The sequence below is a fragment of the Microbacterium sp. Root280D1 genome (genome assembly GCF_001428975.1).
In the GTDB taxonomy this organism is placed as follows: Bacteria; Actinomycetota; Actinomycetes; order Actinomycetales; family Microbacteriaceae; genus Microbacterium.
This window is the reverse complement of the sequence record NZ_LMJK01000003.1, coordinates 281,392-506,649: the sequence shown is the minus strand read 5'-3', so window position 1 is coordinate 506,649 and position 225,258 is coordinate 281,392. Positions and strand designations below refer to the sequence as shown.

Genomic DNA, 225,258 nt, shown 5'->3' with positions numbered 1-225,258 from the left:
TCTCGCGTCTCGCAACGGGGATGCCGTCGGCAACGACTACACGGTGCGGTCGCTCGAGGTCTCACCGACTCTCGAGCAGATCCGCGCGCTTCCCGCCGCTTCGCCGATCGTCGACCCCGATGCCGAGCCGGTCGACCTGCCGGACGTGATCGGCGAGACGGCGGCCGAGGTAACGGCGGACGCCACGAACGACTACGACCGCTTGGTCGCGCTCCAGTCGTGGTTCCGGAGCCAGTTCGCCTACTCTCTCGAGACCCCTGTCGATGAGGGCTTCGACGGCACCGGAGCCGATGCGGTCGCCGAGTTCCTCGAGGTGCGGTCGGGATACTGCATCCACTTCGCCGGGGCGTTCGCGCTCATGGCGGAGAGCCTCGACATGGAGGTGCGCATCGTCGTCGGGTACCTCCCCGGGGCGCTGACCGAGACGACGCGCGGCGATGAGGCGGTGTACTCGGTCTCGAGCGACCAGTTGCACTCATGGCCCGAGGTCCTCTTCCCCGGCGTGGGCTGGGTCCCGTTCGAACCGACGGCGTCTCTCGGGGTTCCGACGGCCTTCAGCGCCGCGGCGACGACGGGCGGGGGGACGGGCGGCGCCGCGACGCCCGCTCCGACGGCGGCTCCCAGCACCGAGCAGACCTCGGGACCGGAGCTCGAGCGTGAGGATGCCGGCGACAACGCCGGCGCGACCGGGGAGCGTCGTCAGCTCGACCCCACTCCCGTCGTGCTGACGACGCTCGGGGTGCTGGTGGTGCTGCTGATTCCCGCATTCGCTCGTCTCGCGCTGCGGTTCGCGCGACGCGGGCGCGCGCGGGACGGTGACGCCGGAGCCGCGTGGGCCGAGCTGCGGGCGACCATGCAGGATCTGCGCGTACCCCTGTCGGACGCCGAGACCCCTCGCATGCGCGGCGATGACCTCGTGAGAGACAGCGGCGTGAATGCCGACGCCATCAGAGTGCTCGTCGCCGCAGTCGAGCAGGCGAGCTATGCGCGCCCCTCGGCGAGCGCGGCCCGAGATCTCGACGCCGCTCTGATCGATGTGACGGCTCAACTGCGCCGCAGCGTCGATCGCTGGACGAGGGTCCACGCGTTCCTGCTGCCGCGATCGCTCTTCGTCAGCCGCCGCACCGACGTGCCGCTGCTCGTCTGAGTAGTACCGCGACTGCCGAAGGTGGTGGCGAGGGGATCAGGCGGCGTGCAGCTCGCAGCGCACCGAGTCGCAGGATTCGCAGACGACGAACTGGGTGCGGCAGGCGGGGTCCGGGCAGTTCGCGGTGCGCTTGGTCGGCACACCGCAGCCGACGCACTCGCCGATGACGGCCGCGTGGTCGGAGAAGTCGACGGAGCCACGCTTGTCGAACACGTAGAGTGACCCCTCCCAGAGGCCCTCGTCACCGTACTGCTCGCCATAGCGGACGATGCCGCCCTCGAGTTGGTACACCTCGCCGAACCCGCGGGCTGTCATCAGGCTCGAGAGCACCTCGCAGCGGATGCCGCCCGTGCAGTAGGTGACGACCGGCTTGCCTTTGAGGTCGTCGTAGGCACCCGAGTCGAGCAGCTGCACGAAGTCGCGAGTCGTCTCGGTGTCGGGAACGACAGCTCCCCGGAAGCGGCCGATCTGCGCCTCGAGCGCGTTGCGTCCGTCGAAGAACACGACCTCGTCGCCTCGCTCCCCCATCAGCTCGTGCAGCTCTTCCGGTGTGAGCCGAGTGCCGCCGCCGATGACGCCGTTCTCATCGACCCGCAATTCGCCCGGCGCTCCGAATGACACGATCTCGTCGCGCACCTTGACGCTGAGCTTCGGAAAGTCGACGCTGCGACCATCGGCGTCGACGCCGGTGCCTTCGCTCCACTTGATGTCGGCGTTCTTGAAGGGCGCATAGGCCCGGAATGACCGCGCCCATTTCTTCAGCGCCAGAAGGTCACCGCCCAACGTGCCGTTGACTCCGTCCTTCGAGATGAGGAGCCGTCCGCGCAGCCCGAGCGCTTCGCCGAGGTCGCGCTGCCACACCCGGATCGCATCCGGATCGGCGAGCGGGGTGAAGACGTAGAAGAGGACGATCTTGGGGGTTGCCACCCAGAGATCCTACGTCGCACGAGCGGGAGCCCGACGCCGCAGCGGCACCCGAGTGCCGAGAAGCCGCCCGACGTGACGATGCACCGCGGGCACGAGTCCGACGTGCTCTCCGGCGTCCGCACGCGTGAGCAGCTTCGTCATCACGTACAGCTGAGAGACGATGCCGCTCTCGGTCTCGAGGTCCCGACGGAATCGCCGCGCGATCTGATCTGCCACGTGCGGAACGGCCAGGGAGTGTCCGAGCAGGAACGCCGGGTCATAGCCGCGCGGCGCCAGACCCCAGGACTCCCAGTCGGCGATCGCGAACGGCTCCCGGTGAAGGTTGTTCCAGTGCAGGTCGCCGTGGCTCGCCACCCAGTCGTCCTGGTCGACGTCGAGGTCGATGCCGAAGAACACGCCGATCCTGCGGCGCATGATCTCGGAATCGAGCACGGTGCGCTCCGTCGGCGTCGCCGCGACGGCGTCGAGGTTGCGTTCGAGCGCGGTCCACCACGTCTCGTCCAGCCCGGGCGTCCGCTCGAGCACGGATGTCGGAGCGCACACCCGACCGGGAAGCAGGCTCATGAGGTCGGCCCGATACACCAGCGGTCCTTCCTCCCACGCCCGCGCGTCGATCAGTCGGGGCTTCTCGACCCCGGTGATGGTCATCGCGTCCTGGTTGCCGACCCACCACGAGCTCCTCGCCCACTCGCTTCGAGCCCAGACGACTCGCAACCAGTATGAGGAGCCGGCCCGTTCGACGGCTGAGCCGATCGACCGGTCGCGCCATCCGAAGCGGGAACGGCCGATCGCATCGAGGCCGAGGTCTGCGAGAGCGCGGGAGTGTGCCAGGCGCAACGCGGTGCGCACAGGAGTGCTGGCCACGGTGGGCAAAGGGTCTGTCGCCATGAACGTCCTTCCGAGACGAGTTCGCCGATCGGTGTCGGCTGCGCGGCCGGGCTCACACACCCTGGCCGTGCGCTCTTATATGACTGCACAGTGTCTACGTTCGAGGCTAGAGAGCATCGCTTTGCGGGCGCAAGGCTCGGACAGATCGCATACCGGTGGAGCGGCATCCCGCCGGATGATGGCCTCCACACGAGCTGGTCATGGGCTGCCCACCCGATCGGATAGACTGTTTAGGTTGTTCCTTGGTGACGTGTCCGAGCGGCCGAAGGAGCACGCTTGGAAAGCGTGTGTTGTGCAAGCAACCGCGGGTTCGAATCCCGCCGTCACCGCCAAAAGCATGAAGGGTCTCCGCGCCAGCGGGGGCCCTTCATGCTTTTTATCGAGCGCTGGGGATTCGGGGAGGCGCGAGCGCAGCGAGCACCGGACCCGCCGCCCGGCCGAGAGCTCAGTCGAACGTCACGCCGAAGCTCTGTCCGCCCGGCTCCGCAGGGAGCGGTGTCATGCCCAGCCGCCTGTAGAAGGCGGCGGCGCCCGTGTTGTTCGGGTCCATGCCCAGATGCAGCCCCCGCACTCCGCGGCGGCGCAGTTCGGTGAAGAGCGTCTCGATCAGCTGGCGCCCGAGTCCCTGACCCTGGGTCTCGGGCAGGAGGTCGATGTGCAGGTGCGCGGGGTACTCCTCCGCGTTCGCGTCCCGGCCCGGGGCCTGCGCATAGCCGTATTCGATCATGCGATCCTCACGGGTGCTCGGCTCGTCGACCCTCGGGTACCGCTCCTGTCGCATAGGCCACCACTCGTCGCGGAACCAGGTCGCGAAGGCATCCGTGTCGTCCGTCGCCACGATGTAGCCGATCACGCGCTCGTCGTCGGTCTCGACGACCCAGGCGAGGTCAGGGTGGCGTTCGACGTACGGCACGGCGAAGAGGTCACCCCAGAGCGAGTCGTCCGAGAAGATCCCGGTCGCGTCGGCTCCGGCATCCGCAGTCCTGACGCAGACGTCGTAGAGGGCGGCGCGGTCGGACGGACGATACGGACGGATGCGCGACAATGCTGCTCCTCGATGCGATGTGGACGGTGTCAGCCTACCGGCGCGACTGCGGGGTCGTCCCGCTGCGACGTCGACTGCACCCACGGCAGCAGCCAGGCCCCCAGCACGAGAACGACGCCGGCGCCGACCAGCGCACCGCCCAGCGTGTCGGTGGCCCAGTGCACCGACAGGAGAGTACGCGAGAGCGCCATCGCGACCACCCAGAGGATGCCGAGGATCGCGGTCCACACGCGAGGGAAGACCAGCCACAGGACCATCGCGATCGTCGCCGCGTTGGCGGCGTGCCCCGAGGGGAACGATCCGTAGTCGCTCACGACGATCATGTCCTCCGGGCGCGCTCGTCCGAACAGGTGCTTCAGCAGCTGCACGGCGCCGGCGCTCGCGAGGAACGCCACAGCGGCGAACACGGCGGCCTGCCATCGCCGAGCCACGAGAAGAGCGGTGATCAGCAGCAGCGGAACGAGCAGGATCGCTATCCACCCGCCGCCGATGCTGTTCAGCACCAACGCGAACGACAGCATCGCGTCGGTGCGGTACGTGCTGATCGTCTCGTTCCACCAGGTGTCGAAGCCGGGAGGCTCGGTGTACCCGAACACGATCGCCGCTCCGAGGAGCGTCGCCGCGACGAGCATCCCTATTCCCCACCACAGCAGCGTTCGTGATCTCATCGAACCATTCTGCCGGTCGGAAGCTGAAAGTCAGGGAGCCAGCATGCCGACAGTCCGTGGACGCACGATCAGCCACAGTGACAGGACCCCGATGGCCGCGCATCCGACCATCACGGAGGCCATGGTCGTGGCAGTGATCCCCGCACCCTGAGAGACCCAGCCGACGACCGGCGAGATCAGCCCTGCGACGCCGAAGTTCGTGGCTCCGATCACGGACGCCGCGGTGCCCGCGGCCTTGCCGTGCCTGTCGAGAGCGAGCACCTGCACGTTCGGGAAGGTGAAGCCGCAGGCTGTCATGAAGACGAACAGCGGGATGACCGTGCCCCACAGCCCGAGGCCGAGCTGATCGGTCACGATGATGGCGATGCCCGCGAGAAGCAGGACCGCCGTCGAGTAGGCCATGACCCACTGCGGTCCGAAGCGCGCGGCGAGTCGCGAGGCCGTCTGCACGCCGGCGACGACACCGAGCGAGTTGACCGCGAACAGGAGACCGTACTGCTGCGCGTCGAGCCCGTGCGTCTGCTGGAACAGGAACGGCGAGGCAGACAGGTACGAGAACAGACCCGAGAAGGTCATGCCCCCGATGATCAGCACGCCGATGAAGACGCGATCGGAGAACACCGAGCGGTAGCGCTGCATAACTGTCGCGCCGCCCTTCTCCTGGCGGCGTGCGATCGGCAGCGTCTCGGGGATGAAGACGATGGCCGACACGAGCATGACGACGCCGTACAGGGCCAGCACGACGAAGATGCCGCGCCACGGCATCAGCGTGAGCAGCCATGAGCCGATCAGCGGGGCGATCACCGGGGCGACGCCCGACACGAGGGCGAGCCGCGACAGCATCACCACGAGCCTGCGGCCGCCGAACAGATCGCGGACGATGGCCATGGCGACGACGCCGCCCGCGGCCGCTCCCACGCCCATCAAGACTCGCGCGCCGCTGAGCAGCGGAAGGGTGGGCGCGTACGCCGCCGCCGCACTGGCGAGCACGTGCAGCGCTGTCACGACGATCAGCGGGATTCGGCGGCCCACTTTGTCACTGAGCGGCCCCACGACGAGCTGGCCGAGCGCGAAGCCGATCATCGTGCCCGTCAGGGTCAGCTGGATCGCTGCCGCCGTGGTCTCGAAGTCCTGCTCCAGCACCGGGAAGGCAGGCAGATACAGGTCGATCGTGAACGGGCCGAGCGCGGTGAGCGCGCCGAGCAGCACGATGTACAGGGCTCGACGGCCGTTCGAGATCGAGTCGCCGGGGTGCAGCATGATCGGCGCGGTGGCCGGGTTCGAGCCGAGCGTGCGGATCGCGCCCGTCGACGACGGGATGCGGATGCTGCCCGTGGCGGTCCGCTCAGGAGCGGGGGCGGTCGGGATGGAGTCAGTGCGTGGAGCGTCGGGCACGACGGTCCTTCCGGAGTTGGGGGGGGATCAGGTGAGTCGCGAGGGATCACGTCGCGAGAGCGGCCGAATCCGCGACGGAAGTCGAATCGATTCGATCCGGGCGAAGTCTCCATGCTACAGCCCGCTCGCGCCCACCTGCGTGCGCCATCGACGCTGAGGGGTCAGCCGAGGCGAGCGAGCCCCTGCTCGAGGTCGGCGATCAGGTCGTCGACGCCTTCGATGCCGACGGACAGCCGAACGACGTTCTCGGGCACGGCGAGCGCGGTGCCCCGCACCGAGGCGTGGGTCATGTCCGGCGGGTATCCGATCAGCGACTCGACACCGCCGAGGGACTCCGCGAGCTGGAACAGCTCGGTCGATTCCGCGAACGACTTGGCTGCATCGGCACCGGCGGAGAGACCGAGTGACAGCATCCCGCCGAACCCGCTCATCTGCCGCGTGGCGACATCGTGCCCCGGGTGAGAGGCGAGCCCCGGGTAGTACACGGTCGCGAACTCCGGGCGGCCGGCTGCCCATTCGGCGATGGCCTGCGCGTTCTCGGAGTGCTGGCGCACCCGCACCGCGAGCGTCTTGATGCCGCGGGTCGTGAGCCAGGCGTCGAGAGGCGCGGAGACCGCACCCACCGCGAACTGCTGGAACTTGACCTGCTCGAAGAAACGGTCGTCGCGGAACACGACAGCACCGCCCAGCACGTCGGAGTGCCCGCCGAGGTACTTCGTGGTGGAGTGCACGACGAGATCGGCGCCGAGCGAGAGCGGCTGCTGCAGTGCCGGTGAGGCGAAGGTGTTGTCGACGACGGCGATCGCCCCGGCCGCGTGGGCGATCTCGGCGATGAGCTCGATGTCGACGATCTTCAGCAGCGGGTTGCTGGGCGTCTCGACCCAGACGATCTTCGTCTCGGGCCGGATCGCCGCGCGCAGCTCGTCGACGTCCGACAGCTCGACCGTCGTGGTCTCGATGCCCCAGGGCGCGAGCACCTTGGTGAGCAGGCGGTAGGTGCCGCCGTAGACGTCGTTTCCGAGCACGATGTGATCGCCGGGTCGGAGGATGCCGCGCAGCAGCGCATCCTCCGCAGCGAGCCCCGACGCGAACGACAGCGCGTTCGCGCCGCCTTCGAGTGCGGCGAGCTGCGTCTCGAGCGATGACCGTGTCGGGTTGCCGGCTCGGTTGTACTCGTACCCGTCTCGGAACCCGCCGATGCCGTCCTGCACATGCGTCGAGGCCTGATAGATCGGCGGGATGATCGACCCGGTGGTCGGGTCAGGCGCCTGACCTGCGTGGATGGCTCTGGTGGCGAAGGCATGCTCGGACATGTCCCTCAGCCTACGTCCGCTCCGGCGACCGCATCCGCTCCTGTTACGTCCGGCGTCCGGCGTCCGTGCGGGATCAGCGGGAGATGTACGACAGCAGGTCCTGTCGCGTGAGCACCGTGTGCGGCTTGCCGTCGAGGGTGACGAGCAGCGCGTCGACGTCGGCGAGCGCCGCACGTGCCTGCGCGATCGGCGCGTGGATGCCGATGAGGGGCAGCCTGTCCCCCACATGATCGCCCACGGCGTCCGCGGGCTTCGCATCGCCTCGGAACAGCAGGTCCAGCAGCCCCTTCTCGTCGACCGTGCCGACCACCTCGCCCATCATGACCGGCGGCTCGGCGCTCAGCACTACCAGCTGAGAGACGTCGTACTCGGTCATCATGCCGATGGCCTCGAGCACGGTGTCGGTCGGATGCGCGTGCACCAGATCGGGGATGCCCTCCCCCAGGCGGGCCGTGCGCGCGGCGAGCACGTCGCCGACGGTCTCGCCCTCCTCCACCTCGCTGAAGCCGTACGAGCGCATCCAGCCGTCGTTGAAGATCTTGCCGAGATACCCGCGCCCGCCATCCGGCAGCAGCACCACCATCACAGCGTCCGCCGGCAGATCACGCGCCACCCGCAGCGCGCCGACCACGGCCATGCCGCTGGAGCCTCCGACGAGGATTCCCTCTTCTCGCGCGAGCCGCCGGGTCATCGCGAACGACTCGGCGTCGTCGACGGCGACGATCTCGTGCGGCACGCTCGGGTCGTAGGCGCCGGGCCAGATGTCCTCGCCGACGCCCTCGACCAGGTACGGGCGCCCGGTGCCGCCGCTGTAGACGCTGCCCTCGGGGTCGATTCCGACGATGCGGACCCGATCGTCCGACACCTCTCGCAGATACCGGCCGGTTCCGGTGATCGTGCCCCCGGTGCCGACCCCGGCGACGAAGTGCGTGACGCGGCCGTCGGTGTCTCGCCAGATCTCGGGGCCGGTGGTCTCGTAGTGGCTGCGCGGCCCGTTGGGGTTCTCGTACTGGTTGGGCTTGAACGCCCCGGGGATCTCGCGGGCGAGCCGGTCGCTCACGCTGTAGTACGACTCGGGGCTGTCGGCCGCCACCGAGGTGGGCGTGACGACCACCTCGGCACCATAGGCGCGCAGCACGTCGATCTTGTCCTCGCCGACCTTGTCCGGCAGCACGAAGACGCACTTGTACCCGCGCTGCTGGGCGACCAGCGCGAGTCCGACGCCGGTGTTGCCGCTGGTCGGCTCGACGATCGTGCCGCCCGGCCGCAAGTCGCCCGAGGCCTCGGCCGCGTCGATGATGCGCGAGGCGATGCGGTCCTTCGCGGAGCCGCCGGGGTTGAGGTACTCGAGCTTCACGAGAACCGTGCACTCCACGCCCTCGGTGACGTGCTGGAGCTTCACGAGGGGCGTGTCGCCGACGAGGTCGACGATGGAGTCTGCGTACTTCATGTTCACAGCGTACGTGCGACGATGCCGCGACCGGGGCTGTGTTGCGCCCGATCGCGGCATCGTGTGCTCGACCTGTCTCCGAGAGCCGATCAGCCCTTGGTGGACCCCGCCAGGAGTCCTCGCACGAAGTACCGCTGGAGCGAGAAGAAGACGATCAGCGGGACGATGATCGACACGAAGGCTCCTGCGGTGAGCAGGTACCATCCCTCGCCGCGACCGGTGATCTCGGCGAGCACCTTCGTGATCGGCGAGGCGGCGCCGTCGGCGAACACGAGGGCGACGAGCAGGTCGTTCCACACCCACAGGAACTGGAAGATCGCCACCGACGCGATCGCCGGCATCGTCAGCGGAAGCACGATCCGGAAGAAGATCTGTCCGCGGGATGCGCCGTCGACGCGAGCCGCCTCGATGATCTCCCCCGGGATCTCCGACATGAAGTTGTGCAGCAGGTAGATCGCCAGCGGCAGCGCGAACATCGTGTGCGCGATCCACACCTGTGCGTAGCCGCCCGAGGCGTCCAGTCCCTGCGTCACCTGGACGCCGAACAGGTTGATGCCCCGCGAGAACGACGACAGCAGCGGCACGAGAGCCATCTGGATCGGCACGATCTGCAGCGCGAACACGAAGATGAACAGCGCGTTGCGTCCCTTGAAGTCGATCCAGGAGAACGCGTAGGCCGCCATCGCCGCGATCATCAGCGGGATGAGCGTGGCGGGGATCGTGATCACGATGGAGTTGAAGAACGACTCCAGGATCGTCAGCTGCGTCGTTCCGGACTGCAGCACGGCGACATAGTTGTCGAGCGTCAGCTGCGGGTTGGTGAAGACCGTCCACCAGCCGCTCGTCTCGATCGCGTCCCTCTCACGGAACGACGAGATGAACAGGCCGAGCGTCGGAATCGTCCACACCACGGCGATCACGATCGATGCGACGGTGGCCCACGGACGGCTCAGGCGCTTGCGCGCGCGGCCGGCCGAGGCTTCGAAGCGTCCGGCGGTGGTGATCGCCCTCGTGCTCTTTCCGGTGTCTGAGTTCACGGTGTCGGTCATCGGATCTCCCGCTGCTTCTTGATCTGGCGCGCGTTGTAGATCACGATCGGGAGCACCAGGATGAACAGGATGACGGAGAGCGCAGCGCTGCGTCCCGCCTCGAACTTGGAGAACTGCGTGTACATCTCGTTCGCGAGCACCGAGGTGCCGTAGTTGCCACCGGTCATCGTGCGGACGATGTCGAAGACCTTCAGCGAGGCGATCGAGATGGTGGTGAGGACGACGATCAGCGCGGGGCGGATCGACGGGATCGTCACCGAACGGAATCGCTCCCACGCGTTCGCGCCGTCGAGCTCGGCCGCTTCGAGGAGCTCTGTGGGAACTCCCTTGATCGACGCCGACAGGACGACCATCGCGAAACCGGTCTGCACCCAGATCAGCACGACGATGAGGGCGAGGTTGTTCCACGGTCCGTTGAGCAGGAACTGCTGCGGTTCTCCGCCGAACCAGACCAGGATCTGGTTGAGCAGACCGATCTGCTCGAACTCCGGACCGCGGTAGGCGTAGACGAAGCGCCAGATGATGCTCGCGCCGACGAACGAGATCGCCATCGGCATGAAGACGAGGAGCTTGTAGATCTTCTCGCCGCGGGTCTTGTCGATGAACACCGCGTAGGCCAGACCGACGATGGTCGAGAGCGTCGGGACCAGGAGCACCCAGACGATCGTGTTCACGACCGAGGTGACGCCGTCGGACTGCGTGAAGATCCAGAGGTAGTTCGAGAAGCCGACGAAGTCGCTGCCGGTGGAGTTCCAGAACGACGCGTATACCGTCTGGATGGACGGCAGGATCAGGCCCGCGAGCAGCAGCAGCATGGCCGGGGCCATGAATGCCACGAGCTGGATCAGGTACCCGGCTCCGTCGCGGGAACGGTAGTCGAGGAAGAAGAACAGGGCGCCGACGGCGACCGCTACTCCCATCGCCCAGTAATAGGAGTTGAAGAACCACATCACCGCGAACGGGATGAGCAGGCACATCGCCAGGCGGATGCCGGTGTAGAGCGCGCCCTTGCGGGGCGCGATGTCGACGAGAAGCAGGATGACGACGACGACCACCGCGAACGCGATGACGACGGCGAGAGCCTGGGCGATCGGGGGCAGAGACCCGATCCATTGGAAGAACACAGTCGCGTTCATGGATTCCCCTTCATGAGACGGAGCTGATCAGCGGTCCGCGCGGCGATGCGCGGACCGAGAGGGAGAAGGTGGGCCGCCCGACGGGGCGGCCCACCTCATCCGATCAGCTGGAGGGCCAGCCGGTCTCGATCTGGGTCAGGACCTCGTCGGTCGAGGTGCCGTTGATCCAGGCGACCATGCCCTTCCAGAAGGTTCCCGAGCCGACGGCGCCGGGCATCTGGTCGGATCCGTCGAAGCGGAACGTGACCGAGTCGTCCTGGAGCAGCTTGATCGACTCCTGCAGGATCGGGTTCTCGACGGCCTCGATGTCGACGCCCTTGTTCGCAGACGTCACGCCACCGAGCGCCAGACGGCTGTCGGCCCACTCGGGGCTCGAGAGGTACTCGAGCACCTTCTGCGTCGCCTCGTCGTCGCTGAACGCGCCGACGATCTCGCCACCACCGGTGATGAACGTCTCGTCCTCGCTCTGGCTCGGAAGCAGGAACGCCCACACGTCGCCGTCCTCGGCGATGTTCGTGCCCTCGGGGAAGAAGCCCGACAGGAACGACGCCTGGTGCGTCAGTGCGCACTCGCCGCTCGCGACCGCAGGGGCCACGTCGCCGAATGCCGTGGAGTTGACCGAACGCACGTCGCCGAAGCCGCCGTTGACGTAGGCCGGGTTGAGCAGGATCTCGCCGGTGGCGTCGAACGCCTCCTTGATCTGCGGGTCGGTGAAGGGGATCTCGTTCTTGACCCACTGGTCGTAGACGTCGGCGCCCGCGTTGCGGAGCACGAGGTCCTCGATCCAGTCGGTGCCGGGCCAGCCGGTCGCCACACCCGACTCGAAGCCGGCGCACCAGGGTGCCTTGCCGCTCTTCTCCTGGATGGTCTGGGTCAGTGTGAGCAGCTCGTCCCAGCTCGTGGGCTCCTGGACTCCCCACTCGGCGAACTTCGTCGGCGAGTACCAGACCCAGCCCTTGACGCTCGCCATGAGCGGCGCGCCGTAGAACTCGTCCTCGTAGGTGCCGAAGTCGACCCACCCCTGCGTCCAGTACTCCTTGGCGTTCGCCTCGACGGCGTCAGGGGCCGGCTTCAGGAAGTCGCGAGCCGCGTAGTCCGCGAACAGACCCGGCTGCGGGAAGATCGCGATGTCGGGCGGGTTGCCGCCCTGTGCACGGGTGCCGAGCTGAGTCTCGAAGTCCTGGCTGCCCTCGTACTTGATCGTGATGTCGTTCTCCTTCTCGAAGTCCGCCCAGGACTCTGCGAGAAGTTCTGCCTCTCCTTCGACGATCGTGCCGTAGATCGTGACGGTGTTGTCTCCGCCGCCGCCTTCTCCCCCGCCGTCCGTGCCGCCGGGAGCACCACAACCGGCGAGCGCGATGCCCGCGACTCCCAGCAGTGCGATTGGCGCGTAACGCCGGGAACGCTGTGACAGACCCATGTGAATTCTCCTCTTCGAGTTTCCCGGCTCCCACGACATTCCGCGCCGCCCCTCGGCACAGAATCGGGAACCGATTCCAGGACAACCTATCGGGGTCCGACGCCGCGGCACAATAAGCCAGGATCACAGACTGACAACCATTCGCAGCGCCCTGGCACGAACCATGGGAGCGCTCCCTCACAATTCCTGTGGAACCGGTTCCTTTTCGTCCCTGCGACCCGTTACGCTGTCATCGGCGCAGGGGTGGGGGCTCGCGTCGCAGTCATGGTCGAGGAGGACCGGATGAGCACGATCGCCGACGTCGCGGCGCGCGCTGGCGTGTCGAAGGCGACGGCGAGCCGAGCACTCAGCGGACGCGGTTACGTCTCGGAAGACACCCGCAAGCGGGTCGCCGATGCTGCCGGAGAACTCGCCTATGTCGCACACTCCTCCGCGACGAGTCTCGCCACGGGTCGCACGCAGACCGTCGGAGTCATCATGCCGCCGGTCGACCGCTGGTTCTTCTCGGAGCTGCTCGCCGGCATCCAGGAATCGCTGTTCGCCCTCGACTACGAGCTCGCGCTCTACGGCATCCGCGAAGGCAGCGAGACCCGCGAGCGCCTGTTCGACGTCGTGCTGCCCGGGCGACGGTTCGACGGGATCATCGCCGTCGGCATCCAGCCCAGCGCACAGGAGCTCGAACGTCTGCACCGCTCCGAGCGACCGCTCGTCAGCGTCGGTCCGTACAGTGAGGGATCCAGTGCCGTGTCGATCGACGACATCGCCGCCGCCCGGATCGCCACCGAGCACCTGATCGAACTCGGCCATACTGATATCGCGTTCGTCGGCGGATCCACGGATCCGGACCATCTCAGCTTCGGCGACGCCCAGCGCGTGGAGGGATATCTCGAGGCTCTCGCCGCGGCGGGACTCGAGGCGGTCGCGAGGATCGCGGACAGCCGCCCGACCATGCCCGGCGGCTACGCCGCCGCCGTCGAGCTCCTCGGTGACCGCAGAGGACGCCCCACCGCGATCGTCGGCGTCTGCGACGAGGCGGCGATCGGCGCGATGATCGCGGCACGTCGCCTTGGCATCGCCGTGCCGACCGAGCTCAGCATCGTCGGAGTCGACGACCACCAGCACGCCGAGATGTTCGCGCTCACGACCATCAGGCAGTCACCGCGCGAACAGGGCCACGAGGCAGTGCGCCTGCTGCGGCAGCAGATCGACCACCCGGATTCTCCGCGCGAGCGCACCGTGACGACATCCTCGCTGGTCGTCCGGAGCTCCACCGCCGGACGACGCTGACCGCTCCTCTGCGGATCTGCGCTCCGGACGCACGAAAGCCCCGGGCGGACCCGGGGCTTTCGTGAAGCGTTCAGACGCTTCCAGGGCGAGGCGTCACGCCGCGACCTGGAACGGATTACTTGAGGGTAACCGTGGCGCCTGCCTCTTCGAGGGCAGCCTTGGCCTTCTCGGCTGCTTCCTTGTTCGCGCCCTCGAGCACGGCCTTGGGAGCACCGTCGACGACGGCCTTGGCCTCGCCGAGACCGAGCGAGGTGAGCTCGCGGACGGTCTTGATGACCTGGATCTTCTTGTCGCCGGCAGCCTCGAGGATGACGTCGAAGGAGTCCTTCTCCTCAACCTCTTCAGCAGCGCCGCCGCCTGCGCCTGCAACGGCGACGGGGGCAGCAGCGGTGACCTCGAACTTCTCCTCGAACGCCTTGACGAAGTCGTTGAGCTCGACGAGGGTCAGGCCTGCGAACTGCTCGAGCAGCTCCTCAGTGGTGAGCTTAGCCATGATGTATCTCCTAGATAGGTGGGTTTGTTGAACGAGATCGTGGGTCGCTCACGCGGCCTCAGCGGTCTCCAGCTTTTCGCGAAGAGCATCGATGGTGGCAGCAGCCTTGCCCATCGTCGCCTTCATCATGCCCGCAGCCTTCGCCAGCAGAACCTCACGGCTCTCGAGCGCGGCGTACTTGTTGACCTCGTCGGCAGAGAGGGCGTTGCCCTCGAAGATGCCGGACTTGATCACGAGAAGCGGGTTGGCCTTGGCGAAGTCACGAAGAGCCTTGGCAGTGGCGACGAAGTCGCCATGCACGAACGCGACAGCCGACGGACCCTTGAGGTCGTCGTCCAGCGCGGTGATGCCAGCCTTGTTGGCGGCGATCTTGGTCAGCGTGTTCTTCACCACGGCGTACTCAGCGTCCTGACGGATGCTGTTGCGCAGCTCCTTGAGCTGGGCAACCGTCAGACCGCGGTACTCGGTCAGCAGAACGGCAGTCGAGTTCTCGAATGACTTCGTGAGCTCGGCAACCGATGCGTCCTTCTGCGCCATGGTCACTCCTTGGTGTGTACGAGGCGCCTCACGGAGGTGAGGCGCCGACCCCTGACCGCATGCAACAGAAAAGCTCCGGCGCAAGCGCACGGAGCTCTGAAAGTTCGTGTCCTGCGCGGGCCCCTGCTGAGCAGAGCTTCGATCGCCTCGCGTTCTCACGCACGACGATGACCAGCGGTCTTCGGTTGTTCCCAGGCTACCTCATCGACCGCCGACCCTCAAATCGGACGTCAGTCCCGGTGCGCCGCGCGTCCCCGGTGCCCGGCGAGTGCGTCGGCGGCCCGGATGAGACTCAGGTGCGAGAGCGCCTGCGGAGTGTTGCCGGCCTGCCGCTGGTGTCCGACGTCGTACTCCTCCGAGAGCAGGCCGAGATCGTTCGCCATCGCCATCACTCCGGCCATGAGGTTCTGCGCGTCGCCCGTGCGCCCGCTCGCCGCATACTGCTCGACGAGCCAGAAGCTGCAGGCGATGAAGGGATGCTCCCCTCCACCGAGTCCGTCGACCCCGGACTCGGTGCGATAGCGCCGCACGAATCCGTTCACGAGCAGGCGACTCTCGATCTCGGCGACGGTGCGCAGCATGCGCGGATCGTCGGCGGCGCAGTACCCGACCTGCGGCAGCAGCAGCAGCGAGGCATCGACGTCGCCGGATCCGTAGTGCTGGACGAAGTGGCCGCCCTCCGCATCGACACCGCGGTCGTCGATCTCGCGACGCAGGCGATCGCGCACGCCCTCCCACCGCTCGGCATCGCCGGCGAGACCATGCTCCCGCACGGCACGGACTCCCCGGTCGAGCGCGGCCCACATCATGACCCGCGAGTGCGTGAACCACTGCGGCTCGCCCCGGATCTCCCAGATTCCGTTGTCGGGGCGATCGATCGACGCGATCACCTGCTCGACGAGCGCGCGCTGCAAGGGCCAGGAGAAGTCCCCCTCTTCCAGACCCGCGATCCTGGCCGCCTCGAGAGCGACCAGGACCTCGCCGATCACATCACCCTGGTATTGGTCGACGGCCCCGTTGCCGATGCGCACCGGCGCTGAACCGTCATAACCGGGGAGACTGGTCAGCTCGCGCTCGAGGAGATCGCGCTCACCGGCGATCCCGTACATGATCTGCACCTCCCGCGGTTCCCCCGCGACGGCCCGGAGCAGCCAGCGACGCCACTGATGCGCTTCGGCGAGGAAGCCATGAGCGATCAGCGCCTCGAGCGTCAGCGCGGCATCCCGCAGCCAGACGAAGCGGTAGTCCCAGTTGCGCGAGCCGCCGAAGTCCTCGGGCAGCGAGGTCGTGGCCGCGGCGACGATGCCTCCGGTGTCCTTGTTGGTGAGCGCACGCAGCACCAGCAGAGAGCGGACGACGGCGTCGCGATGCGGGCCGTCGTGGCGGATCCCGCTCGCCCATCCCTGCCACCAGGCCCGCGTCCCGGCGATCGCCTCTTCGACGTCGAGCGGCTTCGGCGCTTGCTCATAGGAGAGGAACCAGCTGAGCGTGAGGTCCCGGATCTCGTCGGGGCCGACCGTCACCGTCGCCCGGTGCCGATGGTCCTCGGCGTGGAATCGCACGCCGCGCACGATCACCGACTCGGGCCCGGCCGTCGCATGCAGCGCCGGGTGATCCGGAGTGCCGACCTGCCGCACCCACGGCAGCCGACGGGAGTAGTCGAAGTGCAGGCGCAGCTCGGTGTCGAACTCGACGCTGCCCGAGACGCCGACGATCCGTCGGATGACCTCGGTGCGCGTCGGCTGGATCGGCATGAACTCGTGCACCTCCGCGACGCCCTCCGCCGTCTCCCACCGGGTGACCAGGATGAAGGTGTCCGAGAGGTAGAACCGCGTCGATGTCGCCCCGGCATCGCTCGGGCGCAGCGTCCAGCATCCGTGACCGGGGTCGCCCAGGAGAGCGCCGAACACCGAGGACGAATCGAAACGCGGAAGGCACAGCCAGTCGATGCTGCCGTCTCGCGAGACGAGCGCGCCGGTGCGGCAGTCGCTGAGCAGGGCGTAGTCCTCGATCGGAGCGGGCATCGACCGAGTCTGGCATGTTCACCCGAGGGTCGGAGCGATTACGGTGAGAACATGACCGATGCGACGACGCTGGTGATCCTCGGTGCAGGTGGCGACCTCACCTCTCGGCTCCTCCTGCCCGCTCTGGGCCAGCTGCTGAAGAGAGAACCCGCGCGTTCGGTGCGGATCGTCGGCGCCGATCGCGAGGAGTGGACGGATGCCGAGCTGCGGGCCGTCGTCGACACGGCCTTCGCCTCGATGGACGCCGAGGACGCGGCAGCCCGTGTCGACGTCACCTACGCCCGCACCGACATCACGCGCGCCGACGATCTGCGTGCGCTGCTCGGCGGCCTCACCGGCCGCGTGGCCCTCTACTTCGCAGTGCCTCCGGCCGTGGCGGCGGCGTGCATCGCCGCACTCACGCCCGACATGCTGCCCGCGGGCGCGATGCTCGTGATGGAGAAGCCGTTCGGCACCGACGAGTCGAGCGCCCGCGAGCTGAATCGCATCCTCACCGCCCTCGTGCCCGAGACCCAGGTGTTCCGCGTCGACCACTTCCTGGGTCGCTCGACCACGCTGAATCTCCTCGGCGCACGGTTCGCGAACCGCATCCTCGAACCGCTCTGGTCTGCGGAGAGCATCGAGTCCATCGACATCGTCTACGACGAAGCGCTGGCGCTCGAGGGGCGTGCGGGTTACTACGACAAGGCCGGCGCACTGGTCGACATGATCCAGAGTCATCTGCTCCAGGTGCTCGCGGTGCTCGCGATGGAAGAGCCCGCCACCCTCGACGAGGTCGACTTCCGCGCCGCGACCGGCGCGGTGCTCCGCGCGACCACCGTGTGGGGCGACGACCCCGCCGGGTCGTCTCGCCGCGCCCGCTACACCGCGGGAGAGATCGACGGCACCGCGAAGCCCTCGTACGTCGACGAACCCGGCGTCGACCCGGGTCGGGAGACCGAGACGCTCGCCGAGGCGACCTTCGAGGTCCGCAACGCGCGCTGGGCGGGAATCCCGTTCCGGCTCCGCTCCGGCAAGGCCCTCGGAACGCCCGCCAGAGAGATCGTCGTGCGCTTCCGTCCTGTCCGCCATCTGCCCCGCGGGCTCACCGGCACGTCCGACGGAGCGGTGCTGCGCTTCTCGCTCGGTCCCGACCGGATGTCGCTCGAGCTGAACCTGAACGCATCCGAGGACCCGCTCGAGCTGGAACGCGCGATCCTGTCCGCGGAGCTCGGCGAGGGCGCGCTCAAGGCGTACGCCGAGGTGCTGTCCGGCGTCCTCGACGGGGATCCGATGCTCGCCGTGCGGGGAGACGCCGCCGAGCAGTCGTGGCGGATCGTTGCCCCCATCCTCGAGGCGTGGCAGCGGGGCGATGTGCCGCTCGACGACTACGTCGCCGGATCCGCCGGCCCGGAGGCGTGGCCGACGCACAGCTGAGTCTCTGCCGGGGTCGAACGCCCGAGGGAACGGCCCGGGCGGCGTGTGCGGGAGGGAGAGTCGGCGACCGGGGTTACCCTCGATAGGTGACCCCCGAACTCCAAGCTCGCATCGTCGCGGACTCCCGCGACCGCGTCGCCTGGATGCGGGCACGGTCCCGCGGGATCACCGCCACGGATGTCGCCGGACTCACGAGCGAGCGGTCCATCGCCCGCGCCGCCGACTCCAAGCTCGGCGGCGGGCCCCGGTTCGGAGGCAACGCCTACACCGATCACGGACGCCGCCGCGAGCCCGAGATCGCCGCCTGGGTGGCGGCGACGCACGGCATCCTCCCCTCCTCCGCCCTGTTCCGCGCTGAGGTCGAGCACCGCCATCTCGCGACTCCCGACGGTATCGCCGTCGACGCCGACGGTCGCGTGAAGCTCGCGGAGATCAAGACCACGAACAAGGCGTTCCGCGGCATCCCCCGCACCTACCTGCGTCAGGTGTGGTGGCAGCAGCACGTGCTGGGCGCCGAGCGCACGCTCTTCGTCTGGGAGGAGCACGTCGACTTCTCCCCCATCCATGACGAACCCCGCTGCGTCTGGATCGACCGCGACGACCGCGAGATCGCGAAGCTCGTCGGCCTCGCCACAGATCTCATCGACGAGCTCTACCGGCGCACCACCGGTCAGCAGGTGCCGACCCGCATCGCGGATGCCGCGGCGGCCGCCGCCGCCAGCCGGCGCGAGCACCTGCGCGAGCGCGATGCGTTCCGCGCTCTCGCACTCGCCGACTGAGCCGGTCCGCACCGCACGAACTCACGTGCAGGACGCGTTGAGCCCGAGCAGCGCGATCGACAGCTGGCGCGAGGTCCCGGCCGACACCCAGGACGTACCGGCCAGGAGGTTGGTCACCGTCAATGTCGTGGTGCTGCCGAGAAGGTTGGAGATGAGGCTGGCGAGCAGACTCTGAGTGAGGACGGCGGTGTGGGTGTAGAGGCCGCCGGCAGGACCTGTCGTGGTGATGTTCGCCGCCGGGACCACTGCTGTCGTCGCTCCCTGGGTGAGTGTGAGCCTGACCCCGCTGGCGGGATACACCGACGTCCACACGAGCCGGACGTTCTGGAAGACGCCCAGACCGTTGTTCGCCACCGTGCAGGCGATGATCGTGGCGGGGGGAACGCGGAACGCCGTGATCGTGGCTCGACCGTACTCCGGGTCGGTGAATGCCGCGTCGGTGATCTGCGCCGGCGGCGCGAGGGCCACTCCGCAGAGCAGCGCCGCACCGGCGACTCCGGCCAGGACGCGCTGCCGCCGCACGATCACGACTCGCCTCGGTGAGCTCCGGTGCTGCGGCGGCGCCGGGTCGCACTCAGCGCGGCACCACCGGCCACCAGGGCCAGCGCCCCGCCGATCGCCCAGGGAGCGAAGGTCGCACCGCCCGTCGTCGCCAGCCCGCCGTCGGGTCCGACCGTCGCGGACTCTCCGGCGCCGCGTGCATGCACGCGCACCTGGGTGCTGCCGTCGTCCGCGCCGTCCAACGCGATGACGAGCCTGAGGTGGGCCACCTCTGTGTCGGCCATCTCGACGAGCGGCACCTCGAGGCCGTCACGAGGTATCGACCAGCCGGACTCGAGTGTGGTCGCGCCTCCCCGGCATCCGCTCTCATCCCACTCCTGCGCACAGCGGAGCACGTCCATCACCAGCGCCGCACCGCCGCTCGCACTGACTCCTACCGCCACGGTCCCGGGGTCCGGTGCCTCAGCGCTCACCGTCACATCCCACTGCACGGGCTGGCCAGGCAGGAGGCTCGACGCGGCATCCCAGTCGGCGACGGAGACCAGCCGCAGCACCTGTCCCTGCACGACCTCGGTCGAGGGGGCCGCCCACGCCGGACTCACCGCGACGAGCGCTGCGCAGACGACCGCACAGGCACCCGCGACGCACGCCACCCGCCGGTTCATCGGTCGACTCCCGCCGGATCGACCTGCTCGCGACTCTCCTTCCGGGAGCGCGGCCAGAACGCCCAGACGACGAGGACCGTCGCGCCGATCGTGAGTCCGCCCAGTACGTACGGATCGCCCATCGCGACGATCACGGTCGCGATGCCGGGGATCGAGAACAGCACGATCCGAACGGTCTGCACGGTGTACGGATACGGATCGTCGGCCGCGTTCGCGTCTCCGCGCATCGTGATCACCCGTTCGTCCGCACTCGCACCGGGAGCGATCGAGGTGATGCGGTGCGTGACCGGCAGATCGCCTGCTCGATCGACGGTGACGACGTCGCCGACCTGCACCTCGGATGCCGGGACGCTCTGGACCACCGCCACGGAACCGGCGGGAATCGTCGGCGCCATCGATCCCGTGCGGAACATGATGAGGGTGATGTTCGCCGTGAAGGCGACGATCACGAGCACGATGCAGATGACCCCTGCGGCGGCGGCGAGCCAGAGGAGGACATCGGCGAGCGCCCTCCCGAGAGTGCCTCGCGAGGACGCCGCGGCGGGTGCCGGCGACGCGGACGCATCATCGACCGTCGCCTGTTCACGCAGGCTGCGCCTCGTCGGTGCACTCATGTCTCCTCCTCACGTCATCCGATGCTCTGCCCGCACGTCAGCTCGACACTCCGGCGATCTGCCATGTCTGGATCGCCGTCAGCCCTTGCGCGCCGTTGTCGGTCGCTGCCGGCAACGTCACTGCGAAGCAGTAGTTCACGGTCGTTCCGCCGTTGGCCGCGACCGCCTGGGTGCCGGTGCCGCCGACCGACAGCAGCGAGTTGTCGGGAACGACAGCCGTCCCGGCCGTGTAGGTCGTGCTGTTGCAGGCCGTCCCCGCGATGGCCCTCACTCCGTATCGCAGGTAGGTGCCGAGCCCGGTTCCCGCCGTCGACGTCACGCTGAGCTGCAGCGTGCCGGCCACCGATGGATTCGCGGTCCGCACGCTGAACAGCGCGTACGTGGTGTTGCCGGGAGCCATGGCCGAGAACGGTGCGCTGAACGACAGCGCCGCCGGGGTGCCCACCGGGTGGCTCGAGAACGTGGCACCGTCTGTCGCCCCGACGATGTCGAACCGCCCGGCGGTGAAGGTCGCATTGCCGTATTCGGAATCGTTCCAGGCGGCCAGGGTCATCGTCGCGCCGACGCCGAACACCAGCCCGCCCGCGAGCACAGCGCGTATCCGACGGGAGAGCAGTCGCTTCCCCTCCCGCATGCCTCTGCGGGTGTCGGCCATGATCAGTCCGCAGTCGAGGTGGCCGTGAACTCCCAGGTCGCGGTCGCGGCGGCGCCCTGCGTGAGACCGGCGCCCGCGGTCACCGCGAAGCACAACTGCACAGGCGTTCCCGCCGTCCCTGCCGGTGCGCCCTCAGCGAGAGGAACCGACGTGGCTCCGGTCTGAGCGCTCAATGTGGTGCCCGTCGCGACGACGGTTCCTGCCGCCGTGGCGTCGCACACGTCGCCCGCGTCGATGGCCGTCACGGTGTACGACAGGTTGGCCTCGTTGCCACCCGTGCCCGCGGTGATCCCCGACGGCACCAGCGTGGCGCCGTTGGTGGTCGTGCTGTCGAGACGCACCCAGAACGGTGCGTAGACGACGTCGCCCGGAGACATCGACGACGCCACGGCGGGCAGCTGGAAGACGAGCGCCGCTGCAGTGTCCCCCAGATCGACGTTGTGATCGTCGTACCCGTCGGTCGCGCTCGTCGTGGATCCCTCCAGATTGAACGAGCCTGCGGTGAAGGTGCCGGTCGCGAACTCGGAGTCGTTCCATGCAGCGAGCGTCACCCCGATTCCGACGCCGAGCACCAGCCCACCGGCGAGCACTGCCAGAACCTTGCGTTGCGTGTCCTTCTCAGCCATGACATTCCCCCTCAGGAATCTCACGAGACGCAGATGGCTGGGGATGGTCGCCCTTCGCGGCCCGCATCCGGTACTCGTGTCGTTCCCGACAGCTTTGTCCACTTCCTGCGCCTGTTCAAGGCCTTCCGTGTCACGATTGCGCATTCCGGCTCACGAATTGCGCAGAAACGTCTATCGGTTTCTGCGACCGATCGGATGGTTGCAGTTCGTCCAGAGCTGCAGCTCAGCTCGCGAGAACACGCTGCGCCTCGACGGAGACTTCGGCCGCGATGGTGTCGAGCAGCGCGGAGCGCAGGTTCCACTGCTGCCAGTACAGCCTGACTCGCAGCGGCGGCCCGCCGAGCGGCACGAGCTCGCGCTCCTTCTGCAGGAGCGGCAGCATCCCCCATCCGAGGCCGAGCCGCACGGCGAGCGCGTAGTCGTGCGACGCGGGCACGTAGTGCCGAGGGGCCCCGTGGTGCGCGACCCCCATCCGCTCGAGCCATTCGTGCTGAAGCGTGTCTCGTCTGTCGAAGTCGACGAAGGGCGCCGCGCTCAACGCCTCTCTGGTGACACCGGACGAGAACCAGCGATCAGCGAACGCCGGTTCTGCCATCGCGTGATACTCCAGCACGCCGAGCGGTGCGACGGAGCACCCGGCGACCGGCGCCGCCTCACTCGTGACCGCCGCCATCACCGTGCCGGACTCGAGCAGCCGAGCCGTGAAGTTCTGGTCGTCGCGGTGCAGGTCGAAGTCGAGGTCGTGGGCTGCCGAGAGCCGTGCGAGCGGAGGCAGGAACCACGTCGCCATCGAGTCCGCGTTCACGGCGAGCGGTATGCGGGTGCGGGGCGCCTCGTCGCCCTCGAGGCCGAGTCCTGCGAGGGCATCGTGCTCGAGGAGTGCCAGCTGTCGTGCGAGCCGCACGACAGCCTCGCCCGCCTCGGTGAGACGGGCAGGCTTGGTGCGCACGACGAGGACCCGTCCGAGCTGCTCCTCGAGCGTCTTGAGCCGCTGGCTCACGGCGGAAGGAGTCACCCGCAGCACCCGCGACGCCGCGTCGAGGGTTCCCTCGTCGGCCACGGCGGCGACAGTGGCGGCAAGCTCCGGATCGATCTTCACATTAGCCATGCTAATGGCGCACAAGGAATCATCGCTGGTGCTCATGTCCGTGCCATCCGTACCGTGGACTCATGCTCTCCGTCTTCTCGGGTCTCGGACTCGGCCTCTCCCTGATCGTCGCCATCGGCGCGCAGAACGTGTTCGTCCTCCGTCAGGGCATCCGCAGAGAGCACGTCCTGCCGGTCGTCATCATCTGCGCCGTGTCCGACGCCCTGCTCATCGCCGCCGGCGTCGCGGGACTCGGCTTCGTCATCTCCGCAGCCCCGTGGCTCGTGGTCGTCGCGCGCTGGGCGGGGGCCCTGTTCCTCCTGGCCTACGGCATCCTCGCCGCCCGCCGCGCCTGGAGGGGCGGGGAGGAGCTGCGAGTCGACCGGACCGGTGCGGAGGGCTCGGCGCCCGGGTCGGGCGGCGGAGCCACGACGGCGACCCGCACCGCGCTCGCTCCCGTGATCGCGACGGCTCTCGCCCTGACCTGGTTGAACCCGCACGTCTACCTCGACACGGTCCTGATGCTCGGGTCGATCGCCGCGACGCACGGCGACGAGCGCTGGCTGTTCGCCGCCGGAGCGATCGCCGCCAGCATCCTGTGGTTCACCGCGCTGGGGTTCGGCGCCCGCTATCTCGGCCGCTGGCTGCGCACGGAACGAGCGTGGCGCATCCTCGACGCGCTGATCGCCGTCGTCATGATCACCCTGGCTGTCAGCCTGGTGCTGCCGGTGCTCGGCGGCTGACCCTGCGTCGCAGACGTGAGCGGACGCCCGTCAGTCGCCGTCGAGGGGCCGAAGGATGCGAGTGAGGAACCTCTGGGTGCGCTCGTGCTGCGGCGCGCCGAAGATATCGGCCGGCGCGCCCTGCTCGACGACCACACCCGCGTCCATGAAGAGCACATGATCCGCCGCCTCGCGCGCGAAGCTCAGCTCATGCGTCACCACGACCATGCTCCACCCCTCGTCGGCGAGCTCCTTGATCACGAGCAGGACCTCCCCCACGAGCTCGGGGTCGAGTGCGCTCGTCGGCTCGTCGAACAGCAGGAGGTCGGGACGCAGCGCGAGAGCGCGGACGATGCCGACCCGTTGCTGCTGACCGCCGGAGAGCTCGTGAGGTCGAGCATCGGCCTTGTCGGCGAGCCCCACGCGGGCGAGCAGGACGCGGGCCTCGGCGACCACCTCGGCCTTGGGTCTGCCCTGCACCCGCCATGGTCCCTCGATCACGTTCTCGAGCACCGAGAAGTGCGGGAAGAGGTTGTGATGCTGGAAGACCATCGCCGACCGATCGCGCAGCGCGAGACGCTTCTGCGCGCGCGTGCGCTTCGACACCGGATCCGACGGGGCGAAGTCGATGTCAGGGCCCCCGGCCACGACGATGGTCCCGGCATCCGGCGTCTCGAGCCCGTTGAGCGCACGCAGCACCGTCGTCTTGCCCGATCCGCTCGGACCGATCAGCACGACGACCTCTCCGCGGTGCAGCGTGAGGTCGATGCCGCGGAGCACCTCGTTGTCGCCGAAGCGCTTGTGAAGACCGCGGGCGGTGAGCAGGGCGTCGGCGGCGGACCTGGGCGAGTGCGCCGGATCAGTGAGCGACATTGCGATCGAGTCTCCTCTCGAGTGCGCTCTGGCCGAACGACAGCACCAGGCAGATCACCCAGTACACGAGCGCGGCAGCCAGGTAGACGACCATGAACTCCAGGGTCGCCGCCGCGATCTGCTGCGCCACCTTGAAGAGCTCGGTGACGAGGATCAGCGAGGCCAGCGACGTGTCCTTCACCAGCGAGATGAACGTGTTGGACAGCGGAGGCACCGAGACCCGCGCTGCCTGGGGAAGGATCACCCGCGTGAGTGTGCGCGTGCGATTCATGCCGACCGTGTACGCCGCCTCCCACTGCCCCTTCGGGACGGAGAGGATGGCGGCGCGCACCACTTCGGCTCCGTACCCGCCGACGTTCAGCGACAGTGCGATGATCGCGCTGGTCCACGGATCGAGCTTGAGTCCGATCGATCCGAGCCCGTAGAAGATCACGAACAGCTGCACGATCATCGGCGTGCCGCGGATGACCGAGATGTAGAACCTGGCGATGCCCGACAGCACGGGATTGACCGAGATCCGCATCAGCGCTGCGCCGATGGCGAGCACGAGACCCAGCGCGAAAGAGATCAGCGCGAGCGGAACCGTCACCGTCACCCCCGCGAGGGCGATCGGTCCGAGCGAGTCGAAGAACAGCTGCCACGGATTCTCCATGGGTTACTGGGTCACGTCTTCGCCGAAGTACTTGTCGCTGATCTCGGCCAGGGTGCCGTCGGCACGCAGCTCTTCCAGAGCGCCGTCGATCGCCTCGACGAGGTCCGTCTTGTCCTTGGTGAAGACGAATGCCTGCTCACCGGCCTCGTCGGTCTCGGCGGCGATCTTCAGGCCGGACGGGCTGTTGGTGGTCTCATAGTCGAGGAAGGTCAGCTTGTCGTTGACGGTCGCATCGACGCGGCCCTGACGCAGCAGCTCGACGGCCTGCGCCCACCCCTCGACGCCTTCGACGGTGGCACCGGACTCGGTGGCCAGCTCGTACCAGTTGCTGGTGAGCGACTGCGCCGTCGTCTTGCCCTCGAGGTCGTCGAACGACGAGATCGAGTCGTCGTCCTCGGCGACGACGATGACTCCCGGCGAGACGGTGTACGGGGTGCTGAACAGGTACTTCTCCTGGCGCTCCTCATTGATGCTCACCTGGTTGGCGATCACGTCGAAACGGCCCGCGTCGAGACCGGCGAAGATCGCATCCCACTGGGTCTCCTGGAACTCGACCTCGAGGTCGAGCTTGTCGGCGACCGCCTGGATGATCTCGACGTCGAATCCGGTCAGCTCGCCGGTTCCGCCGTCATCGTGGAAGCTGAACGGACGGTACGTGCCCTCGGTGGCGACCGACAGCGTGCCGTCCGTGACGAGGCCGAAGCCGGATCCGCTCTCACTCGAGCTGCTGTCGGCAGGCGTGGTGCTTCCGCTGCACGCGGTGAGTGCTGCTGCGGCGACGACCAGTGCGGTGACGGCGATGATGCGACGGGACATGTGACCCTCCTGGGGTGCGGTGAGGCGCGAGTGCTGTGACGCGGAACTCATTCACAGTACGCGGCATCGGACCGGCATCCCAACATCCGATGACGTCCGATGTCGTACTGCACGCAGAAAGGCCCCCGCAGAATGCGGGGGCCTTTCCGGAATCACACTCAGATGGCGTTGACGTCCAGCGGGATGCCGGGGCCGAACGTGGTCGACACGGCGCCCTTCTGGATGTAACGGCCCTTGGAGCTCGACGGCTTGAGGCGGACGATCTCCTCGAGCGCTGCGCCGATGTTCTCGTCGAGCTGCTCGGCCGAGAACGACGACTTGCCCACGACGAAGTGCACGTTGGCGTGCTTGTCGACGCGGAACTCGATTTTTCCGCCCTTGATCTCCTCGACGGCCTTGGCCGTGTTGGGGGTCACGGTGCCGGTCTTCGGGTTCGGCATGAGTCCACGCGGACCCAGGACCTTTCCGAGACGACCGACCTGGCCCATGAGCTCCGGGGTCGAGACGGCCGCGTCGAACGCGGTCCAGCCTGCGGCGACCTTCTCGATGAGCTCGGCGCCGCCGACCTCATCTGCACCTGCGGCGATCGCTGCCTCGGCCGCGGGGCCGGTGGCGAAGACGATGACGCGGGCGGTCTTACCGGTGCCGTGGGGCAGGATGACGGTGCCGCGCACCATCTGGTCTGCCTTGCGGGGGTCGACGGCGAGCTTCAGCGCGACCTCGACGGTCGAGTCGAACTTCGACGAGCCGGTCTCCTTGGCGAGGGCGACTGCCTCGGTGGGAGTGTAGAAACGGTCTGCCTCGATCTTCTCGGCGGCAGCCTTGTAAGCCTTGGACTTCGTAGCCATGATTATTCTCCTCAGCCCTCGACCGTGATGCCCATGGAACGGGCGGTGCCGGCGATGATCTTCGAGGCAGCCTCGATGTCGTTCGCGTTCAGGTCGGCCTGCTTGGTCTCGGCGATCTGACGGACCTGGTCCTTGGTGATCTTCGCCACCTTGACCGTGTGCGGCGTCGACGAGCCCTTGGGCACGCCGGCGGCCTTCTTGATGAGCTCCGCGGCCGGCGGGGTCTTCAGGATGAACGTGAAGCTGCGGTCCTCGTAGACGGTGATCTCGACGGGGATGACGTTGCCGCGCTGCGACTCGGTCGCGGCGTTGTACGCCTTGCAGAACTCCATGATGTTGACGCCATGCTGACCGAGCGCGGGGCCGATCGGCGGCGCCGGGTTGGCTGCACCGGCGTTGATCTGAAGCTTGATCAGGCCGGTCACCTTCTTCTTCGGTGCCATATCCTCTTCCTTTCATCGAACGGATGCCGGTTGCATCCGCTCTCCCGCGAACCCGGCATCTCCGGGCTGCGGTCGTCTGCGCGCACGCCGAAGCGGCACACAAACCAGACAAGTCTACCTGATGCGGAGCGGGCCCGGGAACGCGAGAACGGCCGCCCCGAATGGGACGGCCGTTCTCGGAGAAGCGTAGGTCAGACCATCTTCGTGACCTGGTCGAACGACAGCTCGACCGGGGTCTCGCGCTCGAAGAGCGACACGAGCACCGTGAGCTTGCCGCTCTCGGGCTTGATCTCGCTGATCGAACCGGGAAGACCCGCGAACGAGCCCTCCTTGATCGTGATGGTCTCGCCGACCTCGAAGTCGACCTCGGCCGGAAGCGGACGAGCGACGGCGAGGCCGCCCTTCGACGCGATGTTCTTGGCGGTCGGGACGTCCTTGACCTCGACGAGCGACTTCAGCATGTTGAAGGCCTCTTCGAAGCGCAGCGGCGTCGGGTTGTGGGCGTTGCCCACGAAGCCGGTGACGCCAGGCGTGTGACGCACGACCGACCAGGTGTCCTCGGTGAGCTCCATGCGCACGAGCACGTAGCCGGGGATGCGCACGCGGGTGACCATCTTGCGCTGGCCGTTCTTGATCTCGACCACGTCTTCCATCGGGACCTCGATCTGATAGATCTCGTCCTCGACCTCGAGCGTCGACTTGCGCTGCTCGATGTTGGCCTTGACCTTGCGCTCGAATCCGGCGTAGGAGTGGATGACGTACCACTTGCCCGGAAGCATCCGCAGGTCGAGGCGGAACGCCTCATACGGGTCTTCCTCGGCGTCGTCGCCCTCTTCGGACTCATCGTCGTCGGACTCGGCCACGGCGTCATCGTCGCCGTTGATGTCGGGTCCGTCGTAAGGGGTGACCTCGTCGGCCTCAGCGGCCTCGAGCTCGGCGGTCTCTTCCGCCACAGAATCGTTCAGGACCTCAGCGGCAGCCTCAGACTCGGCCGCTTCGTCCAGGTTGAGAGCGTCGTTCACGATCGCGTCCGCCTCCGGGTCGTCGATTTCGATGTCGTTGTCGTCGTCCTGCACATCGGCGTCGGCGTCTCCGTCGACGTCCTCGATGTGGAGGGCGACATGTTCGGCCGAGGTGACCGACTGCTCTTCCGCAGCGAGCACGTTGCCCTCCTGGGCCTCGTCCTCTTCGCTGGACTGCTCAGCAGCAGTCGCCCAGTCGGCGTCGTCGGAATATCGTTCAGACACGTTGTTTCTTTCCAATCACTGCGGCCAGGGCCGCGAGGGCGTCAGGCGCCCGGGACCCCGAAGACGATGTGCGTGACCCAGGCGAACAGGGTGTCGAGTCCGTAGACGATGCCCATGACGATGAGAACGAAGACGAGCACCACTGCGGTGAACTTGACCAGTTCCTTGCGGGTCGGCGTGACGACCTTGCGCAGCTCGGCGATGACCTGACGGAAGAACAGAGCGATGCCCCCGAAGAAGCCCACGATGCCACGCTTCTTCTCGCGGGTGGCGCCGGCCGCGACGACCTCGCCGCGCGGTTCGTCCTGATCCATCCTGAATGTACCTTTCGTGTGTCAGCGTGTGCTGACGCGCAGGGCGGACAGGAATCGAACCTGCAACCTGCGGTTTTGGAGACCGCTGCTCTGCCAATTGAGCTACCGCCCTAGAGACCGGGAGGTCTCGGGGTGTCATCTCCATCCTGCCATCGTTACCCGACCGCAAGGACCGGGGCACGGCGAAAGAATGCAGACAACAACTGCTCGTCAAGCATACGGCATCCGTCGGTCAGCGCCGAACCGGGCCCGCTCTCGTCGTTGTTGTTAGGCTCGGCGGGCGGACGAAACGGGAGGGGGCGCAGTGAGCGCTGACGTGCAGCAGTTCCAGGTGGACCTGCGCGGTGTCGTCGACCTCCTGAGCCGCCACATCTACTCGAGTCCTCGCGTGTATCTGCGCGAACTGCTGCAGAACGCCCGCGATGCGATCACCGCACGCCGCGAGGTCGACGGGCAGGGCGGGAGCATCCGCATCACCGCGCTGACGGACACCACGGGCGAGTTCGTCCTGCGCGACGACGGGATCGGCCTGACCGCAGCCGAGGTAGGCGACCTGCTCGCCACGGTCGGCCGCAGCTCGAAGCGCGACATCTTCGACCTCCCGCGCAGCGACTACCTCGGTCAGTTCGGCATCGGCCTGCTGAGCTGCTTCATGGTCGCCGATTCGATCGTCATCCGCTCGCGCAGCGTCCGGGGCGGCCCGGCCGTCGAGTGGACGGGCAGCGCGGACGGGACCTTCCGCGTCGTGGAGATCGACGACGATCTGCCGATCGGCACGAGTGTGCATCTCCGCCCTCGTTTCGACGCCGACGAGCTGCTGCGCCCCGCGGCCGTGCGAGAGCTGGCCACCGCCTTCGCCGAGTTCCTCCCCGTGCGGGTGATCCTCGACTCTCCGAGCGGCGACGTCGACATCACCCGGCGCGCGCCGTTCCTCGACCCCGCCGACGACATCGACGGCGCCGTGCAGTACGGGCGCGACCTGCTCGGTGCGAGCCCGCTCGACGTGATCGAGCTCAGCGAGCCGGCCACCGGCACACGGGGACTCGCCTACGTCCTGCCCTACGCTCCCCCGCCGGGCGCCCGCCAGGCGACGCGCATGTATCTCGGCAGGATGCTCCTGGGCGAGCGGGTCGACGACGTGCTGCCCGAATGGGCGTTCTTCGTGCGCGCCGTGGTCGATTCGACCGGCCTCGCCCCGACGGCGAGCCGCGAATCGCTCGTCGACGACGCGGCCCTCGAGCGTGTGCGCGAGCAGCTCGGTGCCGGCATCCGCCGCTGGGTGCTCGAGCTGGGCCTGCGCGAACCGCACAGACTCGCCCAGTTCGTGGCGATCCACGAGGTCGGTCTGAAGTCGCTGGTGCGGCACGACGACGAGCTCGCGCAGTTCATCACGCGCTGGCTGACCCTCGAGACCACCCACGGAACGATGCGCATCGGCGACCTCGTCGAACGATACCCGCACGTGCGATTCGCGCAGTCGGTCGACGAGTTCCGCCAGGTCGCAGGGATCTCCCCCGGGTCCGAGGTGCTGGTCAACGGCGGCTACCTGTACGACGCGGACCTCGTGCGGATGCTGCCGGAGCTCTACCCGCACGTGACGATCGAACTCGTCGACGTGGCCGGGGAGCTCGATCGTCTCGACCCTCCGCCGCTGGACGACCGCGACGCCGCGCTGGCCCTCGAGGCCCGCGCCGGCGGCGTGCTGACCGCATCCGGCTGCTCCGTCACCGTGCGGTCGATCGACCAGCCCGAACTCGCAGCGCTGTACGTCGCCGACCCTGAGGTGCTGCGCAGGATCGACCGCGGCCGCACGAAGGGCATCACCGGATCGCTGTGGGGCGGGGTGCTCGACCGCATCGACTCGACCCTCTCGGCCTCCCGCGACGACGATCTCAGCGCGCGCCTGTGCCTGAACTGGTCGAACCGCGTCGTGCGCGCGCTCGTCCGCGTGCAGGACGACGCGGTGTTCGCCCGCACCGTGCAGCTGCTCTACATCCAGGCGCTGCTGGCGGGACACCATCCGCTCTCCGACGCCGATCGCGCACTCATGTCGACCGCGCTCTCGGACCTCGTCTCGCTGTCCGCCGGCATCGAAGCGGATTCGATCCCCTTCGACGACGCCCCCTGATCTCGCTCCGACCGCTCGCTCCGACCGCTCGCTCCGTTCGAAGGATCCCCCCATGACCAGTCCGAAGAAGCGCTTCTCTCAGCTCATCGAGGAGATCGACCGCACGCCCTGGGGTCCGGCGGAGCAGGCGCTGGTGGCGGATGCCGTCTCGCTCGCCGTCGAGCTCGGCGACGAGCGGCTCGAGTACGAGGCGCGGATGAGGCAGACCGCCTCCGCGAACATGAACGGCGCGACGGATGTGATGCTGAACTCGTTCGCGTGGTGCCTCGCCCGACACGACTCCGACCCGCAGCGCTTCCCCGCCGACCTCGACTACGGCGGCGCCGATCTGATGTGGCAATTCAAATGGATGGCGTCTTCTCTGCGTTCGTCGCCCGCGTTCTCGACCGAGCAGATCACCGCGGTCCTCGACGACATGGAGACGCACTATCGCAAGGCAGGGCTCGGCATGAGCGGAGTGCTCACGGCCCGATTCGAAGACGCCTGGGACGCCGGTCGACTCGACGACGCCGAGGCTCTGCGCGCGCAGCTCGAGGCCACACCCCGAGACGACCACAGCCACTGCGACGCCTGCGGACGCAGCCAGTTCGCCGGCTTCTTCGCCGAGACCGATCGGGATGCCGAGGCCATCCGACTCGTCGAGGAGATGCTCGAAGGCGGCTTCTCGTGCGGCGAGGAGCCCGAGCACGCACTGTCACGCGTGCTCGTGCCCTACCTTCGTGCCGGGCGCTTCGACGAGGCGAGGAGCGCGCACCTGCGCAGCTACCGGCTCGCGAAGGACAACCCGGACAACCTGCGGATCGTCGCCCACAACATCGTGTTCGCCGCCCTCACCGGCAACGAGGCACGCGCGCTCGCGCAGGTCGAGCGTCACATCGGCTGGCTCGCTCACGACGGACTCAACGTCGATGCCCACTTCGCCGCGCTGGCGGCGTTCGCCTTCGCCCTCGATCGTGTGACCGCGGCGGGTCACGGCGATGCCACGGTGCGCGGTGCCGACTCCCCCGCGCTCGAGGAGTTCTTCGGCGAGCACGACGGAGCCTGGGGCGCCGCCGAACTCGCCGCCACCGCGTGGGCTGCCGCCGAGCGCATCGGCTCGGACTTCGATCTGCGGGACGGCACCGAGGGCCACGCCCGCAGCCTCACCCGCCTGCGCGCTCTCGCCGACGAGCACTACGACGTGCCCATCCGTTCGGATGCCTTCGTCACGGCTCCGGACGCGGCGACACCCGACGATCCCGACGCGTGGTTCGAACGGGTCATGAACCTCGCCCAGTTCGGCGCGGAGCACGAGACGTTGCGCGCCCTGCCGCACGCGCTGAGCGTCGAGGACCCTTCGAAGCTCGCCGAGCTCCTGTCGATGCGCCTCGGCATCCTGATCGCCCTCGACCGAGCAGAAGAGGCCGCCGACCTGCTGCCCGCGCGGATCGATGCCCTGCGCGCCGCAGGGCTCGACGCACAGGCCGATCTCGAACTGTGCCTCGGTCTCGCGACCTTCGGCCTGAACACCCCCGAGGCTGCGGCGGCGCTCGAGGACGAGCTCGCGAACACGGACGCTCTGCCCGCATGGTCGCGCGGAGATCTGGCGATCAGCCGCGCGTCGCTGCACCTGCACGCGGATGAACCCGGCGCCGCCCTCGACATGGCAGAGATCGCGGCTCGCGCCTTCGCCGAGGCCGAGGACGCGCGCCTCTCGAACACGACGACGCTCGTCGCCATCTCGGCCGTGCTGCAGAAGGGCGACATCGAAGCGGCATCCGCTCTGCTCGATCGCTTCTTGGCCCAGGACGATCTCAGCATCGGTCATCGCGCGCAGGCGCTGCAGACGCGCGCGAAGGTGCGCGGCGGAAGCGAGTCGTTCGCGGAGGGCGCTGCGGATGCCGACGAGGCGACCCGTCTTCTCGCCGGGCTCGGTGCGACCACGGCCCTGGCCGCCGCGCACCTGCTCGCGGGGGCGCTCTGGGAGGACGCGGGCGACCCCGAGAAGGCCGTCACCCGCTACCGGGTCACCTCGCGGCTCGTCGCGCAGGAGGGCGGCGACCAGGCGGGCGCGGACTTCCGGCTCGCGCGCGCGATGCTCGCGGCCGGGGACGCCGAGGTGGCGGCCGAGCTGTTCGGACAGGTACTCGAGCGCGAAGAGCAGGCCGAGGTACCCGCCGCCTCCCGAGCGATGACGGCGTCTCTTCTCGCGCGCGCCCTCGGATCGGCCGGCGAGTTCGGACAGGCTGTCGGCGCATTCGGGTATGCGGGCGAGCTCTTCGGCGAGGCGGAGGAGCATGCCGACCAGGCGATGGCGCTGACCGAGCGCGCCAAGATCCTCGCCCGGTTCGACGAGCACGCGGAGGCGATCGCGACACTCGAATCGGCATCCGAGATCGTGCGCCGGGCCCCCGAGGCGGTCGGCGCCCTCGCTGACGTGCTGCACAACCTCGGACAGGCTTATGCGGCCACGCAGGACGACCGCGCCTTCGCCCTCTTCGACGAGGTCGCCGCGCTCGCTCACGAGCACGAGGCGGCGTGGCTGCTCGCCGACGTCACCGACTCGCGGGGCCGGGCGCTCGCCCAGTTCGGCCGCACCGACGAGGCCGTCGCCGCTGCGCTCACCGCGGCCGACGGATTCGCGGCGATCGGGGATGCGGGCTCGGCCGGCGGCTCCGAGCTGTTCGCCGCCCGTCTGCTGGTCGGCGACGACCGGGCTGCGGACTCCGTGCCGATCTACCGCAGCGCCCTCGAGCACTCCGACGGCTACCCGCCGCTGCAGCAGGTCTCGGCGCTCGAACTCGGCAACGTGCTCGAGGCGCTCGGACGCCACGGCGAGGCGACCGAGGTGCGGGCACTCCTCGACAGCTGACTCAGAGGAACTGCTGACTCAGAGGAACTGACGCCAGTTGGCCCGCGCGAGGTCGAGCAGCTCGTCTCCCTTGCCCGACATCACCGTGCGGATCGCGTACAGAGCGAAGCCCTTGACCTGCTCGGCCTCGATGGCCGGGGGCATCGACAGCTCCTGGCGCTCGGTCACGACGTCGAGCAGCGCAGGGCCGTCATGCGCGAGCACCTCGCGGACGGCATCCGGCAGGTCCTCGCTGTTCTCGACCCGACGGGCGAAGATCCCCATGGCCTCGGCGATGGCCGCGAAGCTCGGGTTGTCGAGCGCGGTGCCGTAGTTGACGAAGCCCGCGGCCTTCATCTCGAGCTCGACGAAGTTCAGCGACGAGTTGTTCACGACGACGGTCTTCACGGGCAGCTTGTTCTGCGTGAGCGTGAGCAGTTCGCCCAGCATCATCGCGAGCCCTCCGTCGCCGGCGAGCGCGACCACCTGACGAGCCGGATGCGAGACCTGCGCGCCGATGCCATGAAGCAGCGCATTCGCCATCGACCCGTGCGTGAACGAGCCGATCAGGCGTCGGTTCTCGGTCATCGACAGATAGCGGGCGGCCCACACGGTGGGCGAGCCGACGTCGGCGGTGAAGATCGCGTCATCCGCGGCCTGCTCATCGAGCAGCCGGGCGAGGTACTGCGGATGGATGGGGCGGCCCGCCTTGGTCGGCGTCGCGAGGTCGTCGAGCTTGGCCCTGGTCTTGCGATAGTGCGCGGTGGAGTCGTCGAGGTGACCGCGGTCTTTCGTCTCGGCGAGTCGCGGCAGCAGCGCCGTGACGGTCGCGCCGACGTCGCCGACCAGGCCCAGATCGAGCGGATGCCGTCTGCCGAGCTGCGAGCCGCGGATGTCGACCTGGATCGTCGTGGCGTGCTCGGGATAGAACTGCTCGTAGGGGAAGTCGCTGCCCAGCACCAGCAGCGTGTCGGCGGCTTCCATCGCCCGGTAGCCGGAGGCGAAGCCGAGCAGCCCCGTCATACCGACGTCGTACGGGTTGTCGTACTCGATGAACTCCTTGCCCCGGAGCGCGTGCACGATCGGCGCACCGAGTCGGTCGGCGAGTGCGATGACCTCGTCGTGAGCCCCCTCGACACCCGCGCCTGCGAGGATCGTGGTCTTCTTCGACGCGTTGAGCAGCGTCGCCGCGCGCGCGAGTTCGTCTCCGCTCGGCACGATCACGGGGTGCGAGCGTTCGATGACCACGGCTCGGTCGTCGGCGATCTCCGAGAGCGCGACGTCGCCCGGGATCACGAGCACCGCGACCCCGCGCTGCTCGATGGCGGCTCGCATCGCGATCTCCAGCAGGCGCGGCATCTGCTTGGGGTCGGCGACGTACTCGACGTAGACGCTGCACTCGCGGAAGAGCTCCTGCGGGTGGGTCTCCTGGAAGTACCCGGTGCCGATCTCGGTGGTGGGGATGTGCGCGGCGATCGCCAGCACCGGCACCCGCGAGCGGTTCGCGTCGAAGAGTCCGTTGATCAGGTGCAGGTTGCCCGGACCGCACGAACCGGCGACCACCGCGAGCTCACCCGTGAGCGACGCATCGGCCGCCGCCGCGAAGGCCGCGGACTCCTCGTGCCGCACGTGCACCCAGCGGATGCCGCCGTCCTTCCGGAGGGCGTCGGTGAACCCGTTGAGGGAGTCGCCCGGGAGGCCGTAGACACGGTCGATCCCGTTCGCGCGGAGGGTCTTGACGATGTTCGCTGCGACGGTTGCCATGCTTCCAACCTACGCCCGGGTGCTGCGGAGGGATCCGGCATCCGTCGAACATCCGCTCTCCGAATGCCGCACTGCGGAGACGACGATGGGGGCGGATGCCGTGGCATCCGCCCCCATCAGGGAGAGTCGCTCAGCCGATGCGGATCAGCTTCTTGTTGACGAACTCGTCGGCGGCGAGGTGACCCAGCTCACGCGACGTGCCGCTGCGCTTGATGCCGCCGAACGGCAGCTCGGGGCTGTCGGCCAGCACCAGGTTGACGTAGACCATGCCCGCCTCGATGTTGTCGGCGACACGCTCGGCCTGCTCGGCATCGGTCGTGAAGACGTACGAGCCGAGCCCGAAGGTCGTGTCGTTCGCGAGGGCGACAGCGGCATCCTCATCGGCGACCCGGTAGACGACCGCCGCGGGGCCGAAGAGCTCCTCGCGGTAGACGTTCATGTCGGGCGTCACGTCGGCGAGCACGGTCGGGGCGAAGAACGCCCCGTCGCGGGTGCCGCCGGTCAGCAGCGTCGCTCCCTGCTCGACGGCCTGGTCGATCTGCTTCTGCAGGTTCTCCGCCGCCGTCTCCGACGAGACCGGGCCGAGCACGGTGTCGTCGAGCGTCGGGTCGGTCGCCTGCACCGATGCCATCGCGGCCGTGAACTTCTCGACGAACGAGTCGTACAGGTCGTCGACGATGATGAAACGCTTCGCGCCGTTGCACGCCTGGCCGTTGTTGTCGAGACGCGCGTCGACGCCCGCCTGCACGGTGGCGTCGAGGTCGTCGGTCGAGAGCACGATGAACGGGTCGGACCCGCCGAGCTCGAGCGCGACCTTCTTGAGGTTGCGTCCGGCGATCTCGGCGACCGCTGCGCCTGCGCGCTCCGAGCCGGTGAGCGAGACGCCCTGCACGCGCGGGTCGGCGATCATGTCGGCGATCTGCTCGTTGGTCGCGAGGACGTTCTGGTACGCGCCCGTCGGGAATCCGGCGTCGTGGTAGATCGCCTCGATCGCGGTCGACGACTCCGGGCACTGCGGAGCAGGCTTCAGCAGGATCGTATTGCCGACGATCAGGTTCGGCGCAGCGAAGCGGACGATCTGATAGGCCGGGAAGTTCCACGGCATGATGCCGACGAGCGGTCCGAGCGACGACCGGCGCACGATCGCCGAGCCCTCGCCGAGGATCGCGATCGGCTGGTCGGCCATGATGGCCTCGGCCTGGTCGGCGTAGTACTCGGCGATGTCGGCGGCGAAGTCGACCTCTCCGAGGGCGGCCTCGCGGGGCTTGCCCATCTCGCGCACGAAGACGTCGGCGAGCTCCTCGCGGCGCTCGCGGTGCAGCTCGGCGGCGCGACGGAGGAGCGCTGCGCGCTCAGCCACGGTCGAGGACCGGGACCATTCGCGGTGCGCCTCGTCGGCGGCCGCGACAGCCGCCTCGATCTGCGCATCCGTGAACGTGTCGAAGGACGCCAGCGTCTCTCCGGTGGCGGGGTTGATGACGGCGTAATCGGTCATGTTCTCTCCTCCTCTGGCCGACCGGTCAGGAGACCGGGATCAGCGTGTACTTGGTGGACAGGTACTCGTGGATGCCCTCGAGACCGCCCTCGCGGCCGACGCCGGACTGCTTGACGCCGCCGAAGGGGGCTGCGGCGTTCGACACCACGCCCACGTTGAGACCCATCATGCCGGTCTCGAGCCGGTCGATCATCCGCTGCCCGCGCTGCAGGTTCTCGGTGAACACGTACGAGACCAGCCCGTACTCGGTGTCGTTGGCGAGACGGACGGCCTCGTCCTCGTCCTCGAAGGTCGCGATCGCCAGCACCGGGCCGAAGATCTCCTCGCGGAGGATCGCCGAGCCCGCCACCACGTCGGTGAGCACGGTCGGCTCGTAGAAGGTGCCCGTGCCCTCGACGGCCTTGCCACCCGCGAGCAGGGTCGCGCCGCGCTCGACGGCGTCGTCGACGAGCTCGCCGGCCTTCGCGACGGCATCCTCGTCGATCAGCGGGCCGATGGCCACGCCCTCTTCGGTGCCGCGGCCGATCTTCATCGCGTTGACGCGCTCGGTGACCTTGCGGCCGAATTCCTCGGCGACGTCCTTGTGCACGATGAAGCGGTTGGCAGCGGTGCACGCCTGGCCGATGTTGCGGAACTTCGCGGCCAGTGCGCCGTCGACGGCCTTGTCGAGGTCGGCATCGTCGAAGACGACGAACGGCGCGTTGCCGCCGAGCTCCATCGACACGCGCAGCACGCCCTCAGCGGCCTGGGCGATGAGCTTGCGGCCCACCTCCGTCGAACCGGTGAACGACAGCTTGCGCAGGCGCGGGTCGGCGATGATCGGGGCCGAGAGCGCCGACGACTTGGAGGTCTGCACCACGTTCACGACACCGGCGGGGAGGCCGGCCTTCTCGAGCAGCGACGTGAAGAACATCGTCGTCAGCGGCGTGAGTGCCGGGGGCTTGATCACCACGGTGCAGCCGGCGGCGAGCGCCGGCGCGATCTTGCGAGTGGCCATCGCGAACGGGAAGTTCCACGGCGTCACGAAGAACGAGGGGCCGACGGGCCGCTGCGAGACGACCATGTGGCCGGTGCCCTCCGGGTTGATGCCGTAGCGACCGCTGATGCGCACGGCCTCCTCGCTGAACCAGCGGAGGAACTCGCCGCCGTAGCCGACCTCGCCGCGCGCCTCGGCGAGCGGCTTGCCCATCTCGAGGGTCATCAGCAGCGCGAGATCCTCCTTGTGCTCCTGCACGAGGTCGAATGCCCGGCGCAGGATGTCGCTGCGGGTGCGAGGTGCGGTCGCGGCCCATGCGTCCTGCGCGGCGACTGCCGCATCCAGCGCGCGGATGCCGTCACCCGGTGTCGCGTCGGCGATCGTGCGGATGACCGCACCGGTCGCGGGGTCCTTCACGTCGAACGTGCCCCCGGTCTCACCGTCGATCCACTCTCCCCCGATGAAGAGGCCGGTGGGGATGCTGTCGAGCAGCGCCTGCTCAGTCTGAGTGCTCATGGAATCTCTTTCTGTGGGGAGGATGGGATGCCGGTGCCGCGGGATTCCGTCAGCGCCGGCGGTTGCTCGCGGGAGCATCCATGCTGAGGGTCTCGCCGCGGAAGAACGCCGGGCGCTTGATGGACTGCCAGATCATGATGACGATGCCGATCACGATGATGCCGACGCCGAGGACGAACACGAGTCCGAGGCCCCCGATGTTCGATCCGCTGCCGTACGCGGGGTCCATCGAGTCGATGAGCGTCGTGACGAACAGGACGGCGAGAATCGCACCGCCGACGAGCGGGAACAGGAACGTGAAGAAGAAGCTCCTGGCGGAGTCGAACCACTGCTTGCGAAAGTACCAGACGCACGCGAACGCGGTGAGGCCGTAGTAGAAGCAGATCATCATGCCGAGCGACAGGATGGTGTCGGTGAGGACGTTCTCGCTGACGAGGCGCATCACGGCGTAGAAGACGGATGCGACGACGGCCGACACGATCGTCGAGTAGCCCGGCGTGAAGAACCGCGGGCTGACCCGGGCGAACTTCTTGGGCAGGGCGCCGTAGTGCCCCATCGCCAGCAGCGTGCGAGCGGGTCCGACTGCGGTCGACTGCAGCGAGGCCGCCGAGCTCGACAGCACCGCGAGCGAGACCAGGAACGCCAGCGGTCCGAGGATCGGATCCGAGAGCGCGAAGAACACGTTCGCCGAGATGTCCTCGTTCGCGAGCCCGTAGTCGCCCGTGCCGACGCCGGCGAACATGATGAGGCCGATGGCCAGCAGCAGGTAGAGGGCGACGACGACGACGACCGTGACCATCGCGGCGCGCCCCGGCGTCTTGGCCGGGTCCTTCGTCTCCTCGTTCATGGTGAGGACGACGTCCCAGCCCCAGAAGATGAAGATCGACAGCGAGAGCCCTGCGGCGAAGGCGCTGAAGGACGGAACCTCGAACGGGTTGAACCACGACCACGAGAAGGGGGTCGGCTCGGGAGCGTCTCCGGAGACGGCCTTGACGATCGCGACGGTGGCGAAGACCACGAGCACGAGCACCTGGAAGCCGACGAGGATGTACTGGAACTTCTGCGTCGTCTGCATGTCGCGGTACGACACGAGCGTCGCGCCGAGCATGAAGAGCAGGCACACGACGACGTTGATGATCGGGTTGAACGCCAGGTCGGCGATCTCGGGGTTGCCGCTGAGCTGGGCGATCAGCAGGAAGAGGAACTCGACCGCGATGCCGGCGAGGTTCGACAGCACGATGACGGTGGCGGCGATCAGGCCCCAGCCCGTCATCCAGCCGATCCACGGCCCGAACGCCCGCACTCCCCACGTGAACGAGGTGCCGGAGTCCGGCATCATGCGGTTGAGCTCGCGGTAGCCGAAGGCGGTCAGGAGCATCGGGATGAAGCCGACGAGCATGATCGCGGGCACCTGGGTGCCGACGACGGCGACCGTCGGGCCGAGCGATGCGGTGAGCGTGTAGGCCGGCGCGATGGTCGAGACGCCGATGACGACGGCTCCGAGCACTCCGACGGCACCCGCGCTCAGCCCTTTCTGCGAGATGCCGGTCGTCACACCGGATGCGGGCTCCGTCGCCCGGTTCGTGCTGCTCATCAGCGGACTCCTGCTTCGGCGCGGGTGCGCGGGACGACGATCATGGGAACGGGCAGTTCGTGCAGCATCTTCGCTGCGGTCGAGCCCAGGAACAGGCGGCGCGGCTGCGCCAGGCGACTGGAGCCGACGAGGACGACCTCGCCGGGGAGCCACGAGAGGTTCGCGACGGCATCTTCGACGGTGTCGCCGGGGGCCTCTTCGACCTCGGCCTTCAGCTCGTCGGGCAGCAGGCTCTTGGCGACCTCGAGCACGTCGTTCGCGTGCGCGTCGCCGACCACGCGGATCGCGCCGGTGTCGAGACCGGGCGGCACGTCGAACGGCACGAGCGAGACGAGGCGCAGGCCGACACGGGACTCGGTGGCGATCGCGGCGGCCTCGTCGAGGAGGTTGTCGGCACCCGCGCGGTTGCCGACCGCGGCCGTCACGCGAGGAAGCACGTGATCGTCCTGGTCCGCGGTGCCCGCAGGGGCGAGCGCGACGGGGATGGTCGACGAGTGCAGCAGCTCCGACGCGACGCTGCCGAGGCGGTGGCGGCCGAAGATGCTGCCGCCGGCCGTGCCGATGACGATCAGCCTGGCGCCGAACTCCTCGCCCGCGGCGATCAGCCCTTCGGCGAAGGACTCGCCGAACCGCACGTGGCCCGTGCGGGTGAGCTCCTGCGGCAGTCGGACGACCGCATCCTCGAGCCATTCCTTCGCCTGGCGGCGGATGTGGTCCTCATACGCCCGCTCGGGGGGAACGGCCGCGCTGCGGGTGCCCTCCGACGGCAGCACGATCACGAGGTGCAGCACCGCGCCGAGGCTGCGGGCGAGCCGCGCGCCGAGCGCTGCGGCATCCGCTCCCGCATCCGTCGCGGTGTAGCCGACGACGACCGCGCCGGTCATCAGCCGACCTCGGCGGTGTCGCCGGCGGCGCGCGTCGCTTCGACGATGTTCGAGGCGACGAGGTGCCCCATGCGGATCGCGCCGTCGACGTGCTGATATCCGGCGCCCGCCATGTCGCTGCACGCGAAGTGGATGGGGCCGACGGCCGAGCGGAGGTCGGCGCCATAGCGGTGGAGTCCGCCCATGTCGAAGCTCGCCGCGTACGCTCCGCGGGTCCACTCCTCCGTGCCCCAGTCGCTCTCGTAGTAGACGACCGGGTTCTTCGCCTCGTCGCCGTAGTAGTGCGAGAGGGACTCGAGGATGCGCTCCTTGCGCTCCTCGGCCGACAGCGTGAACAGGTCGTCGGCGTTCTGGTCGCTGACGAAGCCGACCAGGGTGCCGCGCTCGTCGCCGTGGTTCGTGTTGTCGTACGCCTCGTGCGCGAGCTCGTACGGGCTGAACGCGGTGCCGCTGAGGCCCTGCTCGCGCCAGAACGGGCGGTCGTAGACGGCGTGCACCTTGATGACGAAGCCCATCGAGATGTGCTGGTGCATCTGGTGCTGGCGTCGGGGAAGCGGCGGGACGAAGGCGATACGGCTGTAGAGCACCGGAGCATGCGCGAGGATCGCGAAGCGGGCGCGCACGGTGGTGTCGTCGGTCGAGGCGGTCACACCGTCGACGCCCCATTCGAGCGAGCGCACCGGCTGGTTGAGGATGACGTCGTCGCCCAGGCGCTCGGCGAGCAGCAGCGGCACCTTCTGCAGACCGCCCACCACCCGCTTGTCGAGGATGAAGTCGGCGTCGACGAGGTTGGAGTACGACCCGGCGGATGCCGCCATGAGCAGCGACTGCAGCAGCGAGAACGAGTGCGTCGGCTTGGTGAGCATCGCGGAGCCGGTGGCGAAGGCGAGATTGCGCACGGCCTCGTCATCGTCGGTCTGCACACGCAGCCAGGCGTCCCAGGTGATCGAGTCCCATTCCTTCGCGAGCTGGTGCTCCCACGGACGGTCGGGGTCGATCTCGGCGACCATGGCGTCGAGGCGCTCGGTGATCTCGGCGATGACGGCCTCGGTCTCAGCGGACACCGGGAACATCTCGCCGGTGAAGCGATGCGTCTGCCCGTCCGGACCGACGTAGACGCTGTCGCCCTCGCGGTAGCGGCTGTAGGTCTCGAGCCCCAGCTCCTCGATGGTGTCCTTCAGGGCGTCCTGGTCGGGCGAGACCCACTGGCCGCCGATCTCGAGCATGGCGCCGTCGATGACGTCGGTCCACAGTCGTCCGCCGACGCGGTCACGCGCCTCGAGTACGGCGACCGACAGGCCGGCCTTGCGCAGGTCGTTCGCCGCCGTGAGCCCTGCGGCTCCGGCTCCGACGATCAGCACGTCGCGAGTGATCTCAGCCATCTGCTTCTCCTTCATTGGAAAGGTTGTGCCGGCCGCGACTCGAAATCCCCCGATCCTCGTCGCGGCCGGACGTGTGGTGGCAGTCGCGGACGAACCGCGGCTGCTGGTCTGTCAGCCCGCGGTGGCGGCGAGCGCGGCCGCGACGACGTCGAGGCCCTCGTTCAGGAGGTCGTCGCCGATCGAGAGCGGCGGGAGGAACCGGATGACGTTGCCGTAGGTGCCGCACGTCAGGACGATGACGCCCTGCGCGACGCAGGCCTTGGCGACCGCGGAGGTGAGGGCGGCGTCGGGCGCGTTGGTCTCGGGGTCGACGAACTCGGCGGCGATCATGGCGCCGTGGCCGCGGATGTCTCCGATGCGGGTGTCCTTCTCCTGCATGGCTCCGAGGCGTGCCGTGAGGATCTCGCCGATCTCGCGAGCGCGCTCGATCACGCCGTCGTTCTCGAACACATCGATCGCGGCGAGCGCCGCAGCGCAGGCGATCGGGTTTCCGCCGTAGGTGCCGCCGAGGCCGCCTGCGTGCGAGGCGTCCATGATCTCGGAGCGCCCCGTGACGGCGGCGAGGGGCAGACCGCCCGCGATGCCCTTGGCGGTCGTGATGAGGTCGGGCTCGATGCCGAAGATCTCGCTCGCGAACATGTGGCCGGTGCGGGCGAAGCCGGTCTGCACCTCGTCGGCGATGAACACGACGCCGTTCGCGCGGGACCACGAGGCGATCGCCGGGAGGAAGCCCTCCGCCGGGACGATGAAGCCGCCCTCTCCCTGGATCGGCTCGATGATGACGGCGGCGAGGTTGTCGGCGCCGATCTGCTTCTCGAGCTGCAGGATCACGCGGGCGGCGGCCTCTGCGCCGTCGAGACCGTCGCGGAACGGGTACGACATCGGCGCACGGTACACCTCAGGGGCGAACGGGCCGAAGCCGCTCTTGTACGGCATCGACTTCGCGGTCAGCGCCATGGTGAGGTTGGTGCGGCCGTGGTAGCCGTGGTCGAAGGCGACGACGGCCTGGCGACCGGTGTGCTTGCGGGCGATCTTGATCGCGTTCTCGACGGCCTCGGCGCCGGAGTTGAACAGGGCGCTCTTCTTGGCGAAGTCGCCGGGAGTGAGGCGGTTGAGCGCTTCGGCGACACCGATGTACGACTCGTACGGCGAGATCATGAAGCAGGTGTGCGTGAACTGCGCGGCCTGCGCGGCCACGGCTGCGGCGATCTTGGGGTGCGCGTTGCCGACGGTCGTCACGGCGATGCCGGAGCCGAGGTCGATCAGCGAGTTGCCGTCGGCATCCACGACCACTCCCCCGCCGGCGGCGACGGCCGCGACGGGAACCGTGTGCCCGACGCCGGCGGCGACGGCATCGGCCTTGCGGGCGAGGATCTCGGCCGAGCGGGGGCCGGGAAGGTCGGTGACGAGACGACGCTCCTGGGGGAGGTCGGGTCCGCCGAGCGGGACTGCAACAGCTGCGGTGTCGAGGAGAGCCATGTCCGTGAGCGTACGACCGCATCCGGCGTCGGCGCATTCGCCCGGCTGTACAATCTGGGAGAGGTCATCGCCCGACCGTATAAGCGCTGATCCGGATGCCGAGAGGACCGCAGCGCATGGACGACGCCGAACAGCCCACGCTGCGCGCTCTCTTCCGGCGCCGCGATCTCGGGCTCGTGCTGATCTCGGACGCGGACGGCCTTCCGGACGGCGCCCTCGATCGCGCCCTGCGGTGGGTGCACAGCTCCGACCTCGCCGACCCGACGCCGTTCCTCGCCGAGGACCTCGCACTGCTGACGACGGGTACCCAGTTCGACGTCGGCACCGATTTCGACGTCTACGTCGGGCGGCTGGCGGATCGCGGGGTGCTCGGCCTCGGATTCGGCACGGACGTGCACCGTGCCGCGATCCCCGACGAGCTGATCCTCGAGTGCGCACGCCGCGGGATCCCCCTCTTCGAAGTCCCCTATCGCACGCCCTTCATCGCCGTCGCCCGCGCGCACTCCGAAGCGATCGCGGCGCAGGCCTACGCCCGCAGGTCGTGGGCGCTCGACACCCAGCGCGCACTCGCACTGGCCGCGCTGCGCCCCCGCGGACTCGACGCGACCGTCGCAGAGCTCGGCCGCCGTCTGGATGTCTGGGCCGGAATGTACGACGCGTCCGGCGCCCTGCAGCTGTCGCACCCCCGATCGGCCGTCACTGCAGGACGACTGACCGAGCTCGGCGAACGGGTCACCGAGATCCTCACCCGTGGGCTCGAGGCCGGGCAGTCGCTCACGATCGACGATCAGACGTTCACGCTCTTCACGGTGGGGCGCGGCGGACACCTGCGCGGGGTGATCGCGTTGGCTGTCGATGCGCTCGACGCCGAGGCGCGCACGGTCGTGACGTCGGTGATCGCGATGGCCGGACTTGCGCTCGAGCAGAGCGACCAGCTCGCCCGCAGCAAGCGTCGGCTGAACTCGCAGCTGCTGAGCTCGCTGCTCGACGACGATCCGTCCCTCGCGCGGAAGGTCCTCGGCTCGATGCCCTCGGCACCCGTGGTGGTCGCGATCGCCGCGGATGCTCCGACCGGCCCGTTCGCCGACTGGTGGGATCGGCGCAGGGCCGAGCACGGCACCGCCAGCTTCCTCGCCGAATCATCCGAGGGCGTGGTGCTCTGCCTGTCCATGGCCGATGACGCACTGCTCGACGAGGTCGCCACCCGGTTCGGCATCCGCATCGGCGCGTCCGGTTCCGAGTCGTACGACGCGTTCTCCCGAGCCCACGCACAGGCGCTCGCGGCGCTGCGCCAGCAGTCCGGCGCCGGGGTGTTCCACTTCGCCGATGCCGCCGGATCCAGCATCCTCAGCGCACTGGCCACGGATGAGGCCCGGCTGGTCGCCGAATCGCGGCTCGCGCCGATCCGCGACCACGACGCGCGATCCGGCGGCGACCTCGAACGGTCCCTGCGCACCTGGCTCGAGCACGATGCGAAGGCGGATCCTGCGGCGGCGGCACTCGGTGTGCACCGCCACACGCTGCGGTCGCGGATCGCCCAGGCCGGAGCGCTCCTGGGAAGCGACCTCTCGTCGTTCCCCGCCCGCGCCGAGCTGTGGACGCTGCTGCAGACCGCACGGGACTGAACCGGGGTCCTCGACCGAACGGCCGGCGGTCCCCGCCCGGCGGAGTGGGCGGATGCCGGGCCTCCGCCATCCGCGCGCCCTTCAGTCGGGCCGTCGTTCGGCGGGGTGGAGGTAGCGCCCGACGAACTCCTCGAAGAGCGGGACCATGTCGACGGAATCGTCGAGGAGCCACTGGAGCTGGATGCCGTCCATGACCGCGCTGATCAGCCGGGCCGCCCGAGCGGGGTCGATGTCCTCGCGCACCTCTCCGTCGGCCTGACCTCGCCGCAGGATCTCTTCTGCGGCCACGGCGCGCTCGCGGTATCGGGCGGCGAAGTCGGCGTGCGACGGGTGGCCGGGGTCTGTGGCCTCCGCCGAGACGATCGCGTAGAGGGCGGTGAGACCCCGCGAGGTCTGGTTGTGCGCGACGACGCGCGTGGCCTGTTCGATCAGGGTGTGCTCGGCAGGGTCGCCCGCCGCCTCCCGCACCTTCTCGTCACGTTGGTGGAGCACCTCGGCGAAGAGCTCCTCCTTGCCCGCGAAATGGTGCAGCAGGCCGGTCGGCGTCACGCCGACGCGCTTCGCGATCTCCCGCAGGGATCCACCGTGGAATCCCGTGCGGGAGAACACCGCGAGCGCTTCGTCGACGATCGCCTGCCTGCGCGCCTGGCCGGTGGCGTAGGGACCGCGAGGCCGTCGCGCCGCCATCGGCTGCTCATCCGTGCTCATGCGCCCGTCCTGTCTCTCGGCGCGAAAGCGCGGACCTCAGCCGTGGTGGCCGTTCCCCGTTCCCCACGACGAGCCGAACACCTGCTGCCGCATGGCGGGCCGCAGGCGCTGCTCCATGTCGCGATCCACGAAGTAGTCCTTGAGTGTATCTTTCGTGAGCTCGTTGCCGATCGCGGCCATGATCATCGACTGGTCGAGCGACAGGTAGCGCTCGGCGATCGTGCCGCTCTTCACCGCCACCGCGTCGAAGAACCCGCCGGGGCCGTAGGCGCCGAGGTCCGTCTCGATGCCGCGCAGGTTGTCGAGCGCGCCCGTGCGATCGTACGGAAGCGCCAGGAACGCGGCGTGCGGCGTCACGACCCCGTCACCGAACTCCGGAGCGGGATCGGTCCCCGTGGTGCATCCGGGCCTGTCGATGTCGACGTCGGTCTTCTCCGCGTCCGAGGTGTACCCGTCCGCCCGCATCCCGGCTACGTCGACCCCGTACTCCGCGTACCCGCCGAACGGGTCGCTCGCGGGCGAGAAGCCCCAATAGCCGTATCCGGCCTCGTCCAGCCCGTGCTGCTTCTGCACGGCGACGGTGATCGGGTGGTTGAGCTTCCACGAACGCGGACCCCACGTGGTCTCCGGCACGAGCAGGTCGGGCATCAGCGACTCGAACATGCTGCCGCCCCAGCTCGGCACGAACGACATCCCGTCATATGCGTAGGCGCCCTCCCACACCTCGACGCCGTCATAGGTGCGGTACTCGCCCTGAGGGAGCTGCTCCTGCCACGCCCAGTCGCACCCGGGAGGCATCGTGCGATGCGTGCCGTACAGGGCCGTGGCCGGGATCTGACCGTTCGCGATGCCGAGGTAGGTCGCGATGCGGCTCTCGCTCACGGTCGTGTCGTAGTGGTGGCACGTGTAGAACGCGGTGTCCCCCGAGCCGTTGTACATCGGCGCCTCGACGCTGCAGTCCGGCGGAGCCGCATCCCAGAAGCCCCCGCGGTTCGTGCCTGCAGGGAGTCCTGCCGCGCCTTCGGGGTCGAAGAACGCCGCGAAGTCCATGGAGTCGTACAGCGCGTCCGCCTGCTGCGCGAGGTCGGGCTCCGCTTCGCGGACGATGCGCAGTGCGGCGGCGAGCCACCCGTTGTCGACCGTGCTGAGGAACGGGTGCACCGGGTCTCCCGAGTCGGGCCATGTCGTGAGCTTCTCGCCGGTCGTCGGCGAGTACCAGTTGTAGAACATGCCGCTGGCGTCGTTGCGCTCGAGGGTTCCGAGCGTCTCCAGCGTCGTCGACATGCGATCGCGCGCCTCCTCGTCGCTGATGACTCCGAGGTCGCGAGCCGTGACCGTCGACCACAGGTATCCGCCGATGTTCGTCGGCGAGGTGTAGGCGCTCGGCGTCTCGAGGTCGCCGCTCACGTTGTCGGCGGGAAGGCCGGTCTCCTCATCGGTCATCGCGTCGAGGGAGTGCCAGGTGTCCACCGCCCAGCGGTTCAGGTCACCGGTGCCGGGGCGTCCACCGCCGGCCGTCGCGGGCCCGGCGACCGTCAGGCCCGCAGTCACGAGTCCGATCGTCGCCAGCGTGCTCATCCATCGCTTCATCGTGTCTCCTCATCGAGAACGGCGCCGCTGAGCGCGGCGCTCCGACCTGCGAAAACCTAACACGTGTTCGTTGTTCGCTCAACCCCCTCCTCGTGACAGGAAGGCGACCGGAATCGACGGCGCGTGCGGGCGCTCAGCGCGGCGCGTGCGGGCGCTCAGCGCGGCGCGTGCGCCTCGAGGAACTCGTACACATCCGTCGTGTCGACGCCCGGGAAGGCCCCGGTCGGCAGTGTGGCGAGCAGAGTGCGCGGGGTCCTGACGTTCGGCCAGGAGTTCTCGCGCCACCGCCCTTCGAGGTCGGCGGGCGCCCGCCGGCAGCACACCTCGACCGAGTGCTTCGAGACTCCGCGATGCGGGGTGTCGCGCCCGACGAACCACTTCGTGTCGTCGAATCGCACGCCGACGCTGACCGAGTGCAGTCCCTCACTCGACGCCTCGACGCGGGCCGTGCACCAGTAGGTGCCGTTGCCCGTGTCCGTGTACTGGTAGTACGGGTTGAAGCGGTCGTCCTCGTCGAACACCACGCGGCTGGTCCATCGGCGGCAGCACATCTGCCCCTCGATCGATCCGAGGCGATCGGTCGGGAAGTTCACGTCATCGTTCTCGTACGCCTTCGTGATCGTGCCCGACTCGTGCACCTTGAGGAAGTGCACGGGGATGTCGAGGTGGCGCGTCGCGAGGTTCGTGAATCGGTGCGCAGCGGTCTCGTACGACACCGAGTACGCGTCGCGCAGATCCTCGATCGAGATCGCCCTGCGCGTCTTCGCATCCTTCAGCGCCGGCACGACGTGGGCCTCCGGCACCAGCAGCGCCCCGGTGAGGTAGTTCGTCTCGACGCGCTGGCGCAGGAACTCGGCATAGCTGCGCGGCTCGGAGTGACCGAGGATGCGGCTGGACAGCGCTTGCAGCACCGCGGTCCGGGCATCCCCCTTGGCCGGGACGCTGCTCGAGAGGTACAGACGTCCGTTCGCGAGGTCGGCGACGCTGCGGGTGGTCTGCGGCAGGTCCGGGGCGTAGTGCAGGGTGAATCCGAGGTAGGCGGCGATCTCGGAGGCCGTCCGCTGGGTGAGGGGTCCGCCGGGGTGCCCGACCGCCGCGAGGATCTCCGCCGCCTTCGTCTCGAGATCGGCGAAGTGGTTGTCCTGCCGCCGCATGAGGTGGCGGAGCTCGACGTTCGCGCGCCTGGCCTCCTCGGGAGTGGCCGCGCGCTCATCCTTGAGCCGGTCGATCTCGCCGTGCAGTGCGAGCAGGGCCTTGAGCGCGTCCGTCGGCATGCTCTTCGCGATCCGGAAGGGCTCGATGCCGAGAGCCTGGAAGGTCTGCCCCTTCATGGCCCGTTCGAGGGCGATCTCGATCGCACTGCGTTCATCGAGCGGCTCGCCCTCGAGCAGCGCGTCGATCGTGACGCCGAGAGCGCGCGCGATCGACTGCAGCTGCGTGAGCTTGGGCTCGCGCTTGCCCGTCTCGATCATCGACATCTGGCTGGGCGCTCGATCGACCGCCGCCGCGAGGTCGTCGAGGGTCATCCCGCGCGCCGTGCGCAGCTGACGGATGCGGCGTCCGATCGTGAGGGCGTCGGCGTCTTCTTCGACCGCTGGAGTGCTCATGCGGCCGATTCTGTCACAGAAACAGAATTTTAGCTGATCTTCACTCCCCCATCGGCCATCGAAGGGTGCGAACTTCACACACAGTGGAAACACGCCACCCGGCTTCACGGTCCGGGCATCCAACGGAGGAGACACCATGACGAACACCGCCCAGAACCACACCCCCCGCCCCGCAGGGCTGCGCGCCGGGGACCAGGTTCAGACGGCCGCCGAGCTCCGGGAGATCTGGGAGACGGATCCCCGCTGGGACGGCGTCGAGCGCACGTACACGGCAGAGGACGTCATCCGCGTCCGCGGCTCGGTCCGCGAGGACGCGACGCTCGCGCACCGCGGAGCCGAGAACCTGTGGAACCTGCTGCACACCGAGGACTACGTCCGGGCACTGGGCGCCTACACAGGCGGGCAGGCGGTGCAGCAGGTGCGGGCGGGCCTCAAGGCCATCTACCTCTCGGGCTGGCAGGTCGCGGCCGACGGCAACCTCGCCGGTCAGACCTACCCCGACCAGTCGCTGTACCCCGCCAACTCGGTGCCGGCGGTCGTGCGTCGCATCAACAACGCGCTGATCCGTCAGGACCAGCTCGAGCACGCCGAGGGCGATGTCACGCAGGACTGGCTCGCGCCGATCGTCGCCGACGCCGAGGCGGGCTTCGGAGGACCGCTCAACGCCTACGAGCTCGCGCAGTCGCTGATCCAGGCCGGTGCCGCAGCCATCCACTGGGAGGACCAGCTCGCGAGCGAGAAGAAGTGCGGCCACCTCGGCGGAAAGGTGCTCGTGCCGACGCAGCAGCACATCCGCACCCTGAACGCCGCGCGTCTCGCCGCCGACGTGGCCGGAGTCCCGACGGTGATCATCGCCAGGACGGATGCTCTCGCGGCCGACCTGCTCACCAGCGATGTCGACGAGCGCGACCAGCAGTTCACCACCGGCGAGCGCACGACCGAGGGCTTCTACCGCATCCGCCCCGGCATCGAGTCGGTCATCAGCCGAGGCCTCGCCTTCGCGCCGTACGCCGATCTGCTGTGGGTCGAGACGGGTGAACCCGACATCGAGCTGGCACGTGAGTTCGCCGCCGCGATCCATGCCGAGTTCCCGGGCAAGCTGCTCGCCTACAACTGCTCACCGAGCTTCAACTGGAAGCGCCACCTGTCGGACGCCGAGATCGCGACGTTCCAGCAGGAGCTGGCTGACCTGGGCTACAAGTTCCAGTTCATCACGCTCGCCGGCTTCCACGCCCTGAACCACTCGATGTTCGACCTCGCCCGTGGCTACGCCGAACGCGCCATGAGCGCGTACGTCGAGCTGCAGGAGGCCGAGTTCGCCGCGGAGGCGAACGGCTACACCGCCACCAAGCACCAGCGCGAGGCGGGCACCGGCTACTTCGACGTCATCTCTACCGCGCTCAACCCCGACAGCGCGACCCTCGCCCTCGCCGGCTCCACCGAAGCCGCGCAGTTCCACTGAGCCACTTGTGAAGGACACACGATCATGACCACTCCCATCGCTCCCCCGACCACCAGCCCGACCACGGCTCCGATCCAGACCACGCAGCAGGGTCCGGCGATCGCGGTCACCGGTCCGCTGCGCGACCGCTACGACGAGATCCTCACCCCCGAGGCGATCGCCTTCCTCACCGAGCTGCACCACCGATTCGCCTCGCGCCGCCACGATCGGCTCGCCGACCGGATGCGCCGTCGGTTCGAGATCGGCAACGGCCACGACCCGCGCTTCCGCGACGACACCGCGCACATCCGCGCGGATGCCGACTGGCGGGTCGCAGGCGCGGGGCCGGGTCTCGAGGACCGCCGCGTCGAGATCACGGGTCCGACCGACCCGAAGATGACGATCAACGCACTGAACTCGGGTGCTCGCGTGTGGCTCGCCGACCAGGAGGATGCCACGAGTCCGACCTGGAAGAACGTCGTCGAGGGGCAGCTGTCGCTGCGCGACGCGATCCGCGGCGAGCTGTCCTTCCGCTCCCCCGAAGGCAAGGAGTACCACGTCACCGCCGAGCGCACACCGACGATCGTGATGCGTCCGCGTGGCTGGCACCTGCCGGAGAAGCACCTGCAGTTCACCGACCGCGCGGGGCGCCGCACGGCGGCATCCGGCTCGCTCGTCGACTTCGGCCTGTACTTCTTCCACAACGCGCAGGAGCTCATCGCGAACGGTCGGGGCCCCTACTTCTACATCGCGAAGATCGAGTCGAGCGAGGAGGCGAAGCTGTGGGACGACGTGTTCTCCTTCAGCGAGGAGTACATCGGCATCCCGCACGGCACCGTCCGCGCGACCGTGCTGATCGAGACCCTGCCCGCGGCCTTCGAGATGGACGAGATCCTCTACGAGCTGCGCGACCACTGCGCGGGTCTCAACGCCGGGCGCTGGGACTACATCTTCTCGATCATCAAGAACTACCGCGGCCGCGGCGCGCGTTTCGTGCTCCCCGACCGCAGTGAGGTCACGATGACGGTGCCGTTCATGCGGGCGTACACCGAGCTGCTCGTGCAGACCTGCCACAAGCGGGGCGCCTACGCGATCGGCGGCATGAGCGCCTTCATCCCGAACCGCCGCGACCCCGAGGTGACCGAGCGGGCGATCGAGAAGGTCTCCGCCGACAAGAAGCGCGAGGCCGGCGACGGCTTCGACGGCACGTGGGTCGCGCACCCCGATCTGATCCCCACAGCGCTGGCGGAGTTCGACGCCGTGCTCGGCGACCACCCGAACCAGGTCGGCCGCCAGCGCCCCGAGGTCATGGTGACCGCGTCGCAGCTGCTCGACCTGCACATCGGGCGGCCGATCACCGCGCAGGGCGTGCGCGACAACGTGTCGGTGGCGATCCGCTACCTCGAGGCATGGCTGCGAGGGCTCGGCGCCGTGGCGATCGACAACCTGATGGAGGATGCCGCGACGGCGGAGATCAGCCGTTCGCAGGTGTGGCAGTGGATCCACCAGGACCGCTCCACCGAGGACGGCACCGCGATCACCGCCGACTACGTCGAGAGCCTGATCGCGGAGGTCCTCGGCGAGGTCGACCGGCACGACGGCGACAGGTTCGACGATGCCGCGTCGGTGTTCCGCGACGTCGCCCTGCAGGAGGAGTTCCCGGCGTTCCTCACACTCGGCGCCTACAGCAGGTTCCTCGTCGAGGAGGCCTGAGACTCTGACGAGGAGCCCCTCGGATGCCGCCATCGGCAGCCGAGGGGCTCCTCGTGCGTGATGCGGAGGACCGCCGGAGCCCGCCGTCGCCGGCGGGCGTAGCCTGAGAACATGAGCGACGTGTGGTCCGACATCTCGTCCGAGTTCCTTCACCTCTACCCGCGAGGGCGCCGACTGATCGCGGTCGCCGGAGCGGATGCCGAGCGCTCGCGTCGAGCGGCGGACGACCTCGCGACGGCGCTGATCGCCGCCGGGCAGCACGTCGAGCGTGCGCACAGCACGGATGCCGATGAAGCGGCGTTGCGCGGCGACGTGATCGCTCCGTTCCGCACCGGCTCCGATCCGGCGACGGTCCTGATCGTCTCGGGCCCGGCAGTGCTGCTCAGCCCGACGGCGAGGGGCCTCTGGAACTTCATCGTGTGGCAGCTCGCCGGTGATGAGGCCCCGCACTCGATCGCCGGCGCGATCGTCGACGTGACGGACCCGGCGGCTCCGACGCGGCGCTTCGCCGACTACTGCGCGCTGCCTTCCTCGTTCGGCGCGTGACGCCGAGGGGGATTCGCGGGTGCCCCGGTCTCCCCTGACCGAAGCACCCGCACGTCCACCCGCGCCCTCGCGCAGGTGGTCCGTCATGCCCGACGCTTTCGCGCCTGTCCCCCGAACTTCCGGACGGGCGATCCCGCCGCGTCCGGAAGCCGTGACGGCCGATGCGCCAGGAGCGGAGCTCCGTCGCGATCTGCCGTCATGGCCCGCCTGGGGACACGGGCAGGTTCAGGTTAGGAGCGGCTCCGACGATCCGGAAGCGCCGCAGGACGTTGCGTCACCCGGTGCGCTCGGCCCGGCACGCAGAACCCGCGTTGGCACCAGATTCGCGATCATGTGTCACTCTCTGTCGGAGTCGGCGAAGCAGCCGGACCGCACGGCCGGCCCGCGGGCGCGCGCGTCGGTCCGCGACGGACAGCCCCGACCGGGTCGGCCCGATGGGCCGGCCTCGGTCAGGCGGTCGGGGCGGACTGCTCGTCGCTGAGCAGCATCGCCTCGGCGAGACGCGGCGGCTGCGTGCGGGCCGCGAGGCGGAAGGCACTGGGACTGTGCCCCACGTGCCGGGAGAACTGGGCCCGAAGCGCGGACGCGTCGGCGAAACCGGAGCGGGCTGCGACCGCCGCAAGGTCCTGCGGGGGCGTCGACAGCAGCTCTTCGCGCGCCGTCACGAGACGCCGACGCAGCAAGCGGCTCGCGGGGCTCTCGTCGGCACCTTCATACAGGCGGAACAGCTGGCGACGGCTGACGTGCAGGTCGGCGGCGAGCTCTGCGATGCCGAATGCCGGATCACGATGCCGCCGCTCGATGATGCGCCCCGCCTCCGCGCGGAACTCACTCGTCCGGCTGGTCTCGCCGTCGCCGGGGAACTGTCGGAAGAGCCCTCGCACGAGCGCGATCAGCGCCGCCTCGGTGCCGGCGAGCGCCCCCTGACCCTGATCCGGATCCTGCGCCCACTCGAACAGCATCCGCGCGAGTGAGGCTCCCGCTGCCCGGGTGAGTGGGGTGTCCGGGAACATGTCGGCCCCTCGAGCGAGGACGTGCCGATAGCCGGGGAGGGCCGCCACGGGAACGACGACCCCGGTCGAGTTGGTGACCCCGAACTGCTCGACGGCCGATGGGCCCAGGCTCGACATGAAGCCGACGCGGCCGACGCCCATGGCCTGCACCCCCGCCGCGGTGTTCAGGCGCTGCCCGCCCTGCTGCACCATCCCGACGATGATGATGTCCTCGCCCTCGGCGATCGCTCGCTCGTAGCTCACGGTGTGCGCCGTCTCGAGGGTGCTGTAGAGCATGGTCGAGCCGATGGACCTGCGAAGCAGCGTCGCCTCGAACGCATCCGGATCGTCGGCCTTCATCGCGCCGAAGTTCGACAGCTGCAGCATGCCGATTCGACCGTCGAGGCGAATGATCTGCTCGGAGAACCACGAGGGAAACGCGAACGCCTCGGCGCCTCCGATCGATGACGGCCACAGTCCGCCCGAGAGCCGGGCGAGCCAGCCGGCCAACTCCGCGTCGTCGATCATTCGCCCCATCGCAACCCCCAGCGGAAGCCCGCCGCGTGCGCATCGGCTGCTCCGTCCCCGCCCTCACCCTAGGTTCGCGCCAGAAGCCATGCAATATACGTTGCGTGCGGCCGCGAGAGCGGCGCTCCGCCCGCCGTCACGCGCGTCAGCGGAACGACGCAGCCACCGAGTTGCGGTGATAGTCGAACACGATGCTGGTCCTGGTCGAGGCGACGCTGCTCTGGGCCGACAGATGCTCGAGCACGAACTCCCGCATCTCCGATGAGTCGGCCACCGCGATGTGCAGCAGGAAGTCGTCATCGCCGCCGAGGAAGAAGACCTGGATCACCTGGGGCAGAGCGCGCACACGGTCGGCGAACTCGACGATGCTCTCGCGTCGAGCGCTCGGTCGAAGGCTCACTCCGATGATGGCCTGCAGGCCGGCGCCCAACTTCCGCTCGTCGACGCTGGCATGGAAGCCGCTGATGACTCCGCGTTCGACGAGTGCGCGCAGACGCGCGTGCGCGGTCGACGGCGCGACTCCGAGGTGACCCGCGAGCTCGGCGTTCGTCATCCGACCGTCCGCGCTCAGCAGCTGTACGATCCTCGCATCGATCGCGTCGAGCGCCGGCGCCCGAAGGGTATTCGGCTGAGGGGTTTCGGGTGACGTCTCCATACGAACGATTATGCAGGAATCAGCCGAAGCGCGAATCTTCTTCAGGCATTCTGTCGAATGATCGAAGTTTCTGCGATTCTGAAATGCACTCACGCAACCGTCACTTGGAGGATCGATGAAGATCGGCGTGCCGACCGAGGTCAAGAACAACGAGAACCGCACCGCGCTCACCCCCGCAGGCGCAGACCGTCTGGTGCACGAGGGCCACCGCGTGCTCGTGCAGTCCGGGGCGGGCGTCGGTTCGGGCATCTCCGACGAGGCCTATCGGATCGCGGGTGCCGAGATCGTCGACACCGCCGAGGAGACGTGGGGCGAGGCGGAGCTGTTGATCAAGGTCAAGGAGCCGATCGCCCAGGAGTACGGGTTCCTGCGCTCGGATCTCACCCTCTTCACCTACCTGCATCTGGCCGCCGACCGAGCGCTGACGACGGCGCTCGTCGACGCGGGCACCACCGCCGTCGCCTACGAGACGGTGCAGCTGCCCGACCGCAGCCTCCCTCTGCTCGTGCCGATGAGCGAGATCGCGGGACGCCTGTCCGTGACGATGGGGTCATACTCCCTCATGCGATCCGCAGGAGGACGGGGCGTGCTCATGGGAGGCATCGCGGGCGCCCCGCGCGCCAAGACCGTCGTGATCGGCGGCGGTGTCGCCGGTGAGCACGCGGCCGCGAACGCGCTCGGGCTCGGATCACAGGTGACCGTCATCGACATCTCGCTGCCGCGACTCCGCGAGCTCGAGCACCGCTACGGCGGTGCTCTGCAGACTCGCGCGTCGAGCCGGTACGACATCGCCGAAGAGCTCGCGACGGCCGACCTGGTCATCGGATCCGTGCTCATCCCCGGGGCTGCGGCGCCGAAGCTCGTGACCGACGACATGGTCGCGACCATGAAGCCCGGATCCGTGCTGGTCGACATCGCCATCGACCAGGGCGGATGCTTCGAAGGCTCGCGCCCCACGACGCATGACGACCCGACGTTCGCAGTGCACGACTCCATCTACTACTGCGTTGCGAACATGCCGGGCGCGGTGCCCGAGACGGCCACGCGCGCACTGACCAACGCCACGCTCCCCTATGTCTCGGCGATCGCCGGCAAGGGGTGGGAGCGTGCAGCAGCCGACGACGCCGCACTGGCCCAGGGCCTCAACGTCCAGGGCGGCCGCATCACCCTGGATGCCGTCGCGCGCGCGCACGGCATGAACACCGCCTGAGCGGAGAGCATCAGCACGAAAGAACCGTGATTCTTGACGACCATTCACCCGTCATCGGCGGGGTCGACCCGGGTACGCTCGTAGTCGTGACCGAACGCGCTCCTCTCTCCCGCAAGCTCTCCGCCATCGCCGAATCCGCGACCCTCAAGGTCGATGCCAAGGCCAAGGCACTCAAGGCCGAAGGCAAGCCGATCATCTCGTACGCCGCCGGCGAGCCCGATTTCGCGACCCCGCAGTTCATCGTCGACGCGGCCGCCGAGGCGCTCGCCGATCCCGCCAGCTACCGGTACACCCCGGCTCCGGGCCTGCCCGCGCTGCGCGAGGCGATCGCCGCGAAGACGCTGCGTGACTCCGGCCTCGAGGTCTCGCCGAGCCAGGTCATCGTGACCAACGGCGGCAAGCAGTCGGTCTACCAGGCGTTCCAGGCCGTGGTGAACCCGGGCGACGAAGTGCTTCTGCCTGCGCCGTACTGGACGACCTACCCCGAGGCGATCCGTCTTGCGGACGGCACGCCGGTCGAGGTCTTCGCGGGCGCCGATCAGGACTACAAGGTCACCGTCGACCAGCTCGAGGCCGCTCGCACCGAGCGCACGACCGCGCTCGTGTTCGTGTCGCCCTCCAACCCCACCGGATCGGTGTACACGGCCGAGGAGACGGCGGCGATCGGCGAGTGGGCACTCGAGCACGGCATCTGGGTCATCTCCGACGAGATCTACCAGAACCTCACCTATGAGGGCGTCAAGGCGACCTCCATCGTCGAGGCCGTGCCCGCGGTGGCGGGGCAGACGATCCTCGTCAACGGCGTCGCGAAGACCTACGCCATGACCGGCTGGCGCGTGGGCTGGATGGTCGGACCGGCGGATGCCATCAAGGTCGCCGCGAACCTGCAGTCCCACCTGTCGAGCAACGTCAACAACGTCGCACAGAAGGCGGCGATCGCTGCCCTCAACGGGCCCCAGACCGAAGCCGAGCAGTTCCGCGAGGCGTTCGACCGCCGCCGCCGCCTCATCGTGTCCGAACTGTCGAAGATCGACGGACTCGTGGTGCCGAACCCGCTGGGCGCCTTCTACGTCTACCCCGACGTGCAGGGTCTGCTCGGACGCACGTGGGGCGGCAAGACGCCGACGACCTCGCTCGAGCTCGCCGACCTCATCCTCGAGCAGGCCGAGGTGGCCGTCGTCCCGGGCGAGGCATTCGGTCCCTCCGGGTACATCCGCATGTCGTACGCGCTCGGCGACGACCAGCTCCTCGAGGGTGTGCAGCGACTGCAGCGTCTGTTCGCCTGAGGCCGGTCTGCGACGAGATCAGTCCTCGTCGTGGAAGCCGATCAGCCAGCGGATGCCGTAGCGGTCGGTGACGGTGCCGTCGTAGTCGCCCCACACGCGCTTCTGCAGGGCGTCGGTCACTCGGCCGTGCTCTGACAGCCGGTCGAACCAGCTCGTCAGCTTCGACGCGTCGGCGGTGCCGAGCAGAGAGAGGAACATCCCGCTCATCTGCACGGCATCGTCGTCCGCGCCGGCATCGGCTCCCGCCAGTTCGACCGGTCCTGAGAGCTGCCCGTGGGCGACCGCATCGGCCGGACCGTCTGCACGACCCGCACTGGCATAGTCGACGAGCTGAAGCTCTCCTCCGAAGACGTCACGGTAGTGCTCCAGCGCTTCGGCCGCGTTTCCGGGAAACAGCAGGTACGGGATCAGTCCGCTCATGCCGCGAGTGTACGGCGAACGGGCGACGTTGTCAGGCGGGCGCGGGCTCGCTGCGTCGCGACTCAGAGCTCGACGCAGAGCAGCACGGGCTCCGGCTGCAGCACGAGACCGAACTCCGAATGGACGCGGCTCTGGATGAATCGTGCGAGCTCCGAGACCTCGGCCGCTGTCGCCCCGCCCCGGTTGGTGAGGGCGAGCGCGTGCTTCGTCGAGACCGAGGCGCGCGAGCGCGGCAGCTTGAACCCCTTGCGGATTCCGGCCTGCTCGATCAGCCACGCTGCACTCACCTTGACGTCGGGGGCCTCCGGCTTGGCGGGAGGGACATACCCGTCGTACGAGGCGAGCGGGATCACCGTGACGGTATCCAGATCCGGGGTCACCGGCCACCGCGGGCACTCGGGCGGCAGAGCACGGGCCACGACCTCCGGCACGATCGCATTCTGGAAGAACGAGCCGACGCCATGGGTGTCCGGATCGTTCTCGTCGAGCAGCATCCCCTTCGAGGCGCGGGTGGCGAGGATCCGCTCGCGTACCCAGGTCAGCGGCACCGGGGCGTCGGAGTCCAGACCCAGCGCCCTCCTGAGCTGCTCGCCGCGCACCACGCGCTCGTCAGCGACGAGAAGGTCGACCGTGACCGACAGGATGACGGCCCGACGCTGCGGCACGCTGCCGTAGTGATGCTTGAGCACGGAGGTGCGGAAACCGAGCCCCAGTTCGGATGCCGGCACCACCGACACCTCGCCGGTGGCCTCGTCGATCAGCTCGACCTCGACCAGGGTCTCCTGGATCTCCTGCCCGTACGCCCCGATGTTCTGCACGGGCGAGGCGCCGACGGTGCCCGGGATGCCGCTCATCGCCTCGAGACCGGCGTAACCGTGCTCGACCGCATAGGCGACGAGATCGTCCCAGCCATGCCCCGCCTGCACACGCAGCCTGATGCGTCCCTCGTGCGGCGAGGGCAGCTCCTCGATGCCGCGGGTGAGGACGCGGATGACCGTCCCCTCGAACGACTCGTCGCCGATGAACAGGTTGGATCCTCCGCCCAGCACGAACCACTCGTCGCCGCGTGACCAGACATCGGTGAGCGCGTCGATCAGCTCCGCCGTGGTCGATGCCTCGAGCATGCGCTCCGGGGCGCCTCCCGTGCGCAGGGTCGTGAGAGTCGCGAGCCTCAGCGGCTCGACCTCGTGCACAGCGCCACCCATCAGGAGGCGACGCGCAGCTGCGCCTTGACGAGGACCGTCGTCTCAGCGAACGTGACCTTGAGATCGATCCGAGTCGACTCGTCGTCGACGGCACCGACGGTCGCGATGACGTGGAGGTCCGCTCCCTCGGTCGGGTGCACCACGACCGGCTTGGTGAAGCGCACGCCGTAGTCGAGGATCCGCGTTCCCGGTTCGAGAGCCGCGACGACCACCGACGACGCGATGCCCATCGTGAGCATGCCGTGCGCGAGCACTCCCGGCAGACCCACCTCGGCGGCGATGTCGTCCCGGTAGTGGATCGGATTGAAGTCACCCGATGCTCCTGCGTACCGCACGAGCGATTCGCGGGTGAGATGGACGGTGCGCTCCGCGACGACGTCTCCGACAGCGAACGGCATCACTCGGCTCCTTCTTCCGCGCCGACCAGCAGCACGCTGGTGGCGGTGACGACGTGCTCGCCGTCGGCATCCGTGATCTCGGCCGCGCTGGTGATCATGGCGTTGCCGCCCATCATGCGGATGCCGGTCACGCGCAGTCGACCTGTGAGCTCGTCACCCGCGACGATGGGGCGCGAGTACGCGAACTTCTGCTCGGCGTGGATCGTGCGCGCCAGGACGATGCCGGAGTCCGGTTCGGCGAGGAGCTGCTGGAGAGTGTGGTCCTGGATGACCATCGCGAACGTCGGGGGCGCGACGACGTCGGCGAAACCGGCTGCGCGAGCCGCCTCGACGTCGGTGTGCTGCGGTGCATCGGCGAAGACGGCACGCGCGAACTCACGCACCTTCTCACGGCCGACGAGGTAGGGGGACGTCGGCGGGAACTCCCGGCCGACCAGATCTTGGTTGACTGCCACCCCTCGATCCTACTTTCTCGGTCATGGGGCGCGGTGCCCGTAAGCCGGAACTAAGGGCGTTCAGTCCTTCTTCTTGCGCCCCTTGATCGCCTTCATCGCCATCTGCACCGCGATCACCACGAGGTATGCCGCGAACAGCATGTTGCCCACCGTGGGGTCGATCAGAGTGGCCAGCCAGGCTCCGAGCGCGGTGGTCGTGCAGGCGGAGACCCCGACGATCGCCGCGGCCACGAGATCGACGTTGTGATTGCGCAGGTTGCCGATGGTGCCCGAGATCGCGGTCGGGATCATCATGAGCAGCGACGTGCCCTTGGCCACGAGGTCGCTCGTACCGAATGCGAGCATCAGCACGGGCACCACGATCACGCCCCCGCCGACACCGATCAGACCGGCGAGGACTCCGGTGCCGACTCCGACCGCGAGCAGCGCGAGCCCGTTGAGCAGCTCCAGCTCGAACTCGGCGTCGCGCGAAGGGACGACCAGGAACAGGCTCACGATCACGATCGCCAGGAAGCCGACGAAGAACCAGCGCAGCACCGTCTGCGAGATCTTCGGCAGCAGCCGCGTGCCGATCTGCGCACCCACCACGGCGCCTGCCGCCAGGATGAGAGCGGGGATCCACGCCACCGATCCGTTGATCGCGTAGGAGATCACGCCCACCGTCGCCGTCGGGACGATCGCTGCAAGCGACGTGCCGGCGCCGAGACGCTGGTTGAAATGCAGGAAGAGCACGAGCAGCGGAACGATCACCGTGCCGCCGCCGACGCCGAAGAGGCCGGAGAGGAGGCCTGCGATCAGGCCGATTCCGATGAATGCCGTATAGGCGCGAGGCCCTCTGCTCAGGGTCTCTGCATCGCTCACCGGATCAGCCTACTCTCCGCGGCGTCGGCACCTCGGTCATGTGTCCTCCATACCCCTGGGACCGGGTCTCCTCCTGTGCGACACTGGATCGCATCAGACGGCGTCGTCGATGACCCGGATCGAAGGAGATCTCATGGTGCGCAGTTCCTATCCCGATGTCGAGATCCCCGCGGTCTCGATCCACCAGTTCCTCTTCGGAGACGTCGAGGAAGACCGTCTCGACGCAGTCGCCCTCGTCGACGGAGTCAGCGGCGCCACCACGACCTACCGTCAGCTGATCGCCCAGATCGACCTCTTCGCGGGCGCGCTTGCAGCGCGAGGGGTGGACGTCGGGACGAAGGTCGGGGTCCTCTGTCCCAACATCCCGGCCTTTGCGACGGTCTTCCACGGCATCCTGCGGGCAGGAGCGACGGCGACCACGATCAACTCCCTGTACACGGCCGAGGAGATCGCGAACCAGCTGACCGACGCCGAGGCGACGTGGCTGATCACCGTCTCGCCGCTGCTGCCGGGCGCGAAGGCCGCCGCGGACGCCGTCGGACTCGCCGTCGACCACGTGATCGTCCTCGACGGCGCCGAGGGGCATCCGTCGCTGCCTGCCCTGCTCGGCGAGGGTCGCCCCGCTCCCGAAGTGAGCTTCGACCCGGCGACGCATCTCGCCGTACTCCCCTACTCCTCGGGCACGACCGGCCGACCCAAGGGCGTCATGCTGACCCACCGCAACCTGATCGCGAACGTCAGCCAGTGCCGCTCGACGATCTCTCTCCGTGACGACGACCGAGTACTCGCCGTCCTGCCGTTCTTCCACATCTACGGGATGACGGTGCTGCTGAACTTCGCGCTGCGCCAGCGCGCGGCTCTGGTCACGATGCCGAAGTTCGACCTGACGGAGTTCCTCCGGGTCGTGCAGGAGCACCGGACGAGCTGGGTCTTCATCGCGCCGCCGATCGCCGTCGCGCTCGCGAAGCATCCGCTCATCGATCAGTACGACACCTCCGCGATCAAGGTCATCTTCTCGGGGGCTGCTCCGCTCGACGGCGCTCTCGCATCCGCAGTGGCCGATCGGCTGGGGTGCACGGTCTGTCAGGGCTACGGAATGACGGAGACGAGCCCGGTCACGCACGCGATCCCGTACGACCGCCCTGACATCGACCGCTCGTCCGTGGGGATGCTGCTCGCGAACACGGAGGCGCGTCTCGTCGCGGAGGACGGCTCCGATGTCACTGCGCCGGCCGAGGGCGCAAGCGACCCCGGCGAGCTCCTGATCCGCGGTCCCCAGGTGATGGCCGGATACCTCAACCGGCCGGATGCGACGGCCGAGATGCTCGACAGCGACGGCTGGCTTCACACCGGCGACGTGGCGACGGTGACGCACGACGGCATCTTCCGGATCGTCGACCGTCTCAAGGAGCTCATCAAGTACAAGGGCTACCAGGTCGCGCCGGCCGTGCTCGAGGCGGTCCTGCTCGAGCATCCGGCCATCGCCGATGCGGCCGTGATCGGCGTGCCCGACGCGGATGGACAGGAGGTACCCAAGGCGTTCGTGGTCGCGCAGCAGGGAGCAGACCTCGACGCGGATGCGGTGATGGCGCACGTCGCCGCCCATGTCGCGCCTCATGAGAAGGTGAGGCAGGTCGAGTTCATCGACGCCATTCCCAAGTCGGCATCCGGCAAGATCCTGCGCAAGGATCTGCGCGCACGCTGAGTCCAGGCGCCGGATACACGAAGAAGCCCGCCGTCCCTCACGGGGCGGCGGGCTTCTTCGAGTGAGCGAGGTGCTTACTCGGACTTCTTCTCGACAGCGTCCTCGGCGGCAGCCTCGGCTGCTTCGCCCTCGGCCTGCGACTCGGCGCCGGCCTCGACGGTCTCGTCTGCCGGAGCCTCCTCGACGGGAGCCTCCTCAGCGGGAGCCTCCTCGACGACCTCGGCCGGCTTCTCAGCCTTGGCAGCCTTCTTGGTGGACTTCGCCTTGGGGGTGACGGGCTCGAGAACGAGCTCGATCACTGCCATGGGGGCGTTGTCACCCTTGCGGTTGCCGACCTTCGTGATGCGGGTGTAGCCACCCTCACGGTCTGCGACCAGCGGGGCGATCTCGGCGAAGAGCGTGTGCACGACGCTCTTGTCGCCGATGACCGAGAGAACGCGACGACGAGCGTGCAGGTCTCCGCGCTTGGCGAAGGTGATCAGGCGCTCGGCGAGCGGACGCAGGCGCTTGGCCTTGGTCTCGGTCGTCTTGATCGACTTGTGGGTGTACAGAGCCGCCGCGAGGTTGGCAAGCAGCAGGCGCTCGTGTGCGGGGCCGCCTCCGAGGCGGGGACCCTTAGTGGGCTTGGGCATAATCGTCTAACTCCTGGTCAGAAAGGTCGGGTATCAGAAGGACTCGTCTTCGCTGCCGCCGTAGAAGTGGGCGCCGTCGAAACCGGGCACCGAATCCTTGAGCGACAGACCGAGCGAGATGAGCTTGTCGCGCACCTCGTCGACCGACTTCTGGCCGAAATTGCGGATGTTCATGAGCTGCGTCTCCGACAGGGCGACGAGCTCGGAAACAGTGTTGATGCCCTCACGCTTCAGGCAGTTGTACGAGCGGACGGAGAGGTCGAGGTCCTCGATCGGCATCGACAGCTCGCTGGAGTTCACTGCCTCCACCGGTGCCGGGCCGATCTCGATGCCCTCAGCCTCGACGTTCAGCTCGCGGGCGAGACCGAACAGCTCGGTGAGCGTCTTCGCAGCCGAAGCGACGGCGTCGCGGGGGCTGATGGCGGACTTGGTCTCGACGTCGAGGACGAGCTTGTCGAAGTCGGTGCGCTCACCCGCACGGGTGGCGTCGACGCGGTAGCTGACCTTGAGCACCGGCGAGTAGATCGAGTCGATCGGGATCTGACCGGCCTCGGCGTACTCGTTGCGGTTCTGCGTCGCCGAGACGTAGCCGCGGCCACGCTCGATCGTGAGCTCGAGCTCGAACTTCGCCGTCTCGTTGAGCGTCGCGATGACGAGCTCGGGGTTCTGGACCTCGACACCGGCCGGAGCCGAGATGTCAGCGGCGGTCACTTCGCCCGAACCGGTCTTGCGCAGGTAAGCGGTGATGGGCTCGTCGCGCTCCGACGAGACCACGAGCTGCTTGATGTTGAGGATGATCTCGGTGACATCCTCCTTCACGCCGGGGATGGTGCTGAACTCGTGCAGCACGCCGTCGATGCGAACGCTGGTGACCGCGGCGCCGGGGATCGACGACAGCAGGCTGCGACGAAGCGCGTTGCCGATCGTGTATCCGAAGCCGGGCTCCAGAGGCTCGATGATGAACCGGCTACGGTTCTCGACGATCTTTTCCTCGGTCAGTGTGGGACGCTGTGCAATAAGCACTCTGTGTTCCTTTCGATCACATGCCCGCTATATGACATGTGGTGGGGTGAGGTCTTGAGTTTTGGGAGTCGATGCCCGCGCTGGCGGGCGTCGAGCCGCTCGGACCCGAAGGACCGAGCGGCTCAACAAGCCGGATCAGACGCGGCGGCGCTTCGGCGGGCGGCAGCCGTTGTGCGCCTGCGGCGTGACGTCCTGGATCGAGCCGACCTCGAGGCCGGCGGCCGTCAGCGAGCGGATCGCGGTCTCGCGACCCGAGCCCGGTCCCTTGACGAAGACGTCGACCTTCTTGACGCCGTGCTCCTGCGCCTGGCGGGCGGCCGACTCGGCAGCCATTCCAGCGGCGTAGGGCGTCGACTTGCGCGAGCCCTTGAAGCCCACGCCACCCGACGATGCCCAGCTGATGACAGCGCCGGACGGGTCGGTGATCGAGACGATCGTGTTGTTGAACGTCGACTTGATGTGGGCGTGGCCCAGCGCGATGTTCTTCTTTTCCTTGCGGCGCGGCTTGCGCGCGGCGGCCTTGGGTGCAGCCATGAAAGTGTTCTCCTAGTCCCTGGGGCCGCGCTTAGCGGGCCTTCTTCTTGCCTGCGACGGTGCGCTTCGGGCCCTTGCGGGTACGGGCGTTGGTCTTGGTGCGCTGACCACGGACCGGGAGGCCACGACGGTGGCGGATGCCCTCGTAGGAGCCGATCTCGACCTTGCGGCGGATGTCTGCGGCGACCTCGCGGCGCAGGTCACCCTCCACCTTGTAGTTGCCTTCGATGTAGTCGCGGAGGGCGATCAGCTGGTCATCGCTGAGGTCCTTCACGCGGATGCTCTCGTCGATCTCCGTAGCCTTGAGGATCTCGACCGAGCGGGTACGGCCGACGCCGTAGATGTAGGTAAGGGCGATCACCACGCGCTTATCGCGCGGGATGTCAACGCCGGCAAGACGTGCCATGCGGTTCTCCTGAGTGTTGTGGAGGTGTGGAGCAGGATCGGTGCTCGGGCCTCCGCCCCGAGGTGTCCCCCACTCGCGTGGGATCTGATCCTGCCGTTGTGTGTATTGAGTTGTGAGTCAGATCCGAAGAGTCCGTCGGCATCGCCGACGGGCGCTCAGCCCTGGCGCTGCTTGTGGCGCGGGTTGCTCTTGCAGATGACCATGACGCGGCCGTGACGGCGGATCACCTTGCAGTGATCGCACATGGGCTTGACGCTGGGGTTGACCTTCATGATGTGTCCTATTCGCTGTCTTCACCGGGCAGGCTGAGTGCCTGGGGTGTTACTTCTCGACCGATCAGCGGTAGCGGTAGACGATTCGTCCGCGGGTCAGGTCGTAGGGGCTGAGCTCCACGACCACACGGTCTTCGGGGATGATGCGGATGTAGTTCTGCCGCATCTTGCCTGAGATCGTTGCAAGGACCTTGTGTCCGTTGGAGAGCTCAACGCGGAACATCGCGTTGGGCAGAGCCTCGGAGATCACGCCCTCGATCTCGATGACACCGTCTTTCTTAGCCATAGCCTCGCTGACGCTTCTGCAGACCGGTCGATCTGCGGTGGGTGATTGGATTGCGATACCTCTGCCGATTCAGACACGCCGAATCAAGGCGCAAGGCACCAAGGATCTATGTTATCCGACAACGGGAGTTCCGGCAACCTGAGCAGAATGCCGGAACTCCCGTTGATCGGATGAGACGGGATCAGCCGAGGATCTTGGCGAACTCCGCCTCGATCTCGCTGTTCTCGATGCGGTTCCCGTTGACCTCGACGGTCGGGGTTCCGGTGATCTCGTGCGCCTTCGTCTGCGAGTCGGCGAACTTGTTGTAGGTGCCGTCGGCGATGCAGTCAGCCGCGGCGCCTGCTCCGGCCTGCTCGGCGAGCGCGCTCAGCTCCTCGACGCTGAGACCGGCCGAGTTCTCCTCCGGCTGGTTCGCGAAGAGCAGGTTGAAGTAGTCGAGAGTCGAGTCGGGAGCCTCGGCGGCGACGCAGTACATCGAGCCGGCCGACAACGAGGAGTACTCCCCCGTCGTCGAGTAGCGATTGAGGATCGACACCGGGTGGATGTTCAGCGTGATCTTGTCGTCGGCGGCTGCCGCCTGCAGCTGCTCGCCGTAGACGTCCTCGAACTGCCCGCAGACGGGGCACATGAAGTCGACGTAGGTGTCGATCTCGTCCTCGCCCGACCCGAACGAGATGGCGCCGGTCTCCTCGTTCACGATCGAGCTCTGCGGGGCCGTGCCCGGGGAGGTCGCCTGGTTGTTCAGGAACACGACGACGAAGGCCAGAACGGCCAGCACGACCACCACTGCCGCCGAGACGCCGATCACGAACCAGTTGGTGTTGCTCTTCGCGGCTGCCATTGCTTTCCGTTTCTGTCGCGGTCCGCCGATGGCGGACCCGGCTTGAAGTCCTCGGGCGCACGCGCACCCATACACCCATTGTGCCCGGAGAAACCTATGCGCACGTTGTGATCGAGCGCTGGATCGCCGATCGCGTCGTGACCGACAGCGCCGGCTTCAGGCGATCGGGGTCGGCGTCACGCCGAACGGGGCGAGACCGGCCGCTCCCCCGTCTGCCGCGGTCAGCACCCAGATCCCGTCCGCGTGCAGTGCGACGCTGTGCTCCCAGTGCGAGCCGTCGGTGCCGTCGACCGTCGAGACGGTCCAGTCGTCGTCCTCGACGAAGGTCTCGTCGCTGCCGGCGGTGACCATGGGCTCGATCGCCAGCACGAGACCGGGCTTGACCTCGGCGCCCGGGTCGGGCGTGCGGTAGTTGAAGACGCTGGGCGCCTCGTGCATCTTGCGTCCGATGCCGTGGCCGACGTACTCGCGCAGGATGCCGTACGTCTCGCCGGAGACGGCTGACGGGCCCTGCGCCTCGATGTAGCCCTGGATCGCGGCTCCGATGTCACCGAGGTGCGAAGCGGACGCCATGGCGGCGATCCCCGACCACATCGAGCCCTCCGTGACCCGCGAGAGCTCCTCGCGCCGGGCGACCAGCTCGCGGCGCGTCTCATCAGGGACGACGACGGTGATGGCGCTGTCGCCGTTCCAGCCCTGGTACTGCGCGCCGCAGTCGATCGAGACGATGTCGCCTGCCTGAAGGACCCTCTCACCCGGGATGCCGTGGACGACCTCTTCGTTCACCGAGATGCAGGTGGTGTGCCGGTATCCGCGAACGAGCTGGAAATTCGATTCCGCGCCACGGGCGAGGATCACACGGTTCGCTTCGGCGTCGAGCTCGAGAGTGGTGACACCGGGTCGTATCAGCGGCCGCACGGCGTCGAGCGCAGCCGCCGTGATGAGACCGGGCTCCACCATCGCACGCAGCTGAGCCGCGCTCTTGTAGATCGACTTGCGGAACATCGTGCGGTGATCAGGCCGCGAGGCGCAGACCGCGCGCGGTCAGCGCCTCGAGCACGCGCTCGGCGATCTCGTCGAGCGAGCCCACGCCGTCGATGCGGTCGACGATCCCTCGGGGGCCGTAGACCTCGAGGATCGGGGCCGTCTCGTGCTCGTAGATGTCGAGACGGTGTGCGATCGCCTCATCCGTGTCATCCGACCGACCCTGCTCCGCTGCGCGGAGCTTGAGACGCTCGATGCTCTCTTCGCGCGGGACGTCGAGCAGGATGACGGCGTCGAGGGACTCCCCCCGGGCACCGAGGAACGCGTCGAGGTGCTCGACCTGCGCGGCATTGCGGGGGTATCCGTCGAGCAGGAAGCCCTTCGCTGCATCGTCCTGCGAGAGGCGATCGCGAACGATCTCGCTGGTGAGCTCGTCGGGAACGAGATCACCCTTGTCGAGGATCGCCGTGACCTGCTGGCCGAGCGGCGTGCCCTCCTTGATGTTCGCGCGGAAGATGTCGCCCGTCGAGACGACCGGGATGCCGTAGGACTCTGCGATGCGGACGCCCTGCGTGCCCTTCCCCGAGCCCTGCGGACCGACGATGAGGAGACGAGCTGATCGAGTCATCGGAGGAGCCCTTCGTAGTGTCGCTGCTGCAGCTGTGCGTCGATCTGCTTGACCGTCTCGAGACCGACGCCCACGATGATGAGGATCGAGGCGCCGCCGAACGGGAAGTTCTGGTTGGCGCCGACGGTGGCGAGAGCGATGAGCGGGATCAGCGCGATGAGGCCGAGGTAGATCGACCCGGGCAGCGTGATGCGCGTGAGCACGTAGTCGAGGTACTCGGCAGTCGGACGACCGGCACGGATGCCGGGAATGAACCCGCCGTACTTCTTCATGTTGTCGGCGACCTCGACCGGGTTGAAGGTGATCGCGACGTAGAAGTACGTGAAGCCGATGATCAGCAGGAAGTACACGGCCATGTAGATCGGGCTGTTGCCGGTCGTGAAGTTCGCGCTGATCCAGGTGACCCACGCTGCCGGCTCGGAGCCGTCCTGCGGGGTGTTGAACTGTGCGATGAGCGCCGGGATGTACAGCAGCGACGAGGCGAAGATCACGGGGATCACACCGGCCATGTTGACCTTGATCGGAATGTACGTGTTGGTGCCGCCGTAGGTGCGGCGACCGACCATGCGCTTGGCGTACTGCACCGGGATGCGGCGCTGGGACTGTTCGACGAAGACGACGAGGCCCATGACGATGATTCCCACCAGGAGCACCAGGAGGAAGACCTCGAAGCCCTTGCTCTCCCAGATGAGCCACATGGCTCCGGGGAACGTGGCGGCGATCGAGGTGAAGATGAGCAGCGACATGCCGTTGCCGATACCGCGCTCGGTGACGAGCTCTGCGAACCACATGATGAGGCCCGTGCCGGCGGTCATCGCCATGATGATGAGCAGCTGCGCCCACCACACGTCGTTGGTGAGGAGGTTCTGGCAGGCGGCGATGTCGGTGGTGCCGAAGAGCTGACCGCTGCGGGCCACCGTGACCAGCGTCGTCGACTGCAGCAGTGCGAGAGCGATGGTGAGGTAGCGCGTGTACTGGGTCAGACGGGCCTGGCCGGCCTGGCCCTCTTTGTGCAGAGCCTCGAAGTGAGGGATGACCACGCGAAGCAGCTGGGTGATGATCGTGGCGGTGATGTACGGCATCACGCCGAGGGCGAAGATCGAGAGCTGGAGGAGCGCGCCACCCGAGAACAGGTTGACGAGTCCGAGGAGTCCCTCCGTCCCGGAGTTCAGCGCGAGGCACTCCTCGACGTTCGGGAAGTTCACGAACGGAGCAGGCACATTCGAGCCAAGCCGGTAGATGGCGACGATGGCGAGGGTGAAACCGATCTTCCGACGCAGGTCGGGCGTGCGGAAGATCCGCGCGATGGCGCTAAACAAGGACGTCCTCCTGAAAGGTTGCCGATCCCTGAAGGACGGCTGAAAGAACAGGCTAACCCATAAGAGGGGCCGGAGAATCTCCGACCCCTCTCATGAAGTGGTTACTTGACGGATCCGCCAGCCGCCACGATCTTCTGCTCGGCGGAACCCGAGACCTTGTCGACCGCGACGGTGAGCTTCACGGCGATGTCGCCGTCTCCGAGAACCTTGACCTTCTCGTTCTTGCGAACGGCACCCTTGGCGACCAGGTCGCTGATGGTGACGTCGCCACCCGTGGGGTACAGCTCCGCGAGCTTCTCCAGGTTCACGACCTGGTACTCGACGCGGAACGGGTTCTTGAACCCGCGCAGCTTCGGGGTGCGCATGTGCAGAGGCATCTGCCCACCCTCGAAGCCGACGCGAACGGTGTTGCGAGCCTTCGTGCCCTTGGTACCGCGACCCGCGGTCTTACCCTTGGAGCCCTCACCGCGACCGACACGGGTCTTCGCGGTGTTGGATCCGGGGACCGGACGCAGGTGGTGCACCTTCAGCACGCCGGGGCGGGATGCCGGAGCATCCTTCTTCGGCGCAGCCTTCTTGGCAGCCGGCTTCTTGACGGCGTCGGCCTTGGCCTCGGTCGCCTTCGCCGGTGCCTTCTTGGCGGCGGGCTTCTTCTCGGCTGCGGCCTTGGGAGCGGCAGCCTTCTTCGGGGCCTTCTCGGCGCCTGCGGCTTCGTTCTTCTCAGCCATTAGTCGATCTCCTCAACCTTGACGAGGTGGGCGACGGTCTTGACGTAACCGCGCGTCTGCGCGTCGTCGGGGCGAACGGTGCTGTCACCGATTCGCTTCAGACCGAGGCTGCGCAGCGTGTCACGCTGGTTCTGCTTCTCGCTCACCTTGGACTTGACCTGCGTGACCTTCAGGCGCGCAGCCATCAGGCACCTACCTTCTGTGCGGCGATGGCGTCAGCCTCCGCACGGACGAGACGCGCGGGTGCGACCTGGTCGAACTCGAGGCCACGACGTGCGGCGACCGCACGGGGCTCCTCGAGCATCTTCAGGGCCGTCACCGTCGCGTGCACGATGTTGATCGTGTTCGACGAGCCGAGCGACTTCGACAGCACGTCGTGGATGCCGGCGCACTCGAGCACGGCGCGAACCGGACCACCGGCGATGACACCGGTACCGGCAGCGGCCGGACGGAGCAGGACGACGCCTGCTGCGGCCTCACCCTGCACGGGGTGCGGGATGGTGCTGCCGACGCGCGGAACGCGGAAGAAGTTGCGCTTGGCCTCTTCGACACCCTTCGAGATCGCCAGAGGGACCTCGCGGGCCTTGCCGTAGCCGACGCCCACCAGACCGTTGCCGTCGCCGACGACCACGAGAGCGGTGAAGCTGAAGCGACGACCACCCTTCACGACCTTCGAGACGCGGTTGATGGTGACCACGCGCTCGAGGAACTGGTTGTCCCCACGGTCGCGGGAGTTGCGGTCACGGCCACCCTGGTTGCGGTCGCTACGGCCGCCACGGCGGTTGTCGCGCTGAGACGGCTCTGCCTGCGTGGTGCCGGTGGCAGTCTCGGAAGTGGCAGCTGCCGCTTCGGTCACTTCGTTCTCCTTGTTGTCACTCACAGTGCCAGACCCCCTTCGCGGGCGCCGTCGGCGATGGCGGCGACACGACCGGCGTAGCGGTTTCCGCCACGGTCGAACACTGCCTCGGAAACGCCGGCAGACTTCGCACGCTCGGCGAGAAGCTCGCCGACCTTGCGGGCCTTGGCGGTCTTGTCACCCTCGAGCGAACGCAGGTCGGTCTCGAGCGTCGATGCCGACGCGACGGTGTGACCCTTGCTGTCGTCGACAAGCTGCACGAAGACGTGGCGAGCCGAGCGGTTGACGACGAGGCGCGGACGCGCCTCGGTGCCGACGACCTTCTTGCGAAGGCGGGCATGACGACGCGCGCGGGCGTCAGACTTTGACTTGAGAGCCATGGTTACTTACCACTCTTTCCGGCCTTGCGACGCACGACCTCGCCGGCGTAACGCACGCCCTTGCCCTTGTACGGCTCGGGCTTGCGGATCTTGCGGATGTTCGCAGCTGCCTCGCCGACAGCCTGCTTGTCGATACCACTGACGGTGAGCTTGTTGGTGCCCTCGACCGTGAGCGTGATACCGGCGGGCGGGTCGATGAGGACCGGGTGCGAGAAGCCGAGGGCGAACTCGACCGAGCTGCCCTTCTGAGCGACACGGTAACCGGTTCCGACGACCTCGAGACCCTTGGTGTAGCCCTGGGTCACGCCGATGATGTTGTTGTTGATGAGCGTGCGGGTCAGGCCGTGAAGCGACCGGGACTCACGCTCGTCGTCGGGACGGGTGACGAGAACCTGGTTCTCCTCGACCGCGACCTCGATGGGCTTGGCGACCGTCAGGGTGAGCTCACCCTTGGGGCCCTTCACCGCGACCTCACGGCCGTCGACCGAGATGGTCACGCCCGCGGGAACGTCGATGGGAAGTCGTCCAATACGCGACATTTTCGATTACCACACGTAGGCGAGAACTTCTCCGCCCACGCCCTTCTGCTCTGCCTGACGGTCAGTGAGGAGACCGGAGGAGGTGGACAGGATGGCCACGCCGAGTCCGCCGAGGACCCTGGGCAGCTCGGTGGACTTCGCGTAGACGCGGAGGCCGGGCTTCGACACGCGCTTGATGCCCGCGATCGAACGCTCACGGTTGGGGCCGTACTTCAGCTGCAGGGTGAGGTTCGATCCGACGCGAGCGTCAGTCGTCTCCCATCCAGCGATGTAGCCCTCCTGCTGGAGGATCTCGGCGATGTGCGTCTTGAGCTTGCTCGACGGCAGGGTCACGGAGTCGTGATGCGCCGAGTTCGCGTTGCGCAGACGGGTCAGCAGATCTGCGACCGGGTCTGTCATTGTCATTGTTGTTTTCCTTTGTTCATGAGGTTCCGGCTGCCGTTACACGACAGACGGCCTGCGATGACACGCAATCTTCAATTGTACGGGATCGGGCGGGGCGCTGTGCGCCCCGCCCGAAACCGCTTACGCCTGGGCGTCTTCCGTACGGAAGGGGAAGCCGAGGTGACGAAGAAGCGCGCGACCTTCGTCGTCCGTCTTCGCGGTGGTGACGACGGTGATGTCGAAACCGCGAACCCGGTCGATCTTGTCCTGATCGATCTCGTGGAACACGCTCTGCTCCTGGAGACCGAAGGTGTAGTTGCCGTTTCCGTCGAACTGCTTGCCCGAGAGGCCGCGGAAGTCGCGGATACGGGGCAGAGCGAGCGAGACGAGACGGTCCAGGAACTCCCACGCACGGTCACCGCGGAGGGTGACGTGTGCGCCGATGGCCTGGCCCTCGCGCAGCTTGAACTGCGCGATCGACTTGCGAGCCTTCGTGACGAGCGGCTTCTGACCGGTGATCTTGGTGAGATCGTCGATCGCGCCGTCGATCACCTTGCTGTCGCGGGCCGCTTCACCGACACCGGTGTTCACGACGACCTTGACCAGACCGGGGATCTGCATCACGTTGGTGTAGCCGAACTCATCCTGCAGCTTCTGCTGGATCTCGGCCTTGTACTTCGCCTTGAGGCGGGGCTGGATCTTGCCAGCCACCGCAGCGTCGGTGGTTGCCATCAGAGGTCCTTACCTGACTTCTTCGCGTACCGCACACGGACGGTGCGCTTGACGCCGTCCTTGGTCTGCTCCTCGACCCGGTGGCCGACCTTGGTCGGCTTCTTGGTCGAGGGGTCGACGAGTGCGACGTTCGAGATGTGGATGGAGGCCTCGACAGTCTCGAGGCCGCCCGTCTTGGTGCCACGCTGCGTCTGTCCGACGCGCGTGTGCTTGGTGACGTAGTTCACGCCTTCGACGATGACGCGGTTCTTGTCGGACAGGATCTCGAGGACCTTGCCCTGCTTGCCGCGGTCGCCGCCACGCTCCTGCGTGGCTCCGGTGATGACCTGAACCAGGTCACCCTTCTTGATCTTCGCCATGACTTAAATAACCTCCGGCGCCAGCGAGACGATCTTCATGAACTTCTTGTCACGAAGCTCGCGACCGACCGGTCCGAAGATACGGGTGCCGCGGGGCTCCCCGTCGTTCTTCAGGATCACGGCGGCGTTCTCGTCGAACTTGATGTACGAGCCGTCGGGACGACGCGTGGACTTGACCGTGCGGACGATGACGGCCTTGACCACATCGCCCTTCTTGACGTTGCCGCCGGGGATCGCGTCCTTGACGGTCGCGACGATCGTGTCACCGAGTCCGGCGTAACGACGGCGCGAGCCGCCGAGCACACGGATGGTGAGCAGTTCCTTCGCGCCGGTGTTGTCGGCGACCTTGAGGCGGGATTCCTGCTGGATCACTTGGCCTTCTCCAGAATCTCCACCAGACGCCAGCGCTTCGTGGCGCTGAGCGGGCGGGTCTCGTTGATCAGGACGAGGTCGCCGATGCCGGCGGAGTTCGCCTCATCGTGCGCCTTGACCTTCGAGGTGCGGCGGATGACCTTGCCGTAAAGCGGGTGCTTCACGCGGTCCTCGACCTCGACCACGATGGTCTTGTCCATCTTGTCGCTGATGACGTAGCCACGACGCGACTTGCGGTACCCACGGGCATCCGCATCGCGAACATCGTGCTCTGCGTGCTCAGCCTCGACGGCAGCTTCCTTCTTGGTGGCCATCACTCAGCCTCTTCCTTCACGGCGTCGTCAGCGGAGTCCGCCTTCTTCGCCTTCGACTTGGTCGCCTTCTTGGCCGGAGCCTCGACCGGAGCGGGCGTCGCACGGATGCCCAGCTCGCGTTCGCGGATCACGGTGTACAGGCGCGCGATGTCGCGCTTGACGGCGCGGATGCGGCCGTGGCTCTCCAGCTGGCCGGTGGCCGACTGGAAACGGAGGTTGAACAGCTCCTCCTTGGCCTTACGCAGCTCCTCAACGAGGCGCTGGTCTTCGAACGTGTCGAGCTCTGCCGGAGCGAGCTCCTTGGTGCCGATCGCCATTACGCGTCGCCCTCCTCGCGCTTGATGATGCGTGCCTTCAGCGGCAGCTTGTGGATTGCTCGGGTGAGGGCCTCGCGAGCGAGCTCCTCATTGACGCCTGCGACCTCGAAGAGGACGCGACCCGGCTTGACGTTGGCGACCCACCACTCGGGGGAACCCTTACCGGAACCCATGCGGGTCTCGGCAGGCTTCTTGGTGAGGGGGCGGTCGGGGTAGATGTTGATCCACACCTTTCCACCACGCTTGATGTGACGCGTCATCGCGATACGAGCGGACTCGATCTGACGGTTGGTCACGTAAGCGGGGGTGAGGGCCTGGATGCCGAAGTCGCCGAAGGAGACCTTCGTGCCACCGGTGGCCTGGCCATCACGCTTGGGGTGATGCTGCTTGCGGTACTTGACCTTGCGGGGAATAAGCATCAGGCAGACGCTCCTTCTGCGACAGGGGCCTCGTTGCGCGGCGCGCGGCGGCGGTCGCCACCACGGTCGTCACGACGGGACTTCGGGGCGTTGGCCTGCTCGCGAGCAAGCTCCTTGTTGGTCAGGTCACCCTTGTAGATCCAGACCTTCACGCCGATGCGGCCGAAGGTGGTCTTCGCCTCGTAGAAGCCGTAGTCGATGTTCGCGCGCAGCGTGTGCAGCGGCACACGACCCTCGCGGTAGAACTCCGAGCGGCTCATCTCGGCGCCGCCGAGGCGGCCGGAGACCTGGATGCGGATGCCCTTGGCGCCAGCGCGCTGCGCGCCCTGGAGACCCTTGCGCATCGCACGACGGAACGCCACGCGAGCAGACAGCTGCTCGGCGATGCCCTGTGCGACGAGCTGAGCGTCAGCCTCGGGGTTCTTGACCTCGAGGATGTTCAGCTGGATCTGCTTGCCCGAGAGCTTCTCGAGGTCGCCGCGGATGCGCTCGGCCTCGGCGCCACGACGACCGATCACGATGCCCGGGCGGGCGGTGTGGATGTCGACGCGGACGCGGTCACGGGTGCGCTCGATCTCGATGTTCGAGACACCGGCGCGGTCGAGCTGCGTCTTCAGCAGGTTGCGGATCTTGATGTCCTCGGCGACGTAGTCGGCGTAACGCTGACCCGGCTTCGTCGAGTCCGAGAACCAACGCGACACGTGGTCCGTGGTGATGCCGAGGCGGAAGCCGTACGGGTTTACTTTCTGTCCCATTACTTGCTCGCCTTCTTGTTGCTGTCGCTTGCAGCGGCCGGAGCCGCCTCAGGCGTCGAGAGCACGACCGTGATGTGGCTCGTGCGCTTCTTGATCTGGAAAGCGCGACCCTGTGCACGAGGCTGGAAACGCTTGAGCGTCGTCCCCTCGTCTACGTAGGCGTTAGCCACGTACAGGTCCTGCTCGTCGAGGTACTCGCCGTCACGATCCGCCTTGACCTGTGCGTTGGCCATGGCCGACGCGACAAGCTTGTAGATCGGCTCACTGGCGCTCTGCTGTGCGAACTTCAGGATCGCCAGAGCCTCCTGGGCCTGCTTGCCCTTGATGAGCGCGACGACACGACGAGCCTTCTGAGGGGTCACGCGGATGTGTCGCACGCGTGCGATGGACTCCACCATTTCTCTCTCCTCTATCGCCACCGCGTCAGCGGCGGCGGCCCTTCTTGTCGTCCTTCTCGTGGCCGCGGAAGGTGCGGGTGGGCGCGAACTCGCCCAGTTTGTGGCCGACCATGGTCTCGGACACAAACACGGGGATGTGCTTGCGACCGTCGTGGACCGCGATCGTGTGACCCAGCATGGCCGGGATGATCATGGACCGGCGAGACCAGGTCTTGATGACGTTCTTGGTGCCGGCTTCGTTCTGCACGACCACCTTGCGAAGCAGGTGATCGTCGACGAAGGGGCCCTTCTTAAGACTGCGAGGCATCTTCTCTTACTCCTACTTACGCTTCTTGCCGGCGTTACGACGACGCACGATGTACTTGTCGCTTTCCTTGTTGGCGTGACGGGTGCGACCCTCAGCCTGGCCCCACGGAGAGACGGGGTGACGTCCACCGGACGTCTTGCCCTCACCACCACCGTGCGGGTGGTCGACCGGGTTCATCGCGACACCACGGACGGTCGGGCGGACGCCCTTCCAGCGCATGCGGCCGGCCTTGCCCCAGTTGATGTTCGACTGCTCGGCGTTGCCGACCTCGCCGATGGTCGCGCGGCAGCGCGCATCGACGTTGCGGATCTCGCCCGAGGGCAGACGCAGCTGGGCGAAGTTGCCATCCTTGGCCACGAGACGGACGGATGCACCGGCCGAACGTGCCATCTTCGCGCCGCCACCGGGACGGAGCTCGATCGCGTGGATGACGGTACCCGTCGGGATGTTCTTCAGCGGGAGGTTGTTGCCCGGCTTGATGTCGGCACCAGCACCCGACTCGACGACGTCGCCCTGCTTCAGCTTCGCCGGCGCGAGGATGTAGCGCTTCTCGCCGTCGAAGTAGTGCAGCAGCGCGATGCGTGCCGTGCGGTTGGGGTCGTACTCGATGTGAGCGACGCGGGCGTCGACGCCGTCCTTGTCATTGCGACGGAAGTCGATGACACGGTACTGGCGCTTGTGGCCACCACCGATGTGACGGGTCGTGATGCGGCCCTGGTTGTTGCGACCACCGGTCTTCGAGAGCGGGCGCAGCAGCGACTTCTCCGGCGTCGATCGGGTGATCTCGGCGAAGTCAGCCACCGACGAGCCGCGACGGCCCGGGGTCGTGGGCTTGTACTTGCGAATAGCCATTATTGTCCTTATCCCCCGGATCAGCCGATTGCCGTGAAGATGTCGATGGTGCCCGACTTCAGGGTCACGATGGCGCGCTTGGTGTCCTTGCGCTTGCCGGTGCCGAAGCGGGTGCGACGAGCCTTGCCGACGCGGTTGAGGGTGTTGACCCCTGCGACCTTGACGCCGAAGATCTTCTCGATGGCGAGCTTGATCTCGGTCTTCGAAGCGCGCGGGTCCACGAGGAAGGTGTACTTACCCTCGTCGATGAGACCGTAGCTCTTCTCGGACACGACCGGCTTCAGGATGACGTCGCGCGGGTCCTTGTTCAGGGCCGTCTGGAGAACAGATGCCTGCTCGCTCATGCGGAGACCTCCTGGTTGGCGCCGGACTTCGAGGCGATGAAGCCCTCGATCGCGGCCTGGGTGAAGACGATGTCGTCGGAGACGAGAACGTCGTAGGCGTTGAGCTGGTCGAACGTCAGAACGTGAACGTTGCTGAGGTTGCGGATGCTCTTGAGCGCGAGCTCGTCGTTGCGCACGATGACGACCAGGACGTTCTTCGACGTGGCGACCTGCGAGAGGAAGCTCACGGCTGCCTTCGTCGAGGGGGCGCCATCGGTGCCGAACGTGTCGATCACGTGCAGACGGTCCCCGCGGAAGCGATCGCTGAGTGCACCACGGAGGGCTGCGGCGATCATCTTCTTGGGGGTGCGCTGCGAGTAGTCGCGCGGCTTGGGGCCGTGCACGATTCCACCACCGGTCATGTGCGGCGCGCGGATCGAGCCCTGACGGGCGTTACCCGTGCCCTTCTGCTTGAAGGGCTTGCGGCCTGCACCCGAGACCTCACCGCGACGCTTGGTCGAGTGGGTTCCCTGGCGAGCCGCCGCGAGCTGCGCGACGACGACCTGGTGGATGAGCGGGATGTTCGTCTTGGCGTCGAACAGTTCGGCGGGAAGCTCGATCGAGCCAGCCTTCTTGCCGTCTGCCTTGAGGACGTCAAGCGCGAGAGTGGAGTCAGCCATGATCAGGCACCCTTCACTGCGTTGCGGACGTAGACGATGCGACCACGAGCACCGGGGACGGCGCCCTTGACGAGCAGCAGACCCTTCTCGATGTCGACGGCGTGCACCGTGAGGTTGAGGACGGTCACGCGCTCGCCACCCATACGGCCGGCCATGCGCATGCCCTTGAAGACGCGGCTCGGGGTCGACGATGCGCCGATGGAGCCGGGCTTGCGGTGGTTGCGGTGCGAACCGTGCGAAGCCGAGACGCCCTTGAAGTTGTGACGCTTCATGACACCGGCGAAGCCCTTGCCCTTGCTCGTGCCGACGACGTCGACGAGCTGGCCGGCTTCGAAGGTGCCGTCGACCGTGAGCTCCTGGCCCAGCGAGTAGTCAGCGGCATCCGCGGTGCGGATCTCGGTGACGTGACGACGCGGCGTGACGCCGGCGGCCTCGAAGTGGGCGGTCAGCGGCTTGTTCACCTTGCGCGGGTCGATCTGGCCGTACGCGATCTGCACGGCGTTGTAGCCGTCCTTCTCGGGGGTACGGATCTGCGTGACCACGTTCGAGGCGAGCTCGATGACGGTGACAGGAACGAGCTTGCCGTTCTCGTTCCACACCTGGGTCATGCCGAGCTTGGTGCCGAGCATGCCCTTGGAAATCTTGGAGTTGATGTCAACCATGTCCGACCTCAGAGCTTGATCTCGATGTTGACATCGGCAGGCAGGTCGAGACGCATCAGCGAGTCGACAGCCTTCGGCGTCGGGTCGACGATGTCGATCAGACGCTTGTGGGTGCGCATCTCGAAGTGCTCGCGGCTGTCCTTGTACTTGTGGGGCGACCGGATGACGCACACGACGTTCTTCTCGGTCGGAAGGGGCACGGGGCCGACGACTGTTGCGCCCGCACGGGTCACGGTGTCGACGATCTTGCGTGCGGACGTGTCGATGACCTCGTGGTCATACGACTTCAGGCGAATGCGGATCTTCTGTCCCGCCATTGTCTGCTCTCTCTCTTTAAGCGTCTTACCGACCTGGGCCGGGTGACCCAGGGGCATTGGACGCACGTCGGCGCTGTTCGCGCCTCGGCACTCGAACGGCTCTCGCGAGTCGATCTGCTGCACCACTGTTCTGCTGTCATCCCGCACGCCTCGGCGAGCGGATGTCCGACCTCCGCCGCGCACGGCGAAGCCCTCGTGATGAAGATGTCGGGATCGTTCTGCCACCCGCGGCCTAGGTCCCTGCGCGTCTGCGCCGCCTATGCACTGTCGTGATGGTGATCCGGCTGACGCTGAGCGCGCCGGAATGTCGAACCTGTCTATTCTGCCACGGCCGATTTCACTTGCGCAAACCCGGGCGTGTCGCAGTCGCTGAGCATCCCCTGAGTGCGCACCCCAGCCGTCGGATCGGCGCCTCTGATCGACGCCGCCGACGACCCCTCAGCGCGCTGAGGAGAGCGGGGCGAGGCATCCCCATGCCTCGCCCCGCTTGGGGAGGGCGTTCAGTGCGAGGGGGCACACCGAACGCGAGGACTCCGGCGTGAAGGGACGCCGGGTTCCTCGACCGAGGGCGCGGCGAAGAGACCGCCGCGCGGGCGGGAAGACGTCTGAGCGCACAGAGTGCGCGCGTCGCACGATGATCCCCAAAATCGTTATCCCCAGTTTGACGCGGCGAACCGCGTGAATTCGGGAAGTCGAACCCCTTCGACATCCCTGATCGCAAGTTCCCCAGGCGATCGTCATCCATTCTAAGGGGACCCGGGCGTGAAACGCGATACCGGCGGGCCGAATACTTGGTGCCGCACGCAGAGGAGCGGCGACTCCCCCGTGGGGGGAATCGCCGCTCTGCGTCTCAGACGCCTGGTCTCACTCGTTGCCGACGGCCTTGTCGGCGCTGTCGCGGATCTCGTCGATCTTGTCAGCGGCACCCGGTGCGATCTTCTTGGCGAAGTCGGCGACGCCGTCGAGCACCTTGTCGCTGATGTCTTCCGCCTGCTCGCTCTTCACTGCCTCGGCGATCTTGTCCTTGTTCTGCTCGTACAGATCCTTGCCCTTGTTGACAGTCTCATCGATACCCATGCGGGCCCCCTTTGTGTGCGATCAGTGCGACGGATCCCCGACGCACGTTCATTCTGCACGCAACCGGTGGTCGGCGGAAGACGCATCCGGGCCGGTCTAGGACAGCCAGTAGTTCTTCTTGACGGTCACTTCCTGCACGATGATCCCGGTGTTCAGCGCGCGGATCTCAGCGAAGAGGCGCACCGGACCGGAGAGGAAGTACGGCAGCGAATACTGTCCGTAAGTCGGCGAGTTGGGGGCCTCCGCTCTGGTGACCGGGACTTCGAACGGCGGCTGCGGCGCGCTGGCGATCGGGGCTCCGCTGGAATTCAGAGTCTCGGCGACGATGCGCAGTTGGAAGCCCTTCGTCACCTTGGCCGTCGTCAGGTAGATCGCGACGTCACCGGTCTCTTTGACTGTCGCACTGCTGTGCGCCAGCCAGTACAGATCTGCGGCCACCGGGATCCTGGTCCAGAGCCCCCTCGGCACGACGGCGTTCCACTGGTAAGTGCTCGACTGATGGATGGGCACGGGGTCCTCCGATGGTGGCTTGATGGGACCGCCTTCGACGTAGTTCTCGAAGTCGACCGAGTTGGTGAACCCGAGCTGGAGCGGTGTTCCGCCGATCCAGAGGGACACATGGACGTGTGGGCCGTAGCCCGTCTCGCTTCCGAAACCGGACGCACCCGAATAGGCGATCAGCTGTCCGCGCGAGACGCGTGCACCCAGCGGCACCGTGCTCGACTGCAGGTGCAGGTAGCGGATGTAGTTGCCGTCGTCCGTCCGCAACGCCAGGTAGCGCCCGGTCGCCGTCGTCGTGGAGTCCTTGCGATCGACGATGACCCCACTGGTGGCCGCGCGGATCGGCGTGCCCCGGACGACCGCGTAGTCGGTGCCCGGCTCGCCCGACGGCGGATTCCGATTCCTGTGCCCCATCCACGAGCTCGAGATCGGCACGATCCCGCACGGTCGCAGGTAGGTTCCCTCGGCGCTCGCGCGAAGGGTCGGAGAGAAGAACTCCCACCCGACCGCGGCCGCGCCGAGCACGAAACCGGTGCCGAGAAGCACTCCCCTGCGAGAGACGAACGACTGCGTCGCCTCGGTCGACGAGGGCTCGGAGTCCCCCGCGTCGCACACTAGCGATCGCCGCCTTCGTTCTCGCCGCGGATGAGGTTCTGGATCTGTTCCTCGGGCAGGGGCTCGAGAGATGCCGAGGACATGCCGAGCTGAGGCGCGGCGGCCGATCCCCCGATCGTGCATTGAGCCTGAGCCTCGAGGCCGGAGGCCTGTGCGGGGACCAGGACGAGCCATTCCGGAGACACCAGTCGGTGCTCGATGCGTGTCTTCTCGGCGGAGAAGACGACGTCGGCAGGGAATGCCGAGAGGGTCGCGTCGACACAGATCTGCGCCAGCTCCTCACCGGAGAACTCGCCGAACTCCGCCGATGACGTCGGCGTCGGAGTCGGTGTCGACGTCGGGGTCGGTGTCTCCGACCCGGTTTGGGTCGCCGACGGCGCGGGCTCTGCGCTCGATGTGGGCACGGGGCTCGACGCGCCCGGCAGCGAGGCACAGCCCGAGATGCCACCGATCAGGACGACGACAGCCAGAGCACTCGCGGCTACATGCCGGGCAAGGGGGGATCTCATGATTCTGAATGTACCGAGCGACGCCGCGCAGCCCTGGATACGACGCGGACAGTCGCCGCGAATGTGTCGTACGGACGTCAGTGCGCACTCGCACCGGGGGCTACCACGGCACGGATGGTGCGGAAGAGAATGATGAGATCCTGGATGAGCGACCAGTTCTCGACGTAGTACAGGTCGAGTCGGATCGTCTCCTCCCACGAGAGCGACGAGCGTCCGCTCACCTGCCACAGTCCGCTCATACCGGGCTTCACCAACAGGCGACGATGGGCGAAGTCGTCGTACAGCGCGACCTCGGAAGCGCGCTGCGGGCGAGGCCCCACGAGGCTCATGTCCCCGAGGAACACGTCGATCAGCTGCGGCAGCTCGTCGATCGAGTGCTTGCGGAAGAAGCGTCCCACTCTGGTGATCCGGGGATCGTCGTTGATCTTGAACAGCGGCGTTCCACCGTCGCCCTGAAGATCGAGCAGCGTCGCCAACTGATCGTCGGCGTCGGCGACCATCGATCGGAACTTGCGCATGCCGAAGGTCTTCCCACCCCGACCGATGCGCTCCTGGTGATAGAAGATGCTTCCCGGGCCTTCGATGCGGATCGCGATGGCCGCGATGAGGAAGACCGGCGAGAGGAGGACCAGCAGCAACGAGGATCCGACGATGTCGAACGCGCGCTTGAGGAACCGCTTGGAGCCCTCCATCCGAGGGAAGTCGACGTGCACGAGGGGCAGGCCGGCAACAGGCGTCGCGTGCATGCGGGGTCCGGCGATGTCGGTCAGCACCGGAGCCATGATGAGCTGGATGTCCCGGTCGGACACCGAGTAGCCCAGCCGACGCATCGTCAGCGGATCGAGGTCGTCGGAGCCGACGATGATCAGCGCGTCGAAGCGCACCTCGTCGAGCACCTTCTCGACGTTGGCGATGTCCCCCAGCACCTCGAAGCCCGAGATGTCTGCCGCCGACGTGTTCTCGGTGATCACGCCGACGATCTCGTACCCGCTGCTCTTCGCCCGCCGGATCTCGCGCGCGACGAGGGCGACCTTCGACGGCTCGCCGATGACCACCGCCCTGTGCAGATACTGGCCGGTCTTCTGCCGCCCCCTCAACCATTGGCGACACATCCATCGCGACATGAGGAGAAGCACCAGGCCGAGCGGGAAGACGACCGCGACGAGAGCCCTCGACAGCTCCATCCCGAGGAAGAACGCGATCGCGACGGTGACGGCGAACACCGCGACCGAGGCGTTCACGATGCGACGGTATTCGTCAGCCCCGTGCCCGACCGTGTGGCGGTCGCGCGAATCCGTGACGTCGAGTGCGACCAGCCAGAGGAATCCGATCGCGCCCAGCACCACGAGATACGAGACGCGAGGACCGCCGGGCCAGGACACACCGGTGAGCAGCCCGGGAAGGACGACTATCGAGGATACGACCAGCGTGACCAGGACCACGATCACGTCGTTGTAGAAGAGACGGCTCGCGTAGAGCCGAGTCCAGGCGACCCGCCGCGCCTTCTTCGCGCGCACCGGAGTCGTCTCCGACGGCTCGCGTGACGAGCCGGAGCCACCGTGCTCGAGCTGAACGACGACGACTCTCACCCCCCTTTACTGTGCTGACGCCAGAACGGGAGCAAGTATATCGGTCTCGGAAGCCCCGGAATCCGGGGCGTCCGAGCACGTCAGCCTGCGCAGTCGTCGGTGACCACGGGCTTCGTGCCGTTGACCATCGGGTTCGTCCGCACCGCGAGCGGGCCGTAATCACCGCTCGGTCCGACGAATGTGGCCGTCACGTCGACAGAGTCTCCCGGATCGAACCACGCTTCGAATGCGACGACGGGGCGTCCGAGATCGTCGATGTCGCGGTGGGCGATCGATACCTCGTCGCCGTTGAACGTCGCGTCGCTGAGAGTGGTCCCCGGAGGCCCGTAGACATAGATCGTGTCTCGGAAGCGGGCGCCGAAGGTCATACTCTGCACGTACCGCGGCAGAGCCTCGGCCTGGCGCTGCGTGAGTGGTAGACCGAGCGACGCAGTCGCGGTGAAGGTGGCGGTGTCGGCCTCGCAGGTGGCCGTGGCGCTCGTCGCCGTCTCGGTGAAGTAGTCGATCTTCGAGCCGTTGGTGTTGTTGAAGTAGATGCCCATGGTCGTCGTGTCGGAGTTCACGGTGGGGAGCACACCACTGATCCTGGCGCCTTCGATCGCCTCGGCGACCTGCGAGTCATCGCTCCAGACCAGCACGCTGCCCTGTGACGCACTTTCCGTGATCGCCCACATCATGTCCTTGAGATCGAAGTCGCCGGCGGCGATCGCTTCGAAGACAGCGGCCGCCGTATCGGCGAAGAACCCGTCGACGAGGTCGGGCTCCTTGTACGAATCCCAGCGGCCGTAGACCTCGCTGAGAAGCAGAGAGACGGCGTTGTCCTCCGAGAGCATCTCGCCGGAGGACAGCTCGATGGGGCCGGTCGCCTTCAGGATCCGAGACAGGGCGAGGGGGTCGATCGAGATGACGCCGGCGATCTCATCGTCGGCGATGTCCCGCTGCCACCATGCGCGCATGATCTTCGCCGCCGTCGGGAAGTCGGGGCGACTCATGCTCGTGTTGATGTGATCGACCAGGTAGCTCGTGTACAGATCGATGGCACTCTGCGGGACATCGACGTCGACGGCCACGCCGTTCTGATAGTTTCCGCTGTCGCCTTGTCCCCCGATGGCGATCGAGCCGGCATCGACGCGCACGAGGGTCTGGGCCGCTGCGCTGCCTCCGAGGGCGAGGGTCTCCGCATTGTTCTGGAAGACGAGCAGGTAGTTGCGCTCCCCGTCCCCTCCGAGCAGCGTCGGGAGAGCGGCGATCATCGGCGCCGCGGACCCCATGACCTCGTCGACCTTGTCGACGCCGTCACGCACGACGGAGACGAGGAACGGCGACTTCGAGACGGAATCCAGCCCATCGGCGAGCTCAGTGATGTTCTTCGCCTGGTCGTCGGTGGCGGCGAGAAGCCGCTCGGTGATCGAGCCGGTCGAGTCCTCGTCACCCATCACGGGCAGCGCGACGTCGTTGACGAGCGTGTCGAGCGACTGTGCCGAGAGACGCACACCCTTGAGGTTGTCGCCCAGGACGGGGATCCACTCCATGACCCACCACACCGGATCGGAGGCCGCTGCTCCGGCACTGGCGGCACTTTCGGACAGGTCGGGAAGCACCGCATCGACGTCACCGCCGTCCTGGATCTCAGCGATGAGCGCCTGGCTCTCGACGAGGCCGTCCTTCACCGTGATGGCTCGCAGGCCCACCCAGCACACCGCGATGAGGAACGCGATGATGACCACGATGACGATCGCCCAGATCCGCCGTCGGCGCCGCTGGCGGCCCGAGCTCGGGTTGTCGATGACCTTCGCATCCTGACGGTCTGCGCTCATGAAGGACTTGCCTCTCGTGCTGGATTGATCTGGGGAATTGTACCTGCGGCCCCTGAGGCCGCCGTCGACTGCCTCACTCCACCGCGGAGGTGATGAACACCGGAGACGGGCCGAGAGTCAGCGTGACTTCGCCGTCCTCGGGCTCGAACGACTGCGAGAGGCCTGACATGTCCGTGACGGTCAGTGGCGCATCCGATGCGAAGGTGCGCTGGACCTCGCCCTGCGCCGCCCAGGCGATTCGGGTCTCGTCATCTCCGGCTCCGAAGACCTGGACCGTGCTCGTATCGTCGGATTCGTCGGTGGTGAATGCCTTGTCGCGAAGCTGCGTGATCATCAGCGCCTGGGCGAAAGCACCCGGCTTCGGCGCCAACGCCACCACGTTCGCGCGCGGTGCGTGCTCGTAGAGTCCGAAGTTCGCCTCGCCTGCCGCGGGATCGGGCGTGTCGTTGACCAGGTCGTACCAGAAGTACTTCTCGACCCCGTTCGCGAAGGCCAGCGCCTCATTGCGAACCATCATCTGTCCCTGCTCGAGCGCGGAGACGCCGTCGTAGTGCGTCGGGAAACCCATCTCGGTGACCCACACCGGCCGGGTCTCCCCCGCCGCCTCCTGCATGTCGGCATACGACTGCTGCACGGTGCCGGCGATCAGATCGGCGTCGCGGTTGATCCACGACTCGTATGGGTGATAGCTCGCAGCATCGGTCACGGCCATCCCACCCGCCTGCCAGAACCCGACGAACCAGTCGCGGTCGTAGAGGGCCGTGGATCCCGTGACGATCGGGAGGTCGGGGTACGCGGTGCTGACGTGGTCGCGAACGGACTGCGCGATCGGGACGTAGCACGCGGGCGCCGAACCGCAGGCCGTGTCATTCTCTCGGTGATTGAACTCGTTGAGCACCTCGAGGCCGACGAGGTCGAACCTGTCAGCGACGGCCTTCGCATAGGCGCCATAGGCCTGGATCGCGGCCTCGTCGCCTGGTGCCTTCCTGGCGCCGTAGAGTCGGTTGCCGTACACGACGAGGCCCAGCAGCTTCACGTCGTTCGCGTGCATGCGCTCGAACTCGCGTACGTAATTCTGGTCCCACGCGTACTGGCCGGCCACCTTCTCGTTGCGCTCCCACGAGATGTCGTTGCGCACCTCGGCGAAGCCGATGGCGGCCGCGAGCGAGCCGGTGCCGACGAAGGCCTCCTTCTCGACGTGCGCGCCGACACCGAAGCGTCCGTCCTGCGCCACGGAGAAGCCGTCGGCGTCGATCACGGCGACGTCCGTCTGGACCTGGAGGCCCGCGGCGTCGCTGATCGCGACGGTGTAGTGCCCCTGCGGCACGCCTGCCAGCGGCAGCGCGGACAGCGGTCCGCTCGAGTTCGACTCGCCGGTGATCGGATCGCCGCCGGACGTCGACGTCGCGCTCCACTGCACGGCACCCTCGGCGAGCGAGACGGCGAGCAGAGCGGATTCGTCGGTCATCACGAGGGAGTCGTTGACGATGCCCGCCGGCGTCTGCACGGCCTCGAACGAGCCGTTCGGGATGAGATTGTCGCCGCCGTCCGCCGCGATGGACACGTCGTCGATGCCGAAACCGCGCACAGCGCCCGAGAGCACGACGTCGAACGTGGATGCGGCAGCCTGGTCGGCGGCGGTCGTGAACGGGAACTCGATCGTCTCCCACTCCGCATCCAGCTCGGGAAGAGTGAAGGTCTGACCAGCCGCGGTCAGCCGGACGCCGCTCTCGACCTTCTCCTCGGCGAGGACTCGCGCAGAGACGCTGAGCGTGTAGTCGGTGCTGGGCGCGAGAGCGACGGGAGCGGATGCGGCGACGATGTCGGCATCGTCGGCCGGAGCATCCACACGCAGCGACACAGCGCCCTCTGCGGTGTCACCGACTTCGGGAAGCACCGTGCCGACGACCGTGCGGTCCGCGAGTGTCCATCCGTCGATCGACGCCCGCGCGACGTTCGTGACGGGTACCTCGGCTGGCGGATCGGACACGACCGGCGTCGGAGAGGCCTCGGGCGATGCCTCTGATTGCGGCTGAGGCTGAGGCTGCTGTCCCGCGATCACCATCGCTGCGGCAGCACCGCCTCCGACCAGAAGCACGGCGACCGCGCTCGCGATGATGATCGTCTTCTTCGTCGCGCGCAGAGCCATCATGTCTTTCCCCCCAAGTGTCCGATTCCCAACATATCGGGTCGAGTCGAGGCGAACCTGACAGCCGTCGCGGCCGTGTGCGCGGAACTTCCCTAGACTCGACGCATGCGTGCCGAGGCTTCGTCGAGACCCCGCGCCCCCGCGCCCCCTGGGGAGAGGGCGGCGCTGTGAGCGGCGTGCTGGTGCACGAATGGCTCGCACCGCGGGGCGGCTCCGAGAACGTCTTCGAGGCGCTGAACGAGGTGTTCCCGGACGCCGCGCGGTATTGCCTGTGGAACGAGAGCGACGGCCGATTCGTCGTCGACGGCGAGACCTGGCTCGCTCGCACGCCGCTGCGCGGACACAAGGCCGCGGCCGTCCCGCTGATGCCTCTCGCCTGGCGGGCCCTTCCTCGCGTGGATGCCGACTGGATCCTCACGAGTTCGCATCTCTTCGCGCACCATGCGAGGTTCGCGGGCTCTGCGCGGGATGCTCCGAAGCTCGTGTACGCGCACACTCCGGCGCGATACATCTGGAACCCCGAGCTCGATCTGCGCGGCGACACGCTCGCTGCCCGAGCCGCGGCGAAAGTGCTCAAGGGGGTCGATCGCAAGCGCGCTCAGGAACCGGTGGCGATCGCCGCCAACAGCGTGTTCGTGCAGAGGCGCATAGCCCAGGCATGGCATCGCGAGAGCACGGTGATCCACCCGCCCGTCGACGTAGCAGGCTTCACCCGTCCGCCCGCGCCGGACGAACGCGATGAGCGCGTCCTCGCGGCGCTGCCTGAGACATTCCTTCTCGGCTTCTCACGGTTGATCCCCTACAAGCGGCTGGATCTGGTGATCGAGGCCGGGATCGCCGCCGACGTGCCCGTCGTGCTGGCAGGATCGGGATCGGACGAGGCTCGCCTGCGTTCGATCGCCGAGGAGCGCGCGCCCGGTCGTGTCTTCTTCGTCGCGTCACCGGGGGCGGAGCTCTATCGCGCTCTGCTGCAGAGGTGCATCGCCCTCGTGTTCCCGGCGGTGGAGGACTTCGGCATCGTCCCGGTCGAGGCCATGGCGGCAGGCAAGCCGGTGATCGCCGCGGCCGTCGGCGGCACCGCGGAGACGATCGTCGAGGGCAGCACCGGTGCGTTCGTCGAGCACTGGTCGCGCGACGAGCTGCGCAGCGCGGTCGACGTGGTGGCCGGCCTGTCAGCCGATGCCTGTCGTGCGCAGGCGCAGAGGTTCTCGGAAGCGGTCTTCGCCGACCGCATCAGAGAATGGGTGACCGAATCGGTCGACGACGCACGCCTGCCTGAGACGAGGAGCGCGTGACGCTCCTCGTAGACGACCGCTACCGCGGCACGCACGGCATCGGCCGATACGCCTCGGAAGTGCTCCCCCGGCTGACCCTGCCCTGGGAACCACTTGGCCTGGGCGGCACTCCGTTCTCGGGGGTCGACGCCTTCCGTTCGGTGGGACCGGCGGCGGCGCACGACGCTCTCGTCTATTCCCCCGGCTACGGCGCGCTCCTTCGCAGCAGACGACAGCTCCTCACGCTGCACGATCTCATCCAACTGAGCAGTCCGGGACTCGACCGCTGGAAGTTCGCCGCCTACTATTCAGGCCCGGTACGTGCCGTCGTGCGCCGGGCCGGCATCGTGCTCACCGTGTCCGAGACGTCCGCCAGAGCCATTCGATCGTGGGTGGACGACGACGACGTCGAGATCGTCAACGCGGGCAATGGATGCTCCGAGGCCTTCCGTCCGCCAGAAGGCGCGCTGCAGCGGTCCGACCCCTACATCCTGTTCGTCGGAAACGGCCGTGCACACAAGAATCTCGATGTGGTCCTCGACGCTCTGAGCGCCGCACGCGACGTGCGCCTCGTTGCCGTCGTCCCTGAGCGCGAGGTCGCGGAGCTGACCGCCAGGGCGACGCAACGGCACGTCGACGCCAGAGTGCGCTGGGTGAGCAACCTCGGTGACGAGGAGCTCGCCGACCTCTATCGCGGCGCCTCATCGACCGTGATGCCCTCGACGCTCGAAGGGTTCGGGCTGCCCGCCTTGGAATCGATCCGCTGCGGCACGCCGGTCGTGTACTGGGCCGGATGCGAAGCAGTCGGGGAGATCGTGGGATACCGCGGTCGTGCGGTGGCCTCCGCCGACGACGCTCACGAGTGGGCCAGCGCCCTGACGGAGGCCGTGTCCGCCGAACGCCGGGTCGATCCCCCCGAAGGCTATGACTGGGACCGTACCGCGGGGATCATCTCGGCGACCATCACCCGGCTGCTCGACTGACTAGACGCTGCGACTCGGAACCGTCCGGAGGAACTGCTCGAGCGAGTCCGTCTTGCGCTCCCACGACGCGGACGATGCGAGGGCGCCACCGGAACGGTTCGGCGACGGGTGCGCCAGCGCGCGTTCGAGCGCAGCATCCGCGTCTCCGTCATCGGTGTAGACCTCGATGCCGAGGTCGGATGATGCGCCGATGCCGGGCGTCTCGCGCGCCAGGACTGCCAGCCCGGCTGCGAGGTACTCATAGAGCTTCATCGGGCTGCGCCCCGCGTTGAGCGGGCTGTCGGAGAGCGGGAGGAGACCGACGCGCGCCGTGTGCAGCAGGCTCGGTACGTCGGCGTACGGAACGGGCCCCACGATCTCGACATTCGCCGGCAGGGCTCGGGGCGGGCGTGCATCGGGCCCCGCGATGACGAACTCGACGTCCGGCCGAGCCAGAGCCCAGCCCTCGATGCGCCCCCAATCGAATCGGTCGTCGAGCGCTCCGACATACACGCAGCGGGCGCCGCGGGGACCCGCATCAGCGCGCGGCGGCGCGAATTGAGCGGATTCCGCCCCGTTGGCCAGTATCAGCGAGGGCACGTGCAGGTCGCCGAGCCCGCGCAGCACTTCGTCGGAGGTGGCGATCACACCGTCGGCCTGGTCGAGAATTCGTCGCTGCAGGGCGTGCTTCACCCCGCCGGGGTAGAGGTCGGTCGGTCGATAGATCACGCGGCTCGAGAGCGACCGTACGGATGGGTCCCAGAGCAGCGGCTGATCGATGAGCACCGCATCGAACGCCGCATCGATGCCCTCGCGTTGCAGCATCCGGGCGACGGTCGGCACCGCCAGAGGCCTCGGCAGGACGGTGCTCGGGACGATCTGCAGCACGCCGTCCCGGTCTCGCTCGGCTCGACGAGGGATGCCGGTGAGGCGCGATGAGTTCACCCGCCCGGTCAGCCGATGCACGAGGGAGATCGGAGTGCTCACGTGGACGACATCGACCCCGCGGTCGGACAGCACTCGGGCGTAGTGGTGGCTGCCGACCCGGAAGACCCCGAACGGATGGCTGTGCGAGAGGAAGAGGATCCGCCCGGTCGGGGTGCCGGTGCGCGCCGAGGCGTCGGTCATGCTCGCGTCCTGCGGACGCCGTCGCGGATCATCCGCTGGACGCTCTCGAGAGTCGACGCTGCCATGCGCACCCGCTCGCAGACCTCTGCCGCGCGTTCCGGCGTCGGACGGAGGGCCTCCTGCAGGCGCGGCGGGTCGCTCGCAGAGGCGTCGACGGAGAGTCCGTGCAGACCGATCGCCGCGAAGGCCTTCGAGATCTTCGGCGTGGGGCTGGGCACGAGCTCCACCGGAATGGCCCCGCTCAGCGCGGCGAGCACCAGAACGTGCATGCGGTCGCTGACCACGATCTGCGCGGTGTCATAGCGCTGTCGAAGGCGCTCCTCCTGTACGAGGGCATCGGTGTCTCCCCAGGCCTCGAACTCGCCGCCGAGCAGCTGCGCGAGCTCGCGCGCCCGGCTCTCGTCCTCCCGCACCTGGACGACGGTTCGGATCGAGAGGCCAGCGGACTCGGCGGCCTCACGCACCGCGCTCAGCCACGCCGCGTCCGGCAGAGGGCGTGCGCCGCGGAGACTCACCAGCAGCTCGGAGCGTTCGCTCCATGGGCGCCCGTCGCGTACGCCGGCCGAGAATCCGATGTCGGGTGCGAGTGCGCCGCAGCGCGCGATCGCCAGCGTCGACTCGTCGCGCCACAGTGTCACCTGCGACAGGCGGGCTGCCGCACGATGGATGGCGAGAGCGGGCGACGACGGCGCGCGGATCCCCCGCGGCGGACGGACGACCACGCCGCCCTTGAGACGGACGACGAGGGTCTCGGCCAGGAACACCAGCTCTCTGAGTCCGTTGCCGCGGTCGAGCGGGATCTCCCCCGCTTCGAACACCAGCACGGGGTGCCGCGGAGCGATGAGGAGAAGCCAGAGCCAGCGCGGAACCGACTTCTTCGACCGCAGGACGATGGCGTCCGCCGGCAGGTTCAGCTGCCTCAGCCACACATCGGGTGCGTCTCCCGTGTAAGCGACCAGCTGATCGCTTGTTCCCAGCGCCCAGCCGAGGGTTTCACGCCGGATCAGCGCATCTCCGATGTTGCCGGCGGGGCCGGTGAGCGAGACGAAAGTCCGGGTTCGCCGGGGCGCTCTGGATGAGAGAGGAACCAGACGGCGCATGAGGTAAATCTAGTCGCTCTCAGCGCTCGGGCCGGTCAGGGATGCCGCGGAACTCGGCGGTCCCCGCGCTCAGGGGGTGGTCGTTCCGGTGCCTGGGTCGAAGACGGGAGGCTCGGTGACCGGCGGCAGTGACGGCTCGGGCGTCGGCTCGACCGGCGGAGTGGTCGGCTGCGGCTCCACCGGCGGCGCGGGTTCGCTCGGAGGAACCGGCTCGGGCTCGATCGGCTGCGACGGCTCCTGGTCGGGCCGGGAGTCCCGGTTGTCGGGCTCTTCGGTCTCCACAGGCAGTGCGCGCGTCACGGTGACGGGAGCGCTGACCCTCACACCGTCGCCGTTCTCCGCAGTGACGGTGTACACGGTGGCCTCGGAGCCGCACGCGAAGGGAACCGCTCGATCGGTGAGGTTGGCCGGCAGCGCCGCTGCGATCGGGAACTCGAGCGCATCGACCTGAGCGTCGCCTGCCGCGATCGCGACGCTCTCGGCATCGTCGATCTGCCAGCTCAGCAGCACCTGTGCTTCCGCTTCCTCTGAGGCGCATTCGACCGTCGCCGTGTTGGCGGTGAAGCTCTTGATCACGGGGTCCGCGGCGGGGGCCGGGGCCGAGGGGGTCGGACGCACCGAGGGCTCGGGGTCAGCGGGCGCCGCGACGCTGCTGAGGGTGCCGATGATCGCTCCGGCTGCGACCGCGAGCAGCAGCGCGACTCCGGAGAGGACCATCAGCAGCACGCTGCGCTTTCTCGTACGCTTCTCGGCGCGACGATGGCGCTCACGACGGGCGAGAGCGCGCGGCTCCTCAGCTCCGGACGAGAGTGCGGATGCGGCATGCGTTCCGCCTCCGGACCGACCGCTCTGCAGATGCTCACCTGCGTCGAATCCGACGGCGACCGGCGCGTTCTTCGTCGCCGGCTTCGCGGCGGAGGCGGCTCCGACAGCACTCGACCCGGGGTTCTTGGTCCAGGCGACATACTCGGCGATGACATCGTCGGTGGGTCCGTCGGCGATGAGCTCGCCCTTGTGCACCCAGAGCACTCTCTCGCAGGTCTGCTTGAGCGAACCGGTCGAGTGGCTGACGATCATCACGAGGCCGGCGCTGTCACGCAGTTCGTTGATGCGCTTCTCGCTCTTCGCGCGGAATCGCCTGTCCCCCACGGCCAGCGCCTCATCGATCAGGAGGATCGAATGCGCCTTCGCCGATGCGATCGCGAACTTGAGTCGCGCCCCCATGCCTGACGAGTACGTGCGCATCGGGTGGTAGATGAAGTCGTTGAGCTCCGCGAAGTCGGCGATCTCGTCGACGCGCGCAGCCGCTTCCTCGGGGCTGAATCCCATCGCCAGCAGTCCGAGCCTGATGTTGTTCTCGCCCGAGAGCTCCGGGACGAGCGCCGCGTTCACACCGAGGAGCACGGGGCGGTCACGAGCGTAGATCGCGCCCTCGGAAGGCGGGATGAGTCCGGTCATCGCCCGGAACAGCGTGGACTTCCCCGAGCCGTTGTGGCCGACGACGCCGATCGACTCGCCCTCCGTCGCCGTGAAGCTCACTCCTCGCAGCGCCGGGACCGTGTGGAGGTCTCGACCGCCTCGGAAGGAGCGCAGACTCGTCAGCGATTCGCGCGTCGTCATCCGCTTGCCGGATGCGTACACGCGATAGTTGACGTGCACGTTGTCGGCCACGATCATCGGCCGTGGTGAGGTGTCGAGCGAGTTCGCTCGCGTGTCCGGGAGCAGAAGATCAGTCACTGAGGCCATACCTCGGCTCGCCCTGCCAGAAGAAGATCGTCCCCCCGACGATCGCCACCAGTGCCCAGATCGGCGCAGCGATCCATGCGAGGAGCGGCGCGGCATAGCCGTCCAGCATCACGTCGCGGGCCAGAGCGATGAATTCATACGTCGGCAGGAGGTGCGCGATCGTGAGCAGCACCGGGTACCCCCCGAGCGCGCCGTCGATGTTGAAGAAGATGCCGCTGGCGTAGAAGAGCACGCGGTTGATGATCGGGACGAGCTGCTGGATGTCACGCGTGCGCACCGAGATCCGCGCGACGATGAGAGCGATACCCAGATTGAACACGCCCATGACCGCGAGGATCGGGATGATCAGGAGCCACGACCACGCCACCGGCTCGCCCAGGATGAGCAGCAGGATGCCGAGCAGCAGCACGACGGGCACCATCCGCATCGCCTGCTCCGCGATCACCGAGATCGGCAGGAGGATGCGCGGGAATCCGAAGCTCTGGACGAGCTTGGAGTTGCTCGTGATCGCCTTGGATCCGCTGCCGAAGCAGCCGGTGAAGAACTCGAAGACGAACACGCCGACGATGAGGTACGGCACGAAGTTCGCCGGCCGCGCGGCGCCGGCGAGGATGAAGTTGAAGATCGTGCCGTAGACGATCGCGAGGGAGAGCGGTTTGAGGACCACCCACAGCACACCGAGACGGTTCGGCAGCAGTCCCGCGATCAGACGGCTGCCAGCCAGACGCAGGGCGAAGGTGCGAAGCTGCCAGGTGTCGGCGAGGTAGTCGCCGAAGCGAGGACGCGTCCCGACTTCGCTCAGACCGGAGGTCGCGGGCACAGCAGTCGCTCCCATACCGAATCCTCTACCTCTCTACCGCGTCGCACGATGCGCATGCACGAAGCCGGCATATCGGATCATGCTACCCCACCGGGTGAGTCCGTCGTCTGGACCCAGGCTCAGTCGCGACCGTAGATGTCGCGGGTGTAGATCTTATGGACGACGTCGTCGAGCGCATCCGTCGAGCGGTTGGCGATGATGACATCGACCCTGGACTTGAACTCGTCGAGATCGCGAACGACCTCGGAGTGGAAGAACTCGTCCTCCTCGAGCGAGGGCTCGTACACGACGACTTCGACGCCCTTCGCCTTGATGCGCTTCATGATGCCCTGGATCGACGACGCGCGGAAGTTGTCCGACCCGGACTTCATGACGAGGCGATAGACGCCCACGGTCCGGGGCTCTCGGGCGAGGATGTCGGAGGCGACGAAGTCCTTGCGGGTGCTGTTGGCATCGACGATCGCCGCGATGAGGTTCTGCGGCACCTTCGAGTAGTTCGCCAGCAGCTGCTTGGTGTCCTTGGGCAGGCAGTATCCGCCGTAGCCGAAGGAGGGGTTGTTGTAGTGCGACCCGATGCGCGGGTCGAGTCCCACTCCCTCGATGATCTGCTTCGTGTCGAGCCCGTGCACCACTGCGTAGGTGTCGAGCTCGTTGAAGTACGCCACGCGCAATGCCAGGTAGGTGTTGGCGAAGAGCTTGATCGCCTCGGCCTCGGTCGACTCGGTGAGCAGCACGGGCACGTCGGTGGCGATCGCCCCTTCGAGCAGAAGGGCGGCGAATGCCTCGCCGACGGGGCCGCGGTCGCCGACGACGATGCGCGACGGATAGAGGTTGTCGTGCAGCGCGCGCCCCTCTCGCAGGAATTCCGGAGAGAAGACGATCGTCGCCTGTCCATGCTCCGCGTTCATGCGCGCGGTGAATCCCACCGGCACCGTCGACTTGATCACGATCGCGGCGTCCGGGTTCACGGCGAGCACGGTGTCGATGACGTTCTCGACCGACGAGGTGTCGAAGTAGTTGGTCACCTCGTCGTAGTTCGTCGGCGTGGCCACGACGACGAAGTCGGCGTCCCGGTAGGCCTCCTCGGCGTCGACGGTCGCCGTGAGATCGAGCTCGTGCGTGGCGAGATAGTCCTCGAGCTCGACGTCGGCGATGGGCGAGACGCGGCGACTGAGCAGCTCGACCTTCCCAGGGTCGATGTCGACGGCGAACACCTCGTGGTGCTGGGCGAGGATGACGGCGTTGGACAGGCCGACGTATCCGGTCCCGGCGATGGCGATCTTCATGCCCTCAGGCTATCCCGGCCCGCGGATAGACTCGTGCGCGATGACACCGCGCCCTCTGCTCTCCATCGTCATACCGGTCTCGGGTGACGACGCGACTGTCGCGACGGCTCTCGAGAGCGCCCTCGCGCAGAGCCTCGTCGACATCGAGATCATCTGCGTCGATGACGCCTCGACCGACGGCACTGCCGGCGTGCTCGAGCGATTCCGCCGACGGGACCCGCGAGTGCGCGTCGTGCGACACGAACGCAACCGGTCGGCCTTCCAGGCTCGCCGCACGGGGATCCTCGCGGCGAGCGCCGATCGCGTGATGTTCCTCGACGGCGACGACGAGCTGACCCCGGATGCCGCCGCGGTCGCGGTCGCGAAGGCCGAGGGGACGGACGCGGACATCGTCGGGTTCGGTGTCACGGTGATCGAGCGCGACGGCCGCACCGGCAGCCCGTACGAGGTGCGCCTGCAGCCGCCGCAGCATCCGCACGCCGGCGATGACGTGCTGCGCACCCTCTTCCCGGTGGGAAAGCCTGCTCAGGGTCAGCTCTGGCGATTCCTCTTCCGCACGAGCGTGCTGCGCGAGGCGTACTCCCTCGTCCCCGACGACCTCGTGCTCCCGCGCATCAACGACCTGCCGCTTCTCTTCCTCGTGGCCATACTCGCCGAGAGCTACGCGGCGGTCCCCGACAAGCTGTACCGCTATCACTTCGGTCGCGGTGGCAGCGGGCACCGGGTCGACACCCTCGAACGGGCGCGGTTCTACACAGGGGCGATCCGCTCGGTCGACGCGATCGGATCGGCTGTCGAGGCACTCGCAACCGCACATGCCGATCCGACCCTCGTCCGCGACACCTACGCGTCGGTGCGCTTCTCGATCATCGGATACGTGTGCTTCCAGCTGGTCGAGCACAGCGACGAGGGCATGCTCGACGGCGCTCTCGCACATCTGCACACGGTCGTCAGCGGCCCGGACATCATCCATGCCGCTGCGCGGTTCTATCCGGCGACTCTCAAGGCTCTCAGGTTCCACACGACGTGGCAGGGGCTGCCTGACCGGCCCGCACGCAGCATCCTGCTCGTCACGTCGACCCTCCGTACCGGCGGCGTGTCGGCCGTGCTCACCTCGCAGGCGCGCTATCTGCATGAGGCGGGCTACCGGGTGACCGTCGTCGCCCGCAACGGCGGCAGCGACGCGACCGTTCTTCCCGCCGGCATCCCGTTCGTCGAGCTGACCTCACGTCGACTGCCCGCCCAGCTCACGCAGTGGGCCGAGATCTGTCGCGCCCACGAGGTCGACGTGGTCATCGACCACCAACTGCTCTACACCGACACCTGGCCCGAGTTCGCGCTCGTGGCACGAGCCGAGGGCGCGGCGACGATCGGCTGGCTGCACAACTTCGTCGCTCGACCGGTCTACGACGGCAACGATCGGCTCACCCTGATCGAGCGCTGCAGTCCGACGCTCGCTCAGCTCATCACGCTGTCACCGCTCGACGTCGCCTACTTCCGCCTGCGCGGCATCGAGAACGTGGCGTACCTGCCGAACCCGCCCTCGCCGTTGATGCTCGAGTCGGCGGCTCGCACAGGTGCGAAGACGCCGCCGTCCGACCGTCTCGAGCTGGTGTGGTGGGGGCGACTCGAGCAGCGGACCAAGCAGGTGCGGGAGCTCGTCGAGGTCGGAGTGCAGCTGCGCGCCCTCGGCGTGCCTTTCACACTGCGGATCGTCGGCCCGGACTGGGATGACGTCACCGCGAAGAAGCTCAACGCCCTCGCGCGTCGTCGCGGCGTCGGAGATGCCGTCGTCGCCGTCGGGCCTCTGCGAGGGGCTGCGCTGGTCTCGGCCATCGACTCCGCGGATGCCTTCGTCTCGACCAGCATCATCGAGGGGTATCAGCTCACGATCGCCGAAGCACAGGCCCGAGGGCTCCCGGTCTTCATGTACGAGCTCCCCTGGCTCACGCTCGTGCAGGACAACCAGGGTGTCGTCGCCGTGCCCCAGGGGGACGCCCGGGGGCTCGCCGCCCGGCTCGCCGAGACGCTCGCTGATCCGGAGGGCTATCGTCAGCTGTCTCTGGCGTCGGTGGATGCCGCGAGACGGGCGCGCGACCAGGACTTCGCGCAGCTGTATCGCGAAGTGGTCACCGGCGAGCTGTCGCCGATGTACTCGCCCGAGCCGACGCTCGACGATGCCGGTCGCCTGCTCGGTCTGCTGGTGTTCTTCGCCCAGCGCGCGGATGGCCGCTCCTTCTCGTCCACCGATTCGTCGACCTGGGGCCAGCGCGCCTGGCAGTCCGCGGCGCCACTCGGCCGCGCGACCCTGCGGCGGATCCCGGGACTCCAGCCGCTCGCGCACCGCGCGAAAGGCTGGCTCGGCGCGCGCTGAGTCTCGAAGTCGGCGTTACGCCACGGCATCCATCGCCGCGTGGATGCGCGCGGTCAGGCGGACGATGTCTTCACGGGCCGAGTGGACCGCCGGCGCGAGCGACGGCAGGTGCGACTCGAACTGCTCGGCGAACTCGCCGAGCTGTTCGTATCGACCGACGAGGTCACCGAGTCCGACGGCTGTCAGAAGGCGTGAGATCTTGTGCGGGTCGCTGCCCGAACCTATCGGGTATGCCCCCTCGGTCGCACCGATGATGAGGCCGTGCGCCCGGTCGCTGATGACGGCGAGCGACTGCCGGTACACCGCGCGCACGTAGTCGTCGAGCACGTCGTGCCGCATGCTCGAGGGCATCACGTACTCACCGCCGAGAGCCTCTGCGAGCCGAACCGCTCGAGGCGCGTCGCGCGCCACCTGGGCGACGGTGACGATCCGGGTCTGAGTCGCAGCCGCGAACGCACGGACGTCCGCGAGCCACTGATCACCCGGCCATGCCCGGTCGAAGCGCATGGTCACCGCGATGAGCGGTCGATCGCCGGCCGCAGCCCACTCGTCGACCGCTCGCCCCTCCGAGTAGGCCCAGTCCGGCGCGAAATCGCCGAATCCCGCACCGTCACGAGAACCTCGATCGCGCCACGACATCACCGAGGCGTCGCGCATGACCGGGTCGAACACCACGCCATGCAGCGTGTCGACGTTCTTGATGCCGATGCCGGCGAAGATCAGCGCCCCGCCCGCGTCGAGGACCCGTGCGCACTCGGCCGCACGGCGTGGCACCGGGAAGTGCCCCGTACGCGGATTGATCTCCCCGGCGTTGAACGCGTGCACGGGACGAGCGGCCGCGGCCTCGGCCTGGGCCCACTCCCCTCTCGCGTCATAGAACGTGAGGTCTGACGCCGGTGTGAACCCGGCCGTGAAATCACTCGTCGCCTCACCGAGATAGACGTGCACGTGCCGCCCCGCACCTCTCAAGGCTTCGAGATAGGCGAGTCGCAGTGCGGAGTCGCCGAGGTTGTCGTCCTGCCCGCTGAGATGGGCGAACACATGCTGAGTCGGTTTCACAATCACTGCACCCCACTATATGGTGGCTCTGTGTTCTCCGTGCCCCTCCCCAGGACCGGAGCAGCGACTGAACCGGGCGCGACCGAGGCTTCCGTTCCGACGGTGCTCGTCACCTCGCGCCCGCCGCGGCATCGCGTCGACTACGTCGATGAACTCGTCGGCGACGACTCGGAGGGTCGTGCTCCGACCGGCGCCGTGCTGGAGTTCCGCACCGACCCGTTTCGGGCGCACGGCGTGGATGTGATCCACCTGACCGACATCGCGACGGTCATCGGCGGCCCCCGCACTCGCGGCCGAGAGCGCACACGGCGGGCGAAGCGCTTCACGAAGATGCTCCGACGCCGAGGCATCGCCCTCGTGCGCACCGTGCGCGAGACGGAGGCGGATCGGTCGCGGTCCCGAGCGGAGGCGATCGTCGATGCGGCAGCGACGACCGTGACATCGCTCGATGCCGTGACGGCGGCGGACGGCAGAGCGACGGTCGTCATCGGCCACAGCCACCTTCGCAACCGGTTCCTCGGCTTCCCTCGGGAAGAGGCCGTCGCGGGCCGCGTGCTGATCACGGCGGTCAACACCCTGCATCCGTCGTCCCGACCGGCCGTGAGCGTCTTCGGAGTCGCTGACCTGCCCGGCTGGACGCTGCGCCTCGCAGGCAAGGTGCCGATCGACCTCGAGGACTCCTACGCGCGAACGCTTGCCGACCTCACCGACACGGTGTCGCTGCGCGACGAGCTCCTCTCCGATGCAGAATGCGTCTCGGAGATCAGCCAGGCGGAGATCGTGCTCATCACAGCGCCGACGAACCACAGGTCCCAGAGCGTCCTCATGCTCGCTCTGTCGCTGGATCGGCCCGTGCTCGTCGAGGACAGCCCGCAGACGCGGGCGCTCGCTGACGAGGTCGGCCCTTCATGGGTGCGGCGCCATGCCGGTCCGCTGACCGCCCAGACACTCGAGAACGAGCTCGCCGCATTGCGAGCAGATCCGCCCACCGGTCGCCCCCGCCTCGATGCGCGCGACCCCAACCTGATCAGCGAGCAGTACTTCGCGGTGTATCGCGCCGCCGCGGCCGCGCGCTGACGCCGGACGACTCTCATGCCGACGCCTTCGACTCCTCTCGTCTCCTTCATCGTCCCCGCCGACGCAGAAGCAGACTCCGTCGCGCGCAGCCTTCGATCGTGTCTCACCCAGTCACTCGCCCAGATCGAGATCGTCTGCGTGCTCCCCGACGGAACCGGACTCGCCTCCGCAGAGGCGACCTCGGATCCGCGTGTCGTCACCATCACCCGACCTTCCGACTCCGCCCGCTCGCAGCTCCGGCGGGCGGGGGTCGAAGCCGCGACGGCGCCGTACGTGCTGCTGCTCGAGCCGGGAGACACCGTGGCTCGCGGCGCCGCGATGCGGCTTCACCGCTGCGCCGTGGAATCGCAGGCGCAGCTCGTCGGATTCGCCGTCCAGACGTCGCCCGATGACCGCAAGGGCGAGACGCACCCGGCTGAGGCGGGGCCTCTCCACGGACCCGACATCCTCCGCGCCCTCCTCCCCCGGGACACCGTCGCAGAGCTCGTGCCCTCGCGACACCTGTTCCAGACCGACCTGCTGCGACGGGCGTACGCGACGTCCGCAACCGACTCCGGCCCGCTCATGGACGACCGGGGCGCCGTGCTGCTGGCCTACGCATCCGCGGCGTCGTATGGAGCAGTCAGCACGGTCGAGTACCTGCGCCGATCGCAGCAGCGCGACATCGCCGCTGACCCGGTGCGCCTCGAACAAGCGATGCACCACGTCAGGTCGTTGCAAGCCGTCGAGCCGGCCGTCCGGGAGAAGGCCCGACACAGCGCGGACCCCGAGCCACTGCTCGACGGGTACACCACGGGCTATCTCACCGCGATCGGGGAAGCACTCGACGCCTTCGCCGCGCTGCCGCCGGAGGCGCGGGCCCACGCGCACGAGACGCTGCGATCCTGCGTCGGTGACCTCGACCTGATCGCGGCGGCCGTGACCTTCGCGCCCGACGCGATCCCCGCGCTCGTCACGCACGGGGAACGTCTCGAACTCGGCCGCGCGCCGGTGCGGAGCGTGCTGCTGACGACCAATGTGCTGACCACCGGCGGGGTCTCGGGTGTGCTGCTCACGCAGGCGCGGTTCCTTCTCAGAGCCGGATACCGGGTGACGATCGTCACGCATCGCCCCGGGAGCGCCGAATCGCTCGTTCCCGAAGGCGCCACGCTCGTTCAACTGACCGGCACGAGCCGACGTCAGCGCGTTTCGCAGTGGGCGCAGTTCTGCCGACGCTTCGCCGTCGATGTGGTCATCGACCACCGCATCCTGTATTCGCGCGACTGGCCTTCGTTCGCGCTCGCGGCCCGCTCGGCAGGGTCGGCGACCATCGGCTGGATACACAACTTCGCAGGCCGCCCCACGTACAACGGGAACGACCTCCAGACGCTGCTCCAGACCCATCTGAGCGCGCTCGCGCACCTGGTGGTGCTCTCTCCGCTCGATGTGGCGTTCTGGAAGCTCCGGGGCATCCGTCACGTGAGCTACCTCCCGAACCCGCCGTCGCCGTTCCTCCTCGCCGTCGGCGAACCGCGCAGCGCGAAGCCGGCGCCGGCGGGTCGCCGGCTGGAGCTCGTCTGGTGGGGGCGGTTGGAAGAGCACACCAAGAAGGTCACGCAGCTGGTGGAGGTGGCCGCGGCGCTCCAGCGGCTCGGGATCGACTTCCGGCTGCGGATCGTCGGTCCGGACTGGGCCGACATGAGCGCGGATCGGCTGCGGGATCTGGCCGCGACCCGAGGCGTGGCCGACCGCGTCGAGCCCACCGGTCCTCGGCATGGATCGGATCTCCTCGAGGTGATCGATTCGTCGGACATCTTCGTCAACACGAGCATCATCGAGGGGTACCCTCTCACCCTCCCCGAGGCACAGTCACGCGGTCTTCCGATCGCGATGTACGACCTGCCGTGGCTGTCGCTCATCCAGGACAACGCCGGCGTCGTCACCACGGCGCAGCAGGATCCGGAGTCGCTCGCCCAGGCGATCGCGGACGTCGCCGCGGATCCGGCCCGGTATGAAGCGATGTCGAGAGCCTCCGTCCTGGCCGCGGCTGACGCCACCTCGTTCGACTTCGCCCAGCTCTACGAGCAGCTGCTGCATGGTGGCCTTCCAGCGGAGCTCTCTCCCGAGCCCACGCTCGACGACGGACGCAAGGTGCTCGAACTGCTCGTCTTCTTCGCCGAGCGGAGCACCCCGCCGCCACGAGCGGCGCCCTCTCGGTCGACGGCGCTCGCGCCCGCAGCACTCCGCCCTCGGTCGCAGCCGCGTACGTTCGGGGAGCGTCTCGAGCGGAAGCTGACCCCCATCGGCCACCGCGTCATCGATGCTGCTCCGTGGCTTCGACCGGCGGCGAACAAAGTCAAGCGCGTATTGCTGCGCCGATAGCGAGAGACCACATGCAAGCGACTCCCCTCGTCTCGATCGTCGTCCCCGTCTTCAACGATGCCGACGTGATCGCCACCGCTCTCGACAGCTGTCTTCGGCAGACGCTGGCAGCGATCGAGGTCATCGTGGTCGACGACGCGTCGACCGACGACACCGCCGCGATCGTCGAACGCTACAGCGCTCGGGACTCGCGCGTGCGACTCATCCGCCAGCAGCAGAACGCGTCGGCGTACCAGGCTCGTCGCGTCGGGATCCTCGCGGCGAAGGCCGATCATCTGCTGTTCCTCGACGGTGACGATGAACTCGCGGAGACGGCTGCCCGGGCAGCTCTCGAGAAGGCGACGGAGACCGGCGCTGATCTCGTGCAGTTCGGAGTCGAGGTCGTGCGTCTCGATGGGCGCACCGGGGGGCCGTTCGAGTCACGCCTGCAGCCGAAGCACCCCACTCTCACAGGCAGCGATGTCCTGCGCGGCCTCTTCCCGGTGGATCGCCCTGCCCAAGGGCAGTTGTGGCGCTACCTGTTCCGTACCCGCCTCCTCGCCGATGCCTATGCGCTCATGCCCGCAGACCTGGTGCTGCCGAGGGTCAACGACCTGCCGATCTCCTTCCTCGCTGCGGCGCTGGCCGCTCGCTTCGAATCGATCCCGGACCGCCTGTACCGTTATCACTTCGGGCGAGGCGGAAGCGGCCAGAAGGTGCGTGACCTCAGCACCGCATCGTTCTACGCAGGAGCCATCCGATCCATCGATTCGATCGAGCCGGCCGTCCTGCGGGTCGCCGGCACGAGCATCGACCCTGACCTCGTGCTCTCGACCTACGCATCCGTACGACGCGCCATCATCGGATACACCACCCACTACCTGGCAGAGCACACCCGTGCGGATCTGCGCGACGCGATGTTCGCCGACCTGTACACCCGGGCGTCCGCCCACGACATCGTGCAGTCGACCGCCCTGCACTGGCCGAAGGCGATGGACACGCTCGCCGCCCACGGCGACGCGATCGAGCTCGTCGCTCGACCGGTGCACAGCATCATCCTCGCAACGAACCATCTGCGCACCGGTGGAATCTCCGGCGTCGTGATCTCTCAGGCTCGGGTGCTGCACGACTCCGGCTTCCGCGTGACGGTCGTGGCCCGCGAGCCGGGCAGTGATCTCTCGAACCTTCCGGCCGGCGTCGGCTTCGCCGAGGTGTCGGCGGACACCCTGGGCGGCTCGCTCGCCCAGTGGGCCGAGATCTGCACGCAGCACGAGGTGGATCTCGTGATCGACCACCAGTGGCAGTACTCACCGTCGTGGCAGGCCTTCGCGCTCGCGGCACGCGCTGAGGGTGTCGCCACGATCGGGTGGTCGCACAACTTCGCCGGTCGATCGCTGCTGCTCGGTCTCGATCGCCTCGAATCCGCGCCGCGATACTTCGCGCTGCTCTCGCATCTCGTCGTTCTCTCGCCACTCGACGTCGCGTTCTGGAAGCTGCGAGGGATGCCGCGTGTGTCCTACCTTCCCAATCCGCCGTCGTCTAACCTGCTCTCTGCCGGAATCGCGACCGCGCCGCGGCGCCCACCTGCGGGGCGGCGCGTCGAGCTGGTCTGGTGGGGCCGCCTGCAGCAACGCACCAAGAGGGTCAGCGAGCTGATCGACGTCGCCGAGCACCTCGAGCGGATGGGCGTCGATTTCCGGCTCCGGATCATCGGCCCCGACTGGCGCGACATGACGGCGTCACGGCTGAACGGGATGGCGAAGGCGCGACGCTTCGCGCACCGCGTCGAAGCGGTGGGACCGCTTCATGGTGCCGCCCTCAGTGCCGCCATCGACTCGTCCGATCTGTTCGTGAACACCAGCATCATCGAGGGCTACCCCCTCACGATCCCGGAGGCACAGGCGCGGGGTCTCCCGGTCGCGATGTACGACCTGCCGTGGTTGGCCGTGACCGATGGAAACGGGGGCGTCGCGAAGACGGGCTGGGGGGATGCCGAGGCTCTCGCCCGACAGATCGCCGAGGTCGTCGCCGACGCCGACGTCTACACCCGCATGTCGGCGGCGTCGCTGGCCGCAGCCGAGCGAGAGCTCTCACACGATTTCGCGGTGCTGTATCGCCGGCTGGTCGAGGGCGCGCTTCCGTCCGAGCTGTCACCCGTACCGACAGTCGACGACGTCCGGCAGCTCATCGACCTCTCCATCACCTTCGCCGAGGAGCACGCGGCGACGCGCTCCGGGCCTCAGCGCTCTCGCGGTGCGGCCGGAAGCACGCCCGGGACGCCGGCGAGGGTCGCGACGACGTGGCGGGCGCGCGCCACACAGCGTGCCGCTCCGGCAGCGAGAAGACTCATCGAGGTCGCTCCCTGGATGGGTCCGATCGCTCGAAGGATCAAGCGCACGCTCACGTGACACCCCGTCGCGAGAGTTCGATGATCGACATCACAGCGGGTCGGTGACGGCCATCGCGCCGGGTCGGTGACGGCGGTTGCCGATCAGCCGCGCTTGCCCGTGATGCGCGACGCTCGGTGACCGACCCGCTCGACGATCGAGTCCCTCACACGGATCATGGAGCGGTTCTTGCCCGCGCTGGCCGCCGTCAGGCGCTGGAACCGACCGGGGAAGAACCGGTTGGCCGCCTCTTCGATCTTCAGGGGCGACCGGCGCATCCCGAGTGAGTCCTCATACTCGAGCTCGATCACCCACACCCCTGCCCGAGGGAAGAGCTCGGGGGAGATCTCTGCCGACCAGGTGCGATCGTCGAAGTCGAAGTGGCGGATCGGGAACCGGACTCGATCCCGGTCTCGGTACTGTCGAGCGACGAGACGCGTGACTCCCCCGGGTCGCAGTCCCGTCATCGCGCCTGACAGCGTGGTCCGCGCCCCGCTTCTCAGCGTGGCGGCGATGCCGGCGGACGGAGGACTGATCGACTGCCGGGCGAGGTCGACGTCATCTGACTCGACGATGGCACCCGCGAGCCGTTCTTCCAGACTGTGGGGAACGACAGCAAGGGGGACGTTCGGATCCAGAAGACGTCTCCGCAGCACCGGCAGGGCCGGCGAGAAGGCATCGGTCCGCCATGACGGATCACTGATGAACCGGCGCATCAGGTATTTCAGTGAGAGGCTGTCGATCGTGGCCCGAGGGATCGTCGGCAGCGCCTCGGCAGCCGACAGCGCACGGATGAGCTGGTCGGCGTTCAGCGTGGATGCCGACTTCTCGGCGCGCAGCATGATCCGCGCCTCGTTGAATCGACCGTCCGCGGCGAGCGCCCAGACGACCTGGTTCTCTGCTTTCAGTCTGCGGAGCTCGTTGCGGGGCGCACGCGAGAGCAGCTTCGCGATCTGTTCCGCGACCCGACGGTCCTCGGCGCGGTCGCCGGAGCGACGCTCGAGGAACTTGCCGATGTTCTGCCAGGCGTCGGCGTTGAGCACCATCGCCCAGTACTCGCGGGTCACCGGCGCCGACTCGCGTTGCTGGACCAGCGCGGCGCACGTCGCCTCTTCGCTGAAGTAGCTCACCGTGTAATCCGTCGAGCCCGCGCGCGAGGTCATGGAGCCCCCGCCCGGACGGTCTCTGTAGACGTACGCCGGCAGCGGGGACACCGCGATCGATCGCGCGCTCAAGAGGACGCTCGTCATCGCGACGATGTCGTTCGATCGCGGAACCCCGGGAAAGGGGAATGCGGTCTGCTGCCAGTGCTCGCGCCGGATGAGACGGTTCCACACCGCCCGGTGCCTGACCAGCTGGGGGTGGGTCTCGATCGTGACGTTCTCGAGAGGGAGCGCATAGGCCTGATTGAAGCCGGTGCCCGCGTCCCACGTCGAGGTCGTGAAGAACTTCAGATAGCTGCCGTTGATGACATCCGGATCCGACCTGCGCGCGAGCGACAGCAGGTGCGCGTACGCGCGTGGCGGGACGACGTCATCACCGTCGGCGAACGCGAGATACTTTCCGCGGGCGAGCTCGATCCCGGCGTCGCGCGCCTGGCCGCCGCCCGCCCCGGGAGACCTCACCAGACGCACCCGGGGGTCCGCGCGCTGATGCGCGAGGACTCTGTCCTGAGTCCCGTCCGTCGACCCGTCGTCGACGACGATGATCTCGATCCTGACGCCCACGGAGGCTCGGATGCTCTCGAGGAGCTCGTCCACGTAGTGGACCACGTTGTAGGTGGGGATGATGACGGAGATGTCGATGGCATCGGAGTCGGTGTCGGGGTCCCCCGATGTCGCGCCGGGTCGCGACACGAATCGCTCGATGAACGCGTCCCGGAGGTCCTCCTCCCCGCGCAGCCCGAGCGGGGCCCAGGCGTCGACGAGAAGGGGGGTCGAATCGAAGCTCGGCACGTCGTCGACCCCGATGGGGCGGCCATCGGGCCGTGCGACGTCCACCAGGGCAGCATGGCCCATCGCGATCAGCGCGAGCTGCCAGCGCTTCCAGATCGTCAGATTCGACAACGAGGTCGTCGAGAGGTCTCGCGCGAGATCGTAGACGAGAGCCTTCGCATCGGGTCGTTCCTGACCGGCGGCGAGGAGATCGAGCGCCTTCGGGTTCAGCACGTCACGGGAGATCACCTCGCGGGCATACGACTGGCGCACTGCCAGCGGAGCAGCGGCGAGCGCAGCCCAGATGCGAGATTCGTCCGTGACCCAGCGCGAGGACATCGGTGCAGCCGGGCTCTTGCTCGGACGTTCCCGGCAGAAGACGACGGAACGCGAGACGATATCGACGCGGCCCGCAGCCAGATACAGCCGGGCTACGAGAAGCTCCTCGAGCCACGGATCCTCCGCGTGCACGAGCGAACGGATCAGATCGCGCCGCATCACCTTGCCGCACAGGATGTCATCCGAGACCAGGCCGGGCCGGTCCTCCAGCAGGATGCTCGTCGCGTCCGTGTCGAGCGCGCCGTCGACTGCACGACCGATCCGGTAGCGGTGCTTGGCGATCGACTCCGCGGTTCCGACAGCCATGTCCGATCCGGACGCCTGCAGGCTGGCGACCAAGGCTCGGTAGCCGCCCCGGATCGAGAGCCCGTCGGCATCCGCGACCGTCACCCAGGAGGCTGAGCAGCGCTCGAGAGCAGCGGCGAGCGCTGCGCTTCGCCCCCGTGCGCTGTCCGCGTCGATCACGTGAACACGCGCATCAGAGCGCGCCGCCGTGCGCACGACCGACGCGACGTCCGGGCTGCTGCGCCCGTCGACGACGACGACGACGTCCAGGGTCGGGGAATCCTCTCGCAGGGTCGACCACAGGAGGTCGCTCACATGCATGGGCGATTCGGGGAAGATGACGACCACGCTCAGATCAGCGACCTCGTTCATGGCACCTCCGTGGTCTGCGTGGAAGAGTCGGTCAGGTCCTCGATGATCGACACATAGTCCCAGGCCATGTGCAGCGTCGAGTATTCGGATGCGAATCGCGTCGCCGCAGCTCGCACGTCCTCCCTCACGGGGAAGGCAGCCGCGATCGTGTCCGCCAGGGCAGACACGGGATCGCGCCGGGTGTCGTAGAAGGTCACCCACGGCTGCGCGCCGTACTCCGCGATGAGATGAGGCTCGGCGGGCAGGATGCACGGTCGCGCGAACGTCGCCGAGAGCAGGACGCTGCCGGAGTTGAGCACGCGCTCATAGGGGAAGACCAGCACGTCGCACGCCGCGAACCACGCCGAGATGTTCGCGTCGCTGATGAACGAGTGCCGTCGCACGGTCGGCACGCCCGTCGGCAGCTCCCGTTCGATCAGAGCGATCTCCTCGGGTGCCGTCTTTCCGGCGAGCACCAGAACGAGATCGTCGACGTGGGATGACGCCTTCCCCACCGCGCGCAGCAGGGTCGGGATGCCCTTGTATCCGCGGATCTGCCCGACGAATCCGACCACCGATGCGGACGACGGTATCCCGAGAAGCTCACGGGCCTGGTCCTGGGAGGGCGGGTCGGAGTAGATACCCGCATAGCTGGCGTGCCTCAGGGTGACGATCTTCTCGGGTGGGAGATCGTAGAACTCCGAGACGGCCTCGCTGGTGCTGGCGTTCAGCTGGATGATCCGATCGGCGCGCTCCGCGAGGAGGCGCGCCAGCTTGACCTCCAGGTCCGGATACGGGGTGTTGTGAGCCAGCGTGTTGTGGACGGTCCAGATGATCCGCACGCCCGCCTTGCGCAGCCTCAGGAGGATCCCCGCGAAGCGCTTGAGGGAGCGCTCTGCGATGTCACGAGTGCCGTCCGAGTTCACGATGGGACTCGTCCAGTGGATGTGGAAGATGTCGCCGTCCGTCAGGCCGGGCAGAGCGTCGACCAGCGTCTCGATGGTCTTGGACCCCTCGACGCGCCATCCTTCCGAGCGTGCCCCGACATAGAGCATGTTCAGATACGGATTCTGCGCCCAGGCGGGGAAGACGTGGATTTTTCCGCTCACGCTGTGAATGTCCCATTCTGAAGACTGATGTCGGCACCGGCTTCCCGCCACGGCACGGAGTCCGCGAGCGACGGGTACCCCACGAGGGTGCTCTGGTCCTGGGTCCCCCGCATGACGGGGATCTGCGAGGATGACCCGTCCGCGTGGGTCACGCGGACGATGACCGAATCGATCTCGACCTCCGAGCCCATGGCGACGGATGCGGTGAGGTCGATCGACCATTGGCGGTGGTACATCGCGAAGACGGGCAGGTCGGCGGTGCTCTCCCTGCCGGCGTCATCCTGACAGACCACCTCGATGGCGGACACCTCGTTGGTGGGGGTCCCCACGCGCAGGGCTATCGAGAGGACGTGCAGCCCCTCAGCCGAGCGCACAGCTCGCATCAGCGCGTGCGGCCCTTCGCGCTCGAGCCAGAGTGCGCGGAGGAATCTGTCGGGGTCCCCTCCGTCGAGCGCCGCGAGCAGGCCTGCATCGGCCGTCGACAGGTCCGTGTGCTCGAGTCCGGGCACCAGCGCGAGTCGGTATGCGTGCGCTTCCGCGAAGCTGCCGTCGAATGCACGACGAGACACGGAGCGGACCGTCCCGTCATCGCCCTCGATCAGGGCGCGGCCCGCCTCGACGACATGAGGGAACACCTCCTGCACGAAGTGGTCACGGCTCCCGGATTCGTCGGGTCCCGACGCGACACCCACGTCGGCCCACGCCGCGAGAATGACGTCGCGGTCGTCGAAGACGGCGGGTCGCGCGGACGACGATGCACGACCCCACAGGTCGTGCGGGAATGCGGAGAGCAGGGCGTCGAGGTCGACGTCCGGCGCCGTGTGTCCGCCGAGGTCGATGGCAGCGGAGATGTCCCCCGAGATCCTCGTGAGCGGCCGACCGGTTCCCGCCAGATAGTCGCGGTACTTGAGTGCTCCCTCGGCGGCGGACACCACGAAGCGCGCCGGGATGCCGAGCGAATCCGCGATCGCGATGGCGTGCAGCGAGCTCCCCACGACGAAGCCGCTCCCGGCGATCGTCCGGAGCACTGCGTTCAACGGCGCTCTCGGATCGAGCACTGTGTAGCCGAGCGAGGTCGCGCTCTGCGACATCTCTTCGAAGTCGTTGAGGTTCGGGGCGATGAGCATCCCGCCCGCTCCGGTACGGCCCCAGATTCTCAGCTCCGGCATGAACCGCGGGAGCAGAAGCGCAGGATCGCCGAACACGGCCGGCACCCTGCCCCCCTTGGCCGTGATGAGACGGGCGGAGTGGGGACCCCGAACGCTGCGGATGTCGAGCGTCTCGAAGTGGGGCGGCAGCTTGGATGCGAGTTTGAAGTTCACCCCGGTGCCCCAGACGACCGCGCCCTCCGGTGCGAAGTGAAGCACCGAACCGATCGTGATCAGCACCGGCGCCTCGGAGGACTCCGTCGAAGACGCCCTCATGCTCAGGTCACCGAGTATCCGCTCCACCAGCAGAGGTCCGAGCAGATCTCCGAAGTTGTTGACCAGACGGCCGCCGGGTTCGCCCTCGGCCGTTCGCAGCGGGTTCCACGAGAGGACGTCGATGCCTCCGAGACGGGTCAGCAGAGCTCCGCTCGTGGCTGTCACGATCCTGCCTTCATCGGGTCGCCACTCGCCGGCGATTGGCCCGGCTCACCGAGCCAATCGTAGAATCCGGTCGCGAGCGCGGCGGCGAAAGACCTGTTCATGTGGTAAAAATCTCCACGGGAATAGAACGAATCGGCTCCGGTGTCGGAGGGATCGCCCATCGCGTGGACGTTCTCGGTGAAACCGTCGGCGGTGAGAGTCGGGCCGGGCTGTGAGAACACCCGCACACCCTCGTCCTCGAGCCGACGCACCTGTCGCGCGAAGTCCGAGCGCACTCTGTTCCAGTCGCCGCTCGACGCCAGGCGCCCGTACAGTGCGAACTTCTCGCCGTCTCTCGAAGACACCCACTCCGCAGGAGCAGGTTGCGGAATCACGATCACCTGCGCGGCTCCGACGTCCACCAGCAGTCGGGTGAGGCGCGCCATGAAGATCTGGTCGAACGCCGCATCGACATACGCGTTCCAGACCGCGTCGCTGAGCGACGGCACTCCGTAGTCTCCGACGGCGTCGACGGGAGCGAAGCTCTGCCAGAGCTTGACCATCTGGACCAAGGAGAAGTTGAGGCCGACCGCGACGATAGCGTCGGCGCGTCGCACATCGATCTCCGCGCCGTATCGCGGCGGATCCTCCAGCTTGATGAAAGGGAGCTCGACCGTGCCCGAGTCGCTGACGACGACCGCATCGACAGTCCCGTACGTTCGCGAGATGAAGTGCGCGACATCTCGATCGCCTCGCGCCTTCGTCAGCGCGGGCGCGATGGTTCCCAGGTGGGAGTTCCCCACGAATTCAATCCTCATCGGCGAAAGCCTCCAGAATCGCTTCCTCGCAGAAGACGCGCTCGTCGACGGCCTCATAGTCGGCCGACTTCGGATTCCGGCCGGCGGCCTCGGGGGACGCCGGAGGGGCGACCGGGTGTTCGGCATCTGCATCCGCGTCCGCCTCGGCGCCTCGCGCCACATGCTCGGACAGGAAGTAGGCCATCACCTTCTCGACAGTCTCGGGCCGCACGTTTCGCCCGGTCTCGTCGAACGGCTCATTGCCGGGCGCGTGGGAGGTGACGATCTCGTAGGACGGGAAGTAGTCGATGTCATCGAATTCCGATGCCAGCATCCCCGCCGCTGCACGCAGTACGGCTTTGGAGTAGGTGGTGGCGACCAGGACGTTGTCGTCGGTTGCGGTCGCGGCGAGCGGGACGGGCGAAACCGTCAGCAGGAACTTGATGCCGGGGTTCACGGTCCGCACGAGGGTGCGGAACTCGGTGAAGTCCTGCACGATCTCGGAGACGGTGAAATTGTGGAACCGGTAACGGTCAGGATCGTAATCGCCCGCGATGGTGCCGGGAGCGGTCGGGTAGATCGTTCCGGATCGGACATCCTCCCATCCCTCCGTGAGCCCCAGCGTGAAGACGAGGACATCGGAGTCCGTGAGGACCGATCTCACTGCGACGATGTGCTCGGCGCGCTGTCGTTCCACGTGTGCAGCACTGGCGAGGCCCTCGGGCTCGACGGCAGGACGGAGTGCGTCGAACCAGCGATCGCCCCGCTGCCAGGCGATGTCCTCGCGCACGGAGCCGGAGAACGCCTCCTGGGCGAGCTGCAGCAGTTGCCGGACGAAGTAGATGTTGCCGTAGCGGGCGGAGTAGACGCCGTAGCCGTGCTCTCGCAGCAGTTCGACGTCGACGTTGCCGGGTCCGGGCTCGGCGTCCACGACGTTGTAGCCGGCCCCGCGCAGGTACCGGGAGATGTGCTGTGCGAAACAGCTGCCCGCGGTAGCCACGGAGGAGCTCGGATCGATCTCGAACTTCTTCGTGTAGATGCCCTGCAGGTCGGTGACATCTCGACCCGAGATGGACTTCTTCCAGAAAGTACGACCAGGCCGCCCCCGGTAGGGCGATCGCGCGACCGGTGTGCCTGACTGTGATTCGGTGCTCATCTGATATCCATCTCCCCCGATATCCTCTACTGCCATTTCGCTCGGCCCAGGGCCGACGTCGGGATGGACCCGACCTTCGATCCTGGGCCGTGCGCGCCTCATGTCACGCGGAGCCGGAGTGCTCGACTTCCTCGATCAGCTGGTCGCGGAGACGGTTCATGAAGGCCGTGGACCTCTCGCGCAGCATAGCCACCTGCTGCGGATCGATCGGAGCGGGGCCTGTCTCACCGAAGATCTCGATCAGCTTGTCGGAGTGGTGAGCCGCGACGAGCTCGCTCCGCCCGATGCGCTCCATGAACGCGCGGTTCTTGTTCGTGGGCACCAGGACGATCGACGGCACGCCGTACATGGTCGCGACGACTGTCCCGTGGAACTTCATGCTCGCGAGCACGGTGCACTCGCCGATCGCGCGGGTCAGGACGTCGAGGTCCTCGGAGTGCACGACCTCCTTGTCCTCGACCTGAAGCGCCGGAGCGTTCGCGAAGTCGCGCTCGCCCACCGAACCCGTGCCGAGGATGATGTGACGAATGCGGAATCCACGCCGCTTCGCGTGTGCGGCCAGCTCTTCGAGCTTCGTGTAGTCGTCAGGCGTGTCGACGCGCCGCTGGCGCGTGACGATGCCGAGAATGGGCTGCCCTGCGGGCTTCTTGACCTCGGGCAGGTCGAGCGAGCAGACGATGTCCGGCTCACTCGTCACCGGTGCGGTGGGCTCGAGCTTCTCGCGGATCCAGTTCGCACCGAAATCGTCGCGCATCCCGATCAGCTGAACGTTCTCGTGGCCGAAGAAGCTCCGCAGACGGTTGATGATGTGCGGCTTCTCCTTGTGCTTCTCGGAGCCGTGATAGATCGGCACTCCCACTCCGGCCACGTAGAACGGCTTCTGGAGGTAGGTGCGATCGAAGTAGCGCGGGTCGGTGTTCCACTGCTGGACGAGATCGCCGCCGCCCATCACGATGGCATCGACCTCAGCGACCTTCTCCTCCACGGGACGGCTGAAGTAGGGCTGGCGCTCGAGGTCAGGGATGATCTGGATGTCGAACGTCGGAGCGAGGAACTGCTGGAAGACATCGACGAACAGCTCATCACCGTAGTTGCCGTGACCGAAGAACCCGACGAGTCCGATCGACTTCTTGGTCGCCGGGGTCTGGGCACTGACCTGCTTCGTGGCGACAGGGGCCGGTGCGGTGACGGCCTTCGCTGTCCGCTGCTCGCTCGCTTTAGGGAGCGCGGGCGTGCCGGACGCGACCTGCTTCTCGAGAGACTCGCGCAGCGCGGCGAGCTCGCTGTGCACGCCGGCCACCTCCGACTTCACAGCTGAGAGTTCCCTCCGGCTGAGTGAGATGTCGGAGACGAGACCTCGTGCGACGTCCGCCGTCTGATCCGCTGCGGTGCGGGCCGAGCGGGAGAGCTGGCCCAACCGGCGGATGGCGCCTCGTCGACTGGCGAACTGAAGCTGGGCGAACACGCCGATCAGTGCGGCCAGGATGGCGACCACGGCGACCGCCCAGTCGGTCAACCCCACGAGCGCGAGGGTGGCGGCGATGCTGCCCCCCACGAGGAACACGGCGGCAGACGCGATATCGCGACCCGTGTAGCGGGACATAAAACTCCTTCAGAGCCCACGGGCGCGGGCCAGCAACTTCGATCGACGGTCAGGGGGTGGCGCGGCTGCACCGGATACGGCTGTGATCAGCCTACAGTCCTGGAGAATATCGGTCAGAACGGTGACCGTCCGAGATTTCCGACGACTCGACCTGACGCCTGCTCGCGCCTCAGACAGGAATCCGCACCGTAGGAGCGTCGCCCGTCTCCCAGAAGTCCGCGTCCAAGACGCGGGTCACCGGGTCGGGCTCCTCCGCCCACACCGCAGCCTGCCGTGCGCCCTCGGACGAGCGAGCAGCCGCTCGAGCCTCATTCTGGCGCTGCAGTTCGGCCGCGGCAGCGCGACGCTCCCACAGCTCGCGTTCGATCATGGTGCGATCTCTGGCGTGGATCATCGCCCTCAGGATCATCGCGAGCAGCAGCCCCAGGTACCCGCCGACCGTGTTCGACAGCACGTCGAGAACGGTAGACACGCGCTCGTCCAGGGCGATGCCCTGCGTGAACTCGATCGCTCCGGAGAAAGCCGGCAGCAGGAAGATCGCGAGCCACCAGGCCTTGCGCGCGAGCGCGAGTCCGAGCAGGAATCCGAGCGGCACGAACATGCCGATGTTGGCGACGAACTCCAGCTCGTTGTAGCCGAACCGCTCGGGCACCCCGAGGTTGTGCAGTGCGCGGAGCACGCGCCCGGCGATGCTGTCGAACTCGAGCTGCTCGGGCTGCGGCCACATCGTCACCAGCAGCACGAAGGCGGAGTAGACGATGAGCAGCAGCGTCGAGATCCACAGCCGCGCATGGCTTCGCGGAGGCGGCGGTCCCACGTGGATCTGTGTCATGGTCGCGTTCCTCTCATGCCCGGGGCCGGGCGACGACGCCTGCGGACAGACTCGGGCCATGCTATCGATCGTCGATCGCATCTCGCCGCGAAGTCACCGAGAAACCGCCCCGAGGCCCACTGCCCCGGGTACGACACAGGGGCCGGACCCGAAGGCCCGACCCCTGTGCGAGAAAGCAGATGCTTACTTGATGATCTTCGTGACCGTACCGGCGCCGACGGTGCGTCCACCCTCACGGATGGCGAAGCCGAGGCCCTCCTCCATGGCGATCGGCTGGATCAGCTCGACCGTCACGTCGGTGGTGTCGCCGGGCATGACCATCTCGGTGCCCTCGGGCAGCGTGATGACGCCGGTGACGTCGGTGGTGCGGAAGTAGAACTGCGGGCGGTAGTTCGTGTAGAACGGGTTGTGACGCCCACCCTCATCCTTGGACAGGATGTACGCGGTACCGGCGAAGTCGGTGTGCGGCGTGACCGAACCCGGCTTGACGATGACCTGACCGCGCTCGACGTCCTCACGCTTCGTGCCACGGAGCAGGAGACCACAGTTCTCGCCGGCCCATGCCTCGTCGAGCTGCTTGTGGAACATCTCGATACCCGTGACCGTGGTCTTGACGGTCGGACGGAGTCCGACGATCTCGACCTCGGAGTTGATGGCCAGCGTGCCACGCTCGGCGCGGCCGGTGACGACGGTTCCACGACCGGTGATCGTGAAGACGTCCTCGACGGGCATGAGGAACGGCTTGTCCTTGTCGCGCACGGGGTCGGGAACGTTGTTGTCGACGGCCTCCATGAGGTCGAGGATGGACTGGGTCCACTTCTCGTCACCCTCGAGTGCCTTCAGAGCGGAGACGCGGACGACAGGAGCGTCCTCGGCGAAGCCCTGCGAGGCGAGCAGCTCGGAGACCTCAAGCTCGACGAGCTCCAGGATCTCCTCGTCGTCGACCATGTCGGCCTTGTTCAGTGCGACGAGCAGGTAGGGGACGCCGACCTGCTTGGCGAGCAGCACGTGCTCACGCGTCTGAGCCATCGGGCCGTCGGTGGCGGCGACCACGAGGATCGCGCCGTCCATCTGAGCAGCACCGGTGATCATGTTCTTGACGTAGTCGGCGTGGCCGGGAGCGTCAACGTGCGCGTAGTGGCGCTTCGGGGTCTCGTACTCGATGTGCGAGATGTTGATGGTGATTCCACGCTGGCGCTCTTCCGGCGCCGAGTCGATGGAAGCGAAGTCGCGCTGCACGTTCGTGTCGGAGGGGTACTTGTCAGCAAGCACCTTCGAGATCGCTGCGGAGAGCGTGGTCTTGCCGTGGTCGACGTGACCGATGGTTCCGATGTTGACGTGCGGCTTGGTCCGCTCGAACTTGGCCTTAGCCACTTGGTCCTCCTCAGGACGTCGTGTAGAGGTCACCGGGCACTGGATTGCGACCGGATCTCTACGGGTTAGGTTCTCAGTTTAGTAGAGAGGGAATGTGAAGTTGTAGGGGACCTGGGAGCCGGGCGTGAACCCGGCTCCCAGGAAAGTGTTACTCGCCGCCGCCCTGGTGCTTCTGGACGATCTCGTCGGCCACAGCGCGGGGAACCTCAGCGTAGCTGTTGAACTCCATCGAGTAGACGGCGCGGCCCGAGGTCTTCGAGCGCAGGTCGCCGATGTAGCCGAACATCTCGGACAGCGGGACGTGTGCACGGACGACCTTGACGCCTGCGGCGTCCTCCATCGACTGGATCTGGCCACGACGCGAGTTCAGGTCGCCGATGACGTCGCCCATGTACTCCTCGGGAGTACGCACCTCGACCGCCATGAGCGGCTCGAGAAGCGCCGGGTTCGCCCGACGAAGGGCTTCCTTCATGCCCATCGATCCTGCGATCTTGAACGCCATCTCCGAGGAGTCGACGTCGTGAGCAGCACCATCGACGATGGTCGCCTTGACACCCACGATGGGGTATCCGGCGAGCACGCCGACGTTCATCGCGTCCTGGAAGCCGGCATCGATCGAGCCGATGTACTCACGCGGGATGCGACCACCGGTGACCGCGTTGACGAACTCATACGTCTTCTCGTCGTCGAGGTCGAGCGGCTCGATGTTGAACTGGATCTTCGCGAACTGACCCGATCCACCGGTCTGCTTCTTGTGCGTGTAGTCGTACTTCTCGACGCCCTTGCGGATCGTCTCGCGGTACGCCACCTGCGGCTTGCCGACGTTGGCCTCGACGTTGAACTCGCGCTTCATGCGATCGACGAGGATGTCGAGGTGCAGCTCGCCCATGCCCTTGATGGTCGTCTGACCGGTCTCGGGGTTGAGCTCCGTGCGGAAGGTCGGGTCCTCTTCAGCGAGCTTCTGGATGGCGACACCCAGCTTCTCCTGGTCGGCCTTGGTCTTCGGCTCGATCGCGACCTCGATGACGGGCTCGGGGAACGTCATCGACTCGAGGACGACCGGCGAGGCCGGGTCGGTGAGGGTGTCACCGGTGGTGGTGTCCTTCAGACCGATGACGGCGTAGATGTTGCCGGCGGTGACCGAGGGAACCGGGATCTCCTTGTTGGCGTGCATCTGGAAGATCTTCCCGATGCGCTCCTTCTTGCCCTTGGTCGAGTTGATGACCGCAGCGCCGGAGTCGAGCTGTCCCGAGTAGACGCGGACGTAGGTCAGGCGACCGAAGAACGGGTGCACGGCGACCTTGAACGCGAGAGCCGCGAACGGGTCCTTCGCGTCGGGGTGACGCTCGATGATCGTGTCGTAGTCCTTGGGGTCGTGCGCCTCGATCGAGCCCACGTCGAGCGGGTTCGGGAGGTAGTCGACGACGGCATCCAGCATCGGCTGCACGCCACGGTTCTTGAACGCGGAACCGCAGAGGACCGGGTAGATCTCGGAAGCCACGGTGAGCTTGCGGATCGCGCCCTTGATCTCGGCGACGGTCAGCTCCTCGCCACCGAAGAACTTCTCGAGCAGCGCGTCGTCGGTCTCGGCGACCGTCTCGAGGAGCTGCTGACGGTACTCGTCGGCCTTCTCCTTGAGGTCGGCCGGGATCTCCTGGATCTCGTAGGAGGCACCCATGGTGACGTCACCCTTGGAGTCACCCGCCCAGACGAGCGCGCGCATCTCGACGAGGTCGACGACGCCGATGAAGTCGTTCTCCGCACCGATGGGCAGCTGGATGACCAGCGGCTTGGCGCCGAGGCGGTTGATGATGGTGTCGACGGTGAAGTAGAAGTCCGCGCCGAGCTTGTCCATCTTGTTGACGAAGCAGATGCGGGGGACGTTGTACTTGTCGGCCTGACGCCACACGGTCTCGGACTGGGGCTCGACGCCCTCCTTGCCGTCGAAGACGGCGACAGCACCGTCGAGGACGCGGAGCGAGCGCTCCACCTCGACCGTGAAGTCCACGTGACCGGGGGTGTCGATGATGTTGATCTGGTTCTTGTTCCAGTAGCAGGTCACGGCGGCAGACGTGATCGTGATGCCGCGCTCCTTCTCCTGCTCCATCCAGTCGGTGGTCGAGGCACCGTCGTGGGTCTCGCCGAGCTTGTGGTTGACGCCCGTGTAGAACAGGATGCGCTCGGTCGTGGTGGTCTTGCCAGCATCGATGTGAGCCATGATGCCGATGTTCCGAACCTTGCTCAGGTCGGTGAGCACGTCTTGTGCCACAGGAGTGTCCTTATCTTTTGTGCAGTCGTACTGCGAAGAGGGGGGTGCCCGCCCCTGATGTGTGATCGGGGGCGGGCGAAGCTGTTTACCAGCGGTAGTGAGCGAACGCGCGGTTCGACTCGGCCATCTTGTGCGTGTCCTCGCGGCGCTTGACCGCTGCACCGAGACCGTTCGACGCGTCGAGGATCTCGTTCTGGAGACGCTCGGTCATCGTCTTCTCACGACGACCCTTGGCGTAGCTGACGAGCCAGCGCAGCGCGAGGGTGTTCGCGCGGTGCGGCTTGACCTCGACCGGAACCTGGTAGGTCGAGCCACCGACGCGGCGGCTCTTGACCTCGAGAGTCGGGCGCACGTTGTCGAGCGCCTTCTTCAGAGTGGCGACGGCGTCCTGACCGTTCTTCGCCTCGACGCCACGGAGGGCGTTGTAGACGATCGACTCGGCGAGGGACTTCTTGCCGTCGACCAGGATCTTGTTGACCAGCTGGCTGACGATCGGAGCGCCGTATACCGGGTCGTTGACGACGGGACGCTTGGGGGCGGGACCCTTACGAGGCATTGGACTCAGCCCTTCTTTGCGCCGTAGCGGCTGCGAGCCTGCTTACGGTTCTTGACGGCCTGGGTGTCCAGGGCGCCACGGACGATCTTGTAACGGACACCGGGGAGGTCCTTGACACGGCCTCCACGGACGAGCACCAGCGAGTGCTCCTGGAGGTTGTGACCCTCACCGGGGATGTAGGCGGTGACCTCGGTGCCGTTGCGGAGCTTCACACGAGCGACCTTGCGCATCGCCGAGTTCGGCTTCTTCGGGGTGGTGGTGTAGACGCGGGTGCAGACCCCGGCCTGCTGCGGGTTCGACTTGAGTGCAGGCGCCTTGGTCTTCGAGACCTTGGGCGAGCGACCCTTGCGAACCAACTGCTGAATGGTTGGCACGTTCTCTCCTCATAATGCTGCACGGTGACAGCGTGATGGGTTTCACATCAGTGACCCACCGGCACGCCGGAATCGACGAGCCTTTGTGGTGGTGGGTATGCCGTGGGGGCGGACCGGCATGGTGCCGACGCCCAGCGCGCACGTCGAGACGTGCACACACCTGATCAAGTGTAATGCCGCGTAACGTGGTGGTCAAATGAAGGCCGCTCAGCGGCGGTCGCTAGGCCTGGTCCGAGTCGAACGGGGAGTCGAGCGAATCGGTGAGCTCGGCGAGCAGCGCCTCGATCTGCGGCTCGACATGCTGCGAGATCGCGGCCTGGATGTAGATGCGGTGGCGCAGCAGGATGCCGCAGATCTCACGGCCGACCATGTTCGCGTACTCGTCGGCGAGGGCCACCTCCTGTCGCAGCGCCACCTTCGCCTCGTCGCTCAGCGGCGGCAACGGCGGCAGATCGTCGACCGCCTCGTCCGCCAGTCCCGCGATCGTGAAGAGGAACGGCGCACCGGGGACCGGCTCCGGATCGAGCGGGAGTCCGTCGAACTCCGGATCCAGCCCGTCGGCCGGACGGTAGCTGCGCGCCCGGTTCCGTGCGGCCTGCTGGTCGAGCTCGCGCTGGAGCATCGGGAGGTTTCTTGCGGTGTACTCGGCCACGGCATGGTCGACGATCGTCTTGATCCGAGTCGAGAGGCCGTGCTGCACGCCGTGCGGCGTGTTCGAGCCGATGCCCGCCGCCGACAGGATCGGCGAGCCCAGGCAACGCCGACAGGGCGCGACCCGACCACGATGGGTCGCCGGCTCCCAGCGCGGCACCCACCGCAACCAGGCCTCGACGGCCTGGTCGACCTGCGTCTCCAACGAGCGCTCCACACGTAGAGCGTACGGCGCGTGCACCGCTGCTGCCGAGATTTCGTCTCGACGGCGGGGCGTCATTCCTCGTCGTCGCGCTCCCACGGCCACTGCGGCTGCTGCGCGCGCGTGCGGCGCAGCGCGATGCCGCCCCAGGCGGCGATGGCCCCGGCGGCCAACAGCACCGCGCTCGCCCCGCCACGGACGAGATCGCCCGCGACGACCGTCGCGACGATCAGGTCACCGCTCGCGACCGCGACCGCGATCCAGAGGACGACCAGATGCGCGAGCGCCGTGGCCAGCGCGACGGCGGGCGCCGCGAGGAACGACGGATGCGATCGCCGCAGCGACCCCCAGAGCGACAGCGCGAACGCCACCACCGCCGCGAGCATCCCGACCGCTCCCGGCACCTGCCCCAGGCCAGGGACGGCGATGATGTCCCGGTCGGTGGCCACGCTCAGCGCGCCGAGGCCGAACACCGCCAGGGCGAAGAAGCTGATCGCGGCGAGAACCAGAGCCAGGATGGCCGAAACCCCCGGGGACGCGGGTCCACGGGGGTTCGGCGATGACATGTTCGTGATTACCTCGAGAGCGTCGGACCGGCCTCGAGCGTGCGCTCGTACTCACGCTGCGCCTCGGCGTTGAGCTCGGTCTTGCGCGCCCCGCTGCGGGCGACCCACGCGCCGAACCAGATGGTCAGCTCGCGGCCGAAGACGAACGCCGCGATGGCGAGCGGGTGGAAGAGCTGGGCACCGATGAGCTCGCTCCCCTCCCGAGCCGTGAGCAGCCAGAACGGCGCCTCGAAGAGAGCACCGAGGATGTGTCCGCCGTAGGCGATGAGCCCGACGATGATGCCGAAGACCACCCAGAGACCCCAGCGTCCGCGGTTGATGAACGCTCCGAGAAGCCAGAAGCCGAGGAAGAACACCACGACGGGGACCCAGAAGCCCCAGGTCATCAGCGGAGCGAGAGCCGCTTCGCCGATGTTCTCGCCCGTGATGTCACCCGCGACGGCACGAAGGCCGAGCGTCGCACCCAGGTAGAGGATCGCGAAGGCGACGGTAGCGAGCAGACCGATCGCACCGGCGGTGCCGCGGTTTCCCCGCTCGCGGGGCGGCTCGGGAGCCTGGACGAAGATCGGCTGCTGCTGGACCGGCGCGATGACCGGTTCGGCGGCGGCAGGCTCGGACGGGACGATCCGGGTCTCGGTGTTGTCGGCCGACGAGTACGCGGCTCCGGCGAGAGCGGACTGCTCGTGCGCGACCGGCGGCGTGTAGGCGGGGGGTGCGTCCGCATCCGTGCCGAACGACTTCGTCGTGTCGGCATCCGTGTTCCGCGACGTCGTCGTGGCGTCTGCGTCGAGGTACTTCGGGTCGTTGAGCTCGGGCGTCGCGAAGGTACCGGGGTGATCCTTCTCGGCGGCTTCGAACGCGGCGACATCCGGGTCGACGGCGGGCTGGGCAGGTGTCGGAGCCGACGTGTCGTGCGCAGCGTCCGCGGGCGTGCCATGCACGCCTGCACCCGCTGCGGCGGCGGCGTCGAGTCCAGCGTTCGCGCTGTCGACGACGTCGTTGACGTCCTTCGGCCGCTCGGGCTGGGGAACCTCGGGGTCACTCATGGGGGTGCGCCTCTCATCGGATGTGTGCATTGCGAGATTACCGCCGCCCGACCGCACCCCGAGGGAGGCGTGCCGACGTGTCGTGCAGCCCGTGATCGCTAGGGAAGCGTCGAACGGAGGGTGTCGCCGACGAACGATGCGACGACCGGCACGATCGGCATCGAGAACCAGACGAGAGCGCCGATCACGCCCGCGCACAGCACTCCGGCGACCCAGCTGATCGCCACGTTCCGCCCCGCCACACGCGTCATGTCATCACGCTACGGCCGCCGTCGCACGACGGGTGATCGCAACGCCGCGAACGCTGCGACCATGATCGCGGATCAGCCCTTCGTGGCGCCCGCGGTCAGTCCGCCGACGATGTACCGCTGCAGGAACAGGAACAGGATCATCACCGGGATGGCGGCCATCACCGCGCCGGCCGAGAAGGCCGACCAGTCCGCGTATCGCGGGTTGGCGACGAGCTTGGTGAGACCGACCACCAGGGTCTGCTGCTCGACATCGACGAGCATGACGCTCGCGATCACGTACTCGTTCACCGTGCCGATGAACGACAGCAGCGCGACGACCGCGAGGATCGGCGCGACCAGCGGCAGGATCATCGTGAAGAAGATGCGCGCGTGTCCGGCGCCGTCGATGCGCGCCGCTTCATCGAGCTCCATCGGCAGGGTGTTGAAGAACCCGTACATCAAATAGGTGTTCACCCCGAGCGCGCCGCCGAGGTAGACGAGGATCAACCCCGTGTGCGTGTTCAGTCCGATCGCGGGGAACCAGTCCCCCAGCGTCGACATCAGCAGGAAGATCGCGACCACGGCGAGGAGCTGCGGGAACATCTGCACGACGACGATCGTGACGAGGCCGATGCGGCGACCCGCGAAGCGCATGCGCGAGAAGGCGTATGCCGCGAGGGCGCCGATGAACACCGTCACGGCTCCCGTGACCACGGCGATGACGAGCGTGTTCAGGAACCACAGCCCGTAGGGGTTCTGCGGGTCGCTCAGGATGCGCACGTAGCTGTCGAAGCCGAACGCCGAGAACAGCTGGTTCGATCCGGTCAGTGTTCCTCTCGGATTGAGCGAGGCCGAGACGACGTACAGCAGCGGGAACAGCGCGAAGGCGCTGACGACGATGGCGACCACATGGCGCCATCCGGTGTCGGCGAACCATGCGCCGAAGCTGCGGCGACGCGGCGCGAGGTCCTGTTCGACGGCGACGGGGCGGGCGGTGGTGCCGATGTCCGTGGTGCTCATGTCAGTTCAGCTCCTCGAGGGCCTTGGTCTTGCGGAAGCTGATGATCGAGATCGTCGCGACCACGATGAAGATCAGGATCGTGAACGCGGAGGCGAGGCCGTAGTCGCGGGACTGCCCCGTGAAAGCCACCTTGTAGACCATCGAGATCAGGATGTCGGTGTGCCCGACCGGGATGCTGACATCGTCGAACCGCGGCCCGCCCTTGGTCAGCATGTAGATCAGGTTGAAGTTGTTGAAGTTGAACGCGAACGACGAGATCAGCAGCGGCGCCACCGTGACGAGCAGCAGCGGAAGCTTGATGCGCCGGAAGACCTGCCACGGGTTGGCGCCGTCCATCACCGCGGCCTCGTTGACGTCTTCGGGGATGCCCTGGAGGGCGCCCATGCAGACGAGGAACATGTAGGGGAAGCCGAGCCAGAGGTTCACCAGCAGCACCGAGACCTTCGCGAGGTTCGGATCGGTGAGCCACGGGATGTCCGCTCCCCCGAAGATCACCTGGTTGATGAAGCCGAAGCTCTCGTTCATCATCCCGGCCCAGACGAGCGCGGAGAGGAACGCGGGGAATGCGTACGGGAGGATCAGGATGATCCGGTACCCGTTGCGGAACCGCATCCGCGTGTTGTTGAACACCAGCGCGAGGAGCAGGCCGAGGAAGAACGTCGTCGCCACGGAGAGCACCGCGAACACGAAGGTCCAGATCGTCACCGAGATGAGCGGGCCGCGGATCGAGTCGTCGGTCACCGCGCGCACGAAGTTGTCGAACCCGACGGTGGTCTGCCAGCCGGGAAGCAGCTCGGCGCCGTCCTCGGCGATGAACGAGCCCTCCCCCGTGTCGGAGTACACCGCGCCGGTCGTGGTGTCGGTGATGGTGTCGGCATCCGCGTCGTACTCGAGCGTCGAGACGTACAGGTAGCCCTTCTGGCCGTCGGGCGCACGCAGGCTGCCGTCGTTGGGGTCGTCGCTGAACGGCACCGAGAGCTTCTCCAGCTCTTCCGAGAGCGTGAACACCTTCGCGAGGGGCAGCGTGGTCCAGCCGTCGACGGCCACAGCCTGGTCGCCGTCGAACTCGGCGTCGACCTCCTCCAGGGGCTGCTCGGCCGTGCCGAGCAGCGCGTCGCCGGAGTCGGGATCGGTCACCAGCAGGCCGTAGGTGCCGAACTGCTCGACGACCGTGACCGGGTACGTCGGGGAGTCCTCGACGCGCTCCTGGGCGGAGGCGAGGAGCGACGAGATCGCCTGGTCCTTCGTGCCGTTGTGGCCGGTGCCGTAGTTGGTGAAGCCGATGTACCCGGTGTACAGCAGCGTGAACACCTGGAAGATGATCAGGAAGATGATGCCGGGCGTGAGGTACTTCGCGGGGATGCGCTTGCGCGAGAAGTAGATGTAGTTGACGAGCACGGTGACGGCCACGACCAGGCCGAGCACCAGCCACTCCTGCTGCCCGAAGAGGACGAACGCCGCATACAGCGCGATGGCGTCGACGATCGCCAGCAGCAGGATCTTCAGGAGCATCCAGCCGATCGGCCCGGATGCGGCCTCGGCGATGCCGGCGGCCTGGCGCTGGCGCTTGGTGAGTGGAGCCGTGGGCTCGGCGGTGTCTGTCATCTCGTCCCCGTCGTCGAGCTGCCGGGGCGGACGAGGTCCGCCCCGGCAGGGATGGTGCTGGGTGTGTTACTTGATCGCTGCGGTGACGTCGTCGACGAGCTTCTGCCACGTCGACGCCGGGTCGGAGCCGTTGATGATCGCGGCCTCGGCCACGCCCCAGAACTCCCAGACCGATCCCATCGCGGGGATCGCGGGCATCGGGACGGCATCCGCACCGACGGCCTGGAAGCCGGCGATGATCGGGTCGGAGGCGGCGGAATCGGCGGCGGCCGTCAGCGCGGGGAGGATGTTGCCGGCCTCGAACAGCTCGAGCTGCACCTCTTCGGTGCCGATGTAGTTCACGAGGAAGTCGTTCGCGGCGACCTTGTTCTTCGACTCGGAGCTCACGAAGAAGCCCTTGACACCGGCGAACGGCGACGCGGTCTCACCCGTGGGGCTGGGGATCGGGTCGATCGCGACGTTGATGCCGGCGTCGACTGCGGCGCCGACGTTCCACGGGCCGGTCAGCCAGAAGGACGCGGTGCCGTCGAGGAACTGCTGCTTGGCGATCTCGCCGTCGACGTCGGTGTTCAGCGTGCCTGCGGCGCCCTGAGCGGCGAGCCAGTCGGCGAAGGCCGTTCCGCCCTCGCTGCCGAGCTGCAGATCTGCGGAGTCGTAGCTGCCCGAGTCGTCGGTGCCGAAGACCGGAGCGCCGAACGCCGTCTGGAACGGGTACAGGTGGTACGGGTTGCCCTCGGTGCCCTGCTCGACGACGAACGCGCCCTTCGAGACCATGTCGTCGAAGCTCGTCGCGGCGGCGGGCACCATGTCGGCGTTGCGCAGCACGGCGATGTTCTCGACCGCGTAGGGAAGCATGTAGACGGTTCCGTCGTAGGTCGCCGCCTGAAGGGCGACGGGCAGGTAGTCGGCCGACGAGTCGCCGAGCTCGAGCGGGGCGACCACGCCGTTGGTCGAGAGCTCTCCGAGCCAGTCGTGCGCGCCCATGACCACATCGGGGCCCTTGCCGGTCGGCACCTGCTGGATGAAGTCGTCCTTCATGTCGTCGACGGACTTGCCGACGAGCTCGACCTTGACTCCGGTCTTCTCCTCGTAGGAGTCGGCGGCGCTCTGCAGCGCGTCGACGCGCTCGGCGTCGACCCAGACGGTCAGCGTGCCGCCGTTCTCACCCTCGGATGCGTCGCCGCCGTCGGTCGCGGTCGAGCAACCGGCCAGGGAAAGAGTCGAAACGATCGCGATGACGCCGGCGGCGACGATGCCCCTCTTGTTCACCTTCATTGGTGTGTGCCTCTCTGAGTACTGGTGGCCTGCAAGGACTGCAAGCGCTTACAGTATGCATCGAGAACGACGGGAATCGCAATGCAAAAGCCCTTCGATATCAAGCTGTAACCGCGGATTGGTGCGTGAGAGTCGATGGAAGCGCTTCCAAGCGAGCGTGAAAACGGCGGTGTCGATACACTTTGCGTATGGCTGACAGTTCCTTTGACATCGTCTCGAAAGTGGATCACCAGGAGGCCGAGAACGCCCTGAACCAGGCGCGCAAGGAGATCGAGCAGCGCTACGACTTCAAGGGCACGGGCGCCTCCATCGCCTGGAGCGGCGAGCAGATCCTGATCATCGCCGGCACCGAGGAGCGCGCGAAGGCCGTTCTCGACGTCTTCCAGTCGAAGCTCATCAAGCGCGGCATCTCGCTCAAGAGCCTCGAGTCGGGCGAACCCTTCGCCAGCGGCAAGGAGTTCCGCATCGTCTCGACCCTCAAGGACGGCATCTCCTCGGAGAACGCGAAGAAGATCAACAAGCTCATCCGCGACGAGGGTCCGAAGGGCGTGAAGAGCCAGATCCAGGGCGACGAGCTGCGCGTGCAGTCGAAGAGCCGCGACGACCTCCAGTCGGTGATCGCGCTGCTCAAGGGCGCGGATCTCGATCTCGACCTGCAGTTCATCAACTACCGCTGATCCCACAACGCAGGGGACGGATGCCGCCGCATCCGTCCCCTTTTCTGTGCCCTCGGATCCCATTCCGATATATGGGTCGGAGTGACCGAGACTGGATGCAGTCGCGTCCCGATGCGACAGACGATGCGGCGATGCATGACGCGCTGCCGAACCACGGTTCCGCGCTTCGCGGATCGCGGTTCCCGCCTTGTGGGGACTGGGCGCAGTTCAGCTCCGTGCACGCCATCGTCTGTGGTCGGCGAGTGTCCCAACACTCGCCGACCACAGAATCACCCGTACTCAATCCTGCGACGACGCGCCGACGACAAGCGCCTGCGTGATCGTCGGAAAACTCGTCTGTGGATTATTGGCATCGCGATCCACTTCGTGATGTAGTGGCCGTCCGGGCACATCATGGGGAGCCCGGATCTGGAAAGCAACTGGGGGCAGTCCATGAACACCAACAACTCGATGACGAGTATTCGAGAAAGCAAGCAGCTCTTGGCGGAGGAGGTGTTTCAGCACATCGGCGCGCAGATCGTCGACGGTGTGCTGGAGCCGGGGTATCGCATCCGCGATGTCGACGTCGCCGAAGAACTGCATGTGTCACGGACTCCGGTGCGAGAGGCGTTACAGCGTCTCGAGCGTCTCGGGCTCGTGACGATGTACCCGAGCAGATACACCGAGGTCACCGCCGTCACGGCAGAGACCGTCGAGCAGACGCTCGAGTTCGCGGGGTATCAGGCGGGGATGGCCGCGCGGATGGGCGTCGCGCGGATGAGCCAGCAGGACCGCGAGAGTCTCGCCGCACTGGTCGAGGAGATGTACACGGCGCTCGATGACGACGTGCACATCTCCAACACACGGTGGGCGGTGTTCTCGTTCCTCAGCGCGCGCAGTCGTAACGCGCAGCACCAGGTGCTGATCAACGACGCGAGCATGGCTCTCTTCCGCAATCTCCGCGGCTGGAGCGTGCCCGAGAACGACCGCGAGCGCATGCTCCAGGTCTACCGAGACTTCCACGACGCGGTGCTGCGCGGCGATGCCGACGAGGCCGAGCAGCAGGCACGTCTGATGCACTACGTCTGACCACTGGGTCGGACACTGCGCCTGATCACTGTCGGCGCGCGGCCGTCCAGCCTCTGACCCATCGGTCGAGGCGGCGATACGCTTCCTCTCTGGCCCCATGCCGCGAGAGGAAGACGTCGTGCAGGGCTCCGTCGATGCGCTCGACGGTGACAGACGGACCGAGCTTCAGCGACGCCCGCGCGATGTCGTCGACGACCAAGACCGAGTCTGCTCGGGTGAGGTCCTCCGACCATCGCGTGGGCGTCGCTGAGCGCGCGGACAGCAGCACGCACACGGGCGCGTCGATCGTCAGCCCCGCCGCGACCTTGGCGTGTCCGGTGAGGATCGCGTGGAACCACCCCGCGTGGACGGCCATCGTCTGCGCCGGACGCCAGAGGAGGTTCACCTCGACCGGATCGTCGGGGTCGGCGACCTCCTGCTGCGCGCGGGTGTAGAAGCCGAGATCGACCTGCGGCGCGACCTCCCGAGGAGCCCACCTGGCCTGCAGCTCGGCGACCGGAGCGATGAGCGGGCGGGCGGAAGCGACCTGGAACTCGAGCCAGGGGCTGTTCAGGATCACGGCATCCGCCGTCTCGCGGTGCCGCGACGCCCACAGGCTCAGGGTGAGTCCGCCGGTCGAGTGGCCGAGCAGCACGAGCCGCCGGGGGGATGCCGCGGCTCCAGTCCCGTGCCCCATCGCGGACAGAGCCGCGGCGATGTCCTCGTCGTACGCGACGAGGTCGGTGATGTAGCCGGGAGTCTGCCCATCGCGCAGACTCCGGCCGTACTTGCGCAGGTCGAGCGCGAAGAAGCGCGCCCCGCGAGACGTCCAGAATCGAGCGAGCCGCTTCTGGAAGAAGTAGTCCGACCAGCCGTGCACATAGAGCACGTCGACATCGTCCAGCGGGAGGCTCTGCCCGCGCAGCCGGTCCCACCAGGGCCGGTCCCGCGGCACCGCACGCACGAGCGTGGCGACGAGCGGTCCCTCATCGTCCTCGCCGAGCTCGAGCGTGAGCTGCTCGAACTCGTCGCCGAGGACGTCCGGTATCCACTCAGGCATGCCGCCAGGCTATCGAAACGGTGTCGACTACTGGGGAGCGGTGTGTCCGCCCGTGAGGCTGCGCACGACCTGCTGCGCGAGTGGTGCCGGATCAGCGGCCCCGGCTCCGTTGTCGAAGGTCACCAGCCGGATCCAGTCCGGACCGACTCGCACGTCGACGATCTTCTCGCCGTTCGCACCCGCGCTCGCCGTGGCGGCATCGGCTCCCTCGAGTTCGACGGGTTCGCCGTCGATCTTCTCGAACGCCCATGCCCCGGCGGGAAGCGTCGTGAGCATCAGATAGCTGGATCCTTCGTACTCGCTCCCGGCCGACTTGAAATAGCAGATGCGCGATCCGTTGACGACCTCGTACACCTCCGCTGGGATGCCCCAGCCGCCGAAGTCCGAGAAGAGCGCGGCATCCGTCACTCCGAATTCGGCATTCACCTGCTCCGGTGTGATGAAGCGCTCGCACGGCGCACCGACGATGTCGCTCTCGACGTAGTCGACGTCGCGCAGGCTCGCAGCCGCCGAGGCGGCGATCCGACGCAGCGCCTCTTCGATCGGAGCGGTGTCATCCGCTCCCAGATCGGGGTCGACGACGGTGGCCGACAGCAGCACGTCTCCGTCGGGAAGCTCGAAGCCGCAGCGCCCGTCCTCGCAACTCGCCTGCTCACCCCAGAAGCCCTGACGCTCGGTCGCGCCGGCGATCACAGCCTGGGCATCCGGCACGATCGTGACCTCCCAGCTGCGCTCCGTGTCACCCGCGGAGCACGCGATCCCCCCTGCGCGCTGGAACATGTACTGCCCGGGGCCTGGCAGCCAGCCCATCGCAGACACCAGCGACAGCGCCGGTGCGACCGGCGTCGACGGCTCCCCCACGAGTTCGGCCATGGTGGCGGCGACGTCGTCGCACGTCACATCGAACGCCGCCGCCGGTTCGACGATCGGCGCCGGCGTCGGGGACGGTGTGCCGGTCGACGACGCCGTTGCAGACGGCGACGCTGACGGCTTCGGCTCGGCGGCCGGCTCGGCAGTGCACCCTGACACCAGCAGCAGAGCGGCGGTGCCGAGGACGATCAGGGATCGCAGTCGCATCCCTTCACCCTACGGATGCCGCCCCGCAGGCGCACCGGGTGCCGACAACGATCCGGTGTCGGTCACTCTCCGCGGGAGACGCGCACCATCTCGTCACGCGGCACGACCTTGACGCGCGCGCGCTCGTGCGGCGCACCGAGAGCGACCTCGTGCTCGTCGAGCCGGTGCCAGCCTTCGAGGTCGGTCCAGTTCACACCGCGCTCGAGCAGCAGGGCGGGGATCGCCTCTTCAGACGGGTCCTCCGGGTGCCACCACGAGCCCTGGTCGTTGATGATGTGCCGCACGGTCTCCATGGCATCCGACTTGGTGTGGCCGATCAGGCCGACCGGTCCGCGCTTGATCCACCCTGTCGCGTAGATGCCGGGCATCTGCTGGTTCGAGTCCTTGGCGAGCACCTGGCCCTCGCGGTTGGGGATGACGCCGTGCTTCTTGTCGAAGGGGACGCCCGGAAGCGGCGAGCCGAAGTAGCCGATGGCGCGGTAGAGCGCCTGCAGCGGAACCTCGCGCATCTCGCCCGTGCCCACGGCACCGCCCTGTCCGTCGGGCTTCGTGCGCTCGTAGACGAGGGCCGCGACGCGACCGGCGTCGTCCTTGCGGACCTCGACCGGGCGGGCCCAGAAGTGCAGGTGCAGACGACGCGATGCCGTGCCTCCCGCATTGTTGACCGAGTCGCGCTTGCGCCACGACTGCAGGATGCGGTCGATCACCATGACCTGCTTGTTGCTGGCCACCGCGTCTTTCGACGCCTCGTCGTAGTCGAAGTCCTCGTCGTAGACGACCATGTCGACGTCACGCAGCTCGCCGAGCTCACGCAGCTCGAGCGGGGTGAACTTGACCTGAGCGGGTCCGCGGCGTCCGAACACGTGCACATCGGTGACGGCGCTCGCCTGGAGACCCTCGTAGACGTTCTCCGGCACCTCGGTGACGAGCAGGTCTTCGGCGTGCTTCGCCAGCATGCGGGCGACGTCGAGAGCGACGTTGCCATTGCCCAGCACACCGACGGATGCGGCGTCGAGCGGCCACTCGCGCGGCACATCGGGGTGGCCGTCGAACCAGCTCACGTAGTCTGCTGCCCCGTAGGCGCCGACCGCGTCGATACCGGGGATGTCGAGCGTCGTGTCACGGATCGCGCCGGTGGCGAAGATGACCGCGTTGTAGTGCTTCTTCAGGTCGTCGAGGGTGATGTCCTCACCGAACCGCACGTTGCCGAACAGACGGATGTCACCGCGGTCGAGCACATCGCGCAGCGCGTTGACGATGCCCTTGATGCGCGGGTGGTCGGGGGCGACGCCGTAGCGGACCAGGCCGTAGGGGGCGGGGAGCTGCTCGAAGAGATCGATGGAGACGTCGAACTTGCGCTCGGCCTTCAGCAGGATGTCTGCTGCGTAGATGCCGGCGGGGCCCGCTCCGACGATGGCCAGTCTGAGCTTGGTCATAAGGGGTCCTTTCGTATGCCGTCACGCCCGGCGCACGCGGCCGAGGGCCGCGATGCGATCAGCTGGAGCGTTCGACGAGGGTCTCTGCGAAACGAGTGAGCGCTTCGCGCACGGTGCCACGCGGGAGCGGGGCGAGCGCGTCGATCGCATCCTGAGTCCAGGAGTGCGCGAGCGCGAGGGTCTTCTGCGTTCCGACGTGGTCGCGGAGCTCGGTCAGCGGTCCGTCGAGGATCGCGGGGTCGGCCCCTTCGGCGATGCGCGCCACCCCGTCGTCGATGCGAGCGGCGAGACCGATCGAGGCGTCATCGGCCTCGGCCTTCAGCAGCAGGTACGGCATCGTCGGAACCCCGGCCCGCAGGTCGGTGCCCGGCACCTTGCCGGTGTCCTCGGGCTTCGCCGACAGGTCGATCACGTCGTCGAGCAGCTGGAAGGCGACGCCGATCTTCTCGCCGTACACGCGCAGCGGCTCTTCGTACTCCGACGGTGCGTTGGAGAAGATCACGCCGCCCTGCGTCGCCGCGGCGATGAGAGAGCCGGTCTTGTCGGCCAGCACCTGGAGGTAGAACTCGATGGGATCATCGTCGGGCTGAGCGCCGATCGTCTCGTGCATCTGTCCGAGGACGAGGCGCTCGAAGGTGTCGGCCTGCAGCCGGATGGCCCGCTCACCCAGACGCGACATCAGCTGGCTCGCACGGGAGAAGAGGATGTCGCCGGTCAGGATCGCGATGTTGTTGCCCCACACGGTCTGCGCCGCGGGCACTCCGCGACGGCGATCCGCACCGTCCATGACGTCGTCGTGATACAGCGAGCCGAGATGGGTGATCTCGAGCGCCTTCGCGACATCGATCACCTGATCGGTGTTGCCGTCGCCGAGCTGGGCCGCGAGCAGCGTCAGCACGGGGCGGATGCGCTTGCCCCCCGCCTCGTACAGATAGCGGCTGGCGGCATCGGCGAGCGGATCGGCCACACGCACGTCGTCGGCAAGACCGGTCTCGACGAGCTCGAGCCCGTCTTCGATCGCCTGCGCGATGCGTCGACCGGCGGTGCCGATGAAGACACGGTCGCTGAAACCGAGACGGCTCGCCAGTCGCGAACCCGGGGCTACGCGGCTCGAAGTCACGGTCTCAGCCTACCGTCGTCAGCTGGGCAGGTACGCGCGTCGCATTCACGCGGGCTTGAACGCCCGGTGCAGCGCGACGATACCGAACGAGAGGTTGCGGTATTCGACCTCGGTCCACCCGGCCTCGCGGATCCACGCGGCGAGCTTCTTCTGGTCGGGCCAGTCACGGATCGACTCGTTCAGGTAGTCGTAGGCGTCGCCGTTGGTGCCGGCGACGCGAGCCACCCGAGGAAGCACCTGCGAGTTGTAGAAGCGGTACGCGGCGCGGAAGACCGAGCCCGGCGGGGTCGAGAACTCGTTGATCACCAGACGACCGCCCGGCTTCGTGACGCGCAGCAGCTCACGCAGCGCCTTCTTCGGGTCGTTGACGTTGCGCAGCGCGTACGACATGGTGACGGCGTCGAACTCGCCGTCGTCGAACGGCAGATCGGTGGCATCCGCCTGCACGAACGAGAGATTGCGGATGCTGCCGTGGCGGCGCTGCCCCTCGGCGAGCATGCCCGGCGAGAAGTCGGCGGCGACGACCTGCGCACCGCTGCGGGCGAGGGATGCCGACGAGGACGCGGTGCCCGCACCGAGGTCGAGGATCTTCTCCCCCGGCTTCGGGGCGACGGCCCTCGTCGTGGCCGCGCGCCAGAGCGCGTCGTTGCCGACCGTCATCGCCGTATTCGTCCGGTCGTAGCCCGCGGCGACCTGGTCGAACATGCCGCTGACGCGGGCGGGGTCCTTGCCGAGATCGGCGCGGTTGGCTTCGTTCGAGGTCACACGCCCAGTCTAGGCGCGAGGTGCAGCGCGTCGAGGCGGTCGAGCCAGAGATCCGGCGTGGCATCGTCGAAAGGGGCGAGGCGATCTCGCACCCGCCGCTCGAGATCGAGGGCCAGAGCCTCGAGTCCGGCCATGATCTCGGCGGGGTATCCGTAGCTCACGCTGTGCTCGGCCCACTCGTCGCGGTCGTCGACCCATGTGCCGCGCGGACCCTCGACCCGCACGACGTCGAGGTCCATGTCGATGCCGACGGCGAGGAGCGGGTCGTCCGACCAGCGCACCTCCCATCCGATGTCGATGTAGATCCGCATGCCCTTCGGGTGGTCACGGTTCACGGTCAGGGCGAAGTCGGACCGCCTCGGCACGAGCGTGACATTGGGGGCCTCGGCGATGTAGCCCGCGCCCGGTCGAGCGCTCGACCAGCCGACGGGCTGGCCGAGCCAGTCGCCCCATTCGTCGGCGCCGAGGTACACGCACTCATGACGCCAGTGCGGAGACCCGTCCCACTTGCGCCACTGGAAGATCATCTCGGTGCCGGGTGCGGGGCGGACGTCGCTCATGCACTCAGCGTAGGCGTGGCCTGTCACATCCCGGTCGACGGGTGACGAACTAGGCTGGAGGGGTGAGCAGCAGGCTGGTCGTGGAGACCCGTGAGATCGATCCGGTCGAGGATCTCCTGGCCTACGCCGACCCGTCGCGGCCTCTCGCCTGGCTGCGCCGCGGCGACGGCATCGTCGCCGTCGGCGACGCCATCGTCGAGACGGTCCGCATCCCCGCCGGCGCAGCGGCCCTGCGATCCGCTGCGATCGCTCGGGCATGGCGAGAGCTCGCGCAGGATGCCGAGATCGACGACGAGCTCGGGCTCCCCGGCTCCGGACTGGTCGCCTTCGGTGCGCTGACCTTCGACGAGGACTCCGCCGCCGACAGCATCCTCGTCGTGCCGGCGCTCGTGATCGGTCGACACCACGGGCGCACCTGGATCACCCGCATGCGCTCGGCGTCGGCACCCGCGCCCGCGCCGCGGCCCACTGCAACCGAGCCGCGGCCAGAAGCGGCGACGATCGCCTACGGCCCGCACTGGGCCGGCACCGTCGGCCCCGGTGCCCAGAGCCCGCAGGGCTATCAGGACTCGGTGCGCCAGGCACTCGAACGCATCGCCGCCGGCGAGCTCAGCAAGGTCGTGCTCGCACGCGACCTCACCGGCAGCATCCCGGCCGGTTCCGACCTGCGTCGACTCGTGCGCGCGCTGTCGACCGGATACCCCGACACGTGGGCGTTCGCTGTCGACGGGCTGATCGGCGCGAGTCCCGAGACCCTCGTCACCGTGCAGCAGCGCACCGTCACCGCCCGCGTGCTCGCCGGAACGATCGGTCGCGGAGCCGACGCGGATGCCGACACCGTCGCATCCAGCCACCTGGCCTCCAGCACCAAGGACCTCGACGAGCACGAGTACGCGGTGCAGAGCGTGCTGGCCTCGCTGCGTCCGCACACCCGCGCACTGGCGGCGAGCGAGCAGCCGTTCCTGCTCAAGCTGCCGAACCTCTTCCACCTGGCGACCGACGTCGAGGGCGAGCTGGCCGATGGCGGCTCGTCACTCGACCTGGTCGGGGCCCTGCATCCGACCGCCGCCGTGGCCGGCACCCCGACGTCTGCGGCGATCGCGGCGATCCGCGAGCTCGAGCCGTTCGACCGTGGACGGTACGCCGGTCCGGTGGGATGGGTCGACGCGGCCGGCAACGGCGAGTGGGCGATCGCGCTGCGCTGCGCGCAGTTCACCCCCGCCGAGACCGACATCGCCGTCACCGCCTACGCGGGCGCAGGCATCGTCGCGGGCTCCGACCCCGAGTCCGAGCTGCTCGAGACCCGGGTCAAGTTCCGTCCGCTGGTCGACGCGCTCGCCTGACCCGCGCCCGGACCGGCCGCGGTCAGCTCGCCACGAGCCGCTCCTTCTCCGCGTCGACATCGAAGTCGGCCGCCGGCCACTGCGGATCGATCCGCTGCAGCGCGTCGAGCAGCAGCTCCTGCACGGCGAGGCGGGCGAACCACTTGTGGTTCGCCGGGATCACATGCCACGGAGCCGGCTCGGTCGAGGTGCGCTCGAACATGATCTGATACGCCGCCATGTAGTCGTCCCACAGCAGTCGCTCGTCGACATCGCCCGGGTTGTACTTCCAGTGCTTGTCGGGTCGCTCGAGCCGCTCCATCAGTCTCGACTTCTGCTCGTCGGGCGAGATGTGCAGCATGACCTTGACGATGCGCGTGCCCGATGCGGCGACCGCGGCCTCGAACTCGTTGATCGCGTCGTACCGGCGCTCGATCTCGTCCGCCGGGGCCAGCGAACGCACCCGACCGATCAGCACGTCCTCGCAGTGCGAGCGGTCGAAGACGCCGATGAACCCGGGCTCCGGGAGGCGCCTGGACACACGCCACAGGAAGTCGTGCTCGAGCTCTTCGTCGGTCGGCGCCTTGAACGCCGTGAGTGCGACGCCCTGCGGATCGACCCCGCCGACCACGTGGCGCACGATGCCTCCCTTGCCCGCGGAGTCCATCGCCTGCAGGATCAGCAGCACCGAGTCCTTCGCCACGCCGACGCGGCTCTCGGCGAAGAGCCGCTCCTGCAGCTGATTGAGCTCGTCGAGGCCCACCTCGAGATCGCGCTTGCCGTCGGCTTTCGCGCCGCTGTAGCCGGGTGTGCTCTGCGGATCGAGGTCGGAGAGGCGGAATCCGTCGCCGACCTGGAGGGCCTTGGCCCACTCATGCGCTGTCATGCGTTCATCCTGCCACTGCGCATCCGCAGCGGAGGCGAAGATCCTCAGCGGGACAGCGGGACCTCGATCAGCTGACGGCCACCGGCCGGGGTGGTGAGGGCCTGGTCGAGTGCCGTGCGGGTCGTCACGCGCTGGTACTCCCATCCGTACGCGAGTGCCAGCTGCTCGAGCCGCACCGCGTGCGGCGTGTAGAACGCGCGATCGAGATCGGCCCGATCCGCCGTGCCCGCGACCTCGAGGCCGTCGAAGATCGTGCCGCCGCCGTCGTTGCCCACGATGACCTGGATGCGAGGCTCGTGCTCGTCGGGCGGGAGCAGCAGGGCGCCGACATCGTGCAGGAAAGTCAGATCGCCGAGCAGCACGCGGGTGACCCCGGGCGCTCCCCCGGCCTGACTGGCGAGCGCGATGCCCGTGGCGGTGGCGATCGTGCCGTCGATCCCCGCGAGCCCGCGGTTGGCGTGCACCGGGACCTTCTTGCCACCGAGCACCGCATCGGCCACCCGCACGAGCCGCGACGAGCCGAAGACGAGTCGATCGTGCGGCCAGGTCGCCCGCCAGACGGCGTCGGCGAGCAGCTCACGGTCGAGCGGCCGGCGCACCGCCGCCAGCTCGGCCTTCACCGCGTCGCGCCGCGCCGACGGATCGGTCGACGTGAGACCGTCCTGGTCGGGCGCCCGCTCGCTGAGATCGACGGCGTGAGCCGCGGATGCCGTGAGCCACGCACCGAGCCACTCGCGGTCGGCGACGCCGGGTGCGACCGACACGGACGCCGCGGCCGTCGTGCGGCCGTTGAGATCGAGAGCCTCGCCGCCACGTCGGACGGCGATCACGTCGACATCCGGCCGCGACAGCAGGCGAGCCACCTCACGGCTGAGCGTCGGGTGCCCGAGCACGACGGCGCGCTCGATGCGACCGCCCAGCTCGTCGTCGCCCAACAGCGCGCGATAGCCGTGCACGACCTGGCGGCCGAAGCGCGCACCGCTGACGATCTCGGCGATCAACGGCCAGGATCCGGCGTGCGCGATCTCTTCGGCATCCGGTCCCGCGTCGGCGCCGGCGATGACGACCGTGCGCGGCCCCCGCTCGAGCAGGAGCGCTTCTGCCGCCACCGGTCTGGGCACGTCGCCCGGCACGATGTCGACGGTCGGGACGTCGCCCGACAGCGGCTCGCGCGACGGCAGGTTCAGGTGCACGGGGCCGGCGACACCGGCCAGACCGTGGGTGGCATCCGCGCCCATCGCCGCGGCGACGGCGCGCATCGCGAGACCCGCCCAGTCACCGTCGCCCGGCACGGGGGCATCGATCTGCTCGCGCACCCAGGAGGCGAACATGCCCGGCTGGATGGTGGCCTGATTGGCTCCCACTCCGCGCAGCTCGGGCGGCCGATCGGCCGTCAGCAGCAGCAGCGGCACCCCCGAGTGGAAGGCCTCCATCGCTGCGGGAAGGAGGTTGGCGGCAGCGGTCCCCGAAGTGCAGAGCACCGCCGCGGGCACACCCGTCTCACGCGAGAGACCGAGCGCGGTGAATCCTGCGACCCTCTCGTCGATGCGCACGTGCAGACGCAGCTGCCCCTGATTCGCGGCATGCACCGCGGCGAGCGCGAGCGCCTGAGATCGAGACCCCGGCGAGAGCACGAGATCGCGCACGCCGTGGCCGATCAGGTCGGCGATCAGGGATGCCGCAGCATCCGTCGCGGGCGATGAGGTCACGGACGCGCGTCCGGCGCCGTACCGTCCGGTGCGGCTCCGTCGTCGGTCTCGTCCTCGAGACGAGCGAGCTCCTCCTCGAGACGGCGGATGCGCGCATCCTGCTCGCTCTTGCTGATGCTGCGGAGGAACTGGGGGTCGTCGTCGGGCGCGATGATCGTGATCGCTCCGCCGTTGTCGTTCGCGCGGCGTCGGCCGATCGTGAACCAGAGGATGCCCCCGATGACCGGGATGAGGATGACGATGGCGATCCAGGCGGCCTTGGGCACACCCCGGTGTCGCGTCGGCGGCTGCACTGCGCAGTCGACGATGCTGTACACCCAGAATATGGCGGCCAGGAAGCCGCCAACGATCAACAGTCTCGCCACCCCTCCAGTGTAGGCGGCTCTGTGACGCGTGGATCTGCCTGGGCGCTCAGCGCGGGCGCCGATGCCCGATTGTTAGACTGCGCGGACCATGCCTGCCCCGTCGATGCTGCTGCGTCACCAGGGCGTCGAGCGGATGCTGATCCTCCGGGTCGGTCTCGCCCTCGGCCTCGCCCTGCTGCTCGTGATCGGCGCGTGGTCGGCGTCGCACGGCAAGGCGGATGCGCACACGACGCTGTGCCTCGCTCCGGGCGCGAGCGTCGCGTCGGTCGCGGCGCACCACGACGAGACGAGCGTGGTCGAGTCCGCTCCGTCGGACGACGCCGGGATCGTCATGGTCGCGGCGCTCTGCTGCGTCCTCCTCGTGCTGCTCTCGTTGCGCTCCGTCAGAGGCGCGCCGCTGATCGGTCGCGCTGCGGTGGTGCGCGCCTCGGCTCCGAGCCGCGCCGGTCCTCGTCTGCACGTCCCCGCGCTCACCCTCGCTCAGCTCTCGGTCTCCCGCACCTGAATCAGGCACGCCGCTCGTCGGCGACCCCGGCCGCGCTCGTCGCGGCTCACTCACCCTGCCTGATCCGAACCGTTGGAGAACCCCATGAAGACCCCTGTCAAGGTGGCCCTGATCACCGTCGCCGCCGCGATCGTCCTCGCGATCGTCGGCGTCGCCTACGCCCTGTCGCAGCGCCCCGCAGAACCCCTGTCGCCCGAGGGTGAGAAGCGGCAGACCGTGCGCACCGACTCGCACGTCCTCGACGACGGAGGACCGGACGCCGTCACCGTCGTCGAGTTCCTCGACTTCGAATGCGAGGCCTGCGGAGCGTTCTATCCGATCGTCGAAGACCTGCGCGAGAAGTATTCGGGCGAGATCACCTACGTCGTGCGGTACTTCCCTCTGCCTGGTCACATCAACTCGACGCAGGCCGCTCTCGCCGCCGAAGCCGCGGCACAGCAGGACCGCTTCGAGGACATGTACCACCGCCTCTTCGAGACGCAGGCCCAGTGGGGCGAGAAGTCCGAGGAGACGCCCGAGGTGTTCCGGGGAATCGCGGCCGAGCTCGGACTCGACATGGCCGCCTACGATGCGGCGATCACCGACCCGGCGACGCTCGATCGCGTGCAGGCCGACAGGAGCGACGGCGAGCGGCTCGGAGTGCGCAGCACCCCCAGCTTCTTCATCGACGGCGAGCCCGTGGTGCTGGAGGCGTGGGGGGACCTCGAAGCGGCTCTGGAGAAGGCCGTGGAGCAGTAGCCCGCAGAGCCGTCGTCAGAGGAGTCCTCGGGCGAGGAGCGCCTCCTGGTACGCGCCCGCCTTCGCGCTGACGACCTGACGGCAGGCGATCAGCGTCTCGATCTGCGCGTCGAGAGAGCGCTCGTGCGCGCGCAGCAGGGCGAGACGCTCGGCCTCGTTGCCGCTGCCGGCGCGCACCAGGGCGGCGTACTCACGCAGCAGGGCGATGGGGGCGCCGGATTCGCGCAGTCGCGCCAGCAGCGCGAGCCACGCGAGCGAGTCGTGCGCGTAGACCCTCCGACCGCCGGGGGTGCGCGGCACGTCGCGAGGGAAGAGCCCTTCTGCCTCGTACCAGCGCAGCGTGTGCACGCTCACGCCGGCCAGACGGGCGAGCTCGCCGATGCTGAACGTGCGCGTCGTGTCGATCACATCCTCCACGAGGACTCCTCCTTGACTTCGAGTGCACTCTAGATCGTACGGTCGGAGCATGACAGATGCACTCCCCCCTCTCGACATGATCGCCCGTCAGCAGCCCCTCGCCTCGGAGTTCGGCTACCGCTCCACTGCGGCCGAGGTGATCGCCGGGGTCGACCTCTCGGGCAAGACCGCGATCGTCTCGGGCGGATACTCGGGACTCGGACTCGAGACGGTGCGTGCGCTCGCGAATGCCGGAGTGCGCGTGATCGTGCCTGCGCGTCGCCTCGACGCCGCCGAGGAGGCGCTCGCAGGGATCGACGCGGTCGACGTCCGCAGCGCCGACCTCGGCGACCTCGACTCGGTGGCAGCGTTCACCGAGACCGTCCGTCGCGACGGACGCCCGATCGATCTCGTGCTCGATGTCGCCGGCATCATGGCCACCCCGTTCGGTCACACCGCGCAGGGCTTCGAGTCGCAGTTCGGCACCAACCACCTCGGCCACTTCGCCCTGGTCAACGGAGTGGCCGACCTGCTGCCGGAGGGCGCTCGCGTCGTCTCCTATTCCTCGGGAGGGCACTTCCGCTCCCCTGTGCGATTCGAGGACATCGACTTCGAGACGACGCCCTACGACCCGTGGGTCGCCTACGGGCAGTCGAAGACGGCGAACGCGCTGTTCGCCGTCGGGCTGGCCCGTCGTGGCGCGGCCCGCGGCATCCTCGCCTTCTCGGTGCACCCGGGCGGGATCATGACCGACCTGCAGCGGCACGTGTCCCGTGAGGAGCTGATCTCACGCGGCTGGATCGACGAGGACGGCACGCCGAACCCGCGCTTCAAGACTCCGGCAGAGGGAGCGTCGACGGGTCTCTGGGCCGCGACGGCTCCCGAGCTGGCCGATCGCAGCGGCGCGTACTGCGAGGACTGCTCGATCAAGGGCATCGTCCCGCCCGAGCACACGGACATGACGACCGGCGGCGTGAAGCACTGGGCGATCGATCCCGAGGCCGCCGAGCGGCTGTGGGCGCTCTCGGTCACCGCGACGGGAGTCGACGGCTTCGCCTGAGCAGCGGCCCGCGTCGGGCTGCTGCCCTCAGTCGGCGGCGAGACGGAGGATGCGGTCGTCGCCGGGCGAGGGGCTTCCGCGTCCGTCGGTATTGTTCGTGAGCACCCAGAGCATGCCGTCCGGTCCGGCGACGACGTCGCGCAAACGCGGAATCGACGCCGAGCGACAGCGTCGATCTGGTGCGCGCCGATGAACCCATTACGGAGAGTCGGATGCAGGAGCACAATACCGATATGAACGAGGGCGCTTCCGTGGAGCAGCCCGTGCCTGCGGAGGGGCTGGCAGGGCCGCACGACGATGTCGCGCCGCCACGGACGAGCGGGGAGTCGGATGCGGTGCTGGGCCGCCGTGCGCAGCTTCTCGCCACCGAGCACTGGGGGCTTCTCGCCGCCCGCAGCACCGCGCAGAGCGAGGTGCTGTCGCGCATCACGATCTTCCTGACCCTCGTCTCCGCCGGACTCGTGACCATCGGACTGCTGGGGCAGGCGTCGGACTTCGGCGGGTGGTTCGGCGGCGCGTCACTCGCGATCCTCGCGTTCCTCGCGGTCATCGGCTTCATGACCCAGGTGCGCGTGATGAACGTGTCGGAGGAGGACATGATGTACGTCGTCGCGATGAACCGCATCCGCGGCGCGTACGTCGACCTGGATCCGGAGGTCGCCGATGTCTTCCTCGCCTCGCCGCACGACGATGAACCGGGGATGAAGCGCACGTACTCGTTCCTCCGTCCCCGTCGCCTGAGCATCCTGCTCGGCAGCTCGGTCATGCTGCTGATCGTCGTGAACGCCTGCGTCGTGGGGATGCTGGTCGGCTCGGCCGTGATCGCGGGTGGCGGCGCTTTCGCCGGGGCGATCGCGCTCGGCATCGTCGCCGGACTGGTGCTCGCCGCCGGCTTCATGACGTTCGGCGGCGTCGGCTACCGCTGGGCATGGAGCCATCACGCGCCACGACGTTCCACTCCGGAAGGCGACGGTCGGTCGCTACGCTGAGCGCATGACCGAGGCGCGAACCCCCACATCGCATCCCGTCGCCGCCGTACTGCGGCGCATTCCTGCCACCCTCGCGATGGTGGCTGTGATCGTCGCCGTCGGCGTGATCTGGCAGGGCCTGTGGACCCCGTTCGAGAAGACCGACCTGTTCGGCACCGTCGCATACGGCCTGCCCAACCTCGCGCAGGGGATGTGGTGGACGCCGCTCACCGGCACGTTCTTCGTCAACGAGCCGTGGGTGTACCTGTTCACGATCTCGGGATTCTGGGGCATGGCGTATCTCGAATACCGACGTGGCACCAGGGTCGCCCTCGCGTACTACTGGGTCGGACAGCTCTTCGCGATCCTCGCCACCGCGCTCGTGCTGTTCGTCGCCTCGCAACTGCCCTGGGCCTGGGCTCAGGAGCAGGCCCAGGCGCTCGATGTCGGCGCCTCCGGCGGCACCATGGCGTGCATCGCCGCCGCGATCGGGCTCTTCCGCCCGCCATGGCGAGTGCGCGGCTGGCTCGTGCTGCTCGGTTTCGTGTTCATCGCGATGCTGTTCTGGGGTGCGGTCGCCGATCTCGAGCACTTGCTCGCGGTGCTGCTCATCCTCGTCGTCGACCGCACCCTGCGTGTGCAGCGGACCACGGTGCGAGAGCAGCGTCTGATCGCCGTGATCTCGCTCATGGTGCTCGGAGCGGTCGAGATCATCACGACTCTCGTCGCCACCGACGGCCCGTTCGGCCCGACCGAGCCCGCGTCGGGAGGGTTCATCGACCTCGCGCTCGACCTCGTCGTCATCGTGGTGCTCGTGAACGGACTCCTGCGCGGTCGTCGCTGGGCGTGGGTTCTCGTGATGCTGCTCGGTCTCTTCAACATCCTGGTCGCAGCGCTGGTCCTCATCCTCATCACGGTGTTCTCGCAGGCGCAGGTCGATCTGCGGTGGGACGGCGAGACGGAGCTCGCGCTCGCCAACGGCTTCCTCTGGGTGATCCTGCTCGTCTACCTGATCGCCGTGCGCCGCGCGTTCCGGGCGAAGCGCAAGTCTCTCCTCGGCATCCAGCCCGCCCCCACGGTCGACGACGTGAAGACCGAGCTGCGCGCGCACGGCGGGGGCACCTGTCGTGGATGACGACCTGGGAGGGCAACAGCTACGCCCGCAGCGATGCCGGGATCGTCGCCTACCAGCGACGGGCCGGTGTGGCGCTCGCGCTCGCGGATCCGATCGGGCCGCCCGCATCCCGCGCAGTCGCCGTCACGGAGTTCATCCGCACGGCGGAGCTGGCAGGCCTCGTCCCGTGCTTCTTCAGTGCAGACGACGCCACCCGGGCCGCTGTGCCCGCCGGCTGGCGCAGCTTGGTCGTCGCCGACGACACCATCGTCGACCTGCCGGATCTGGAGTTCACCGGCAAGCGCTGGAACTCGGTGCGCAGCTCTCTCAACCGGGCGGGGCGCGAGGAGATGACCTTCCGGATGACGCGCCTGGCGGACGAATCGTGGGGCGTACGGCAGCAGCTGCGTGCGATCTCCGAGGCATGGGTCGGTGACAAGGACCTGCCTGAGATGCGGTTCACTCTCGGCACGCTGGATGAGGCGGAGGACCGCGAGGTGCGACTCGCTCTCGCGATCGCCCCGAACGGTGACGTCGACGGCTTCCTCTCGTGGCTGCCGGTCTATGGCGAAGGCGGCGTCGTGCGCGGCTGGACGCTCGACCTGATGCGCCGCCGCGACGGCGGCTTCGCACCCGTCATGGAGTACCTGATCGGTTCGTCCGCGAAGCAGTTCTCCGAGGAGGGTGCCGAGATCATGTCGCTCTCGGGTGCTCCGCTCGCGCACGACTATCCGCCGGACGCGGGCATCATCGCCGTCCTCAGCGAACGCCTCGCCGAAGCGCTCGAGCCCGTGTACGGCTTCGGCTCGCTGCACCGCTTCAAGCAGAAGTTCCACCCGCGGTACGAGACCATGTATCTGCTCTTCCGCGACGAGAGCGATCTCGCGGCGATCGGCACAGCGCTCACCCGCGCGTTCCTGCCGGATGCGACGCTGAGGCAGTTCGCGGGAGCGGGGCTGGAGCTGGTGCGCGGCAGCAAGGACTGAGGCCTCACCTTCCTGAGGCGATGATTCCGCGCTCGCCGAGAGCGGCAGCGCCAGGATGAAGCCATGACCGACACCTCCGTTCCCGTCACGTTCGCGAACTTCGCCGAGATCGAGACCGCCCGCATGTTCGCCGCGATCGCGGCGTCGGCCGACGGTTCCAACCGGTGGAACCACTATCGAGTGCCGACGCCGATCGACCAGCAGACCGTCATCAGGATGAATCGCGACACCCTCTACAGCGCTGCGATCATCGACATCTCCGAAGGGGCGACGATCACCGTGCCGGATGCCGGCGACCGGTACGTCTCGGTGATGCTGGTGAACGAGGGCCACTACATCGACCGGGTGCTGCACGACCCCGGCGTCCACTCGCTCTCGGCCGAAGACCTCGGTTCCGATTTCGTGCTCGCGGCCACTCGCATCCTGGTGGATTCCGAGGATCCTGATGATGTCTCGATCGTGAACGCCCTGCAGGACGAACTCGCTGTGAGCTCGACCGGCGCGCGGGAGTTCGCTGCGCCGACCTACGACGAATCGAGCTTCGCCGAGACCCGCCAGGCGCTCCTCACCCTCGCGAAGGGCCTCGGCGGTCTGGAGCGCTGCTTCGGTCGAGCCGAGGACGTCGACCCCGTGCGGCACCTTCTGGGGACCGCAGCCGCCTGGGGCGGTCTGCCCGAGAACGAGGCCTTCTACCTCAACGTCGATCCCCGGCTCCCGGTCGGCGAGTACACGCTGCGGGTCGGCGACGTGCCGGTGGACGGCTTCTGGTCCGTCTCGCTGTACGACGCGGAAGGCTATTTCGCTCCGAACGACGCCGGTGCATACAGCGTCAACAGCGTGACGGGCGTGCGGGATCCGGACGGGTCGATCACCGTGCGCTTCGGCGGCGACCCCGCACTGCCCAACGTGCTTCCCCTCACTCAAGGGTGGAACTACCTGGTGCGTCTCTACCGACCTCGACCAGAAGTGCTGGACGGCACGTGGTCGTTCCCCGCACTCACGGCGAGCTGATCCCGCGCCCGAGGGGTGGCGCTACGGGGTCGAGCGGAGCGGCACCGAGACGTCGCCGCCCGCTTCCTCCGTCAGTCGCTCCCCCATCTGCACGAACGTCGGCTCTGCGATGAACCCCCCGGCGAAGAGGGCCTGACCCTGTCTGAAGGTCTGGGACCTGCGGATCGCCTCCTCCGGCGCGAAGCCGAACACCTCGGCCAGCTCCGCCAGGTCGCGCGGCGCGTTGACGCGCATCAGACCGAGGTTGTCGCACTGCGAGAGCACGTTCGGATGGATCTTCGTCGGCCGCTGTGTCGACAGGAACAGCCACAGCCCGAACTTGCGCCCCTCGGCGGCGATCTGCACGAGTTGCTCGGTGAGCGCCCGCTCGACCTCGGTGCGCGGGTCGGGAGGGCACAGATTGTGCGCCTCGTCGATCACGATGAGCAGGGGCTTTCGCTCCTCGCGACGAGCCCACAGGTGCTCGAGCACCGCGAGGGCTGCGACCTTCGGTTCGGCGGGGTGGTCGAATCCGCCGAGGTCGAGCACCGTCACCCGCGGCCGCTGCTCGATCACGTCGACGACCGACGGCTCGCCGCGGGACCAGAGCTCCCACTCCAGCACCTGCAGGTTCTCCATGCGGTCGGCGAGTCGGTTGCGGGCGTCGTGCCCGCCGTCGCGCAGGTGGGGCACGATGCGATCCGAGCCGAGCAGCCTCGCGTTCTGATCGAGATGGAGGAGGACGTTGTACTCCTCGGCATCCTGGATCGGACTCATCCGCAGCACGGCTGCCTTGGATGCCGGCGACAGATCGATGTAGCGCACGCGCAACGGCTCGCCCTCGACGCGCCCCGAGCGGAACACCCGGATGTCGGAGTCCGCGATGCGCTGGGCGTGATGCGGGGCCGCGGACGGCCGCGTGCTCTGCAGCCGCACGAAGTCGGCGTTCGGGTCGAGGATCAGCATCGGCAGCTCGGTCTCGAGCAGGAGCTGCTCGAGCACGACGCCCAGCGCGTAGGTCTTGCCGCTGCCGCTCTGGCCGCACCAGAAGGTGTGCCGGTTGAAGCGCCGCGGATCGAGGCTGACGGTTCCGAGCCCGCTGTCGAGAGGCGTGCCGATGGTGAGTGCGGTCATGAACTCAGAGTGCCCGCAGAGGGCGGGTGGCGAAAGCGGACCTCACCTTGTCGGTGCGATGCGCGGGTCAGTCGCTCGGGCGCCTGCGCAGCTGCTTGACATCGGTGCGCCGCTGCTTCGCCTTGAGCCGCCGCTCTTTCGACCCTCGACTCGGCTTGGTCGCGCGGCGCTGCGGCGCCGGCGGACGCAGCGCCTCGGCGACGATGCTCGCGAGTCGTTCACGTGCGGCGTCGCGGTTGCGCAGCTGGGCGCGGTGCTCGGATGCGGCGATGGTCAGCACGCCGTTCACGAGACGCCCGCTCAGCCGATCGAGGAGGCGATCACGCTGGTGCGGGGTGAGCGCCGTACTGCCCGCGGCATCCCACAGGAGTTCGACCCGCGAGTCCGCCGTGTTCACACTCTGTCCGCCGGGGCCCGACGACCGCGAGAAACGCCACGACAGCTCGGCCTCGGGGATCGTGAGACCCGACGAGACCCGCAGACCGCGGCGATGAGGACTGGGCATGTGTCCATCATCCCCCGGCTGCGGAGCCTGCGTCTCAGCTGCGGGCGTCAGTGGCCGCGACCGGGACGCCTCTCGCGCCTGCCTCCACTTCTGCCCCTGCATCCTGCGTCCGCGCATCCTTCTTCGCCGTGTTCGCGATGTGCGCACGGGACACGACGATCACGGCGACGATCATCAGCGCGACGCCGAGCCAGTAGGGAGCCGCATGGCTGACCGTGACATAGAGCGCACCGGCGATCAGAGGGGCCGCCGTGTTCATCGCGGCGTTGAGCGACTGCGTCGCTCCGCCCAGCCAGCCCTGCTCGTCGTCGCCGACCGCGTTCGACATGGCTCCGTCCATCGCTGCGGTCGAGGCGCCCTGCCCTGCAGCGAGCATCAGCGCACCGACGATGAACACCCACGGCTGCGCGAAGATCGACGCGACGACAGCGAGCCCGGCCAGTCCGATCGCCTGCGCCACGATGCCGCTGATGATCACGCCGCGCTCGCCGATGCGAGGAAGCAGGATGCCGAGCAGCACGCCCTGGATGAGGATGTCGATGATGCCGACGCCTGCCGTGAGCAGACCGATCTGCGTCGGCCCCCACTGGATCGAGTCCAGCGCGAGCACGCTGAAGTTGTTGACGAAGAAGCCGAACGGGAGCGCCAGGAGGCCGAATCCGATCATCAGACCACGCAGCTCTTTGCGTCCGAACGCTTCCTTGAAGACGCCGAACGGCTGGATCTCGCGCACCGAGATGCGCTCGATCCGGTTCTCGGGCGCGAGGCTCTCGGGCAGCAGGAAGATGCTGAGGATCGCGATCACGAGGGAGACGGCTGCGGTGAGGAAGACCGGCAGCTGCAGGCTGACGGCCGCGAGCAGTCCGCCGATCGCGGGTCCGATCATCATGCCGATTCCCGAGAGCGCACCGAGCAGACCGAACCGCTGAGCGCGTTTCTCGGGCGGCGTGATGTCGGCGAGGTAGGCGAAGAGGGCCGGAAGGTCGCCGGCGGTCAGCCCCTGGATGACACGCGCGAGCACGAGCACCCAGATCGCTCCCCCGATGCCGAACAGCGCCATGGCGAACGCCGCTCCGAAGGCGGCGGCGATGATCACCGGTCGTCGCCCGAAGCGGTCGGACAGGCGACCGAGGAAGGGGGCGACCAGGAAGGCGCACAGGCCGTTGATCGCTTCGAGGATGCCGACCCAGATGGCGAGGTCGCCTTCGTGCGACACGTACTGCAGCACGACGAACGGCAGGACGGGAAGCACGACGGTCATGCCGACGACGGTGAGCATCGTCAGCACGATGAGCATGGTCCAGGCGCGCTTGTCGCTGCGCGCGAGCGATGTGTTTAGTGAAGTCACTCCGAAACTGTATCAATACCAGTTTTGTTGTCAAGCCAGTTCCGGATCGGGTTCGCGATATCGTGGACGCATGACGAACGCTGAGCCGATCGGTCGCCGCGAGCGCAAGAAGGCCGCGACGCGCAAGAACATCTCCGACGTCGCGACGATGATGTTCCTCGAGCGCGGGTTCGACAACGTCAGCATCCGCGAGGTCGCGGACGCGGCCGACGTCTCCCCGACGACGGTGTTCGCGCACTTTCCGCAGAAGGAGGCGCTCGTCTTCGACGAGGACGACGAGCAGCGGGACCGGCTCGTCTCCGCCGTTCGCGACCGCGCCCCGGGCGTCACCATCAACCGCGCGATCCACGACTTCTACACGGCCGAGGTGCACGCGAACCTCGCCGAGCACGGCGCGGAGGTGTCGCAGGTCTTCTCGCGGTTCCTCAACGAGACACCGGCGCTGCGTGAGTACGCCGCCCGGATGTGGCTGCGACACGAGGACGCGCTCGCGGATGCGATCGCGGTCGAACTGGGACTGACCCTGGCCACCCCGGAGATCCGCGTGTACTCGCGGTTCGTGCTGCAGATGCAGCTGCTCGTCAACGAGAGCGACGACCAGCTCGGGATCCTCGCCGCCGGATTCACCGTGCTCGAGAACGGATGGGCGCCGGTCGAAGCGCGGATCACCGGCGAGGACTGACGGCGTCACCGGTGAAGTGGACGCGACGGCGGGAGTCGAACCCGCAACGCCATCAGGTATGAGCTGAGGCCCAGGACCGCCCGGATCGCCGCGATGCGAATGACGCTACCCGGCCCCGACCGGGAAGACCAGGAACGTTGCGGGGATTGACAGAGTGAGTCCGCGCATGACAAGGACCGTCGCGGGGCGTCACACGTCGGCGTCGGCCCGGCGGTGTACCGTCACGATCATGGCAGCCGCAGACGCCCCCGTCACGACCGGACAGAAGACGCATCGCTACCTGCGTCTGGCGCTGGTTCTCATCGTCGTCGCGCTGATCTTCGCTGTGGTGCTGCAGAGCATCGTCGTGTCGTGGACACCCCTGATCTTCGGCTGGAACCCGCTGCCCTCGATCAGCCACGCCTTCTACACACCGGTCCACGACGTCTTCGTCGGCACCCTGATCGCGGCATCCGTGGCCCTGCTCGCGCTCTCGGGACGCAGTCGCGCGACGACCCTGCTCGACGTGTGCGCGGTGTTCGCGCCGCTCATCGCGATCGTTCCCGTGGGCATCGCCGATCCGCGCGCGGTCGACCGGATGTCGTGCCCGACGGCGCAGGAGTGCATCCCCGTCGACGCCGTCGCAAGCGCGAAAGCGGGAATCGCCGTCTACTCCGTGGTGGTCGTGGCGGTCGTGGTCACGATGGCGCTGATCCGTCGCCGCACCCGCACCCCGAATCGCTCGGCGATGCTCGTCTCGATCATCGCGCTCGTGACCGCGGTCGTGGTCGTGGCGCTCGGATTCGCTCCGGCGGTCAACGAGCACTTCCCGTTCAACTTCTGGCCGGTCAACAGCATCCACTTCGCAGCGACCCTGTTGTTCTTCGGAGTGTTCGCAGCCGTCCCGATCCTCTACGCGGGAGGGCCGCTCGACCCGGACGAGACGCCGCCCACGTCCCGACAGCGCACGATCTATCGGTGGATCTCGGGGCTGATGATCGCCGACCTCGTGCTGCTGGTGGTGGCTCTGCTCTTCCGTCAGGCTTTCGGCGAGACTCCGGTCGTGCTGATCGGCGAGGCCGTCGCGCTGATCCTGTTCGCCACGTTCTGGTGGGTGCAGACCTTCCAGCGGTGGGACGACCCGAACCCGCCGTCGATCGCCGCGCCTCGACCGTCCACCGCGTGAGGGCGCTCAGCCGTGTGAGGGGTCGGCCGCGCCCTCAGCGCCGGATCGAGTCGTGGAAGGGGTTCGGCTCGAGCGTGAAATCGGTCGACGCGTCGGCCCAGGTGCCGCCGCCCGCCGACGATCGACCCCGCCGCAGAGCGCCGAGCAGCGCCGTGGTAGGCACGCCGACGGCGAGCGCCGCGGTTCCGCGGAGTGTGCGGTCGTTCGACCCGAGCACACTCGCGCGATACCACGCCTCATGCATCGCGCCACCGCGGGCCGCCGGCACGCGCTTCGCCGGGAGCCCCCCGGCGCGGCGCAGCGCGACGAGCTGTTCGACGTGCTCCCACCAGGTCGACTCGGCCGAGGGGTGGAAGTAGTTGTCACGCAGCCAGACGGGGTGCGGATGCCGGAAGCGCCCGGCCACGACCTCACTGCGCCCGCCCAGCAGACCGCTGCCGACGAACACTGTGTTCAACAGGCTCTTGCTCACTCCGAACGAGTCGAGGGCGATCACGGGCACCCCCTGCGCCACCGCCTCGACCGCCGCGGTGGAGCTGACCGTGACGAGTCCGGCCGCCGTCGACAGCGCCTGTGCCATGGATCCGTAGGAGACGACGAGGTTCTCCGGACGCCTCGCAGGGAGCAGATCGAGGTACGCGTCGCGTTCGAGATGCGTCTCCGACTCACCGGGCCGCGACCGCAGCTTGACCACCACACGACGGTTCGGGTCCGCTTCGGCCGCGCGCACGAGGGTGGCCGCGATCTCGGCGCGCTCCTCCCGGTCGGTGGGCACGAGGGCCTGGGCCGCGAACACGATGTCGGTCGCCGGCATCCGCACCGCCCGGGGCTCGGCCGGCCTCTCGGCGACGAGGGTTCCGGACGATCCTCCGGACTCGGCCGCGATCACCCGTGCCCGATCAGCCGCCACCATCCGCGATCGGGATCTCGCGAACGGCAGGGTCGCGAGCGCCGTCGGCACCTGCACGCCGATCCGGCGACCGAGCTCGGCGAACGCGCGCTCCTCCCGATGCGAGTGCACGACGAGCAGATCGGCGTTCCGCCGGTACTCGAGGGCACCGCGCTGCGCGGGAACGGCCATGCCCGGAAGTCCGGCGACGACGACCGGTCGCACGGTGAGCCCGTCGACGACCCGGCCCAACAGGCGAACGAACGGGCCGCGGCCGGCGAGCAGCACGACGTCAGGGCGCTGGCCCTCGAGCCAGGCGCTCACGCGCGCGAAGGACAGGCGGGTCACATCGTCGGACAGCATCCCCGTGCCCGCCAGCGCACTCCGCTGCTGGTCGAGGCTGGCGGTCAGCGGCGTCTGCACGAGCAGCAGGTGCGGACGGATGCCGGGCACGCTGCCGAGCAGCGACGCCGACCATTTCACGAACGAGTCGGCGTCGGCGATCGCGACGACCCGCAGCGAACCGGATCCGCTCATGCCGGGATGCGGCGCAGCTTGGCCATCGGCGCCCGCTCACTGTCGAACACGCGCTTGACGCCGTCGCCCAGAGCCATCTCGATCACGCGGATGTCGCGCACGAGGTGCTCGAGTCCGGTGGGTTCGAGGGATGCCGCATGGTCGGAGCCCCACATCGTGCGGTCGAGCGTGATGTGGCGTTCGACGGCCACCGCTCCGATCGCGACGGCGGCGAGCGAGATCTGCAGCCCCCGCTCGTGGCCCGAGTATCCGACCGGAACACCGGGGTAGCGGTCGCGCAGGGTGGCGATCGCGCGCAGGTTGGCCTCTTCGGGCTCGAGCGGATACGTCGAGGTGGCGTGCATCAGCACCACCCGGTCGGTGCCGAGGGTCGTGAGGGCGCGGTCGATCTGCTCGATCGTCGACATGCCGGTGGAGAGGATGACGGGCTTGCCGGTCTCGCGCAGCGCGACGAGCAGCTCGGTGTCGGTCAGGCTCGCGGAGGCGACCTTGTGCGCCACGACGTTGAGGTCTTCGAGGAATGCGACGCTCGGCACGTCCCACGGCGACGCGAACCAGTCGAGCCCGAGCATCGTGGCGTGATCGCCGATCGCGATGTACTCGTCACGGCCGAACTCGACGCGGCGGCGGTAGTCGAGGTAGCTCATGGTGCCCCACGGCGTCTCGCGCGGAACATCGCGCATGTGCTCGGGGGTGGAGATCTCGGGGGTGCGCTTCTGGAACTTCACGGCGTCGGCTCCCGCCTTCGCCGCGACGTCGATCAGGCGCTTGGCGAGGTCGACGTCGCCGTTGTGGTTGAGGCCGATCTCCGCGATGACATAGGCGGGGTGACCGCCGCCGATCACGCGTGAGCCGATGCTGACAGTCATGGTTCCTCCGGTCGTCGAAATGGCCTTCTCTCCTGAGTACGCGCCGGGGGTGAACGCCGAACGACAGGAGGGTTACCGGCACCGGTCAGGCGGGCAACACCCGTTCGATCAGCTCGCGGACGGCGCCGTGGCCGCCCCGGCGCGTCAGCACGACCCTGGCGGCCTCGAGCACCAGCGGATGCGCGTCGGCCACCGCCACCGGCCAGCCGACGATGCGCAGCGCCGGCAGGTCGTTCACGTCGTTGCCCAGGTACGCGATGTCGGCCAGCGCGATGCCGACCTCCTCGGCCCACCCGCGCAGCGCGGACTCCTTGTCGTCGATGCCGTGCAGCACCGGAACGCGCAGCTTGTCGGCCCGAGCCCGCACCACCGCGTTGACCTCGGTGGAGAGGATCAGCATCGGGATGCCGGCCCGCCGCAGCAGCGACACCCCCATGCCGTCTTCCCGGCTCACCCGCACCCGTTCGATGCCGTCGGCGTCGACCGTCGCCGTGTCGTCGGTGTGCACGCCGTCGAAGTCGGTCACGATCGCTCGCACCGGCACCCGGTCCGGGCTCTCGTGAAGGGCGGCGAGCGCTCGGGCGATGCGGAGCTGCTGCTCGTCGTCGATCTCGATCGCCGTCCATTCGGGCACCTCGGCGACGCGGATGCGGCCGAAGAAGCGGTGCTCCGCCTCACGGAAGCCGTCAGCGCGGAAGACGTAGAACGCGCCCGTCTCGAGGTAGTGCGGCTCGCGATCCTGGCGACGCGGGCGACGCGCGGCGTCGTGGTTGAGTGCGACGGCTGCGTCGGCATCCGCGCTGCGTGCCCAGAGGAATCCGTAAGTCTCATGGGCCGCGAACACGCTGTCCGCCCGACGCGCGCTCACCTCGCGCACGGCACGAGACAGGGCCTCGCGCGGGATGAACGGCGATGTCGCCTGCAGGAAGGCCACCACGTCAGCCCGGTCTCCCCCGGCGGCGAGCTCGTCGAGAGCATGCAGGATGGCCGACTCCGACGACGCCGTGTCGCCGGAGATCGCGGTCGGTCGCCGCACGACTCGCGCCCCGGCCGCCTCGCTCACCGCCGCGATCTCGTCGTCGTCGGTCGACACCACCACGAGGTCGATCCCCTCGGCCTCCAGCGCCGTGCGCACGGCGCGTTCGATGAGAGGCACACCGCCCACACGGCGCAGGTTCTTGCGCGGCACGCCTTTCGACCCGCCACGCGCCGGGATGATCGCGACGACCCTGCCGACATCCGTCCTCTGCTGCTGCTGCTGCTGCTGCTGCTGCTCGATCATGCCGCTCGTCCCCTCGCCGTCATCGCCCGTCATCGTCCGTCATCGCCCTCTGAGCACGCGCCAGGCACGCGAGAGTCTGCGCCGCGCGGCGAGCACGGTGAGCCGCACCTGCTCGACTCGACCGATGCCGCCCACCGGGCGCAGCACGCGACGGATCGCCGTCTCGCGCGGGGCCCCGGGCAACCGCAGTTCGATCAGCCTCTCGGGCGCGAAGTAGCGATCGCGATCGGACGGGCGGATGCCGGAGAGCAGCTGCTCGGCACGATCGCGGAGGTGTGCGGCGACGACGGGCTGCATGACGTAGCCGACCGCGTCGATCAGGAGCTGCATGCGCGCCGGATCGCGATACGGGGAGTCCGGCCTGGTCAGCGCGTCCACGATCGTCGCAGGCACCCGGTTGCTGTTCTCGTACGGGGTCAGACGTGCGAGCACGGTGTCGGTGCCCACCGCCTCGATCTCTCGACCGAACAGGGTCTGGACGGTCGGCAGCGCCGTCGAGAATCCGGCGATGACGGCCCTGGCATCGACCCGCTCGGCCAGCGCCTCTGCGGCGAGCGCGCCGCGGTACTCGCGGAAGTCGATGCCGTGGACCGCTGCTCGGTCGCGCAGCGCGTCGCTGAGCCGAGGCGGCGCCGACGGGTGCGGCTTGAAGACGATGTGCTGTGGTCGCCGGCCGGCCGCACGATCGATCATCTCCTTCTGCAGCGCGATCTCCTCGCGCTCGCCGACCAGGCCGAGGGCGGACAGGTACTGGCCGAGGACGAGCACTGTCGGCTCTCCGTCGAGCGCGCTCTCGAGCTCCGCCGTGTCGTCGACCGCCTCGGCGGTCTCGGCGAGCACCGCCCGGAACAGATCGGGTGAGACCGGCACCGGCGTCGCGACGGGCGAACCCACCAGCGGTGTGACCCCCGGCACCACGTCGACGTGCACGACGCGGCCGATCCGAGCGGTGATCGTGTGCGGCATCCGCACCCGCATCGGCGAGTACGTCATGAGCCCGTCGCCGATGATCGTGAGACGCGCATGAGGGAAGATCTGCATCAGGACGCGCGCCGGGGCGACCTGCGGGCTCTGCACGAGCAGTTCGAGGTCGCCGGGGTCGATCCCCCATGCCCTCGTCAGCAGTCGCCGCAGCAGCGGCAGGTCGGCGGCATCCGGCTTCCAGGAGCTCGGATGCAGCGGACCGAGCAGCGCGTCGAGATCCTCGATCCGGTCGAACCGGTCGCGGAGGCTCGCGAGCGCCGGGTCGGCGACGATGCCCACGGACGTCTCGGGCACCCGCGAGGACACGAACGGCACGAGCACGCGCTCGCCATGCTCGCCGAGCAGCCCGCCGTCGAGCGCGGCGGCGACGGTGGCGAGCCCATAGGCGCTGTGCACCGCGAAGAGCTGGGTCATGCCGCACGTCCGACCGCACGCAGCAGCGGGGCGAGCACTCGGCGACGCGGCCCGTCGAGGCGCGACAGCACGGCCGTCGTCTCACTCTGGGGCAGGCGGGCCAGCAGCCCGCGGAGGCCCGCGCGCATCTCGGCGCGCAGCGACGGCGTCATCCGCCTCGATCGCACCAGGTGCCGGGACGAGAGGGCCATCACGCTCCACACGGCCTTCGGGAGGAAGCGGTCGGCCTCGGCATCCGCCTCGACGATGTCGAGCACCTCGCCCATCGCCCGCACGAAGTCCAGTTGGCGGCGGTCGCGCACCTGGGTCAGCGATGTCGACACCCCCCGGCGGTAGAGCAGGGCAGGAGCGTCGACCACCGCGAACGACCGGGCCTGCAGATGCAGACGCCAGATCCACGGACGATCCTCGGCGGTGAACAGGCCGGGTGTGAACCCCGCGATTCCCTCGTCGATCAGGCGACGGTGCAGGATGCCGGCCCACGCGAACGGATAGTCGACCATGGTCGGCTCGTTCTCGGGCAGGATCGCGTCGCGCGGAGAGCCGACCGCCTCGCGCCACGGGTGAGGCGCCGGCACCAGGGTGCGCACGCCGTCCTTCACGGTGACGTGATCGGTGCGGAGCATGTCGCAGCGCAGCTCATGCAGTCGGCGCACCAGCACCGAGAGCCGCCCCGGCTGCATCCAGTCGTCGCCGTCGAGAAAGCAGAACGCGTCGCCGTCGACCCGCTCGAGCCCCTGGTTGCGGGCGCTCGCGAGCCCCTTCGGCCGGGCGTTGACGATGACCTCGGCATGCGGGAAGCGCTCGGCGTATCGACGCATGAGCATGCCGGTGTCATCACGGGAGCCGTCGTCGATCGCCACGAGCTTGAGCGCCGCGGGATCGTCGAACTGCCGTGTCAGCGTCTCGAGCGTCGTGCCGATGTAGGCGCCTGCGTCCTTGGCGGGCAGGATGACGGTCACGAGCGGTGTGCGCACAGAACTCCCCCGGGTCGACGGTGTCGGAATGCTCTCAGGCGCTCCTTGCCGGTCGGCGGCCTGCGGGTGAACGCGCGGTGACGTGATCTCGGTCGACCCCGGCGTGGCGATGCCGGATTCGCACCGCGCCCGGGGATCGGCGACGATGGGAGCATGCTCTGGCCGTTCGGAACGACGTGGCGCCCGGTGCGGCAGAAGCGCCGCAGCACGGTCGACCTGCGGTGGCTGAGCGCCCGCACCTGGACCCGCCGCTGGTACCCGCAGGGCATCGACCTGGGCCTGTGGCAAGGGCGTCGGACTCTCGCCGTGAGCTGGTTCCGGCAGCAGCTCGACGGACACCACCTGGCATCGCGGGTCGCGTTCGTCGACCTCGAGCGCTCCCGACATCTCGACGTGCTGCTCGCGATCGACGAGGACGGTGAGCTCCAGCCCGCCCGGATCCACGCCGGCGGACTCGCGTGGTTCGACGACCGCCTGTTCGTCGCAGCCACCGGCCGTGGCATCTGGGAGTTCGACCTCGCCGACATCCGGCGCGTCCGCGGCCCGGAGGCGCGACGCCTCGCCGGCGCGCGGGGACGCGGTCTGCGGGCCACCGCGCTCGTCGCGGTGCGCACCCGCGTGCACCCGCTCGACCTCCGCTGCTCGTACCTCGGCCGCGTCTACGACGACGAGGGAGTGCCCCTGCGGAGGGTGCTCATCGGCGAGTACACCCGCGACGACGAGGGACGCATCGGCGAGTTCTCCGTGCCGGACGGCGATGGCGACGAGTTCCGCGAGATCAGCCGTTTCTCGCCCGGGATCACGCACATGCAGGGCGCCGTCCGCTGGGGTGACCGGCACTTCGTCTCGCAGTCGGATCACATGCGACCCGGCGTCCTGTGGACGGGGAACCGCGATTCGCTGGCACGCGACCGGGTGCCGCTGCCCGTCGGCTGCGAGGACCTCGCGCTCGACCTCGACGAGAAGCTGCTGTGGTCGCTCGGCGAGCACCCGTGGAAGCGCGTCGTGCGCGGCATCCCGTTCCGGACGCTGGGCATCGACGGCTGACACAGCTGACCCCTCAGGTCGCGAACGTAGACTGGGCAGGTGAAGAACCGTGCACCTTTCCTCGTCTACACCGTGCTGCGTCTGCTGGCCTTCCTCGTGCCGCTGGCGATCATGTGGTTCTTCTTCCCGATCTTCCGCGAGTACTGGTGGCTCGCCGCGATCTTCGCCGCGCTCATCGGCGTGAGCATCTCGATGCTGTTCCTGCGCCGGCCGCTCACCGACGCCTCGGCCCGGATCGTCGAGCGCCGCGAAGGCAAGAGCTCCGCCGCGCAGAAGGACGCCGACGTCGAGGACGACGCGATCGACGGCGCCGAGAGGGCCTGACGCACAGCGCCAGCCGGTTCGATCGGCGGCTCAGCCGGCGAGGGCCCAGAAGAACGCACCGGCATAGAGCAGTGCGGTCAGCGATGTCAGCGCCAGGGCCGTGACGAGCTCCTTCGCCTGACGATAGGTCCAGACGATCAGGATGGCCGGGAGCCCGGCGAGCAGCGCGAGCAGCCCGATCCACGCGATCGGGTACAGCAGCGCGATGAACGCGAGGATGCCGAAGGGCACGATCACGAACAGCGTGAAGAGCACCTGGGTCGCGCGCTTGCCGATCAGCACCGTCAGCGTGCGCTTGCCGACCAGGCGATCCTGATCGATGTCGCGCAGGTTGTTGGCGAGGAGCACGGCGCAGGCGAAGAGGCCCGCCGCGATCGCCCCGAGCCACGCCTGCTGGGGCAGTTCGAACGCCTGCACCCACGTCGTGCCGAGCGTCGCGACGAGGCCGAAGAAGATGAAGACGAACACCTCGCCGAGAGCGTTGTACCCGTAGGGCCTCTTGCCGCCGGTGTAGAACCACGCGGCGATGATGCACGCGGCGCCGATGGCCAGCATCCACCACTGCTCGGTGCGGACCACGATCGCGACCCCGACCGCCGCAGCGAGTGCGAAGAAGACCAACGCGGCGACGAGCACGGTGCGGGGCTTCACCCGACCGGATGCCGTCAGGCGGGCCGGGCCGACGCGCACGGCATCGGTGCCCCGGATGCCGTCGCTGTAGTCGTTCGCGAAGTTGACGCCGACCTGCAGCAGCACGGCGACCGCGAGGCACGCGAGCGCGATCACCCAGTGGAACTCCGGACCGGTGCTGCGTGCGGCGCCGGTGCCGATGACGACGGGGGCGACGGCGAGCGGCAGAGTGCGCAGCCGTGCGGCGCCGATCCAGTCGCGGACTGTGACGGGCCCGGCGTCGATGGCGGTCTGGGTCGCCGGATTGCCGCTCGCCCGCTTCGCGGGATTGCCGCTCACATGGGGCTGATTCTTCTTGCGCTTCGAGGATGCTGCCACGCAGGGAATCCTAGTGGGGGCGCCGATGGACGCCCCCTCTGCGCCTCAGTCTCGGCGGAAGTTCAGATGGATGACACCGCTCTCGGCCACCTCGGAACGCAGCTCGTAGTCGTTCTCGATGCCGCGCAGTCCGTCCCAGATGCGCTGCCCGCTTCCGATCACGAGCGGGTTGACCGCAAGGTGCAGCCGGTCGACCAGGCCCCTGCGCAGGAACTGCCGCACGACGTCGATGCCGCCGCCGACGCGCACGTCCCGGTCGCCGGCCACCGCTGCAGCCCGGGCGAGCGCCTCCTCCGGGGTCGTCTCGAGGAAGTGGAAGACGGTCCCGTTGGCGAACTCGATCGGCTCGCGCCGTGCATGCGTGAGCACGAAGACCGGCACCTCGAACGGCGGCTCGTCGCCCCACCATCCGCGCCACTCGGTGTCATCGGGGTTCTGGTGCAGACCGAACATCCCGGCACCCATGATCTCGGCGCCGACGCCCTCGAAGTACTCCTGGGCGTATCTCTCGTCGATGCCGGTCGTGCCGGCACCCGACGTGTCGCCGAGCACGCGGCTGCGGAACGTCCGCGTCGCGGTGTACGCCGCGACCAGACGCGACCAGTCCTCGCCGAACGGATTCTCGGGTGATTGGTCGGTGGTCGTCGCGAATCCGTCGAGGGAGACGTTGAGATCGATGCGGACTGCCATACGGGCTCCTCGGTGCGGTGTTCTGGGTGTTCTCGGTCGTGCGGTGGCGGGCGGGATCAGCCGTCGGGGTTGGTGTCCTTGCCGTCGAGCCAGAGCGTGTCGGACGCATCGCCGTGCGCGCCGCCCTTGCCGACGTGCTTGTCGCTGATCTTCGGCCCCTTGAGTATCACGTGGACCATCGCCTGGGCATGCCCGTGCCCGAGACCGTAGTCCTGCTTGAGCCAGTTGAGGACGACGGTGGACTTGGTCGTCTCGTCGAAGCCCTGCTCCTTCGCCAGTTCGATGAACTGCCGCGGGGTGAGGCCGGTCTGCGTCTCGACCTTGTCGAGGTATGCCTGGAAGGACATGGGTGCTCCTGGTGTGTCGTGGGTCAGTCCTCGGAGAGGAAGGTCTGGATGATCGTGGCGGACGCATGGATGCCGATGAGGCGCAGCGTTCCGCGACCGATGTTCGTGAAGGAGTGTGGCACGAAGGCCGGGCCCGTGGCCGTGTCACCGGCGGAGGCGACGATCGTGTCCGCGCCCACCGTGATGCGCGCCGTGCCTTCGAGCACCACCCACGTCTCAGGGTAGGGATGCCAGTGCAGCCCGGGCCCGTCGCCGGGCTGATTCTCGACGTAGAAGTAGGAGATGGCCGCACCGTGATCCGCGCCGACGAAGCGTCGGCTGTTCCCGGTTCCGATGCGGATGTCCGCTGCGGCGACGGCTGCGAGAGCAGATGACGTGGTGTTCATGAGCCCAGTCTCGACAGGCCGTGATGAACGACCTAGAGTTTCGATGTGGATCGAAACTCTGTCGTCGCAGGTGCCGGCACACCACGCGAGGGCGTCGAGCATCCCGACCACCGCGTGGAGTTCCATCTGAGCCCCGGAGACATCCAGGCGGTGCGATTCGGCATATCCCCCGGGCATGAGCTCGCCCACGCCGTGCGCGTGCTGCTGCGGCCGGCCCAGCATCCCCTGCAGTGGGGATGGCTGCGCGCCGTGCGCGATCGGCTGCCTCGCGAGAGCTTCCGCCTGCTCGCCGTCGTCGTCGGCGATGACGGCTATCTTCCCGACTTCTTCACGACCGCCCCCGCATGGGACATGACACCGGAGACCGAGTTGTCGGCGCTGCGCAGCGCACCCCTCGATCCACTGCGCGTCGACCTCGGCAAGATGGTCATCCGCTCGACCGGCGCTCGCCGACGCGCACTGCGCGACATGCAGCAGCAGCCCGAACGAGCGCGGGCGATGATCGCAGACGCCTGGTCGGAGATGTGGGATGCCGCACTGGCGCCGGTCTGGCCGCAGCTGGATCGGCTGCTGCGAGCCGACATCGCGGTCCGATCGCGAGTGATCGCCACGTCGGGGATCAGAGAGATGGCCGGGGGCCTCCACCCGAAAGTGACCTGGGGCGACGGAGCCGTGCGCGTCTCGCTGCGCCGCCACAGCGAGGTCGTCGACTGCCACGGAAGCGGGCTGGTGCTCGTTCCGTCGGTGATGTCGACATGGGGGTGCATGGTGCTCACCGAGCCGCCGGCGCAACCCACGCTGTTCTACCCGGCGCGCGGGGTGACCGCCGGCTGGTCGAGGGACGCCGCCGAGATCTCCGGGGCGCTGGGCGCCCTCCTCGGCCCCGCTCGCGCCGGCATCCTCCTGGGAGCCGGCACGTCCCGCACGACCTCGCAAGTCGCTCAGGACGCGGGAATCGCGGTGTCGACCGCATCCCACCACCTCACCGTGCTGCGCGACGCAGGACTGATCTCGAGCGAGCGCGACGGCGCGAGGATGCTGCATCTGCGCACGCCCCTCGGCGAGGCGATGGTCGGCGCCGCCCTGTGAGCACCGCGCGTCCGCTCTATGCGGATGCGTCCGGCGCGACCGAGATGATCGGCCGGTGCTCGTAGTAGGTCTGCAGCACGACCGTGGTGCGGGTGCTCACGTTCGCGGCCAGCCGGATGTCGCGCACGAGCTCTTCCAGCGCGCGGGGCGAGGCGACCCGCACGAACAGCATGTAGCTGGCGTCTCCCGCGATCGAGTGGCACGCCTCGATCGCGTCGAGGTGTTCGAGAAGCTCGGGGGCGTTGTCGGGCTGCGCCGGGTCGAGCGGCGTGATCTCGATGAAGGCGGACAGGGGCGTGCCGACGAGTTCGGGGTCGAGGATCGCGCGGTAGCCGGTGATGATCCCGCGCGTCTCGAGGCGACGCAGACGTGACTGCACGGCCGACACGGAGAGGCCGACAGCATCGGACAACTGGGACAGTGTCGCACGGCCGTCTCGTGAGATCTCGGCCAGGATCGCGCGGTCGACAGAGTCATCCATAGATGTAATATTATCGTCAGGATTCCGTATATGCCGGAATCTTTCCGTCAAACTCTCCGATCGGAGGTCCCGATGTCCATCATTTCTGCCCACAGCACCGCTGTTCAGGCCATCGTCGGCGAACCCGAGGTCGTCGAGGACGCATCGATCGCCGAGCAGAGCGTCGCCTGGGCTCAGCTCAAGGACGCCGCGATCGCGATCCGCGAGATGCAGATCAAGGACGGATCGATCCCGGATGCCGCGCACCACGCCGCGGCGCGCGACCTCGTCGCCGCGATCACCGCCGGCATCCGCGCACTCGCTCCCGCCTTCCCGCACGACGCCGAGTACCTCGCCGCCTCCGTCGTCGACTTCGACCGCTGGGTCTCGGAGGGCTTCGGCGTGCCGGACTTCCTCGACTCGCTCCTGGCGTTCCAGCCGCAGCAGCACCGCGTCGACGGCATCCGCCACCTGGTCGTCTTCCCGATGTACACGCAGAACGGATCGAGCGACCGACTCGTCGAGGCGCTGATCGTCGAGACGATCTGGCCCGAGTTCATCGCCGCCCTCGAGGCCGGCGACTACGGCAACAAGCTGTTCGTCTCGCTGCGTCTGGTCGACTTCACGCCCGGCTACGACACCAACTCGGCCGTGCTGTTCCCCGAGACCGTCGCGATGCGCGAGATCCCCTCGTTCACATGGGGCGCGATCTTCCAGGACCGCGAGGCCGCACGCTACCGCCGGGTCACCCGCGCCGCTGCCGCGATCACCAACCTCGACCTGCCTGAGCGCGCGAGCGCGATGCTCGACGATCAGCAGGTGGCTGAGAAGACCTTCGTCATGTGGGACATCATCCACGACCGCACCCACATGCGCGGCGACCTGCCCTTCGACCCGTTCATGATCAAGCAGCGGATGCCGTTCTTCCTCTACTCGCTCGAGGAGATGCGCTGCGACATGACGGCGTTCCGCGAGTCGGTGAACATCGAGCGCACCCTCGCGGCCCGCATCGCCGCGGGTGAGGAGCTCACCGAGACCGAGCAGGAGATGCACGACTACGCGCACCTCGTGCAGTACGCGGTGATCTTCGACCGGATCTTCCGCTTCTCGATCACCGGCACCCGCACGCGCAACTACGACGCCGTCGGCGGACAGCTGCTGTTCGCCTGGCTGCACCAGCGCGGCGTGCTGCACTGGACCGACACGGCGCTCACCTTCGACTGGGACAACGTGCCGGATGCCGTCGTGGCTCTGGGCGACGCGATCGATGACCTGTACTGGCACTCGATCGACCGCCCGAAGGTCGCGCACTGGCTCGCCGCGTACGACCTCGTGCGCGGCACGCTCACGCCGCACCCGGCATCGCAGTGGGCCCGCGGACTGTCGGACGAGATCCTCGCCGGCGCGCCGAAGGGTTACACGGATGCCGTGATGGACGACGAGTTCCCGCTGTCGATGTTCTTCGAGACCCTCGACAAGAAGATGAAGGCGCTCATCGAGTCGACCGTCGGCATCCGGGGCACCGACGACTGACTCGAATCGCGCATTTCTGGGGTCCGATCGTGTGGTGCGACCGGACGCAGCGTCTGCGGCCATTCCTGCCCGGGGTGGCCGCAGAACTGTTTCGTCACGAGAGTTGAGCACATGAGCGTCACCGACCGCACGATCCTCCTCGCCGGAGCCACCAGCCCGTCTGGCCTCGCCCTGGCGCGAGCACTCGTCGACGCCGGCGCGCGCGTCGTCGCCACCGGCCGATCTTCAGAACGGCTGCACGCGCTCGACGCACTCGGCGCACAGGTCGAGGTGGCCGACGCGACCTCGCTGGCGTCGATGACGGAACTCGCTTCCCGCCTGCAGGCGATCGACGCCGTGATCCCGCTGGTCGGCGGCTGGCGCGGCGGAGGGGGCCTCGCCGGGCAGACCGACGACGACCTGCACGCGCTTATGCCCGCGTTCGATGCGGTGCGCGCCACCAGCCGCGCCTTCGACTCCCTGCTGCGCGCCTCTGACGCCGGACGTTTCGCGATCGTCTCGTCGACAGCGGTCGGTCGCCCTCTGGCGGGAGGCGCGAACTACGCTGCCGTCAAGGCCGCGAGCGAGGCGTGGACGCGCGCGGTGGCGCAGGGCTTCGCGAAGGCAGCGCGGGATGCCGTCGAGCCCCTGCGCGCGGCATCGGTCGTCTTCCGCGCCAAGGCACTGGACCCGGACTCGCTCGCGCCGCAGGTGCTCACACTGTGGGATACGGACGCCGCCGATCTCAACGACCGGATCATCACGCTCGACTGAACGCCGCAGCCCGTTCCGCTGCCGACGCGTTCGGCTGATGACGCCGTTCCGCTAGCGGCGCGCCTCCGGCACCTCAGGAGGGAGCCCTCGGAGGGGCGGCGGAGCATCCGCGACGCGCGCATCGACGCTGCGGTCCTCCGCGGAATCCGCTCGGCCCTCGGCCACCGCGTCCGCGTTCCACTCGGCGCCGGTGCCCGTGCCGCCGCCCGTGTTCTCGCCTGCGTCGTCCGGTGCGCCGTCGCCGTCGCCGTCGGGTTCGCCGTCGCCGGGATTCTGCTCCGGCGCGTTCGCGTAGAGCTCGGTGAGCTTGCGATACGACTTCGTGAAGAAGGCCAGCGTCGCGGCGATCACCATGATGATGCCCGCGAACAGGCAGATCAGGGCGATGCCCCGAGCCTCACCCTCACCCAGCAGCCATTCCCACTGCTGCTGCCCCTCGGGCGTCCTCATGTACGGGATGATCAGGAACTCCGCGATCGGCGCGATGAGGAATGCCGTGATCGGAGCGGCTGCGGCCTCCATCGCCGCGGCGACGCCGAACACACGCCCCTGCCTGTCATAGCGGACGACCTTCTGGATGATGGTCTGCTCGGCCGCCTCGACGGGCGGCACGAGGGCCATGTAGATCCACATGCCGACGACGTAGAGCGGCCACCATTCGCGCAGCATGAACACCGACCCTAGGATGCCCATCGCGATCACGACGAGCAGCAGGGTGCGCATGGGTTTCGCCCCGAGGCCGAACTTCGCCACGAGCCCGCCGCCGATCAGGAACCCGGTCGACGCGAACGCCAGCGCGAAGCCCCACATCTGCGCGTCGAAGAGCGTGAGACCGTACGGATCCATCAGCGCCATGTACACGCCGCCGATGAGGTTGTTGAACGTCGAGAAGATGATCAGCGCGAACAGTCCGGGGGCCAGCCGGATCGCCGCCACACTGCCGCGGAAGTCGAGGGCGCTCTTCGCATCGGGGTCTGGCTGCGGCGCCCCCTCGGGGATGCGGATGAAGAGCAGGTGCACGAAGGTCAGCACCATCGCGCCGATCGCGATCGCGAGCGTCCACCCCATGCCCAGGAAGCCGATGGACAGCCCGGAGAAGACGCTGGTCACGAGGAAGGCCAGACCCTGCACCGTGCCGACCAGGCCGTTGGCGTTGGCCCGTCGATCTTCGGGGACGAGCAGCGTGACGGTCGTCGAGAGCGCGATGTTGCGGAGCTGCTCGATCACCCCGCCGAACAGGATGATCGCCGAGAACAGCCAGAACCACGGACCGCCGAGGTCGAGCAGCGCCGCCTCCGGCTGCCAGACGTACAGAACGCCGGCGATCAGGAAGGCGACCGCCGAGATGAAGCTCGAGAGCAGCATCACCGTGTGTTTGCGATTGCGGTCGACGATGGTGCCGAAGATCATCGCGAAGAAGGCGATGAACAGCATGTACGCGCCGCCGATGACGCCGGTCGCGAGCACGGACTGCGTTTCGATGTAGACCCAGAAGGTCAGCGCGAACCACAGAAAGCTCGTCGTCACGTTCGCGATGAGCGTGTTGACGAGGACGTTCGCGAAGGCGGTCTTCGCAGCGCTGCGCTCCATGAATGAGAGGGTAGGCGGGGCCTCGGACATTCGCTAGAGCGGTATGCCGGCCGGGGGACGCCGGGCTCGGCATCCGCCCGTAGGCTTGTGCGGTGACTATTCAGCATGACCCCGCGGTCCGGGGCTTCGCCAGCGACAACTATTCCGGCGTCCACCCCGAGGTCCTCGCGGCCATCGCAGCGGCGAACGGCGGCCACCAGGTCGCGTACGGCGAGGACGCCTACACCGCCCGTCTGCAGGAGGTGTTCCGCGCCCACTTCGGCGAGGGCGTCCAGGCGTTCCCGGTGTTCAACGGCACGGGTGCGAACGTCACCGGCCTGCAGTCGATGCTGCCCCGCTGGGGAGCCGTCATCGCGGCATCCTCCGCGCACATCAACGTCGACGAGGGCGGAGCGCCCGAGAAGATCGGCGGATTCAAGATCCTCGCCGTGCCGACCGAGGACGGCAAGCTCACGCCCGAGCTCGTCGACCGCGAGGCCTGGGGCTGGGGCGACGAGCACCGCGCGCAGCCGCTCGTGGTCTCGATCACCCAGTCGACCGAGCTCGGCACCCTCTACTCCGTCGACGAGATCCGGGCTCTCGCCGATCACGCGCACGAACGCGGCATGACCCTGCACCTCGACGGCGCGCGCATCTCGAACGCGGCCGCAGCCCTCGACGTGCCGCTGCGCGCGTTCACCCGCGACGCCGGCGTCGACGTGCTCAGCTTCGGCGGCACGAAGAACGGCGCCATGCTCGGCGAGGCCATCGTGGTGCTGAACCCCGAGGCATCGAACGGACTGCAGTACTCCCGCAAATTCAACATGCAGCTGTCGTCGAAGATGCGCTTCGTCTCCGCCCAGCTCATCGCGCTGCTCGAAGGAGACCTGTGGCTGCGCAACGCCCAGCACGCGAACGCCATGGCGCAGCGGCTGCGCGGGGCGATCGAGGCCGGCATCGCGGCCGGTGAGATCACCGGCGTCTCGTTCACGCAGCCGACCCAGGCGAACGGCGTGTTCGCGCAGCTGCCCGATGGCATCGCCGACCAGCTGCGCGAGAAGTTCCGCTTCTACGACTGGGATGCCGCGCGCAACGAGGTGCGGTGGATGTGCGGCTTCGACACCGAGGAGTCCGACGTCGACGAGTTCGTCGCAGAGCTCGCGCGCCTCACGACACGCTGAGCTGAGCGGGACTGAGCGGAGCGGCTAGCGCAGCAGACCGAGGTTCGCGAGAGCCAGGCGGATGAGGGTGCCTCGCCCGCCCTCCATCTCGGCGGCGACGGCGTCCGATGCCGCGGCCTCGGGCGAGAACCAGGTGACCTCGAGTGCATCCTGGCGCGGCTCGCACGTGCCGGTGACCGGCACCACGAACGCGAGCGAGACGGCATGCTGACGGTCATCGTGGTAGGCGCTGACCCCCGGGATCGGGAAGTACTCGGCGACCGTGAAGGGCAGCGGCTGCGGCGGCAGCAGCGGGAACGCCATCGGGCCCAGATCGTTCTCGACATGGCGGAACAGCGCATCGCGGATCGTCTCGCCGAACCGCACTCGCCCCGAGACGATGGTGCGCGTCATCTCGCCCATGGGCGTCGAACGCAGCAGGATGCCGATCTCGGTCACCTGCCCGGAGCCATCGGTCCTCACCGGGATCGCCTCGACGTAGAGCATGGGCAGATGGCGTCTCGCCTCCGCCAGCTCGAAGTCGCTCAACCACCCCGGGTTGGAGTCACGCGAGGGCTGTGCGGCGCCGAAGCCCTCCATGCCGTCGTCGGGCTCGGGGTCGGGATCAGGTGTGCGGACGGCCATGTCTCCTTTCTACCAGCAGCGCCCTCCGGCGAACACCGACTTGAGGCCACGACCGGCATACGATCCGATGATCGTCTCCTGCGGGTGTCGGACGGCGCTGGCAGGATGGGACCGTGAGCGAAGAACTGATGATCGACGGGCTCCTCACGCGCTGGTCGACGGAAGATCGCGCGGGGATGCCGCTGCTGGTGCTGCTGCACGGATACGGCGCCGACGAGCACGACCTGTTCGGGCTCGTCCCCTACCTGCCGGACGGCATCGTGGTCGCGTCCGTCGCCGCCCCGCTCGCTCCCCCGTGGCCGATGCCCGGGCGCTCGTGGTACGCCATCGAGGGTCTCGACGGCCGCAGCTCGGCATCCGTCACCGTCGCGGCAGAGGCGTTCCTGCGCTGGCTCGACGATGCCAGGGCCGACGCCCCTGCCGTGGCCCTTCTCGGGTTCTCGCAGGGTGCCGCCGTCGCCGTGCAGGCCATGCGACTCGCGCCCGGGAGCATCGACACCGTGGTGGCCCTCAGCGGTTACGCAGCGCCCGGCGAGCTGCCGGGCGACGATGCGCTGACCGAGGCGCGACCGCACGTCTTCTGGGGCCGAGGCACGAACGACCAGGTGATCCCCCAGGCGCTGGTCGCGCACACCGCCGAGTGGCTTCCGGCGCACTCCGAGTTGTCCGGACGCGTCTACACCGGGCTCACGCACAGCATCTCGGAGGAGGAGCTCCGAGACGTGCGCGCGTTCCTCACGAAGTGGTTGGAACGCGCCGTCGAGGCGTGACCGCCCCCGCACGCAGCCGCGACACGCCCGGGGTTGCGAAACTCCGACACGCCCGGGTATCGTCGTTGAGTCCTGTCCGCCGTGTCTGGAAGTCCTTTGATCTGATCCGTCGCCTCCGCGCTCATCTTTCCGCGCGCTGACCCGACGATCGCCGACTCCACGGCAGACCACCGCCCGCTGTCCTTCGACAGCGACCCGCTCAGACGGGCCCATCGGGCGACCGGTGTCAGTGCACCCTCGCACTGGACAGGAGACACCATGTCAGTCCCCACTCTTCATTCATCGGTCACCCTCGATCGACTCACCTTCACCTGGCCCGACGGCACGTCAGCGCTCGACTCGGTCTCCGGATCATTCGGCTCCGGTCGCACCGGCCTCGTCGGTCGCAACGGCGCCGGCAAGTCCACGCTGCTGCGGCTGATGGCGGGCGAGCTGACCCCGACGGCCGGGCACCTCACCACCACCGGCGAGGTCGCCTACCTGCCGCAGCAGCTCACACTCGACGTCGACCGCCGGGTCGCCGATCTTCTCGGAGTGGCTCCCGCCCTCGATGCCGTCCGTGCGATCGGCGCGGGCGACGTCGATCAGGTGCACTTCGACACGGTCGGCGACGAGTGGGACATCGAAGCGCGCGCCGAGATGTCCCTGGCAGACGCCGGGCTCGCCCCCGAGTTCCTCGACCGGAGGGTCGGCGAGCTGTCGGGTGGTGAGGCCGTGCTGGTCGCGATCGCCGGCATCCGTCTCCGGCGCGCGCCGATCACCCTGCTCGACGAACCGACCAACAATCTCGACCGCGACGCCCGCGCGAGACTCGCGGCGATGGTCCGCTCGTGGAAGGGCACACTCATCGTTGTCAGCCACGACCTGTCGCTGCTCGAACTGATGGACGACACCGCCGAGCTCTACGCCCAGACGCTGAGCGTGTTCGGCGGGCCGTACTCCGAATGGCGCGCCTGGTTGGACGCCGAGCAGGATGCCGCGAGGCAGGCGGAGGTGACGGCGAAACAGGAGTTCCGCAAGGAGAAGCGCCAGCGCATCGAGGCCGAGGTCAAGCTCGCCCACCGAGCGCGCACCGCCAAGAAGGCCGAGATCGAGAAGCGCGTGCCGAAGATCGTGGCCCACGGGCGCAAAATGGCGGCCGAGGTGTCGGCGGGCAGGCTGCGCACGGAGGTCGGGGCGAAGGAGGATGCCGCCCGCACCGCGCTCGACGAGGCGGGGCGGCGCCTGAGGTCCGACGCGTCGATGAAGATCGAGCTGCCGGATCCACAGGTGTCTCGCAGTCGTCGCATCGCGACGATCGGCGACGGCGAGAGGTCGTGGATCATCCAGGGCCCCGACCGGGTCGCGCTGATCGGGCGCAACGGCGCCGGAAAGACCACGCTGCTCGAACGGCTCGTGGCCGACGTCGGCCACGACTCCGGAGAAGCGCTGCCACTCGACGCGGACCGGCCCGATCCGTCAGGTGACGACGCGGATCTCCGGAGCTCCGGAGCGCGCCTCGTCGCGACAGCTCTCACCGACCGGATCGGCTACCTGCCGCAGCGCGTCGACGGGCTCGACGAGAACCGGTCGGTATTCGAGAACATCGCGGATGCCGCACCGCAGGTGCCCGAGAAGGAGCTGCGCAATCGCCTCGCACGGTTCCTCATCCGAGGGGCCACCGCGGAGCGACCTGTCGCCGCTCTGTCAGGCGGGGAGCGGTTCCGCGTGGCTCTGGCGAAACTGCTGCTCTCGGACCCCGCACCCCACCTCGTGGTGCTGGACGAGCCGACGAACAACCTCGACATCGACACGGTCGATCAGCTGGTCGAGGCGCTCCGGGCATACCGCGGGGCGGTGCTGGTCGTGAGTCATGACGATGCGTTCCTCGCGCGTCTCGACCTGGGACTCACGCTCGAGATCGACGTCGACGGCTCACTGACCTCGAGGTGAGCTCACGCCCGTCGGCTCCGCATCGCCCGGGTATGGGCGATCGCGGGGTCGGCGGCGAGCAGGGTGTAGTCCTCGGATTCTCGAGGGACGAGCGCGACCCGCCCCTCGGCGTCGTGGGCGATCCCCCACCCGTAGCGTTTTCCCAGCGGTGATGAGCGCAGGCAGGGCTGCCCCTTCGAGAAGAACGCCTCGCGTGCGGCGGAGTCGTCGGGGTCGATCCCGGCACGCAGCGCATGCGTGGTGAAGATCACGTCGTCGGAGGTGCGCGCATACGGCTCCTGCGCGATCAGTCGATAGTGCAGTGCGGCGATCGTGGGCCTCTCACCCGTCGGCGGCTCTTCGGCGTGGTCGACGGGACAGTCTTCTGCGACCTCGATGAACGTGCTCGCGTAGTTCGTGGTGTGCGTCGCCATGCCTACAGCATGCCCGCACCCTCGGACAATGCCGACCCCGATGTCGGTGGCACGGGTGATGATGGAGGGATGAGCGACGTGCTCGAACGCTTCACCCCTGCCACGCAAGACTGGTTCCGGGGTGCGTTTCCCGAACCCACGCCCGCCCAGTCGGGCGCCTGGAATGCGATCTCTGCCGGAAAGCACGCGCTCGTCGTCGCACCGACCGGCTCGGGCAAGACGCTCTCGGCCTTCCTCTGGGCGATCGACAGCGTGTTCCGCGAGCGCATCGAGCAGCCCACCCCTCCCGCGAAGCGCACGAAGGCCGCCGACGCCTCGCGCACGCGCATCCTCTACATCTCGCCGCTGAAGGCGCTCGGCGTCGACGTGGAGCGCAACCTGCGCTCGCCCCTCATCGGCATCGGCCAGTCGGCCAGGCGGCTCGGCGTCGAGGCCCCTTCGGTGACGGTCGGCGTGCGCTCGGGCGACACGACCTCGAGCGATCGCCGCAAGCTGGTCTCCGATCCGCCCGACATCCTCATCACGACCCCCGAGTCGCTGTATCTGATGCTCACCAGTCGCGCCGGCGAGACGCTGCGCGATGTGCACACGGTCATCATCGACGAGGTGCATGCGGTCGCCGCGACCAAGCGCGGAGCCCACCTCGCGGTGAGCCTCGAGCGGCTCGATGCGCTGCGTCGCACCCACGGCCACGACGAACCCGCACAGCGTATCGGCCTGTCGGCCACCGTGCGTCCGATCGACGAGGTCGCGCGGTTCCTCGGCGGCGCGGCGCCTGTCGAGATCGTCGCGCCGCCGGCGTCCAAGACGTTCGAGCTGGGCGTCGTGGTGCCGATGGACGACATGACCAATCCGCCACCCCCTCCCGGCGCGCCGAAGGATGCCGGAGATGCGGCGGATGCGGAGTACACCGAGGTCACCGGCTCCGTGTGGCCCCACGTCGAGGAGGCGATCGTCGATCGCATCCTGCAGAACAAGTCGACCATCGTGTTCTCCAACTCGCGTCGCCTCGCCGAGCGCCTCACCGGGCGACTCAACGAGATCTACTCCGAGCGCATCGGCGTCGCACTGCCCGAGGCCTCCGTGCCGGCAGCCATGATGGCGCAGGCAGGTGCCACCGCCGGAGCAGACCCCGTGCTCGCCAAGGCGCACCACGGGTCGGTCTCGAAAGAGCAGCGCGCCCAGGTCGAAGAAGAGCTCAAGTCCGGTGTCCTGCGCTGCGTCGTCGCGACGAGCAGCCTCGAGCTCGGCATCGACATGGGTGCGGTCGACCTGGTGATCCAGGTCGAGGCTCCGCCGTCCGCGGCCTCCGGTCTGCAGCGCGTCGGGCGAGCAGGTCACCAGGTCGGCGAGATCAGCCGGGCCGCCCTCTTCCCGAAGCACCGCGGCGACGTGCTGCACACCGCGATCGTCACCGAGCGGATGCTGGCGGGCAAGATCGAGGCGATCCAGGTGCCCCGCAATCCACTCGACATCCTCGCGCAGCAGACGGTCGCCGCCAGCGCCCTCGGCGAGATCAGCGTCGAGGAGTGGTTCGAGACCGTGCGTCGCTCGGCTCCGTTCCAGTCGCTCCCGCGATCGGCCTACGAGGCGACGCTCGACCTGCTCGCCGGACGGTTCCCCTCCGATGAGTTCGCCGAGCTCCGCCCGCGGCTGGTGTGGGACAGAGACGCCGGCACCCTGACCGGACGTCCGGGCGCGCAGCGCATCGCCGTCACGAGCGGGGGCACGATCCCCGATCGCGGACTCTTCGGGGTCTTCGTCGCCGGCGAGTCGACCGGCGCCCGCGTCGGCGAGCTCGACGAGGAGATGGTCTACGAGTCGCGAGTGGGCGACGTCTTCACGCTCGGCACGACGAGCTGGCGGATCGCCGAGATCACCCATGACCGGGTCAACGTCATCCCCGCCTACGGCCAGCCCGGCAAGGTGCCGTTCTGGCACGGAGACGGCATCGGCCGACCGTTCGAGCTCGGCGAGGCGCTGGGGAGGTTCTCGCGAGAGGTCTCCGCCGCGACTCCCGAGAAGGCCGCCCAGCGACTGATCGAAGCCGGACTCGACGCGCAGGCGCGGATGAACCTGATGGCGCACCTGACCGAGCAGCGCGAAGCGACCGGAACGCTGCCGACCGATCGCACTCTGACGGTCGAGCGCGGGCGCGACGAGGTCGGCGACTGGCGGGTCATCCTTCATTCCCCGTACGGCATGAAGGTGCATGCACCGTGGGCGCTGGCGATCAACGCCCGCATCCGCGAGCGACTCGGAGTCGAGGGCTCTGCGGTCGCGAGCGACGACGGCATCATCGTGCGCATCCCGGATGCCGAGGCCGAGCCGCCCGGGGCCGAGCTCTTCGTGTTCGACCCGGATGAACTCGAGCAGCTCGTCACCCAGGAGGTCGGCGGCTCGGCGCTGTTCGCGTCGCGCTTCCGCGAATGCGCGGCGCGCGCGCTGCTCATGCCGCGCACCAACCCCAACCGGCGCACCCCGCTGTGGCAGCAGCGTCAGCGTTCGGCGCAGCTGCTCGAGGTGGCGCGCCGGCACCCGACGTTCCCCGTGATCCTCGAGACGCTCCGTGAGGTCCTGCAGGACGTCTACGACCTGCCCTCGCTGCGCACGCTGGCGGTGTCGATCGCCGACCGGCGCATCCGGCTCGTCGAGACGCAGCCGTCTCAGCCCTCGCCCTTCGCCCGCGACCTGCTGTTCGGCTACGTCGGCGCCTTCATGTACGAAGGGGACTCTCCCCTCGCCGAGCGCCGGGCGGCCGCCCTCTCGGTCGACCCCGCGCTGCTCGGCGAGCTGCTCGGCACAATCGAGCTCCGCGAGCTGCTCGACCCCGACGTCATCGCCCAGTTCGAGAGAGAAGCGCAGCGCCTCGACCCCGAGCGACGAGCGCGAGGTCTCGAAGGCGTCGCCGATCTGCTGCGGATGCTCGGTCCGATGGATGCCGCCGAGATCGACGCACGACTCGACCCGGAGACGGGGTCCGCATCCGACCACCTCGACGCTCTGATCGCCGCTCGCCGCGCGATCCCCGTCACCGTCGCCGGCACCACGCGCGTCGCAGCCATCGAGGACGCCGGTCGGCTGCGTGACGCACTCGGGGCCGCGCTGCCCACCGGCATCCCCGTCGCATTCCTCGAACCGCTCGCCGATCCGCTCGGCGACCTCATCGCGCGCTATGCCCGCACGCATGGTCCCTTCACGACGGATGCCGTCGCGACGCGATTCGGGCTCGGCGCCGCCGTCGCGCGGCATACCCTGCAGCGGCTCGAGCACTCGGGCAGACTGACCAGCGGTTACTTCCTGCCCGAGGCCTCGGGCACGGGGAACGAGACCGAATGGTGCGACACCGAGGTGCTGCGCCGCCTGCGGATGCGGTCGCTCGCCGCGATCCGAGGCAGCGTCGAGCCCGTGTCACCCGAGGCGTATGCGCGCTTCCTGCCGGACTGGCAGCACCTGGGACGCCCGCTCGAGGGACTCGACGGGGTGCTCGCGGTGATCGAGCAGTTCGCCGGGGTGCCCGTGCCCGCGAGCGCGTGGGAGTCGCTCGTGCTGCCCTCTCGGGTGCGCGACTACTCCCCCGCCCTGCTCGACGAGCTCACTGCCTCGGGAGAGGTCATCTGGTCGGGCCACGGCACGCTGCCGGGGCGCGACGGCTGGGTCTCGCTGCATCCCGCAGACCTCGCGCCGTTCACGCTGCCCGAGCCCGACGACGAGATCGCCGCCGACTCGCTCGAGGCCCGAGTGCTGATCGCGCTGGATGCGGGTGGCGCGTACTTCGCCGGTCAGCTGAAGGACATGACCGGCGCCGAGAACGAGCAGTCCGTGCTCGAGGCGCTGTGGGCGCTGACGTGGGGCGGCCGGGTCACCAACGACACCTTCGCCCCGATCCGGTCGCTGCTGGCCGGTGGTTCCCAGGCGCACCGGGTCACCCGACGCGCTCCGCGCACGCGCACCTATCGGGGGATGTCGCTGGCACGGACCGCGCCCCGACCGACGTCGATCGGCGGGCGCTGGTCGCTGCTGCCCACCGTCGACACGGATGCCGCTCGTCGTGCGACCGTCACCGCAGGGCTGCTCCTCGACCGCTACGGCGTGGTCACCCGCGGAGCCGTGCAGGCCGAGGGCGTGCCGGGCGGGTTCGCGCAGACATACCGGGTCCTCGCCGGCTTCGAGGAGGCTGGGCACTGCCGCCGCGGCTATGTGATCGAGAGGCTCGGCGCGGCGCAGTTCGCGGCATCCGCCACCGTCGACCGACTTCGCACGTTCGCCGGGCTCGCCGATCCGCCTCCCCGCAATGCCGTCACGCTCGCCGCGACAGATCCCGCCAACCCCTACGGCGCGGCGCTCGGATGGCCCAAGCGCGACGAGGTCTCGCATCGCCCCGGGCGCAAGGCCGGAGGCCTGGTGGTGATCGTCGACGGATCGCTCGTCCTCTACCTCGAACGCGGGGGACGCACGGTGCTGTGCTTCACCGACGACGCCGAGGTGCTGCGCGCGGCAGCGACCGACCTCGCAGCGACCGCCCGCGCGCGGCGCCTCGACACCCTCACGGTCGAGAAGGTCAACGGCGAAGGCGTGTACGGCACCGAGCTCGCCCTCGCTCTGCAGGAGTCCGGATTCGTGGCCACCCCCCGCGGCTACACGCTGCGCAAGGCGATCTGACCGGCCCATGACCACTGCTTCTAGGCTGGACGCATGATCGGGGAGTTCATCAGCGGCGTCCGCACCCTGCTGCGCGGTTTCGGCACATGGCGGCGCCGACCGGGGCTCATGGCCCTCGGTCTCGTACCGGGCTTCATCGCCGCGCTGGTGCTGCTCGCCGGACTCATACCGCTGGCGCTCACTCTCGGGCCGATCTCCGACGGTCTCACCCCCTTCGCCGACGGCTGGATCCCGGCCTGGCGCTCGGTGCTGCGCGCCGCCGTAGGCATCGTGATCTTCGCCGCGGCGCTCGCACTCGCGAGCGCCGTGTTCAGCGCCCTCGCCCTGACGATCGGCGACCCGTTCTACCAGCGCATCTGGCGCGCTGTCGAGGCCGATCTCGGCGACGCCCCGCCCTCGGACGGCGGCGGATTCTGGATGGCGGTCGGCGAGGGCCTGAGACTCGTGGTTCTCGGCATCCTGATCGCGATCGCCGTGCTGCTCCTCGGTCTCATCCCTCTCATCGGCGGATTCCTCGGTGCGGTGGGCGGCGTCGTGCTGTCGGGACGGATGCTCGCCCGCGAGCTCACCGGGCGGGCGTTCGACGCCCGCGATCTCAGCCCTGCCGACCGGGCGGTGCTGTTCCGCGGCAGCCGCGCGCGCGTGCTCGGCTTCGGTGTCGCCACGCAGCTGTGCTTTCTGATCCCCGGCGGGGCTGTCGCGGTCATGCCCGCCGCTGTCGCGGGTGCCACTGCCCTCGCGCGCACCATGCTGCAGCGCACGCCGCTGCCACAGCACACTCCGCAGCACGCTCCACAGCACACTCCTCCGCCTCCCCTGCCGGGCAGCGTCTCGGCGCCGCTGCCGCCACCCCCCGGGTCAGGGCACGCCTGATGCCCGAGGGCGATACCGTCTTCCGCACCGCCAGACGTCTCGACGAGGCGCTGGTCGGCGGCGAGGTGGCGCGCTTCGACCTTCGGGTGCCGCGATTCGCGACGCTCGATCTGACGGGTCAGCCGATCCTCTCGTCGATCGCGCGCGGCAAGCATCTGCTGCTGCGGATCGGCGACAGCACGCTGCATTCCCATCTGCGCATGGACGGCGCCTGGCTCGTCTACCGGGCGGGTGAGAAGTGGCGGCATCCGGCGTTCAAGGTCCGCGCGATCGTCGGCACGGCGCAGCGCGAGGCGGTGGGCATCGACCTCGCCGAGATCGAGGTCGTTCCGACCCGCGACGAGGACGAGCTCGTCGGCCATCTCGGCCCCGATCCGCTCGGCCCGGACTGGGATGCCGTCGAGGCCGCCAGACGCGTGAGCGCCGACACCCGCAGCATCCACGTCGCCCTTCTCGACCAGCGCAACGTCGCGGGGTTCGGCAACGAATACGCCGCGGAACTCCTGTTCCTCCGCGGAATCCTGCCGACGACCCCCGCACCGGAGGTCGACGTTCCCGCACTGCTCGACCTCGGCGTGCGCACGATCCGCGCGAACCGCGATCGTCGCCATCGCACCTTCACCGGAGTCGACCGCCCCGGTCAGGGGACGTGGGTGTACGGACGTGCCGGACGCCAGTGCCGCCGCTGCGGAACCCCCATCAGACGCGGCGAGCAGGGCGCGGATCCGACCCGCGAGAGGATCACATTCTGGTGTCCCGTGTGTCAGCGATGACCCGCATCCATGCTCGGGAATGAATCCGGCACCCCCGTGGTTATTGATATATCCGGAGAACTCCGGAACACGGGAGGAATCGTGGGAAAGAACTACGTCGACATCGAGAACGACCAGGGCGCCACGCTGCGATACCGCAAGCACGCCAACGGTCGCGGTCTCGTCGCGCACGGCGCGAAGGTCCATCCGAAGGCGCACATCGAAGCGGGCGCCTACATCGAACCCGGCGCCCGTATCGGCGCGGGGGCGACCATCGCCCGCGGCGCATGGATCGAACCGGATGCCGTGATCGGCGAGGGTGCGCACGTCGACGCGCACGCACACATCGGCCAGGGTGCCGACGTCGGAGACGGCGCGCACATCGGCGTCCGCACCGAGGTCGGCGCGGGAGCGCGGATCGTCCGCGGTGCGCGCATCGGCGACGACGAGACGGTCGCGGCCGGACTGACGGTCGCCACCGACCCGAAGGGGCTGTGGCTCGCGGCCTGATCGGCCGCGCTCTCAGAACGTCTCACCTCATCCGCCGGGTACCCTGGAGCACATGGCGACTCAGGGACGACGACCGGCAGGACGTGCCGGCAAGGGCTCGCCCGTGCGGCGCAACAAGGCCGCACCGGCTCAGCGGTTCCCGCCGCCCAAGCCTCCGAAGAAGACCGCCAAGGTCGTCTTCGACGCGCCCGACACCGAACCGGAGCAGCCGCGCACATTCCGTCTCGGGGTCGTCCCCGGCGCGACGCCGGGCAAGTGGATCGATGCCTGGAAGCAGCGGATGCCGCATGTGCCCATCGAGCTGGTGACGATCGAGGTCGCCGATCAGCGAGACGCCATCGGCGACCTCGATGCGGCCCTCGTGCGCCTGCCGCTGGCAGATGAGAACCTGCACATCATCACGCTGTACGACGAGGTGCCGGTGGTGGTCGCATCGATCGAGTCGCACCTCCTCGCGGCCGACGAGTTGACCGTCGCCGATCTGTCGGGCGAGATCGTGATGGTCCCGACCGACGATGCGCTCGGTCCGATCGACATCCCGGGTGCCGTCGCGCCGGCCTTCGCACCGCTGTCGGTCGCGGACGCCATCGTGACCGCCGCCACCGGGACGGGTATCGTGATCGTCCCCATGTCGCTCGCACGCCTGCACCACCGCAAGGATGTCGGCCACCGACCCCTGGCCGACGGCCCCACCTCGACGGTCGCCCTGGCTTGGCGCCGCGATCACACCACCCCCGATGTCGAGACGTTCGTCGGGATCGTGCGCGGCCGCACGTCCAACTCATCCCGATGACGCGAGCGCGCCGCCACCGCGACGGCTCCGCGGCGGCTCCGTGATGTGGTCGGAGTCGGCGGCGACGTCGACCGTGTCCCGTCGTCGTTAGACTCTCGTGGTGGTCTCGCTTCTCTACGTCTGTGTGCGCCCCGAACTCGGGGCGGCGGATGCCGAGCACGCCTCGTTCCGACGGGCGCTCGGCGTCGACGTCGTCGACCGCCTCGACCTGCTCACCGAGCGCCTCGACCCCGCGCGCCTCGCTCGATACAGCGGCGTCGTCGTCGGCGGCTCGCCGTTCAACGTCAGCGACGTCGAGAAGTCCGCCGTGCAGCTGAGGGTCGAAGCGGATCTCGAGCACATCGCGCGGCTGGCGATCGACTCGCAGGTCGCCGCCTTCTTCACCTGCTTCAGCATCGGCGTGGTGACGCGGATGCTCGGCGGCCAGGTCACGTCGGACACCCCCGAGTCGGCGAGCGCCACCGTGATCGAGACCACCGCCGCCGGCGCCGCGGACCCCGTCTTCGGTCCGAGCTCCCCCGCGCTCACCGTCTTCACCGCTCACAAGGAGAGCGCCGCGGCTCTGCCGGAGGGCGCGGTGCTGCTCGCCACGAACGACACCTGTCCCGTGCAGGCGTATCGGGTGGGCACCCACCTTTACACGGCGCAGTTCCATCCGGAGCCGACTCCGCGGGACTTCGCCGATCGGATGACGTTCTATCGCACCACCGGGTACTTCGACCCCGACGAGTTCGACGCCGTGCAGGGGCAGGTGCTGTCGGCATCCGTGACGGAGGGTGCGGCGCTGCTGCGCCGTTTCGCGCAGACGTTCGCGGCAGCCTGACGCCCGCGGGCTCAGCCTGACCCGCGGGCTCAGCCGGTCAGGCGTGCCCGTCGCCTCAGCCGCGCAGCAGCTCGACCCGTTCGCGGAGGTATGCCTCGAGCGGCATCCAACCGCCTGCCGTGCTCCATCGCACGGATGGCACCGTGTCGACCATCGCCAGAGGCCCGGATGCTCCGCCCGCGTCCACGACGGCGAGGTCGATCACCGACCATCCGACGTGCACGACATCGCCCTCGTCGAACCCGCCCCGCAGTGCCAGAGCACGTCGTTCTGCGCGCTCGCGCGCGGACTCCGCCGTGTAGCCGCGGCGCCCCGGATCGGCGGCCCTCAGCACCTCGGCGGTCGCCAGTGCGTGCGTCTCGGTGAGCAGCAGCACCCCGAGGTGCCACGCCTCGCCCACCCGCACGATGCGGCGTCCGCGCCACCGCGATTCGCGCTCTTCACCGAGTCCCTCCTTCGGAAGGCCGGCGAGCGCACGCACCGCGTCGGCGACGAGCGCGGACGCGGCCGTCACAGCTCCCCCTGCGGTGTCTCGCGGACGAGCGCCGGGTCGACGAGTCGTGCCGCCTCGCCGCGGATCAGCATCCCGATCAGGGGGAACAGCAGCACCGACAGCATCCCGGCCCCGACGAGTGCTGCCGCCGTGCCGGTGTCGATCATCTTCTGATCCACCCCGATCGCCGTCACGGCGACGATGATGGGCAGCCCGGTGGCGGCCAGCAGCCCGATCGCGGTGCGGTCCCTGGCGCTCGCGCCCGTCGGCGCGGAGAGCTGCGCGGTCGTGCCGCGGAGCACGAGCAGCGCGACGAGGAACAGCGGAAGCATCAGCATCGCCGACGACGAGCCGGTGAGCGCCTGCAGGTCGAAGTTCACGCCCGTGTAGAGGAAGAAGATCGGTACGAGGAAGCCGAACGCGATGGCCTCGAGCTTCGTCTCGACCGCCTCGGCGTCCTTCTCGGGCGCGCGCGCCATGATGATGCGCCACACCGCTCCGGCGACGAATGCACCCAGCAGCATGTCGAGGTCGAGCACGACGCTGAGGCCGACCAGCGACGCGATGAGCAGCAGCACGAACCGCACGCCGAACTGGTCGGAGGTGTGCAGGGTCGCACGCACGAACGAGTGGAGGCGCCCGTGCGGCATCCTCCGAGCCATGAGCACGGCGAGCCCCGCGAGCACGACGAAGGCGAGCAGCACCGCGGTGGCGAGCGGGGTGGTGCGGGTGCTGAGGAAGAGCGAGATCGCGATCAGCGGCAGGAACTCGCCGACCGCGCCGATCACGGTGACCGCACGTCCGAACGGGGTGTCGGTCTCCTGCGCATCCCTGAGGATCGGCATCAGCGTGCCGAGTGCGGTGGAGCTGAGGGCGATCGCGATCACGACCATCCCCTCGCCCGGGGCGAGGAGGAAGCCGATCCCGATGCCCAGCACCACGCTGATGGCCCACCCGATCGAGGCGCGGACGAGGGGCCGTCCGGCGACCGCCCGGAAGTCGATCTCGGAGCCCGCGATGAAGAACAGCATCGCGAGACCGAAATCACTGAGCTTCTCGAGGATGGGCGTCGGCTCGACCCAGCCGAGCGCCGCGGGCCCCGCGAGAATCCCGAGGACGAGCTCGAACACGATGATCGGCACGCGGATGAGGGGTCGGATGCCGCGCGCCAGCAGCGGCGCTGCCACGGCGAGCAGCGGGATCAGCACCAGTCCGAGATCGCCCGCGTCCACGCTCCCAGAGTAGCGACCCGTCGTCGCGATGCGTCCGATTCGCCCGGTGGTCGCATCCACGGCAGAATCGATGCACACCCCCGAGGAGCCCTCATGTCTCAGCCCGACACCGCCCGCCTGCTGATCGCCTGCGATGATCAGCCCGGCATCGTCGCCGCCGTCGCCGGCGTGCTCTCCGTCCACGGCGCGAACATCATCTCGCTCGACCAGCACTCCACCGACTCCGAGGGCGGCCGGTTCTTCCAGCGCACGGTGATCCACCTCCCCGGGCTCTCTGCGGCGCGCACGGCTCTCGAAGCCGATCTGGCTCAGGTCGCCGAGCGGTTCGGCATGGAGTGGTCGCTGCACGACACCGCGCGGCGCAAGCGCGTCGCGATCTTCGTCTCGAAGTACGATCACTGCCTGATGGAGCTGCTGTGGCGCACGCAGCGAGGCCAGCTCGACATCGACGTCACGATGGTCGTCTCGAACCACCCCGACCTCGCCGAGTCCGTACGCTCGTTCGGGGTGCCGTTCGTGCACATCCCCTCAGGCGACAAGCAGACGATGGAACAGCGTCAGCTCGAGCTCCTGCGCGGCAACGTGGATCTGGTGGTCCTCGCCCGGTACATGCAGATCCTCACCGACGACTTCATCGAGGGTCTCGGCGCCCCGATCATCAACATCCACCATTCCTTCCTCCCCGCGTTCATCGGGGCGAACCCGTATGCGAGGGCGAAGGACCGCGGTGTGAAGCTGATCGGAGCCACCGCGCACTACGCGACGGCGGATCTCGATGAGGGACCGATCATCGAGCAGGACGTCACCCGTGTCACGCACTCGGAGTCGGCCGCCGATCTGCAGCAGCGCGGCGCCGACGTCGAACGCCTCGTTCTCGCCCGTGCCGTGCAGTGGCATGCCGAGGACCGTGTGATCGTCCACGGCCGGTCCACCGTCATCCTCTGACCCGGGGTGCTCAGAGGGGTGCGACGCCTCTAGCCGATGACGTCGCTGGCAAGCCCCCGTACCTGGCCAGCTTCACAGCCCGGATCGACAACGACCCTCACCGGGCCTCCGGCACTCCCGCCAGCAGTTCGGCGAAGGCCTCGGCGGCGGTCGCATGACCGGCCAGTGCCGCGCCCTGACCCATCCAGAGCGACTGCAACTCGCCGAGGTTCTGTTCGCCCGCTGCCGCGCGGAACCGGCCGGTGAGCCAGTTCTGCATCGGGAACGGGGCGATCGTCCCGCTCGCCTCGATCGCCCGCACCGCACGGTTGCGGGTGCCGCGGGCGAGGCGTCCGCTCATCGCCTTCGTGAGAACGGTGCCGTCGGCGGCGGTGGAGCGGATGGCGTCGCGATGCGCCTGGTTCGCCGCCGACTCCGCCGTCGCGAGGAAGGCCGTGCCGACCTGCACGGCTGACGCTCCGAGCGCGAACGCGGCGGCGACTCCGCGCCTGTCGGCGATGCCGCCGGCCGCGATGACCGGCACATCGACGGCATCCACGACCTGCGGCACGAGTGCGAAGGTCCCGACGAGCGATTCCTCGGCCGGACGGAGGAACGACACCCGATGGCCGCCGGCCTCGAAGCCGGTCGCGACGACGGCGTCGACCCCGGCGCCCGCGAGTGCGACGGCTTCGGCGACGGTCGTCGCGGTTGCCACGACACGGATGCCGCGGCGGTGCGCCTCGTCGACGACGGCCCCGGACGGAACCCCGAAGACGGTGCTCAGCACGGGTGGTGCCGCTTCGAAGATCGCGTCGAGCTGCTCGTCGAGGGGAGGCAGGTAGCGCTCGGGGCGGGCGGGCACCTCGAGTCCGACCGCGTCGTAGAACGGCTGCAGCGCCTGCGCGAACACGGTGTGCTGCGGATTCGGCTCGACCTCGTCGCCGGTCGGCAGCCAGATGTTCACCGCGAAAGGACGCGAGGTCGCCTCCCGCAGAGACGCGATCGTCGCGCCGATGCGGTCGGCGTCGTAGCCGTAGAGCCCATAGCCGCCGAGGCCGCCGGCCTCGCTGACCGCCGCCGTGAGCCCGACGGAGGAGAGCCCGCCGAACGGACCGAGGATGATGGGGTGTTCGATGCCGAGCAGTGCGCGCAGATCACTCATGCCTCGAGGCTATCTCCGCTCCCCTGCCCCGAGGCGGGCGCGCGACCGATGCCGCACTCGGATGCCGGTGATAATCTCGGCGTGAGGGATCAGGGAGGCGCGCATGAGCGAATGGTTCGGGCAGATGCTCGGCTTCGTCGCGGCCGCGCTCGGGGTCATCGCGGTGCCGGATGCCGCGGCACTCGGTGTCGCGATCGCGCTGATCGCCCTGACGACCCTCACGATCGCCGTGGCGCTGAGCGTCGCTCCGCCCTCTCCACGCAGCGCCCCGCACCCTTTGCGGGCGATCGACGTCTCGACCCTGCTCGCCCAGAGCGATCCTGACGCCGCCGGTCACCCGCGTCCTCGTGCGCCGGGAGTCGCCGTCTCCGCGTAGTCCGTCCTCGTACGGGACTGCGCGGCTTTCGCCGACCCTTCCCGACACACGAACGGACTTCCATGGACATCTTCGCCTTCCCACCCCTGACCTTCCTGCTCGACGCGGCGTACGGCGCCCTCGCCGGGCTCTCCGCACTGCTCGAACCGCTCGCCGGAGCATCCGCCGCCGCACTCGCCGTGGTGCTCGTCACGCTTCTCGTGCGCGCCCTGCTGATTCCCGTCGGCGTCTCGCAGGCGAAGGCCGAGCAGACCAGAGCGCGCCTGGCTCCTCGGCTGCGCGAACTGCAGCGCCGGCACAAGAAGAATCCCGAGCGCCTGCAGAAGGAGATGCTCGAGCTCTACCGCTCCGAGAACACGTCTCCGTTCGCCGGGATGCTGCCGGTCCTCGCTCAGGCGCCGGTCGTCGGCATCCTGTACACGCTGTTCATCCGCCCCGACATCGCCGGGCACCCGAACGACCTGCTCACGCACGACCTGTTCGGTGCACCGCTGGGCACCAGTCTCGTCTCCGCCGTCTTCGGCGGCACGGCGACGCCGGAGACGCTGTGGGTCTTCGGTGCGCTGATCGCCGTGATGATCGTGGTGGCCGAGATCACACGACGGGTCTTCCGGCCGGCCGTGGTCGACGACGACTCGCCGCTGAACTCGCCGACGATGCTGCGTGTGACCAGCGCTCTGCACTATCTGACGGCCGTCTTCGCGATGTTCGTGCCGCTCGCCGCCGCGCTGTATCTCACCGTGACCGTGGTCTGGACGCTGGTGCAGCGGATGCTGCTGCGGCGCCGCTATCCGCTGCCCGTGCCTGCTGCGGTCAGCGCCTGACGGGTCGGCCGGTCATTCGGGCAGCGGGATCGGCGCGGTGAAGGGACCGGGCTCGTCGTCGCGGCGGGCGCCGTCGGGCGCGGTCCCGACCTCTCGGGCTGCGGCCGCATCGTCTCGACGGCGCTGACGTCGCACGCCGAGCGTCGTGCCGACGCTCGCCGCCACCACCAGGGCGATCGCGAGCATCCGCAGCGGAGTCGCCGACTGCCCGAGGATCAGCCACCCGGCGAGCGTCGCGAACGCGGGCTCCAGGCTCAGGAGCACGCCGAACACGCGTTGCGGCAGGCGACGCAGCGCGGCGAGCTCGAAGCTGTAGGGGATCACCGACGACAGCACGGCGGTGACCGCGGCGAGCAGCAGCAGCTGCATGTCGCCCGCGACGGTGACCGCGGCCGGCACACCGACCGGGATCAGCAGGATCGCGGCCACGACCAGGCCGACCGCGAGTCCGCTGCTGCCGGGGATGATGGCACCCACCCGGGCACTCATCCGGATGTACATGGCCCAGAAGCCGGCGGCGATCAGGATGAAGACGATCCCGAGCGGATCGAGGGGCTCGGCGCCGATCAGTCCGTCGACGCCGAGCAGTACCATCCCGAGCAGCGCGACCCCCACCCAGGCGGCATCGACGAGGCGCCTGGTCAGCACGGCGGCGAGGACGAGCGGCCCGAGGAACTCGATCGCGACGGCCGGACCGAGCGGGATGCGGTCGATCGCGGCATAGAAGAAGCCGTTCATCGCGGCGAGCGAGACCCCGAACAGCACGGCGGCGAGCCACTGCGACTTCGACCACCGGAATGGTCTCGGGCGCACGATGACGACCAGCAGCAGCGCCGCGATCGCCACGCGCAGCGAGGTCACACCCCACGGGCCGAGCACCGGGAAGAGCTGGGCCGCGACCGCGGCCCCGAACGGCAGCGACAGGCAGGAGCAGACCACGAGCACGACGCCCACGAGCGGACGGGACGGCGTGGACTGCTTCACCCAGCCAGCCTACGGCGCGCGCGGATGCCGACGAACCGGCCCTGTCAGAGGTGCTTGCCGCCGGTGACCGCGAGCACCGCGCCCGAGGTGTACGACGACTCCGCCGACGCGAGGTACACGTAGGCGCCGGCGAGCTCTGCCGGCTGTCCGGCCCGGCCGAGAGGCGTGTCGGATCCGAAGGTCTTCACCCGCTCGTCCGACCAGCCGGTGGCCGGGATCAGCGGCGTCCAGATGGGGCCGGGAGCGACGGCGTTCACGCGGATGCCGCGCTCTCCCGCCTCCTCGGCGAGCGCCTTGACGAACGCGACCTGCGCCGCCTTGGTCATCGCGTAGTCGATGAGGTTGGGCGACGGCTCGAAGGCCTGCACGGACGACGTGACGATGATGCTGGAGCCGGACTCCAGATGCGGGTACGCGGCCCTGGCCGAGTACAGCAGGCCGAAGAGGTTGGTCTCGAACACGCGGCGGAGGCGGTCGGTCTCGAGATTCTCGAAGCCGTCGATGTCGTGCTGGTACGCGGCGTTCAGCACCAGGATGTCGAGGCCGCCGAGGGCGCTCCGCGTCTCGGTCACCACCTCGGTGGCGAAGGCCTCGTCGCGGACGTCGCCGGCGAGGCTCAGCCCCTGGCGGCCTTCGGCGCGCACGAGATCGATGGTCTCGTCGGCATCCGCCTGCTCCTCCGGCATGTGCACGATCGCCACGTCGGCTCCCTCGCGGGCGAAGGCGATCGCGACGGCTCGGCCGATTCCGGAATCCCCGCCGGTGATCAGGGCTCTACGCCCCTCGAGACGCCCGTGGCCCACGTACGACTCCTCGCCGTGGTCGGGAGTCGGGCGCATGTCGTCGGTCAGTCCCGGCTGGTTCTGCTGCTGACCGGGGAATTCCTCGTCGCGGTGCTGGCTGCGGGGGTCGGGGGTGCTGTCTGCCATGGTGTCTCCTCTTCCTCGCGACTCGCCATCATCGTGCGTGGCCTGAGTCGGGCGTTCAACGAGACTCGCGGCCCGTCGGCGCCCTCGGGAGGGGGTTGACAATCGACACCTCGATCGACGATCGGAGTGCGACAGGTGAATGGCTCGGGCCGCTCAGGCCCCGGGGGCGGCGGGCTCGTCGTCGGCCGACGCGACGGGGCCGGACGTGTCCTGTGGCTCGGGAACGAGATACAGCCCGCTCGGCGCGTTCGCGGTGAAGGCGAGCGCCTCGATCCAGGCGCGGTTGATCGACGGCTGCCTGCTGCCGAAGTACTTGAAGGCGAGCGAGCTGCCCGGCTGCACCCACACCGTCGTGCGGCCGCCGCCGACGCTCGCGTCTTCGCGCCAGCTGAACGGGAACGGCTCGGCGCGTCGCAGCTTGGCGGTCATCACGAGCTGCAGGTGGGTGAGGGCGCGATCCTCGATCTCGGTCTTCACGCTGCCCTCGTAGATGAACTTGCCCATTCGCCCTCTCCTCTGGTGTGCAGGTCTTCGTCATGCAGTTTATGGGACCGCAGGCCCTCGATGCGTCGGCCCGAGCGGGCTGTCCAGACGGGGTCGGAGCGGGCCGAAGTCAACCCCCTGCGTGCGGATCCCTTCGCCGATATCCTGGCAGGAACCGCGAGGAGACCCACCATGAACGCACGACACATCGACGACCGTTCCGATGAGGGCTACACCCCCACGACCACTCACGCCGAGTTCGGCGAGGGCAACCCGCGCCTGCGCGTCACGCGCGACGGCGAGCGCGCCGAGTTCGCCCTCGAGGTCGACGTGGTGCGCATCGGCTCCGCTGCCGACAACGAGCTGCGGCTCGACGGCGCCGACCCCGTGCACGCCACGATCACTCACGACGACCGTGACGAGTACGTCCTCGAACTCCACGGCGAGGGCGAGATGAACAGCAACCCCGACGCCACCGCCACCCACCCCGGCGATCGCACCCAGACGCTGCGCACCGGCGCACGCTTCACCGTCGGCGAGTGGGAGCTGGTCTACGCACGCGACGAGTTCGCCGACCACGGGCGCCCGTACGGCGGACGCCTCGGCGGCGAGTACTCCGACCAGCCGTTGCAGCCCCCGCGGCCCGACTACTCCGACGAGGCGACCATCGAGTCCGACGCCCCGACGCACGCGGACTCCGCTGAAGAGAAGTGACAGCAGAGCAGTCACCGCTGGGCCGCGTCAGCGACGTCGCCGCTGAGCGCGGACTGCGCATCTGCGTGGTCGAATCCCTGACCTCGGGACGTCTGGCGAGCACGATCGGCGCGGGGGCCGATGCCGGTTCGTGGTTCGCCGGCGGCATCGTGGCCTACCTCACCGATGTGAAGGAGAGCCTGCTCGGACTCACGCCCGGAACGGATCCGTGCTCCCCCGAGTGCGCCGAGCATCTCGCCGCGAGCGCACTGCGGCTGTTCGACGCCGACGTCTGCATCTCGACAACGGGGGTCGGCGGGCCCGATCCTGAAGGCGGGCACGAGCCCGGCACCGTCTACGTCGGATGGGCCACGGGCGACGGGGTCGGTCACCGCAGGCTGGCTCTCAGCGGCGATCCGCAGGAGGTCCTCGACGAGACGGTCGACACCGCCATGCGGCTGCTCGCTTTCCATGCCGAGGGCATCCGCCCTGCGGGACCGCGGCGCTCGGGACCGGAGTCTTCGGCATCCGCGGCTGCCGAAGACGACGCCGAAGACGACGCCCAGGGAGATGGCGCCCAGGGAGATGGCGCGGCAGAGCCCACGGCCTGAGCCCTGGCTCTCCTGCGCTCGACCCGTCTCCCGTCAGCGTCCGGGTACGACGCCGATGCGCAACGGCGCGCCGGGTGCGGATGCCGCGGTGATGGCCTCGTCGAGGTCGGCGAGCTGCCGCACTTCGCCGACCGCGTCCACGAACGGGTAGGCGCGTCCTCGTCCTGCGAGGAATGCGACAGCCTCGGCGAGCTCCGATCCCGTGTAGTTGTGCACGCCGGTGACGGTCACCAGCCGTCGAACGATGCTCTCGGCGTCGAGGGGCACCGGCTCGGCAGGGAAGACGCTCCCGACCAGCACGACCGTGCCCCCGGTGGCGACGCCGGTGAGCGCCTCGGCCACGGCATGCCCCGAGGCCTCGATCACGACATCCGGATCACGATCGATCGGACCGGCGCCGAAGCGTGCGGCCAGAGCCAGCCGTTCGGGTGCGGGGTCGAGCACCTCGACCGTCGCGCCGTGCTCCACCGCGATCGCCGCGGCCGAGAGCCCGACGAGTCCGGCTCCGTGGATGCGGACGGTCGCGCCGTCGAGGTCGTGATCGCGCGCAGCCCGGGCGACGGCGGCCCAGGCGGTCGCGGTCGCGCACGATGCCGGAGCGAGCACCGCGGCTGGCAGGGACTCGGGCACCCGCACGATCGCGGTGCCCGCCCGCACCTGGACGTGCGAGCCGAACGCGCCGGTGAGGTCGCCGTGCACGCCGATGCGGTCATGACCGTACTTGCCGAGCGCGCGGCACTTCTGCGGCACACCCTGGGCGCACCTGTCGCAGGTGCCGCACGAGATCGTGACCGACCAGACGATCCGATCCCCGATGCGCACGGGGACGCCGTCGACCGTCGAGGCCCCGCCGTCGCCCAGGGCGATCACACGTCCGACGCTCTCGTGTCCGAGCACCAGCGGCACCGGGGCGGACCGACGTCCGTGCACGGTGTGGACGTCGGACCCGCAGATCGTCGACATCTCGACGGCGACGAGCACGTCGTGCTCACCGAGCGCGACACCGGGCACGGCGATCACCTCGTGCGGGTGGCCCTCACCGATCCACACCATCGCTGTGGCCGCGGGCCGCAGGGCCACGTCGCGACGGTGGCCGGGAGGACGGATCAGCAGAGTTCCCATGTCAGGGCCTCAGACCGTGGGCACGAGAGGGAGCAGCCCGCGCTCGGTGAGCGTGCCGCGAAGATGCGTCACGTCCTCGAGCACGACGTCGGCACCGGCGAGCTCGAGCGCGCGTGCGTCGTGGGCGCCCGTCAGGACGCCGGCGACGAGACCGGCGCCTGCGCGGCGGCCCGACTCGACGTCGCTGATCGTGTCTCCGGCGACAGCGACAGCGGCGACCGACGAGGTCTGCGTGCGGATCAGCGCCGTGAGCACGAGATCGGGTGCCGGACGCCCGCGCCCGGCGTCGACCGGAGAGAGGGCGAGGTCGATGAGCCCGCGCCAGCCCAGACCGTCGATCAGCGCATCGCGGGTGACCGGCGCGAATCCCGTCGTGAGCACGACCCTCAGACCGGCGTCCTTCAGCCCCTGGATCGCATCGGCCGCCCCGGGGATCTCGGTGACCCCCTGCTCGGCCACGATCTCGGCGTAGGCGCCTTCGAATGCGGCCGTCGCGCGCTCGGCGGCGGCACGGTCTCCTCCCGCGAGATGCGTGAAGACCTCGATCTTGGACTGCCCCATGGTGGCGCGCACGTGCGCGAGCGCGTCATCCCACGGCATCCGATCGGCGACTCCGGTGCGTTCGGCGGCGCGCTGGAACGCCGTCTCGACGACCCCGTCGTCGAGCACCGTCGTGCCGGCCATGTCGAGCACGATGAGTTCGAGCGCCGGTGCCGGAGCTGCGTCGAGCTGAGTGGTCATGAGGTTCCTTCCATTGCAGGTGTCCACCCGAAGGTGGCGGTGAGATTCTCGTCGGCGAGCCCCAGACCCGTGGTCATTCCGATGCCGGTGGTCGCGGCGAGCACCAGCACCCCCTCGTCGACCGTGTCGATGAGGAAGTCCTTCGACGCCTTCGCATACACGCCCTGCCAGCGCTCCAGCACCCGTGGGGTCGGCATCTCGAACAGCGCCTCCGCCTCGGCGAGGAACGCCGTGAACGCGGCCTCGGGTTGGAACGGCTCCGGCGCGGTCGATGTGGCGTGCGAGTCGCCGATGATGAGCGTGCCGTCCGGCAGCTGCGTGTACATCTGATTGAGATCGAGCGCGGCGAGATCCGGACGCTCCGAATGCAGGCGATCGCGGAGCGCGGCGGTGGCGGCACCGTCGGCGAAGCGTCCGTAGCGGACGAGCGACCACCCGGTCAGCAGCGGGGCGGAGAGCGGATGCCGGAGACTCACCGCTGCACGCATCATGTCGAGAGCGCACCGGACGACGCCTGACCGTTCCGCCACCTCCGGCAGCAGCTGGTCGATGTCGTGATTCGCCGCGACGACGACCGCGCCTGTGGTGATCGCGCCTCTCGTCGTCTCGACGCGGCGTCCGGCGACGGAGGTCGCCGCCGTGCGGAAGCGGAAGTCGACGCCCAGTCCTGCGAGGTGCCGCACGATCGCCGCGGCGGCGGTGCGCGGATCGGTCTGCAGGTCGGTCTCGATGTGCGCTCCACCGAGGAGTCCCCGGCGACGGAGCGGGGCGAGGCGCAGCAGCTCATCCGCATCGAGCATCCGGATGCCGCCATCGGCCGCCGCCTGCTCGAGCACGGCGATCTCGTCGGCGTGGCGGGCGGCGACCAGTGTCCCCGACTCGCGGATCCAGAACCCCGCATCCTGAGCGAGGCGCAGCCACAGGTCTCGGGACAGGTCCGCGTAGCGCCGGGCCTCCCCCGTCTGCGCGCCGATGCAGAGGTGGCCGAAGTTGCGGATCGTCGCGCCGACGGGAGCATCCGCTCTGTCGACGACGATGACGCTCAGACCCCGCCGTACCGCCGCGTAGGCGGCGCCGAGGCCGATGATCCCCGAGCCGACGACCACGAGGTCGGCGGAGTCGGTCGAGCCGGTGCGGCCGCTCATCGGAACACCTTGCGCATCCACATCGCGAGCCCTTCGACGACGAGCACGGTGACGAGGATCATCAGCACGATCGCCGTCACGGTCTCATAGCGCGAACCCTGGCTGGCGTTGAGCAGGTAGTACCCGACACCGCCTCCGCCGACGATGCCGAGGATGGTCGCGGCGCGGATGTTCGTGTCGAGCATGTAGAAGCTGTGCCCGATGAGCGCCTGCATGCCCTGTGGCACGGTCGCCGAGGCGTAGGTCTGCAGCCGGGTGGCGCCGACCGCCCGCAGGGCCCGTTCGGGCCCACGGTCGACCTCCTCGAGGGAATCGGCGATCAGCTTGCCGAGCAGACCGATGCCGCCGATGGCCAGCGCGATGACTCCCGCCTGGGCGCCGAGGCCGGTGATGACGACGAGCACGATCGCGAGGATCAGCTCGGGAATGCCGCGGATGCCGACGAGCAGGAAGCGCGCGATGCCCCGCGCTCCCGCTCCGGGTGCGACGTTGCTCGCGGCGAGGGAGCCGAGGATCAGCGACGGCAGCAGCGTGAGCACCGTCGCCGCGAGTGCGATCGCGACCGTGTCCCGCATGGCCGCGATCATCGCGGACGCCTCATAGCTGCCGAATGACGGCGGCCAGAACTTCGCTGCGACCTCGGGGAGCTTGGCCCAGAAGGTGAAGAAGTCCATCCAGTTGATCTGGCTGACGACGACGCTGCCGATGACGACGAGCACCGCCGTCCCGATGCCGATCGTGTTGCGCACCCGCTCCGCGGTCCACGGTCGACGCACGGCGGTCTGCGGGCTGGCCGCCCACTCCGGGCGCTCCGTCGTCGCCGCGCCCGTCGCCCCGCGCAGTCGCGGGTGGATGATGCGGTCGATCCACGACCGCGTCTGCCGCTGCTGGCCGAGCATTGCCCCGCGCACCAGGCTCGACACGATCTCCATCACGACGCACAGGATGAAGATGACCAGGGCGATGCCGAGGCCCTTGCCGTAGTTCAGCGACTTGAAGGCGTAGGACATCTCGAGTCCGAGGCCGGCCACGCCCACGTAGCCGAGCACGACGCTGCCGCGCAGGTTGATGTCGTTGCGGTGCAGCACCGTCGCGACCCAGCTCGGCAGCACCTGGGGAAGGATTCCTGAGGCGAACTCCTGCATCTTCGATCCCCCCGCGGCGCGGATCGCGAGCCGGGGGCCCTCGTCGATCTGCTCGATCGCGTCGGCGAACATCTTCGAGATCATCCCGATCGAATGGATGCCGATGGCGAGGATGCCGGGCAGGGTGCCGAGCGAGAACATGAGAACGAACGCCATCGCGAGCACGACGTCCGGCAGCGCTCGGGTGAGCACTCCCACGAACCGCGCGGCGGCACGCCATCCGTTGCCGGGGGTCGTGTTGGAGGCTGCGAGGTAGGCGATCGGCACCGACAGGGCGGCGGCGAGCAACGTGCCGACGAGCACGAGCCCGACGGTGAGGGCGATCAGCCAGGCGAGGTCGGCCGGTTCAGGGAACGAGAGGCCGCCGACTCGGGCCATGAAGTTCTCGGCGTTGCCCCAGCTCTGCACCATCGCCGGGATCGAGATGCCGACCTCGTCGACCGCGAGGATGCCGAGCACCAGGAGCGCCAGCAGCGTCAGCCCGGCGGCGATGCGCTCGGCGGAGATCGGGCGGCGAGGAGCTCGATCGGCGACACTCGTGCGTGCGGGGGTCGCGTGCGCCCGCGGCGGGTCCGAGAGGACGGTCATGAGGCCCGCGCCTTGTCGAGCTGGGCGACGTCGACCGTGATCTCGGTGAGTTCGTCCTGCACGGCGCGGATCTCTGCGGTGGTCGTGGCGACGCGGCCGTAGATCTCCATGACCTCGGCCTTGGTCAGGTCGCCGGTCGGGGTGTCGAGCACGATCTCGCCGTGACGCAGCCCCACGATGCGGTCGGCCCACGAGATCGCGAGGTCGACCTGGTGCAGGCTGCAGACGACCGTGAGCCCCTCGTCGGCGGCGATCTCACGGATCAGCGCCATCACCTGGTCGCTGGACTCCGGGTCGAGGGATGCGACGGGCTCGTCGGCGAGCAGGATGTCGGGCTTCTGCATCAGGGCGCGGGCGATCGCCACGCGCTGCTGCTGGCCGCCGGAGAGGGTGTCGCTGCGCTGATAGGCCCGGTCGAGCAGCCCGACGCGATCGAGGTGCTCGAGGGCGCGCAGCTTCGCCGCCTTCGAGTAGCCCCAGAGGCCGAGCCGCGGGCCGCGGACCTCCGACAGAGATCCGGTGAGCACGTTCTCGAGCACCGTCAGCGAGGGCACGAGCTCGAACTGCTGGAAGATGAAGCCCACCCGGCTGCGGAGGGCGCGCAGCGCCTTGCCCTTGAGCGTCGGGACCTTCGCGCCGAGCACCTCGATCTCGCCCGAGGTCGGCACCTCGAGACCGTCGAGGTGGCGCAGCAGCGTCGACTTGCCCGAGCCGGAGAGCCCGAGCAGCACGACGATCTCGCCGCGTGAGACCTGCAGCGATGCGTTCTTCAGCGCGGTGGTCGAGCCGAAGGTCTTCGTCACACCGTCCAGGCGGATGAGGGCATCGGTTGCCGTGTTCATGTCAGTTCTCCAGGGTCGTGGCGTCGAGCGTGATTCTTGCGGGTGAGCGCCCCGCGCTCCGCTGCCCCGGGTGGGAGCACACTGCGGAACGGGGGCGCTCGGCTGACGCTGCGGTCAGCGATAGGGCGTCAGCCCTGGCACTGCTCCGCTTCGGTCTCCTTGCAGATGTCGCGGATCAGGTCGTAGTACGCGTCGTCGACGGGCTTGGTGGCGTAGAACACGCTGCGGAACGCATCAGTGTCCGCGCCCTCGATGCCGGCGGCGATGATGTCGTCGATCGTGATCTCGGAGAGTCCGTCGATGAGCTCCTGCGCGACGTCGTCCGGCAGAGTCGACGAGTAGACGAGCGGCGCTCCGGGGACCATGGTCTCGTCGATGACCTTGACGGCATCCGACTTCTCGACCTCGGAGTCCTCGGCGAATCCGACCTCGCACTCGACGCCTTCGCCGACCTTCTGCACGCTCACGTCATGCTTGCCCGCGAAGACGGGCGTGATGTCGGTCTTGGGGTCGATGCCCGCCTCGAGCAGGTTGTAGGAGGGGAAGAGGTATCCCGACGTCGACGAGGGATCGACGAAGCAGACCTTCTTGCCGGCGAAGTCCTCGATGCTCGAGATGTCGCTGTCGGCAGGCACGATGGCTTGGGAGTAGTACCCGGGCTCCTGGCCCTCCTCGGTCACGATCGAGGAGATCGGGGTGAGCTTCGCGCCGTTGTTCGTGGCGGTGACGTAGGTGAAACCGGAGAACGAGGCGACATCGACCTTGCCGGCGACGGCGGCCTCGATGAGCGCCGCGTAGTCGGTGGACTCGTGGTACTCCACCGTCTTGCCGGTGATCTCGGCGATGTAGTCCATGAGCGGCTGGTAGTTCGTCTCGGTGTCGACCGAGTCGGGCACGACGCCGAAGACGAGCGTGTTCTCGTCGACGGCGAATCCGCCGGCGGCCGATGATGCGTCGGCACCGGACGCGCCGGTGGCCTCTGCGGAGCCGGAGCAGGCGGCGAGGCCGAGCGCGAGGATCGCGGCGCCGGCGAGTACGGGGAGAGCGCGGAGCTTCATGAGGACCTTTCAGAGTGAGAGGGGTGATCCACGAGCCACTCTGACAGGGCAACAGCCAAGATATGTACCTAACTTGGAAGAGTTCAAGGTCCGTTCACCCGGTCTTTCCTCGGATGAACATCGAGGGAACGCGCAACCGTTCCACCTCGATAGCGAAGTAGTATGCCTATGTGGCCGAAGCTGTATACACCCAGATCGCAGACGACCTCCGCGCGCAGATCGCGGCGGGCACCCTGCGCCCCGGCGACGACGTGCCGACCGAGGCGGAGCTCGCCGAACGGTGGCGCACCTCGCGGGGTCCGATCAGGAACGCTCTCGCCGCCCTGCGCGGAGAGGGCCTGATCGAGACGGGGCGGGGACGCCCCGCGCGGGTCGTGTCGCGCAAGGCCAGCCAGGCGGTCGATGTGTCGGTGCCGTTCACTCGCTGGGCCCGCGATCTCGGGGTGACTCCGGGCGCGCAGACGCAGGAGTTGAGCCTTCGCAGGGCCGGTGACCGCGCAGAACTGCTCGGAGTGTCACCCGAAGACACGATCGTCAGCGTCGTGCGACTGCGCCTGCTCGACGGCCGGCCGACGATGCTCGAGCGGCTCTTCTACACCGAGGCAGTAGGACGACGACTGCTCGACGTCGACACGGACGAGGTCTCGATCACGGAGTACCTCGGGTCGGTGGGACACCCGATCGTCGGGCTCGAGCACCAGATCGACGCCGTCGCCGCCGACGAGCAGGATGCCGCCCTGCTGCGCGTGCCGCAGGGAACGCCGATCCTTCGACTCAGCCGCATCTCCCGTGATGCGAGCGGGCGCATCTTCGAGGCGTCCGAAGATCGCTACCTCAGCGAGGTGGTGCGGTTCACGGTCGCGGCGTCGGGGATCTCGACGGACGGGCACTACATGCGTGCAGTGGGCGGCTGAGAGCCGGCCAGTCGATCGGCATCGATTCCTCGAGGTGACTCGTCGGAGGAAGCCGATCGCGAGCGCGATGGGGATCAGATTCCAAAGACCGCGCTCGCGATCACAGCGCTGGGGATGCGCTATTTCTGGGGTATACCCAATGTAAGCGCCCGGCTACACCATGGAACACGGTCTATAGTCGAGATCTACCCTGGACTTTCGTCTAGGTTTCACGTCGAAAACCCCGGAATTCCGCGGATCTGGCTCCCAGCGTACCGGAATACCGGTACGCAATCCCCTGCCATTTTCAAGCCGGGATGCTGGGATGCCGGAGGCGTCAGACGATCGGCAGCAGCGCCGAGACGACCCAGCGGCCGTCGAGTTCGCCGGCGCTGAATTCGCCGCTGGCACCGAGAACCCGTTCGGCCATGCGGCCGATGCCCGTGCGGCTCGAGGAGAGCTCGCGACGCGGCGTGATGGAGAGCGGACTGCTCACCGCCATCTTCGCGGCGTCGTCGTCGATGTCGAATCGGATCTCGACTTCGCCCGCGCCGGCGTACTTGAGGACGTTGGTGGCGGACTCTCGCATGATGCGCGCGAGGATGATCTCGGCGGCCCGCGGGACGCGCTCATCGGAAGGGTCGCCGATGACGGCCACGGCATGGCCGGCGGCTTCGAACTCCTGCGCGGCCTCCTCGACGGAGGCCACCAGATCACCGGAGGGCATTCCCTCGGAGCGGGGTCCGTCGTCTGCGAGGTCGATCACGAAGCGGAGGTCGGTCATCGCCTTGCGTGCGGCGATGCGAATCGCCTCCTGCGAATCTCTGCTCGTGCGATCGTCGTCGAGCATCTGCACGTGCAGCGCCACCACGGTGAGGTGGTGCGCGATGCTGTCGTGCAGCTCGCCGGCGATCCAGCGCCGCTCAGCGAGTACTGCCTGGCGTTCCTGCTCGGCCTTCTCGGCCAGTTGCATCTCTAGCGTCCGCCCCCGAGCGAATGCCAGGCGAAGCGCATAGCCGACGGCTCCGGATACTGCGGCGCCGACCAGGAAGATGCCGATGTTGAACGCATCCGTCGAATCGCCCATGGCGACCAACGCGGATGCGACGAGGAAGACTCCGACATAGGACAGGACCAGTGAGGTCCACCCCAGGCGCACGATCAAGCCGGCCGCGAAAGCGGCGACGGTCAGCACCTGGGCTTCGATGCCGGGGATGAAGGATAGGGCGAACACGACGCCGAGGGCGTATGTCGCGATGAGTGGCGACCAGAGGAAGAGGCCGAGGACTGCAGTGGATGCGATCCCGATTGCCGCTGTCAGAGGTTCCAGCCCCGGAGGGAGGAACAGTCCGACGATGTCGAAGATGACGATGGTCCCGACGACCGCCAAAACGGCGATGCGTTCTATCGTGCTGAGCTTCTCGCCCCTGCCGAGTCGGGTGACGTCAGAGCGGTCACCCGTCGAAAGACTTGAAGCCATACTTCAGTATCTCCTTTTCGCCATATAGATTAGCGGTAGAAGCCGAAGAAGTGACCAACCTGGTTCCAGAAAGACATATACGTTCACCTCCTTTATTGCACTTTTGACTAGCGATGTACTCATCTTCTCGGTGATCTGCGAGCGGCACATCTGTCTCACGGCTACACCTCGATAGCCAAAGGTCTAATACCTCGCGCCGCAGGTAGACCCCGGTTAGGCTTCCTCCATGTCCCAAATCCGCGTCGTGATCGTCGATGACGATCCCCTGGTGCGCTCAGCGCTCTCTCACTTCGTCTCCCGCGACCCGGAGATCACGGTGATCGCCGAGGCGGAGTCCGGGCTCGAGGGCATCGAGGTCGTGGAACGCGAGCGTCCCGACGTCGTGATGATGGACGTGCAGATGCCGGAGATGAACGGCATCGAGGCGACGGCGGTGATCAGCGAACGCTGGCCTGAGATCAAGATCCTCGCGGTCACCACGCTGGACGGCAGCGACACCGTGCTTCCGATGCTCAGCGCAGGTGCGTCGGGCTATCTGCTGAAGGACTCGAGCGCGGCGAGCATTCTCGAAGGTGTGCGAGAGGTGTACAGCGGAGCGAGCTCGCTGTCGCCGCGGATCGCGTCGCTGTTGATCAAGCACGTGCGGGATACGGAGCCCGTCGGCGGCGACGACACCCTGGAGGCGCTCACGGATCGCGAGCAGGAGGTGCTGCAGCGACTCGCGCAGGGGATGTCCAACGCCGAGATCGCGCGCACACTGATCGTGTCGGAGGGAACCGTGAAGGCCCACCTCGGCCGCATCATGTCGAAGTGGCACGTGCGCGATCGCGTGCAGATCCTCGTCACGGCAGCGCACGCCGGGCTGGTCGACTTCCGCTGAAGCGGGCAGCTGACCGGCGGGATCGCTGACCGGCGGGATCGCTGACCGGCGGGATCGCTGACCGGCGGGATCGCTGACCAGCGGGATCATTGGAGTGAGACTGTTGAGGCGCGTCCATTGAGCCGGGCACGGTGAGTCCGGCTCGCTGAGTCTGGCCGGCTGTTCGGGATCAGCAGCACTTGCCGTGAGGATGCCGCCGCGTATCACCCGGTTCGAACGAGGCACCTTCGGTCACGGTCCGCGGGGAGGCTGTGTTGTGGGGTGCGCCAGCGTTGGTCGGGGTCCCACCAGTTCGGTCCACGGACTTCGGGGAGCCCGTTGTTCATACGGATCTCCCACTGCGAGGTGCCCAGGGATCGGTGGTGCCACCAGCACAGCGGCACACCGTTGTCGGTATGGGTCGGCCCACCGCGGGCGTGTTCGGTGACGTGATGGATCTCGCACCAGGATGCGGGCACGTGACACCCGGGGATGAGGCATTCCTTGTCGCGGACGATGATCGCCCGGCGTTGATGCACGGTGAACACGCGGTCGGTGGTGCTGATCCCGATGATGCGCCCCTCGTCCAGGAGCACCCGTTGGATCGCCCCCGCACATGCGGTCTGCGCCGCGACGGACACAGGCACATGCGCACCGGATCCGGGGATCGTCGCCCACCCGCCATTGCCCGCACCACCACCCGCGCCGGCGATGCCCGCACCGAAGGCAGAACCTTCCGCATGGTGGGCGAGGTCTGTCGCGTCGACGGTGACGACGAGCACCGGGGATGCACCACCGAGCGTGGGCATGTCCTTGTGACGGGCGGCTATCGCGAGAGCGGCGGCGAGAGCATCGTGGCGTTTCTGCGACGCCGTGCGATCATCGAGCACGCTGCGCTCATCCACATTGAACGGATCAACACCCGGGTCAGCACCGGTGTCTGTGTCTGTGTCTGTGTCTGTGTCTGTGTCTGTGTCTGTGTGACCGGTGTCACCGCTGGGGGTGAAGAACACTCCCGGCATGGGCGGGCCGTCACCCTTCGGGTTCAGCATCGCGTCCAGGATCAGCTGCAACTGGGCCGCGGCATCCGGAGTCAGATACCCTCGGATCGCATGCATCCCGTCCGTGAGACGACCGATCGTGATCCCGCGCTTGCGCCGCGCGTCCTCATCCTTCGGCTCCTCCCCGTCCGGGTCGAACATCGAGGCGAGATCCTCCGCAAGAGATTTCAAATCCTGCACCGTCGGCGCCGGACCAGAATCCGCGCCCCCGCCGATCCCGTGCCCGCGGGCGCACCCCGCCAACGCCACATCCGCCGCCAACCGCTGATCCACGCTCAACCGGTCCCACACCCGCTCGATCGGGCCCGTCGCCGCCAGAAACCCCGTGACACCCACCACACCATCCAACAAGGCCACGCGCATCTCCGACCACCGCGCCGGCATCCGCTCCCCCGCCAGACTCACCGGCCGGCGCACCAGATCGACGACCCTGTCGACCCGGGACGCACCCCGCACATCCACGCCCACCATCCGCTGCACCAGCTCGTTCACCCCGCGACACCCTGCCGCATGCGGAAACCCCGCAGGATCCCCGGTCGCCACGGTCTCCACGATCACCGCCTCGGCCCGCCGGAACACGGCCCCCGCCGCCTGCAGCACCGCGACACGCTCCGCATCGCTCAACCCCGCCAGCGCGTCATCACACAGCACCGCATCAAGGTCAGCGACGACCCGACCCAGACGCTCCACGATGCTGTTCATACCCTCGAGTCAACACGGAACCACCGACATCCGACCCCCGAAACCAGTCCGATTTAGACCAGATCAGAGCACGTATTCCAATCTCCCGGAATGCCGCACAACGCAGGCACAAGAGGAGCGGAGAGACCAGTCAACGAGGGCAGAAGAGACAAGAGGAACGAGGAACGAGACACGAGGAACGAGACACGAGGAACGAGGAACGAGACACGAGGAACGAGACACGAGGAACGAGGAACGAGAAACGAGGAACGAGGAACAAGGAACGAGGAACGAGACACGAGGAACGAGAAACGAGGAACGAGACACGAGGAACAAGACACGAGGAACGAGGAACAAGGACCCAGACACGAGGAACGAGACCCCGCCACGAAGCACCCGTCACGGGGCACCCGATCAGCGCCGGAGCGGCTCGGCCTTCATGAAGACGTCGACCGCGTCTTCGCTCTCGAGTTCGAAGCCGTGCCTCTCGTACAGCCGTCGCGCCGGACTGCCCTGCAGCACATTGAGGCGGAACGGCCGGTCATCGCCCGCATGACGCGTCTCCAAGGCGTCCGCCAGCACCGCGGAGCCGAGGCCGCGGCCCTGCTGAGCGGGATCGAGGTAGAAGTGCTCGATCCACACCGCGTCGCTCTCGGGCCTCACCGCGATGAGGCCCACGTCCCGTCCGGCAACCACGATCACTCGCGTGTTCTGCGGGACGAACCCATCGAGGAACCGCTGCCGCACACGCACCGGGTCGAAGCGTCCGAGACGCTCCAGATCGGCGCGCATGACGATCGCTCGCAGCTCCGACATCCAGTGCGCATCCGACGGACTGCTCTCTCGAAGACTCCACCCGGCGCACACAGCATCCATACAATCACGCAGGCCACGCACCCGGAGCGACCGCGACCACGACCACGACCACGACCACGACCACGACCACGACCACGACCACGACCACAGAACCACGACCACAGAACCACGACCACAGAACCACCGCCGCAGAACCACCGCTACAGCGCGAGCAGCACGATTCCGCCGGCGACGACCGCGGACGCGGCGAGACGCCATCCGGGCCTGCTCTCCTTCAGGGCGAAGACACCGAACAGGCTGACCACCACGACGCTGACTTCGCGCAGCGGCGCGACCAGTGCGACCGGAGCGATCTGGATGGCCGTGAGCACCAGGATGTACGAGAGCGGCGACAGGATACTGAAAGCCACGATGCGCTTCCACTGCGTGCGGCCGAGCGCGCGAACGGCCGCCCATCGGCCTCGGACGCCGAGCGAGTAGAACGGGATCTCGAGCAGCATCGTCCCCACCATGAAGGCGACGGGCGAGAGGTTCCACGTGCGCACGGCGTTGGCGTCCCAGATCGTGTAGACCGCGATCGCGACGCCGGTGAGCAGACCGAACACGAGCCCGGGATCCAGGCGACGCGACCGGTCGGCGCGTCCTCGGTCGACGAGACCGATCGCGACGACTCCGAGGATGATCGCCGCGACGCCGGTGAGCGCGAGGGCCGACGGGCGCTCCCCGAGCACCAGCACGGCGACGATCACAGAGAGGAACGGCCCGGTGCCCCGAGCCGTCGCGTAGACGGTCGAGAGGTTGCCTTCGCGATATCCGCGTTGCAGCACCGCCATGTAGGCGACGTGCAGCACACCGGAGACTCCGACGCCGAGCAGGAACGCCAGAACGTCGTCGGTGCCGAGCCCGCCGGTGAACGGCACGACCCCGATCCAGACGGCGGTTCCTCCGACGGCCCCCCACCAGAGGAACGGCGTCCCTGCGCGGCTCACGCCGTGGGCGATGATGTTCCAGGCGGCGTGCGTGACGGCTGCGGCGAGGACGAGAGCGAAGGCGAGAGCGGACATCAGAGACCCTTCCGTTCTTCGCGGGCGCGACGAACAGGGTCCTCCGGGCTTTTGTCCTGTCAGATGACGGCGCTCCTGCGGAGGAGCACCGTGGCGCCGCTCGGACCAGACGGGACGAACCCCGGAACCCTAGGCGCTATCGAGATCGACCGTACCGGCCGATGGTGACGAGAAGGTGAACGACCGCCATCCGACCGTCGCGGAGATCGCGCATCGAGTCGCCGATTACGATCGAAGGACCGCCCCTGCAGGAAGGTCGCTCATGCCCGTCACCCCGGACGCTCTCGCCCACGCCGAGGATCTCGCCGACTTCGTCGCCGCCTCGCCCTCGAGCTATCACGCCGCCGCCGAGGTGGCCAGGCGCCTCGAGGATGCCGGTTTCGCGCGTCTCGAAGAGGATCAGGCCTGGGATGTCGCCCCCGGCGGACGCTATGTCGTCGTGCGAGACGGTGCCGCGATCGCGTGGACGGTTCCGGGGGACGCCACCGCGACCACGCCCGCTCACATCCTGGGTGCTCACACCGACTCCCCCGGCTTCAAGCTCAAGCCGCAGCCGACGACCGGTTCGAGGGGCTGGCTGCAGGCGGCCGTCGAGGTGTACGGCGGTCCGCTGCTGAGCTCGTGGCTCGACCGCGAGCTGCGTCTCGCCGGACGGCTGGCCCTCGCCGACGGACGCGTGGTGCTCGCCGACACGGGAGCGCTGCTGCGGCTTCCCCAGCTCGCGATCCACCTCGACCGCGAGGCGAACACGGGCCTCGCGCTCGACAAGCAGTTCCAGACGCAGCCCGTCTGGGGCCTCGGCGACCCGACCCAGGAGGACATCCTGGCCGAGCTCGCCGGTTCGGCCGGCGTCTCGGCATCCGACATCCGCGGCTACGACGTCGTGATCGCCGACACAGCGCGCGGCGCGATCTTCGGCAAGGACCGCGCGTTCTTCGCTTCCGGCCGACTCGACGACCTCGCCTCGGTGCACGCCGGCGTCGTCGCGCTCGAGAAGATCGATACGGCAGTCAGCGGACCGATCGCGATCCTCGCGGCCTTCGACCATGAGGAACTGGGCTCCAACTCCCGCTCCGGCGCGGGCGGCCCCCTGCTCGAAGACATCCTCGGCCGCGTCTACGACGCGCTCGGCGCCGACGCCTCCGAGCGTCGACGCGCGTTCTCGGCGTCGTGGTGCCTGTCGAGCGACGTGGGCCACTCGGTGCACCCGAACTACGTGCACAAGCACGACCCCGTCGTGCAGCCGCTGCTCGGCTCGGGACCGATCCTCAAGCTCAACGCCAACCAGCGCTATGCGACGGATGCCGTCGGCTCCGCCGCCTGGCGCGGCTGGTGCGAGACCGCCGACGTGGTCACGCAGGAGTTCGTGTCGAACAACAACGTGCCGTGCGGCTCGACGATCGGCCCGATCACGGCCACGCGTCTCGGCATCCGCACGGTCGACGTCGGCATCCCGATCCTGTCGATGCACTCGGCGCGCGAGCTCGCCGGCGTCTCGGACCTGCACGACCTCACCCGCGTCGCCGGAGCTTTCTTCGCCGGCTGAGCCCTGCCGACGCCCTCGCAGGCCCTGCGCAGTGCCAGGATGATGGCATGACGGACATCAAGCCTGCTCTCATCGAGCGCGCGGGCATCGAGATCATCCCCGAATCCGAGCGCACCGCCAAGCCGAGCGACCTCTTCTGGCCGTGGTTCGCGGCGAACGTCTCGGTGTTCGGCATGTCGTACGGCTCGTTCGTGCTGGGCTTCGGCATCTCGTTCTGGCAGGCGACCCTCGTGTCGATCATCGGCATCGTCGTGTCGTTCCTGCTGTGCGGACTGATCGCGATCGCCGGCAAGCGCGGTTCGGCGCCCACCATGGTGCTGTCCCGTGCGGCGTTCGGCGTGCAGGGGCAGAAGGTTCCGGGCATCGTCTCGTGGCTGACGTCGATCGGCTGGGAGACGTTCCTCGCGATCATGGCCGTGCTCGCCACGGCCACCGTCATCACGCAGCTCGGCGGTGACGGCGACAGCATCGCGCTGAAGATCACCGCCACCGTGATCGTCGCCGCGCTCATCGTCGCGGCATCCGTGCTCGGCTATCACACGATCATGAAGCTGCAGTCGGTGCTCACCTGGGTCACCGGCATCGTGACGGTGCTCTACATCGTCCTCGCCGCCCCGAGCATCGACATGGCGGCCGTCCTCGCGCGTCCGGACGGCGGGATCGGACAGGTCACCGGCGCTCTCGTCATGGTCATGACCGGCTTCGGCCTCGGCTGGATCAACATCGCCGCCGACTGGTCGCGATACCAGAAGCGCACGGCATCCGACGGGGCGATCGTCCTGTGGAACACGATCGGCGGCTCGGTGGCTCCTGTGATCCTCGTCATCTTCGGTCTGCTGCTCGCCGGATCCGACGACGAGCTCAGCGCGGCGATCGCCGCCGACCCGATCGGCGCGCTCGCGACGATCCTGCCCATCTGGGTGCTCGTTCCGTTCCTGCTCACCGCCGTGCTGGCGCTCGTCTCCGGCGCGGTGCTGGGCATCTACTCCTCGGGCCTCACGCTGCTGAGCCTCGGCATCCGCATCCCCCGCCCGTCCGCGGCGGCGATCGATGGTGTGATCCTCACGATCGGCACGATCTACGTGGTGTTCTTCGCGACCGACTTCCTCGGTCCGTTCCAGAGCTTCCTCATCACGCTGGGCGTGCCGCTGGCGTCATGGGCCGGCATCCTGATCGCCGACATCCTGCGCCGCAAGAAGGACTACGACGACGAGGCGCTCTTCGACAGCCGCGGCCGCTACGGCGCGTGGGACTGGATCTCGATCGGCACGATGGTGATCGCGAGCGTGATCGGCTGGGGCTTCGTGCTCAACGGATTCGCGGATGCTGCGCCATGGAACAACTGGCAGGGCTACCTGCTCGGCCTCGTCGGGGGTGTCGACGGCGACTGGGCCTATGCCAACCTCGGGGTCTTCTTCGCCCTCGTGCTGTCGTTCGTCGTGACCTGGTTCGCCCGGGCCGGAAAGATCCGCGCGCAGGAGGCCTCGGCGTGAGCGACGGTCCCTGGCTGATCGTGATCGATCCTCAGCAGATCTTCGCGTCGCCCGGATCTGCGTGGGGATCGCCGTTCTTCGCCGACACGATGCCGCGCATCCGCGAGCTGGCCACGACTTTCGGCGACCGCGTGATCGTGACGCGCTGGATGCCGACGGCAGACCGCTCGACCTCGTGGGGCGCCTACTTCGCCGCGTGGCCGTTCGCCGACCAGCCGCCGACGGATCCGCTGTTCGACCTCGTCCCCGACGCGGCCGGGCTGTCGCCGCATCCGACTCTCGACCTGCCGACCTTCGGCAAGTGGGGCGCAGAGATCGAGGCGGTCGTCGGCCGAGGGGCGCACGTCGTGCTGACGGGTGTCGCGACCGACTGCTGCGTCATCTCGACCGCACTGGCCGCAGCGGATGCCGGAGCGCACGTCACCGTGGTCGGCGATGCCTGCGCGGGATCGACGGCGGAGAATCATGCGGCCGCGATGCAGGTGATGGGTCTCTACCCGCCGCAGATCACGATCAGCGACACCGCCTCCGTGTTGTCGGGGCTCTAGCTCCCCGCGCGCACCGCGGCCGCGATGTCGGCGGGCGACCCCCGCCACGGAGCTCCGTGCCCGGGCAGCACCCATGATGCCGACACGGCAGCCAGCCTGTCGAGAGACGCGATGGCCTCGGTCGGCTCATCCGTGAATGGCGCGGGCTGAGGACCGACCTGCCCCGTCAGCACATGGCGCGTGGTGAGGGCGTCGCCGACGAACACCGCGTCCGCTGCGGGAATGTGCACCGCGATGCTGCCCGGCGAGTGTCCCGGCATCCCGATGATGACCGGAGATCCCGGCAGGTCGAGCACCTCGCCGTCGGCGACCGTCATGACGTCGGTGACATGGCGCGTGCGCAGCCCGTTCTTGCGCACGCCATAGGCGAGGAAGCCGAGCAGTGGACCGACGCGAGCGGGTCCCATCGGGGTCTTCGGCTTCTCACCCGTGCGCACGCGGTGCGCGTCGGCGCTGTGGATGAAGATCGGCACGTCTGCTTCGCTGCGCAGCCGCTCGGCGAACCCGATGTGGTCGCTGTCGCCGTGGGTCAGGACGAGGCCCCTGATGTCGGAGAGCGGGCGCCCCAGTTCTGCGAGGGTGCGCTGCAGATCGTTCCAGTGCCCGGGCAGCCCGGCGTCGACGAGCGTGATCCCCTCGGGCAGATCGATGAGATATGACGCGACGATGTCGTTGCCGAGTCGATGCAGGTGCGGTGCGAGCTTCATGGCCGTTCCCTTCGCGGTGGCTTATGATGGCTAGACTACGTAGCTATCATAGCTAATGTCAATAGCCATGAAGGAGACTCGGATGCCGACCCCCGAACGAACCTCGCTGGCGGCCATCATCGACGCCGGTCGCGACATCCTCGAATCCGCCGGACCCGCGGGACTCACCATGCAGGCGGTCGCCGAGCGAGTGGGCGTCCGCGCACCTTCCCTCTACAAGCGGATCCGCGATCGTGACGCTCTGCTCTCCGCAGTGGCGGAGGCCTCGGCCGACGCGCTGACGGTCAGGCTCGACGCCGCAGGCGACGAGCTCCCCCTCCTCGCCTCCGCCTACCGCACCTTCGCGCACGAACGCCCGCACGCGTTCCGCCTGCTGTTCACCGCCTCCGCGCCCGAAGACGCCCTGCACCGGACGTCTGTTCCGGTGCTGCGCTCATGCGCCGCTCTCGTCGGGCCGGATCGGGCGCTCGATGCGGCCCGGCTCTTCACCTCCTGGGCGACCGGGTTCCTGCAGATGGAACTCGCCGGAGCCTTCCGTCTGGGCGGCGACGTCGACGAGGCGTTCGACTACGCGGTGGAGCGCATACTCGCGGGACTGACCGCCTGAGAGGTCGGAGCACCCCGCTCGGTGGCCTGCCGATCTCACCGCTCGGCGAGCGGCTGCGCCGAAGAGCAACCGGAATACTGCCAAGATGATGCGCGGAGAGGGGTTTCCATGACCGCGAGCGCGCACGACGACGGATCCGTCCACCCGACGAAGGGTCGTCGCCCCTGGCATCGCACGAAGGTGGCGGTCGGAATCGTGCTGATCGTCGTCGCCGTGGTGACGATCATCGGCGCGCTCACCCCCTGGCCGTCCGCGATGGCGATCCGCGCGGTGTTCACCCGGGGCGGCGACGAGACTGCCGCCGAGATGGACAAGCACGTGCCCGACACCGAACTCACCGAGAAACTCGATCTCGCGTATGCGGACGGAGGCGCCGACACCACGATGGACGTCTTCACACCGGCATCCGCCACGGGCCCGCTTCCGACCGTCGTCTGGATTCACGGCGGCGCCTGGATCTCGGGATCGAAGGAGAACGTCGACCCGTACATGCGGATCCTCGCTGCGGAGGGCTACACGACCATCGCCGTGAACTACACGATCGGACCCGAAGGGGTGTATCCGCTCGCCGTGCACCAGCTCAACGACGCGCTCGCCTACATCGACGCGCACGCCGACGAGCTGGGCGTCGACCCGACCCAGATCGTGCTCGCGGGCGACTCCGCCGGAGGTCAGCTGGCCAGTCAGATGGCGACGCTCATCACGAGCCCCGACTACGCCGAGATCATGGACGTCACCCCGGCGCTCGAGGCCGAGCAGGTGGTGGCGACCGTGCTGAACTGCGGCGTCTACGACCTGGCCGCACTCGCGACGCTCGACGGCATCGCCGGTTGGGGGCTGAAGACCTCGATGTGGGCGTACTCAGGCACCAAGACCTGGGCCGAGGACTCGACCGGTGCCACGATGTCGACGATCGACTGGGTCACCGAGGACTTCCCGACGACCTACATCTCGGGCGGCAACGGCGACGGTCTCACCTGGCTGCAGTCGATCCCCATGGCCCAGCGGCTCGACGCGCTCGGCGTCGACGTGACGACCCTCTTCTGGCCTGCGCCGCACGAGCCGCAGCTGCCCCACGAATACCAGTTCCATCTCGACATGCCGGATGCGCAGACGGCCCTGCAGAAGACCATCGACTTCCTGGACGCGCACACCACCCGCTGACGGGGCGGGGTCGGCGTGGGCCGTCTTTCGTGTCCCGCTGCCTACTTCATCGTGTCGAGGATGCCGACGAGGTCGTCGAACGTGGTGAGCGGATTGAGGATCGCGAAGCGGGTGTTCGGTCGGCCCCCGTGCGAGCTCGGCACGACGAACGCACGCTGCGAGTCGAGGAGCTCGTCGGACCACCGGTCGTAGTCGCCGCGTTCCCAGCCCTCGCGTTCGAAGACGACGACCGACAGCTGGGGGTCGCGCACGAGACGGAGCTCGGGCCGCGCGGCTATCTCGGCGGCGATCCGCTGCGTCAGAGCGAGCGTCGCGCTCACGGCCTCGCGATAGGCCGTCACCCCGTAGGTCGCGAGCGAGAACCAGAGCGGCAACCCCCGGGGGCGCCGGGTGAGCTGGATCGAGTAGTCCGACGGGCTGAAGTCGCCCGCGTCGGTGAGCGTGTCGAGGTATTCGGCGTGCTGGGTGTGCGCGCGACGACCCGCATCGGGGTCGCGGTAGATCAGCGCGCAGCAGTCGAAGGGCGCGAACAGCCACTTGTGCGGATCGACGATCACCGAGTCGGCGCGCTCCACCCCGGCGAAGACACCCCGGGCCTCGGGGGCCAGCATGGCGGTCAGCCCGTACGCGCCGTCGATGTGCAGCCAGAAGTCGAACTCGTCCTTCAGCGCGGCGATGCCGGCGATGTCGTCGACGATGCCGAAGTTGGTCGAGCCGCCGGTGGCGACCACAGCGCAGATCTCGTCGCCGTGCTCGGCGAGTGCGTCGCGCACCGCGTCCGCCCTCAGCACGCCGTCGTCTCCGGCCGGCACGAGCAGCACGTCGGCGTCCATGACCTTCGCCGCCGACTTGTTCGAGGAGTGCGCCTCGACGCTGCACACGATCTTCCAGCGACGAGGCAGCTCCTTGCCCGCGTCGAGCAGCTTCGCCTTCGCCGCCTCGCGCGCCGCGACGAGTGCCGACAGGTTGCCGATCGTGCCACCCTGCACGAACACCCCACCCGCGGTGTCGGGAAGGCCGAACTCGGAGGCGAGGAACGACAGCACCTCGTTCTCGGCATGCACGGCTCCTGCGCCCTCGAGCCAGCTGCCGCCATAGAGGCCGGATGCCGAGACCACGAGGTCGAACGCGATCGACGCGATGGTCGGCGCCGTCGGGATGAACGACAGATACGCCGGGTGGCTCGTCGTCAGGCAGGCGGGAGCGAGGATGTGCTCGAACACGCTGAGCGCCCGCTGCGATCCGAGACCCGCATCGGTGATCGTCGTGCCGACCAGACGGTCGAGCTCGGCGGGCGACTGGGGCTTGTCGAGCGGCACATCGGCCGCGAGCATCCGCCGGCGCGAGTAGTCGAGCACTGCATCGACGATCGCCGTCGATTCGGCCGAGGCCGCGTGCATGCGTTCTGCTCCCATGAGCTGTCCTTACCTGAGGGTTTCTGCGGGCTGTGCGGGCTGTGCGGGCTGTGCTGCCCGTCGTGCTGCGGCGGGCTCGAGATCGTCCGACACCGGAACGGGAGGCTCCGGCACGTCCGTCACGGGGACATCGAGCACGGCGGAGAGGGTGCGGCGAGCGAGTGCGGCCCGATCGCGCGGCGCCCAGTGCACCAGCGAGTGGGCGCTCATCCCGTCGACCATGGCGAGCAGCATCCACGCCGACGAATCGGGATCGACCCGCACTGCCGGATCTTCGGCGATCGCCCGGGCGATGAGGTCTTCGAGGGCGCTGTGCCAGAGGTCCATCTCGGTGCGCACCCGGGTGCCGAGCGCCTCGTTGCGGGCTCCGAGCGCCCACGACTGCACCCACACCATCGCCACGTCGTCGCGCGAGTCGTCGAGCAGCGTCTCGATGAGACGCAGCAGATTCGTGCGCAGGTCGACAGTCGGGTCGTAGGAGGAGATGACCTCTTCGCGCTCGGCCGCGACGATCGTCGTGAAGACCTCGGCGACGAACGACTCCATCACGGGCCGGTAGTGGGCGACGAGAGCGGGTGTGACGCCGACCCGCGCAGCGACGGCTCGCACGGTGAGGGCCTCGAGGCCGCTCTCCGAGGCGAGCGATACGGCGCCGTCGAGGATCGAGCGTTCGCGCTCCTCCGGCGGCAGCCTGCGCGGTGCGGCGGCTCTTGACGTGGTCTTCATCACGGGTTACCGTATCACTCGTTGATCGCGTGTTCAATAGTGACGGCGACTCTCGTTGCCGAGGTCGTGATCAGCAGCGAGGGAGACAACCATGGCCTGGCACATGCCCGCCGAGACCGCACCGCACGACCGCACCTGGATGGCGTTCCCCGCCGAGGGGCCGACGCTCGGCGAGACGGCGGCCGAGCGCGACGAGGGCTACGAGACCTGGACCGCCGTCGCCCATGCGGTCGCCGAGTTCGAGCCGGTCACGATGATCGTCGACCCGGCGGAGATCGCCCGCGCCCGGCGGATGCTCAGCGGTGCCATCGACATCGTCGAGGCGCCGGTCGACGAGTTCTGGATGCGCGACTCCGGGCCGACGTTCGTCATCGACGACGAGCGACCCGGCGTGCTCGGCGCGGTGGACTGGATCTTCAACGGGTGGGGCGCACCGGCCTGGGCGCAGTGGCAGAAGGCGGCGCAGCACGCGCGCATCATCGCCGGGGCCGTCGACGCCGAGCTCGTGAGCTCGACCCTCGTCAACGAGGGCGGCGGAATCCACGTCGACGGCGAGGGCACCGTGCTGCTCACCGAGACCGTGCAGCTCGATCCGCGCCGCAACCCCTACGCCGACAAGGCCCGCGTCGAGGCCGAGATGGCCCGCACTCTCGGCACCTCGAAGGCCGTGTGGCTGCCCCGGGGCCTCACCCGCGACTACGACGACTTCGGCACGAACGGCCACGTCGACATCGTGGCGACGATCGTCTCCCCCGGTCGGCTGCTGCTGCACGATCAGCAGGATCCCGCGCACCCCGACCACGAGGTCACCCGCGAGCTGCGCGCGCACCTCGGCGATCAGACCGATGCCGCCGGTCGCCGCTTCGAGATCGTCGACCTGCCCGCGCCCGCGACCCTGCGCGACGGCGAGGGGTTCGTGGACTGGAGCTACGTCAACCATCTGGTCACCAACGATGGCGTCGTCGCGTGCGGGTTCGGCGACGAGAAGGCGGATGCCGCCGCGAGGGCCATCCTCGCCGACGCCTATCCCGGCCGCCGGGTCGTCACCGTCGACGCGCGCCCGCTGTTCGACCGCGGCGGCGGCATCCACTGCATCACCCAGCAGCAGCCGAGTGTGGGGGTGTCCGCATGATCGACGTGGTCGAGGCGTCGATCGCCGACCTGCGACGAGCGCTGGAGACGGGCGCCGCCACCTCCGTCGAACTGGTCGACGCCTACCTCGCGCGCATCGCCGCCTACGACGGCCCCGATACGGACACGGCTCTGAACGCGATCGTCGTCGCGAATCCCGAGGCGAGCACGGAGGCCGAGGCATCGGACGCGAGACGTGCCCGTGGCGAGACGCGGGGGCCGCTCGACGGCATCCCGTACACGGCGAAAGACAGTTATCTCGTGCGAGGGCTCACGGCGGCCGCCGGCAGCCCCGCCTTCGCCGACCTCGTCGCGCAGCGCGACGCGTTCACGATCGAGCGCCTGCGGTCGGGAGGCGCGATCTGCCTCGGGCTGACCAACATGCCGCCGATGGCGAACGGCGGCATGCAGCGCGGCGTCTACGGCCGCGCCGAGAGCCCCTACAACGCCGACTTCCTCACCGCGCCCTTCGCCTCCGGGTCGTCGAACGGCTCGGGCACGGCGACGGCTGCCAGCTTCGGCGCGTTCGGTCTGGGCGAGGAGACCTGGTCGAGCGGTCGCGGCCCGGCCACGAACAACGCCCTGTGCGCCTACACGCCCTCACGAGGCGTCATCTCGACGCGGGGCAACTGGCCGCTCGTGCCGACGATGGATGTCGTCGTGCCGCACACCCGCACCATGGCCGATCTTCTCGAGGTGCTCGATGTGATCGTCGCCGACGACGCCGAGGTCCGCGGCGATTTCTGGCGCGCACAGCCGTGGGTGTCACTGCCGCAGTCCTCCGAGGTCCGCCCCGCGTCGTACCGCGCGCTCTCCACCGATGCGGCGGCAGCTCTCGACGGCGCTCGCATCGGAATCCCGCGCATGTACATCAACGCCGACTCCGACGCCGGCACCGCCGACGATGCGGGCATCGGCGGCCCGACCGGCCGGCGCATCGCGACGCGTCCGTCCGTGATCGACCGGTGGCAGGCGGCCCGACGGAGCCTCGAGGCGGCCGGCGCGACGGTCGTCGACGTGGACTTCCCGGTGGTGTCGAACTACGAGGGCGATCGACCCGGCGCCCCGACCATCGCCACCCGCGGGCTCGTCACGCCGGAGTACCTGCACCGCGAGATCGTCGACCTGTCGGCCTGGGCCTGGGAGGATTTCCTGCAGGCGAACGGCGACCCGCGGCTGCACACTCTCGCGGAGGTCGACGGGGCATCGATCTTCCCCCACCCTGAGGGTGCGCTGCCCGACCGCTACACCGGCTTCGACGACGACATCGCCGAGTACCCGGAATGGGTGCGCGAGAACCCCGGCGTCGGATTCGAGGACATGCCCGAGCTGCCGGACGGCCTCCGCGGACTCGAGGAGACCCGCCGGGTCGACCTCGAGCAGTGGATGGACGAGCTCGAGCTCGACGCGGTCGTCTTCCCCGCGGTGGCCGACGTCGGGCCGGCTGACATGGATGTGAACGAGTCATCCGCCGACCTCGGCTGGCGCAACGGCACCTGGATCGCGAACGGCAACCTGACCATCCGTCATCTCGGCATTCCGACCGTGACGGTGCCGATGGGTCTGATGGCCGACATCGGCATGCCGATCGGCCTGACGTTCGCCGGCCGCGCCTACGACGACTCGTCGCTGCTGCGACTCGCGGCCGGGTTCGAAGCCGTCGGCGCGCCCGGCGAGCGGCGTACTCCCCCGCTGCGCACGCCGAGGCTCTGACCCCGGCGGAAGCCGGTCCCACCGCGCGACATTTCACTATTGTGACGCTCGCCACGATTGTTATATGTTCTTCCTGTCCGTCACGACAGGAAGCGACCCATGAGCACCGAGAACAACGAGCGCGAGCTCGAGGCCGGCATCGTCACCGATCTGTCCGGACGCATGACGTACGGGTCGTATCTGTCGCTCGACCAGCTGCTCACTGCCCAGAATCCCGTCAGCGTCCCGGAGCACCATGATGAGCTGCTGTTCATCATCCAGCACCAGACGACCGAGCTCTGGCTCAAGCAGCTGCTGCACGAGCTGTCGTCCGCACGCCAGCTGCTCGCGAGCGACGACCTCCGTGAGGCGCTGAAGAGGGTCGCGCGGGTCAAGCGCATCCAGGACGTCATGACCCAGCAGTGGGCGATCCTCGCGACGCTCACGCCCACCGAATACGCGCAGTTCCGCGGAGCGCTCGGCAATTCCTCCGGCTTCCAGTCGGTGCAGTACCGCGCCGTCGAGTTCGCGCTGGGCAACAAGAACGAGAAGATGCTGAGCGTCTTCAGCGACCACCCCGCGAACCTCGCGCTGCTCACCGCCGAATGGCACAAGCCGACGCTCTATGACGAGTTCCTGCGCTACGCCTCGCGACGCGGCCTCCCGATCCCGACCGAGATCCTCGACCGGGACGTGCGTCTCCCCTACCGCGAGACGCCCGCACTCGTGCCGGCCATCCGCGAGATCTACCAGAACCACCAGCAGCACTGGGATCTGTATGAAGCGTGCGAAGACCTCGTCGACCTCGAGGACAACTTCCAGTTCTGGCGCTTCCGTCACCTCAAGACCGTCGCGCGCACGATCGGCATGAAGGTCGGCACCGGCGGCTCGAGCGGAGTCGGCTTCCTGCAGCGCGCCCTCGACCTGACGTTCTTCCCCGAGCTCTACACCGTGCGCACCGAGATCGGCGGCTGATGCACGCGGCGACCTTCTTCGACGGCGAAGGATGGCGCGACGGCATCATCGACCGCGACGGCGAGCGGATGCGGCTCCGCGCCGAGCCTCCCGCCGGCGATCTGCCCCGTCTGGCCGGCGTGGTCATCGGCGGCTTCACCGACCACCACGTGCACCTTCAGCTCGTCGACCACACGCTGCTCGCGAGCTCGACCCTGGGCCGCGTGGTCGACCTCGGGGCGGACCCGGCCGTCATCGGAGCACTGTCCCGGGCATCGTCGCCCCACGACTTTGGAGATCTGCGCCACACCATCCCGGATTCTGCGGATGTCCGCCGAGCCGACGCGGGGGTTCCGGAGTTCCGGCGAACCGACACCTCGCACCGTGTCCAGGTCGACTTCGCCGGCGCATTCCTCACTCCCGTCGGCGGGTACCCGAGTGACCGCGACTGGGCCCCCACAGGATCCTTCCGCGAGATCACGGACGCAGAGACGGCGCGCGCGGCCGTCACCGCGATGGCGGATGCCGGAGCATCCTGCATCAAGGTGGCGAGCAACGCCACCGCGGGCCCCGTCTTCGACGACGACCTGTTCCGCACGATCGTCGACGCCGCCTCGGCCCGCGGGCTGTCCGTGGTCGCCCATGCCGAGGGACCGGGCCAGGCGCAGCGCGCCGCTCGCCTCGGGGCCGCCCGTCTCGCCCATGCACCGTTCACCGAACGGCTCGCCGACGACGAGATCGCCCGACAGGCGGCATCCGTCTCGTGGATCTCGACGCTCGCGATCCACGATGCAGACAGCGACGAGCGAGCCACCGCGGTCGACAACGTCCGCCGCTTCCACGCCGCCGGCGGAATGGTGCTCTACGGCACCGACATGGGCAACGGTCCGACGCCCGTGGGCCTGAACCCCGCCGAGCTCGCAGCGCTCCGCGAGGCAGGCATCGCGGGCGATGACCTCCTGCGCGCTCTCGCGCCACAGGACCCGCTCGATCCCGCCGCTCTGCTCCTGAGACTCCCCGGCACCGACGCCGACCCGACACTCGCCCGCCCGCTGACCAGCGCCGATCTGAAGGCATGACATGACCGACTCACCCGAGACCACGACCGCCGCTCCGACCGCTGACAGCACCCTCCTCGACCTCGCGCAGGCTCTCGACGCGGCCGATCCGCTGCACTCGCACCTCTCCGCCTTCGCCGAAGCGCCCGGTGTCGGCGCCTACCTCGACGGCAACTCGCTCGGCCGGCCCCTGAAGGACACCCCCGAGAAGCTCGCCGCATTCGTGCGCGACGACTGGGGCACCCGCCTGATCCGCTCGTGGGACGAGCAGTGGATGACCCTTCCGATGGAGCTCGGCGATCGCATCGGACGTGTCACCCTCGGCGCCGCCGCGGGTCAGACCGTGGTCGCCGACTCGACCAGCGTGCTGATCTACAAGCTGATGCGCGCGGCCGCCACCGCCGACCCCTCGCGCACCGAGCTCGTCATCGAGGCGGGCAACTTCCCGACCGACCGGTTCATGGCCGAGGGCGTCGCCGCCGAGACCGGCATGACGGTGCGGTGGATCGAGCCCGATCCGGTGCTCGGGGTGCAGATGGCCGATGTGGTCGCTGCGATCTCTGCGAAGACGGCGCTCGTGTCGCTGAGCCACGTCGACTACCGCTCCGGCGCCCTCGCCGATATGCCGGCGATCACCACCGCGGTGCACGAGGTCGGCGCGCTGATGATGTGGGATCTGTGCCACTCGGCCGGCGTGATCCCCATGCAGCTCGACGACTGGGGCGTCGACATGGCCGTCGGGTGCACCTACAAGTACCTCAACGGCGGCCCTGGCTCCCCCGCGTTCGCCTACCTGCGGCGCGAGCATCAGGGCGTGCTGCGCCAGCCGATCCAGGGGTGGTGGAGCGCCGCCGACATCTTCGCGATGGGTCCGCAGTACGAGCCGGCCGGCGACATCCGTCAGCTGCTCAGCGGCACTCCCCCGATCACCTCGATGCTCGCGATGCAGGGCATGCTCGACCTCATCGAGCAGGCGTCGGTCGAGGCGATCCGTGAGAAGTCGCTCTCGCTCACCGATTTCGCGGTCCGCGCCCACGACGAGGTGCTCGCGCCTCTCGGCGTGCGCCTGCTCAGCACCCGCGACGCCGCACAGCGCGGAAGCCACGTGACCATCGGCCACCCCGACTTCCGCGCGGTGACGCAGCGACTGTGGACCGACGGCATCATCCCCGACTTCCGCTTCCCCGACGGCATCCGTCTGGGGGTCTCCCCTCTCAGCACGTCGTATGTCGAGACGCTCACCGGCGTCCTCGCCGTGCGCGACGCGCTGGAGTCGCATGACCGCTGACCGCGCAGAGGCGACCACAGGCCCCGTGCTCGATGACATCGATGCGCGCCCCGGCAGCACCGCCTCCCTCTTGCGCACTCTGGTCGGGCTGTATCTGCGACCTCTCGGCGGCTGGATCTCGACGGCCGACCTGGTCGCCCTCGCGGGCGATCTCGGGATCCCCACGGCGCAGGCGCGCACCGGCGTCACCCGTCTCAAGCAGAAGGGACTACTGCTCGCCGAGCGCAGGCACGCGGCCGGGTATCTGCTGAATCCGGATGCCGCGACGATGCTCGAGCGCGGCGATCGGCGCATCTTCGAGATGCGCGAGATGACGGATGCCGACAGCTGGTGCCTCATCTCGTTCTCGATGCCCGAGAGCGCGCGAGCCACCCGGCACCAGCTTCGCCGGCGCCTGCAGTGGATCGGGGCGGGTGTCGTCTCTCCTGCGCTCTGGATCTGTCCGGGGCATCTGCAGGGCGAGGTGCAGGAGATCGTCGACGACCTCGAAGCGAGCGAGTGGGTGACCCTGTTCCAGGCCGGCACGCCGACGACGGCCCGCACACTGCCCGAGGCCGCCGCCGACTGGTGGGACCTCGAGTCGCTGCGCGCCGAGCACCTCGCGTTCCAGGCCTCGCTCGCGACGCTGCCCACCGCGCCGTTCGCCGCGTATGTGCAGCTGCTCGACCGCTGGCGAGTGCTGCCCTACGTCGATCCGGGGCTGCCGCCGTCGATGCTGCCGGCCGAGTGGCCCGGTCGGCGCAGCGTCGCCGAGTTCCAGAGGCTGTCGACAGAGCTGTCGGATGCCGCGTGGCGGCGTGTGCGCGACGTCACGCGACACTCCGCGGCCGGAAGCTCCGCGACCGGCGCCGAGCTCACCGCGGCGGGGCGGTCGTAGCCCGCACCACCAGCCGCGTCGGCAGGATCACGTGCATCTCGTCGACCTCCTGCCCCGCGAGCAGCGTGAACACCATGTCAGCCGCGACCGCGCCGAGTCGCCGCATCGGCTGCTGGATGGTCGTGAGCGGCAGCGCCCTTCTGGTGGCCTCCGGCACGTCGTCGAATCCGATCACCGACAGATCGTCGGGCACCCGCAGACCAAGCTCGTGGGCGACATCGATGACCGCGATCGCGGAGAGGTCGTTGGCGGCGAAGATCGCCGTGGGACGCGAGTCGCCGCTCAGCATGATGCGGGCGGATTCCCTGGTCGCGTCGAGCTCGTAGCGACCAACACCGATGAGGGACGGATCGAGGGGGATCCCCGCGTCCGACAGTGCCCTGCGATACCCGGCGTCGCGCAGCCCGGCCGAGCGCAGGTCGGGGCGACCGGCGAGGAAGCCGATGCGGCGGTGGCCCAGTTCGATGAGGTGTCTGGTCGCGACGAGCGCGCCTCCGAAGCTGTCCGACTCGACCGTGGGCAGGTCGGCCCGGCCCGTGTGCGGGTCGATCGCGACGACGGGGATCTCGGTGCCGGCGCTGACGACCGTGGGCGTGACCATGATCGCGGCGTCGATCAGCGTGCCGGAGAGCCTGCTCAGGGATCGGCGTTCCCATCCGTCGCCCGCGCCGAGGTGGGAGCCGCTGTACGCGAGCAGATCGAAGGAGGTGTCGTGCACGGCCGAGCCGACGCCCTTCAGGATCTCGGCGCTGAAGGGTTCGAAGTCCGCCAGCAGCACGCCGATCACACCGGTGCGCCGCGCGCGCATGCTGCTCGCCACGAGGCTCGACTCGTAGCCGAGCTCCTTCACCGCGTCGAGTACGCGCTGCACCGTGGCATCCGCGATCCCGTACCGGCCGTTCACCGCCTTCGAGACGGTCGACACAGACACTCCCGCCGCTTTCGCGACGTCATGGATCGTCGTGCGTGCCCCCATGAGACGCCAGCGTAGTCTCCCGCCGATCGCGATGGAAACTGTTTTCGAAAACGTTTGACGATCGAGCGCGTCCGCCGGAGACTCATGCCACTGCGGTCTCACCAGAGTGTCCGCAGGCGCCCCGCAGTGACGCGGCGCGCAACTCGATGAGGAGAACGATCACATGAACAGCAGAAGGCTCCCCCTCGCCTCCGCAGTCACGGTCCTGGCCGTCGGAGCGCTCGCGCTCTCGGGCTGCACCGCGGACTCGTCCGGCTCCGGAGACGGCGGCGACACCAGCATGACCCTGTGGCACAACTCGACGACGGGCCCCGGAGTGGAGTTCTGGGAACAGACCGTCGCGGATTTCGAGAAGGACAACCCGGGCGTCACGATCGACATCCAGTCGATCCAGAACGAGGATCTCGACGGCAAGCTGCAGACCGCCCTCAACTCCGGCGACGCCCCCGACATCTTCCTGCAGCGCGGTGGCGGCAAGATGGCGGCGATGGTCAAAGCCGGCCAGCTCAAGGATCTGACCGACGCCATCGACGGCCCGGCCGCCGACGAGATCCCCGATGCGTCGTACTCGGCGAACAGCCTTGACGGCAAGATCTACGCCATGCCCGTCGCCGTGCTGCCCGGCGGCCTCTTCTACAGCCAGGACCTCTTCGACCAGGCCGGCATCACCGAGAACCCGACGACCCTCAAGGAGCTCGAGGTCGCCACCGAGGCGCTGAAGGCGGAGGGGATCGACCCGATCGCACTCGGCGCCAAGGACGCCTGGCCCGCCGCGCACTGGTACTACTGGCTGGCGCTGCGCGAATGCAGCTCGGACACCCTCGCCGCCGCGGCGGACGAGATGGACTTCAGCGACGACTGCTGGGTGCGTGCCGGTGAGGACCTGCAGGCGTTCGCCGAGACCGAGCCCTTCAACTCCGGATTCCTGACGACTCCCGCACAGCAGGGCGCGGGCAGCTCGGCCGGCCTCATCGCGAACCACCAGGCCGCCATGGAGCTCATGGGCGCCTGGAACCCCGGCGTGATCGGCTCGCTCACCCCTGATCAGAAGCCGCTGGCCGACCTCAGCTGGTTCCCGTTCCCCGAGGTCGAGGGCGGAGACGGCGAACCCGGCTCCATGATGGGTGGCGTCGACGGCTACTCGTGCTCGGTGGATGCACCGGACGCCTGCGTCGACTTCCTGAACTACATCGGCACCTCGGACGTGCAGACCGCGTACTACAAGGCGTTCAACGCCCCGCCCGTCAACACGGTCGCTCAGGAGGCCGTCACCGAGCCCTACCTGCAGACGATCCTCGAGGCGTACAACGCTGCCCCCTACGCGACGCAGTGGCTCGACACCGTCTACGGCCAGAACGTGGGCAACGCGCTGAACGTCGCCGTGGTCGACCTGCTCGCCGGCAACAGCAGCGCGGAAGACCTCGTCAAGGCTGTGCAGGATGCCGCAGCGAAAGCGTGACATGCGTGCCCGGCTGGAAGTGATCCTTCTGGCCGGGCCCGCCCTGCTCGTGTTCCTCGCCTTCGTCATCTTCCCGGTGCTGATGGCGGCGTACTACGGGTTCTTCAGCTGGCAGGGCTACGGCCCTCCCACCGACTTCGTCGGACTGAAGAACTACCTCACGATCCTCCAGGACCCGCTGTTCCACGACGCGCTCGCGCACAACGGGTTCATCCTGGTGTTCTCCCTCGTGCTCCAGGGCCCGATCGCCATCGTGCTGGCGCTGCTGCTCAACCGCAAGATGCGCGGCCAGTCGCTGATCCGCGTGCTGATCTTCGTCCCGTACGTGATCTCCGAGGTCGTCGTGGGCACGGGGTGGAGCCTGATGCTGCAGACCAACGGCGCGATCAACGCGATGCTGACGAACATGGGCCTCGGGTTCCTCGCCACCGACTGGCTGTCGGATCCCGGCATCGCGATCTGGACGCTGATGGCCATCATCACGTGGAAGTACATCGGCTTCGCGGTCATCCTGTTCCTCGCAGGCCTCCAGGGCATCCCGGAGGAGCTGCACGAGGCGGCGGCGATCGACGGCGCGTCCTACTGGCAGATCCAGTGGCGCATCACTCTGCCGCTCCTGGCGCCGACTCTGCGCATCTGGGCGTTCCTGTCGATCATCGGCTCACTGCAGCTGTTCGACCTCGTCTACATCATCTGGGGCCAGTACATCGCTTCCACCGCGGGTACGTCGACCATGGCGACCTACATGGTCTCCGAAGGCCGCAACGCCGGCAACTACGGCTACGGCAACGCGGTCGCGGTCGTCCTGTTCCTCATCTCGCTCGTGGTCGCTCTCATCTATCAGCGTGCGGTGCTGCGCAAGGACACCGACGGCGCCCTCACGGGTGCCTCGGGTCGCAAGCGCGGCTCCCGGTCGCGCGCGTCGCAGGATGCCGTCCCGCAGGATGCCGTCGCAAACCCAGACGCCGACTCCGGTGCAGACGCCACCACACAGAAGGAGTACGTCCGATGACCGCCACCTCGGTGCTCGTCACCCAGCGACCCGCACGTCTCGGACGCCCGGGTCGAACCGCCACGCCGAAGCTCCCGTGGGCGCATCCGACCGTGTACTTCGTCGCGCTGATCGCCGTCGGACTGATGCTCGCGCCCATCGCATACATCATCACCGGCGGGTTCCGCACGAACGCGCAGATCACGACCGACCCGTCGGGGTTCCCGTCTCCCTGGGTGGTGTCGAACTACCTCGACGTCCTCACCGGCGACGTGTTCTGGCGGCTCGTGGGCAACTCGACGATCGTCGCCCTCGCGACCACCGTGGGCACCGTCGCTCTCGCGCTGATGGCGGCATACGTGCTCGCTCGATACCGGTTCGCCGGTCGCGGCGTGCTCTACGCCTTCTTCGCCGCGGGCCTGATGTTCCCGCTGACCGTGGCGATCACGCCGCTGTACATCGTGGTGCGCAGTCTCGGGCTGATGAACTCGCTCGGCGGAGTGATCCTGCCGCAGATCGCCTTCGCCCTGCCGACGACCATCATCATCCTCGTGCCGTTCCTCCGGGCGATCCCCGATGAGATCGAGGAGGCCGCGTTCATCGACGGATGCAGCCGCATCGGGTTCTTCTGGCGGATGGTGCTGCCGCTCTCCCTGCCGGGAGTGATCACGACCGGCATCCTGGCGTTCATCGGCAGCTGGAACGGCTATCTGCTGCCGCTGTTCATCCTCAACGACGCCTCGGCGTTCACCTTGCCGCTCGGCGTGCAGTCGTTCGCCTCGCAGTACTCGGTCGACACCGCGAAAGTGCTGGCATTCACCTCCCTGTCGATGATCCCTGCGCTGATCTTCTTCAGCCTGTTCGAACGGCGGATCGTGGGAGGGCTGACCGGTGCTGTCAAGGGCTGACACGGTCGCCGTCGCGACCCCGCACGTCGACGAGAACGAGAACGAGAAAGAGAACAAGATGTCGCAGTACGCAGGCGCCGCGCCGCGCTCGCCCCGCGTCGAGGAGCTCCTCGCGCGGATGACCCTCGAGGAGAAGCAGGCGCAGCTCGTCGGCTTCTGGGTGGACCAGGGCGTCGAGGTCGTCGCGCCGATGTCGGGCGAGAAGAAGAGCTCGACCCGCTACGAGGACGCCTCGGAGCACGGGATCGGTCACCTCACCCGGGTGTACGGCACGCGTCCGGTCGACCCTGTGGAACGCGCCGAGTGGCTGTGGGCCGAGCAGCGCCGCCTGAAGCAGCAGACCAGACTCGGCATCCCCGCCATCGTGCATGAGGAGTGCCTGACCGGTCTCGCCGCCTGGAAGGCAGCGACCTTCCCGACGCCGCTCGCCTGGGGCGCCGCGTTCGACCCCGAGCTCGTCGAGGAGGTGGGCCGAGCGGTCGGATCATCGATGCGCGCACTCGGGATCCATCAGGGCCTCGCTCCCGTGCTCGACGTCATCCGCGACCCCCGTTGGGGCCGGGTCGACGAGTGCATCGCCGAGGACCCGCTGGTCGTCGGCCGGGTGGGCACGGCGTATGTCCGCGGCCTCCAGTCCGAGGGCGTGCACGCGACCCTGAAGCACTTCATCGGATACTCCGCCTCGAAGGCCGGACGCAATCACGCGCCCGTGAGCGCGGGCGTGCGAGAGATCGAGGACGTGCTGCTCCCGCCGTTCGAGATGGCGATCCACGAGGGCGGCGCCCGCAGCGTGATGAACTCGTACGTCGACATCGACGGCGTTCCCGTCACGGCAGACGCGCACTACCTGACCGGCATCCTGCGCGATCGCTGGGGGTTCGACGGAGTGGTCGTGTCGGACTACTTCGCGGTCGACTTCCTCTACAGCATGCACCGCGCAGCCGCGGACTCAGCGGACGCCGCCAGGCTCGCGCTCACAGCGGGAATCGATGTCGAGCTGCCCTCGCCCGACGCCTTCGTCACGCTCGCCGATCAGGTGCGGGACGGTCGGCTCCCGGTCGAGATCCTCGACAGGGCCGTGGGCCGGGTGCTCGCGCAGAAGGAGGAGCTCGGGCTGCTGGATGCCGACTTCGACACCCCTCCGACCGCGATCGACCTGGATCCGGCAGAGCACCGTGCGCTCGCGCGCCGTCTCGCCGAGGAGTCGATCGTGCTGCTGAGCAACGACGGATCCCTGCCGCTCGCGCCCTCGACCACCGCCAGGATCGCCGTGATCGGGCCGAACGCCGACAGCGCCGAAGCGCTGATGGGGTGTTACTCGTTCGTCAACCATGTGCTCGCGCATCACCCCGACACCCCCGCAGGCATCGATCTGCCGACGGTCGCCGGCTCGCTGCGCGACGAGTTCCCCGCCGCCGAGATCGTCTCGGCGATCGGATGCGATGTCGAGGGCTCCGATCGCTCCGGCATCCCCGCCGCGGTCGACGCCGCCTCCGCTGCCGACGTCGCCGTCGTCGTGGTGGGCGATCGCGCCGGCCTCTTCGGACGAGGCACCGTGGGCGAGGGCAACGACGTCGAGGACCTCGAGCTCCCCGGCGTCCAGCGCGAGCTGGTCGAGGCCGTCGTCGCGACCGGCACTCCTGTGATCCTCATCGCGATGACCGGACGTCCGTACGTCCTCGACTGGGCGCTGCCGACCCGTGCGGGCGCCGCCGGGACCATGACCGGCCTCGGAGCAGTCGACGGCTCGGCCGTGGCGAACGAGGCAGCCGCGGGCATCCCCGCGGCTGTGCTGCAGACGTTCTTCCCCGGCGAGGAGGGCGGCCCCGCGATCGCACGGCTGCTGAGCGGTCGCGTCGCTCCGTCGGGTCGGCTGCCGGTATCGCTGCCGCGTTCAGCGGGAGCGCAGCCGTACTCGTATCTGCACCCCGTGCTGGGCGGGCTCACGGATGTCACGAGCGCCGACTCGACGCCCGTGCGGCCCTTCGGCTTCGGTCTCAGCTACACGACCTTCGCCCACGATCAGCTCACCGCACCCGCATCGGTCACCTCGGGGGAGAACTTCCGGGCGACGGTGCGCGTGCGCAACACCGGCGAGATCGCCGCGACGGACGTCGTGCAGCTCTACGCGCACGACGAGGTCGCGAGCGTGACCCGTCCGGTCGCCCAGCTGCTGGACTTCCGGCGGGTCGCGCTCGCGCCCGGCGCCGAGCAGATCGTCGAGTTCGACGTGCCCATCGACCGGCTGGCCTTCACCGGGCTCGACGGCGTCAAGCGGGTCGAAGCAGGAGCCGTACGCCTGTGGGTCGGCGGCGCCTGTGACGAGGAGGAGACGGTCGCCCGGCTCGAGATCGTGTGAGGCGTCAGCCCTTCACACCCGCGATGAACGCGCTCACGTGCTCCTGGAGCTTCAGGATGCGCATCTCGCGGGCGAGCTCGCGGTCGTACCCCTCGTACGCGAGCGGCGGCAGCACGCGCACGTTCTGCGAGCATCCGAACTCCGCGCAGACGAGAGTGCCGATGCTGTCGCCCTTGCGGCCGGCCGGACCCGCCTTGCGGGCGACGTACAGCTGCACGTCGTTGCGCAGGGTGACGTCCTCGCACCAGGAACACTGGGCTCTGGCCGTGACGCGCTGCTCGGCGCGCTGCAGGATCACGCCGGTGAGGACGTCATCGACCCAGGCGACGACATAGGAACGTCGAGGGAGCTTGGGGTCGACCCAGCCGAGGTAGTCGAGCTTCTCGACGTCGAGGTCGGCGAAGCCGGCGGGCAGGGTGAGATCGGAGACCTCCTTGCGGGAGGCGTTGATGAAGGAGGCGCGCAGGGTGCGCTCGTCGATGGGACGCATGGGTCGGTGCTTTCGTGTGGGCCGCAGAGGGCGGCGGAAGAGGAATGGAGGACGGCATCCGCACGGATGCCGGGTACGACGTGGTTCCGGGGACGGGATGTTCCGCCTCCGGCCGATCGTCAGCCTCTGTCCGTGGCGCTGAACGCGCCCACGGCTCCATTCCGCGCTCGATCCGGAATCCGGAGAGCGCTCTTCGACAACAGCACCCCGAGAGTCTACGCCCGTTTGTTTCGGAGCATGTCGGCTCGGGTTTCCTCGCTGCCACGGCCGACCTACTCTTGCCGGAACGTCCGCTCACGAAGGAGACCACCGTGTCCACGCCGCTGAACCGCCTTTCGCCCCTCTCGGTGCGTGAGCGTTCTGCGTGCATGTGCCGCCACGGCTTCGCGTGCTCCTCGTTCGAGGCGGGTCACGCGCTGCACCTGATCCAGGCGCGCATCGCATCGGCGACCCCGACCGAATGGGCCGACGCGATCGTCGAGCACGCCGACGCGGCGACCGGCGAGCTGAGGGTGCGCACCCTCGACGGGGCGACTCACGCACTGTGGAACAGCGGCGGCGCAGCGCTCGAGGCTCCCGCGGGCACGCCGATCGCGCTGCACGTGCGCTACGGCGTGCTGGCCGTCGGTCGCACGCAGTTCAACGTCGCGCTCTCCTGAGGGCGCCGTGCGACTCGCTGCCGCTCAGGCGGTCGCCATCATCATGTCCTTGACGGCCATGCACGCGTCCATGCAGTCCTTGCAGGTCTGAGCGCACATCTTGCACACCTCGCTGTGGTCGGCGTGCGCCATGCACTCGTCCATGCACGTCTGACACATCGCGATGCAGGCGTCGAGCAACGCCATCATCGACGCAGGGGTCATGCCCTGCATCCGCATCATCGACCGCATCATGGTGTTGCACATGTCCGCGCAGTTCATGCATGCCGGCGAGCAGTCCATCATCTGCGTCGAGCACACCGTGCACGCCTGCTCACAGGCCGAGCACGCGTCCATGCAGGCCTGCATGACCGACATGTCCATGGTCGCCATGTCGGGCATCGACATCATGTTCGAGCGCATGGCGCCCATCATCATCGAGTCCATGTTCTACCGCTTCCTTCGTCGACCGCAGCCGAGGTGAGAGCGGGCAGGACCACCCGCCTGGGGCCAGGCTAGTCGTCGCCGACGTCCGCGTCGACGGGGAGGTGGCGCTGTCACGCCCGACCGCGGTTGTCAATCCCGTGTGCAGGATTCTCGGTCCGTGCGACGGTGGACATCCATTGATCGACTGATGAAAGGAATCGCGCCATGAGTGGAGCAGACGACATCAAGAACGCAGCCGAGAAGGCCGGCGGAAAGATCAAGGAGGGCGTCGGAAAGGCGACCGACAACGAGAGCCTCGAAGCCGAGGGTCGCGCCGACCAGACGAAGGCTTCGGTCAAGCAGGCCGGAGAGAACGTCAAGGACGCCGCACACAACGTCGGCGACGGCCTGCGGGACGCTTCCCGGGACTGATCCCTGAAAACGGAGTGAGGCCCGCCGAAGCGGGCCTCACTGCGTGGATCAGCGGGTGCGGCTGCCGGAGATCGCTCGGATCAACCAGGCGATGACCGCGATGGCCAGCAGCACCAGGCCGACCCACAGGAGGAACTGCAGGGACTGCACGAGCCCGCCGGTGATCGCCAGGATGATGGCGACCACGATGATGATGATCAGCAGGATGTTCATCGGTCTTTCCCTTCTTGGGGGCGCGGGGGAGTGCGCCCATCGGTCACTCAACCTAGACCCCCGGGGCCTGTCACCGGAGGGCCTTGACGCGGGGCTTCCCGCCGTGCGAGAGGAGCAGACGACATGCCAGGACGCAGGAACAACTCACTGAAGGATCCGGAGCTGTACGAAGAGCTCCGCGATGACGGCGCCTCGAAGGAGAAGGCCGCCAGGATCTCGAACGCCGCAGCCAGAGACGGCCGC

Annotated in this window: 224 protein-coding genes, 3 tRNA genes and 2 pseudogenes (2 of these 229 cut by a window edge); 74 read left to right on the top strand and 155 right to left on the bottom strand. The window is 68.4% G+C overall.

Going from position 1 to position 225,258, the window contains the following annotated elements:
* Window positions 1–1,147, top strand: the 3' portion of a protein-coding gene (locus ASE34_RS14915) for a transglutaminaseTgpA domain-containing protein (protein WP_056279816.1). It extends 1,109 nt beyond the left edge of the window; the window shows 1,147 of its 2,256 coding nt (coding positions 1,110–2,256); the start codon falls outside the window, past its left edge; the stop codon is at window positions 1,145–1,147.
* A 36-nt stretch (window positions 1,148–1,183) separates the two neighbouring features.
* On the opposite strand, the gene ASE34_RS14910 is transcribed toward ASE34_RS14915, so the two are convergent.
* Window positions 1,184–2,074, bottom strand: a complete 891-nt coding sequence (locus tag ASE34_RS14910) for a rhodanese-related sulfurtransferase (protein ID WP_056279814.1) — start codon at window positions 2,072–2,074, stop codon at window positions 1,184–1,186.
* A 9-nt stretch (window positions 2,075–2,083) separates the two neighbouring features.
* Window positions 2,084–2,962 carry an aminoglycoside phosphotransferase gene (locus ASE34_RS14905; protein WP_157538284.1) on the bottom strand — a complete coding sequence of 293 codons (879 nt, stop codon included), beginning with the start codon at window positions 2,960–2,962 and terminating at the stop codon, window positions 2,084–2,086.
* 244 nt (window positions 2,963–3,206) lie between these two features.
* Between ASE34_RS14905 and ASE34_RS14900 the strand changes: the two genes are divergently transcribed.
* Window positions 3,207–3,294 (top strand) — tRNA-Ser (locus tag ASE34_RS14900).
* Between the two features lie 113 nt (window positions 3,295–3,407).
* On the opposite strand, the gene ASE34_RS14895 is transcribed toward ASE34_RS14900, so the two are convergent.
* From ASE34_RS14895 to ASE34_RS14860, 8 genes are all read right to left on the bottom strand, one after another.
* Window positions 3,408–4,007: a GNAT family N-acetyltransferase gene (locus tag ASE34_RS14895; RefSeq protein WP_056279811.1), complete on the bottom strand. Its 600-nt coding sequence runs from the start codon at window positions 4,005–4,007 to the stop codon at window positions 3,408–3,410.
* A gap of 29 nt (window positions 4,008–4,036) precedes the next feature.
* Complete coding sequence (locus ASE34_RS14890) at window positions 4,037–4,675, bottom strand: phosphatase PAP2 family protein (protein ID WP_072591647.1); 639 nt, start codon at window positions 4,673–4,675, stop codon at window positions 4,037–4,039.
* A 30-nt stretch (window positions 4,676–4,705) separates the two neighbouring features.
* The gene (locus ASE34_RS14885; RefSeq protein ID WP_394194683.1) at window positions 4,706–6,070 is read right to left on the bottom strand and encodes a multidrug effflux MFS transporter; all 1,365 of its coding nucleotides are present in this window, start codon (window positions 6,068–6,070) and stop codon (window positions 4,706–4,708) included.
* A 161-nt stretch (window positions 6,071–6,231) separates the two neighbouring features.
* Window positions 6,232–7,383, bottom strand: coding sequence for a cystathionine gamma-synthase (locus tag ASE34_RS14880; protein WP_053097421.1), 1,152 nt, complete (start codon window positions 7,381–7,383; stop codon window positions 6,232–6,234).
* Between the two features lie 73 nt (window positions 7,384–7,456).
* Window positions 7,457–8,833 (bottom strand): cystathionine beta-synthase, encoded by a 1,377-nt coding sequence (locus ASE34_RS14875; protein WP_056279809.1) that lies wholly within the window; start codon window positions 8,831–8,833, stop codon window positions 7,457–7,459.
* A gap of 89 nt (window positions 8,834–8,922) precedes the next feature.
* On the bottom strand, window positions 8,923–9,882 hold the full coding sequence (locus ASE34_RS14870) for a carbohydrate ABC transporter permease (RefSeq protein ID WP_056279807.1): 960 nt from the start codon (window positions 9,880–9,882) through the stop codon (window positions 8,923–8,925).
* Window positions 9,879–11,018 carry a carbohydrate ABC transporter permease gene (locus ASE34_RS14865; protein WP_053097425.1) on the bottom strand — a complete coding sequence of 380 codons (1,140 nt, stop codon included), beginning with the start codon at window positions 11,016–11,018 and terminating at the stop codon, window positions 9,879–9,881. Before ASE34_RS14865 ends, ASE34_RS14870 begins: the two co-directional genes overlap by 4 nt.
* A 103-nt stretch (window positions 11,019–11,121) precedes the next feature.
* Complete coding sequence (locus tag ASE34_RS14860) at window positions 11,122–12,438, bottom strand: ABC transporter substrate-binding protein (RefSeq protein WP_053097426.1); 1,317 nt, start codon at window positions 12,436–12,438, stop codon at window positions 11,122–11,124.
* Between the two features lie 282 nt (window positions 12,439–12,720).
* On the opposite strand from ASE34_RS14860, the gene ASE34_RS14855 reads away from it, so the two are divergent.
* Window positions 12,721–13,725 (top strand): LacI family DNA-binding transcriptional regulator, encoded by a 1,005-nt coding sequence (locus ASE34_RS14855; RefSeq protein ID WP_053097427.1) that lies wholly within the window; start codon window positions 12,721–12,723, stop codon window positions 13,723–13,725.
* A gap of 115 nt (window positions 13,726–13,840) precedes the next feature.
* On the opposite strand, the gene rplL is transcribed toward ASE34_RS14855, so the two are convergent.
* The 3 genes from rplL to ASE34_RS14840 all read right to left on the bottom strand — a co-directional run bounded on the left by rplL (window position 13,841) and on the right by ASE34_RS14840 (window position 16,779).
* Window positions 13,841–14,218 carry a 50S ribosomal protein L7/L12 gene (gene rplL, locus ASE34_RS14850; RefSeq protein ID WP_042539579.1) on the bottom strand — a complete coding sequence of 126 codons (378 nt, stop codon included), beginning with the start codon at window positions 14,216–14,218 and terminating at the stop codon, window positions 13,841–13,843.
* A gap of 48 nt (window positions 14,219–14,266) precedes the next feature.
* Window positions 14,267–14,755 carry a 50S ribosomal protein L10 gene (gene rplJ, locus ASE34_RS14845; RefSeq protein ID WP_053097428.1) on the bottom strand — a complete coding sequence of 163 codons (489 nt, stop codon included), beginning with the start codon at window positions 14,753–14,755 and terminating at the stop codon, window positions 14,267–14,269.
* A 230-nt stretch (window positions 14,756–14,985) separates the two neighbouring features.
* Entirely contained in the window at window positions 14,986–16,779 is a 1,794-nt protein-coding gene (locus tag ASE34_RS14840) for a glycoside hydrolase family 15 protein (RefSeq protein WP_056279805.1), read from the bottom strand.
* A 51-nt stretch (window positions 16,780–16,830) separates the two neighbouring features.
* On the opposite strand from ASE34_RS14840, the gene ASE34_RS14835 reads away from it, so the two are divergent.
* Together ASE34_RS14835 and ASE34_RS14830 are read left to right on the top strand one after the other, a co-directional pair.
* Window positions 16,831–18,195, top strand: a complete 1,365-nt coding sequence (locus ASE34_RS14835; protein ID WP_056279804.1) for a glucose-6-phosphate dehydrogenase — start codon at window positions 16,831–16,833, stop codon at window positions 18,193–18,195.
* Between the two features lie 86 nt (window positions 18,196–18,281).
* Window positions 18,282–18,974 carry a YqaJ viral recombinase family protein gene (locus ASE34_RS14830; RefSeq protein ID WP_053097431.1) on the top strand — a complete coding sequence of 231 codons (693 nt, stop codon included), beginning with the start codon at window positions 18,282–18,284 and terminating at the stop codon, window positions 18,972–18,974.
* A 21-nt stretch (window positions 18,975–18,995) separates the two neighbouring features.
* Here ASE34_RS14830 and ASE34_RS14825 read toward each other — a convergent pair whose 3' ends face one another.
* From ASE34_RS14825 to ASE34_RS14800, 6 genes are all read right to left on the bottom strand, one after another.
* The gene (locus ASE34_RS14825; RefSeq protein ID WP_056279802.1) at window positions 18,996–19,502 is read right to left on the bottom strand and encodes a hypothetical protein; all 507 of its coding nucleotides are present in this window, start codon (window positions 19,500–19,502) and stop codon (window positions 18,996–18,998) included.
* Window positions 19,499–20,140: a hypothetical protein gene (locus tag ASE34_RS14820; RefSeq protein WP_056279800.1), complete on the bottom strand. Its 642-nt coding sequence runs from the start codon at window positions 20,138–20,140 to the stop codon at window positions 19,499–19,501. Before ASE34_RS14820 ends, ASE34_RS14825 begins: the two co-directional genes overlap by 4 nt.
* Window positions 20,137–20,754 carry a signal peptidase I gene (locus ASE34_RS14815; protein WP_053097434.1) on the bottom strand — a complete coding sequence of 206 codons (618 nt, stop codon included), beginning with the start codon at window positions 20,752–20,754 and terminating at the stop codon, window positions 20,137–20,139. Before ASE34_RS14815 ends, ASE34_RS14820 begins: the two co-directional genes overlap by 4 nt.
* A 37-nt stretch (window positions 20,755–20,791) precedes the next feature.
* Complete coding sequence (locus tag ASE34_RS14810; RefSeq protein ID WP_056279798.1) at window positions 20,792–21,409, bottom strand: SipW-dependent-type signal peptide-containing protein; 618 nt, start codon at window positions 21,407–21,409, stop codon at window positions 20,792–20,794.
* 2 nt (window positions 21,410–21,411) lie between these two features.
* Window positions 21,412–22,035 carry a SipW-dependent-type signal peptide-containing protein gene (locus ASE34_RS14805; protein ID WP_053097436.1) on the bottom strand — a complete coding sequence of 208 codons (624 nt, stop codon included), beginning with the start codon at window positions 22,033–22,035 and terminating at the stop codon, window positions 21,412–21,414.
* Window positions 22,036–22,258: 223 nt separating this feature from the next.
* On the bottom strand, window positions 22,259–23,134 hold the full coding sequence (locus tag ASE34_RS14800; RefSeq protein WP_200955182.1) for a LysR family transcriptional regulator ArgP: 876 nt from the start codon (window positions 23,132–23,134) through the stop codon (window positions 22,259–22,261).
* A 71-nt stretch (window positions 23,135–23,205) separates the two neighbouring features.
* Here ASE34_RS14800 and lysE point away from each other — a divergent pair, with 71 nt between their 5' ends.
* Entirely contained in the window at window positions 23,206–23,865 is a 660-nt protein-coding gene (lysE, locus tag ASE34_RS14795) for an L-lysine exporter (RefSeq protein WP_056279794.1), read from the top strand.
* Between the two features lie 30 nt (window positions 23,866–23,895).
* On the opposite strand, the gene ASE34_RS14790 is transcribed toward lysE, so the two are convergent.
* The 8 genes from ASE34_RS14790 to ASE34_RS14755 all read right to left on the bottom strand — a co-directional run bounded on the left by ASE34_RS14790 (window position 23,896) and on the right by ASE34_RS14755 (window position 29,149).
* Window positions 23,896–24,717, bottom strand: coding sequence for an amino acid ABC transporter ATP-binding protein (locus ASE34_RS14790; protein WP_056279792.1), 822 nt, complete (start codon window positions 24,715–24,717; stop codon window positions 23,896–23,898).
* Window positions 24,704–25,369: an amino acid ABC transporter permease gene (locus ASE34_RS14785; RefSeq protein ID WP_053097440.1), complete on the bottom strand. Its 666-nt coding sequence runs from the start codon at window positions 25,367–25,369 to the stop codon at window positions 24,704–24,706. Before ASE34_RS14785 ends, ASE34_RS14790 begins: the two co-directional genes overlap by 14 nt.
* Before the next feature lie 3 nt (window positions 25,370–25,372).
* Window positions 25,373–26,185 (bottom strand): amino acid ABC transporter substrate-binding protein, encoded by an 813-nt coding sequence (locus ASE34_RS14780; RefSeq protein WP_056279790.1) that lies wholly within the window; start codon window positions 26,183–26,185, stop codon window positions 25,373–25,375.
* Between the two features lie 158 nt (window positions 26,186–26,343).
* The gene (gene rplA / locus ASE34_RS14775; protein ID WP_053097442.1) at window positions 26,344–27,033 is read right to left on the bottom strand and encodes a 50S ribosomal protein L1; all 690 of its coding nucleotides are present in this window, start codon (window positions 27,031–27,033) and stop codon (window positions 26,344–26,346) included.
* 11 nt (window positions 27,034–27,044) lie between these two features.
* A complete protein-coding gene (gene rplK, locus ASE34_RS14770; RefSeq protein WP_053097443.1) occupies window positions 27,045–27,476 on the bottom strand; it encodes a 50S ribosomal protein L11 in 432 nt (143 codons plus the stop codon).
* Window positions 27,477–27,667: 191 nt separating this feature from the next.
* Window positions 27,668–28,723 carry a transcription termination/antitermination protein NusG gene (gene nusG, locus ASE34_RS14765; RefSeq protein ID WP_056279788.1) on the bottom strand — a complete coding sequence of 352 codons (1,056 nt, stop codon included), beginning with the start codon at window positions 28,721–28,723 and terminating at the stop codon, window positions 27,668–27,670.
* Between the two features lie 41 nt (window positions 28,724–28,764).
* Window positions 28,765–29,037 (bottom strand): preprotein translocase subunit SecE, encoded by a 273-nt coding sequence (gene secE / locus ASE34_RS14760; protein ID WP_053097445.1) that lies wholly within the window; start codon window positions 29,035–29,037, stop codon window positions 28,765–28,767.
* A 39-nt stretch (window positions 29,038–29,076) separates the two neighbouring features.
* Window positions 29,077–29,149, bottom strand: a tRNA-Trp gene (locus tag ASE34_RS14755).
* 192 nt (window positions 29,150–29,341) lie between these two features.
* On the opposite strand from ASE34_RS14755, the gene ASE34_RS14750 reads away from it, so the two are divergent.
* On the top strand, window positions 29,342–31,165 hold the full coding sequence (locus tag ASE34_RS14750) for an HSP90 family protein (protein ID WP_056279786.1): 1,824 nt from the start codon (window positions 29,342–29,344) through the stop codon (window positions 31,163–31,165).
* A 52-nt stretch (window positions 31,166–31,217) separates the two neighbouring features.
* Window positions 31,218–34,016: a hypothetical protein gene (locus ASE34_RS14745; RefSeq protein WP_056279785.1), complete on the top strand. Its 2,799-nt coding sequence runs from the start codon at window positions 31,218–31,220 to the stop codon at window positions 34,014–34,016.
* An 18-nt stretch (window positions 34,017–34,034) separates the two neighbouring features.
* On the opposite strand, the gene poxB is transcribed toward ASE34_RS14745, so the two are convergent.
* The 7 genes from poxB to gabT form a co-directional block, all read right to left on the bottom strand.
* On the bottom strand, window positions 34,035–35,759 hold the full coding sequence (gene poxB, locus ASE34_RS14740; RefSeq protein ID WP_056279782.1) for a ubiquinone-dependent pyruvate dehydrogenase: 1,725 nt from the start codon (window positions 35,757–35,759) through the stop codon (window positions 34,035–34,037).
* 130 nt (window positions 35,760–35,889) lie between these two features.
* Complete coding sequence (locus ASE34_RS14735) at window positions 35,890–37,254, bottom strand: NAD-dependent succinate-semialdehyde dehydrogenase (protein WP_056279780.1); 1,365 nt, start codon at window positions 37,252–37,254, stop codon at window positions 35,890–35,892.
* A gap of 25 nt (window positions 37,255–37,279) precedes the next feature.
* Window positions 37,280–38,746 carry an NAD-dependent succinate-semialdehyde dehydrogenase gene (locus ASE34_RS14730; protein WP_053097450.1) on the bottom strand — a complete coding sequence of 489 codons (1,467 nt, stop codon included), beginning with the start codon at window positions 38,744–38,746 and terminating at the stop codon, window positions 37,280–37,282.
* 49 nt (window positions 38,747–38,795) lie between these two features.
* Complete coding sequence (locus ASE34_RS14725; RefSeq protein WP_056279777.1) at window positions 38,796–40,340, bottom strand: APC family permease; 1,545 nt, start codon at window positions 40,338–40,340, stop codon at window positions 38,796–38,798.
* A complete protein-coding gene (locus tag ASE34_RS14720) occupies window positions 40,340–41,224 on the bottom strand; it encodes a universal stress protein (protein ID WP_053097452.1) in 885 nt (294 codons plus the stop codon). The genes ASE34_RS14725 and ASE34_RS14720 overlap by 1 nt, the downstream gene beginning before the upstream one ends.
* Window positions 41,224–42,606 carry a flavin monoamine oxidase family protein gene (locus tag ASE34_RS14715; RefSeq protein ID WP_056280289.1) on the bottom strand — a complete coding sequence of 461 codons (1,383 nt, stop codon included), beginning with the start codon at window positions 42,604–42,606 and terminating at the stop codon, window positions 41,224–41,226. The genes ASE34_RS14720 and ASE34_RS14715 overlap by 1 nt, the downstream gene beginning before the upstream one ends.
* Window positions 42,607–42,717: 111 nt before the next feature.
* On the bottom strand, window positions 42,718–44,085 hold the full coding sequence (gabT, locus tag ASE34_RS14710) for a 4-aminobutyrate--2-oxoglutarate transaminase (RefSeq protein ID WP_053097454.1): 1,368 nt from the start codon (window positions 44,083–44,085) through the stop codon (window positions 42,718–42,720).
* Between the two features lie 116 nt (window positions 44,086–44,201).
* On the opposite strand from gabT, the gene ASE34_RS14705 reads away from it, so the two are divergent.
* Entirely contained in the window at window positions 44,202–45,710 is a 1,509-nt protein-coding gene (locus tag ASE34_RS14705) for a PucR family transcriptional regulator (protein WP_056279774.1), read from the top strand.
* A gap of 81 nt (window positions 45,711–45,791) precedes the next feature.
* Here the strand turns inward: ASE34_RS14705 and ASE34_RS14700 are convergent, their stop codons facing one another.
* From ASE34_RS14700 to ASE34_RS14690, 3 genes are all read right to left on the bottom strand, one after another.
* Window positions 45,792–46,418 (bottom strand): TetR/AcrR family transcriptional regulator, encoded by a 627-nt coding sequence (locus tag ASE34_RS14700; protein ID WP_056279772.1) that lies wholly within the window; start codon window positions 46,416–46,418, stop codon window positions 45,792–45,794.
* 36 nt (window positions 46,419–46,454) lie between these two features.
* The gene (locus ASE34_RS14695) at window positions 46,455–48,008 is read right to left on the bottom strand and encodes a glucoamylase family protein (protein WP_056279770.1); all 1,554 of its coding nucleotides are present in this window, start codon (window positions 48,006–48,008) and stop codon (window positions 46,455–46,457) included.
* Between the two features lie 155 nt (window positions 48,009–48,163).
* Complete coding sequence (locus ASE34_RS14690; protein WP_053097458.1) at window positions 48,164–49,615, bottom strand: helix-turn-helix domain-containing protein; 1,452 nt, start codon at window positions 49,613–49,615, stop codon at window positions 48,164–48,166.
* Window positions 49,616–49,751: 136 nt separating this feature from the next.
* Between ASE34_RS14690 and aceA the strand changes: the two genes are divergently transcribed.
* The 3 genes from aceA (at window position 49,752) to ASE34_RS14675 (ending at window position 53,315) form a co-directional block, all read left to right on the top strand.
* Window positions 49,752–51,077 carry an isocitrate lyase gene (gene aceA, locus ASE34_RS14685; protein ID WP_056279769.1) on the top strand — a complete coding sequence of 442 codons (1,326 nt, stop codon included), beginning with the start codon at window positions 49,752–49,754 and terminating at the stop codon, window positions 51,075–51,077.
* A gap of 24 nt (window positions 51,078–51,101) precedes the next feature.
* Entirely contained in the window at window positions 51,102–52,769 is a 1,668-nt protein-coding gene (gene aceB, locus ASE34_RS14680; protein ID WP_230100389.1) for a malate synthase A, read from the top strand.
* Window positions 52,770–52,880: 111 nt separating this feature from the next.
* Window positions 52,881–53,315 (top strand): hypothetical protein, encoded by a 435-nt coding sequence (locus tag ASE34_RS14675; RefSeq protein WP_056279767.1) that lies wholly within the window; start codon window positions 52,881–52,883, stop codon window positions 53,313–53,315.
* A gap of 449 nt (window positions 53,316–53,764) precedes the next feature.
* Here ASE34_RS14675 and ASE34_RS14670 read toward each other — a convergent pair whose 3' ends face one another.
* Both ASE34_RS14670 and ASE34_RS14665 read right to left on the bottom strand, forming a co-directional pair.
* A complete protein-coding gene (locus ASE34_RS14670) occupies window positions 53,765–54,835 on the bottom strand; it encodes an AraC family transcriptional regulator (protein ID WP_056279764.1) in 1,071 nt (356 codons plus the stop codon).
* Window positions 54,836–54,980: 145 nt separating this feature from the next.
* Window positions 54,981–55,490, bottom strand: a complete 510-nt coding sequence (locus tag ASE34_RS14665) for an Lrp/AsnC family transcriptional regulator (protein WP_053097462.1) — start codon at window positions 55,488–55,490, stop codon at window positions 54,981–54,983.
* Window positions 55,491–55,605: 115 nt separating this feature from the next.
* Between ASE34_RS14665 and ald the strand changes: the two genes are divergently transcribed.
* Together ald and ASE34_RS14655 are read left to right on the top strand one after the other, a co-directional pair.
* On the top strand, window positions 55,606–56,700 hold the full coding sequence (ald, locus tag ASE34_RS14660; protein ID WP_056279762.1) for an alanine dehydrogenase: 1,095 nt from the start codon (window positions 55,606–55,608) through the stop codon (window positions 56,698–56,700).
* Window positions 56,701–56,786: 86 nt separating this feature from the next.
* Entirely contained in the window at window positions 56,787–57,986 is a 1,200-nt protein-coding gene (locus ASE34_RS14655) for a pyridoxal phosphate-dependent aminotransferase (protein WP_053099212.1), read from the top strand.
* 18 nt (window positions 57,987–58,004) lie between these two features.
* Here the strand turns inward: ASE34_RS14655 and ASE34_RS14650 are convergent, their stop codons facing one another.
* The 5 genes from ASE34_RS14650 to ASE34_RS14630 all read right to left on the bottom strand — a co-directional run bounded on the left by ASE34_RS14650 (window position 58,005) and on the right by ASE34_RS14630 (window position 61,325).
* Window positions 58,005–58,406 (bottom strand): VOC family protein, encoded by a 402-nt coding sequence (locus ASE34_RS14650; RefSeq protein WP_056279760.1) that lies wholly within the window; start codon window positions 58,404–58,406, stop codon window positions 58,005–58,007.
* A 62-nt stretch (window positions 58,407–58,468) separates the two neighbouring features.
* Window positions 58,469–59,599: a UDP-N-acetylmuramate dehydrogenase gene (locus tag ASE34_RS14645; RefSeq protein WP_056279758.1), complete on the bottom strand. Its 1,131-nt coding sequence runs from the start codon at window positions 59,597–59,599 to the stop codon at window positions 58,469–58,471.
* An 11-nt stretch (window positions 59,600–59,610) separates the two neighbouring features.
* Window positions 59,611–60,009 carry a MaoC/PaaZ C-terminal domain-containing protein gene (locus ASE34_RS14640; RefSeq protein ID WP_056279756.1) on the bottom strand — a complete coding sequence of 133 codons (399 nt, stop codon included), beginning with the start codon at window positions 60,007–60,009 and terminating at the stop codon, window positions 59,611–59,613.
* Complete coding sequence (locus tag ASE34_RS14635) at window positions 60,009–60,464, bottom strand: FAS1-like dehydratase domain-containing protein (protein ID WP_056279753.1); 456 nt, start codon at window positions 60,462–60,464, stop codon at window positions 60,009–60,011. The genes ASE34_RS14640 and ASE34_RS14635 overlap by 1 nt, the downstream gene beginning before the upstream one ends.
* 60 nt (window positions 60,465–60,524) lie before the next feature.
* Entirely contained in the window at window positions 60,525–61,325 is an 801-nt protein-coding gene (locus tag ASE34_RS14630) for a sulfite exporter TauE/SafE family protein (RefSeq protein WP_056279751.1), read from the bottom strand.
* 133 nt (window positions 61,326–61,458) lie between these two features.
* Here ASE34_RS14630 and ASE34_RS14625 point away from each other — a divergent pair, with 133 nt between their 5' ends.
* A complete protein-coding gene (locus ASE34_RS14625) occupies window positions 61,459–63,030 on the top strand; it encodes an AMP-binding protein (protein ID WP_056280284.1) in 1,572 nt (523 codons plus the stop codon).
* Between the two features lie 74 nt (window positions 63,031–63,104).
* Here the strand turns inward: ASE34_RS14625 and rplQ are convergent, their stop codons facing one another.
* The 36 genes from rplQ to ASE34_RS14445 all read right to left on the bottom strand — a co-directional run bounded on the left by rplQ (window position 63,105) and on the right by ASE34_RS14445 (window position 87,909).
* Window positions 63,105–63,662, bottom strand: a complete 558-nt coding sequence (gene rplQ / locus ASE34_RS14620) for a 50S ribosomal protein L17 (RefSeq protein ID WP_053097470.1) — start codon at window positions 63,660–63,662, stop codon at window positions 63,105–63,107.
* Between the two features lie 33 nt (window positions 63,663–63,695).
* Window positions 63,696–64,685: a DNA-directed RNA polymerase subunit alpha gene (locus tag ASE34_RS14615; protein ID WP_042538798.1), complete on the bottom strand. Its 990-nt coding sequence runs from the start codon at window positions 64,683–64,685 to the stop codon at window positions 63,696–63,698.
* Window positions 64,686–64,820: 135 nt separating this feature from the next.
* Window positions 64,821–65,219, bottom strand: coding sequence for a 30S ribosomal protein S11 (gene rpsK, locus ASE34_RS14610; RefSeq protein WP_045253826.1), 399 nt, complete (start codon window positions 65,217–65,219; stop codon window positions 64,821–64,823).
* Between the two features lie 31 nt (window positions 65,220–65,250).
* The gene (gene rpsM / locus ASE34_RS14605; RefSeq protein WP_047524098.1) at window positions 65,251–65,625 is read right to left on the bottom strand and encodes a 30S ribosomal protein S13; all 375 of its coding nucleotides are present in this window, start codon (window positions 65,623–65,625) and stop codon (window positions 65,251–65,253) included.
* Between the two features lie 155 nt (window positions 65,626–65,780).
* Entirely contained in the window at window positions 65,781–65,897 is a 117-nt protein-coding gene (rpmJ, locus tag ASE34_RS14600) for a 50S ribosomal protein L36 (RefSeq protein ID WP_033106073.1), read from the bottom strand.
* 64 nt (window positions 65,898–65,961) lie between these two features.
* Complete coding sequence (infA, locus tag ASE34_RS14595) at window positions 65,962–66,183, bottom strand: translation initiation factor IF-1 (RefSeq protein ID WP_017201569.1); 222 nt, start codon at window positions 66,181–66,183, stop codon at window positions 65,962–65,964.
* Window positions 66,184–66,364: 181 nt separating this feature from the next.
* Complete coding sequence (locus ASE34_RS14590) at window positions 66,365–67,024, bottom strand: DsbA family protein (protein WP_053097471.1); 660 nt, start codon at window positions 67,022–67,024, stop codon at window positions 66,365–66,367.
* 156 nt (window positions 67,025–67,180) lie between these two features.
* The gene (gene map / locus ASE34_RS14585) at window positions 67,181–68,029 is read right to left on the bottom strand and encodes a type I methionyl aminopeptidase (RefSeq protein ID WP_053097472.1); all 849 of its coding nucleotides are present in this window, start codon (window positions 68,027–68,029) and stop codon (window positions 67,181–67,183) included.
* A 10-nt stretch (window positions 68,030–68,039) separates the two neighbouring features.
* Entirely contained in the window at window positions 68,040–68,636 is a 597-nt protein-coding gene (locus ASE34_RS14580) for an adenylate kinase (RefSeq protein WP_056279749.1), read from the bottom strand.
* Complete coding sequence (gene secY, locus ASE34_RS14575) at window positions 68,633–69,955, bottom strand: preprotein translocase subunit SecY (protein WP_053097474.1); 1,323 nt, start codon at window positions 69,953–69,955, stop codon at window positions 68,633–68,635. Before secY ends, ASE34_RS14580 begins: the two co-directional genes overlap by 4 nt.
* 101 nt (window positions 69,956–70,056) lie before the next feature.
* Entirely contained in the window at window positions 70,057–70,683 is a 627-nt protein-coding gene (gene rplO / locus ASE34_RS14570; RefSeq protein WP_072591670.1) for a 50S ribosomal protein L15, read from the bottom strand.
* Window positions 70,683–70,868 (bottom strand): 50S ribosomal protein L30, encoded by a 186-nt coding sequence (gene rpmD / locus ASE34_RS14565; protein ID WP_042538783.1) that lies wholly within the window; start codon window positions 70,866–70,868, stop codon window positions 70,683–70,685. The genes rplO and rpmD overlap by 1 nt, the downstream gene beginning before the upstream one ends.
* Entirely contained in the window at window positions 70,868–71,563 is a 696-nt protein-coding gene (gene rpsE, locus ASE34_RS14560) for a 30S ribosomal protein S5 (protein WP_072591671.1), read from the bottom strand. The genes rpmD and rpsE overlap by 1 nt, the downstream gene beginning before the upstream one ends.
* The gene (gene rplR, locus ASE34_RS14555) at window positions 71,560–71,919 is read right to left on the bottom strand and encodes a 50S ribosomal protein L18 (protein ID WP_053097476.1); all 360 of its coding nucleotides are present in this window, start codon (window positions 71,917–71,919) and stop codon (window positions 71,560–71,562) included. The genes rpsE and rplR overlap by 4 nt, the downstream gene beginning before the upstream one ends.
* 2 nt (window positions 71,920–71,921) lie before the next feature.
* Complete coding sequence (rplF, locus tag ASE34_RS14550; protein WP_053097477.1) at window positions 71,922–72,458, bottom strand: 50S ribosomal protein L6; 537 nt, start codon at window positions 72,456–72,458, stop codon at window positions 71,922–71,924.
* A 6-nt stretch (window positions 72,459–72,464) separates the two neighbouring features.
* The gene (rpsH, locus tag ASE34_RS14545; RefSeq protein ID WP_045253835.1) at window positions 72,465–72,863 is read right to left on the bottom strand and encodes a 30S ribosomal protein S8; all 399 of its coding nucleotides are present in this window, start codon (window positions 72,861–72,863) and stop codon (window positions 72,465–72,467) included.
* A 120-nt stretch (window positions 72,864–72,983) separates the two neighbouring features.
* On the bottom strand, window positions 72,984–73,574 hold the full coding sequence (rplE, locus tag ASE34_RS14540; protein ID WP_053097478.1) for a 50S ribosomal protein L5: 591 nt from the start codon (window positions 73,572–73,574) through the stop codon (window positions 72,984–72,986).
* A complete protein-coding gene (rplX, locus tag ASE34_RS14535) occupies window positions 73,574–73,933 on the bottom strand; it encodes a 50S ribosomal protein L24 (protein WP_045253837.1) in 360 nt (119 codons plus the stop codon). The genes rplE and rplX overlap by 1 nt, the downstream gene beginning before the upstream one ends.
* Window positions 73,934–73,936: 3 nt before the next feature.
* Window positions 73,937–74,305 carry a 50S ribosomal protein L14 gene (rplN, locus tag ASE34_RS14530; RefSeq protein ID WP_053097479.1) on the bottom strand — a complete coding sequence of 123 codons (369 nt, stop codon included), beginning with the start codon at window positions 74,303–74,305 and terminating at the stop codon, window positions 73,937–73,939.
* The gene (gene rpsQ / locus ASE34_RS14525; protein WP_053097480.1) at window positions 74,302–74,619 is read right to left on the bottom strand and encodes a 30S ribosomal protein S17; all 318 of its coding nucleotides are present in this window, start codon (window positions 74,617–74,619) and stop codon (window positions 74,302–74,304) included. The genes rplN and rpsQ overlap by 4 nt, the downstream gene beginning before the upstream one ends.
* Entirely contained in the window at window positions 74,619–74,936 is a 318-nt protein-coding gene (gene rpmC / locus ASE34_RS18200) for a 50S ribosomal protein L29 (RefSeq protein ID WP_017829202.1), read from the bottom strand. Before rpmC ends, rpsQ begins: the two co-directional genes overlap by 1 nt.
* Window positions 74,936–75,355: a 50S ribosomal protein L16 gene (gene rplP, locus ASE34_RS14515; RefSeq protein ID WP_053097481.1), complete on the bottom strand. Its 420-nt coding sequence runs from the start codon at window positions 75,353–75,355 to the stop codon at window positions 74,936–74,938. The genes rpmC and rplP overlap by 1 nt, the downstream gene beginning before the upstream one ends.
* Window positions 75,355–76,110 carry a 30S ribosomal protein S3 gene (gene rpsC, locus ASE34_RS14510; RefSeq protein WP_042538759.1) on the bottom strand — a complete coding sequence of 252 codons (756 nt, stop codon included), beginning with the start codon at window positions 76,108–76,110 and terminating at the stop codon, window positions 75,355–75,357. Before rpsC ends, rplP begins: the two co-directional genes overlap by 1 nt.
* On the bottom strand, window positions 76,110–76,508 hold the full coding sequence (rplV, locus tag ASE34_RS14505; protein ID WP_053097482.1) for a 50S ribosomal protein L22: 399 nt from the start codon (window positions 76,506–76,508) through the stop codon (window positions 76,110–76,112). The genes rpsC and rplV overlap by 1 nt, the downstream gene beginning before the upstream one ends.
* Before the next feature lie 25 nt (window positions 76,509–76,533).
* Window positions 76,534–76,815: a 30S ribosomal protein S19 gene (gene rpsS / locus ASE34_RS14500; protein WP_017829205.1), complete on the bottom strand. Its 282-nt coding sequence runs from the start codon at window positions 76,813–76,815 to the stop codon at window positions 76,534–76,536.
* 12 nt (window positions 76,816–76,827) lie between these two features.
* On the bottom strand, window positions 76,828–77,667 hold the full coding sequence (rplB, locus tag ASE34_RS14495; RefSeq protein ID WP_053097483.1) for a 50S ribosomal protein L2: 840 nt from the start codon (window positions 77,665–77,667) through the stop codon (window positions 76,828–76,830).
* A 20-nt stretch (window positions 77,668–77,687) separates the two neighbouring features.
* Window positions 77,688–78,011 (bottom strand): 50S ribosomal protein L23, encoded by a 324-nt coding sequence (rplW, locus tag ASE34_RS14490; RefSeq protein ID WP_053097484.1) that lies wholly within the window; start codon window positions 78,009–78,011, stop codon window positions 77,688–77,690.
* On the bottom strand, window positions 78,008–78,670 hold the full coding sequence (rplD, locus tag ASE34_RS14485; RefSeq protein WP_053097485.1) for a 50S ribosomal protein L4: 663 nt from the start codon (window positions 78,668–78,670) through the stop codon (window positions 78,008–78,010). The genes rplW and rplD overlap by 4 nt, the downstream gene beginning before the upstream one ends.
* Before the next feature lie 2 nt (window positions 78,671–78,672).
* Window positions 78,673–79,332 (bottom strand): 50S ribosomal protein L3, encoded by a 660-nt coding sequence (rplC, locus tag ASE34_RS14480; protein WP_053097486.1) that lies wholly within the window; start codon window positions 79,330–79,332, stop codon window positions 78,673–78,675.
* Window positions 79,333–79,340: 8 nt separating this feature from the next.
* Window positions 79,341–79,649 carry a 30S ribosomal protein S10 gene (rpsJ, locus tag ASE34_RS14475; protein WP_017201594.1) on the bottom strand — a complete coding sequence of 103 codons (309 nt, stop codon included), beginning with the start codon at window positions 79,647–79,649 and terminating at the stop codon, window positions 79,341–79,343.
* Window positions 79,650–80,513: 864 nt separating this feature from the next.
* Window positions 80,514–80,726 carry a hypothetical protein gene (locus ASE34_RS14470; RefSeq protein WP_053099214.1) on the bottom strand — a complete coding sequence of 71 codons (213 nt, stop codon included), beginning with the start codon at window positions 80,724–80,726 and terminating at the stop codon, window positions 80,514–80,516.
* Window positions 80,727–80,822: 96 nt separating this feature from the next.
* A complete protein-coding gene (locus ASE34_RS14465; protein ID WP_056279747.1) occupies window positions 80,823–81,842 on the bottom strand; it encodes a M23 family metallopeptidase in 1,020 nt (339 codons plus the stop codon).
* The gene (locus tag ASE34_RS18195) at window positions 81,842–82,351 is read right to left on the bottom strand and encodes a hypothetical protein (protein WP_162253866.1); all 510 of its coding nucleotides are present in this window, start codon (window positions 82,349–82,351) and stop codon (window positions 81,842–81,844) included. Before ASE34_RS18195 ends, ASE34_RS14465 begins: the two co-directional genes overlap by 1 nt.
* Window positions 82,352–82,428: 77 nt before the next feature.
* Window positions 82,429–83,940, bottom strand: coding sequence for a sugar transferase (locus ASE34_RS14455; RefSeq protein WP_230100392.1), 1,512 nt, complete (start codon window positions 83,938–83,940; stop codon window positions 82,429–82,431).
* Window positions 83,941–84,020: 80 nt separating this feature from the next.
* Complete coding sequence (locus ASE34_RS14450) at window positions 84,021–85,757, bottom strand: DUF4012 domain-containing protein (RefSeq protein ID WP_056279744.1); 1,737 nt, start codon at window positions 85,755–85,757, stop codon at window positions 84,021–84,023.
* A gap of 73 nt (window positions 85,758–85,830) precedes the next feature.
* On the bottom strand, window positions 85,831–87,909 hold the full coding sequence (locus ASE34_RS14445) for a glycosyl hydrolase (protein WP_056279742.1): 2,079 nt from the start codon (window positions 87,907–87,909) through the stop codon (window positions 85,831–85,833).
* A gap of 164 nt (window positions 87,910–88,073) precedes the next feature.
* Here ASE34_RS14445 and ASE34_RS14440 point away from each other — a divergent pair, with 164 nt between their 5' ends.
* Both ASE34_RS14440 and ASE34_RS14435 read left to right on the top strand, forming a co-directional pair.
* Complete coding sequence (locus tag ASE34_RS14440; RefSeq protein ID WP_056279740.1) at window positions 88,074–89,201, top strand: glycosyltransferase; 1,128 nt, start codon at window positions 88,074–88,076, stop codon at window positions 89,199–89,201.
* On the top strand, window positions 89,198–90,163 hold the full coding sequence (locus tag ASE34_RS14435; protein ID WP_056279738.1) for a glycosyltransferase family 4 protein: 966 nt from the start codon (window positions 89,198–89,200) through the stop codon (window positions 90,161–90,163). Before ASE34_RS14440 ends, ASE34_RS14435 begins: the two co-directional genes overlap by 4 nt.
* Here ASE34_RS14435 and ASE34_RS14430 read toward each other — a convergent pair whose 3' ends face one another.
* From ASE34_RS14430 to ASE34_RS14410, 5 genes are all read right to left on the bottom strand, one after another.
* Window positions 90,164–91,270: a glycosyltransferase gene (locus tag ASE34_RS14430; RefSeq protein WP_056279736.1), complete on the bottom strand. Its 1,107-nt coding sequence runs from the start codon at window positions 91,268–91,270 to the stop codon at window positions 90,164–90,166.
* Window positions 91,267–92,370: a polysaccharide pyruvyl transferase family protein gene (locus ASE34_RS14425; protein WP_056279733.1), complete on the bottom strand. Its 1,104-nt coding sequence runs from the start codon at window positions 92,368–92,370 to the stop codon at window positions 91,267–91,269. The genes ASE34_RS14430 and ASE34_RS14425 overlap by 4 nt, the downstream gene beginning before the upstream one ends.
* Window positions 92,371–92,439: 69 nt before the next feature.
* Complete coding sequence (locus tag ASE34_RS18040; protein ID WP_230100393.1) at window positions 92,440–94,107, bottom strand: ABC transporter ATP-binding protein; 1,668 nt, start codon at window positions 94,105–94,107, stop codon at window positions 92,440–92,442.
* Window positions 94,100–94,951 (bottom strand): ABC transporter permease, encoded by an 852-nt coding sequence (locus ASE34_RS14415; protein WP_056279731.1) that lies wholly within the window; start codon window positions 94,949–94,951, stop codon window positions 94,100–94,102. The genes ASE34_RS18040 and ASE34_RS14415 overlap by 8 nt, the downstream gene beginning before the upstream one ends.
* 104 nt (window positions 94,952–95,055) lie before the next feature.
* The gene (locus ASE34_RS14410) at window positions 95,056–96,222 is read right to left on the bottom strand and encodes a nucleotide sugar dehydrogenase (RefSeq protein ID WP_056279729.1); all 1,167 of its coding nucleotides are present in this window, start codon (window positions 96,220–96,222) and stop codon (window positions 95,056–95,058) included.
* Between the two features lie 40 nt (window positions 96,223–96,262).
* On the opposite strand from ASE34_RS14410, the gene ASE34_RS14405 reads away from it, so the two are divergent.
* Entirely contained in the window at window positions 96,263–98,596 is a 2,334-nt protein-coding gene (locus ASE34_RS14405; protein WP_056279727.1) for a glycosyltransferase, read from the top strand.
* A gap of 15 nt (window positions 98,597–98,611) precedes the next feature.
* Here the strand turns inward: ASE34_RS14405 and ASE34_RS14400 are convergent, their stop codons facing one another.
* Window positions 98,612–99,637, bottom strand: a complete 1,026-nt coding sequence (locus ASE34_RS14400) for a hypothetical protein (RefSeq protein WP_235567517.1) — start codon at window positions 99,635–99,637, stop codon at window positions 98,612–98,614.
* A 48-nt stretch (window positions 99,638–99,685) separates the two neighbouring features.
* Between ASE34_RS14400 and ASE34_RS14395 the strand changes: the two genes are divergently transcribed.
* Genes ASE34_RS14395 through ASE34_RS14385 form a run of 3 tightly spaced genes read left to right on the top strand, consistent with a single transcriptional unit; the run spans window position 99,686 to window position 105,480 of the window.
* Entirely contained in the window at window positions 99,686–100,732 is a 1,047-nt protein-coding gene (locus ASE34_RS14395) for a hypothetical protein (RefSeq protein WP_157538282.1), read from the top strand.
* Between the two features lie 15 nt (window positions 100,733–100,747).
* On the top strand, window positions 100,748–103,093 hold the full coding sequence (locus tag ASE34_RS14390) for a glycosyltransferase (RefSeq protein WP_056279720.1): 2,346 nt from the start codon (window positions 100,748–100,750) through the stop codon (window positions 103,091–103,093).
* An 11-nt stretch (window positions 103,094–103,104) separates the two neighbouring features.
* On the top strand, window positions 103,105–105,480 hold the full coding sequence (locus tag ASE34_RS14385; RefSeq protein ID WP_056279719.1) for a glycosyltransferase: 2,376 nt from the start codon (window positions 103,105–103,107) through the stop codon (window positions 105,478–105,480).
* Between the two features lie 83 nt (window positions 105,481–105,563).
* On the opposite strand, the gene ASE34_RS14380 is transcribed toward ASE34_RS14385, so the two are convergent.
* From ASE34_RS14380 to ASE34_RS14360, 5 genes are read right to left on the bottom strand one after another with little or no spacing between them, the layout of a single operon-like run.
* Window positions 105,564–108,389: a glycosyltransferase family 2 protein gene (locus ASE34_RS14380; protein ID WP_056279717.1), complete on the bottom strand. Its 2,826-nt coding sequence runs from the start codon at window positions 108,387–108,389 to the stop codon at window positions 105,564–105,566.
* Window positions 108,386–109,477 carry a glycosyltransferase family 4 protein gene (locus ASE34_RS14375; protein ID WP_056279715.1) on the bottom strand — a complete coding sequence of 364 codons (1,092 nt, stop codon included), beginning with the start codon at window positions 109,475–109,477 and terminating at the stop codon, window positions 108,386–108,388. Before ASE34_RS14375 ends, ASE34_RS14380 begins: the two co-directional genes overlap by 4 nt.
* The gene (locus ASE34_RS14370) at window positions 109,474–111,066 is read right to left on the bottom strand and encodes a polysaccharide pyruvyl transferase family protein (protein ID WP_056279714.1); all 1,593 of its coding nucleotides are present in this window, start codon (window positions 111,064–111,066) and stop codon (window positions 109,474–109,476) included. Before ASE34_RS14370 ends, ASE34_RS14375 begins: the two co-directional genes overlap by 4 nt.
* Complete coding sequence (locus ASE34_RS14365) at window positions 111,063–111,848, bottom strand: hypothetical protein (RefSeq protein WP_056279712.1); 786 nt, start codon at window positions 111,846–111,848, stop codon at window positions 111,063–111,065. Before ASE34_RS14365 ends, ASE34_RS14370 begins: the two co-directional genes overlap by 4 nt.
* Before the next feature lie 4 nt (window positions 111,849–111,852).
* The gene (locus tag ASE34_RS14360; RefSeq protein ID WP_056279710.1) at window positions 111,853–112,998 is read right to left on the bottom strand and encodes a GSCFA domain-containing protein; all 1,146 of its coding nucleotides are present in this window, start codon (window positions 112,996–112,998) and stop codon (window positions 111,853–111,855) included.
* A gap of 158 nt (window positions 112,999–113,156) precedes the next feature.
* Between ASE34_RS14360 and ASE34_RS18370 the strand changes: the two genes are divergently transcribed.
* Window positions 113,157–113,258, top strand: a complete 102-nt coding sequence (locus ASE34_RS18370; RefSeq protein WP_350223955.1) for a hypothetical protein — start codon at window positions 113,157–113,159, stop codon at window positions 113,256–113,258.
* Between the two features lie 71 nt (window positions 113,259–113,329).
* Here ASE34_RS18370 and ASE34_RS17930 read toward each other — a convergent pair.
* The 13 genes and pseudogenes from ASE34_RS17930 to ASE34_RS14300 form a co-directional block, all read right to left on the bottom strand.
* A pseudogene (locus ASE34_RS17930) lies at window positions 113,330–114,601 on the bottom strand (polysaccharide pyruvyl transferase family protein); the annotation flags it as partial.
* A 169-nt stretch (window positions 114,602–114,770) separates the two neighbouring features.
* Window positions 114,771–115,433 (bottom strand): VanZ family protein, encoded by a 663-nt coding sequence (locus ASE34_RS14350; protein WP_056279707.1) that lies wholly within the window; start codon window positions 115,431–115,433, stop codon window positions 114,771–114,773.
* Between the two features lie 183 nt (window positions 115,434–115,616).
* Window positions 115,617–116,807 carry an elongation factor Tu gene (gene tuf, locus ASE34_RS14345; protein ID WP_053097508.1) on the bottom strand — a complete coding sequence of 397 codons (1,191 nt, stop codon included), beginning with the start codon at window positions 116,805–116,807 and terminating at the stop codon, window positions 115,617–115,619.
* Window positions 116,808–116,955: 148 nt separating this feature from the next.
* Window positions 116,956–119,076, bottom strand: coding sequence for an elongation factor G (fusA, locus tag ASE34_RS14340; protein ID WP_053097509.1), 2,121 nt, complete (start codon window positions 119,074–119,076; stop codon window positions 116,956–116,958).
* A gap of 85 nt (window positions 119,077–119,161) precedes the next feature.
* Complete coding sequence (gene rpsG / locus ASE34_RS14335; protein WP_050722490.1) at window positions 119,162–119,632, bottom strand: 30S ribosomal protein S7; 471 nt, start codon at window positions 119,630–119,632, stop codon at window positions 119,162–119,164.
* A gap of 5 nt (window positions 119,633–119,637) precedes the next feature.
* Window positions 119,638–120,006 (bottom strand): 30S ribosomal protein S12, encoded by a 369-nt coding sequence (gene rpsL, locus ASE34_RS14330; RefSeq protein ID WP_013584051.1) that lies wholly within the window; start codon window positions 120,004–120,006, stop codon window positions 119,638–119,640.
* Between the two features lie 220 nt (window positions 120,007–120,226).
* Window positions 120,227–120,874, bottom strand: coding sequence for a hypothetical protein (locus ASE34_RS14325; protein WP_053099216.1), 648 nt, complete (start codon window positions 120,872–120,874; stop codon window positions 120,227–120,229).
* A 59-nt stretch (window positions 120,875–120,933) separates the two neighbouring features.
* A complete protein-coding gene (locus ASE34_RS14320) occupies window positions 120,934–121,425 on the bottom strand; it encodes a hypothetical protein (protein WP_056279704.1) in 492 nt (163 codons plus the stop codon).
* Between the two features lie 8 nt (window positions 121,426–121,433).
* A complete protein-coding gene (locus ASE34_RS14315; protein ID WP_056279702.1) occupies window positions 121,434–122,471 on the bottom strand; it encodes a hypothetical protein in 1,038 nt (345 codons plus the stop codon).
* 98 nt (window positions 122,472–122,569) lie between these two features.
* A complete protein-coding gene (locus tag ASE34_RS18035; protein WP_171821933.1) occupies window positions 122,570–122,722 on the bottom strand; it encodes a hypothetical protein in 153 nt (50 codons plus the stop codon).
* Between the two features lie 72 nt (window positions 122,723–122,794).
* The gene (locus tag ASE34_RS14310) at window positions 122,795–123,721 is read right to left on the bottom strand and encodes a sugar ABC transporter permease (RefSeq protein ID WP_056279700.1); all 927 of its coding nucleotides are present in this window, start codon (window positions 123,719–123,721) and stop codon (window positions 122,795–122,797) included.
* Window position 123,722: 1 nt separating this feature from the next.
* Window positions 123,723–125,327 carry an ABC transporter permease subunit gene (locus ASE34_RS14305; protein ID WP_056279698.1) on the bottom strand — a complete coding sequence of 535 codons (1,605 nt, stop codon included), beginning with the start codon at window positions 125,325–125,327 and terminating at the stop codon, window positions 123,723–123,725.
* Between the two features lie 66 nt (window positions 125,328–125,393).
* Complete coding sequence (locus tag ASE34_RS14300) at window positions 125,394–126,602, bottom strand: maltose ABC transporter substrate-binding protein (RefSeq protein ID WP_053097514.1); 1,209 nt, start codon at window positions 126,600–126,602, stop codon at window positions 125,394–125,396.
* Between the two features lie 188 nt (window positions 126,603–126,790).
* Here ASE34_RS14300 and ASE34_RS14295 point away from each other — a divergent pair, with 188 nt between their 5' ends.
* Window positions 126,791–127,279: a YajQ family cyclic di-GMP-binding protein gene (locus tag ASE34_RS14295; protein ID WP_053097515.1), complete on the top strand. Its 489-nt coding sequence runs from the start codon at window positions 126,791–126,793 to the stop codon at window positions 127,277–127,279.
* Window positions 127,280–127,711: 432 nt separating this feature from the next.
* Window positions 127,712–128,347: a GntR family transcriptional regulator gene (locus ASE34_RS14290; RefSeq protein WP_053097531.1), complete on the top strand. Its 636-nt coding sequence runs from the start codon at window positions 127,712–127,714 to the stop codon at window positions 128,345–128,347.
* A 25-nt stretch (window positions 128,348–128,372) separates the two neighbouring features.
* On the opposite strand, the gene ASE34_RS14285 is transcribed toward ASE34_RS14290, so the two are convergent.
* The 6 genes from ASE34_RS14285 to ASE34_RS14260 form a co-directional block, all read right to left on the bottom strand.
* Entirely contained in the window at window positions 128,373–129,386 is a 1,014-nt protein-coding gene (locus ASE34_RS14285; protein ID WP_056279696.1) for an alpha/beta hydrolase, read from the bottom strand.
* A 27-nt stretch (window positions 129,387–129,413) separates the two neighbouring features.
* Window positions 129,414–130,463: a hypothetical protein gene (locus ASE34_RS14280; protein WP_056279694.1), complete on the bottom strand. Its 1,050-nt coding sequence runs from the start codon at window positions 130,461–130,463 to the stop codon at window positions 129,414–129,416.
* A 62-nt stretch (window positions 130,464–130,525) separates the two neighbouring features.
* Window positions 130,526–131,899, bottom strand: coding sequence for an FAD-dependent oxidoreductase (locus ASE34_RS14275; protein WP_056279692.1), 1,374 nt, complete (start codon window positions 131,897–131,899; stop codon window positions 130,526–130,528).
* A 58-nt stretch (window positions 131,900–131,957) separates the two neighbouring features.
* Complete coding sequence (locus ASE34_RS14270) at window positions 131,958–133,019, bottom strand: polyprenyl synthetase family protein (protein WP_053097535.1); 1,062 nt, start codon at window positions 133,017–133,019, stop codon at window positions 131,958–131,960.
* Between the two features lie 45 nt (window positions 133,020–133,064).
* Window positions 133,065–133,724, bottom strand: a complete 660-nt coding sequence (locus ASE34_RS14265) for a ubiquinone/menaquinone biosynthesis methyltransferase (protein ID WP_222839434.1) — start codon at window positions 133,722–133,724, stop codon at window positions 133,065–133,067.
* Window positions 133,725–133,780: 56 nt separating this feature from the next.
* On the bottom strand, window positions 133,781–134,344 hold the full coding sequence (locus ASE34_RS14260) for a hypothetical protein (RefSeq protein WP_056279688.1): 564 nt from the start codon (window positions 134,342–134,344) through the stop codon (window positions 133,781–133,783).
* A gap of 62 nt (window positions 134,345–134,406) precedes the next feature.
* Here ASE34_RS14260 and ASE34_RS14255 point away from each other — a divergent pair, with 62 nt between their 5' ends.
* Entirely contained in the window at window positions 134,407–135,687 is a 1,281-nt protein-coding gene (locus tag ASE34_RS14255) for an isochorismate synthase MenF (RefSeq protein ID WP_056279686.1), read from the top strand.
* Window positions 135,688–135,709: 22 nt separating this feature from the next.
* On the opposite strand, the gene ASE34_RS14250 is transcribed toward ASE34_RS14255, so the two are convergent.
* The 3 genes from ASE34_RS14250 to ASE34_RS14240 are packed head-to-tail and all read right to left on the bottom strand — an operon-like array spanning window position 135,710 to window position 138,626.
* The gene (locus ASE34_RS14250; protein ID WP_056279683.1) at window positions 135,710–136,552 is read right to left on the bottom strand and encodes a PPK2 family polyphosphate kinase; all 843 of its coding nucleotides are present in this window, start codon (window positions 136,550–136,552) and stop codon (window positions 135,710–135,712) included.
* A 44-nt stretch (window positions 136,553–136,596) separates the two neighbouring features.
* Entirely contained in the window at window positions 136,597–138,261 is a 1,665-nt protein-coding gene (gene menD / locus ASE34_RS14245) for a 2-succinyl-5-enolpyruvyl-6-hydroxy-3-cyclohexene-1-carboxylic-acid synthase (protein ID WP_056279681.1), read from the bottom strand.
* On the bottom strand, window positions 138,258–138,626 hold the full coding sequence (locus ASE34_RS14240; RefSeq protein WP_053097541.1) for a PLD nuclease N-terminal domain-containing protein: 369 nt from the start codon (window positions 138,624–138,626) through the stop codon (window positions 138,258–138,260). The genes menD and ASE34_RS14240 overlap by 4 nt, the downstream gene beginning before the upstream one ends.
* An 88-nt stretch (window positions 138,627–138,714) precedes the next feature.
* On the opposite strand from ASE34_RS14240, the gene ASE34_RS14235 reads away from it, so the two are divergent.
* Both ASE34_RS14235 and ASE34_RS14230 read left to right on the top strand, forming a co-directional pair.
* The gene (locus ASE34_RS14235) at window positions 138,715–139,131 is read left to right on the top strand and encodes a hypothetical protein (RefSeq protein WP_230100397.1); all 417 of its coding nucleotides are present in this window, start codon (window positions 138,715–138,717) and stop codon (window positions 139,129–139,131) included.
* A gap of 84 nt (window positions 139,132–139,215) precedes the next feature.
* Window positions 139,216–139,869 carry a DsbA family protein gene (locus ASE34_RS14230; protein ID WP_056279680.1) on the top strand — a complete coding sequence of 218 codons (654 nt, stop codon included), beginning with the start codon at window positions 139,216–139,218 and terminating at the stop codon, window positions 139,867–139,869.
* Between the two features lie 15 nt (window positions 139,870–139,884).
* On the opposite strand, the gene ASE34_RS14225 is transcribed toward ASE34_RS14230, so the two are convergent.
* Entirely contained in the window at window positions 139,885–140,286 is a 402-nt protein-coding gene (locus tag ASE34_RS14225) for a MerR family transcriptional regulator (RefSeq protein ID WP_056279678.1), read from the bottom strand.
* 49 nt (window positions 140,287–140,335) lie between these two features.
* Between ASE34_RS14225 and ASE34_RS14220 the strand changes: the two genes are divergently transcribed.
* A complete protein-coding gene (locus ASE34_RS14220) occupies window positions 140,336–141,325 on the top strand; it encodes an oxidoreductase (protein ID WP_200955180.1) in 990 nt (329 codons plus the stop codon).
* A gap of 27 nt (window positions 141,326–141,352) precedes the next feature.
* Here ASE34_RS14220 and ASE34_RS17850 read toward each other — a convergent pair.
* A pseudogene (locus ASE34_RS17850) lies at window positions 141,353–141,472 on the bottom strand (PQQ-dependent sugar dehydrogenase); the annotation flags it as partial.
* An 86-nt stretch (window positions 141,473–141,558) separates the two neighbouring features.
* On the opposite strand from ASE34_RS17850, the gene ASE34_RS14215 reads away from it, so the two are divergent.
* The 4 genes from ASE34_RS14215 to ASE34_RS14205 all read left to right on the top strand — a co-directional run bounded on the left by ASE34_RS14215 (window position 141,559) and on the right by ASE34_RS14205 (window position 145,404).
* Window positions 141,559–142,314, top strand: a complete 756-nt coding sequence (locus ASE34_RS14215; protein ID WP_157538278.1) for a hypothetical protein — start codon at window positions 141,559–141,561, stop codon at window positions 142,312–142,314.
* A gap of 4 nt (window positions 142,315–142,318) precedes the next feature.
* Window positions 142,319–143,428, top strand: a complete 1,110-nt coding sequence (locus ASE34_RS18190) for a hypothetical protein (protein ID WP_235567516.1) — start codon at window positions 142,319–142,321, stop codon at window positions 143,426–143,428.
* Window positions 143,425–144,393, top strand: coding sequence for a bifunctional lysylphosphatidylglycerol flippase/synthetase MprF (locus ASE34_RS18185; RefSeq protein WP_235567515.1), 969 nt, complete (start codon window positions 143,425–143,427; stop codon window positions 144,391–144,393). The genes ASE34_RS18190 and ASE34_RS18185 overlap by 4 nt, the downstream gene beginning before the upstream one ends.
* 63 nt (window positions 144,394–144,456) lie before the next feature.
* Window positions 144,457–145,404, top strand: a complete 948-nt coding sequence (locus tag ASE34_RS14205) for a DUF1214 domain-containing protein (RefSeq protein WP_056279676.1) — start codon at window positions 144,457–144,459, stop codon at window positions 145,402–145,404.
* Window positions 145,405–145,425: 21 nt separating this feature from the next.
* On the opposite strand, the gene ASE34_RS14200 is transcribed toward ASE34_RS14205, so the two are convergent.
* The 3 genes from ASE34_RS14200 to ASE34_RS14190 all read right to left on the bottom strand — a co-directional run bounded on the left by ASE34_RS14200 (window position 145,426) and on the right by ASE34_RS14190 (window position 148,370).
* A complete protein-coding gene (locus ASE34_RS14200; protein WP_056279675.1) occupies window positions 145,426–146,517 on the bottom strand; it encodes an ATP-binding protein in 1,092 nt (363 codons plus the stop codon).
* 67 nt (window positions 146,518–146,584) lie between these two features.
* Window positions 146,585–147,022 (bottom strand): alternative ribosome rescue aminoacyl-tRNA hydrolase ArfB, encoded by a 438-nt coding sequence (gene arfB / locus ASE34_RS14195; RefSeq protein WP_056279672.1) that lies wholly within the window; start codon window positions 147,020–147,022, stop codon window positions 146,585–146,587.
* A 34-nt stretch (window positions 147,023–147,056) separates the two neighbouring features.
* Window positions 147,057–148,370 (bottom strand): MFS transporter, encoded by a 1,314-nt coding sequence (locus ASE34_RS14190; RefSeq protein ID WP_230100400.1) that lies wholly within the window; start codon window positions 148,368–148,370, stop codon window positions 147,057–147,059.
* Window positions 148,371–148,440: 70 nt separating this feature from the next.
* On the opposite strand from ASE34_RS14190, the gene ASE34_RS14185 reads away from it, so the two are divergent.
* A complete protein-coding gene (locus tag ASE34_RS14185; RefSeq protein ID WP_056279668.1) occupies window positions 148,441–149,052 on the top strand; it encodes a TetR/AcrR family transcriptional regulator in 612 nt (203 codons plus the stop codon).
* 17 nt (window positions 149,053–149,069) lie between these two features.
* Here the strand turns inward: ASE34_RS14185 and ASE34_RS17845 are convergent.
* Window positions 149,070–149,145, bottom strand: a tRNA-Met gene (locus ASE34_RS17845).
* A 136-nt stretch (window positions 149,146–149,281) separates the two neighbouring features.
* Between ASE34_RS17845 and ASE34_RS14180 the strand changes: the two genes are divergently transcribed.
* Complete coding sequence (locus ASE34_RS14180) at window positions 149,282–150,217, top strand: hypothetical protein (RefSeq protein ID WP_056279666.1); 936 nt, start codon at window positions 149,282–149,284, stop codon at window positions 150,215–150,217.
* A gap of 34 nt (window positions 150,218–150,251) precedes the next feature.
* On the opposite strand, the gene ASE34_RS14175 is transcribed toward ASE34_RS14180, so the two are convergent.
* From ASE34_RS14175 to ASE34_RS14155, 5 genes are all read right to left on the bottom strand, one after another.
* The gene (locus tag ASE34_RS14175) at window positions 150,252–151,643 is read right to left on the bottom strand and encodes a DUF6716 putative glycosyltransferase (protein WP_056279664.1); all 1,392 of its coding nucleotides are present in this window, start codon (window positions 151,641–151,643) and stop codon (window positions 150,252–150,254) included.
* On the bottom strand, window positions 151,640–152,512 hold the full coding sequence (locus ASE34_RS14170) for an N-acetylneuraminate synthase family protein (RefSeq protein ID WP_056279662.1): 873 nt from the start codon (window positions 152,510–152,512) through the stop codon (window positions 151,640–151,642). The genes ASE34_RS14175 and ASE34_RS14170 overlap by 4 nt, the downstream gene beginning before the upstream one ends.
* Window positions 152,513–152,597: 85 nt before the next feature.
* On the bottom strand, window positions 152,598–153,827 hold the full coding sequence (locus tag ASE34_RS14165; RefSeq protein WP_414855537.1) for a cytidylyltransferase domain-containing protein: 1,230 nt from the start codon (window positions 153,825–153,827) through the stop codon (window positions 152,598–152,600).
* A gap of 6 nt (window positions 153,828–153,833) precedes the next feature.
* Complete coding sequence (locus ASE34_RS14160; protein ID WP_056279661.1) at window positions 153,834–155,192, bottom strand: polysialyltransferase family glycosyltransferase; 1,359 nt, start codon at window positions 155,190–155,192, stop codon at window positions 153,834–153,836.
* Window positions 155,189–156,169 (bottom strand): glycosyltransferase family 2 protein, encoded by a 981-nt coding sequence (locus tag ASE34_RS14155; RefSeq protein ID WP_056279659.1) that lies wholly within the window; start codon window positions 156,167–156,169, stop codon window positions 155,189–155,191. The genes ASE34_RS14160 and ASE34_RS14155 overlap by 4 nt, the downstream gene beginning before the upstream one ends.
* A gap of 153 nt (window positions 156,170–156,322) precedes the next feature.
* Between ASE34_RS14155 and ASE34_RS14150 the strand changes: the two genes are divergently transcribed.
* The gene (locus tag ASE34_RS14150) at window positions 156,323–157,216 is read left to right on the top strand and encodes a hypothetical protein (protein WP_056279657.1); all 894 of its coding nucleotides are present in this window, start codon (window positions 156,323–156,325) and stop codon (window positions 157,214–157,216) included.
* Between the two features lie 39 nt (window positions 157,217–157,255).
* Complete coding sequence (locus ASE34_RS14145) at window positions 157,256–157,540, top strand: DUF4229 domain-containing protein (protein WP_053097557.1); 285 nt, start codon at window positions 157,256–157,258, stop codon at window positions 157,538–157,540.
* 30 nt (window positions 157,541–157,570) lie between these two features.
* On the opposite strand, the gene ASE34_RS14140 is transcribed toward ASE34_RS14145, so the two are convergent.
* Genes ASE34_RS14140 through ASE34_RS14125 form a run of 4 tightly spaced genes read right to left on the bottom strand, consistent with a single transcriptional unit; the run spans window position 157,571 to window position 159,971 of the window.
* Complete coding sequence (locus ASE34_RS14140; RefSeq protein WP_056279655.1) at window positions 157,571–158,548, bottom strand: 1,4-dihydroxy-2-naphthoate polyprenyltransferase; 978 nt, start codon at window positions 158,546–158,548, stop codon at window positions 157,571–157,573.
* Between the two features lie 45 nt (window positions 158,549–158,593).
* Complete coding sequence (locus tag ASE34_RS14135; RefSeq protein ID WP_056279653.1) at window positions 158,594–159,238, bottom strand: dihydrofolate reductase family protein; 645 nt, start codon at window positions 159,236–159,238, stop codon at window positions 158,594–158,596.
* 56 nt (window positions 159,239–159,294) lie between these two features.
* Entirely contained in the window at window positions 159,295–159,585 is a 291-nt protein-coding gene (locus ASE34_RS14130) for a DUF4287 domain-containing protein (RefSeq protein ID WP_053097560.1), read from the bottom strand.
* Between the two features lie 23 nt (window positions 159,586–159,608).
* Window positions 159,609–159,971, bottom strand: coding sequence for a cupin domain-containing protein (locus tag ASE34_RS14125; protein ID WP_082586670.1), 363 nt, complete (start codon window positions 159,969–159,971; stop codon window positions 159,609–159,611).
* 45 nt (window positions 159,972–160,016) lie between these two features.
* Between ASE34_RS14125 and ASE34_RS14120 the strand changes: the two genes are divergently transcribed.
* Complete coding sequence (locus ASE34_RS14120; RefSeq protein ID WP_082586669.1) at window positions 160,017–161,060, top strand: ArsR/SmtB family transcription factor; 1,044 nt, start codon at window positions 160,017–160,019, stop codon at window positions 161,058–161,060.
* Window positions 161,061–161,076: 16 nt separating this feature from the next.
* Here the strand turns inward: ASE34_RS14120 and ASE34_RS14115 are convergent, their stop codons facing one another.
* A complete protein-coding gene (locus tag ASE34_RS14115) occupies window positions 161,077–161,541 on the bottom strand; it encodes an Lrp/AsnC family transcriptional regulator (protein WP_053097561.1) in 465 nt (154 codons plus the stop codon).
* 72 nt (window positions 161,542–161,613) lie between these two features.
* On the opposite strand from ASE34_RS14115, the gene ASE34_RS14110 reads away from it, so the two are divergent.
* Complete coding sequence (locus ASE34_RS14110) at window positions 161,614–163,053, top strand: DUF6421 family protein (RefSeq protein ID WP_056279651.1); 1,440 nt, start codon at window positions 161,614–161,616, stop codon at window positions 163,051–163,053.
* Between the two features lie 111 nt (window positions 163,054–163,164).
* Window positions 163,165–163,806, top strand: a complete 642-nt coding sequence (locus ASE34_RS14105; protein WP_056279649.1) for an SDR family NAD(P)-dependent oxidoreductase — start codon at window positions 163,165–163,167, stop codon at window positions 163,804–163,806.
* 51 nt (window positions 163,807–163,857) lie between these two features.
* Here ASE34_RS14105 and ASE34_RS14100 read toward each other — a convergent pair whose 3' ends face one another.
* Entirely contained in the window at window positions 163,858–165,396 is a 1,539-nt protein-coding gene (locus tag ASE34_RS14100; protein WP_056279647.1) for an MFS transporter, read from the bottom strand.
* A gap of 92 nt (window positions 165,397–165,488) precedes the next feature.
* Here ASE34_RS14100 and ASE34_RS14095 point away from each other — a divergent pair, with 92 nt between their 5' ends.
* Window positions 165,489–166,556: a threonine aldolase family protein gene (locus ASE34_RS14095; protein ID WP_056279645.1), complete on the top strand. Its 1,068-nt coding sequence runs from the start codon at window positions 165,489–165,491 to the stop codon at window positions 166,554–166,556.
* 24 nt (window positions 166,557–166,580) lie between these two features.
* Here ASE34_RS14095 and ASE34_RS14090 read toward each other — a convergent pair whose 3' ends face one another.
* On the bottom strand, window positions 166,581–167,180 hold the full coding sequence (locus ASE34_RS14090) for a DUF4916 domain-containing protein (protein WP_053097566.1): 600 nt from the start codon (window positions 167,178–167,180) through the stop codon (window positions 166,581–166,583).
* A 113-nt stretch (window positions 167,181–167,293) separates the two neighbouring features.
* Between ASE34_RS14090 and ASE34_RS14085 the strand changes: the two genes are divergently transcribed.
* Both ASE34_RS14085 and ASE34_RS14080 read left to right on the top strand, forming a co-directional pair.
* Window positions 167,294–167,950, top strand: coding sequence for an alpha/beta hydrolase (locus tag ASE34_RS14085; protein ID WP_230100402.1), 657 nt, complete (start codon window positions 167,294–167,296; stop codon window positions 167,948–167,950).
* 258 nt (window positions 167,951–168,208) lie between these two features.
* Window positions 168,209–169,882 (top strand): ABC-F family ATP-binding cassette domain-containing protein, encoded by a 1,674-nt coding sequence (locus ASE34_RS14080; protein ID WP_056279643.1) that lies wholly within the window; start codon window positions 168,209–168,211, stop codon window positions 169,880–169,882.
* Window positions 169,883–169,884: 2 nt separating this feature from the next.
* Here the strand turns inward: ASE34_RS14080 and ASE34_RS14075 are convergent, their stop codons facing one another.
* Window positions 169,885–170,295 (bottom strand): DUF6157 family protein, encoded by a 411-nt coding sequence (locus tag ASE34_RS14075; RefSeq protein WP_056279641.1) that lies wholly within the window; start codon window positions 170,293–170,295, stop codon window positions 169,885–169,887.
* A 69-nt stretch (window positions 170,296–170,364) separates the two neighbouring features.
* On the opposite strand from ASE34_RS14075, the gene ASE34_RS14070 reads away from it, so the two are divergent.
* The 6 genes from ASE34_RS14070 (at window position 170,365) to ASE34_RS14045 (ending at window position 178,708) form a co-directional block, all read left to right on the top strand.
* On the top strand, window positions 170,365–174,957 hold the full coding sequence (locus ASE34_RS14070) for an ATP-dependent helicase (RefSeq protein ID WP_056279639.1): 4,593 nt from the start codon (window positions 170,365–170,367) through the stop codon (window positions 174,955–174,957).
* Window positions 174,958–174,990: 33 nt separating this feature from the next.
* Entirely contained in the window at window positions 174,991–175,830 is an 840-nt protein-coding gene (locus ASE34_RS14065; RefSeq protein WP_157538276.1) for an EI24 domain-containing protein, read from the top strand.
* A complete protein-coding gene (locus ASE34_RS14060) occupies window positions 175,830–176,603 on the top strand; it encodes a DNA-formamidopyrimidine glycosylase family protein (RefSeq protein ID WP_056280260.1) in 774 nt (257 codons plus the stop codon). Before ASE34_RS14065 ends, ASE34_RS14060 begins: the two co-directional genes overlap by 1 nt.
* Window positions 176,604–176,684: 81 nt before the next feature.
* Window positions 176,685–177,092 carry a DapH/DapD/GlmU-related protein gene (locus ASE34_RS14055; protein WP_056279637.1) on the top strand — a complete coding sequence of 136 codons (408 nt, stop codon included), beginning with the start codon at window positions 176,685–176,687 and terminating at the stop codon, window positions 177,090–177,092.
* 52 nt (window positions 177,093–177,144) lie between these two features.
* Window positions 177,145–177,885, top strand: a complete 741-nt coding sequence (locus ASE34_RS14050; RefSeq protein ID WP_200955179.1) for a LysR substrate-binding domain-containing protein — start codon at window positions 177,145–177,147, stop codon at window positions 177,883–177,885.
* A 100-nt stretch (window positions 177,886–177,985) separates the two neighbouring features.
* Window positions 177,986–178,708, top strand: a complete 723-nt coding sequence (locus ASE34_RS14045; RefSeq protein WP_053099224.1) for a glutamine amidotransferase-related protein — start codon at window positions 177,986–177,988, stop codon at window positions 178,706–178,708.
* Window positions 178,709–178,763: 55 nt separating this feature from the next.
* Here the strand turns inward: ASE34_RS14045 and ASE34_RS14040 are convergent, their stop codons facing one another.
* Window positions 178,764–179,222, bottom strand: coding sequence for a hypothetical protein (locus ASE34_RS14040; RefSeq protein ID WP_056279635.1), 459 nt, complete (start codon window positions 179,220–179,222; stop codon window positions 178,764–178,766).
* Window positions 179,219–180,433 carry a cation:proton antiporter gene (locus ASE34_RS14035; protein ID WP_056280256.1) on the bottom strand — a complete coding sequence of 405 codons (1,215 nt, stop codon included), beginning with the start codon at window positions 180,431–180,433 and terminating at the stop codon, window positions 179,219–179,221. Before ASE34_RS14035 ends, ASE34_RS14040 begins: the two co-directional genes overlap by 4 nt.
* Window positions 180,434–180,526: 93 nt before the next feature.
* Here ASE34_RS14035 and purU point away from each other — a divergent pair, with 93 nt between their 5' ends.
* Window positions 180,527–181,378 (top strand): formyltetrahydrofolate deformylase, encoded by an 852-nt coding sequence (gene purU, locus ASE34_RS14030; protein WP_056279633.1) that lies wholly within the window; start codon window positions 180,527–180,529, stop codon window positions 181,376–181,378.
* Window positions 181,379–181,475: 97 nt separating this feature from the next.
* Here purU and ASE34_RS14025 read toward each other — a convergent pair whose 3' ends face one another.
* Window positions 181,476–182,522 (bottom strand): NAD(P)H-dependent flavin oxidoreductase, encoded by a 1,047-nt coding sequence (locus ASE34_RS14025; protein ID WP_056279631.1) that lies wholly within the window; start codon window positions 182,520–182,522, stop codon window positions 181,476–181,478.
* 103 nt (window positions 182,523–182,625) lie between these two features.
* Between ASE34_RS14025 and ASE34_RS14020 the strand changes: the two genes are divergently transcribed.
* Together ASE34_RS14020 and ASE34_RS14015 are read left to right on the top strand one after the other, a co-directional pair.
* A complete protein-coding gene (locus ASE34_RS14020) occupies window positions 182,626–182,898 on the top strand; it encodes a DUF6412 domain-containing protein (protein ID WP_053097575.1) in 273 nt (90 codons plus the stop codon).
* Window positions 182,899–182,960: 62 nt separating this feature from the next.
* Window positions 182,961–183,722, top strand: coding sequence for a YidC/Oxa1 family membrane protein insertase (locus tag ASE34_RS14015; protein WP_053097576.1), 762 nt, complete (start codon window positions 182,961–182,963; stop codon window positions 183,720–183,722).
* Window positions 183,723–183,734: 12 nt separating this feature from the next.
* Here the strand turns inward: ASE34_RS14015 and ASE34_RS14010 are convergent, their stop codons facing one another.
* The 3 genes from ASE34_RS14010 to ASE34_RS14000 form a co-directional block, all read right to left on the bottom strand.
* Window positions 183,735–184,706: an EamA family transporter gene (locus tag ASE34_RS14010; protein WP_072591721.1), complete on the bottom strand. Its 972-nt coding sequence runs from the start codon at window positions 184,704–184,706 to the stop codon at window positions 183,735–183,737.
* Between the two features lie 44 nt (window positions 184,707–184,750).
* Window positions 184,751–185,635, bottom strand: a complete 885-nt coding sequence (locus tag ASE34_RS14005) for an SDR family oxidoreductase (protein ID WP_056279629.1) — start codon at window positions 185,633–185,635, stop codon at window positions 184,751–184,753.
* 153 nt (window positions 185,636–185,788) lie between these two features.
* Window positions 185,789–186,139 (bottom strand): hypothetical protein, encoded by a 351-nt coding sequence (locus tag ASE34_RS14000; RefSeq protein WP_056279627.1) that lies wholly within the window; start codon window positions 186,137–186,139, stop codon window positions 185,789–185,791.
* 171 nt (window positions 186,140–186,310) lie between these two features.
* Here ASE34_RS14000 and ASE34_RS13995 point away from each other — a divergent pair, with 171 nt between their 5' ends.
* Complete coding sequence (locus ASE34_RS13995) at window positions 186,311–186,832, top strand: FHA domain-containing protein (protein WP_053097580.1); 522 nt, start codon at window positions 186,311–186,313, stop codon at window positions 186,830–186,832.
* Window positions 186,829–187,422 carry a CinA family protein gene (locus tag ASE34_RS13990; RefSeq protein WP_082586668.1) on the top strand — a complete coding sequence of 198 codons (594 nt, stop codon included), beginning with the start codon at window positions 186,829–186,831 and terminating at the stop codon, window positions 187,420–187,422. The genes ASE34_RS13995 and ASE34_RS13990 overlap by 4 nt, the downstream gene beginning before the upstream one ends.
* A 33-nt stretch (window positions 187,423–187,455) precedes the next feature.
* Here ASE34_RS13990 and ASE34_RS13985 read toward each other — a convergent pair whose 3' ends face one another.
* The 6 genes from ASE34_RS13985 to ASE34_RS13960 all read right to left on the bottom strand — a co-directional run bounded on the left by ASE34_RS13985 (window position 187,456) and on the right by ASE34_RS13960 (window position 194,063).
* A complete protein-coding gene (locus tag ASE34_RS13985; RefSeq protein ID WP_056279625.1) occupies window positions 187,456–188,544 on the bottom strand; it encodes an alcohol dehydrogenase catalytic domain-containing protein in 1,089 nt (362 codons plus the stop codon).
* A 9-nt stretch (window positions 188,545–188,553) separates the two neighbouring features.
* The gene (locus tag ASE34_RS13980; RefSeq protein WP_056279623.1) at window positions 188,554–189,285 is read right to left on the bottom strand and encodes an HAD family hydrolase; all 732 of its coding nucleotides are present in this window, start codon (window positions 189,283–189,285) and stop codon (window positions 188,554–188,556) included.
* Window positions 189,282–190,430, bottom strand: a complete 1,149-nt coding sequence (locus tag ASE34_RS13975) for a TIGR03364 family FAD-dependent oxidoreductase (RefSeq protein WP_056279622.1) — start codon at window positions 190,428–190,430, stop codon at window positions 189,282–189,284. The genes ASE34_RS13980 and ASE34_RS13975 overlap by 4 nt, the downstream gene beginning before the upstream one ends.
* Window positions 190,427–192,163: a PhnE/PtxC family ABC transporter permease gene (locus ASE34_RS13970; protein ID WP_056279620.1), complete on the bottom strand. Its 1,737-nt coding sequence runs from the start codon at window positions 192,161–192,163 to the stop codon at window positions 190,427–190,429. Before ASE34_RS13970 ends, ASE34_RS13975 begins: the two co-directional genes overlap by 4 nt.
* Complete coding sequence (gene phnC / locus ASE34_RS13965; RefSeq protein WP_053097586.1) at window positions 192,160–193,005, bottom strand: phosphonate ABC transporter ATP-binding protein; 846 nt, start codon at window positions 193,003–193,005, stop codon at window positions 192,160–192,162. The genes ASE34_RS13970 and phnC overlap by 4 nt, the downstream gene beginning before the upstream one ends.
* A 128-nt stretch (window positions 193,006–193,133) precedes the next feature.
* A complete protein-coding gene (locus tag ASE34_RS13960; protein WP_053097587.1) occupies window positions 193,134–194,063 on the bottom strand; it encodes a phosphate/phosphite/phosphonate ABC transporter substrate-binding protein in 930 nt (309 codons plus the stop codon).
* 170 nt (window positions 194,064–194,233) lie between these two features.
* Here ASE34_RS13960 and ASE34_RS13955 point away from each other — a divergent pair, with 170 nt between their 5' ends.
* Window positions 194,234–194,977: a GntR family transcriptional regulator gene (locus ASE34_RS13955; protein WP_056279618.1), complete on the top strand. Its 744-nt coding sequence runs from the start codon at window positions 194,234–194,236 to the stop codon at window positions 194,975–194,977.
* 316 nt (window positions 194,978–195,293) lie between these two features.
* Here ASE34_RS13955 and ASE34_RS13950 read toward each other — a convergent pair whose 3' ends face one another.
* A complete protein-coding gene (locus ASE34_RS13950; RefSeq protein ID WP_056279617.1) occupies window positions 195,294–196,436 on the bottom strand; it encodes a sensor histidine kinase in 1,143 nt (380 codons plus the stop codon).
* A gap of 226 nt (window positions 196,437–196,662) precedes the next feature.
* On the opposite strand from ASE34_RS13950, the gene ASE34_RS13945 reads away from it, so the two are divergent.
* A complete protein-coding gene (locus tag ASE34_RS13945) occupies window positions 196,663–197,316 on the top strand; it encodes a response regulator (RefSeq protein ID WP_222839407.1) in 654 nt (217 codons plus the stop codon).
* 203 nt (window positions 197,317–197,519) lie between these two features.
* Here ASE34_RS13945 and ASE34_RS13940 read toward each other — a convergent pair whose 3' ends face one another.
* The 3 genes from ASE34_RS13940 to ASE34_RS13930 all read right to left on the bottom strand — a co-directional run bounded on the left by ASE34_RS13940 (window position 197,520) and on the right by ASE34_RS13930 (window position 200,917).
* Window positions 197,520–199,058, bottom strand: coding sequence for an HNH endonuclease signature motif containing protein (locus ASE34_RS13940; RefSeq protein WP_056279614.1), 1,539 nt, complete (start codon window positions 199,056–199,058; stop codon window positions 197,520–197,522).
* 393 nt (window positions 199,059–199,451) lie between these two features.
* Window positions 199,452–199,853, bottom strand: a complete 402-nt coding sequence (locus ASE34_RS13935; protein ID WP_235567514.1) for a GNAT family N-acetyltransferase — start codon at window positions 199,851–199,853, stop codon at window positions 199,452–199,454.
* 200 nt (window positions 199,854–200,053) lie between these two features.
* Window positions 200,054–200,917, bottom strand: a complete 864-nt coding sequence (locus tag ASE34_RS13930) for an EamA family transporter (protein ID WP_056279609.1) — start codon at window positions 200,915–200,917, stop codon at window positions 200,054–200,056.
* A 262-nt stretch (window positions 200,918–201,179) separates the two neighbouring features.
* On the opposite strand from ASE34_RS13930, the gene ASE34_RS13925 reads away from it, so the two are divergent.
* From ASE34_RS13925 to ASE34_RS13915, 3 genes are read left to right on the top strand one after another with little or no spacing between them, the layout of a single operon-like run.
* Window positions 201,180–202,463 carry a M18 family aminopeptidase gene (locus ASE34_RS13925; protein ID WP_056280253.1) on the top strand — a complete coding sequence of 428 codons (1,284 nt, stop codon included), beginning with the start codon at window positions 201,180–201,182 and terminating at the stop codon, window positions 202,461–202,463.
* Window positions 202,464–202,510: 47 nt separating this feature from the next.
* Window positions 202,511–203,956 carry a purine-cytosine permease family protein gene (locus ASE34_RS13920; protein ID WP_056279607.1) on the top strand — a complete coding sequence of 482 codons (1,446 nt, stop codon included), beginning with the start codon at window positions 202,511–202,513 and terminating at the stop codon, window positions 203,954–203,956.
* Window positions 203,953–204,504: a cysteine hydrolase family protein gene (locus ASE34_RS13915; RefSeq protein ID WP_056279605.1), complete on the top strand. Its 552-nt coding sequence runs from the start codon at window positions 203,953–203,955 to the stop codon at window positions 204,502–204,504. The genes ASE34_RS13920 and ASE34_RS13915 overlap by 4 nt, the downstream gene beginning before the upstream one ends.
* Here ASE34_RS13915 and ASE34_RS13910 read toward each other — a convergent pair.
* Window positions 204,501–205,211 (bottom strand): MBL fold metallo-hydrolase, encoded by a 711-nt coding sequence (locus tag ASE34_RS13910; RefSeq protein WP_056279603.1) that lies wholly within the window; start codon window positions 205,209–205,211, stop codon window positions 204,501–204,503. The two genes, ASE34_RS13915 and ASE34_RS13910, sit on opposite strands and share 4 nt — an antisense overlap.
* An 82-nt stretch (window positions 205,212–205,293) precedes the next feature.
* Here ASE34_RS13910 and ASE34_RS13905 point away from each other — a divergent pair, with 82 nt between their 5' ends.
* On the top strand, window positions 205,294–205,818 hold the full coding sequence (locus ASE34_RS13905) for a TetR/AcrR family transcriptional regulator (RefSeq protein WP_053097597.1): 525 nt from the start codon (window positions 205,294–205,296) through the stop codon (window positions 205,816–205,818).
* A gap of 108 nt (window positions 205,819–205,926) precedes the next feature.
* Window positions 205,927–206,982: an alpha/beta hydrolase gene (locus tag ASE34_RS13900; RefSeq protein ID WP_056279601.1), complete on the top strand. Its 1,056-nt coding sequence runs from the start codon at window positions 205,927–205,929 to the stop codon at window positions 206,980–206,982.
* A 41-nt stretch (window positions 206,983–207,023) separates the two neighbouring features.
* On the opposite strand, the gene ASE34_RS13895 is transcribed toward ASE34_RS13900, so the two are convergent.
* Together ASE34_RS13895 and ASE34_RS13890 are read right to left on the bottom strand one after the other, a co-directional pair.
* Window positions 207,024–208,397 carry a pyridoxal phosphate-dependent decarboxylase family protein gene (locus ASE34_RS13895; RefSeq protein WP_053097599.1) on the bottom strand — a complete coding sequence of 458 codons (1,374 nt, stop codon included), beginning with the start codon at window positions 208,395–208,397 and terminating at the stop codon, window positions 207,024–207,026.
* Between the two features lie 9 nt (window positions 208,398–208,406).
* Window positions 208,407–209,123, bottom strand: coding sequence for a TetR/AcrR family transcriptional regulator (locus ASE34_RS13890; protein WP_056279599.1), 717 nt, complete (start codon window positions 209,121–209,123; stop codon window positions 208,407–208,409).
* A gap of 91 nt (window positions 209,124–209,214) precedes the next feature.
* On the opposite strand from ASE34_RS13890, the gene ASE34_RS13885 reads away from it, so the two are divergent.
* From ASE34_RS13885 to ASE34_RS13860, 6 genes are all read left to right on the top strand, one after another.
* On the top strand, window positions 209,215–210,255 hold the full coding sequence (locus tag ASE34_RS13885) for an agmatine/peptidylarginine deiminase (RefSeq protein WP_056279597.1): 1,041 nt from the start codon (window positions 209,215–209,217) through the stop codon (window positions 210,253–210,255).
* Window positions 210,252–211,967: an amidase gene (locus ASE34_RS13880; RefSeq protein ID WP_056279595.1), complete on the top strand. Its 1,716-nt coding sequence runs from the start codon at window positions 210,252–210,254 to the stop codon at window positions 211,965–211,967. Before ASE34_RS13885 ends, ASE34_RS13880 begins: the two co-directional genes overlap by 4 nt.
* Window positions 211,968–212,066: 99 nt before the next feature.
* Window positions 212,067–212,921: a tryptophan 2,3-dioxygenase gene (locus ASE34_RS13875; protein WP_053097603.1), complete on the top strand. Its 855-nt coding sequence runs from the start codon at window positions 212,067–212,069 to the stop codon at window positions 212,919–212,921.
* Window positions 212,921–213,979 (top strand): hypothetical protein, encoded by a 1,059-nt coding sequence (locus ASE34_RS13870; RefSeq protein WP_056279593.1) that lies wholly within the window; start codon window positions 212,921–212,923, stop codon window positions 213,977–213,979. The genes ASE34_RS13875 and ASE34_RS13870 overlap by 1 nt, the downstream gene beginning before the upstream one ends.
* Before the next feature lies 1 nt (window position 213,980).
* Entirely contained in the window at window positions 213,981–215,246 is a 1,266-nt protein-coding gene (locus tag ASE34_RS13865) for a kynureninase (RefSeq protein ID WP_056279591.1), read from the top strand.
* A complete protein-coding gene (locus ASE34_RS13860; RefSeq protein WP_072591741.1) occupies window positions 215,236–216,123 on the top strand; it encodes a PaaX family transcriptional regulator C-terminal domain-containing protein in 888 nt (295 codons plus the stop codon). The genes ASE34_RS13865 and ASE34_RS13860 overlap by 11 nt, the downstream gene beginning before the upstream one ends.
* On the opposite strand, the gene ASE34_RS13855 is transcribed toward ASE34_RS13860, so the two are convergent.
* Window positions 216,101–217,099, bottom strand: a complete 999-nt coding sequence (locus tag ASE34_RS13855) for a LacI family DNA-binding transcriptional regulator (RefSeq protein ID WP_053097606.1) — start codon at window positions 217,097–217,099, stop codon at window positions 216,101–216,103. The two genes, ASE34_RS13860 and ASE34_RS13855, sit on opposite strands and share 23 nt — an antisense overlap.
* A 163-nt stretch (window positions 217,100–217,262) precedes the next feature.
* Between ASE34_RS13855 and ASE34_RS13850 the strand changes: the two genes are divergently transcribed.
* The 4 genes from ASE34_RS13850 to ASE34_RS13835 are packed head-to-tail and all read left to right on the top strand — an operon-like array spanning window position 217,263 to window position 222,816.
* A complete protein-coding gene (locus ASE34_RS13850) occupies window positions 217,263–218,558 on the top strand; it encodes an ABC transporter substrate-binding protein (RefSeq protein WP_056279589.1) in 1,296 nt (431 codons plus the stop codon).
* Window positions 218,539–219,570 (top strand): carbohydrate ABC transporter permease, encoded by a 1,032-nt coding sequence (locus ASE34_RS13845; RefSeq protein ID WP_082586667.1) that lies wholly within the window; start codon window positions 218,539–218,541, stop codon window positions 219,568–219,570. The genes ASE34_RS13850 and ASE34_RS13845 overlap by 20 nt, the downstream gene beginning before the upstream one ends.
* Window positions 219,567–220,457 carry a carbohydrate ABC transporter permease gene (locus ASE34_RS13840; protein ID WP_056279587.1) on the top strand — a complete coding sequence of 297 codons (891 nt, stop codon included), beginning with the start codon at window positions 219,567–219,569 and terminating at the stop codon, window positions 220,455–220,457. Before ASE34_RS13845 ends, ASE34_RS13840 begins: the two co-directional genes overlap by 4 nt.
* 58 nt (window positions 220,458–220,515) lie before the next feature.
* On the top strand, window positions 220,516–222,816 hold the full coding sequence (locus ASE34_RS13835) for a beta-glucosidase family protein (RefSeq protein WP_235567522.1): 2,301 nt from the start codon (window positions 220,516–220,518) through the stop codon (window positions 222,814–222,816).
* Window positions 222,817–222,820: 4 nt separating this feature from the next.
* On the opposite strand, the gene ASE34_RS13830 is transcribed toward ASE34_RS13835, so the two are convergent.
* A complete protein-coding gene (locus ASE34_RS13830) occupies window positions 222,821–223,306 on the bottom strand; it encodes an FBP domain-containing protein (protein ID WP_053097609.1) in 486 nt (161 codons plus the stop codon).
* A gap of 311 nt (window positions 223,307–223,617) precedes the next feature.
* On the opposite strand from ASE34_RS13830, the gene ASE34_RS13825 reads away from it, so the two are divergent.
* The gene (locus ASE34_RS13825; RefSeq protein WP_056279585.1) at window positions 223,618–223,965 is read left to right on the top strand and encodes a hypothetical protein; all 348 of its coding nucleotides are present in this window, start codon (window positions 223,618–223,620) and stop codon (window positions 223,963–223,965) included.
* A gap of 24 nt (window positions 223,966–223,989) precedes the next feature.
* Here ASE34_RS13825 and ASE34_RS18180 read toward each other — a convergent pair whose 3' ends face one another.
* Complete coding sequence (locus ASE34_RS18180; protein WP_235567513.1) at window positions 223,990–224,169, bottom strand: hypothetical protein; 180 nt, start codon at window positions 224,167–224,169, stop codon at window positions 223,990–223,992.
* Between ASE34_RS18180 and ASE34_RS18175 the strand changes: the two genes are divergently transcribed.
* Window positions 224,168–224,428 (top strand): hypothetical protein, encoded by a 261-nt coding sequence (locus tag ASE34_RS18175; RefSeq protein ID WP_232224473.1) that lies wholly within the window; start codon window positions 224,168–224,170, stop codon window positions 224,426–224,428. The genes ASE34_RS18180 and ASE34_RS18175 overlap by 2 nt on opposite strands.
* A 167-nt stretch (window positions 224,429–224,595) precedes the next feature.
* Entirely contained in the window at window positions 224,596–224,802 is a 207-nt protein-coding gene (locus ASE34_RS13815) for a CsbD family protein (RefSeq protein WP_053097611.1), read from the top strand.
* Between the two features lie 48 nt (window positions 224,803–224,850).
* Here ASE34_RS13815 and ASE34_RS18030 read toward each other — a convergent pair whose 3' ends face one another.
* Window positions 224,851–225,015: a hypothetical protein gene (locus ASE34_RS18030; protein WP_167347464.1), complete on the bottom strand. Its 165-nt coding sequence runs from the start codon at window positions 225,013–225,015 to the stop codon at window positions 224,851–224,853.
* A 123-nt stretch (window positions 225,016–225,138) separates the two neighbouring features.
* On the opposite strand from ASE34_RS18030, the gene ASE34_RS17925 reads away from it, so the two are divergent.
* Window positions 225,139–225,258, top strand: the 5' end (the start) of a protein-coding gene (locus tag ASE34_RS17925; protein ID WP_056279581.1) for a Rho termination factor N-terminal domain-containing protein. 147 nt of this gene lie beyond the right edge of the window; 120 of the gene's 267 nt are visible here — the first part of the coding sequence; its start codon is at window positions 225,139–225,141; the stop codon falls past the right edge of the window.

Bases quoted from the DNA above. Each gene is read 5' to 3' on its own strand.
- ASE34_RS13860 (WP_072591741.1), top strand. From the start codon at position 215,236: ATGACCGCTGACCGCGCAGAGGCGACCACAGGCCCCGTGCTCGATGAC.
- ASE34_RS18195 (WP_162253866.1), bottom strand. From the start codon at position 82,351: ATGAGATCCCCCCTTGCCCGGCATGTAGCCGCGAGTGCTCTGGCTGTC.
- ASE34_RS14860 (WP_053097426.1), bottom strand. From the start codon at position 12,438: ATGGGTCTGTCACAGCGTTCCCGGCGTTACGCGCCAATCGCACTGCTG.
- ASE34_RS14100 (WP_056279647.1), bottom strand. From the start codon at position 165,396: ATGGAGCGCAGCGCTGCGAAGACCGCCTTCGCGAACGTCCTCGTCAAC.
- ASE34_RS14875 (WP_056279809.1), bottom strand. From the start codon at position 8,833: ATGAAGTACGCAGACTCCATCGTCGACCTCGTCGGCGACACGCCCCTC.
- ASE34_RS13850 (WP_056279589.1), top strand. From the start codon at position 217,263: ATGAACAGCAGAAGGCTCCCCCTCGCCTCCGCAGTCACGGTCCTGGCC.
- aceA (WP_056279769.1), top strand. From the start codon at position 49,752: ATGACGAACACCGCCCAGAACCACACCCCCCGCCCCGCAGGGCTGCGC.
- ASE34_RS18185 (WP_235567515.1), top strand. From the start codon at position 143,425: ATGACGACCTGGGAGGGCAACAGCTACGCCCGCAGCGATGCCGGGATC.
- rplC (WP_053097486.1), bottom strand. From the start codon at position 79,332: ATGGTTGACATCAACTCCAAGATTTCCAAGGGCATGCTCGGCACCAAG.
- rpmC (WP_017829202.1), bottom strand. From the start codon at position 74,936: ATGGCGATCGGCACCAAGGAGCTCGCTCCGGCAGAGCTCGACACGTTC.
- ASE34_RS14310 (WP_056279700.1), bottom strand. From the start codon at position 123,721: ATGAGCACCACGGACATCGGCACCACCGCCCGCCCCGTCGCCGTCGAA.
- ASE34_RS14470 (WP_053099214.1), bottom strand. From the start codon at position 80,726: ATGGGTATCGATGAGACTGTCAACAAGGGCAAGGATCTGTACGAGCAG.
- ASE34_RS14250 (WP_056279683.1), bottom strand. From the start codon at position 136,552: ATGACAGCGCATGAGTGGGCCAAGGCCCTCCAGGTCGGCGACGGATTC.
- ASE34_RS14730 (WP_053097450.1), bottom strand. From the start codon at position 38,746: ATGAGCACTCAGACTGAGCAGGCGCTGCTCGACAGCATCCCCACCGGC.
- ASE34_RS18180 (WP_235567513.1), bottom strand. From the start codon at position 224,169: ATGACCCCTGCGTCGATGATGGCGTTGCTCGACGCCTGCATCGCGATG.
- ASE34_RS14725 (WP_056279777.1), bottom strand. From the start codon at position 40,340: ATGAGCAGCACGAACCGGGCGACGGAGCCCGCATCCGGTGTGACGACC.
- rpsJ (WP_017201594.1), bottom strand. From the start codon at position 79,649: ATGGCGGGACAGAAGATCCGCATTCGCCTGAAGTCGTATGACCACGAG.
- rplP (WP_053097481.1), bottom strand. From the start codon at position 75,355: ATGCTTATTCCCCGCAAGGTCAAGTACCGCAAGCAGCATCACCCCAAG.
- ASE34_RS14235 (WP_230100397.1), top strand. From the start codon at position 138,715: ATGCCTGCCCCGTCGATGCTGCTGCGTCACCAGGGCGTCGAGCGGATG.
- ASE34_RS13870 (WP_056279593.1), top strand. From the start codon at position 212,921: ATGCACGCGGCGACCTTCTTCGACGGCGAAGGATGGCGCGACGGCATC.
- ASE34_RS18370 (WP_350223955.1), top strand. From the start codon at position 113,157: ATGAAGGCCGTGGACCTCTCGCGCAGCATAGCCACCTGCTGCGGATCG.
- ASE34_RS14105 (WP_056279649.1), top strand. From the start codon at position 163,165: ATGAGCGTCACCGACCGCACGATCCTCCTCGCCGGAGCCACCAGCCCG.
- ASE34_RS14580 (WP_056279749.1), bottom strand. From the start codon at position 68,636: ATGACTCGATCAGCTCGTCTCCTCATCGTCGGTCCGCAGGGCTCGGGG.
- ASE34_RS14890 (WP_072591647.1), bottom strand. From the start codon at position 4,675: ATGAGATCACGAACGCTGCTGTGGTGGGGAATAGGGATGCTCGTCGCG.
- ASE34_RS13815 (WP_053097611.1), top strand. From the start codon at position 224,596: ATGAGTGGAGCAGACGACATCAAGAACGCAGCCGAGAAGGCCGGCGGA.
- ASE34_RS14415 (WP_056279731.1), bottom strand. From the start codon at position 94,951: ATGGGAGCGACTGCTGTGCCCGCGACCTCCGGTCTGAGCGAAGTCGGG.
- ASE34_RS14840 (WP_056279805.1), bottom strand. From the start codon at position 16,779: ATGCCCGCTCCGATCGAGGACTACGCCCTGCTCAGCGACTGCCGCACC.
- ASE34_RS13895 (WP_053097599.1), bottom strand. From the start codon at position 208,397: ATGGGAGCAGAACGCATGCACGCGGCCTCGGCCGAATCGACGGCGATC.
- rplW (WP_053097484.1), bottom strand. From the start codon at position 78,011: ATGAGCGAGCAGGCATCTGTTCTCCAGACGGCCCTGAACAAGGACCCG.
- ASE34_RS14700 (WP_056279772.1), bottom strand. From the start codon at position 46,418: ATGAGCACGGATGAGCAGCCGATGGCGGCGCGACGGCCTCGCGGTCCC.
- ASE34_RS14870 (WP_056279807.1), bottom strand. From the start codon at position 9,882: ATGACCGACACCGTGAACTCAGACACCGGAAAGAGCACGAGGGCGATC.
- ASE34_RS14905 (WP_157538284.1), bottom strand. From the start codon at position 2,962: ATGGCGACAGACCCTTTGCCCACCGTGGCCAGCACTCCTGTGCGCACC.
- ASE34_RS14690 (WP_053097458.1), bottom strand. From the start codon at position 49,615: ATGAGCACTCCAGCGGTCGAAGAAGACGCCGACGCCCTCACGATCGGA.
- ASE34_RS14180 (WP_056279666.1), top strand. From the start codon at position 149,282: ATGGCAGCCGCAGACGCCCCCGTCACGACCGGACAGAAGACGCATCGC.
- ASE34_RS13910 (WP_056279603.1), bottom strand. From the start codon at position 205,211: ATGAAGCTCGCACCGCACCTGCATCGACTCGGCAACGACATCGTCGCG.
- ASE34_RS14405 (WP_056279727.1), top strand. From the start codon at position 96,263: ATGACACCGCGCCCTCTGCTCTCCATCGTCATACCGGTCTCGGGTGAC.
- ASE34_RS18035 (WP_171821933.1), bottom strand. From the start codon at position 122,722: ATGACGCGTGTGGCGGGGCGGAACGTGGCGATCAGCTGGGTCGCCGGA.
- ASE34_RS14205 (WP_056279676.1), top strand. From the start codon at position 144,457: ATGACCGACACCTCCGTTCCCGTCACGTTCGCGAACTTCGCCGAGATC.
- ASE34_RS13840 (WP_056279587.1), top strand. From the start codon at position 219,567: ATGACCGCCACCTCGGTGCTCGTCACCCAGCGACCCGCACGTCTCGGA.
- ASE34_RS14290 (WP_053097531.1), top strand. From the start codon at position 127,712: ATGAACACCAACAACTCGATGACGAGTATTCGAGAAAGCAAGCAGCTC.
- rplX (WP_045253837.1), bottom strand. From the start codon at position 73,933: ATGGCGAAGATCAAGAAGGGTGACCTGGTTCAGGTCATCACCGGAGCC.
- ASE34_RS14720 (WP_053097452.1), bottom strand. From the start codon at position 41,224: ATGACCGGCGCGGTCGTCGTCGGCTACACCGCGACGGATGCGGGAGCG.
- ASE34_RS14350 (WP_056279707.1), bottom strand. From the start codon at position 115,433: ATGACACAGATCCACGTGGGACCGCCGCCTCCGCGAAGCCATGCGCGG.
- ASE34_RS14050 (WP_200955179.1), top strand. From the start codon at position 177,145: ATGGCGACTCAGGGACGACGACCGGCAGGACGTGCCGGCAAGGGCTCG.
- ASE34_RS13890 (WP_056279599.1), bottom strand. From the start codon at position 209,123: ATGAAGACCACGTCAAGAGCCGCCGCACCGCGCAGGCTGCCGCCGGAG.
- ASE34_RS14430 (WP_056279736.1), bottom strand. From the start codon at position 91,270: ATGACCGACGCCTCGGCGCGCACCGGCACCCCGACCGGGCGGATCCTC.
- ASE34_RS13940 (WP_056279614.1), bottom strand. From the start codon at position 199,058: ATGAACAGCATCGTGGAGCGTCTGGGTCGGGTCGTCGCTGACCTTGAT.
- ASE34_RS14865 (WP_053097425.1), bottom strand. From the start codon at position 11,018: ATGAACGCGACTGTGTTCTTCCAATGGATCGGGTCTCTGCCCCCGATC.
- rpsG (WP_050722490.1), bottom strand. From the start codon at position 119,632: ATGCCTCGTAAGGGTCCCGCCCCCAAGCGTCCCGTCGTCAACGACCCG.
- ASE34_RS14090 (WP_053097566.1), bottom strand. From the start codon at position 167,180: ATGGCCGTCCGCACACCTGATCCCGACCCCGAGCCCGACGACGGCATG.
- ASE34_RS14170 (WP_056279662.1), bottom strand. From the start codon at position 152,512: ATGACTGTCAGCATCGGCTCACGCGTGATCGGCGGCGGTCACCCCGCC.
- ASE34_RS13970 (WP_056279620.1), bottom strand. From the start codon at position 192,163: ATGACCGTCCTCTCGGACCCGCCGCGGGCGCACGCGACCCCCGCACGC.
- infA (WP_017201569.1), bottom strand. From the start codon at position 66,183: ATGGCTAAGAAAGACGGTGTCATCGAGATCGAGGGCGTGATCTCCGAG.
- ASE34_RS14160 (WP_056279661.1), bottom strand. From the start codon at position 155,192: ATGACCCAGCTCTTCGCGGTGCACAGCGCCTATGGGCTCGCCACCGTC.
- ASE34_RS13875 (WP_053097603.1), top strand. From the start codon at position 212,067: ATGAGCACCGAGAACAACGAGCGCGAGCTCGAGGCCGGCATCGTCACC.
- ASE34_RS14745 (WP_056279785.1), top strand. From the start codon at position 31,218: ATGACCAGTCCGAAGAAGCGCTTCTCTCAGCTCATCGAGGAGATCGAC.
- aceB (WP_230100389.1), top strand. From the start codon at position 51,102: ATGACCACTCCCATCGCTCCCCCGACCACCAGCCCGACCACGGCTCCG.
- secE (WP_053097445.1), bottom strand. From the start codon at position 29,037: ATGGATCAGGACGAACCGCGCGGCGAGGTCGTCGCGGCCGGCGCCACC.
- rpsK (WP_045253826.1), bottom strand. From the start codon at position 65,219: ATGGCTGCACCCAAGGCCGCCGCGCGCAAGCCGCGCCGCAAGGAAAAG.
- ASE34_RS18190 (WP_235567516.1), top strand. From the start codon at position 142,319: ATGACCGAGGCGCGAACCCCCACATCGCATCCCGTCGCCGCCGTACTG.
- ASE34_RS14695 (WP_056279770.1), bottom strand. From the start codon at position 48,008: ATGAAGCGATGGATGAGCACGCTGGCGACGATCGGACTCGTGACTGCG.
- ASE34_RS13960 (WP_053097587.1), bottom strand. From the start codon at position 194,063: ATGAAGCTCCGCGCTCTCCCCGTACTCGCCGGCGCCGCGATCCTCGCG.
- ASE34_RS13925 (WP_056280253.1), top strand. From the start codon at position 201,180: ATGCCCGTCACCCCGGACGCTCTCGCCCACGCCGAGGATCTCGCCGAC.
- gabT (WP_053097454.1), bottom strand. From the start codon at position 44,085: ATGGCTCTCCTCGACACCGCAGCTGTTGCAGTCCCGCTCGGCGGACCC.
- ASE34_RS14670 (WP_056279764.1), bottom strand. From the start codon at position 54,835: ATGATCGACGACGCGGAGTTGGCCGGCTGGCTCGCCCGGCTCTCGGGC.
- ASE34_RS13880 (WP_056279595.1), top strand. From the start codon at position 210,252: ATGATCGACGTGGTCGAGGCGTCGATCGCCGACCTGCGACGAGCGCTG.
- ASE34_RS14200 (WP_056279675.1), bottom strand. From the start codon at position 146,517: ATGACCGCACTCACCATCGGCACGCCTCTCGACAGCGGGCTCGGAACC.
- ASE34_RS14220 (WP_200955180.1), top strand. From the start codon at position 140,336: ATGACAGATGCACTCCCCCCTCTCGACATGATCGCCCGTCAGCAGCCC.
- ASE34_RS14305 (WP_056279698.1), bottom strand. From the start codon at position 125,327: ATGACAGACACCGCCGAGCCCACGGCTCCACTCACCAAGCGCCAGCGC.
- ASE34_RS18030 (WP_167347464.1), bottom strand. From the start codon at position 225,015: ATGAACATCCTGCTGATCATCATCATCGTGGTCGCCATCATCCTGGCG.
- ASE34_RS14640 (WP_056279756.1), bottom strand. From the start codon at position 60,009: ATGCCGTTCGCTGTCGGAGACGTCGTCGCGGAGCGCACCGTCCATCTC.
- ASE34_RS14315 (WP_056279702.1), bottom strand. From the start codon at position 122,471: ATGAGTGACCCCGAGGTTCCCCAGCCCGAGCGGCCGAAGGACGTCAAC.
- rplD (WP_053097485.1), bottom strand. From the start codon at position 78,670: ATGGCTGACTCCACTCTCGCGCTTGACGTCCTCAAGGCAGACGGCAAG.
- ASE34_RS14650 (WP_056279760.1), bottom strand. From the start codon at position 58,406: ATGAGCGGACTGATCCCGTACCTGCTGTTTCCCGGAAACGCGGCCGAA.
- map (WP_053097472.1), bottom strand. From the start codon at position 68,029: ATGTTCCGCAAGTCGATCTACAAGAGCGCGGCTCAGCTGCGTGCGATG.
- rpmD (WP_042538783.1), bottom strand. From the start codon at position 70,868: ATGGCTGCGCGCCTGAAGGTCACGCAGGTCAAGTCCAAGGTGAGCGAG.
- ASE34_RS14380 (WP_056279717.1), bottom strand. From the start codon at position 108,389: ATGAACGAGGTCGCTGATCTGAGCGTGGTCGTCATCTTCCCCGAATCG.
- ASE34_RS14185 (WP_056279668.1), top strand. From the start codon at position 148,441: ATGACGAACGCTGAGCCGATCGGTCGCCGCGAGCGCAAGAAGGCCGCG.
- ASE34_RS14785 (WP_053097440.1), bottom strand. From the start codon at position 25,369: ATGGAGAATCCGTGGCAGCTGTTCTTCGACTCGCTCGGACCGATCGCC.
- ASE34_RS14835 (WP_056279804.1), top strand. From the start codon at position 16,831: ATGACCGATGCGACGACGCTGGTGATCCTCGGTGCAGGTGGCGACCTC.
- ASE34_RS14175 (WP_056279664.1), bottom strand. From the start codon at position 151,643: ATGAGCGGATCCGGTTCGCTGCGGGTCGTCGCGATCGCCGACGCCGAC.
- rplR (WP_053097476.1), bottom strand. From the start codon at position 71,919: ATGGCTCTCAAGTCAAAGTCTGACGCCCGCGCGCGTCGTCATGCCCGC.
- ASE34_RS14065 (WP_157538276.1), top strand. From the start codon at position 174,991: ATGATCGGGGAGTTCATCAGCGGCGTCCGCACCCTGCTGCGCGGTTTC.
- ASE34_RS14070 (WP_056279639.1), top strand. From the start codon at position 170,365: ATGAGCGACGTGCTCGAACGCTTCACCCCTGCCACGCAAGACTGGTTC.
- ASE34_RS14300 (WP_053097514.1), bottom strand. From the start codon at position 126,602: ATGAAGGTGAACAAGAGGGGCATCGTCGCCGCCGGCGTCATCGCGATC.
- ASE34_RS14025 (WP_056279631.1), bottom strand. From the start codon at position 182,522: ATGAGTGATCTGCGCGCACTGCTCGGCATCGAACACCCCATCATCCTC.
- ASE34_RS14285 (WP_056279696.1), bottom strand. From the start codon at position 129,386: ATGCCTGAGTGGATACCGGACGTCCTCGGCGACGAGTTCGAGCAGCTC.
- ASE34_RS14060 (WP_056280260.1), top strand. From the start codon at position 175,830: ATGCCCGAGGGCGATACCGTCTTCCGCACCGCCAGACGTCTCGACGAG.
- ASE34_RS14360 (WP_056279710.1), bottom strand. From the start codon at position 112,998: ATGAGCACCGAATCACAGTCAGGCACACCGGTCGCGCGATCGCCCTAC.
- rpsM (WP_047524098.1), bottom strand. From the start codon at position 65,625: ATGGCACGTCTTGCCGGCGTTGACATCCCGCGCGATAAGCGCGTGGTG.
- ASE34_RS14815 (WP_053097434.1), bottom strand. From the start codon at position 20,754: ATGAGTGCACCGACGAGGCGCAGCCTGCGTGAACAGGCGACGGTCGAT.
- ASE34_RS14080 (WP_056279643.1), top strand. From the start codon at position 168,209: ATGTCAGTCCCCACTCTTCATTCATCGGTCACCCTCGATCGACTCACC.
- ASE34_RS14215 (WP_157538278.1), top strand. From the start codon at position 141,559: ATGAACGAGGGCGCTTCCGTGGAGCAGCCCGTGCCTGCGGAGGGGCTG.
- ASE34_RS14115 (WP_053097561.1), bottom strand. From the start codon at position 161,541: ATGGATGACTCTGTCGACCGCGCGATCCTGGCCGAGATCTCACGAGAC.
- ASE34_RS14000 (WP_056279627.1), bottom strand. From the start codon at position 186,139: ATGGGCAAGTTCATCTACGAGGGCAGCGTGAAGACCGAGATCGAGGAT.
- ASE34_RS14385 (WP_056279719.1), top strand. From the start codon at position 103,105: ATGCAAGCGACTCCCCTCGTCTCGATCGTCGTCCCCGTCTTCAACGAT.
- ASE34_RS13985 (WP_056279625.1), bottom strand. From the start codon at position 188,544: ATGGGAACTCTGCTGATCCGTCCTCCCGGCCACCGTCGCGACGTGGCC.
- ASE34_RS14135 (WP_056279653.1), bottom strand. From the start codon at position 159,238: ATGGCAGTCCGCATCGATCTCAACGTCTCCCTCGACGGATTCGCGACG.
- ASE34_RS13855 (WP_053097606.1), bottom strand. From the start codon at position 217,099: ATGGGGGCACGCACGACGATCCATGACGTCGCGAAAGCGGCGGGAGTG.
- ASE34_RS14230 (WP_056279680.1), top strand. From the start codon at position 139,216: ATGAAGACCCCTGTCAAGGTGGCCCTGATCACCGTCGCCGCCGCGATC.
- rplK (WP_053097443.1), bottom strand. From the start codon at position 27,476: ATGGCACCGAAGAAGAAGGTGACCGGCCTGATCAAGCTTCAGATCAAC.
- ASE34_RS14275 (WP_056279692.1), bottom strand. From the start codon at position 131,899: ATGACCAAGCTCAGACTGGCCATCGTCGGAGCGGGCCCCGCCGGCATC.
- ASE34_RS14665 (WP_053097462.1), bottom strand. From the start codon at position 55,490: ATGGAGACGTCACCCGAAACCCCTCAGCCGAATACCCTTCGGGCGCCG.
- rplF (WP_053097477.1), bottom strand. From the start codon at position 72,458: ATGTCGCGTATTGGACGACTTCCCATCGACGTTCCCGCGGGCGTGACC.
- ASE34_RS13885 (WP_056279597.1), top strand. From the start codon at position 209,215: ATGGCCTGGCACATGCCCGCCGAGACCGCACCGCACGACCGCACCTGG.
- rplQ (WP_053097470.1), bottom strand. From the start codon at position 63,662: ATGCCCAAGCCCACTAAGGGTCCCCGCCTCGGAGGCGGCCCCGCACAC.
- ASE34_RS14715 (WP_056280289.1), bottom strand. From the start codon at position 42,606: ATGGCTGAGATCACTCGCGACGTGCTGATCGTCGGAGCCGGAGCCGCA.
- ASE34_RS13845 (WP_082586667.1), top strand. From the start codon at position 218,539: ATGCCGCAGCGAAAGCGTGACATGCGTGCCCGGCTGGAAGTGATCCTT.
- ASE34_RS14705 (WP_056279774.1), top strand. From the start codon at position 44,202: ATGGACGACGCCGAACAGCCCACGCTGCGCGCTCTCTTCCGGCGCCGC.
- ASE34_RS18175 (WP_232224473.1), top strand. From the start codon at position 224,168: ATGCCCTGCATCCGCATCATCGACCGCATCATGGTGTTGCACATGTCC.
- ASE34_RS14130 (WP_053097560.1), bottom strand. From the start codon at position 159,585: ATGTCCTTCCAGGCATACCTCGACAAGGTCGAGACGCAGACCGGCCTC.
- rplO (WP_072591670.1), bottom strand. From the start codon at position 70,683: ATGGCTGAGAAGAACGAAGCCGCAGGCGCCGAGAAGGCCCCGAAGAAG.
- ASE34_RS14625 (WP_056280284.1), top strand. From the start codon at position 61,459: ATGGTGCGCAGTTCCTATCCCGATGTCGAGATCCCCGCGGTCTCGATC.
- ASE34_RS14005 (WP_056279629.1), bottom strand. From the start codon at position 185,635: ATGGCAGACAGCACCCCCGACCCCCGCAGCCAGCACCGCGACGAGGAA.
- ASE34_RS14110 (WP_056279651.1), top strand. From the start codon at position 161,614: ATGTCCATCATTTCTGCCCACAGCACCGCTGTTCAGGCCATCGTCGGC.
- arfB (WP_056279672.1), bottom strand. From the start codon at position 147,022: ATGCCCAGTCCTCATCGCCGCGGTCTGCGGGTCTCGTCGGGTCTCACG.
- ASE34_RS14820 (WP_056279800.1), bottom strand. From the start codon at position 20,140: ATGAACCGGCGGGTGGCGTGCGTCGCGGGTGCCTGTGCGGTCGTCTGC.
- ASE34_RS14780 (WP_056279790.1), bottom strand. From the start codon at position 26,185: ATGTCCCGTCGCATCATCGCCGTCACCGCACTGGTCGTCGCCGCAGCA.
- rplB (WP_053097483.1), bottom strand. From the start codon at position 77,667: ATGGCTATTCGCAAGTACAAGCCCACGACCCCGGGCCGTCGCGGCTCG.
- ASE34_RS13975 (WP_056279622.1), bottom strand. From the start codon at position 190,430: ATGAGCGGCCGCACCGGCTCGACCGACTCCGCCGACCTCGTGGTCGTC.
- ASE34_RS14410 (WP_056279729.1), bottom strand. From the start codon at position 96,222: ATGAAGATCGCCATCGCCGGGACCGGATACGTCGGCCTGTCCAACGCC.
- ASE34_RS13830 (WP_053097609.1), bottom strand. From the start codon at position 223,306: ATGCGTCCCATCGACGAGCGCACCCTGCGCGCCTCCTTCATCAACGCC.
- ASE34_RS13945 (WP_222839407.1), top strand. From the start codon at position 196,663: ATGTCCCAAATCCGCGTCGTGATCGTCGATGACGATCCCCTGGTGCGC.
- ASE34_RS13935 (WP_235567514.1), bottom strand. From the start codon at position 199,853: ATGTCGGAGCTGCGAGCGATCGTCATGCGCGCCGATCTGGAGCGTCTC.
- ASE34_RS14165 (WP_414855537.1), bottom strand. From the start codon at position 153,827: ATGACGGGCGATGACGGCGAGGGGACGAGCGGCATGATCGAGCAGCAG.
- rplA (WP_053097442.1), bottom strand. From the start codon at position 27,033: ATGGCTACGAAGTCCAAGGCTTACAAGGCTGCCGCCGAGAAGATCGAG.
- phnC (WP_053097586.1), bottom strand. From the start codon at position 193,005: ATGAACACGGCAACCGATGCCCTCATCCGCCTGGACGGTGTGACGAAG.
- ASE34_RS14425 (WP_056279733.1), bottom strand. From the start codon at position 92,370: ATGCGCCGTCTGGTTCCTCTCTCATCCAGAGCGCCCCGGCGAACCCGG.
- ald (WP_056279762.1), top strand. From the start codon at position 55,606: ATGAAGATCGGCGTGCCGACCGAGGTCAAGAACAACGAGAACCGCACC.
- ASE34_RS14805 (WP_053097436.1), bottom strand. From the start codon at position 22,035: ATGGCTGAGAAGGACACGCAACGCAAGGTTCTGGCAGTGCTCGCCGGT.
- ASE34_RS14280 (WP_056279694.1), bottom strand. From the start codon at position 130,463: ATGCGACTGCGATCCCTGATCGTCCTCGGCACCGCCGCTCTGCTGCTG.
- ASE34_RS13920 (WP_056279607.1), top strand. From the start codon at position 202,511: ATGACGGACATCAAGCCTGCTCTCATCGAGCGCGCGGGCATCGAGATC.
- ASE34_RS14150 (WP_056279657.1), top strand. From the start codon at position 156,323: ATGCTCTGGCCGTTCGGAACGACGTGGCGCCCGGTGCGGCAGAAGCGC.
- ASE34_RS14445 (WP_056279742.1), bottom strand. From the start codon at position 87,909: ATGATGGCTCTGCGCGCGACGAAGAAGACGATCATCATCGCGAGCGCG.
- ASE34_RS13995 (WP_053097580.1), top strand. From the start codon at position 186,311: ATGAACGCACGACACATCGACGACCGTTCCGATGAGGGCTACACCCCC.
- ASE34_RS14880 (WP_053097421.1), bottom strand. From the start codon at position 7,383: ATGTCCGAGCATGCCTTCGCCACCAGAGCCATCCACGCAGGTCAGGCG.
- rpsS (WP_017829205.1), bottom strand. From the start codon at position 76,815: ATGCCTCGCAGTCTTAAGAAGGGCCCCTTCGTCGACGATCACCTGCTT.
- rplL (WP_042539579.1), bottom strand. From the start codon at position 14,218: ATGGCTAAGCTCACCACTGAGGAGCTGCTCGAGCAGTTCGCAGGCCTG.
- ASE34_RS14020 (WP_053097575.1), top strand. From the start codon at position 182,626: ATGAGCGAATGGTTCGGGCAGATGCTCGGCTTCGTCGCGGCCGCGCTC.
- ASE34_RS14390 (WP_056279720.1), top strand. From the start codon at position 100,748: ATGCCGACGCCTTCGACTCCTCTCGTCTCCTTCATCGTCCCCGCCGAC.
- ASE34_RS14855 (WP_053097427.1), top strand. From the start codon at position 12,721: ATGAGCACGATCGCCGACGTCGCGGCGCGCGCTGGCGTGTCGAAGGCG.
- ASE34_RS14810 (WP_056279798.1), bottom strand. From the start codon at position 21,409: ATGGCCGACACCCGCAGAGGCATGCGGGAGGGGAAGCGACTGCTCTCC.
- ASE34_RS13865 (WP_056279591.1), top strand. From the start codon at position 213,981: ATGACCGACTCACCCGAGACCACGACCGCCGCTCCGACCGCTGACAGC.
- ASE34_RS14260 (WP_056279688.1), bottom strand. From the start codon at position 134,344: ATGAGCGACGTCCGCCCCGCACCCGGCACCGAGATGATCTTCCAGTGG.
- rplV (WP_053097482.1), bottom strand. From the start codon at position 76,508: ATGGTGGAGTCCATCGCACGCGTGCGACACATCCGCGTGACCCCTCAG.
- ASE34_RS13930 (WP_056279609.1), bottom strand. From the start codon at position 200,917: ATGTCCGCTCTCGCCTTCGCTCTCGTCCTCGCCGCAGCCGTCACGCAC.
- ASE34_RS14320 (WP_056279704.1), bottom strand. From the start codon at position 121,425: ATGTCATCGCCGAACCCCCGTGGACCCGCGTCCCCGGGGGTTTCGGCC.
- ASE34_RS13950 (WP_056279617.1), bottom strand. From the start codon at position 196,436: ATGGCTTCAAGTCTTTCGACGGGTGACCGCTCTGACGTCACCCGACTC.
- ASE34_RS14590 (WP_053097471.1), bottom strand. From the start codon at position 67,024: ATGGCAGCCGCGAAGAGCAACACCAACTGGTTCGTGATCGGCGTCTCG.
- ASE34_RS13900 (WP_056279601.1), top strand. From the start codon at position 205,927: ATGACCGCGAGCGCGCACGACGACGGATCCGTCCACCCGACGAAGGGT.
- ASE34_RS14265 (WP_222839434.1), bottom strand. From the start codon at position 133,724: ATGTTCGACCAGGTCGCCGCGGGCTACGACCGGACGAATACGGCGATG.
- rpsH (WP_045253835.1), bottom strand. From the start codon at position 72,863: ATGACAATGACAGACCCGGTCGCAGATCTGCTGACCCGTCTGCGCAAC.
- lysE (WP_056279794.1), top strand. From the start codon at position 23,206: ATGCTCTCCGTCTTCTCGGGTCTCGGACTCGGCCTCTCCCTGATCGTC.
- rplE (WP_053097478.1), bottom strand. From the start codon at position 73,574: ATGGCAACCACCGACGCTGCGGTGGCTGGCAAGATCCAGCCCCGCCTC.
- ASE34_RS13980 (WP_056279623.1), bottom strand. From the start codon at position 189,285: ATGACCACTCAGCTCGACGCAGCTCCGGCACCGGCGCTCGAACTCATC.
- ASE34_RS14295 (WP_053097515.1), top strand. From the start codon at position 126,791: ATGGCTGACAGTTCCTTTGACATCGTCTCGAAAGTGGATCACCAGGAG.
- purU (WP_056279633.1), top strand. From the start codon at position 180,527: ATGTCTCAGCCCGACACCGCCCGCCTGCTGATCGCCTGCGATGATCAG.
- ASE34_RS14015 (WP_053097576.1), top strand. From the start codon at position 182,961: ATGGACATCTTCGCCTTCCCACCCCTGACCTTCCTGCTCGACGCGGCG.
- rplJ (WP_053097428.1), bottom strand. From the start codon at position 14,755: ATGGCGCAGAAGGACGCATCGGTTGCCGAGCTCACGAAGTCATTCGAG.
- ASE34_RS14675 (WP_056279767.1), top strand. From the start codon at position 52,881: ATGAGCGACGTGTGGTCCGACATCTCGTCCGAGTTCCTTCACCTCTAC.
- rpsC (WP_042538759.1), bottom strand. From the start codon at position 76,110: ATGGGACAGAAAGTAAACCCGTACGGCTTCCGCCTCGGCATCACCACG.
- ASE34_RS14735 (WP_056279780.1), bottom strand. From the start codon at position 37,254: ATGACCGATTACGCCGTCATCAACCCCGCCACCGGAGAGACGCTGGCG.
- ASE34_RS14790 (WP_056279792.1), bottom strand. From the start codon at position 24,717: ATGTCGCTCACTGATCCGGCGCACTCGCCCAGGTCCGCCGCCGACGCC.
- ASE34_RS14125 (WP_082586670.1), bottom strand. From the start codon at position 159,971: ATGAACACCACGTCATCTGCTCTCGCAGCCGTCGCCGCAGCGGACATC.
- rpsQ (WP_053097480.1), bottom strand. From the start codon at position 74,619: ATGGCCACCAAGAAGGAAGCTGCCGTCGAGGCTGAGCACGCAGAGCAC.
- poxB (WP_056279782.1), bottom strand. From the start codon at position 35,759: ATGGCAACCGTCGCAGCGAACATCGTCAAGACCCTCCGCGCGAACGGG.
- ASE34_RS13835 (WP_235567522.1), top strand. From the start codon at position 220,516: ATGTCGCAGTACGCAGGCGCCGCGCCGCGCTCGCCCCGCGTCGAGGAG.
- ASE34_RS14075 (WP_056279641.1), bottom strand. From the start codon at position 170,295: ATGGCGACGCACACCACGAACTACGCGAGCACGTTCATCGAGGTCGCA.
- rpmJ (WP_033106073.1), bottom strand. From the start codon at position 65,897: ATGAAGGTCAACCCCAGCGTCAAGCCCATGTGCGATCACTGCAAGGTG.
- ASE34_RS13905 (WP_053097597.1), top strand. From the start codon at position 205,294: ATGCCGACCCCCGAACGAACCTCGCTGGCGGCCATCATCGACGCCGGT.
- ASE34_RS14450 (WP_056279744.1), bottom strand. From the start codon at position 85,757: ATGAGCGCAGACCGTCAGGATGCGAAGGTCATCGACAACCCGAGCTCG.